Source organism: Niastella sp. sgz303648, assembly GCF_059587045.1.
Window position 1 is genome coordinate 230,686 of record NZ_JCAPSW010000008.1, and the last position, 230,686, is coordinate 461,371.

Below are 230,686 nucleotides of genomic sequence, written 5' to 3' on the forward strand. Positions count from 1 at the left end.
TCCCAATCCGGTTTTAACCAATCAGTTGTATGTAAGTTTTAATAGTAAGGAGTCCGGCAGGTATACCATTCAGGTGGTAGATTTAACCGGAAAAATTATTACCGAAAAAGTGGTGCAGGTAGCTTTTGCCGGACAGGTGGTACCTATGTATGTGTATAACAACCTGGCAAAGGGCCCGTATATGGTAAAAGTGTTAAACAATGGTAAAAAAGCGATATTTACCGACCAGGTGATCGTGCAATAAGCAATAAAAAATATTTGGAAACCGTATACCGAAGGCTGTAAATTGCTACAGCCTTTTTTCTTTTTTATATGTCGTCTGTGGCATAGTTTTTAATAAAACGGGCAATAAGCAACAGGCAATAGGCAAAGGGCAATAAACAACAGGTAAGAGGTGCGGTTGTAAAATTGCCAATTGCAAATTGTCAATAGCCAATTGATTTAGTTATGCACGAAATAGAACCATTTTATAACTGGCGTCACATATACACCAGTGAGCAGGATGAACGGTCACCGTTTTTCGGAAGGGTGTACTCTGAGTTTGTATTTTCACAAACAGTATACAATTATTATATCCATCCCCAGTGGGATGACTTTGGTTCGCGCACCATGTACCTGAAAGTATTGATGGCCGATTATGAAGAACATTATGCCGTCATTGAGTTGATTGGTGAATGGAATGACGCCATTGAAAATGATATCATGGAATTGAAGCGCGAAGTAACCGATGTGTTTTTTTATCAGGGCATAACCAAATTTATTTTTATAGCCGAGAACGTATTGAACTTTCATAGCGGCGACAGAGATTATTACCAGGAATGGTTTGAAGAAGTAACTGATGAAGACGGATGGATAGTGATCGTAAACATGCCCGAACAAACGCAGTACGATTTTAAACACGCCCGGCTTAACCGCTATGTTGAATTGATGGACATCGATAACTGGCGCACCTACAAGCCTTTCCATTTATTTAAAATGATCGATGAAATAATGCGTAAAAGACTTGAATAAACATTTTACTTCCCGCCTTCGGCGGGTTTTTTTTGTAATGAAGTTTCGCGCAAAGGCGCTGAGGCGCAAAAAATAACCTGTCAGTTTTAGATCTTAATGTAAGGCTGAAAAATATTTGAATAACCTTTGAATTGCTTTGCGCCTCCGCGCCTTAGCGCGATTTTTTGCTGCGAATACTAACGAACGGAAGTTAAATTATCTGTGTTCATCTGTGTAATCTCCCGACAAATCGGGACAGGCTGTGGCAAACGATTCGTTCACCGAAGGTGGCCATCTGCAATTTGTGGCTTGAAAACCGGTTTTAAATATCGCTGAAATGCAGTGCCACAGAGCGTTTTATACAGAAATCGACCAGTTGGGTATAGTAATTATTTGAGAAAAAAATTTGTCTATAATCAATTAGTTATTATTTTTGACATAATGAACATCGCAAAAGCATACCGTTTCTTTTACTTTTATTTTTACTTCTACTTTACCAGTAGGCCGGGAATGCTTTTGTTGACAACAAAATAAGAATAACAAAAAGATCAACATAAGAAGTCCCGGCAAAAAAGCCGGGACTTTTTTTTATCCCCCCGATTGATCGGGGCATCGTAAAAAAAAGAATCTATGGCGGAACGAAAACAACAACAGGAAATCACCGATGCAACACCAGGCTCAAATGGTATGCAGGGCACCGGAATACGGGTTTCGATACAAGGCTATGAAGGCAGTTTTCACCAGGAAGCGGCCCGGCAGTTTTTCGGAAAAAATGTAAGCGTGATACCCTGCGCCACCTTTCGCGATGTGATCAAAATTGCATCGAACAAAAAAGAAAGTCATGGAGGTGTAATGGCCATCGAAAATTCCATCGCCGGCAGCATTCTTCCCAACTACAACCTGCTGCAAAAAAGTTCCCTGAAGATCATTGGAGAAATTTACCTGCCTATTAAGCAACAACTGCTGGTAAATCCCGGAGTACAACTCGAAGATATACGCGAAGTTCACTCACATCATATGGCCATTCAACAGTGCCTTGAGTTTTTGGATAAATACAACTGGAAGTTAGTTGAAACTGAAGACACTGCCCTTAGCGCCAAACACATTCAGCAACATCACAGCAAGCACATAGCTGCTATTGCCAGCAAGCTGGCAGCCGACCTGTTCAACCTCGAAGTAATTGCTCCCAATATTCATACACTCAAAAATAATTATACCCGGTTTTTGGTTTTGCAACCCGAAGATGTAGCGCAACCGGTCGCAGATGCCGATAAAGCCTCGGTAAATTTTCATACCGATCATTCGCGTGGAAGTTTGGCAAGGGTATTAACCCGCATTGCCGATAGTGGCATTAACCTGAGCAAGCTGCAAAGCTTTCCTATACCGGGCAGCGACTGGCAATACAGTTTTCATGCCGATATGGAGTTTGAAACCTTAACACAGTTTCACAATGTGATTGAAAGCATTCAGCCTATTACCAGTGAGTTGAAAATATATGGGATTTATAAGAACGGGAAATCAATTAGCTAATATGCGAATTTGAAAATTTGAAAATAAGCCAATTTTAAAATGCTTTTACTCAGCCATTTTTAAATTATCAAATCATCAAATTTTCAAAATGAACCAATTTGAAAATGCTTTTCGAACCACAATGGGTTTCCATTTTCAAATTATCAAATTTTCGAATTGTATGCAGACATCTAAACGATTAGAAGGTATTGGCGAATACTATTTTTCGCAAAAGCTGCGGGAGATTGATGAGTTGAATAAGCAGGGAAAGAACGTGATCAATCTTGGTATTGGCAGTCCCGATCTGCCACCGCATCCCGATGTTATAAAAACTTTGCAGGAAGAAAGCGCCAAACCCAATGTGCACGCGTATCAGAGCTATAAAGGATCGTTGGTATTGCGAAAGTCTATCAGCGACTGGTACAAAAAATGGTACGATGTTGAGCTCAATGCCGATACCGAAATATTGCCGCTCATAGGCAGCAAAGAAGGGATCATGCATATTTGTATGACTTATTTGAATGAAGGTGATAAAGTATTGGTGCCTAACCCCGGTTATCCAACTTACCGAAGCGCGGTAAAATTAGCCGGCGGCGAATGTGTGGATTATGAATTAAAAGAAGAAAACAACTGGGAACCTGATTTTGATGCGTTAGATAAAATAGTAGCAGAATCATCTTCATCCCCCTCCACCGGCGGGGGGCGGGGGGAGGCCGGGGCCTTCAAGCTCATGTGGATCAACTATCCGCAAATGCCTACCGGTCAGTTGCCCACCAAAAGCCTGTTCGAAAAAATAGTGGCCTTTGGTAAAAAGCATAACATTCTTATTTGTCACGATAACCCGTACAGCTTTATTCTGAATGATAATCCGTTGAGCTTATTGAATGTGCCCGGCGCCAAAGACGTGGCCATTGAATTGAATTCGCTCAGCAAATCGCAGAACATGGCAGGGTGGAGAGTAGGGGTATTGTGCGGCGCCAAAGAGCGCATCGATGAAGTATTGCGGTTTAAAAGCAATATGGACAGCGGCATGTTCCTTCCCGTACAGTTAGCTGCTGCCAAAGCATTACAATTGCCCAAAAGCTGGTACGATGATGTGAACACTGTTTACAGAAAGCGTCGCGAAATAGTATTTGAATTGCTCGATCTGCTGCAATGCGTGTACGATAAAGGCCAGGCCGGCATGTTTGTATGGGCAAAAATTCCTTCAAACTATAAAACCGGTTTTGAGGTAAGCGATGAAGTGCTGTACAATACCGGCGTATTTATAACGCCCGGCGGCATATTCGGCAAAGCAGGCGATGGCTACATACGCGTAAGCCTTTGCAGTCCCGAAGAAAAGTTTGCAGAAAGCATTAAACGAATAAAAGCATTTTTACCAGCATTAAAAGTTAAATAGGATGTTCAATACCGTTACCATAGTTGGAGTTGGTTTAATCAGCGGTTCGTTTAGCCTGGCTTTAAAAGACAGGTCGCTGGTTAAAAAAGTAATTGGGGTAAGCCGTACAGAGGCCAGTGGCAAAAAAGCGCTGGAGCTTGGTTTGGCCGATGAAATATTGCCCCTCGAAGAAGCGGTAAAGCAGAGTGACCTGATTTATGTGGCCATACCTGTTGATGCTACCATTGGGGTAATGCAACAGATCATGGACATGGTGACCGATAAACAGATTGTGGCCGATGCAGGCAGCACCAAACATGCGTTGTGCGCGGCATTGAACAATCATCCCATGCGTAAGCGCTTTGTAGCCACGCACCCCATGTGGGGAACCGAGTACAGCGGCCCCGAAGCCGCCGTACGCGATGCATTCGCCGGCAGGGCCTGTGTTATTTGTGAAAAGGAAAAAAGCGATGCAGCAGCGGTTGATATCATTGAGCAGCTATACCGCTTGCTTGGTATGCACATCACCTACATGGATGCCGACAGCCACGATATGCATACGGCTTATGTAAGTCATATTTCGCACATCACCTCCTTTGCGCTGGCCAATACGGTATTGGAAAAAGAAAAAGAAGAAGATACCATATTCGAACTGGCCGGCGGTGGTTTCGAAAGCACGGTGAGGCTGGCTAAAAGCAACCCGGCCATGTGGGTGCCCATTTTTAAGCAAAACCGCGAAAATGTGCTGGATGTTTTAAACGAACATATCAGTCAGTTGCGTAAGTTCAAGGCCTGTTTGGAAAAAGAGAATTACACCTATTTGCAGGAACTGATCGAGCAGGCGAACAAGATCAGGAGGATTTTGAAGTAGGCAGTAGACAGTAGGCAATGGGCAATAGACTGGTGAACAGGATCAGGATCGTAAAATTTCCGGTGATATGCTAAAAAAGTCATATAAGATAACCGGAACCTGATGGGGAAAGCTTTTCAATCTGTGAAATGCCATGCAATAGCGACCAGGCAAATATGTAAATGGCTAACATATAACACTTATTGCTCTTTGAACAGGATTAATTTAGGTCAAGGGCTATATAAACAGTACCTTTGCGCCAAATTTTCTGACTATGATTACATTCGATGCATTGGGTTTGGATGACAGGCTGATACAGGCCACCAATGCTTTAGGTTTTGTGAATCCCACGCCGATACAGGAACAGGCTATTCCTGTGTTATTAAGCGGTACCACGGATCTGGTGGGATTGGCTCAAACAGGTACCGGAAAAACGGCAGCGTTCGGATTGCCATTATTGCAACTGATGGATGTGCAGAAAAAGCATCCCCAGGCTTTAGTGGTATGCCCTACGAGGGAATTGTGCATGCAAATCGTGAACGAGGTTGAAATGTTCAAGAAATTTATACCGGGTATGTATGTGGTGGCCGTTTATGGCGGAACCCCTATAGGACAACAAATTCGTGAACTGAGAAGAGGTGTACAGGTTGTTGTGGCTACCCCGGGCCGTTTGATTGATCTTATTGAGCGCAAGGCTATTGACCTGGAGCAGATTAAATATGTGGTACTCGACGAAGCCGATGAAATGCTGAACATGGGCTTTCAGGAAGATATTGAGTTCATTTTGCAGAACACCCCGAAACGCGAAAGCACCTGGTTGTTCAGCGCTACCATGCCACCCGAAATTCGCCGGGTTAGCAAGCGCTATATGAAAGATCCGGTAGAAGTTACGGTGGGCAAAGTGAATTCGGCCAATAAAAACATCGATCACCAGTATTATGTTACCAGTGCCCAGCACCGGTACGAAGCATTGAAAAGGTTGATTGATTTTAACCCGGGCATTTACGGCATCATTTTTACACGTACCAAGGCCGATGCTCAGGAAATTGCCGAAAAGCTAACACGCGAAGGATACGATATCGATGCATTGCACGGCGATCTTACGCAGGGGCAACGCGATAAAGTGATGAGTGATTTTCGCGAAAAAACCTTACAGCTCTTAATAGCAACGGATGTGGCGGCACGCGGAATTGATGTGCAGGGTATTACCCACGTTATCAATTACGAATTACCCGATGACGTGGAAGTGTACACGCACCGGAGCGGTCGTACAGGCCGTGCAGGAAAAACGGGCGTGTGTATGTCGATCGTGCATATGCGCGAGCTGGGAAAAATGCGTCAGATACAAACCATTGTACAGGCGCCTTTTCATAAGCTTGAAATTCCTTCGGGCAAAGATGTTTGCCGCAAACAGTTTTATCACTTTATGGATAAACTGCTGCAATTGGATATAAGCCATGGCGACTATGAAAGCTATGTGCCGATGCTGGAGGAAAAATTTGCCGACATGAGTAAGGAAGAAATCCTGAAGCGTATGGCAGCCCTTGAGTTCAACAGGTTTTTGAAGTATTATGAAAATGCCGAAGACCTGAATACACGCGAACAGCGTCGTGAACGTGGCGATAAAATGGCGGTAAGCAGAAGGAGTGAAGTAGGTGAAAGAAAGCCTTACATAGATACAAGAGGCCGAAAATTCGGAAGCAACGGAGGTGGCGATTACACCAAGTTGTTTGTAAACCTCGGTACTAAAGATGGTTTTTACAAAGCCAGTTTTCTGCAGTTTATTTTAGATATGAGCGAGCTGCAAAAAGAAGTGCTGGGCCGCATCGATATGAAGGAAATGAACAGCTGGATCGAGATAGATAAGCGTGTTGCCCGGCAAATGATTGCAGCAATTGATGGCAGAAATTACAAAGGAAGAAGAATACGGATGAATGAGGCGGATAGCCGCAGGTAATACAAATTAGCCAATGTGCTAATTAGCTAATGTGCTAATTGCTCAATGTGCAATTTGAAAATGGCCTCGGTGCAGATTTTTACATTAGCACATTATCACATTAGTTAATTAGCAAATTACATTATATGCAACAAACATCAACAACCACGAGAGAAACGGTGCAGAAGATATGGAAAAAGCGTCCCATTATTATCAGCGGGCCCTGTAGTGCCGAAACCGAAGAACAGGTGCTTGAAACAGCTTCCCGCCTGGCAAAGACCGGTAAAGTAGATATCCTTCGCGCCGGTATATGGAAACCCCGTACACGCCCCGGTAGCTTTGAAGGTATCGGTACCAAAGGTTTGCCCTGGATGCAACAGGCTAAAAAGATCACCGGTTTACCGGTAACTGTAGAAGTTGCCACCGGCAAACAGGTAGAAGATGCACTCACTTTTGAAGTGGATGTATTGTGGATCGGCGCCCGTACTACTGTTAACCCGTTTAGTGTGCAGGAAGTTGCTGATGCATTACGTGGTGTAGATGTACCCGTATTAATTAAAAATCCCATCAATCCCGATCTTGAATTGTGGACAGGCGCCGTTGAGCGCGTAGCCAAAGCCGGTATTAAACAGGTTGGTTTAATTCATCGCGGATTTAGTTCATATGGTAATACCGAATACCGGAATGCGCCTATGTGGCACCTCGCTATTGAAATGAAGCGCCGCAATCCGGAATTATTAATGATCAATGATCCTTCGCACATTTGCGGCCGCCGCGATATTTTGCAGGATGTAGCCCAGAAAGCGATTGACCTTGATATGGATGGCCTGATCATCGAAAGCCATATCGATCCTGATAAAGCATGGAGCGATGCCAAGCAACAGATCACTCCCGAAAAACTGGCCGAAATGCTGGGTCAGATCGTTTGGCGTAAAGAAGATATTAACTCCGAAGAATATCACGCCGCACTTGAAAAACTGCGCCAGCAGATCAATCACCTCGACGACGAATTGATGCAGATACTGGGTCAGCGTATGAAAATTGCAGAAAAGATCGGTGAATACAAAAAGAACAACAACATCACCATTTTGCAAACGAACCGCTGGAACGAAATACTGGAAAGAGCTTTCAAAAAAGGCGAAAAGCTGAACCTGAGCAAAGAGTTCATCACCAAGTATTTCGACGCTGTGCACATGGAAAGTATCAACCACCAGAATAAGATCATGAACAGCTAAACGGCCCTGAGCCCTGAGCGAAGTCGAAGGGTCGAATGGACCGTATAAGGCACTGAGCGTAGTCGAAGGGGCGTGTGGCACACAAGCTTAAAAACAAGTTTAACAGCTTATGAACAGCTCTAACAAAGTGTATTTGTTCATTCATGTTATCTGTTGTGTTAAGAACAAAGAAGCTTTGTTATCAAAGCCTGTTCGTACAGTTTTGTTTGCCCACATAAAAAAACATGGTGAGGAGAATGGCATAAAAGTGCATACCGTAAACGGTGTCGACGACCATGTGCATATACTGCTGCAAATGATGCCGGCGCAGAACCTTGCGCAAATCATGAAAACCATTCGTGCTGAATCGGCCGGCTGGATCAATGAAAGCAGGTTCATGAAAGGCCCGTTTGAATGGGAAGATGATTTTTCGGCTTTAAGCGTAAGTCCCAGCAGCGTAAAACAGGTGATAGATTTTATTGACAAACAGGAGGAACATCATAAAACGAAGACATTGGAAAGTGAGCTGGAGGTGTTTCAGAAAATTCAGTTTTGATTTACAATGCAAACAAAAAGTTACCGGTTCTCGTCCGCCACAGCGAATTACTATTTCGATGCAGATTTTTCAAAACTCGAAAAGCTCATTGGAAAGGAACAGGCGGTACTGATCACCGATGATCATGTTTTTCAGGCCCATAAAAAGAAACTGAAAGGCTGGAATTGCATTACACTGATACCGGGCGAAGAATACAAGATCCAGGCCACGGTAGATTCGGTGATTGAGCAGCTGATTGAATTTAAAGCCGATCGCAGCACCTGGCTGATAGGTATCGGCGGTGGCGTGATCACCGATTTAACAGGCTATATAGCTGCCGTTTACATGCGCGGCATTCGCTGTGGCTTTGTTCCTACTACAGTATTGGCCATGGTCGATGCATCGATCGGCGGAAAGAACGGTATCGATGTAGGCATTTATAAAAACCTCGTAGGCACTATTCGTCAGCCTCAGTTTTTGTTATACGATTACAGCTTTTTAAAATCACTTCCCAAACAGGAATGGGTGAACGGCTTTGCCGAGATCATCAAACACAGCTGTATAAAAGACCTGCGATTGTTTAAAGAACTGGAACAACACAAACCAGGTTATTACCAAAAAGATAAACCGGCACTGGCCAAACTGATCCGCCGCAATGCAGAAATTAAATCTGCCGTGGTACAGGAAGATGAATTTGAAAAAGGCGAACGGCGCTTACTGAACTTTGGCCATACCCTTGGGCATGCCATTGAAAATATGTATGAGCTGAGTCACGGGCAGGCCATCAGTATTGGTATGACAGCTGCTTGTAAAATTTCTGAACGGTTAACGGGTTTTAAAGAAAGCGAACGGGTTATTAAAGTGCTCGACCAGTATGGATTGCCAACGCTTGCCACCTATGATAAAGAAAAAGCTTTTGAAGTGCTGACGATGGATAAAAAGCGCGAGAAGAAAGCGATGAATTATGTACTGCTCAATAAAATAGGGAAGGGAGTGGTGCAGTCGGTACCAATGGATGAGCTGCAGCGCATTATTAATGAAATTTGAAAATTTGAAAATACGCCAATTTGAAAATGGTTAGCACCACGCAGCGATTGCTGTATTCATTTTCAAATTTTCAAATTAACTCATTTTCAAATTAGAAAAGAATGATCGTAACAATTCAACCTTCAGATATAAAAGGAACCATACAGGCGCCGGCATCAAAAAGCTCCATGCAACGGGGCTGTGCAGCCGCGCTACTGAATAAAGGAACAACCATCATTCGCAATCCCGGTCATTCGAACGACGATAAAGCGGCACTGGGTGTTATCAAAGGCCTGGGTGCTGCTATTGAAACGCTCGAAGATGGTTCTTTAAAAGTAACAGGCAGCGGTGTAAATCCCGATTGCGGCGCTGTTAATTGCGGCGAAAGCGGATTAGGCATTCGTATGTTTACCCCTATTATTGCGTTAAGCGATAAAAGCATTACGATCAATGGGGAAGGCAGTTTGATGAGCCGGCCGATGGATTTTTTTGATGAGGTATTACCGCAACTCGGTGTTGAGATCATTTCAAACGAAGGAAAGCTGCCATTGAAAGTAAAGGGACCTTTACAACCAAAAAATATTGAAATAGACGGTTCACTCAGCTCGCAGTTTTTAACCGGTTTGCTGATGGCTTATGCAGCTGCCGGTGCAGGTAATGTGACCATCAGAGTGAACAACCTCAAAAGCAAGCCCTATATCGATCTCACCCTGCAGGTAATGAAACAGTTTGGCTGGATGGTAGAGAACAGAAATTACGAAGCGTTTCACTTTGCGGGAACTACAAACCTCAAACCTCAAACTACAAACTATACAGTTGAAGGCGACTGGAGCGGTGCTGCATTTTTACTGGTAACCGGCGCCATTGCCGGCGACATTACCGTAAAAGGGCTGGATATACAATCAACCCAGGCCGACCGGGCTGTACTGCAGGCTTTACAGGCCTGTGGAGCTCGCATGTCGATTCAATCAGAGCAGATAGAAATCGGACCTGCACCCCTGAAAGCATTTCAGTTCAATGCTACAGAGTGCCCCGATCTGTTTCCGCCCCTGGTAGCGCTTGCTGCCTATTGCAAAGGCACTACCGTGATAGAAGGCGTAACAAGGCTTACCCATAAAGAAAGCAACCGCGCGTTGACGTTACAGGAAGAGTTTGGAAAAATGGGTATATCCATTGAGCTGCAGAACGACCTGATGCTGATAAAGGGCGGCGACGGGGTGAAAGGCGCTTCAGTACATTCGCACCACGATCATCGTATTGCGATGGCCTGTGCGGTGGCCGCCTTAAAAGCTACCGGCGAAACCGTGATCAGCGAAGCGCAGGCGGTAAGCAAATCGTATCCCGATTTTTATGAGCATATACAGGCGTTGGGTGCAAAAAAATTTGAAAATTAAATTGAATGAACAGTTTCGGTCGCATATTTAAAGTAACAATTTTCGGTGAATCGCATGGCGAAAGTGTAGGGTTGAATATTGATGGTTGTCCCGCCGGTTTACCATTAACGGTAGATGATTTTCTGTTTGATATAGAACGCCGCAAAGGCGGAACGCAGAAAGGGACTACACCGCGTAAGGAAGATGATCTGCCGATTTTTAAAAGCGGTTTGTTCAACAATAAAACAACCGGCGCTCCGCTGACTATTTTATTTGAAAATAAAAATACCCGTTCGGGCGATTACGAAAAACAACGCGCTGTTCCGCGTCCGGGACATGCCGATTTTGTTGCGCATCAGAAATTCGGCGGTATGGAAGATTACCGGGGCGGCGGGCATTTCAGCGGCCGGTTAACGGTATGCCTGGTGGCAGCCGGAGTGATCGCTAAAAAAATATTGGATTCAGCCAAAGTAAATGCAACTATACTTGAGATAGGCGGCGAAAAAGATCTTGAAAAAGGATTGCAGAATGCCATCGATGCCAAAGACACTATTGGCGGTATTGTAGAATGTAGTGTAAACGGCTTACCCGCAGGCTTAGGCGAACCGTTTTTCGATTCGGCCGAATCGCTGATCAGTCATGCCGTATTTGCCATTCCGGCTATTCGCGGTATTGAGTTCGGCACCGGCTTTGCCGCTGCCAGAATGTTCGGTAGCGAGCATAACGATGCAATTGAAGATATGACCGGTAAAACACGCACCAATCATGCCGGCGGCATTGTGGGCGGAATTACCAATGGTAACGAAATTGTTTTTCGTATTGCCGTAAAACCAACTTCCTCTACACCAAAAGAACAGCAAACACTTAACTGGGAAACCGGTGGAATTGAATCATTCTCAGTTAAAGGCCGTCACGATTTGTGTATCGCATTGCGCGTGCCGGTTGTGCTGGAAGCTGTAACAGCTATGGTGCTGGCCGATTTGTTATTACTTGAACAACGGGTTAAACGGGTACTGTAACATGCCTGTTATCTATCATATTACTTCGCAATGCATAACTACATCATCAACGCCTCGATACAAATAGTTCCTATAGTACAGGATAAGCATCCATACGAATGGGTTGATGAAGCCATTGCTGTTATACAAAATTCAGGTATCAAATACGAGGTAGGTCCTTTTGCTACGGTTCTCGAAGGCCGTTATGACGAAGTAATGAACGTGATACATGATGTGAATGAATTGCTGTACCAAAAAGGCTGCGCCGAATGGATCAGCAACCTGCAAATACAGATTCGTAGCGGGGGAGATATAACTGGTGAGCAAAAAACTGCAAAATTTAATAGCCAGTAAACTGTTTATTTCTGATTTTGTGATTTTGCGATTTAAATCTAAAAATCCCGAAATCCCAAAATCTCAAAATTGCTTAAACGGGATATCCAGCACCTCATAATCCCTGTCATTCGGCCAGAAATAATGCCACCACTCTGTTTCCAGTATGTTAAATCCGTGCTTTTGCATTGTTTCTTTCAGCAGCTGTCTGTTTTGCAAAACGGTTGCTGAAAAACCGGTAAAACTATGATGGGCCGAATCGGTAAAATTGTCGAACCCGGTGCCCATATCCAGCTCACGTTTTGTTCGAAGAACAATAATTGTCAAATCAACGGCAAGTCCACGGTTATGTCCCGATCCTTTTGCCGGGTTGGCCACATACCGTTCATCATGAACCAGTTCCCAAAAGCTTTCTGTAACAGAATAAGGTCGGTACGCATCAAAAATTTTTAATCCATATCCTTTGCTGTTCAATTCTTTTTGTACATCGGCCAGGGCGCGGGCTGCAGGCGCCCGTAAAAAAGTGCAGCGTGCAGGCGGTACGTACATAGTGCGGTGCATGAAATTATTGGTGCCGGCGTAGCGAAGGTCATACACGATTCCCGGCACGGCCTTGCGTAATTCTACCATTTTTTTGGCAGAATCATTGCGTATAGATTGCTGATATACAACTACCTTATCAAGTACGGCTATCCCATATTTACCAGTGGTAGTTCCCTGGGTAAAACCATTGTTAATGTGAAAAAAAAACATTACAGCCAATAAGGAAATATAGCGGTGAAACACTATTTTGTATAACATTGCAACCGGTTTGAATGGCAGATTAGGATCGTTGAAAGGTACAAACTTTAATACCGGATAACCAGGATAATAAAACATGAGTAAATGTATTAATTCAGGCCTGAATTGTTTTTTGTTGTTAATCGTTATGTTCCTGTTGGCCTGTCACGGACACGATAAATCGCCACACAAATCAACGCCTGAAAAACCTAAAGAGAAAGATATTGTAGAACAGCCCGAAGCGCTGGATGTTCGTATCGGGAGAAATATCAATTCTGCCATTGAATTTATTCTGGTTAATAATGGCCGTTTGAACGACAGTATTATACTCGCCAAAGATTCCCTTGTAAATACAGTTTATCAAAAAAAGAACTATGAGCCGTTGTGGTGCAAACAGGAGAAATGGTTGCCACTCAGCGATTCACTGATCAATTTTATTGGCAAAGCCACAGAATACGGTTTGTTTCCTTCGGATTATCATTACCGTGTATTGAATAACATCCGCAATCAAACAATTATCGATACCCTCGCACAAAAAGATGCCGCATTGTGGTCGCGCGGTGAGCTGTTGTTTACCGATGCATTTTTCAACATGTGCTATGACCTGCGAAAAGGCCGCCTCCCTTACGATAGTGTAACGCTGCGAAAAGATACAATGGGTATAAGTGCCTATCTCAGTATGATCGACCGGCTGCAGCAATCGGGCGATGTGGCCGGGTTACTGCACGAACTGGAGCCTAAACATCCTGAATATGATTCATTGAAAGCGGGGCTAAAGGATATGCTGCAATCGGTAGAAACACTTAAAAGATATACATACATTGTTTATCCCGGCAATGATTCGGTTGAATTGTATAACAAGTTGCGGCAAAGGCTGTTTGAAGAAGGAATCATTAAATCGTCGGCCGAAATCCCTGATACCGCCGGTATTAAAAGAGCGATCGGCAGGTACCAGAAAGCACAGGGCCTTGATGTAACCGGTAAGCTGAATGCCGGTACGGTGAAAAAGCTGAACAATACGCCCTGGGAAAAATTTAAAAGGGTAGCCATAACCCTCGACCGGTACAAATTGCTGCCCGACAGTATGCCGGTCACTTACATTTGGGTGAACATTCCGGCTTATATGATGAAGATCGTTGATTCGGATATGGTGGTGCTGGAATCGCGTGTGATTGTTGGTCAGCCAAAAACAAGAACCCCGCTGCTGACCTCGAATGTGTCGAATTTCATTACCTATCCGCAATGGACGGTGCCATATAGTATCATTTTTAGTGAAATGTTACCGAAAATCAAGCAAAGCACCGATTATTTGCGACGGCAGAACCTGATTGTGGTAGATGATAACGACAGTGTGTTAAATCCTGATAATATTAACTGGGCCCGGTTAAATAAGGACCGGTTCCCGTATCTTATCAAACAGCGGCAGGGCGATGATAACTCGCTGGGCGTGTTGAAGTTCAATTTTAGCAATAAATACAGCGTTTATTTGCACGACACCAATGCCCGCTGGTTGTTTTCGAAAGAAAGCAGGGCCTTAAGTCATGGTTGTGTGAGAATTAAGGAATTTATGAAATTGGCCGATTTTTTGGTACGTAATGATACCCTCCGGTATCCTCAGGATACCCTGCGTAACTGGATTTCGAGAAGAGAGAAGCACGTGGTATCGGGATTTCGTAAAGTGCCCATTTTTATAAGGTATTTTACCTGTGAGGCCAAAAACGGAAAGATTAAATTTTATGATGATATATATGGCGAAGACAGAGTGTTGAGTGAACGGTATTTTGATAATAAAACCCTTGAATAAAGTCTAAACTATGAAAAAGCAGTTTTTTGTAACGATCCTAATCCTGTGTACCTTTTTTGCGTCGAAAGCGCAGATAAAGAACGACAGTTTAGCGTTGAATAAAAAAAGGAATGTATCGGTGGTTCAATTCGGTGTAGCCAGCTTTTACCACGATAAGTTTGAAGGACAGAAAACCTGTACCGATGAAATTTTCACACAAAAAAAGCTTACAGCAGCCTGCAATACCCTGCCACTAAATTGCTGGATAAAGGTTACCAATCTCAAAAACGATAAAAGCGTTGTTGTAAAGATCAACGACCGCATGCATCCATCAAATCCGCGTCTTATCGACATGAGTAAAGCCGCAGCCGTTTCCCTTGGCTATACAGGCCATGGATTAACCCGGGTAAAAATTCAATACCTCGGTAAAAAGAAGCCTGAGGAAGTTTATGCAGCCGGCAAATTGAAATAAAAAATTTACACAATTACGGGGTAACCGGTTATATTTGTTCGTTACGTTTGCAAACTGACCGGTTATGAAAAAGAAAGTAGGATCACTGCTCGCCGGGCTGCTTGTAGTTGTCACGGCTTTCAGCCAGCATGATAATATACAGCGGCAAACGTTGGGCATTTTTTTCTTTTTCAATGATTTTAAAACGGCAGCGGATATACGCGAAACTTCACTGGGCACCGTTTTACGTAACGGACAATTCGGCCGCGTTAAAGATATGACGCCGGGTTTGGCACTTACCTATATCACCGGATATTCAAACAATATCGATTTCACCTCTACACTAACCGGTGCTTTCCTGGATTACATTAAACCCGATGGTACTTATTTAGGTCAGGAAAAGTTATTGCTCGAAGGAGATGTTTCTGTAAAAGCAAAACTGTTTTCGAACCGGTATTGGGTTAGCCCGTTTGTGCTGTTAGGAACCGGTGTATCAAAATATCGCAAATACTGGGGCGCCTTTGTTCCGCTGGGAACCGGTTTTCAGGTTAATATCTTTGAAGAAGCCTTTCTGATATTTAACGCCCAGTATCGTTTTGCAGTTACCAATACCACCAGCAATCATTTCTTTTACAGTGTTGGTCTTGCCGGCATTATTGCCCGGAAAAGAGCTCCCAACGGATCAGTGTTACCTGATTAGGCGTGCCACGGTTCGTTTGCGTCGCCAGGGTAACCGTGGCACGCCTGTTGAGCTGCAAAATAAAACTGCGGAACCGCAGGGTTCCGCAGAGCATGAGAAAGTATGGCACATTTAAGAGCTTTCAAAATCACAAAATCTCAAAATCCCTAAGATCCCAAAATCACAGCACGCCTTTCGTTGATGGCAAATAGTTAGAAAGGGGATCTCTTTTCACAGCCATGCGAATGGCTTTCGCAAAGGCTTTAAAAATTGCTTCTATTTTATGATGTTCATTATCGCCATGGCATTCGATGTTCAGGTTGCACCGGGCGGCATCAGAAAACGATTTGAAAAAGTGGAAGAACATTTCGGTAGGCATTTCACCAATGCGTTCTCTTCTGAATTCGGCATTCCATACGATCCAGTTGCGGCCGCCGAAATCGATCAGTACTTTGGCATCGGCTTCATCCATCGGTAAAGCAAAGCCATACCGCTCCATGCCCCGTTTATCGGCCAGTGCTTTGGCAAAAGCTTCGCCAAGGGCAATGCCTGTATCTTCAATGGTATGATGTTCATCGATATGCAAATCGCCATTGGCTCGAATGGTGAGGTCCATTTTTCCATGGCGTGCAATCTGATCGAGCATATGATCAAAAAAACCAAGACCGGTATAAATGGCGCCCTTTCCGCTGCCGTCTACATTCAGTTCAATTTTTATTTGTGTTTCGTTGGTATTGCGTTCGTGAACTACTTTGCGCAGCCCTAACTTCAGGTATTCGTAAATGAGGCTCCAGGCAGTTGTTTCAAGGGCAATCACCGGGCGCAGTTCAGCTACTTTATCTTTTATTTCGCCTGAGCCCAGATTAGCATCATTATTTAACCAGATGGCTTTGCATCCTAAATTTTTGGCCAGTTGCACATCGGTGATGCGGTCGCCGATTACATATGAGTTGGCCATATCATAGGCCGGGTTATTAATATAGTCGGTAAGCATGCCGGTATTGGGCTTGCGGGTAGGCGCATTATCTTTCGGAAATGTTCTGTCGATATGTACGGCACTGAAATTAATGCCTTCGCCTTCGAGACTTTTCATTACGAGGTTCTGCAAAGGCCAGAAAGTATCTTCGGGAAATGAGTTGGTGCCTAATCCATCCTGATTGGTTACCATTACCAGTTCATAGTCGAACTCACGGGCTATACGTCCCATGTATTCGAACATATGCGGATAAAATGTAAGCTTGTCGAAAGAATCTAACTGATACGTTGGAGGTGCTTCGTTAATTAAAGTGCCGTCGCGATCGATGAATAAAATGCGTTTCATTGAAAGAAAGGGTTGAAAAATTGAAAAGTTAACAAGTTGACAAGTTAATACGTTAACGGGTTGTTGTTATAAATTCAGCAAATATAAACTTGTCAACATATAAACTTGTCAACTGATCAACATTGAAAATTCTACTTCAGCTTTGCCCGCATGGCCTTTACTTCGGCTACAGTAACCAGGCTGGCCTTATTACCGAAGCTGTTGCGAACAAAGGTTAATACATCGGCAATTTCCTGATCGGTTAAAGTTGATTCCTGTGGCGGCATGGGATTGTGAAACTTGTCGCCGTCGATATCAATTTCACCGCCCTGCAGACCTTTTAAAACAATTTTCGCCAATTGTTTTTTATCGCCCAAAACCCATTTTGTTTTTATAAGAGGCGGATTCATATTGGGTACCCCGCTGCCATCGGGTTGATGACAGGCCAAACAGGTAACTTCGTATACTTTTTTACCCCTTGCCATAGCAGCCTTTAAACCAGCCGGTTGTTGCTGTGTTATAAAAGCTGTTGCGATAATAAATACCAGTGCAATAACAATTACCTTTTTCATATGTGTTGATTTATATCCTGAGCGAAGTCGAAGGGTCGAAGCACACAATCTACTTAGCATACGATACCTTCCAGATTGTTCCGTTGTTATCATCTGAAATATACAGCGAACCATCGGGGCCTTGTGCAAGGCCGCATGGGCGATATTTAGCTTTACCTGTTGAACCTGCTGTTTGCAAACCCGAAAAACCATCGGCAAATACTTCCCATTTACCGGCGGGCATTCCGTTTTTGAATGGTACAAACACTACAAAAAAGCCGGCCTGTGGCTCCGGTGCGCGGTTCCATGAACCGTGAAATGCAATAAAGGCTCCGTTCTTATATTTTTCAGGAAACTGGCTGCCGGTATAAAATAACAGGGCATTAGGCGCCAGGTGACCGGGAAATTGTACAATAGATTTTTCTTTATCGGCACAACGGTCAACTTTTTTTCTGTCGCCACCATATTCGGGGCAAAGCAGTTTTTGTTGTTTGTCGTTGTCGTAATAGCAATAAGGCCATCCGCAATCGGATCCTTTTTTCAATCTGAACATTTCTTCAGCAGGATTTTCAGCGCCTTCTTTTTGAGTGAACAGCTCAGGAAAGAATTGAAACAACTGATCGCGGCCATGTTGCATAACATACAGCTGGTTTACTTCGGTATTCCAGTCGAGGCCCATTACATTACGTAAGCCTGTTGCATACCGGGTGCCTTCGGCGTAAGATTGGTTGGTTTTGTCGGCCTTAAATTGCCATATGCCACCAGCTGTTTCCAAAATGGGGCAGGGGTCCTGGCCGGGTGAGCCTTTTACACGGTCCTGCACCTGGCAGCAGTTTGTAGGAGCGCCGATGTTTACATAAATATTACCATCGTTATCAAGCGCCAGCGATTTTGTTTCGTGTTGATTTTTGGCAACGAGGCCGGTAATGATTTTTTCTACCGAAGCGGTATCAACCTTACCTTCTTTTTCATTGATCTTATACCGGTAAACTTCATTGTCGGATGATGCATACAGGTATCCGTTTTTAATGGTAATGCCGGTGCCAACATAACTTCCAAACCCGCTGATATCATCGGCTTTGCCATCGCCATTGGCGTCGTGCAAACGGATAATTCCTTTTCCGTCTTTTAATTTTTCGAGCTTTACAAAAATGTCGCCGCTTGCTGCAACTACAAGATGCCTTGCCTTTCCTAATCCACTGGTTACAACAACAGATTTAAAACCCTGCGGTAAGGTAATGGGAGCATCATCATTGATACGTTCAGTTGAAGCTTTTGCCACCTTTGTGGTATCGTTGCCGAATGAAGCGGCAGTTACCCATACCAGCAAAGTGAGGATTACCATTTTTTTCATAATAACAATGTTTAGATTCTTTTTGGAAGCAGGTTTTAAAATTACTTGTTTTAGCGAATTATTGCGATGAATGCCAGTTTTTTATGGCATTAACTACGGAAACGTTTTCTGCCGGTGTGCCAACTGTAATGCGTAAACATCCTTCGCACAGTTGTACCGTGCTGCGGTCGCGCACTACAATACCATTTTGCAACAGATGATTATAAATGGCTTTTGGTTGCGTAACCTGCACCAGCAAAAAGTTAGCGTCAGAGGGGTATATCTTTTGCACAGCCGGTACCGTTAACAAATCTTTTGCAAGCACCTCGCGCTGATCAACTATTTCGCGAATCATATCGTTCACTTGTCCTACTTCTTCGAGGGCCTGCAGCGCCAGTTCCTGTGAGGCCTGGTTGATGTTGTAAGGCGGTTTGATTTTGTTCATAACATGAATGATCTCTTCCGATGCAAAAGCCATTCCCACGCGCAAAGCAGCCAGTCCCCAGGCCTTTGACAGGGTTTGCAATACAACCAGGTTGGGATAATCACTCAGTTCCTGCGTAAATGAACGGAAACGCGAAAAATTTATATAGGCTTCGTCAATAACTACAATGCCTGAATAATTATTCAGGATCAGCTCAATATCTTCCCGGTTTAATGAATTGCCGGTAGGGTTATTGGGCGAGCACAGGAATATCATTTTTGTGTTATCGTCGATCGCTTCTTCGATAGCAGGTAAATTAAGCTGAAAGGCAGGTGTAAGTAAAACCTTTTTTATTTCTACATCATTGATGTTGGCGCTTACCTCGTACATGCCATAAGTTGGCGGACAAATTACAATATTATCTTTTCCGGGTTCGCAAAAGGCGCGCAATAATACGTCGATACATTCGTCGCTGCCATTGCCTAAAAATATTTTTTCAACCGGTACGGCTTTTATGGCAGCTAATTTTTCTTTTACTTTTATCTGCAAGGGATCTGGGTAGCGGTTATACCATTTGGTTAGTGGCGACCCGAAACTGTTTTCATTGGCATCTACAAAAACGCTGGCCTCGCCTTTGAACTCGTCCCGTGCCGATGAATAGGGCACGAGCTTTTTTATATTTTCGCGTAATAAACTATTTAAGTCGAACGTCATTTTGATGTTTTTTCGTCAATAGTGAATGGTCAATCGTGAAACGTGAAACGTGAAACGTCAAACGTGAACTCAGAACATAGAACCCAGAACTTATTACTTAGAACTTACAACCGAATTTTAACTGCATTCGCATGTGCCTGTAGCCCTTCGGCTTCGGCCATAGCGATTACTGTTTTGCTGATGTTCTTCAACCCTTCCTGTGTTAATTGCTGAAAGGTGATCTTTTTTACAAAGCTGTCGACGCTTACGCCGCTATACGCTTTTGCATAACCGTTGGTGGGCAGCGTGTGATTGGTGCCGCTGGCGTAATCGCCAACGCTCTCCGGTGAATAATTGCCCAAAAACACCGACCCGGCGTTGATGATTGCTTCGGCCATTTCACCGGCATTTGCGCAGCTTAATATCAAATGCTCCGGCGCATATTCATTCAGCAGTGCAATAGCTTCTGCTTCATTGTTTACAACAATCAGCTTGCTGTTATCGAGCGCTTTTGCTGCAATATCTTTTCTTGGCAGCGTGGCCAGTTGTGTGTTGATTTCTTTTTGAACATTGTCAACGACCGGCTGCGAATTGCTTACTAATATCACCTGGCTGTCGCCACCATGTTCAGCCTGGCTTAACAGATCGGCCGCCACAAAAGCCGCATTGGCAGTTTCATCGGCATATACTGCTACTTCACTGGGGCCGGCAGGCATGTCGATGGCCAGGCCATCCTGTTGCACCAGTTGTTTGGCGCAGGTTACATACTGATTGCCGGGGCCGAATATTTTTGAAACGGCAGGAATGGTTTCTGTTCCATAGGCCATGGCCGCAATGGCCTGCACACCGCCTGCTTTAAATACTTTGGTAATGCCAACTGCTTTTGCTGCAAATAATATAGCTGCATGCAGGTTGCCATTGGCATCAGGTGGCGAGCACAGAATGATTTCTTTACAACCGGCCAGTTTTGCGGGAATGCCCAGCATTAAAATGGTCGAAAAGAGGGGAGCGGTGCCACCCGGAATATACAATCCCACTTTTTCAATGGCTACGCTCTTGCGCCAGCATTGCACACCGGGCATGGTTTCAATTACTTCGGGCTCGCTGAGCTGATTTTTATGAAAGGTTTCAATATTTACTTTAGCCGAAAGAATGGCCGCTTTCAGCTTTGCATCGAGCGATTGCTGCGCGATCATAAAATCTTCTTCGGCAACCTGCAGGTTGTTGATAGAGGCTTTATCGAACTGCAGGGTGAATTTTTTTACCGCTGCATCGCCCTGTTGTTTTACTTCCTGCAGAATCTTTTTTACCGATTCTTCCAGTACTGCCACATTCATTGCCGGTCTTTGTAACAATGCCTTCCATTCAGTTGAAGGTGGATATTGATAAACTTGCATGATAAAATTGCGTTTTGAATTCATCCGATGGATTTTCTGCGGAGGTTAATCCGTTCAACGCACCCATCGGATGGATGCCTTAAATAATCATTTTTTCAATAGGTACAACCAGAATACCCTGGGCACCGGCGGCTTTCAGCTGTTCGATAATGTCCCAGAAAGTATCTTCACTTAATACGCTGTGAACGCTGCTCCATCCCTGTTCGGCCAAAGGCAATACAGTGGGGCTTTTCATGCCCGGCAACAGGGAGATAATTTCCTGCAGCTTATCATTCGGCGCATTGAGCAGAATGTATTTATTGTGTTTGGCTTTTTTTACAGCCCTGATGCGGAACACCAGCTTTTCAACCAGTTTTTGCTGCGCTTCGTTTAATTGATTATTTCGAATTAACACTGCCTGCGATTGCAGTAACACTTCTACTTCTTTTAGTCCATTCATCAGCAGGGTAGAGCCGCTGCTAACCAGGTCGGCTACTACATCGGCCAAACCAATACCCGGCGCAATTTCTACCGAGCCGCTGATTTCATGTATTTCGGCCTGTACATTATTTTTTGCGAGGAACTCAGTAACCAGAAAGGGATAGCTGGTGGCGATGCGTTTTCCCTGAAGCGACTGCACGCCTTCGTATTGCTGAATACGCGGAATCGCTACCGACAGGCGGCATTTACCAAAACCCAGTTTTTCAACAATGGTGGCTTTTTTATTTTTTTCGTACAGCACATTTTCTCCAACAATGCCAATATCGGCCACGCCATCTTCAACATACTGCGGAATATCATCATCGCGCAGGAAGAACACTTCAAGTGGAAAATTATCTGATTCTGTTTTCAGCCGGTCTTTAACATTGCGAAGATCAATACCACATTCTTTTAATAATTGAACTGAATCTTCGTACAAGCGACCCGATTTCTGAATGGCAATTCTGAGTTTCATTACAGCCTGATTGTTTTGTGGTTCAATGAACCCTGTTTAAAATGAAAAAGGCTTACCTGCGGTAAGCCCTTATAATATCTGGCACTACACAAAGCACCACCGGCCTACCTGCTGAGGTAAGTATGATGATGATGTATGTGAGCGAAAATTGTCATAAATGAGCCGCAAAAATACTACTTACCATCTTTCGGCAAAATTTTTTTTCAAACGTTTCCAATAATACATGGCCGGTTACGCCATAATAAACACATCTGTTTAATAATGTGTAACTTAGATAAGGCAATAGGCAGTAGGTAATTGGGAAAAGCACGAAGTAAACACTAAGGAACCTAGAACTTACAACTTAAAACTTAGAACTTATTCATATGAAACAGCATCATTATAAAACGAATGTTACCTGGACGGGTAACCGCGGACAGGGAACTTCGACCTACACAGGATACGATAGAAATCATATTATTTCAGCTGCCGGCAAGCCTGTTATTCCTGCTTCATCTGACCCAACTTTCCGTGGCGATGCTACCCGGTACAATCCCGAAGAATTACTGGTTGCTTCTCTGTCGGGCTGTCATATGCTGTGGTTCCTGCATTTATGCACGGTGGCCGGCGTAGTGGTGGTTGAATATGTTGATGACGCCACAGGCACTATGGAAGAAACTTCCGACGGCGGCGGGCATTTTACCGAAGTTACCCTGCATCCGGTGATCACCGTAGCCGATAAAGAAATGATTGCCAAAGCCGATGATTTACACGAAAAAGCAAATGAGCTGTGCTTTATTGCCAGGTCGTGCAATTTTCCGGTTCATCATAAACCGGTGTATAAGATAGCAGAAATGGTCAATGGGCAGTAGGCAGTGGGCAATAGGCAATAGGAAGGCAGATGCAGGAAGTAAGAAGTATGAAGTCGGAAGTTGATGAGTTAACAGGTTTACAACTTCTGGCGGGTTGACCGAAACTTAGGTAATTGCCGTTTGCCGATTCACGTTTCACGCTTGCCGTTTCATGTTTGCCGATTTACCATTCACGATTGACCATTGACTTCTTTTCGCCAAACCAAAAGCCAGCCACAACACGTGTAATATAAATACCGCCCACACAGAAAAGCTAAAGATGCGGTCAAGCATTTTTTCGACGCCTGTTGGCAGCACTGTTTCTCTGTCGTAACCCTTCGAAACAAATAACTCATCGAGATACACGTAGGTTGAAAGCAGCAGGATCAATAAAAACATTTCCTGCAGTATAAACGGATATAATTTAAAAGGCTTGTACAGTTGTTTTTTGATGCGGTAATAAAAATAAACGCTCAATACATTATACGGTATAAGGCACAAAAAAGCATTGGCGCTATTGAATTGTATAAAATTTACGATCAGGCAGCTTAGTAAAATGCTCAGCTCCATACCCGGATTTTTTGCCAGGGAAGGAACTTTAAACACAAAATAGCTCAGGCTGAAAAAAATAATTAAAAATATAGTGCCGATAATTGTGTCTTTGGTAGCCTGCTGACAGTCGCTCGTTTGGCACATAGCATCCGCTATATGATAGTGATACATCAGGTATTGCCCTAACCAGGCCATGAAAAACGATGATACCACAATCAGGGTAATGGATTTTATTACAGTTGATGAGGTCATAATCGAGCCTTGTACCCCATAAATATAGCAATTTTTAGCAGTGAAGGGTAATAACTCAACGTCAAATGCGTCAAAAATGATCAAAAAATCATATATGTAACCCGGTTGACTTATTTGACTGTTTTCACTCATTTCTCACTAAAAACCTGTCTAAAGCATATTTCCCGCTTCCGTTCAGCAAAACAATTAGCGCCAACCCTATCACCAGCAAATGATATTCATATCCTTCACCAGCCTGGTTACCAAACCAGTTCATGAAAAATCCGTTGGAAAGATGAACCTTGAAAATTATGCCTGTAAACAGTATAATAATAGCAACCGACCATAAGCGGGTGGCAAAACCGAGTATCATGCATAATGATCCAACAAATTCAATAATAATTACCAAAAAGGCAATGATCCATGGAAGATTGGCCGTTTGGGTAAAATAATGCATTTCGCTGGTAAAGCCCGGTCCGCCAAACCACCCCAATACTTTTTGAGCCCCATGCGGAAATAATATCAACCCGATTGTTAAACGTGAAATGAAACCGGTATAATCGTTGTTCGTATTAAATAACAATGCTTTCATACATCTAAATTTTATTCATCACAAAGCAACGAACCGGTGAGCAGGAAAAAATTAATGTAGATTAATAAATGAGTTGCGCTCTTGTCTTGTACCTTGTGCCATGAGCCTTGTGCCTTGTTTCTTATTTTCTTTTTATCTTCCCGTTATGTTAAAAACATTTTCAATAATAGTCAGCGGCAAAGTGCAGGGGGTATTTTACCGGCAAAGTACACTGGAAAAGGCGCAGCAACTGGGCATTGCCGGTATAGTAAAGAATTTGCCCGATGGAAATGTGCAGGTTATTGCTACTGGTACTACCAATCAGCTCGATCAGCTGATTGCCTGGTGTAAACAGGGGCCGCCACATGCTGTTGTAACATCTGTACAGGTAGAAGAGTTGCCCTCACAGAAATTCACGGATTTTGTTATTCAACGATAAGTAAATGTTTACTTTATAACATTTCACACCTATTTCTCATTTATATACGTGGAGATCATCTCATCCATTAATTTCGGTTTACGAGCTAAAACCAAATGATCGCTACCGGGAATAATAGCAACCTGTGCATTTTTCAATAACCGGTACAATGCTATATACCGTTCAATCGGACAACCATCCAGTTGCCCGGCCGCAATTAATGTGGGCGCAGCTATCGACGATATTTTATCGTTGGTGATATACACTTTTTCATTCCATACAGCAGCAATTTTGGTAATAAATTCACCAAAGCGATCAGGTTCGGGCATAATCTTTTTCCGCTCTGCAGAAAAAGCAGCATTATTTTTTTCAAAGGTTTCTGCTTTGATCTGGCTAATGAAACTCTTAACATCATCATAAAAATCATCAAATCCAAAATTGCCGCCAATTGCCACCAGTTTTTTTACCAGTTCAGGGTGATCAGCAGCAAGATAATAACCCTGCAATGCGCCATCGCTAAAACCTATTATAGTAACGGAGTCTTTTGTAATATGCCGGATCGTTTTATACGTATCTTCTGCAAATTGTTGGTAAGAAAAAGGCCTGTTGCCTAATCCTGATTTACCGTGACCACGCGTCGCAATAGCAATTACCTGATATTTTTGCTGAAGTTTTGGAATGAGATTGGAAAATTCATTGATATAACCATATAATCCTCCGTGTAAAAGCACAACAGGCTTACCGGTACCATACACTTCATAATAAATATTTACATCTCCTGCATTAAAATATTTTCCGGCTTCCGGATTATTGCCATATGGAAACTGGGAATAAGACACAAACGGAAGAAGCGCCATAAAGATCAGCCACGTGAATTTCATTTGGAAGGTTTTTAAGAGATTTCGAATAGCGATAAATATAAATCTTCATTTTACTTTTTCATTAACTTACTACCTCAATTTTAAAAACTTTATCACATGACCCAACGATTCCTGCTAAGCAGCCTTATTCTTTTAAGTGTATTTTCCGTACAGGCACAACAGCCATTGCGACAAGGTGAACCAAAACTTACCGAAGTATGGGAACCCGAACCAAAAGTAATTACCCCCGGTAAAACAGCTGTCGACGCGCCGTCTGATGCCATTGTATTATTTAACGGTCAAACTGCCGATGAGTGGGCCGCCAAAGATAACGGACCTGTTAAATGGAAAATTGAGAACGGGGCTTTAACGGTAACACCGGGCGCTGGTGAAATTCATACCAAACAGGCTTTTGGCGATTGTCAGCTGCATATTGAATGGAGAACGCCTGCCGAAGTAAAAGGTGATGGACAGGGGCGTGGTAACAGCGGCATATTTTTAATGGGACGCTACGAACTGCAGGTGCTTGATTCTTATAAAAACAGAACCTATAGCAACGGACAAGCCGGCAGTATTTATAAACAATTGCCTCCGCTTGTAAATGCAAGTCGCGGCCCCGGTGAATGGCAAACCTATGAAGTGATATTTATCGCTCCCCGTTTTAACGATGATGGATCGGTGAAATCGCCGGCCCGTATTACCGTTTTCCATAATGGAGTTCTGGTGCAAAATAATTCTACATTATGGGGCAGTACGCAATACATTGGCATTGCTACCTACGAAAAGCATGGCGATAAAGAACCGCTGGTACTGCAGGACCATAATAATCCTGATAGCTTCAGGAATATATGGATACGGCCGCTGTAGTTTATGGTTTGTAGTTTGAGGTTTCTGGTTTGAGGTTTCTGGTTTGAGGTTTGTAGTTTGTGGTTCTTTAGTGTTTGAAAGTATTTGTGAATGTTACCTTCCTCAGTTTTAAAACGATTGGTATATTACTTTGTACTGCACAATTCCAAATCGCGGCAGCAACCACAAACCACAAGCAACAAACTACAAACTGTTTATTGCAGCAGTTCATTTACCGTTGAGTAAAAATCTTTCTTATAAGCTTCATAGTGCTCGCCGGTGCCCGGGCCCATAAAGCCGGTATGGATTTTTTTCACTTTACCATCGCGGCCAATAATAACCGTTGTGGGAAACATTTTGATGCGTGTAAGCTGGGGTAATGTTTTTTCGGTTCGAAGCGAATCGCCTACCCGAACGCCTGTGATCAGCATGGGATAAGTAATATTGAAATGCTGCTGAAACTTGCGCAAACTTTTTTGCGAACGTTGAAAATCGGTGCTGTATTCGTAAGCCAGCGCAAGCATTTCAATGCCTCGCTGTTTATTCGTTTTATAATAGTCGCTTAAAAATGCAGTTTCGTCCATGCAATTCGGGCACCATGAGCCCATCAGTTGAATGATCACGACTTTGTTTTGAAAACGGCTGTCATTGATCGATACCATGTTGCTGTCGATATCAGGAAAACGAAATTGTAAGCGGTCTTCGCCCGGTTTCAGATAAACAGCCGACAGCGTATCGGCAACGGCGGCTTTTTCATTTTTTACGGCCGTCCAGCTTTCGCGGTAAACAGCGCCTGAACAAAATAAACCGTCGGTAAGCTGGGAATCGTTGTTAATGGTTGCTCTGAAATAATAGGCATGGCTGCCATCGAAGGTCGATAATAGCAGCGTATCGTTGTGTACTGCGCCTTCGAGGTATCGATAGTCGCCGGTTGGCGTTAAAATGGTACCGGTAAGTGCTGTTCCGTTTTGTTTAAATTCGGCAACGGCCTGTATAAGAGTATTACTGTTGTCAACAAACGTAGCAGCCCACCTGCCGGTAATTGTACGCCGGGGCTTTTGCTGTGCCTGTGGATACCGTTGAGGCTGGTTATAGGTAAATACAACCGGCATTCTCTGCGTAGCCGAGGCTGTGCCTTTGATCCACACGCCCTGCAAACTATTATTGTTTGCATATTGTAATCTGAACTCCGATTCAAATAACGGCATTTGCACCAGCACTGAATCGCCTTTTTGCTCAATAGCGGTTACGGCAATTTTTTCCGATGCATTACGGAAGTACCAAACAGGTTTCCCTTTTTTATATTGTATAGAAACGTTAAAATCAATGGTAAGGCCGTCATGTCGTTGCAGCGAAGCACGCCACCATCCCGACGGGGGTACGGGGGTAGCCAATAAATACGAACCGGCAAAGGCCATAAGGCTGATAAGGCAGATAATTTTTTTCATACTACTAATCACACAAATTTAGTTGATAAGTTAACATCAGTTGACAAGTTAATTAGTTAACAAGTTGATAAGTTAACAGGTTAAGCAATATATAAACTTGTCAACTTTTCAACTCGTCAACTGATCAACTTTTTAATTTGTCAACTGATCAACTCACCGTAAATTCTCCAGCATATCTTTCGTCATTTTCATCAGATCAAATTCATGTTGCCAGCCCCAGTCATTGCGAGCAACGGAATCGTCGATGCTTTGCGGCCAGCTGTCGGCAATGTTTTGCCGGTAATCGGGCTCATAGCTGATAGTGAATTCGGGAATATATTTTTGAATGGCTTCGGCAATTTCTTTGGGTGAAAAACTGATGGCAGAAACATTATAGGATGTTCGAACTGAAATTTTTTCGGCCGGTGCTTCCATCAGTTCAATAGTGGCTTTGATGGCATCGGGCATGTACATCATCGGCAGGTAGGTATCTTCTTTTAAAAAGCAGGTATATTGTTTTTCTTCCAGCGCTTCGTGAAATATTTCCACTGCATAATCAGTAGTGCCGCCGCCGGGGGCCGATTTATACGAAATCAAACCGGGATAGCGAATACTGCGCACATCAACATGATAACGCTGGTAATAATAATTACACCAGAACTCACCGGCATATTTGCTGATGCCGTACACTGTTATAGGTTCAATAATGGTTTGCTGCGGACAATTTTGTTTGGGCGAGGTTGGACCGAATACAGCAATACTGCTGGGCCAGTACACCTTATGAATTTTTTCTTCGCGGGCAATTTCCAGCACATTCAGCAACCCCTGCATATTCAGGTTCCAGGCAAGACCCGGGTTTTTTTCGCCGGTGGCCGAAAGTATGGCTGCGAGCAGATAAATCTGGGTAACATTCTGCCTTATTACCTGTACATGCAGCATCTCTTTGTTCATTACATCCATACTTACATAAGGACCAGTGCCCTTTAGTAATTCATTTTCTTCGCGCAGGTCTGATGCAATTACATTGGAGTTGCCGTATATTTTACGCAACGCCAGTGTTAACTCTACACCAATTTGACCTGATGCGCCGATAACCAGTATTTTTTCCCTAATCATTAATTATCGTTTGTTAGTTTTTGTAAATGCCAGCAAAGAAAAGAACAATATGCTAATTAGCAAATTTGAAAATTTGAAAATGGCTTCAGGTTTGACCTGACTCATTTTATCCGGCCAAATTCAATTTAAACACCTGGGTTTCAATTAATTTTAATGGCTGTACATTTTCAAATTCGCAAATTTTCAAATTTTCAAATTTTTTGCTCATTACCTTTGCGCCATGAAAAAAATGCTTACTGACCTTTTTGCCGCACAACAATACGATGAAAAGAGCTTCTTTTTGATTGCCGGCCCCTGCGTTGTTGAAAGTGAAGAGTTGCTGATGGAGGTTGGAGATAAAGTTTCAACAATTTGCCGTAACCTCGGCATTCCGTATGTATTTAAATCATCTTATCGCAAAGCCAACCGCACCAGCGCATCATCTTTTACAGGTTTGGGCGATGAAACCGGTTTGCAATTATTGAAAAAAACAGGAACAACCTATAAAGTACCAGTTACCACCGATATTCATGCCCATGAAGAAGCGGCTATGGCTGCTAAATATGCCGATATATTACAGATACCTGCTTTTCTGTGCCGTCAAACCGATTTGCTGATCGCTGCAGCTGAAACAGGAAAGATAGTAAATGTAAAAAAGGGGCAGTTCGTAAGCGGTCCGTCGATGAAGTTTGCAGTAGAAAAAATTGTAAAAGCAGGTAATGAAAATGTAATACTAACCGAACGTGGAAATACTTTCGGTTACCAGGACCTGATAGTTGATTATCGCAATATTCCCTGGATGAAAGAACACGGCGTTCCGGTGGTAATGGATTGTACGCACAGTTTACAGCAACCTAATCAAACCACAGGCGTAACCGGTGGCAATCCACAGCTCATAGGCACCATTGCCAGTGCGGCTATTGCTTCGGGTGCCGATGGATTATTTATCGAAACGCATCCCAATCCTGCAGTTGCCAAAAGTGATGGCGCCAATATGTTGAAGCTCGATTTGCTGGAAGGTTTGTTACAGCGCCTGGTGAAGATCAGAAAAGCAGTTGTGTAAGATATTAAATGCAAAATCAGGTTTTCCTGCTTTTTCATTTAACATTCTTCATTTTTAATTTCTCATTATAAAAAAACAACTCCGCCAGTGAGGCAGAGTTGTTTTTTTTGCTTGAATCTTACTCGCTTAACAGAGGTTAGCATATAGGGCACAAGGCGCTTGTGCCTTTATCAAATTATTTTTGTAAACGTACAGTGTCAACTACAGTTACATTGCCGGTAGTTACTGCAATACCGGTTTTAACCTGTGGCTTGTATGCAGTATCAACAGGCCAGTAGTTCATGGTATAAGTACCAGCCGGTACACCTTTAATTAAATAACCGCCGGTTGTGTCGGTAAAGGTGGTTAAGGTATCAGTTCCCTTAATAGCAAATACAGAAGTGAGTACTGATTTAGGTGTAACAACACCTTTAATACTTCCACCTACGGCATTTAATAATGTGCGGATAACCGGTTTTAAAATGTACTTGCCGCTACCGGTTTTTACAATTGATCTTGCTACATCGAAATCGAGCAGCATGGTGTACAGGATTCCGCCTGATACATCCTGCTGAACGTTCAGTTTTAAACCGCTTTGCTGAGCGCTCGGTGTTTCAAGCGCAAGCGTGTTGCCATTAACAACGATTGAATTGTTCGATCCTAATACAAGGCGTATCTGGTGCAAACGGCCGGTAGGAATATCGGCATTTACCAGAAGGGTGTCTTTGTCATTTACCAGATCAAGCAAATTGTAAACGCCTTTTTTAACGCCCGTAAGTGATTGCCATCCATTGTCGCCATCACCGGTGACATTGATTTGTACATCCTGAATGTCGATAAGAACAGCATCGTAATCTGCGGGATCATCTGTTAATTTAACAGCCAGCGTAGCTCTTTCTGATACCGAGCTTTCTGACGAACATGAATACAACGCAACGGATAACAAAAAGCAAAGGGACAGGGACGAGAGAAAATTGGATTTCATAGCGTGTTAATTAAAATTAATATGTAACCGCTAAGAAACCAAAATCATACCACAAAGAAAATTATAATATGAAAAAAAGCTCCCGAAGGAGCTGTAAAAAATTGTTTTCCAAAGGCGTAGCGATGCAAAAAAATATTTATACAGATTTTTTCACATCTGATATTGGATTAAAAAACGGGGCGGTGAAAAAATTTGATGTAGGTAGTAATACGAAAAACTATACCGGAAATTTACTAAACGGAACCTAATATAGGTATAACAGTATCTGCAAAAAGTTCGAAGGTTAATGGATAAGTGAATTTAACAATTAATAAACAAAAATCATAACAATAAAGGAAAAAAATGTCAAAAGGACAATTTATTTACTCCGAAGCTTTTTTCGGGGATAGCAGTTGGCTGGGTAAAATGCCAAACTCTTTTTTAAATGCAATGGTAAAGTTGCTGAGGTTCGAATAACCCAGTTCCATCGCAACTTCTTTTACAGAAAATTTTCCGGTGAGTAGTTTATCCTGTGCAGCATGCATGCGGGCCTTTTGATAGTATTCGTAAATAGGCAGCGAGTACATGGTTTTAAAATCTTTCTTCAGCTTCGATTCGCTGATGGCAGCTATTTTAGCCAGCTGTTGTATCGAGGGCGGCGCCTGAAAAATATTCTTTGTGAGCAACCGCTCGATGTGCATGACTCTTGTAATATCTTCCTGTGTAAGAGGTAGTCTGAAGGCCGGATTGCGCATCTTATCATACAGGCTGGCAAAAAAACGTTCAATCAGCAGCATCATACGGTTTTCCAAAATGGTCATTCGCAACGGATTGCTTTCTTCTGCATTGCATATGGTTTTCATCCATCTGCGGTACCGCGCATCGAGCGGTTCTATATTAATACTTTCGGCTTTTAACGATATGTAGGATGATAGCACATCTTCGGCCTGATCCATTTCAAAATATTGTGCAAGCCATTGTTTGGTAAACAAAATGTTCACGCCTTTATAAGTGCTTCCTTCAGTGCCATGGTACGACCAGTCGTACAGCGAACTGGTAAGCCAGGCCAGCGCTTTGTTCGCATTTCTTTCTCTTACTTTTTCTTCACCAATCGAAATCACCAGCGAGCCGGGTATGGTAAGTTCATCGAAACGCAGCGTATAATATTCTTCAGATTTTTTTTTGAGATGGAAATGCCAGTCCTGGTGCATGGTGCATTCAATAATATAGGCATGTAACCCGTTGGGCACCTGAACATGGCGGAAGCTTCCCTTTCCGATAGCATCGGGAAAAAGCAATTGATCATTGTGTACAGGCACCTTTAGCTCAAAGGCCATTTGTCGCACTAACTGCTCGTAATCGGTATCAGTATAATCAAAGTCAAACACAGCGTCGCATTTTTTTGATACGCCGAAATCAGTTAACCAGTTGGCAATTTTCTTTTCAAACTACTAATCAACCGGCAGGCCGACTAACTGCCATTTGTTTTTTGCCGGGATAAAACATTATACCGGCTTACATGTAATAATAATGTAGGAAGGTCTATTGATATTTCAGGGGGTTACGGCGAAGCGATGAGATGTACCGTTTAATATTCATCCAAAAAGCCAGAATGAAATAAATAATAAGCGGAGAACCCATGGTTAGGAAAGATACATAAATAAACCAGGTACGGATGCGGGAAGTGGCAATGCCCAGCCGTTCGCCAATAGCTGAACAAACACCAAAAGCCTGCCATTCGATAAAATACCGGAATCGGTTCATGCCTCTAAATTAAAGCATTCGATAAAAATGTGCAAGCAATGAATTATTACCCAACCCATTTTTTAGGTAACTTCGCTCGACTTTTTTTACACGTTTGATCACTTTAAATGAAAAAGAAATGGTTTTTGATCTGGACTTAATTAAAAAGGTTTACGCAGGGATGCCGGAAAAGGTGGCAGAAGCGCGTAAACTGGTAGGCCGCCCACTTACATTAGCAGAAAAAATATTATATGCCCACCTGTTCGTTCCTGCCGGCAAAGCATACGAGCGCGGCGTTGATTATGTTGACTTTACGCCCGATCGCGTTGCAATGCAGGATGCTACAGCCCAGATGGCATTGCTTCAGTTTATGACCTGCGGACGTGCAAAAGTGGCCGTTCCTTCTACCGTGCATTGTGATCACCTGATTCAAGCCAAAACCGGTGCTCAGGAAGACCTGAAAACCGCAAATGAAGTAAATAAAGAAGTATACGAGTTTTTAGCCTCCATTTCTAATAAATATGGTATCGGTTTCTGGAAGCCCGGCGCCGGTATTATTCACCAGGTGGTGCTTGAAAATTACGCATTTCCCGGTGGAATGATGATTGGTACCGACTCTCATACACCCAATGCCGGTGGTTTAGGTATGATTGCCATTGGAGTAGGGGGCGCCGATGCCGTGGATGTTATGGCCGGCCTGCCCTGGGAGCTGAAAATGCCCAAACTCATCGGTGTTAAACTGACCGGTAAAATGAGTGGCTGGACAGCTGCCAAAGACGTGATCCTGAAAGTGGCTGGTATTTTAACCGTAAAAGGTGGTACCGGTGCTATTGTTGAATATTTCGGCGAAGGCGCCGACAGCCTGAGCGCTACCGGTAAAGCTACCATCTGTAACATGGGTGCTGAAATTGGAGCTACCTGCTCTTTGTTCGGCTATGATGAGAAGATGGCTGGTTACCTGAGCGCAACCGGTCGCGAAGATGTGGCTTTTCTGGCTACTCAAATAAAAGAGCATCTGCGTCCTGACGAAGAAGTATACGCAGATCCTTCAAAATATTACGATCAGGTAATTGAAATCAATCTCGATGAACTGGAGCCTTATGTAAACGGTCCGTTTACGCCCGACCTGGCATGGCCCATTTCGAAATTTGCCGAAGCGGTGAAAGCGAACGAATGGCCTCAAAAGCTCGAAGTTGCACTGATCGGTTCATGTACCAACTCTTCTTATGAAGATATCAGCCGTTCTGCTTCACTGGCAAAACAGGCTATTGATAAAAAGCTGAAAGCTAAAGCAGAATTCACCATCACGCCTGGTTCTGAGGTAGTTCGCTTTACCATTGAAAAAGATGGTTTCCTCGATACCTTCTACAAAATCGGTGGTGTAGTGCTGGCAAATGCCTGCGGTCCCTGTATTGGTCAGTGGGCTCGCCACATTGATGATCCCAAACGCAAAAACTCTATCATCACTTCGTTCAACCGCAACTTTGCAAAACGTAATGATGGTTTGGCTGCTACCCATGCGTTTGTGGCTTCTCCTGAAATTGTAACTGCATTTGCTATTGCGGGTGATTTAACGTTCAACCCGTTAAAAGATAAATTGAAGAATGAAGAGGGTAAAGAAGTAATGCTGGATGAACCAACCGGTATGGAATTACCGCCTAAAGGTTTTTCTGTAGAAGATGCCGGTTATCAGGGCCCTGCAGCCGACGGAAGCGGTGTTCAGGTACTTGTTTCGCCCGATTCGCAGCGTTTACAACTGCTGGCGCCATTTGCTGCCTGGGAAGGAACTGATCTGAAAGGACTGAAATTGCTTATTAAAGCAAAAGGTAAATGTACCACCGACCATATTTCGATGGCGGGTCCCTGGTTAAAATTCCGTGGCCACCTCGATAATATCAGTAACAACATGCTGATCGGTGCAGTAAACTTCTTTAACGAAGAAACTGATAAAGTAAAGAACCAGTTAACCGGTGAATACGGTTCAGTGCCTGCTGTACAACGCAGTTATAAAGCACAGGGTATTGGTGCTGTAGTGGTGGGCGATGAGAACTATGGTGAAGGTTCAAGCCGTGAGCATGCTGCCATGGAACCCCGTCACTTAGGCGTGCGCGCTATTGTGGTAAGAAGCTTTGCCCGTATACACGAAACCAACCTGAAAAAGCAGGGTATGCTGGCGCTGACCTTTGCCAATAAAGAAGATTATGATAAAGTGCAGGAAGACGATAGCATCGATATCGTTGGTTTAGATTCTTTTGCACCTGGTAAGCCATTGACTATGGTATTAAACCATAAAAATGGCAGCAAAGATCAGATTACGCTCAACCACACCTACAATAAACAACAGATCGAGTGGTTTAAAGCAGGTGGTGCGCTGAATGTAATTCGGTCGCAGTTTGCGAAAAACTAAGCTAAGCGCTTGAAATAGTTAAAGGAGGAAAAGAGATTAAATCTCTCTTCCTCCTTTTTTATTTTGCCCATTAGTGCCGGTAGGCACAAAATATAGGTCCCTGACGGGACAACCAATTACTACAGCCTCCCAAATGTCCCCCCTCTTTTTAGTAGTTTTTGTACACTATCCACTCCCGGCAGCGAAATAAAAAATATAGTGATTTACTTTTGCAGGGTAAGAGTTTACAACTAATCCAGTAATTACCCGCCTTTCTCCAATAGTCCATTCTTTTAATTGAGCGTTTTTATAATTGTGTTTTGCTGATAATACGGCTTAATACAGATAACCCTTAACTACAGGCGCCTCCCCATGCAAATAAAATGGCAGGCACCCGTGTTATGCAGATATCGAAAATCCAATGAAAGATCGAATTGTTGTATATCTGTTTGTTGTGGCCTGCTCGTGCATTTCGTTTACTCAAAGCTATGCACAGGTGAAAGCAGCATTTTCTGCCAATACGGTGGCGGGATGTTCTCCCCTTGTTGTTCAGTTTCATGATGAATCAACAGGCAGCCCAACCAGCTGGCGCTGGGACCTGGGTAATGGCACCATTTCATTATTTCAAAATCCTTCCACGGTTTACTTTTCGCCAGGCACCTACGCTGTAAAGCTGGTGGTAAAGAATGCAGCAGGGGCGGATTCAGTTGTAAAACAACAGTATATAACTGTTTACGATAACCCGGTGGCCGATTTTATGGCTTCCGATTCATCCGGTTGTTTTCCGCTTCCGGTAACTTTTACCGATAAAAGTTCGGTAACAGGCGGAACGATCAGTAAATGGCAATGGGACTTCGGCGACGGCGATACCGCTGTTACGCAAAAACCGGCGCATACTTATACCGGCACCGGAAACTTTAACGTAACTCTGAAAGTAACCAGCGATAAAGGTTGCAGCAAGAGCTTTACCAAACCGCAATACATTCAAATTACATCGGGCGTACTGGCTAATTTTGATTATACACCCACTACCAATAGCTGTAGTGCACCGGTTGAAATTAACTTTAATAATAAGTCGGTTGAAGTGGGCTCTGTTTCGTATCAATGGGATTTTGGCGATGGACAAACATCAACAGCTAAAAATCCCATGCATACTTATCTGTCAAACGGTTCCTATACCGTTACCCTGGTAGCGTTCAATAATACCGGTTGCCGCGATACCCTGCGTAAAGTTAATCTGCTGGTATTGGGAAATACAACTTCACAGTTTACCATGCCGGGCACCGTTTGCGCCGGTCAATCGTTTTTTATTACCAATACATCAACGCCCGTACCTGCCTCAGTACAATGGAATTTTGGCGATGGAACCAATTCAACACAGGCTAATCCGCAGAAAAGTTACCCCGCTTCGGGTACTTATATGGTAAAGCTGGTTAATCATTTTGCAGCCTGTACCGATTCGCTGAGCAAAGCGATTATAGTGTTGCCTAAACCGGTTGCATCTTTTACTTCGAACCGTACTTATGCCTGCAGCATTCCTGCATCAGTTCAATTTACCAATACTGCTGCCGGAACTGTTGGGTATTCTTGGGATTTTGGCGATGGCGGCACAAGCACCAGTGCCAATCCCGTTCATGTGTATTCGTCGTTTGGAACTTATACTGTAAAATTAATAGTAACCGGCAGCAATGGTTGTACCGATACCATTGTTAACAAGAACTATATTGAGGTGAGCCGTCCGCAGGTGCAGATCAAAAACCTGCCGGTAAAAGGCTGCCTGCCTTTAACCATTCCTTTTTCGGCTACTGTTACTGTGCAGGATGCTGTTACTTCGTATCGCTGGGATTTTGGCGATGGTACAGGTTCAACTCAGATGGCTCCTGTAAAAACATATACCACCGAAGGCAAGTTCACCGTAAAGCTGGTTATTACAACGGCTGGTGGTTGTACCGATTCTGTTGTGGTGACCGATGCTGTGCAGGCTGCCAATCCGCCCAAAGCCGATTTTACCGCTAACCAGTTTGATGTTTGCCGCAGTACACCCCTTCAGTTCGCCAATAAAAGTATACCTGCCGGTGATACATGGCAATGGACCTTTGGTGATGGAGGTACTTCTTCATTGGTTGATCCGCTTTACCAGTTTAACGATACCGGATATTTTAAAGTTACCCTCATTGTTTCGAACAAAGGTTGTTCCGATACCATGGTGAAAGACGGGTATGTACACATCAATCCTCCTGTAGCACGCTTTAACGCTGTGGTAGATTGCGCTGATAAATACAAACGTAGTTTTATCGACAAGTCTGTTGCTGCCAAATCGTGGTCGTGGGATTTTGGCGATGGGGCAACCAGCAATGGTGCAAATCCTGTTCACGGCTATGCAGCAAAAGGCACTTACCGGGTTAAGCTGGTTGTAACTAATAATGGCTGTTTGGATAGCGCCATACAAAACATTGTAATTGCCGATGAGCATCCTGATTTTGATGCCGATAAAAAAGAATTATGTAAAGAAAAAGAAGTAGCGTTTACGCTGTTAAAATATGATCCGCTGTATGTGACCAGCGTAATGTGGAATTTTGGTGATGGCACAGTTAGCTCAACACCCGGCAGTGTGACGCATATTTATAAGAAAGCGGGCTCGTACAAAGTTAAACTGGTATATACCGATGTAAACGGCTGTGTTGATTCTACAGTAAAACAACAATTTATTCAGGTAAACGGGCCTTCTGCATCGTTTGATGTTAAACAAAAGATATGTGCCGATAGTACGGTTACATTTCAGGACCTTACAGCTACGGATGGTACGCATCCGATTGTTAAATGGATTTTTGTGTATGGCGACGGAACACCTGATCAAACTTATACAGCGCCTCCGTTCGCGCATACATATGTTACCGGCAGCACCTATACCGTATCGTTACGGGTAACAGATAGTTACGGTTGTACCGATAATGTGTCGAAGGGAGCTGCAATAATAGTGTCGGACCCCAAAGCAGTTTTTACAACTGCAGATAGCAATTCGTGCCCAGGCAAGCCTGTTAATTTTACCAATGGGTCTACCGGTTCGGGATTGCAATATACCTGGAGTTTTGGCGACGGCAATACCTCTGATAATGCTTCGCCTGTTCATCAGTATCAGCAGGAAGGTTTGTATACAGTTAATTTGAAGATAGTTGATCCTGTAGGTTGCCGTGATTCAATTACAAAAATTGATTTTGTAAAGATTACCATTCCGGTGGCAGGATTCACCATGTCAGATTCTATCGGAAGCTGCCCGCCCCTGCAGGTAACATTTACCAATAGTGCAAAAAAATATACAACTATAAGATGGGATTTTGGTGATGGCAATACATCTACGCTCGACAACCCCATTCACTTTTATAATATTCCCGGTGAGTATGAGGCAACGCAGTTTATTCAGGGACCCGGTGGTTGTACAGATGTAATGAAAAGAAAAGTGATCGTAAAGGGTCCTAAAGGTTCTTTCACCTATACACCGGTTACAGGATGTATACCTCTTAAAGTTAACTTCACAGGAAGCGGAAACGGCATTCATTCGCTGGTATGGGATTTTAATGATGGCAGTACAGCCGCTTCCACTTCCACAACATTTGAGTATACGTATGCTACTGCAGGTAAGTTTGTGCCGCGCATGATTTTGATAGATAGTACCGGTTGCCAGGTGCCGGTTACCGGCGCCGATACCATCAATGCCATTGGTGTTACGGCAAAAGCAACTATGGATACTTACCGGGTTTGTAATACCGGATTTATTCAGTTTACCGATCAATCGGTAGCCAATGACTTTATTACCGGGCACCAGTGGGATTTTGGCGATGGCACTACCAGTACGCTCCCTAATCCAAAACATAATTTTAGTGCTGCCCCGGCCACTTACAGCGTTATTTATACGGCTACAACAGCCAATGGTTGTAAAGATGTAATTCATTTAACCGACACCATTAAAGTATATGCTACTCCACAGGTATTAATAACAGGCGATAAAGAAGCCTGTGAACCTGCACAGCTTCAGTTTAATGCCGTGATCACCGGCGATGCAGCTAATTTGAAAAAGCATTGGGATTATGGCAACGGACAAACATCCGATACCGCTTCGGTTGTTACGCATAATTATAATGCTCCCGGCAATTACCAGGTGCAATTGCAAACCATATATCAGGATTATTGTCGCGATACAGCCCGGTACAATGTAACTGTATGGCCTTTGCCAAACACCTTTGCCGGTAAAGACACTTTTGTATGCCGCGGAACGCCAATACAGTTGCGTGCATCGGGCGCTGATCAATATACCTGGAATGCAACAGGCGATATTTCCTGTACGCAATGCGCCAGCCCATTAATTAATCCGGCTACCAATACGGAATATGTAGTAACAGGTGTTTCAACACATGGCTGTATAAAAAAAGATACCATTGATGTTCGGGTACGTCAGCCGTTCACCATGCAGGTACAAAAAGGCGATACATTGTGTGCCGGTGAACAGGTTAAATTGGGTGCTGCAGGCGCCGACACTTATCAGTGGACGCCAGGTGCAGGTTTGGATAATGCTACATCGGCTTCACCAAAAGCATCTCCCGGAACTACAACAGTTTACACGGTTGTAGGAAAAGATAATGATAATTGCTTTGCCGATACCGGTTATATTAAACTGGTAGTATTTCCTGTTCCGCAAATCTTTGCCGGCAATGATACCGCCGTAAGTACAGGAAGCATCATTCAGTTAAAAGCAACAAGTTCGGCCGATGTTACCAAATGGAGCTGGACGCCTGCTTCGGGTTTAAGCTGTGCAAACTGTGCCGTTACCAATGCGGTTGTAAAAGGTTCTGTGACCTACCGTGTTACTGCATCGAACGATGGTGGTTGTACTGCAAACGATGATATTACAGTTTCTGCCGTTTGTAACGAAGGCAACTGGTTTATACCAAATACATTTTCGCCCAACAGCGACGGTGTAAACGATATCTTTTATGTGCGTGGAAAAGGGTTGAACCTGATTCACTCATTGCGCATCTTTAACCGCTGGGGACAGGCCATATTTGAAAAGAGAGATTTTATGGCCAATGATCCTGCCGCGGGCTGGGATGGAAAAGTAAATGGCAAATCCGCCGATATGGACGTATATGTGTATATCGTGGAAATTGTATGTGATAACTCGAATATAGTTCCAATAAAAGGCAATGTGGCCCTTGTAAGGTAGTTTACAAGTTAACAAGTTAACAGGTTAACAAGTTAACAGGTTCAAAACTTGTAAACTAATCAACTTATCAACTTATATCAACTGATCAACTTTAAACCAATGAAATCCGTAGTTGTTTATAGAAAAATCTTAACCGGCCTGGTGCTGATTACTTCATTATTTACAACTCAGGCACAGGACCTTCATTTTTCTCAATTCTTCGAAGCGCCTCTGCTACGCAACCCTTCACTGGCGGGTATTTTTACAGGCGATTACCGGATACAGGGGGTGTATCGCGATCAATGGAATAGCTTTACCAATGCCTATCGCACCGGTTCATTAAATGCAGAATACAAAATGCCTGTTGGCACCAGCAACGATTTTATGACCACCGGCATTCAGCTGTTATATGATAAGGCGGGAACCGTTGGTTTAACAACTACTAATTTATTACCTGCGTTGAATTATCATAAATCGTTAAGCAACGAAAAAACTGAATACTTATCGCTTGGTTTTATGGGTGGAATGGTACGTAAAAGTATCGACATCACTAAAATGACAACCAATAGTCAATACGATGGAAGTTATAACCCAACGCTTGGTACCGGTGAATCATTTACAACGCCCAATTTTACCACCTGGGATGCCTCGGTGGGTATGAGCTATAACACTACTTTTGGAATGGACAATGTAAACAGTTTTTTTATCGGTGCTGCATATCATCATTTGAACAAGCCTAAGAATTCTTTCTATCGCAGCAACAAGATCGAATTGAATCCAAAATATGTTTTTTCGGCAGGTCTTAAATTACATATCGACGACTTTTCGTATTTCACCTTTCATGCCGATCATTCAAATCAGGGCTCTGTGAGCGAAACAATTGCAGGAGGCCTGTATTCCTATAAGCTGGGCGATTTTGCCGATGAAACCTCAGTAACCCTTCATTTGGGTGCTTTTCTTCGCTGGAAAGATGCCATTATACCCGTGGTAAAAGTAGATATGAGGTCGTTATCGGTTGCCCTCAGCTACGATGCCAACGTTTCGCAGTTAAAAACTGCCAGTCAGGGCAGGGGAGGGTTTGAACTTTCATTATCGTATACCGGATTTTTAGATCGTAATAATTCGGCCAGGAATGAGGTTTTATGTCCGAGGTTTTAGAAGAACGCGGAACGCGGAACGCCGAACGCAGAATGCCGAACGCTTAACGCTTAATGCAAAACGCAAAACGTCTGATGCTACTAACACAGCATTTTTTGTTTTGTGCGTTGAGCGTTCTGCGTTTAGCGTTTTGCTTTTCGTTTAGCTATTAATTTTGCTGTTTTGCAGTACATTTCCTGCATTTTCGGCACTATTACAATAGAAAATACATTACCAATGTTCCGCATCTTATTCAAAACCCTGTTCCTGCTATTAGTTTGTGCAAATTGTTTTTCACAGTCACACTCAAAAAAAGGGGTGAGGCAGCCGCTGGCCGTTATTGGATATTATGCCAACGGTGCTGATCAGGTAGATAGTTTTGCTGTGGAAAAGCTAACACATATCATTTTCAGTTTTTGCCATTTAAAAGGAAATCAGTTATCGGTAGATAATGGCAGTGATACATTAACTATTCAGCGCCTGGTGTCGTTAAAGAATCGGAACCCGTCGCTAAAAGTGTTGTTATCGCTGGGCGGTTGGGGTGGTTGCGGCCCCTGCTCCGAAGTGTTTTCAACTGAGCAGGGCCGTCGTGAATTTGCCGGATCGGTGAAACAGTTACTGGATTATTTTAGTGCCGATGGTATTGATCTTGATTGGGAATACCCCACCATTCCCGGATATCCCGGTCACCGGTTTACAGCCGATGACAAACCTAATTTTACCAAACTGGTTACCGAAATACGCAATGCTATTGGTGATAAAAAAGAGATCAGCTTTGCTGCCGGCGGATTTTCGAAATACCTCGAAGAATCGGTTGAATGGAAAAAGGTAATGCAGCAGGTTGATATGGTGAATTTAATGACTTACGACCTTATAAACGGATTTAGTACTGTAACCGGGCATCATACCGGATTGTATTCAACTTCGAAACAGATAGAATCCGTTGATAATGCCATTGAATATCTTCATTCCATTGGCATTCCCCTCAATAAGCTGGTGATCGGTGCTGCCTTTTATGCCCGCATTTTTGAAAATGTCGATAGCGTAAATAACGGGTTGTATCAACCGGGCAAGTTCAAACGGGGCGTTCCCTTTAAAGCGTTTGGCGCCATTCTTTCGCCTGATAGTGGTTATGTTTATCACTGGGATCCCGTAGCCAAAGCCCCCTGGATGTATAATGCAGCTCAGAAATTATTTGTTACGTTTGACGATACTACTTCTATGCGGTTGAAAACAGCATATGCTATAAAGAAAAAACTGAATGGCATTATGTTCTGGCAACTGGCCGATGATGCTTATAGCAAGGGGCTGCTGGACGTTATAGATGAAACGAAGAAGAAGATTGTTAGATAGCTTGATTGTTTGATGGCTAGGTACAATCAAACAATCATATTCCTTTTTCCCAACTCAATTACCTCACAATCTCTCATATTCTTCCCATCAATTACAAATCGGATAACCGTACGAACTTTATGCCAGCCCTGTAATCCGGCTGCGCCCGGGTTCATATGCAGGCATTTCAGGCTTTCATCGAACATAACCTTTAAAATATGTGAATGGCCGCAGATAAACAGTTGTGGCGGATCGGTCGTTAATTCTTTCTTTACAACAGCATTGTATTTAGGCGGATAACCACCGATATGTGTCATATAAACGGTTACATCTTCACAGGTCCAGCGCAGTTTTTCAGGATAAATGCTACGAATATCCTGGCCGTCGATATTCCCGTACACACCTTTCAGTGGTTTAAAGGCTGCCAGTTTATTGGCAATTTCAACCGGGCCAAAGTCGCCGGCATGCCATATTTCGTCGCAGTTGTCAAAGTGTTTAAAAACCGCTTCATCAAGATAACCGTGTGTATCAGATATCAAACCTATTCGTGTCATTGAAAAAAATTTAACCGGCTCCTGTTCACTGCCGTTTCCATGGTACTGTTGCTGGCTTTCAATTGCGCTTGCCTACTGCCTACTGCCCATTGCCTATTGCCAGTTGACCACCGGCATTCCCTCCTCAGCCAGTTTTTTGATCGTATCAAGGGTTTCTTCCCAGTTCTTATCTGAATGGGTATACATTAATTTGGTGGCGAAATTGCTTTGTGTAAGTTTAAGTACCGTGGCGTTTTCATCGGGAATTAAATCGAACGTGATCTCTGAATAATTTTCCGGCGCATCTTCGGTGGTTGAAAAAACACTCCAGTAAGTATATGAGAATTTTTTTTCGGGTTCAAAATGCAATATCGTTCCCTTGTCGATAATTTCTTTATCCTTATAAACAAATGTAAAGGCAATAGGGCTTCCCGGTTGCCAGTCGGTTATCATTTGAACGCCCAGCCATTGTACTATCCATTGGTTACCGGTTAACACCTCCCATACTTTCGAAGCATTTGCGGCAATATGCCGTTCTTTTTTCAGAATCAGGTCTTTTTTCATAATTATTGTGGATTTTGCTAAGAGCTACAACGCGAAACCCTTCGACCCGCCGAAAGTCGGGCAGGCTTCGCTCAGGGGTAAAAGAGAAATACAAGATACAAGGCCCCGGGCAAGATAAGCAACACGTGACAAAAAATAATCAAAATACAAAGCGAGGCAATGCCTATTCCCCTTTACTCTTATACGTTCTTAGCGTTTAATCAATAAGATCTTCTTTCTTTAATTTATCAAGCAACATTACTACGCCCGGTACGTGAGGTTGCCGGGGATAGGCTGCCGTATCAAAATAGTCCAGCAAACCGATCTCTGCATTAGGTTGTGGTGTTTCGGGCAAGTCACATACAAAACAATCCTGCTCCATAATAATTCCTGCCGCTTCACCAAAAGCGGGTGCTGAAATATGGGTATACCAGGTTAAATGACTTTCCTGCAGTTCTACATTCAATTCTTCTTTCACCTCTCTTATAAGGGCTTCAATAGCGGTTTCATTGTGATTAACTTTACCGCCCGGCAGGTAAAATGCCTGCTTGTTATTGCTGAAGGCCAGTAACAATTTTCTGTTTTTGATCACTACCAATCCGGCTGTTTGCATATGTATGAATTAACAGGTTAACAAGTTTAACGGGTAGCCGGAAACCATATGATTTGCCGTTTGCCGTTTCACGATTATTGGGCTAAGCGCTTCAAAGTTTTCTCTTTTTACCCTTAGCCGGGGATTTACTAACTTTACCGGCAACGATTATTGCCATGCCATTCTTCCGCAATTTTACATATTGGATTGATAAGAGAAGTTGGAAATATGTATTTCTTTTAAAAACACTCGAACTTTCTCTATAGAGTAAGCCTAAAATTCAGTGTATGCCGGACGTCTTCACGGCTTCCTGTCTTTCATTTTCAAATTTTCAAATTTGTTCATTTTCAAATTTGTATTTATGGCTTACTATTATAAACTGGGAAATGTTCCCCATAAACGTCATACCCAGTTCCGAAAACCCGATGGGTCGCTGTATGCGGAACAATTATTTTCTACCGAAGGTTTCTCAAATGATTACTCCCTGTTGTACCATTGTTTACCTCCAACAGACATCATCAAAACCGAACCCTCGTACGATGTGTCGCCAAAAGTGGCAGAGGAAAAAATGTTAAAACACCGCAGTTTTGAAGGGTTCAAAGTAAAACCGGGCATCGACTACCTGCAAAGCCGTACACCTGTGCTGGTAAACAACGATTGCCATATTGTACTTGCTGCGCCGCAGGAAGGCATGCACGATTACTATTTTAAAAATGCCGATGCCGATGAAATGATATTTGTGCACGAAGGATCGGGCGTGTTACGTACTATGTATGGCGAACTGCCTTTTTCTTACGGCGATTACCTGGTTGTTCCGCGCGGAACTATTTACCAGATCAGTTTCAGAGATACCAATAACCGGTTGTTTATTGTGGAATCATTCAGTCCCATCCGGTTTCCCAAAAAATACCTCAGTAAATATGGCCAGTTGCTGGAGCATTCGCCGTTCTGTGAACGTGATATTCGTCCGCCGCAGAACCTGCCTACGTTTGATCAGAAAGGTGATTTTTTGATCCGCACAAAAAAACGCGGAATGATGTATAACCTGCATTACGGGCATCATCCGTTTGATATAGTAGGGTGGGACGGCTATTGTTATCCGTTTGCTTTCAGTATTCACGATTTTGAACCCATTACCGGGCGCGTTCACCAGCCGCCACCGGTTCATCAAACATTTGAGGCAAATAATTTCGTGGTATGTTCGTTTTGCCCGCGTTTGTTTGATTATCATCCGCAGTCGGTTCCGGCGCCATATAATCACAGCAATATTGATAGTGATGAAGTTTTGTATTATGTCGACGGTGACTTTATGAGTCGGAAAAATGTAACGCGGGGCATGATCACACTGCATCCCGCCGGAATACCTCATGGGCCTCATCCCGGTATGGTTGAAAAAAGTATCGGCGCCAAAGAAACAAAGGAGCTGGCGGTAATGGTAGATACCTTTCATCCGTTGCAGCTAACGGTAGAAGCACTTGACATTGAAAATCCGAATTATACGATGAGCTGGGCTGAATAGGGAAGCAGTTTATAGTTTGAGGTTTGTAGTTCTTTAATTCAGTTTGAGGTTTGAGGTTTGTGGTTCTTTCGGTGAATCTTACCGTGCAATTTTGATCCTGTTAAACAGTTAGTGTTTGATCTTAATAATGAAACTCCAAAGCGCGGCAGCAACTACAAACCATAAACCTCAAACTACAAACCAACAATATTCCTTTCATTCAATCGTCTGCCTTTAACGGGGCAGGCGATTTTTTTTGTAAAAAGTTTGGCGGTATCAAAATTTAGGTTTTAATTTTGTGTTTAACTAAATGGTTAAACTACGTGGCTAAGGATATGAAAACCGATATAAGTACAGAACAAAAGATACTCGAAGCCGCCAAGCAGGTATTCCTCGAAAAAGGGCTCGATGGCGCCCGCATGCAGGATATTGCCGATAAAGCCGGTATAAACAAAGCTCTTCTGCACTATTATTTTCGCAGTAAGGATAAATTGTTCGATGTGATTTTTTTGGAAGAGGGCCGCAAGTTTATTCCGAAAGTGGTTGAAATTATGATGTCTGACCTGGACTTGTTTGAAAAGGTAGAAAAGTTTGTTGGACAATACATTGATACTCTGATACAAAACCCCTTGCTGGCAAATTTCATTGTGAATGAAGTAAACAGAAATCCTGCCGACACCTTAAAAACGATATTCAATAATCAGCGGCCGCCTGTTGAAAAGGTAGAAGAACATGTAGCGAAGCTGGTTAAAAAAGGAGTGATTAAGCCCATCAAAGGCGACCAGTTAATGATAAACATGGTTTCGTTGTGCGTGTTCCCTTTTTTGGCCAGGCCTATGGTTCAATGGGTTACAAAAAAGAACGATAAGGAGTTTATGATCATGATGGAGCAACGCAAAAAGGATGTTGTAAAGTTTGTTATTGATTCAATCAGGAAATAAATTTTTTTGTCATGCAATTAACTAAATGGTTAAACAGAATGATTAAAATTTCTTTAATTATAACAGCGATATTATCAGGTCTTTATACGCAGGCACAGGATAACGGCCGGCTTACCCTGCAACAGGCGTATGATCTGGCCCGGCAAAATTATCCGGCGATCAGGCAAAAAGAACTGGTAATGCAAACAGCCAGTTTGAATATCGACAATTTAAGTAAAGGTTTTTTACCGCAACTCAATGTGTCGGGGCAGGCAACGTATCAGTCAGCTGTGACCAGCGTTCCGGTAAGTATTCCGGGTATTAAAATTGATGAGCCCAGCAAAGACCAGTATAAAATTCAGGCCGAATTAAGCCAGCTGGTGTACGACGGAGGAAATACATCGGCCCAAAAAAATGTGCAAACGGCCAATGCATTGGTCGAAGATCAAAGGGCCGAAGTTGAGTTGTATAAAGTAAAAGATCGCATCAATCAGTTGTACCTGGGAATTTTACTGGTTGATGAACAACTGAAACAAACCGAACTGGTAAAGAAAGATATCAGATTAGGTATTCAGAAAGTTGAAGCGCAGGTGAAAAACGGAACAGCTTTTCGTTCGGCCCAGTTAACGCTCGAAGCCGAACTAATGAAAAACGATCAGCGCGTAATAGAATTAAATGCTAATCGTAAAGGGCTTGCCGATGTGCTGTCGTTGTTCATTAACCGCCAGTTGCCCGCCGAAGTACAGCTTGAACTACCGGCGGTAACGGCGCCTGTTGTGCAGGAATCGGTATTACGTCCTGAATTAAAACTGTATAATTATCAAAACAACCTGTTCAATGTTCAGAACCAGCTGATCAGCGCTAAAAATCGTCCCCGTACCAGTTTGTTCGTACAGGGTGGTTATGGCAGACCCGGTTTAAACATGCTTAAAAATCAATTCGACTGGTTTTACACTGCAGGTGTTCGGTTGAACTGGGGATTTGGCGGTTTGTATACCAGTAAAAAAGAGCGGGAACTGCTGGCCGTAAATCAAAGAATGGTAGATGTACAGAAAGATCTTTTTTTACTGAATACCAATACACAGTTAAAACAACAGCAATCGGAGGTTGATAAATTGCAGCAACTGATTAAGTCGGATGAACAGATTATTGGCATTCGTGTTCAGGTTAAGGACGCATCGAATGCGCAGCTGGCCAATGGCGTTATAACAGCCAGCGATTATTTGCGTGAAGTGAATGCCGAAGACCAGGCCCGCGTATCGCTCATCACCCATCAGCTGCAGTTGATACAGGCGCAGATCAACTACCGTACTATATCAGGAAACCAGTAACAGGCCCTGAGCGGTCCTGAGTGAAGTCGAAGGATCGAAAGTGTGATTAAAAGCATTGAAGTCGAAATGCGATAAACGAATAGAATGCGATAACCAAATAATTATATATACAAAGAATCATGAACAAACTAATTGTAACCCGTATAATTGCCATGGCAATGTTGTTTACTGCCTGCAACCGCAACACCCCTAAATTCGATGCATCAGGAACATTTGAAGTAGATGAGGTAATTGTTTCTGCCGAACAAACCGGAAAAATATTATCGTTTAATGTTTTTGAAGGGCAAAGTATACCCCAAAACAACGTGGTGGGTATTATTGATGCCGAAAACCTGTCGTTACAAAAAGAGCAGATACAGGCCAGCATTGAAGCCCTGCACGAAAAAACGGCAGATGTTCAGCCACAGATCAACATGTTGCAGGACCAGTTGGATGTACAACAATCGCAATTAGAAAATTTGCAGCATGAGCGTACCCGCATCGAAAACCTGTTAAAACAGGATGCCGCAACCGGTAAACAGCTGGATGATATCAATTCGCAGATCGATGTATTACAAAAACAAATGAATGTTACCCGCCAGCAGATCAATGTACAGCGAACCAATGTTAATACGCAAAACCGTACAGTGCTCAGCGAAAAGAAACCGCTCGAAAAACGGGTGGCCCAGTTAAGTGAACAGATAAGCAAAGCAAATATTATTAACCCGGTGAGTGGTACGGTAATTACCAAATATGCCGAAGCGGGTGAAATTACTTCGGCCGGAAAAGCGTTGTACAAGATTGCCAATCTCGATACCCTGATATTACGGGCTTACGTAACCGGTACTCAGTTGCCGCAGATTAAATTGAACCAAACTGTAAAAGTGCTGATCGACAGTGGCGCAAAAGCCTATCGCGAATATCCCGGTACCATTACATGGATTTCAGACAAAGCCGAGTTCACTCCCAAAACCATTCAAACCAAAGATGAGCGTGCTAACCTGGTGTATGCCATTAAGGTTCGCGTAAAGAACGATGGGTACCTTAAGGTTGGCATGTATGGAGAAGTGATGTTTGCCGGTAATTAGTTAATAAGTTAACAGGTTTACAAGTTAACAGGTTTACAGGTTAACAAGTTTACAGAGTTGAAACTTGTTAACTGATCAACTAATCAACTTTTCAACTATGGGCTCAGTAACAGTAAATAACCTGGCAAAACAATACGGTAAAAAGAAAGATACCATTCAGGCGCTTAAAGGTGTTTCGTTCGAAGTAGAGAAAGGGGAGCTGTTTGGTATCATCGGGCCCGATGGCGCCGGCAAAACTTCTTTATTCCGCATTCTTACCACCTTATTAATTCCCGACGGCGGATCGGCATCGGTAGATGGTTTTGATGTGGTAAAGGATTTTAAAGCCATTCGCCAGCGCGTAGGATATATGCCGGGCCGTTTTTCATTGTACCAGGACCTTACCATTGAAGAAAACCTTGAGTTTTTTGCTACCATCTTCAATACTACCATCGAAGAAAATTACGACCTGATAAAAGACATCTATTCGCAGATTGAACCGTTTAAAGACAGAAGGGCTGGTAAATTATCGGGCGGTATGAAACAAAAGCTGGCATTGAGTTGTGCATTGATACATAAACCATCAGTATTATTTCTTGATGAACCCACCACCGGTGTAGATGCTGTATCCCGAAAAGAATTTTGGGAAATGTTGCGGAACCTCAAACGACAAGGCATTACGATTTTGGTTTCAACACCTTATATGGATGAGGCCAGTTTGTGCGACCGGGTGGCATTGATACAGGGTGGTGAGATATTATCGGTGAATACACCCGAAGGCGTGATTGAATCTTTTCAGCATCCGCTTTTAGCAGTAAAAGACGGCAACATGCTGCGGCTGCTCAACGATTTAAAAAACTTTGAAGGCGCCATCGATGCGTATCCGTTTGGAGAGTATCATCATGTAGTGTTGAAAGATGGTTATAGCGAAGCATCGGTAACCGGTTATTTACAACAGCATAATTATCACCAGCCAGAAACACAAACCATCCGCGCCGATATTGAAGATTGCTTTATTGCTTTGATGAAGTCGGAGGTCTGAAGTCTGAAGTCGGAAATCGGAAGTCGGAAGTCTGATGTCAGAACTTTAGAAGGCCATTGACCATTGACCATTCACTATTCACCATTCACCAAATGAACACAAACAACACAGCCATAGAAGCGCATGAGCTCACCAAACGGTTCGGACATTTTACCGCCGTTGATGCCATTTCTTTTGAAGTGAAGAAGGGTGAGATATTTGGTTTTCTGGGAGCCAACGGCGCCGGTAAAACAACGGCCATGCGTATGTTATGCGGTTTATCGATCCCCACTTCGGGCAAAGCTACCGTGGCCGGGTTTGATGTATATAAACAAACCGAGCAAATAAAAAGAAGTATTGGCTATATGAGCCAGAAATTTTCGCTGTATGAAGATTTAACGGTAAAAGAGAATATTCGCTTTTACGCCGGCATATACGGTAAAAGCGATGCCTTTATAAAACAAAAAACGGCTTTTCTGTTAAAGGAACTGCATCTCGAAGAAGAGGCTAATAAACTGGTGAAATCATTACCCCTGGGATGGAAGCAAAAACTGGCTTTTTCGGTAGCCATTTTTCATGAACCCGAAATTGTTTTTTTGGATGAACCTACCGGAGGCGTTGATCCTGTTACAAGGCGCGAGTTCTGGAATATGATTTATCAGGCGGCTGAATCGGGCATTACGGTTTTTGTGACAACGCACTATATGGATGAAGCCGAATATTGCAATCGTGTTTCAATTATGGTCGATGGCCGTATCGATGCCCTTGATACGCCGGCTCAGCTGAAAAAAACATTTGAAGCGAAATCGATGGATGAAGTATTTCTTAAGCTCGCCCGAAAGGCTAAACGTAGCGGAGATTAGATGGTTTGATTGTTAAACCATCAAGCTGCATGAGATTTATTGGAAAGCAGGATTGCCGGAGACCCAACCATCAAACCATAAAGCCATCAAGCCATCTGAACCAGAGATTCTAAAATAAAGCATATGCAACAATTCATCTCTTTCGTAAAAAAAGAATTTCATCATATATGGCGCGATAAACGCACCCTGTTTATTTTACTGGGCATGCCCATTATGCAGATTCTGATCTTTGGGTTTGCACTCACCAATGAAGTAAAGAACGCGCAGATAGCCGTGCTTGATTTGTCGAACGACAATGCTACACAGGCTTTGCGCACCCAAATGGATGCCAGTGCCTACTTTGATGTGGTGCAGGACCTGCACTCGTATAATGAAATTGATCCGGCTTTTAAACAGGGGAAGATCAAGCTGGCTGTAATTTTCCCGCAGAACTTTGCTGCCGACCTCGATCATTTTAATACGGCACAGGTGCAGCTGGTTGCCGATGCTTCGGACCCCAATGTGGCCAACACATTAACCAATTATGCAACGGCCATTATCATGGATTACCAGGACCGTATTACCAATAACCGCAAATTGCCCTACACCATAAAATCAGAGATGCGCATGCTGTACAATCCGCAGTTGAAAGGCGCTTACAATTTTGTGCCCGGTGTAATGGCTATGGTATTGATGCTGGTATGTACATTGATGACAGCCATTACCATTGTGCGCGAAAAAGAACTGGGCACTATGGAAGTAATGCTGGTATCGCCCATGCAGCCTTTGAAAATTGTAATGGCCAAAGCCGTTCCGTATTTATTGTTATCGATCGTAAATATCTCCAGTATTCTGTTATTGAGTGTATTTGTGCTCGAAGTGCCCATCAACGGTAGTCTGGTGTTGTTGATATTCGAAAGTATATTATTTACGCTTACCTGTTTGGCGTTTGGATTATTAATTTCAACAAAAACCGATTCGCAGCAAACGGCCATGTTTATTGCATTAACGGGCATGTTTTTACCAACCATCATGTTAAGTGGCTTTATGTTTCCCATTGAAAATATGCCGTTGCCATTACGGGTTATTTCGAATATAGTGCCCGCCAAATGGTTTTATTATATAGTGAAGGAAGTTATGATCAAAGGACTTGGCCTTGCCGCAGTTTGGAAAGAAACATTGATTCTTACAGGCATGCTGTTGTTTTTACTGGTATTGAGTATTAAGAACTTTAAAATCAGGCTTGCTTAGCAACAAAATTTTTCACCACTTCTTACTCCCCCTTCAGGGGGATGGGGGGTAAATCAGATTAGCATGAGAACCTTACGCTTTTTACTGCAGAAAGAGTTCCGGCAAATATTCCGCGATCCTTCTATCATACGTATCATTTTTATGATGCCCTCGATTCAGCTGTTGATATTACCATGGGCAGCAGATTATGAAGTAAAGAATATACAGTTGAGTGTGGTAGATCACGATCATTCGCAATACGCCCGCCAGCTGGTAAATAAAATTACTTCATCGGGTTATTTCAGGTTGCAGGATTATTCGGGCTCTTATAACAATGCGATGCAAAAGGTTGAGCATGATGAGGCAGATCTTGTGCTTGAAATTCCGGCTGATTTTGAAAAAAAGCTGGTAAAAGAAAATGAGTCAACTTTGTTCATGGCCATCAATGCCATCAACGGGGTAAAGGCAAACCTGGGCGGTGCTTATCTGCGAAGTATTATACAGGATTATAACCGCGAAGTACGTTTAAAGTGGATACAATTGCCACGCTTCAGTCCCGAGTTGCAGATCGACGTCACTTCATCCAACTGGTTCAACCCTTCGATGAACTACAAATATTTTATGGTACCCGGTATACTGGTGGTGCTGGTAACCATGGTAGGTTCTTTTCTGGCTTCATTAAATATTGTGCGCGAAAAAGAGATCGGCACCATTGAACAAATAAACGTTACGCCTGTTAAAAAGTATCATTTTATTTTAGGAAAATTAATTCCTTTCTGGGTACTTGGTTTGCTCATTTTAAGCATTGGATTAACCATTGCCCGCGTGGCGTATGGCATACTTCCGGCAGGCAGTCTGGCAGTGATTTATGTTTTCGCCGGTGTTTACCTGTTAGCAGTGCTTGGGTTGGGATTGTTGTTATCAACTTATACAAGCAACCAGCAACAGGCCATGCTGTTGTCGTTTTTTATGATGATGGTGTTCATTTTATTAAGCGGTTTATATACGTCTATCGATAGCATGCCGGCATGGGCAAAGGCCATTACCAAAATAAATCCGGTAACTTATTTCATCGAAGTAATGCGTATGGTAGTGTTAAAGGGGAGCAGTTTAAAAGACATCAGTCCGCAAATATTTACGGTATTGGGTTTTGCTGCGGTGTTAAACACCTGGGCTGTGATCAATTATAAAAAGCGGTCCTGAGCGTCCTGAGCGTAGTCGAAGGATCGATCCTGACCCTGAGCGTAGTCGAAGGGGGAGCGGCTGACCATACATTGAGCGAAGTCGAAATGTACAATGTTAGATTGTATTTTTATTGTCCCGGCTTTGGTGCTACTATATTACTTTCGTTGCGTCGCACACTTCAGCGTTCAGTACTATATTGAACAGGTTGTATAAAATAAAAAGTCCCGCCGGTTGGCGGGACTAACTAATTTATTAAGATGTTACATTGGTTTATTTATATCCGAATCCATCAGTTGAGTAAGCGATAGAAACAGTTTTTGCTGTTTTATTATAACCCACGCCAATATACAAATCGCTTGTTTGCGTAAAGTTTTCCGATGTAATGATATCGTCGTTTACAACAACTTTTATGGTGTGGCTTCCTTCTGTGTTGGCAGTTGAAACACTTCCGCCAAATCCCAGCACTGTATCTGAAGTTACTTTTTTGTTCAGTAAAGGTTGATTATCGATATACACCAGTACATTGTCACCGGTGAAGTTTTCCTGCATATCTACCCGCAGTGAAAAAACGGTGGGGTTATTGGTCTTGCGGCACGACACCAATAGCATTAAAGCCAATGGTATGATCAGTAAAGTTTTTTTCATAATATTTGAGTTCATGGCTAACAGCATTACGACAAACGGTTATCCGTTTTCGTTGCATGCTTTAAGTATTTGACGCTCAAAGTTACATCAACTTGCATCAATAAATCAAAAAGGTGGATAAACGGAAGGAAGAAATATAAAGCCGGAAGTTGGAAGTCAGTAGTCTGAAACTGAATGAGATGTAATGTCAACAAGCGAGGCGATAAGTGTCAAAAAAACAAGCAAATTGATTGCCTGAATAGTAGCAAAAGACTAAAAACCCGAACAGGGGGCATCTGGTTAAAGAAACAGCCGAAGTAAGAAGCCGGAAGTCGAAGAAGAATTGGGAAGTAGGAACCAGTGAGCGTGTGTTGAAATACCGGTTGCTTATAACAACAACCGGCGGGCGAATCCATGGTGCACACGCATAATTTCCAGCGAAATGTCCCCCGATTTCCATTGGCGAAAATTCTACGCTCATTAGAAAAAGTCCGGAATAATTTGCAAAGACTTTTTTCACAGTGCGCAGGGTATAATTTCCACAGCATTTATTCTTTGTTCATGGGCGCAATCAGAGTTCCTCATGGCCCATCCTCATTTCCTGTAGGCAAAGCATCTTCGCGCATGCGCGAAGGTTCATTTCTCATGAGCGAAGGATCTTCGCAAATGCGCAGAGGTTCATTGCTTATAAGAAAAAGTCCGGAACTTACTCGCAAAGACATTTTTTCCAAAGCGCAAACCATAATTTCCAAAGCAATTATCTAATTGCTATAAGCAAAGACCAATTTACTGTAAGTAGAAGCTCATTTACTGCAAGCAAAAACTCATTTCCTTCAAGCAAAAGATCATTTACTTTGGGAAAAATATCATTTCTCATGGGAAATTATCCTTTATGTGTTGATTTATAACGGCATGCAATTCTGCAGGTTCTTCATTCTCATGGGAAATTTTGGTGTTCCCCGCCCCATCTTAAAAAACTGCCCGTTTTGAGCGGTTAACCTGAACTACGGCACAATGAGTTTCCAGGCAACAGGCTCCAAACCCCCGGCTCAGCACTAAGAACATAGGCCGGGAACTTCGAAATCATCGGAAGCCCGGTTTCCCCAAAAAATCTAAAAAAATCCCATAAAACTTATAAGTGAATGAATATTCATTTATATTTGCTCTACGATGCGCACAAGAGATGCCCAAAAAGAAGAGTCTATTCGCCGCAAAGCGATCGATATGGTTGTAAAAGAAGGCCTTGACGGTTTTAGCATGCAAAAACTGGCTAAGGCCGCCGGAGTATCGCCGGCTACTCTTTACATCTATTATAAAGACCGGGAAGACCTGATTTTACAAATTGCCACAGAAATCAGCAGTAAGTTGATGGAAAACAGTTTGAAGGGGATGCATCCCAAAATGTCGTTTGCCGACGGCATGGAAATTCAATGGAGGAACCGCCTCGATTTCTTTTTAAAAAACCCGGTTGATATAGAATTTATCGAACAAATTCGATACACCCCAATGTATGAGAAGATACGGGAAATGCTTCACAGAAATTTCGGGGATACTTTGGGCATGTTTGTTCACAATGCCATAAACCGGGGTGAACTGGTACCGCTTCCGTTCGAAGTATATTGGTCAATAGCTTTTGCTCCTTTATACCAGTTATTGAAATTTCATATGCAGGGAAGAAGTCATAAAAACAATGAATTTTCGCTTAGTGATGAAATGGTTAACCAGACTTTGCAGCTGGTTTTAAAAGCATTAAAGCCTTAAAAAATTTTTCAATATTTAGTAAATGAATGTTCATTTTCAAAATATAACGTCTGTCCGTTCGTCGGAACGTGAAAAGCGGGTACAGGTTTTGGTTTTCAAAACTAATCTGAAATTCAGGAAAGATGTTAAACAGCTTGCTCCCATATTAAACGCCACGGGCGGTATCATTCGCTGGAATATTGATCACCACGATATCGACAATGTTTTACGAATAGAAACCGTACAGCCGGGAATTGAAGACATTATCCGTATCGTGACCGATGCCGGCTATTACATTGAAGAACTGCCTGATTAACGCTTGAATTGAACATTAAACCTGAAAAAATCCGCCCGACTATTACAAGTTCCAATCAAATTTAAACCGAATCAAATGACGCAATCAAATCCACCAGCCAAACAAACTTTTACCTCTTACCAGATTTTTATAATTGCTGTATTGGCCATACTGCAGTTCACTATAATTCTCGATTTTATGGTCATTTCGCCGCTTGGCGCCATACTTATGCCGGCGTTAAAGATCAACCCATCGCAATTCGGTTGGGTGGTATCGGCCTATGCATTCAGCGCAGGGGCATCGGGCCTGCTGGCGGCAGGGTTCGCCGATAAATTCGACCGAAAAAAACTACTGCTGTTCTTTTACACCGGCTTTATGATAGGTACCGCATTGTGCGCTATGGCAACCGACTATCACTTTTTATTGGCCGCCCGTATTGTAACGGGTATATTCGGCGGGGTGATCAGTTCAATAGGAATGGCCATCATAACCGATCTGTTTAAAATAGAAGTAAGGGGCCGCGTAATGGGCTTTGTGCAAATGTCGTTTGCCGTTAGTCAGGTGCTGGGACTGCCGATAGGTCTTATTCTGGCCAATCATTACGGATGGCATTCGACTTTCGCGATGATCGTTGGTTTCGGACTGCTGTTGGGTATTGTTATAGTGATGTATATGAAACCGGTTACAGGGCATTTGTCTACCAGAACCGATCGTAATCCGTTTCATCACCTGGCTAAAACAATTTCTTATTCACCGTACCTCATTGCCTTTTTATCAACTACAGTACTGGCTACCGGTGGTTTTATGCTGATGCCTTTTGGCAGCGCTTTTGGTATAAACAACCTCGGGCTAACCCAGGCGCAGTTGCCGATATTATATGGCGTAACCGGCGTGTTTTCGTTCATTTTCGGTCCGCTGATCGGTTATATGAGCGATAAGGTGGGCAAATACAAAATTTTTGTGGCAGGTTCTGTTTTAAGTATGGCCATGGTGCTTATTTATACCAACTTAGGAGTAACGCCGCTGACTTATATCATTTCAATTAATGTTGTGCTGTTTGCCGGTATTACCGCGCGCATGATATCTTCTTCGGCACTGGTAAGTGCATTACCACAACCGCAGGACAGAGGGGCATTCATGAGCATCAACTCATCGGTGCAGCAAATTTCAGGCGGTATTGCCTCTGCCGTAGCAGGATTGATTATAACCCAGTCAGGTGATGGGAAGCTACACCATTACAGCACATTGGGTTACATTGTAACGGCCAGCATGATAGCAGGTATTGGCATGATGTACCTGATCAACCGGCAGGTAGCCCGCAAACTGGCCAGTACAGGTACCCCCCAAAAGCCGGCTAAAAAAGAAAAAGAGGTTGAGGCGTTTGTGATTGAATAAAAAAGGCACAAGGCACAGGGATAAAGGCACAAGGTTCAAGGTGCAAGGCACAAGTCTTGAGATTCGGTCAGTTTAATTAAAGGCGGCCTGTTCATCGTTGAACGACTTGTGCCTTGTTTCTTGTGCCTTGGAGCTTATTTTGTCATATCAACAGCCTTTTGTAAATTAAAGCCTACAAAAAATGCTGTCATATGATCAAATTATCAGACATTAAAAACGGAGATGTTGTTCTGGCCGAATTTGAAGGTCAGAAACTGGAAGGGATTGTAACGGATATCAACAGGGAAGACAAAGAAGTGTGTGTTGAAACAAGTGTGCAGGAATTCTGGTATACCCCCGAGCATTTATATCCGATACCGCTTAGTGATGAACAGTTATTGAAACTGGGATTTACAAAGAATGAAAACGGAGATGGGGCGGTAAAGTACATGAAAGGCTCTTTCAGGGTGCTGGTGCCCAAAAATGGCGACTTTTCGAACATTGAAATATGGTGGCGCGAAGATCACCGGTACCTCAGCCAGCCGATCAATGTGCACGAACTGCAAAATCATTACCTGCAAATGACCAAGGTAGAGCTAACACCTGCCTGAGTTAAATAATTTATTGATTTACAGTGATTAATAGAGTAGGAGGGGAACTGAATCCCTGCGGATTTGTTCCCTGATTACCGTTTTTTGTGCCCTTAATTAAAGGGAAAATGATCAATTATTTATAATAATTTCTTATTTTTTTCTTTTTTAGGCTGATTATCCTATCTTTGCGCTCCTTAAAATTATATGGGTAAACAACCGCTGATTAAACAGGATGGAGTTATAACAGAAGCTTTGTCAAATGCCATGTTTAAGGTAAAACTTGAGAACGGGCATGAAATTCTGGCGACGATCTCGGGTAAAATGCGGATGAATTACATCAGGATTTTACCGGGCGACAAGGTAGGTGTAGAGATGAGCCCTTATGATTTAACAAGGGGGAGAATCATTTTCCGATACAAGTAAGCTGTAAATAAATAAATGTTATGAAAGTTCGTGCATCTATAAAAAAGCGTAGCGCAGATTGCAAAATCGTGCGTAGAAAAGGCCGGTTATATGTTATTAACAAAAAGAACCCGCGCTTTAAGCAAAGACAAGGTTAATTCAATCGGCAATAGGCAGATTGTTAGGCTGACAGATTAAGAACAACAAACTTTAAACTACAAACAATAAACATCGACTATGGCTCGTATTGCCGGTGTAGACTTACCAAAGAATAAAAGAGGCGAAATAGGGTTGACCTATATTTTTGGGATCGGCCGTTCAACAGCCGTGTATATTCTTACCAAAGCTGGTATTTCGCTTGACAAGAAAGTGCATGAGTGGAACGATGATGAGCTGAACGCCATCCGTAACATCATTACGAATGAACTGAAAGTTGAAGGTCAGTTGCGTTCAGAAGTGCAAATGAGTATCAAGCGCTTACTGGATATCGCCTGCTACCGTGGTTTACGTCATCGTAAAGGTTTGCCGGTTCGTGGTCAGCGTACCCGTACCAACAGCCGTACACGTAAAGGAAAACGTAAAACAGTTGCCGGTAAAAAGAAGGCACCTAAGAAATAGTAATAGAAGTATGAAGTCTGAAGTCAGAAATCAGAGGTCTGAAAATACAGGTTCTTCTGGCTTCCGACCTCAGACTTCCGACTTCGGATTTAGTTATAGTGACTTATCAATTTTTTGGAATCAATGCCGGATTGCTTCGTAAGTCAGCAGGAGGATTGGTTTCACTCAGTTCCGCCCAGGGTGGAAAGAGCAATTTTTTAAACGATTACCTTTAAACAATTATGGCAAAAGCACAAGCCCCCAGCGCAAAAGCGGCTGCGAAGAAAAGAGTTGTGAAAGTAGACTCTTACGGAGACGTTCACATTTCAGCCAGCTTCAATAACATTATCATCAGCATTACCAATAAGAACGGCCAGGTTATTTCCTGGAGCAGTGCCGGTAAAATGGGTTTCAAAGGTTCTAAAAAGAACACCCCATATGCCGCACAAATGGCTGCTGCAGATGCTGCCAAAACAGCTTTTGATGCAGGTGTTAAAAAAGTAGATGTATACGTAAAAGGCCCCGGCGCCGGTCGCGAAAGCTCAATCCGCGGTTTGGCCCAGAATGGCATTGAAGTAGCAATGATTAAAGACGTAACGCCACTGCCTCACAATGGCTGCCGTCCGCCTAAAAAACGTAGAGTATAATACAATTTCTGATTTTGCGATTTTGAGATTTTTTGATTTTAAATCGAAAAATCTCAAAATCAACAGATCTCAAAATATTCAACCGGGTGTACGATTGATTTTTAAGATTTTTAGGATCGTGCACCGTCACCAAAAAATCTGAAAATAAACTATGGCACGTTATACTGGTCCAAAAACAAGAATTTGCCGGATTTTCGGCGAGCCCATTTTAGGTAATGGTAAATATCTTACCAAAAACAGCAACCCTCCCGGTCAACATGGTCCTTCAAAGAAGCGTAAAGCACCCGGTGAGTATGCATTACAGCTGAAAGAAAAGCAAAAAGCGAAATATACTTACGGCGTTCTGGAAAAACAATTCCGCAAAACTTTTGAAGAAGCTGCACGTATAAAAGGTGTAACCGGCGAAAACCTGATCAAATTGCTGGAAGCCCGTTTGGATAATGCAGTTTACCGCCTCGGTATTGCTCCTTCACGTCCCGGTGCCCGTCAGCTGGTTACACACAAACACGTTACTGTAAACGGCGTGGTGGTGAATATTCCTTCTTTTCAGCTGAAACCCGGCGACATCATCGGCATTAAAGAAAAAGATAAATCAAATACTTCTATCACAAGCGCATTCCGTGGCAAAAACCAGAAATTCAACTGGCTCGACTGGAATGAAGCTGAAATGAATGGTACGTTTGTAGCTTATCCTGAGCGTGAAAGCGTTCCTGAGAACATTAAGGAGCAGTTGATTGTTGAGTTATATTCTAAGTAATAATTAGTCAAACAAGCGTCAAAGAAGTCAAAAAGTCAAATGACATATAAGTCAAAAAGTCAAATTGGTCAATGTCTGTTTCAAACAGATATGGCTAATTTGACTTATTTGATTAATTTGACAAATATTGACCTATAAGACAGTAAAAAATCGAAATTTTAAAATATGGCCATTTTAAATTTCCAGAAACCTGATAAAATTGTTTTACAAAAAGCAACGGAATTTGAAGCTCAGTTCGAGTTTCGCCCGTTGGAACCTGGTTACGGTGTAACTATCGGTAATGCTTTGCGTAGAGTATTGCTGAGTTCACTGGAAGGTTTTGCTATCGTAGGAATTCGTATTGAAGGTGTAGACCATGAGTTTGCCACCATCAAGGGAATTACCGAAGATGTGCTGGAGATCATTTTGAACCTGAAACAGGTTCGCTTTAAAAAGAAAGTGGACCATGAAGTGAGCCAGGAAAAAGTGACGCTAAGCATTAAAAATAAATCAGAGTTTACAGCCGGTATGATCGGAGAAGCTACTCAAAACTTCGAGATCATGAACCCCGATCTGTTGATCTGCATATTAGATTCATCTGCCAAGCTGGATATTGAACTGACCGTTTCAAAAGGTCGCGGATATGTTCCTGCTGAAGATAATAAAGTGAAAGATGCTCCATTCGGATACATTCCTACCGATGCTATCTTCACTCCGATCAAAAACGTTAAGTACGCTATTGAAAACACCCGTGTTGAACAGCGTACCGACTACGAAAAGCTGATCATGGATGTTTCTACCGATGGTACCATTCACCCCGAAGAAGCGGTGAAACAAGCCAGCCGGATCCTGATCCAGCACCTGATGATTATTACCGACGAAAACATTACGTTCGATAATAAAGAAGATAAGAAAGAAGATGTGGTTGATGAGCAAATGTTGCAGCTTCGTAAGATCCTGAAAACACCGCTCGAAGACCTCGATCTGTCTGTACGCGCTTTCAACTGTTTGAAAGCTGCCAAAATCAACAGCTTGAGTGAACTGGTTCAGTACGAGCAGGAAGACCTGATGAAGTTCAGAAACTTTGGTCAGAAATCACTTGCTGAAATTGAGCAGGTGCTCGCTGAAAGAGGTTTGCACTTTGGTATGGACCTGAGCAAGCTGGGACTTGATAAAGAAGAACTTTAATTAGCCAATTAGCAAATGTGCTGATGTGCTAATGCCTTTACGTCGCCATCGAAAGCGCCGTTCTGGAATTATCACATTAGCATATTATCACATTAGCATATTTATAAACAGTAGACTGTAATTCCTGACACGGTACAGTCGGTAAAACAAAACGTCATGCGTCACGGAGACAAAATCAACAACCTCGGCAGAACGGCCTCTCACAGAAAGGCGTTGCTGAAGAACCTGGCTTGTGAACTGATTAATCACAAGAAGATTGTTACCACACTGGCAAAAGCCAAAGCTTTACGCACATTCATTGAGCCGCTGATCACAAAGAGTAAAGACAATACTACTCATCAGCGCCGTGTAGTATTCAGCTACCTGCAGAACAAAGAAGCTGTTACCGAACTGTTCGGCCCTGTTGCTGAAAAAATAGGTGGCCGCCCCGGTGGTTATACCCGCGTAATTAAACTGGGTATTCGCCATGGTGACAATGCCGAAACTGCATTAATTGAACTGGTTGACTTCAACGAAATTTACGGTAAAGGAAAAGGTGAAGTTAAAGAAGCTGCGAAGAAAACCCGTCGCGGTGGAAGCCGTAAAAAAGGAACTGCTGAAGAAGCAGCACCTGCCGAAACCAAAGCAGAAGAAAAACCAGCTAAAAAAGAAAAAGCAGCAAAGTAAAAATGATCGAATCTGGTTCAATAAGGAAGCAAGACTTTTAAAGGGTCTTGCTTTTTTTTGCCCTTTTGAAAGTTAGCAGGAAGGACCTCGGGCTTCATTTTATCCAGCCTTGTGAAAAACAAATGAGATCAAATAGTGAATAATTATTTTTCTTTGTAAAATTTTTTATTAGAAAGATGTCGAATCCGCTTCAAAAACCCGCTGTGCTGCTGTTGGAAGATGGCACCGTTCATTATGGTAAAGCCTTTGGAAAAATTGGCACCACAGCCGGTGAAATTTGTTTTAATACCGGTATGACCGGTTATCAGGAAGTTTTTACTGATCCCAGCTATTTCGGTCAGATCATTATTATGAACAATGTGCATGTGGGCAACTATGGCACAAAAGAAAGTGACGTAGAGTCGGATAGTGTGAAGATCCGCGGACTGATCGGCCGCAATCTCGAAGAGCAATACAGCCGTAAAATGGCCAATGAATCAATGGAACAATACCTGCTCAGAAATAATATTGTTTGTATTGAAGGGGTAGATACAAGAGCGCTGGTAACTCATGTGCGCGAAAAAGGCGCCATGAACTGCATCATTTCGTCAGACATTCTGGATATTGATAAACTGAAAAAAGAACTGGCAAAAGTGCCCAGCATGGCAGGTCTTGAACTGGCCAGCAAGGTTAGCACCAACGAGCCGTATACGCTTGGCGACCCTTCATCACCCGTTAAAATTGCGGTGCTTGATTTTGGTACCAAACAGCATATTCTGCAGTGCATGGTCGAAAGAGGCGCTTATGTAAAAGTATTCCCTGCCAAAACACCTTTAAGCGAACTGAAGAAATTTTCGCCTAATGGCTATTTCATATCCAACGGCCCCGGCGACCCGGCTGCTATGGATTATGCAGTGGCAACCGTTAAGGAAGTGCTGAAAGAAAACAAGCCCACATTTGGCATTTGCCTGGGCCACCAATTACTCGCATTAGCCAACGACATTTCGACCTTTAAAATGCACCATGGCCATCGCGGGCTGAACCATCCGGTAAAGAACCTGGTTACCGGAAAATGTGAGGTAACTACGCAAAATCACGGTTTTGGCGTAGATCCCGAAGCGGTGAAAAAGGCCGATCACGTTGAGATTACGCACGTAAACCTCAACGATAATTCAATCGAAGGCATCAGGCTGAAGGATAAACCGGCATTTTCGGTACAATACCACCCCGAAAGCACGCCCGGTCCGCACGACAGCCGGTACCTGTTCGACGACTTTATCAATATGATCAAAGAACACATGAACTAATAATAATAACCCTCCTTCGCGGAGGGTTTTTTATCTTCGTCTGTAACCAGGCCGGGCATCCGCCGGCAGGGGGTTGACTTAATTAATGCCTGAAATTCGATATGAAAATAGCTATCATCAACGGTCCCAACCTGAACCTGTTGGGCAAACGCGAACCCGGTATTTACGGCAGCACCTCATTTGAACAATACCTCGAAGAGTTAAAGAATAAATATCCGCAGGTAAACTTCCATTATTATCAAAGTAACGTTGAAGGCGAGCTGATCAATGAATTGCAGCGCGTAGGGTTTGAGTATGATGGCATTATTATGAACCCCGGCGGCTATACCCATACTTCAGTGGCTATCGGTGATGCCATTGCGGCCATAAAAACACCTGTGGTAGAAGTTCATATCTCCAATGTGCATGCGCGCGAGGATTTTAGAAAATTATCGCATGTATCGGGCAAATCGGCCGGAAGCATAATTGGCCTCGGCCTGAAAGGTTATGAGCTGGCGCTGCAGTATTTAATGAGCAGGTAGTGTAAATAATTGATCAACTCAAAGCCCGGTGGTTGTATCTTTTCGTAAGCTTTCGAAAATGGAATCATTTTTATTTTGAATGTCCTTATTAGCTTTCAAAATGCTTTCATTTACCTTATTAAATTCATTCAAAATACTGTCACTTTTTTGTTTCGCCTCAATGGCCTCTTTTGCCTGCTGATAAGGGTTGCAGCCCGCAATGAAAGCTACCAGAAGCAATGCTAAAATTTTAGGGTAATTATACATACGCATATAAGATTATAAAAATATCACCATCATCAATGCATAGCCGGTATCTTCTTTGGGGTTATCGGTTTTACGAATGATGTGAAGCCCGTTCGACGTCCATATTTTAAACAATTCCCCCTTCTTTCGTTTACCTATTTCCTGTTCTATTTCAGGGATCATGCCGCCGATAGCTACCCAGCCCAGATCGCCTTTGGTGACTGCCTCGCCGCCCATTGAATAAGTTTGCGCCATCTGTTCGAATGTGGTAGTGCCCGCCTGAATTCTGCTCATAATATTATCGGCCAGTGAATCGGCAAAATGACGGTTGAAGACGGATACATCTAAAAATATTTGTCCAACGTGGTTAAACTTATTAGGTAGCTTCGCAAGGATCTGAATCAGTATTTTGCCTTTGTCGTACGGGCCGTATACTTTGCCTGTTTTACCATGATAAGCAATACTGTCGGGCAAGCCCCTGAAATTGGAAGTACGTAAAATAGCAACGGTATCGAGCCGGAATTTCTTCTTCAAAACATCCTTTACATAAAGGGGTGAATTACCCGATTTTTCGATGTCGCTTTTTAATTGACTAATAGGTTTCTTTTGGGCATACCCGGTGAAACAGATGATCAATAATGCTATTATGCCTGCAATCTTCTTCATATATTACCGGTTGAAAATACCTATTAAATTTGAGATTTATTACCTTATTAGCCACGTTATTGTTTGTTTTGGCAGCAGACGCACAAACGAAGTCAAAACCAATTTTGTCAGGAGGCAAACAAACAGATACCATCTCAGCCAGGTTTTCAATGTGCGGGACCGTCAGGGGAGATACTACAATGTTTAACGATGGGGCAAGGGGGGAAGTATTTACAAGATATTTTAATAGAAATTTCAGGTGTGCTGATGACAGTGATTCGTTTGTGACAGGGTTCTATAAATTTTTCTTTATAATTGATAAAGAGGGGCGTGTTACAAAGGTTTGGTGCGATGCCGCTACTCCGGACGTTATTAATAAAGAAATTACCCGGGTTGTTGGAAGAGCTGCTAAATTGGTTCCGGGCACTGTTAAAGGGAGGGTGGCTGTAACAGTAGTAGAAGCAAGGATTGTTTTTGTTGCAGGCGACAAAGAGATTGAAAAGTGGAATAATTATGAAGCCGACCTTATAATGAATTGTAGCCCGAAATGCATTAAGCCTGCCCGGCAGTATGTTAAAAATGAGTAAAATTTAAAAGCATTCTGCCCGGTCGGTTAGCAGTTACCTGTTGCCAGTTACCGGGGTCCGGTTGCGGATTTCATTGCCGGCAACCGTCATCTGTTAACCGGTAACTTATGAGCAATGAAACCCGCCCGATTGGCGTTATTATTGTGAAGGATAGTGTATTATTACCATTATCAAACCTGTTAAAGATGCGATCGATTTTTTTTGTGCTTCTGTTGGTTTCGGCAAACAGTTTTGCCCAATGGAAGGATTATAAACTGACTTCAAAAGGCGACACTCTGAACCGGGTAGACCTGATTGGCCGCAAATGGGGGCCCTGGAAATTGCATTACGATAATGTGCGGGGCGAAGCCGGTTATGAAGAAGAAGGCTGGTTCGAAAAGAACCGCAAGGAAGGGGAGTGGCGGCTGTACACGCTCATGGGCGACCTGGTGGGCATTGAATATTACCGATGGGGCTTTAAAGACAGTATTTGCCGCTATTTTACCAGTGACGGCCGGTTACGTCTTGAACAAGGCTGGAAGGCCCTGAACCCCGATAAGGAATATGACACTATCGATGTCGAAGACCCCGATAAATTAGATAGCTACCATACGGTGATCATAAAAAATGAAGGCGCTTCTATTAAGCATGGTGCATGGAAATATTATGATCCTGCAACCGGCAATGTGTTGAAAACAGAAGTGTATACGCTCGGAAAGCTCGAAGGAGAGGCAAAAACGGCTGTAGCGCCCACCGAAAAAAAGGCGGTAGCCAAACCGAAAGAAGTGCTGGATTTTGAAAAGAAAAATTCAGGTAAAAAAAAGGTGAGGTTTAAAGACGGAAGCACCGGCGGATAGCACTTTTGAAAGAAAGCACTACAAATAATAAAAGAGGCAGCCATTAGTGGTTGCCTCTTTTATTTGAATATACAAAGTAGGAAGTTGAATGGGTTATAAGTTGACAAGTTGAAATGTTAACAGGTTGGGAGAGTCTATAGGTAACCGGAAACTATACGAATTGTCGTTTGCTGCTTCACGTTTCCCGTTTCCTGTAAACGAAAAGGCCGCCCCATGTGAGACGGCCTTTATTATAAACAACTGTTGCTGGTTCTTTTATTGTTTGGCAAAGCGGGTCAATACCGAAGTATTACCAGCCTGCGCTTTGAGAATGTACATACCTTTTTGCAGGCTGCTTACATCTATCGAAGTATTCAATGCATTGCCGTCTGAAGCAATATTGTTCTTACGCACTACACGACCACTCATATCGATGATTTGTAAACTGATGTTGCCATTCAATCCTGCAGGTACCTGTATCTGTAAGATGTCTTTGGCAGGGTTGGGGAACAATTGCATATCGGCAGACAATTCTCCACCGAACTTAATGATCAGTATTTTGCTGTATTTCGTGTTGCCGTCAACATCCTGGATCAACAAACGGTAATAGTTGTTGGTAGATGTAAAGGGCGACTGATCGGCATAAGCATAATGTTGATTAGTGGAGCTGTTACCAACTGCAGCTACCTGGCCGATAGATTTATAGGTTCTGCCATCGCTGCTGCGTTCAATAATAAACTGCTTAACATTTTCTTCCATAGATGTTTGCCATTGCAAAACCACTTTGTCTACCTGCTTTTGCGCATAGAAATTGGTGAGGGTTAATGGAAGGGTGTTGAAATTGTTTATGAACGAGGCTACGGCCATGTCTCTGTTGGCGGCACCGGTATAATTGGCAGCACCTGCAACATAAATTTTTGTGCTGTATAATTTAACATCATATACAAATTCGTCCTTGGCCGATATCGCAGCACTTGTTTGGCCTCCGCTACCCAATGTGCCATCCAATGCACCGTTTGAGCCAAAACGGGCTAAATAAAAATCGTACGAAGGACCTGCATCGGTAACACCTGCCACAACGATCTTTCCATCGCTTTGAATAGCAACCGCACGACCTACGTCGTTTGAATTTGATGCGCCACCGAAATTGACGGTTGTAATGCCATCGGTATCAAAGTTCGTATCAAACGTTCCATCGGTTTTATACCTTGCTACAAATACGTCGCTGGTTGATGAAGGTGCAGGTACAGATCCTGTTATTACTATATATTCAGTACTTGCTATGGTTTGTATGGCTACACCGTAGCCATCATCACTGCCTCCGATGGCTGAAGTAACTATTCCGTCACTACTAAATGAATTATCCGGCACACCGGCTGAAGTATAACGAACGATAGCATAGTCATCTGTATTAGTTCCTATGTTGCTGCTACCAACTACCACAATTTCACCGGTACTGGCAACCGCCATCTTTGAAGGCATATCGTCGTTATTAACATCTGTAATAACGTACCCTGTGCTGCTGCCGCCAAAACTTGTTACCAGGCTACCGTTATTGTCATATTTTGCCACCGCAAAATCTCTGTTGAATCCATTGTAGCTATATCCTGAAGCGAGGATTGAACCATCTGAAAGAACTGCCAGATCGCGGATCTCATCTGGTCCTACATTACCGGGATTTGAGCTTAATGGGCTAACAGGGGTAAGGGCATATCCAACGGTGTTAAAACTCATATCACGAACTCCGTTCTGGTCTAAACGAACCAATGCGAAATCCCTGCTGGTATTAGTATAGGAATAACCTCCTACAATAATATTAGTACCCTGCATGGCTACTGCGAATGACTGAGACTGGTCGGTACCTGTAACGTAAAAAGTAGCTGTACCGCCAGTTCCAAAAGACAGGTCCAGCGAGCCGTCGGTCTTATAGCGAACTACTTTAAAAGAATTATCAGCCGTAACTACGGCCACTACTATTTTACCGTCGCTTTGAATGGCCATAGAATTACCGTAATCATCCGAAGACGTAGAGGTATTGATCACATACCCGTTTGGCGAATTAAAGTTTGAGGCATCAAGACTTCCAACCTGAGCCGATACATAAATACATAGCAATAGAAGTGTAAGTGTAGAGGTAACCTTCTTCATAACGTTATTTTATACATTAAAAATTAGCAAAAGCAAATGGATGGAAATTGGAGTACGCGGGTATTCAAAGGAAGATGGTGCAGGTGAAAACGCACAAAATAGAATGGAAAATCAGTAACCTACCAATGTGTATTCAAAGGAAAATGGGATGCAATAAAAAACAGATTGTTGGGAGATTGGTGTTTTGGTGGGAAATTCACAGGATTCTGGGCGCTATATTAGAAAGAAAAACTCAAAAATTAAAGTATTATCGGATTTTTATTCTTCAGCCGGCAAAATAATGCATTAATATTTAATATGTCTTCATCTATTTTCCCACATTTACCTTACAGGAATATTGTATTACATATAAATGAGCTTTTTTATAATAACTGATTTGTACTGAGTTATAATTTGTTTTTTGTACAATTAATTACTTTCAACTCCGGCAAACTGCCAAAAACTCACAGACACCGCCTGTATCAGTTTCTCAACCACTCACGGGTCAAACGTTTCCGGCTGTAATGCCCGGGCTTGACGGGATAAATACGTTGATGTATTTTTGATATCAGATTGATATCAAATAAAACAACCGATATATGGAAAAAGTATTTAAACCCCTTAGTGGTTTCCTGGCACTTGTTATGTCATTTGTAAGTTTAATTGCCGGTGTTGTAATAATTGTAAACGCCAGCCGGCATGAAATGACCGGAGCATTCGTGTTTCTGAGCATATTTTTGTTTTTGCTTACGCTGTTTCTTCTTAAAGGAATTATGGTGGTAAACCCGAACCATTCAAGAGTATGCGTGTTTTTTGGAAAGTACATAGGTACGGTTAAAGAAAATGGCCTTTTATGGGTGAACCCGTTTTTCATGACCTATAAGCTTAGCTTGCGTGCCCAAAACCTCGAAAGCGCCAAACTGAAGGTGAACGATAAAATGGGCAACCCGATTGAAATTGCTGCGGTTATTGTGTGGCAGGTAAGCAACACCTATAAAGCATCTTTCGAAGTGGCCGATTATGATCATTATGTAAAAATTCAAAGTGAAGCCGCTATTCGCCACCTCGCTACCAGCTGTCCGTACGATCATATGGAAGATGAACATGCCAATATAACTTTGCGCGACGGGGGCAACCGGGTAAATGAAATGCTCGAAACCGAATTGAACGAGCGGCTGGCGCCGGCCGGTATTGTAGTGCGTGAAGCACGTATCAGCCATCTTGCTTATGCACCCGAAATAGCCGGAGCTATGTTGCAACGCCAACAGGCAACAGCTATCGTAGCAGCCAGAACCAAAATTGTAGAAGGTGCTGTAGGCATGGTTGAACTGGCACTGGAGCAATTATCGAAAAAAGAAATTGTGCAGCTTGATGAAGAAAAGAAAGCGGCCATGGTGAGCAACCTGATGGTAGTGCTGTGTGGCGAAAAAGCAGCGCAGCCTATTTTAAATACAGGAACTTTATATCAGTAGGTTTACTCCGACATCCACTAAAACCGGAAATGCGTGAGCAGTAAAAAAAGCTTTGTTTTAAGAATAGATGAAGATACCTTTAAAGCCCTTGAAAAATGGGCGGGGGATGAATTTCGCAGTGTGAACGGGCAAATAGAATGGCTGATAGATAAAGCCCTGAAAGACGCCGGCCGGAAAAAGTCTTCGGGTAAAACTGATAAATCGACTGAAAAGAAATAATTCAAAAAACTGTTTTATGAAACGTAATCTTATCTTCTTCTGGATTCCCTTTGTTGTGGCTTTTGTTGGTTTATTTTTCAGGGCATGCCGTTAAAAAAGAAAAAACCTTTTCCGGAGTTGCCTCCGGAAAAGGTTATATTTTGAACATTGACCAGGCAAACATCTTTTTTGATGGAGGCCTGAGCGAAGCCGAAGGGTTAAAATCCTTTCTTTTCCTGTGCTTTTTGCATAGGTGTTATACCAGTTGATTGTCCGCGTGTTTGTTGTTTTGCCTTAAATGCTGCAAACTTCGAAGGAGCCGGTATAGTGCCCCAGGTATTGTTCGATTCATCAATATCGGCAGTTTCGCGCATAGGATCGAGCTTTACAGAAGCCACTTCTTTATCTTTCATAAACATTTTATTTACCTTTTGCTCATTGAGGCGCCAAACCTGCACCGGAATACGATCTGTTTCTTTGGTGCCATCTTTAAAGGTCCATTCAACAATGATGGGCATTACCAGTCCGCCCTTATTGGTGAACGTTATCTGGTAAAAATATTTATTGGCTAATTTTTGTTTGGTGGCTTCATCAACCGGTTCGGTAGTGCTGGCTACAGGCACCTGGTACGATGTTGAATCGTATGGTTCAAGCCCGCGATCATAGCGCCAGTAAAAATCATGCAGCGTGGTATCCTGATCGGTAAGGAAGGTAATGTTCTTGTCGTCGCGGTTGCGTTGTTTCGAAATATCGTCGAAAGCAGTAACCATTGGTTTATCAACCCTTTTCAATACAACGGTATCTTTTTGTGAAGGCAAAGTTGCATTTACATCGGCTTTGAAAAATTTCACAGAATCGATGGCCAAATCGCAGGGCTCTGTTCCGTAAAACCATCCTCTCCAGAACCAGTCGAGGTCTTCGCCCGAAGCATCTTCCATGGTACGGAAGAAATCGGCAGGCTCGGGATGCTTAAAGGCCCAGCGGCGTGCATATTCTTTAAATGCATAGTCGAACAGTTCACGGCCCATGATGGTTTCGCGCAGCATATTCAAACCGGTAGCGGGTTTGGTATAGGCATTGGGACCAAAGCCTATAATATTTTCAGAGTTCGACATAATTGGCTCCAGCTGATCTTTGGGCAGTTTCATATAATCAACAATGGCCCAGGCTGGTCCTTTACCACGAATTGGAAATTTATTATCGTACAGTTCTTCGGTTAAGTATTCAACAAATGAGTTCAATCCTTCATCCATCCAGCTCCACTGGCGTTCATCGCTGTTGATGATCATGGGGAAGAAGTTATGGCCTACTTCGTGAATAATTACACCCAGCATACCATATTTGGTGGCTTCGCTGTAGGTGCCGTCTTTAGCGGTGCGACCATAGTTGAAGCATATCATCGGGTATTCCATACCATTGGCGGCTTCAATACTTTGCGCAACGGGGTAGGGGTAAGGAATGGTGAATTTTGAATAGCTTTTAACCGTGTGCGCTACTGCTTTTGTCGAAAATTTACTGTAAAGGCCATAAGCTTCCTTTCCGTAAAAGCTCATACACATTACTTTCTTGCTTTCAACATATGCAGGCATGGCATCCCAAACAAATCTGCGCGAAGAGGTCCATGCAAAATCACGAACATTATCTGCTTTGAAGATCCACGTTTTCTTTGCCTTGCTTTTTTGTGTTTCGGCTTTCTTCGCTTCATCGAGCGTTACGATCTGAACAGGTTCTTTGGAAGTTTGCGCTTTAGTCCAACGGGCCATTTGTGTGGGCGATAAAACCTGTGCATAGTTCTGGCATTCGCCGGTACCGCCAACCATATGATCGGCGGGCACCGTCATTTGCACTTTAAAGTTGCCAAAGGTTAAAGCAAATTCGCCCCGGCCGGTGAACTGGTGATTTTGCCATCCCTGGAAGTCGCTGTATACACATAATCTCGGATACCATTGGGTGATGGTGAACAGGTAATTGCCATCTTCGGGAAAATATTCATAACCGCCGCGGCCACCGTATTTAAAGCGGTCGGCAATTTTATAATTCCAGTTGATGTTGAATGTAAACTTCAGACCGGGTTTCAATGCAACCGGCAATTCAACCCGCATCATGGTTTTATTAATGGTATGTTTAAGCGCAACTCCTGTTATATCTGTTATTTTAACAATGTTGCAGCCGTAGCCATTATCGGTTTTAAGTTCTTCCTGTCTGTCTAACTCGGCGGCATTTAGTTGCTGCGGTATGTTGCTACCGAACTGGTAGTTGGCATTCTTAATGCTGCTGTGCTCGTTTTCGTCGAGCTGCAGCCACAGGTATGTAAGTGTATTGGGCGAGTTATTGTAATAGGTAACAACTTCGCTGCCTGTTAATTTCAGGTTTGCTTCATCAAGCTCACATTTAATATCATAATCGCAGCGTTGCTGCCAGTATTTAGGACCAGGTGCACCGCTGGCAGTGCGATATTCGTTGGGCGTTGGCAATATGGTGCCCAACTGCTCGAATTTATTGCCGTGATTCGACCCGGGGTTGTTCTGTATATTCTGTGCCTGCGCACCATTATACAGAGCAGCTACAGCCATCACCAAAAACAAAAACCGTTTTTTCTGATTCATCATTGTAGTTTTTATTATAAGGGAATCTTTTAAGAGCCCAAAAAAGCGAAATGATCAAAATTAAGGCAGAAGCCCCCCGCAACCATAACAGTTGCGGTAATTTTATTATTTGTACAACCAAATACGACAGCAGCAAAACCACCAGTACAATTAATAACTGGGCAGCCTCAATACCCAGGTTAAAAGCAAGCAAATGCGCAATCAGTCCTTCTTTTCCTTCAAGACTCAAAAATTGCCCCGCAAAAGCCAGTCCGTGAATTAACCCAAAGAACAAAGCAAAGAAATAGATCAGGGGTAAACGGTTTTTTTGTTCGGTATTATGTTGAATAATATTGTTAATGCAGGTGGCGGCAATCGTAAGAGGAATTAAAAATTCGATCCATTTGGCATTTACGTGAATGTAATTCAGCGCACTCAGCGCCAGAGTTAACGAATGACCGATGGTAAAAGCTGTAATCAGCACCACAACTTTTTTCCAGTCTTTCCACAAATACCGAAGGCACAGAGCGGTAACAAACAGGATGTGATCAATAGCATCTGGCGTAAGAATATGTTCTGTGCCCAACTGAAAATAAAATGTAAAATCCTGCATAGTACCGGAAAAATGTTAAAATAATTAAGAGATTTGTATCCTTAAAATTTTCATGTTTAATGGTAATACTTCTGTATAAATGGTTATTGTTGTTGCCGGCTTTGTTAGGTGGCGGGCATATGAACCCTGGTTCAAACAACACAGCGGTACATCCTTTGTTTGTAAGTGTTACCGAAATCAACTACAATGCAGCCGATAAAAATTTGGAGATCAGCTGCAAGATCTTTACCGACGATTTTGAGAAAACTCTTACCAATATTTATCATACAAAGGTTGATCTGAGTACGCCTGCCAGCAAGAGCGAGGTCGACAAAATGGTGAAGGAATATATAAAAAGTCATTTGCAACTGAAGCTCGATGGCAAACCGGTTACACTTGAATATGTAGGTTTTGAAAAAGAAAATGATGCGGTATGGAGTTATTTTCAGGTTAGTAATACTGCTGTTGCGCCCAAAAAGATCGAAATAGTGAATACTATTTTATATGAGTCGTACGACAAGCAGATGAACCTGATGCACGTATCGGTTGGCGGTAATCGCAAAAGCACCAGGCTTAATAATCCTGATAAAGAAGCTGTGTTTCAGTTCTAAGTTTTAAGTAATAAGTTATAAGTACTGAGTCGTCGTTTACGGCATTATTGTATTTTACTTATAACTTAAAACTTATTACTTACTACTTTCCTTCATCTTCCTCATTCTCTTCCAGCTCATCCTTAATTTCATCCGATATCATTACCAGCACCTTGTCGATACGTTGTGCATCCATGTCGATGATCTCAAATTCAAACCCTTTCCATTCGAACGTATCGCCAATTTGTGGTATACGTTCCAACTGGTGTAAAATAAAACCGGCCAGGGTATCGAACTCCTGTTCTACCTCGGTCATCCATTCGGCCCTTTGAAAATAACTCAGGAAATTATAAAAGGGTATCTGTGCATCTACGAGGTACGATCCGTCTTTCCGTTTTACTATTTCATAATAATGGTCGTCGGGTTGCGGCATTTCGCCCACAATGGCCTGCAGAATATCGTTCAGCGTGATCATACCCTGTAAACTGCCGTATTCATCTACTATAAAGGACGAAGTAACGCGTTGTTGTTTAAAGCGCTCGAGTAACCGGTATGCAGTAATGTTTTCCGGAACAAACAGCGCCGGCTTCATGATAGATTTAAAAGCCAAATAATCATTGGTAACGTACAGGTCTTTTAATGAAACGATCCCTTTGATATTATCCAGGTCTTTGTCGCAGATGGGGTACACCGAATGCGGGTCCCTGATAATTTTATCCCGTATCAATTGTTCGGTATCGTTCAGGTCGAACCAGATCATATCGCTGCGATGGGTCATTAAAGAAGTGATATTGCGATCGCTCAGGTGAAAAACCCGTTCAATGATTTCCTGTTCAACTTCCTCAATGGCGCCCTGCTCGGTACCTTCACTGATAATGGCCTTTATTTCTTCTTCGGTAACGGCATTGTCGCCGTTTGATTTTATATTAAAAAGCTTTAAAAATAAATTGCTGGTTTTGTTCAGCAGCCATACAAATGGGTGAGTGGCTTTTGAAAAATACAGCACCGGTAGTGATACCAGCCGGGCAATTTTTTCGGCTTTTAATAAACCGACCCGTTTGGGAATTAATTCACCAAAAACAATCGATAAAAAGGTAACTATGATAACTATTATAGTGGTGGAAATAGTTTGGGCATAATGCCGAAACGCCTCTATTTTTTCAATAGAAGGTTGCAGGTATTTGCCAAAACGTTCACCGGAATACACACCGGTAAGAATAGCAATAAGCGTAATGCCTATTTGAGCGGCAGATAAAAAAACTTCAGGGTTGTTGGCTAATTCCAGTGCCCTGCGTGCCGTTTCGTCGCCTTTATTGGCCAGATTTTCTAACCTGCTTTTACGGGCCGAAACCAGGGCTATTTCAGACATAACAAATAAACCATTCAAAAAAATCAATGCCAGTAATATGAATATTTCCATCAGCCGGTTGGTTTGGTTAAACTAAGATACTGTAAGCGTGCCTATCCGTGTATGAAATAATTTGCCTATCAAAAAACCTATTCCGCACCCCAATAGCGCCCCGCAAAATACGTCAAAAGGGTAATGAACCCCTACATAAACCTGTGTATAGGCAATAATAAACGCCCAAACAAAGAAAACCGACGCCCACTTTCCCATAACAGGGCGTAATGTCATAAAAAAGAACATAGCCTGGGCAAAATGGTTGGTAGCATGTGAAGAAGTAAAACTGGAGCTGTGTGGACAATAATTGATAAAAAACCGGATCTGTTGGGATACGGTTTCATCCTGGCAGGGCCGTACCCTGATGATATTGGGTTTAATTAGCTGGCTGCTGATCAAATCACTGAGTGCCGCGCATAATACGACCCCCATTACCCACCACCAGCCCTTAAGGCCAAAATTGGTGGTTACAAACAATAGCAGAAACAGGTATAGCGGTATCCAGAACATGGTTTCACGCATAAAGGGCAATGCTGTATCTAAAAAGGCATTGCTCCAGTCCTGGTTAATATGGGTCAGTAACCAGGCATCGAACGGCTGAATATGTTGCCAAAATGTTAATAGGCAAACGGGTGGATCAACAATCATAACTGCAAAAATAAAAACTATAATTTTAGGACTTAATTGTTATTTAGCTACGTATGACTCAAATACCTAAACTGATCCGGTGGATTTTATGGACAGGTTTGACTTTTCTGGTTTTATTTACCCTGATGAGGCTGGGATTATTTTTTTTCTCCAAACAGCAAAGTTATCCCCTGAGCCACCTGGGCTATTCGTTTTTCCTTGGTTTACGATACGATTTACGAATGATTTCGATATTACTGGTGGTGATGCTCATATTGGGCAGCATACCGGTTTTGCACCCGTTTTCAGATTTGAGAGGTCGTAAATTCTGGCTGATCACACTGGGGATAGTTAGTTTTTTTGTACTTTTTTTCTTTGCTGTTGATTTTGCCCACTATGCTTACCTCGAACAGCGCCTGAATGCCAGCGTACTGAATTATTTGCAGGATGCCGGCATTTCGATGAGCATGGTATGGCAATCGTACCCCATTATCAGAATTTTACTGGGATTGCTGCTGGCAACTGCCTTACTGATCTGGATTATCAGGCGTACACACCGGCTGGTAAGTAAACAAACATATACCGGCACCCGCCGCAGCCGTATCATTTCTTTCATACTGTGTTTTGTTGTTGCCGGTTTTTTCATTTTTGGCAAATTCGGGCAGTACCCGCTCCGGTGGAGCGATGCCTTTGCCCAGGGCAGTGATTACAAAGCCTATATGGCGTTGAACCCGTTTGAGAGCTTTTTCAGCACCCTCAAATTCCGCCACAGTACCTACGATGAAAAAAAGGTAAAAGAGCTGGCGCCCGTATTAGCCAAATATTACAATTTTGGTTTACAGGAAGGCGGTAACCACCCCAATTTTATCAGAAATGTGGCTCCCCGTTCCGGCGCCATTGCCTCGCAACCCAACATAGTACTGGTAATTTGTGAATCATTCAGCGCCTATAAAAGTTCCATGTTTGGTAACCCGCTGAACACCACTCCGTTTTTTGATAGTTTATGCCATCAGGGCGTTTTCTTCGACCGGTGTTTTACACCCACTTACGGAACAGCCCGGGGCGTTTGGGCTACCATTACCGGTATACCCGATGTTGAAATGCCTAAAACCTCCAGCCGCAATCCGGCCATGGTAGATCAGCATACCATCATTAACAGTTTTAACGGCTACGAAAAATTTTATTTTCTGGGAGGCAGCACCAGCTGGGCAAATATCAGGGGCCTGCTCACCAATAATATAGAAGGATTGCATTTATACGAACAGGAAAATTATGATGCGCCGAAAATTGATGTTTGGGGCATCAGTGATAAAAATCTGTTCCTCGAAGCCAATAAAGTGCTGGCCACTCAGCAAAAACCTTTCTTTGCAGTTATTCAAACGGCTGATAATCATCGTCCTTATACCATTCCCGAAGAAGACCAGCAGGAATTTAAAAAAATACAGGTGTCTGCTGATTCTTTAAAAAAGTATGGTTTTGAGTCGAGCGATGAAATGAATGCCTTCAGGTATACCGATTTTGGATACCGGAAATTTATACAGGCAGCCCAAAAAGAAAAATATTTCAATAACACCATCTTTATTTTTATCGGCGATCATGGTATACCGGGTAATGCCGATGCATTGCTGCCGCATTCGTTTACAGCCCAGCGCCTAACCAGCATGCATGTGCCTTTGTTATTTTATGGGCCCGGGTTATTAAAACCGCAACGAGTGCATACCATCAGTTCGCAAACCGATGTATTGCCAACTGTGGCAGGGTTATGTAATATTAATTATACCAACAGCAGCTTGGGTAAAGACCTGCTCGATTCGGCTACCAACGGTTTTGCATTTGTTTTCGACCCTGATTATAATATGGCAGGTGTTGTTAAAGGTGATTATTTATACAGGAAGCAGCTGGGAAGTAAAAAAGATGAACTGGTTTCGGTTATTAATAACGACGCTGTTCCTAACGATGCAGCTCATGCGGCTATTGCCCACGATATGCAGGTGCTTACCGATGCCATATATGAAACGGCAAAGTATATGCTACTCAATAATAAAAAAAGCAATTTGAAAATTAAGTAATTTGAAAATTTGAAAATGGATTCTACATCTGTATTTTCCATTTTCAAATTTGCACATTTTCAAATTTTCAAATTAACTTGTCTTCTTCGCTATCATAACCATCCTTGGCGAAGTTTTAACATCATAGGCATTCAACGCATAATCGCCAAATACCTCCTGTAATTGCAAATGATGAAAGGCAAACATATCGTTAAAGTCGCCCAGCGAAAATTTAGCCACTTTTTCGGTAAACTCTAACGGAGCATCGAGTTGCTCATCTTCAATAATGATCTTTTTGTAAAAATGCGTTTCATCGAACCATTTGGTAAGATAGTAAGTAACGTTATCGATAACTTTTTCCTGCTTATGTACCACGTGATCTTCGGCATAATGTACATTCAGGTAATCGATAACAACTGTTCCGTGTGGTTTTAACGCATTGGCAATGGTCCTGATGGCATTATTATGTTCGCGTTCGGTTCTGAAATATCCGAAGCTGGTAAAAAAATTAAATGCATAATCGAAATAGTTAATCCAGAAGGGAAGTCGCATATCGTGCTCAAAAAAATGAAGATGCCCGTTTTCCAATTGTTTGGCAATAGCGATACTTGAAGGGGCAAGGTCGATGCCCGTTACATCAAACCCATTGGCAGCCAGTAATTTCGCATGACGGCCACGGCCACAGGCCACATCGAGCAACTTTGCATGGGCAGCAGGTTGTAATAAGTCAAGTAATTTTTTTATAAAGGCGGCGGCTTCCTTTTCATCGTGTTCGAAGTATAACTTGTGGTAGTATGGCGAATCGAACCATTCTTTAAACCAGTTGCTGCTTACCAACATCTCTTAAATGAAAATTTTAACAAAAGTAGTGCGCAAACGGTTGTTAATTTGTTACTGATTGTAAACATTTAATTCATTGTTGATTTTTAGTTGATTATTTTCCACAAGTTACCTTCATCGTCGAATGTTCTTTAATTTTCCTTTACCTTCACCTTTCTGATCCCCAATCCTGTAAAATACCCTAAAGCGGTAACCCCTGCTATCTGTCAAAATCTTATTTTTGTAAATTATAACTGTTAAACCCTGTATTGTGGCATTGATAAAAAGTATATCGGGAATTCGTGGAACGATCGGAGGTAAAACCGGAGAAAATCTCACCCCTCTTGATGTGATTAAATTTTCCGCAGCCTTTGGTAGTTGGGTGCTTGAACAAAATTCAGGCAATAAGATCGTTATAGGTCGTGATGGCCGCATCAGCGGCGCAATGGTACAACAACTGGTAGTGAGTACACTAACCGGGCTTGGTATCGATGTGGTTGATATTGGTCTTTCTACTACACCTACTGTTGAACTGGCTGTTGTATGGGAACAGGCGGCCGGTGGTATTATTATTACTGCCAGTCATAATCCCAAGGAATGGAATGCTTTAAAATTATTGAACAAACAGGGTGAATTCATCAGCGCTGCCGACGGCGCGCAGGTATTGGAAAAAGCCGGTAACGAAGATTTTTCTTTTGTTTCAGTTGATAAACTGGGATCATACACAGTTAACGATACATATATTCAAAAGCATATTGATACCATTGTAAACTATCCGCTGGTAGATGTTGAAGGCATTCGCCAGAAACAATATAAAGTGGTGGTTGATGTGGTAAACTCAACAGGTGCACTGTCTATTCCCCAATTGCTTACTGCGCTTGGCATTGAAGAGGTGATTGTGTTGAATGAAGAAATAACCGGCAAATTTGCTCATAATCCCGAACCATTACCCGAAAATTTAACCGGCTTAAGTGCAGCTGTTCGCAAGCACAAAGCCGATTTGGGTATTGCTGTTGATCCCGATGTTGATCGTCTTTGTTTTGTATGTGAAGATGGCAGCATGTTTGGTGAAGAATACACCCTGGTAGCTGTGGCCGATTATGTATTGGGTAAGAAGGTGGGTAACACGGTGAGCAATATGAGCAGCACCAAAGCGCTTAAAGAAATCACCCTGAAACATGGCGGCGAATATTATCCTTCGGCAGTAGGAGAGGTGAACGTGGTAAATAAAATGAAGGAAGTAAATGCGGTGATCGGCGGCGAAGGTAATGGCGGTATCATTGTTCCCGATTTGCATTATGGCCGCGATGCGCTCATTGGAATTGGTTTGTTCCTCAGCTCACTGGCAACTCATAAAAATGGCATTCGTTCTTTCAGGGCGCGTTATCCTGATTATTTTATCTCGAAAAATAAAATCGAACTGCAAAACGGTATCGATGTAAAAGAAATTTTTGAGAAGATAAAAACCAAATACAGGAACCAGCCGGTAAATACCGAAGATGGATTAAAAATTGAGTTCGATAGCGATTGGGTTCATTTGCGTACTTCGAATACCGAACCCATTATTCGTATTTATGCCGAAAGCAGTTTTGAAACAACTGCCAACAATATTGCGCTTCGTTTGATGCATGATATTAAGGAGTTTATGTAAAACCTGAGCGAAGGATCTTTTTTCGGAAACCCTGAGCGAAGTCGAAGGGACTTGATGCATATCCTGAGCGTAGTCGAAGGATAGAGAGGTTGTTCAATATTTTAAATTCTCTGTTGAAGATTTTATAAAAAATCAATCTAAATACTGAACATTTAGCCGTTTATCCCTGTTTTTAATTGCATTGTATGTATTTCCCTGATTAATAAAAACTTCTTTAAAATATTTTCGCAATTTTGCTCCGCTTTTAGCGGAGTTTTTTTATTTATAAATATCAGATCATGTCAAACCAGCCAGTGCGTATTTATTTAGATAATGCAGCCACCACGCCTCTCGATCCCCATGTGTTGGAAGCGATGATGCCTTTTTTAACCGATAAATTTGGCAACCCGTCATCTATTTATTCATATGGTCGCGAAAGCCGGCTGGGTATTGAAAACGCCCGTAAAACCGTTGCCAAAATTCTGAATGCCCATCCTGCAGAAATATTTTTTACTTCGGGTGGAACTGAAAGCTCCAATACAGCCATTTGTGCATCGGTAAAAGACCTGGGCTGCCGGCACATCATTACCTCGCCCATTGAACACCATGCCACCCTGCATACGGTTGAAAACCTGTACCATCATGGTGATGCGGCATTAAGTTATGTGAAGCTGCTGCCAAACGGACATATCGATATGGAAGACCTGGAACATTTACTGGCCAGCAGCCACGAAAAATGTTTGGTTACCCTTATGCACGCCAATAATGAAATCGGCAATATGCTCGATATAAATGCCGTTGGCAACCTGTGCAAAATGTATGGCGCTATTTTTCATTCCGATACCGTGCAAACTGTAGGACATTTTCCATTCGACCTGCGTAATACACCCGTGCATTTTGTAACCGGCGCCGGTCACAAGTTTCACGGACCAAAAGGGGTAGGACTGTTATATATAAATGAAAATGTAAAGATCAAACCTTATATACATGGCGGTTCGCAGGAACGCAATATGCGGGCAGGCACCGAAAACCTGTATGGTATTGTTGGTTTTGCCAAAGCGCTTGAATTAGCCACGGAAGAATACGAAACACAAAGCAGCTACATCAAAGGATTGAAAGTGCATATGATGGAGCAGATAAAAAAGAATATACGCGGCGTTTCATTCAACGGCGATCCGCTGGGAAGAAGTTTGTATACTGTGCTCAGCATTTCTTTCCCAAAAACCGAGAAGTCGGAAATGATATTGTTTAATCTTGATATGAATAACATCTGTGCCAGCGGCGGCAGTGCCTGCACCAGCGGGGCCGATCAGGGATCGCATGTTATCAGGGCTATTAATCATAATCCCAATCAGGTTACGGTTCGTTTTTCTTTCAGTAAACAAAATACCAAAGAAGAAATTGATTTTGTGGTTGAGAAGCTGAAGGAGATGATTTAAAGGCACAAGATACAAGGTACAAGGTACAAGATACAAGGCACAAGATGTAAAGTATAAATGGCTAAGGTGAGCACGTTTACAAAGCGGCTCACCTTAGCTTTTTTATTTAGTGAAAGCGAACAAAAAATCTTTTAATTTACTGTGAAAATTAAGCCAGATTAATTGTTATTACAAATAGGTCGGGTGTTTCTTAACTCCCCCTCCACCGGAGGGGGGTGGGAGGAGGCCGTCCATCAAACCATCGAATAAATGACCTTCATCATCGGCGTAGATATAGGAACATCCGGCACCAAGGCCATAGCCTTTACCAGTGAAGGCCATGTAATGGCAAATGCCTACGTATCGTACAATCCAATAACCGCCCTGGCGGGTTATCATGAGCTGCAACCAGATATTCTGTTCAATGCTGTTATTACCTGTTTACAAAACGTAATACAGCAAATAGGTTCTGTTACTGATCAATTGGCTGGCATTAGCTTCAGCGCTGCCATGCACAGCCTTATTGCGGTTGATGTAAATGGCGTACCGCTTACCAATGCCATTACTTGGGCCGATGCGCGAAGCATGGCGAATGCCGACGCTTTAAAAAATACACCGGCGGGTGCAGCTATTTACCGCTATACAGGTACTCCCGTTCATCCCATGTCGCCCCTGTGCAAGATCATGTGGATACGCGAACACCAGCCCGATGTTTTTGTTGCTGCGGCTAAATATATTTCTATTAAAGAATACATTTTTTATCGCCTGTTTGATCAATACATTATCGATCATTCCATTGCTTCCTGCACCGGCTTGTTTGATATTTATAAAAAAAACTGGTATGCACCCGCATTACAAATGGCAGGCATAACTGCCGCTCATTTATCGCAACCGGTAAGTACCACGCATATTATAAAAGGACTGAAAAAAGAATACGCCATTCAAACCGGCCTCAGCGAAAACACGCCCTTTATCATTGGCGCCAGTGATGGTTGTTTGGCCAATCTGGGTAGCAATGCCACACAACCCGGTGATATGTCGGTAACCATTGGTACCAGCGGGGCCGTACGCATGATAACAACACTTCCTGAATATGATGAAAAGGAAAGAATATTCAATTATATACTTACCGATAACTTATATGTTTCTGGTGGCGCTATCAATAACGGCGTTGTGTTGTTGAAATGGTATACCGAAAACTTTTTGCAAAGAAAGTTCACTTCTACAGGCGATATAGAATGGTTTGTTAAGCAGGCGGCGCAGGCGCCGCCGGGCGCAGATGGTTTGTTGTTTTTACCTTACATACTTGGGGAAAGAGCGCCTGTATGGGATGCCGGCGCCAAAGGTGTTTTTATAGGTGTTCATGCAGGCCATAGCCAGTTGCATTTTATGCGGGCCATTGTTGAAGGAATAAATTATGCCCTGTACCAGGTGGCACTGTCGGTTCAGGAAACAGTGGGCGCCATACAAAATATGTATGCAAGCGGAGGTTTTATAAACTCACCCCTGTGGTTGCAATGGATGACCGATTTGTTTGGAAAAGATATTGCAGTAATTAATAAAGAAGATGCTTCATCAATAGGCGCCGCCATTTTGGGTTTTCAGGCTACCGGCATTTTTAAAAAAGATGAGTTCGCTGTGTTTTCAGGTACGCATCAAATATATAAGCCCAACCAGTTATTGCACAGTTATTATCAGCAGTATTATAAAGTATATGCTTCTTTATATAATAAGCTAAAAGATGATTTTCAAACGTTGAATGATATACGGCAATCGATCCCTGAAATATGATCTTTTATTGGTGGTTCAACGCTAAACGTAGAGCGGTAATAATGAATGCAATAGACGAAAGGGTAAACTTTCTTTAACTTTTTCTTTTGTTTTATGAGCGCGCCTGGCATATTTTTTAAAGCTATATATAGTGAAAGGCCGCACAACTATGCCTTTCAACGCTGTGGTTAAGTTTGAAACTAATCCCGATTTTATCGGGATGGAACTGCCGGGTCTCTTGCCTGGCAGTTTTTTTTGGTAAGAGCCTGGAAAGTTACCGGTTACCGGTCTCCTGGTGCCTGGTAACCGGTAACTGCTTATTTCAACAACCCCTTAATCTCATTCAGCTTCAGCAACGCTTCTACCGGCGTGAGCCTATTGATATCTATTCCTTCGAGTTTTTTTCTGATATCGTCGAATACTTCGGTGTGGGCATCGAATATCGACAGCTGCATTTTTTGCGTGGTGATTTGTTTTACCTGTTCGGCCAGATTGTTTTGTGCAGGTTCGGCAGGCTGGTCTTCGTGCTTTTTTTCGAGTTGTTTTAATATTTCATTGGCGCGCTGAATCAGGGCAGGGGGCATACCGGCCATTTTGGCCACATGAATACCAAAGCTATGGGTACTGCCACCGGGCGCCAGTTTTCGCAGGAAGATAATTTTATTGCCTACCTCTTTATTGGTAACGTGATAATTCTTTATGCGCGGCAATTTATTCTCCAGTTCATTCAGTTCATGATAGTGGGTAGCGAATAATGTTTTGGGCGCAAAAGGTGATTGATGAATGTATTCTGCAATGCTCCATGCAATGGAAATACCATCGTAGGTAGATGTACCCCGACCGATTTCATCAAGCAATATCAAACTACGCGAAGTGATGTTGTTGATGATGCTGGCGGTTTCGTTCATTTCAACCATAAAGGTGCTTTCGCCGCCGCTCAGGTTGTCGGATGCACCCACCCGTGTAAAGATTTTATCTGTAAGGGGTATGCGCGCACTGTTTACCGGTACAAAGCTGCCCATATGCGCCATCAGCGTAATAAGGGCGGTTTGTCGCAATAAGGCGCTTTTACCACTCATATTGGGGCCGGTAAGAATTATTATCTGCTGTGTGGCCGGCTCCAGAAAAATGTCGTTGGCAATATAGGGTTCACCAACCGGTAAATTGCGTTCAATTACCGGATGGCGGCTTTCTTTCAGGTCAAGCACACCTTCTTCATGTAGTTCGGGCTTTTTATAATTGAAGTGAAGCGCGTTGTGCGCAAAACACAACAGGCAATCGAGTATGGCCAGCACATTACCGTTTACCTGCATGGGAGCTATATAGTCCTGCAGTTCCAGCAGCAGCTTTTCATAAATATCCAGCTCAATAGCCAGTATTTTTTCTTCGGCGCCGGTGATCTTTTCTTCGTATTCTTTTAACTCAGTTGTGATATATCTTTCTGCATTGGCCAGCGTTTGCTTACGCATCCACTGGGTAGGCACTTTGTTCTTATGCGAATTGGTTACCTCGAGGTAATAACCAAAAACATTATTAAAACCGATTTTTAAAGAAGAAATGCCGGTTGCTTCTGCCTCTTTTTGTTGCAGCTTCACCAGGTATTCCTTACCGCCTGTGGCAATATTGCGTAAATCATCTAATTCGGCATGAATGCCTTCTTTGATGGCGCCACCCTTTGATGCCATGGCAGGCGGGTTGTCGGTAATTTCTTTGGTGATCTTTTCTTCAATATACCGGCAACCATTCAGCGAATCGCCCATCCGTTTTAAATAATCGCTCCCGGTATTTGCACAAATCTGTTTTACCTCTTCAATATGCCGTAACCCGCGCGCTATTTGCAATACTTCACGCGGGTTGATTTTCTTCATTGGTATTTTGCTCACCAGCCGTTCAATATCACCGCATTGTTTTATATGATGAACCAGTTTGGTGCGCAGGTCTACATCTTTAATAAAAAATTCTACAAGGTCGAGCCGCTCGTTGATGCGGTTTATATCTTTCAGCGGCAACAATATCCAGCGTTTCAGCAAACGGGCGCCCATAGGCGAAACCGTATTATCGAGCACTTTATGCAGGTTGTTTCCTTCGCCATTCCCAATCAGTTCAAGATTGCGAATGGTAAAGCGATCCATCCACAGGTAATCGTCGCGGTCTATTCGCTGAACCGATGTAATATGTTGCAGGTTCGGATGCTCGGTATCTTTCAGGTAATGGAGTACGGCGCCGGCGGCTACAATGCCCTGGTGCAGTTCTTCTACCCCAAATCCTTTAAGGGAGTGTGTTTGAAAATGCTTCAGCAGGCTTTCGGTGGCATAGGCTTCATCGAAGATCCAGCTTTCCATGGTGTAGGTATAAAAGCGGGCCCCGAATGTTTCTTTAAAATGCTTTTGAAAACTGCGTTGAAAAATAACTTCTGCGGGTTTTAATGTTTGCAGCAGTTTATCGATGTATTCTGTATTGCCTTCGGCAACAAAAAATTCTCCTGTTGAAATATCTAAAAAAGCAATGCCTGCATTGTCCTGCGTAAAATGAATGCCTGCCAGAAAGTTATTGCTGTTGTGTTCGAGTAGTTTGTCGTTGGTGGCCACTCCCGGCGTTACCATTTCTGTAACCCCTCGCTTTACAATGCCTTTGGCCGCTTTGGGATCTTCGAGCTGATCGCATATAGCCACCCGGTATCCGGCCCGAACCAGTTTATGCAAATAGGTATCGAGCGCATGATGAGGAAAACCGGCCAGTTCGCTGGCTGAGGCCGCCCCGTTATTTCGTTTGGTAAGCGTAATACCCAGCACCTGAGATGCAATGATTGCATCTTCGCCAAAAGTTTCGTAAAAATCTCCTACTCTGAACAGCAACACGGCATCCGGGTATTTTTGCTTAATGGCCCGGTGCTGCTGCATTAAAGGGGTATCTGTAGTTGCTTTTGACATGGTGGGCAAATATAAAAGGTTTGAGAGGGGATAAAAAAAGCAGGCTTTGATATGTGGAGAAATTGGGGAAGAAATCTTTGATGGTTTGATGGTTAAATTATTTGATGGTTGGGCTGTTGCCGTTTAAACCTGTTTCTGATTATCAGAAACTCCGGATTTCGGGGCTCCCAACAATCAAACCATCAGGCCATCAAACAATTTTAAAACTATCTTTGCGCCATGCGCAAGCTAAGCATGGATGAACTGAACCGTAAGTCGGTTGATGAATTTAAGGGGTCAGAAAAAATGCCGGTAATGGTGGTGCTCGATAATATCCGCAGCATGCACAATGTGGGCAGTGTGTTCCGTACGGCCGATGCCTTTTTGTTGCGTGGCATTTACCTGTGTGGCTATACCCCTCAGCCGCCTCATCGCGACATTCATAAAACGGCATTGGGCGCCACCGAAACTGTTGAGTGGAAATATGCTGCCACAACAGTGGAAGCGGTAAAAGCGTTAAAAGAGGAGGGGTACAACATATTTGCCGTTGAACAGGTACAAAGCAGTATTCCGTTGCAACAATTCAATTTAAACCAACATGCCCCGGTAGCTGTTGTATTTGGCAATGAAGTAAGCGGGGTGCAGGATGAAGTGCTGAAATTATGCGATGGCTGCATCGAAATTCCGCAGCTGGGCATGAAGCATTCCCTCAATATTTCTGTTGCTGCCGGAATAGTTTTATGGGAACTTGTTAGAAATAAAATATCGAATAATCAATAACCAATATCGAATATCCAATAATAAATGTCGAATGTCGAAGTAAAAGAACTTCAAAATTCGTTATTCGAAATTCAATATTCAACATTAAAAAATGAGTACCGTTAAAAAATACCTGAGCCTGATAAAATTTTCGCATACCATTTTCGCCATGCCTTTTGCGATGATCGGCTTTTTTTTGGGAATTTCTTCATTTAAGCTGGAAATAGGAGCGTTGGGCGAGTTTGTAAGTTACTCAGTTAAAGTAACAGAAATTAATGGTTTAATTATATTGTTAATACAGGTCATTCTTTGCATGATCTTCGCCCGCAGCGCCGCTATGGCTTTCAACCGCTATCTCGACCGCCATTTCGATGCATTGAATCCGCGTACTGCCATTCGTGAAATTCCGGCTGGTATATTAAAAGCCGATAAAGTGTTGTTGTTTACCATTGTTTGCAGTTTGTTGTTTGTGGTTTGTTGCTGGTTTATAAACATGCTTTGTTTTTTTCTGTCGCCCATAGCCTTATTTGTTATTTTATTTTATAGCTATACAAAACGGTTTACCCCGCTGTGCCACCTGGTGCTGGGCATTGGTTTGTCGCTGGCGCCCATTGGGGCTTACCTGGCGGTAACCGGACAATTTGCTGTATTGCCCATTTTGTTTTCACTGGCCGTTATTTTTTGGGTGAGTGGATTTGATATCATTTATGCGTTGCAGGACGAAGAATTCGATAAATCGCACCGGTTGTATTCGATCCCTGCCTGGCTGGGTAAATCAAAGGGTCTGCGGGTGTCGGAATTATTGCATGTATTAAGCGCTGCCTGTGTAATTATGGCTGGTGTGTATGGGCATTTTCACTGGTTATACTGGGGTGGCGTAGCCATATTTATAAGCATGCTGCTGTATCAGCATAGTATTGTAAAACCAACCGATCTGCGCAGGGTGAACCTGGCATTCATGACGGCCAACGGCATTGCCAGCGTGGTGTTTGCCGTGTTTGTGATTGCTGATCTTTTCATAAACTAAACTTTTTGTTACCGGTTACCTGTTTCCTGTTACCGGAAACCGGGAACCGGTAACTTAGAACAGAACTCAGAACTTAAAACTTTCAATGCCCCGAATATTATCAATAGATTATGGTCTCAAACGAACCGGCCTGGCCGTTACCGATCCCTTTCAGATCATTGCAACGGGATTAACTACGGTAGAAACACCAAAGCTGATTCCTTTTTTGAAAGAATATTTTAAGAAAGAAGAAGTGGAGCTGATCATCATGGGGGAGCCCAAAAACTGGGATGAATCCGACACCCATGCAACCCCCCTGGTTAAAAAGGCCGTTGAAAAGCTGAAAAAAGAATTTCCCGCCATGCCCATTAAAATGGTCGACGAACGCTATACCTCAAAACTGGCCTCACAGGCTATGATAGAAATGGGTTTGAAGAAGAAACAACGCCAGAATAAAGCCCTGGTCGATGAAATAGCCGCCACCATTATGCTGCAGGATTATTTGCGCAGTATTAGTTGATTATCAATTGTTTTTGAGTTGCAGGTTACAGGTTTCAGGTTACAGGGGCTTTTGTTTCATCACTCCTCTGTTGGCTGTTGGCCGTATAGGCCCTTTAGTTCAAAGGCCAGCTCCTCAGATAAAGGCAGGTTAGATTTCCTTTTCACGTTTCCCGTTTGCCGTTTCCCGATTTACGGGGTAAATTTGCATCCTGAAAAAGATTTCAGGTTAAAATTAAGCAACAGACATCATGATATTACCGATCGTAGCATATGGAGCTGATATTTTGCGCAGTACGGGTAAAGTAATAACCCCCGATTACCCGGGTTTGGGAAAGTTGATCGATGATATGTGGGAAACCATGTACGCCAGCAATGGTGTTGGACTGGCTGCCCCGCAGATCAATAAAGATATTCGCCTTTTTGTAATGGATAGTGCACAGATTTTTGAAAACCAGGAAGAAGATGAAAAGGGAAAGTATCCTGATGAGCCTGGTATAAAACAGGTATTCATCAATGCAAAAATAAAATCGCTGAACGGCGAAGAATGGGCTTACAACGAGGGTTGTTTAAGCATTCCCAAAATTCGGGAAGATGTGATTCGTAATGAAACCGTAACGCTGGAGTATGACGATGAAAATTTTAAGCATCACGAAAGAACATTCAACGGTATTACGGCCCGTATTATTCTGCACGAATACGATCACATCGAAGGGAAATTGTTTATCGATTACCTGAAGCCGTTAAAGAAAAAACTGTTGAGGGGTAAACTCGACGATATCTCAAAAGGAAAAGTAAAGGCCGATTACAAAATGATATTTATTAAATAAGATGAGGCGGCAGGCTATCCGCCAAACAAAGGTGAGTCATCTGCCGGCCGGCGGGTGGTTCACCTTTGTTGTAACTATTTTTCTTCTCCTTTCTTCCTGTCTTCTGCATGCTCAGGACTCGTTGGTAAACGTTGAAAAGAAAACCATTACCCTGAAAGAAGTGGTTGTTCGCAACAACCTGAACGTGGCCGCTTTTATTGAGCGGATAAAAAACGATACTACCTTTTACAAAGCCTTTCGCAACCTGAAAGTACTTGGTTATACTTCGCTGAACGATATTCGCATACTCAACAAAAAAGGCAATGTGAGCGCCTCTTTGAACAGCAGAACCAAACAGCATGTAAACAACGGCTGCCGGTACACACAGGTGATCGAAGAAACCACTACCGGCGATATATACAACAAACATCATGCGTATAACTATTATACTGCAGGTATGTATGCCGGTTTGTTTTTTGCGCACGATACTGTTTGCGGAGAAACCAATATCGTTAAAAATGCCGCTTTCAGCACGCAGGGCAAAAGCGGGCTTGAAAAGCACAAAGAACAACTGAAGATGCTGTTCTTTAATCCGGGAAAGAAAATTCCCGGAATACCCTTCATAGGCAATAAAATTGCGTTGTTCGATGATGAAGTGGCCGCCCGTTACGATTTTAGCATCGATATGGATGCCTTCAAAGGCGAAATGTGTTATGTTTTCGCCTGCAAACCCCGCGCTGATTTAACAGACGGTGAAAAAGATCAGATTGTAGTGAACAATATGACTACCTGGTTCCGAATCGATACCTGGGAAATTGTAGCCCGTAATTACGACCTCAGCTATAATGCCGGCGTATACGATTTTAACGTACGCATGGAAGTTGAAATGACCAGATTCGGCGATTACCTGGTGCCCAAAGTATTACGCTACGATGGCAACTGGGATGTGGTATTTAAAAAACGGGAGCGAAGCATTTTCACCGCTACCTTGTTTGATTTTGAGTAAAGTTGATAAGTTAATAAGTTTACAGGTTAACAAGTTTTTTTCCCTGTAAAAGCTTAACTTTTCAACTCGTCAACATTTCAACTTGTAAACTGATCAACTAATCAACTAATTTTCTTCGTCTGTACATAGCCTCTCCACTTTTCGAACAACTGCTGCATATCGTTAGGTATTTCGCTGTTAAATACTACTTCTTTACGGCTGCGTGGGTGAATAAAGCCAAGGGTTTTGGCGTGTAAGGCATGCCGCGGGCAGATGGAAAAACAGTTATCTACAAATTGTTTGTATTTGCTGAAAACGGTTCCTTTTACAATTCTATCGCCGCCATACAGTTCGTCGTTAAATAAGGGATGGCCGATGTGTTTCATGTGTACGCGGATCTGGTGCGTACGGCCTGTTTCCAGCTCACATTGAATAATGGTAACATAACCAAGTCGCTCCAGCACTTTAAAATGGGTAACAGCATCCTTGCCATGCTCGCCGTCGGGGTAGGCGTCGAAGATTTTTCGAAAGCGCTGATGGCGGCCGATATGGGCTCTTACCGTTCCGGCGTCTTCGGCTACATCGCCCCAAACAAGGGCAATGTACTGGCGGTGGATGGTGTGGTCGAAAAACTCCTTTGCCAGGCAGGTTACCGCTTTTTCGGTTTTGGCCAGTACCATTAAACCGCTGGTATTTTTATCAATACGGTGTACCAGTCCAAAGCGGGGCAGGTTATCGGCCGAAATTTCACTGTTTTGTTGCTGTAAGTGCCACGCAACCCCGTTAATGAGGGTGCCGCGGGGGTTGCCGCTGGCAGGGTGAACTACCAATCCAACAGGTTTATTTACAATGAGTATGTCATCGTCTTCAAAAACAATATTCAGGGACATTTTTTCGGGGATGATCTCTTCACCATGCATTTCCTTATCGGAGTATACAATGATATCTTCGCCCGGTTTTATTTTATGGTTTGCCTGAACTGTTTTTCCGTTTACGGTAACCCGGCCGCTTTCGATACTTTGCTGCACCTTATTGCGGGAAGCCCCTTCAATACGGGCCACCAAAAATTTATCGAGCCGCATGGGCTCCTGGCCTTTATCTACTGTTAAGCTAAATCGCTCGTACAACTCCTCCGGGCCTTCTGCATTTTCTTCCTGGTCGTTAAAAGTGTTCACATCCTTGATGGTCATGGGGTATAGCAGTTTGGGCAAAGGTAAGCAACCAGCAGTTGTATAAAGTGCTACATTTGCCATTTATATGGAAACCAGTATAAAACAGGATGTGTTTTTCCGCGATCTGGGGCGTATTGAGTACCAGGCGGCCTGGGATTACCAGGAAAAGCTGTTGCAGGAAAATGTGCGGGTGAAAATGGAAGCCAGAAGTCTGAAGTCGGAAGCCGGAGGTCAGAAGGCAGAAGTCGGAAGTCTGAAGCCAGAAGTTATCGATGAGCTGTCAACCACCAATTATTTGCTATTTGTTGAGCATCCGCCGGTATATACGTTGGGTAAAAGCGGGGCCATTGAACATGTGCTGATCAGTGAAGCCGAAAGGGCGGCCCGCGGCATTAGTTTTTATAATACCAACCGGGGTGGCGATATCACTTTTCATGGTATTGAACAACTGGTAGGATATCCAATCCTTGATCTGGAGAAATTTTATACCGATATCGGAAAATACCTGCGCAACCTCGAAGAGGTGATCATGGCCACCATGGCCGATTACGGACTGAAGGGTGAGCGGTCGCCCGGTGAAACCGGAGTTTGGATGGATGCCTCCGTTCCCGGAAAAGAACGGAAGATCTGCGCTATGGGCATCCGTTGCAGCCGCTGGATCACCATGCACGGCTTTGCCTTTAATGTAAATACCGATCTGAGCTATTTTGATTATATCATTCCCTGCGGTATTCAGAATAAAAAAGTTACCTCACTACAGAAGGAGCTGGGGCAAACACTGGATATGAATGAGGTAAAGGAAAGGGTGAAAAGGAATTTTGAGAAGGTGTTTAATGTGGAGCTGCAGGTGAGTGGTCAGTGGTGAGTGGTCAGTGGTGAATGGTCAAACGGCCCTGCTTAAAACGTCAAAGTGAAACGGGGTGATTGCTATTAATGAGAATATAAAACTCACGGCAACCCATTCACCACTAACCACTCACCATTCACCTCAAAAATCTTTCGGCACAAAAAACTTATGCCTTTCTTTCAGTTTGCCGTCTTCATACAGTTCGAACTTAAACCACCCGGCATGTAAAAAGTTCGATTTGTCGATCAGCAACGAGGTTTCTTTAACCTCGGCTACTTCAAAAAGCGGCGTATTATCATCTTCAAAAAACTTAATGGAGTACCGGTGTATTACCACATTGGGCACGTTAATGGCGATGTTGCCATCGCGCTCGGTAAATACGTATTTCGATGGTTTGAAAACTTCTTTCGGTGAAAACGGTTTTAATAAGATCGTATCAATACTGCTGAAGGCTATAGTGTCTTTTGTTTTGGTCACTATCGAATCGCGGAACTTTTTAAATTCTTTCACAGGTATCTGTGCTATTAAGGTATCGCGTTTTTTTATAAAGAAGAACTTTTCGGGTTCGGGTATAGTGACAGGCTGGGGTTGTATCTTTTCTTTTATTTCTTCGGCCTGTTTGGGCGATACACTTTCTGCAATGACTACACGCTTGGCATTTTCGGGCATTTGTTTACTTACGGGTATGCGTACGGTATCCCAGGTAGCGCGTTTTGATTTGGTGAACACAAACTTGCCGCTTTCCTGAACAATAAATAAACGGTAAAACTGATTAGCATCGGGGGCCTTTGAATCAACAAAACCATTTTCTGTAACAGTAGGATCGGGCACTGTTAAAATGGTGGCAAACCCCTTTGTACTGTCTTTCGAACGCTGAATGCTTATTTGCGTGGTAACCGGGTATTGGTTAGTCCAGCTTACAATGACTTTTTTATTCCCTTTGGTAATAACTGAAAAGTTAGGCAGAATGTCCTGTGCCCTGCTTATTGTAAATAAGGTGCAAGTTAGTATGAGTAGTACTGCCAGTTTGCGCATGCGCCCATGTTAAGTTTATCACTAAGGTTTTGGCGTCGCAAATATAATAGTTTTGGGGTACCGGTTTTAAATAACAATCTATAGGAATGTTAATGTTCCTGCCGGTAATGAACGGTTGCCCTGTAACCCGCCACTATGTATGATTAATATGCGACTGCCGCTGTTAAAATAACCGGTTTTTACCCGATCCATAATACCAAACAATAATTTGCCGGTATACACGAAATCGGTAGGAAGCTGATGCTTTTCGTACAGGCTATTCATATACTGAATAAGCTCATTTGTTTTTCGCGCATAACCTCCAAAATGATAATCATAGAAAATGGTGTAGTTCTTTCGGCCGGCAGCATATGGTAATACAAAGGTATTAAGGCTGTTATTGTCGGTTGCTGGTATTTTCAAACTACAAACACCAATTACCTGCTGGTGCGGTAAACCGGCGCGCACTAAACCTGCAAGCATAGTGCCGGTACCGGTTGCGCAGGCAATATGTGAATAACTTTTTGCATCCGTTAATTGTCCTATTTCTGCAGCGCCCTGAACGCCGTAATCGCTTTGTCCGCCCTGCGGCACTATTAAATAATCAGGGTGGGCTGTTTGAAGCGATTGAACCATTTCAGCTTCGTTGCCGTAGGCTTTGCGTGAAACAAACCGTAACTGCATATTGTATTGTTGCGCCTCTTGCAGGGTGGCTGATAGCGTTGCCGGTTGTTCGCCGCGAATGATGCCTGTACAGGCAATACCTGCCTGGCGGCAGGCAAAGGCGGTAGCCACGAGGTGGTTTGACCATCCGCCGCCGAAGGTAACAATGCCTTTTTTGTTTTGCCGTACCACCTGCTGCAAATGGTATTTTAGTTTGAACCATTTGTTGCCCGATATTACGGGATGAATACGATCGAGCCGCAACACATCTATCATTAACTGCCGTTCGTTAAGCAGTTCATCGTGCAGTGATTGTATTACTGCTTTTGATAAATCAATCGGTTGATTATATATTTCAAATGGTATCATTGACAGTTATCAGTTATTTTCACCACATATTTTTTTAATTTCGTGGCTCATTTTAAAAAAATACAGTTAAATGGAACCAACTCTTTTGATATTGGCAGCAGGCATGGCTTCCCGCTATGGCAGTATGAAACAAATCCAGTCTTTTGGCCCCGGTGGTGAAACTATTATGGACTATTCAATTTACGATGCAATTCGTGCCGGGTTTAAAAAAGTAGTATTTATCATCCGCAAAGATTTTGCAGATGATTTTAAAGCCATTTTTGAACCGCGGCTGAAAGATAAAGTTGAACTGGATTATGTATACCAGGATTTACATGCATTTACCGATGGTTTTCAGGTTCCTGCCGATCGTACAAAACCCTGGGGAACTGCCCATGCCGTATTGTGCGCCAAAAGTAATATCAATGAGCCGTTTGCTGTAATCAATGCCGACGATTTTTATGGCCGTGATGCTTTTGAAAAGGCCTATAAATTTCTTACCAAAGATGTTAACGATAAAACTTATTCAATTATCGGTTACGAACTGCTGAAAACTTTATCCGACAACGGTACGGTGAACAGAGGCGTTTGTAAGGCAAACGGAAATGGCGACCTGGTGGCTATTGCCGAGCGTTTGAATATCTCAAAAGTTGATGGACATATTCTTTGCGACGACAACCAGCAACCCAAAGAATTAGACATCAATTCGCAGGTTTCTATGAACTTCTGGTGTTTTTCGACCTCAATATTCAGCTATTCGGAAAAATTATTCAATGAGTTTCTGGCAGCGAATATTTCAAACATAAAATCTGAGTTCTTTATTCCTATTGTGGCCGACCGTTTTATCAACGACAAAGAAGGCGTTATTAAAGTAATACCTACATCGGCTCAATGGTTTGGCGTAACGTATAAAGAAGATGCGCCTGAAGTAAAAGAAAACCTGAACCAGCTGGTAAAAGCAGGGGAGTATCCTCCGGCTTTGTGGAGTTAAGCCAATTGGCAATAGGCAATAGGCAATTGGCAATATGCAATAAGCAATTGGCAAAACACCAATGAAAATTGCCAAATGAAATAAAGACATTGATAGTTAAATGCTGAATAATAAAAAGCCCCGGGTGATGATCATCCGGGGCTTTTATTTGGCGGTTGGTTATTGCCAATTGTCTATTGCCAATTGTTTATTGACTTAATAGCTCTTCACCATAAACACGGCATCTTCGATTTTCTTAATCTGCTGTACCCTGTCGATATTACGTACAGAAGAATTAATTGTAAGTCGGATATTCTGATAATTTGAATCTTTTTTGATTTCTTCGAGGCTGCGGAAGATATTTTTTGCCGTAATGGCGAATACTACTCCTTCGGCCTGTGTTTGACGGGTAGTGATAATGCCAATTACTTCCCCGTTTTTGTTAAATACCGGTCCGCCTGAGTTACCCGGGTTGGCTGCCACACCGATCTGGAATGAAAGCGTATCGCCTTTGTAACCCGTTTTGGCGCTCATGTATCCTTCGTTGTAAACAATTTCTTCGCGGGGGAAGCCTAATGTAAATACCGGCTCACCCAGTTCGGCGCCACTTTTACGAATGCCATAGGGCAGGGGGCCTATCGATCTGAAATCATCGTCTTCAATTTTCAAAAAAGCCAGGTCATTTTCGGTATTCGAGTAAATGATCCTTGTTCTGAATTCCTGTCCTTTATTATTTTGAACTACTACTGAAGATGAGCCTGCTACCACGTGTGCATTGGTAACTATAATACCTTTACCATCCACAAGGAAACCGGTTCCACCGAATTTGGCAGGTATATTTTCAGGGCCTTTGGTAATCCGGGCCTGTACTTTATTAATGGCCTCGTTGGTTTTTTTGGCTACTTCCTGTTTAAGGTCGTTTCGAAGGTCGATACGAAGTTTTTGCAGGTTACTGTCACTTTTCTTTTGTGAAACATAAGTGGTCATACCAGCAATAAGCACGGTGGTAATACCTGCAATGGAAGCTGCTACCGCCATTACACGTTTATATTTCTTCCAAAGTTGGTAAACTGTAGCTTTTGGAGCTTCTTCCTTTATATCGCCTGCATCGAGCAACTGGTTGTGAACATCGTGCAGGGTGTTTTTAAAATTCTTCCACTCACTAAACCTGTTCATCTGCTGCAAAAACATGGTGTGCTCCACTACTTTTTCATCAACCTCGGGATTGCTTTTCCGAAGCTGCTCAAAAGCGGCTATTTCTTCGGGAAGCATTTCGCCGCGGAGGTAGCGTTCAATAGCATCTAATAATTGTACATCTTGCATCACACGTTGTTGTTTTTAAATTCGGCAAAGAATAATTTACGAAGCCGCATCAGACATTTGTATTTCTGATTTTTGGCGTTATCAGCGTTGGTGTATCCAAAATGGCCGGCAATATCTGTCATGTTTTTTTTCTGAAGGTAAAAAGCCTCTATTAAACTTCTGCATGGTTCGCCTAAGTGCAACAAAGCCTTTTCCATCATCTGAAATTCCGAATTACGCTGACTGTGGCCTTCAATTTCATCTTCCACGGGAACGGTTTCTTCCAAACCATTTACATCGGGAAAATATTTTTGCTGTTGCTGAAGGCGTTTGAGCCAAAGGCGCCGGCTGACCGAGTAAACATAAGTTTTTAGCTGACAGTTTAACTCGAAGGAGCCGCTTCGGGCTTTTTCATAAAGCACAATCACCGTTTCCTGAAAGATATCCCTTGCATCGTCGGAAGATCCGTTGTTATTGATTATCAATGATTGAACCATATTATAAAATTGTTTATATATGGTTTCAACAGATTTCCGGTCGTTCTGTGCCAGTCCTTTTAACAATGTTTTTTCGTCGGTAGAATCAGTTTTCACGCTTGAACATTAATTAATACCCAATTTAAGGAGAAGTAACCCAAATGAGGCCTTAAAATTCACGCCAAAAAAACACAAGTTTTGGTTCTGATGGATGTATTTTGACCTTTTTTCAAAAAAATTAAATTTTTTAAGGTTACCGGGGTTACCTTTTCCCGTTTTCTGTATTAAACTTCAAAATCATTTGTTAACAAACAAAAAACGGTACAATGAAAAAACTGTTGTTAGTTTTAGCTATCGGTTCATTCGTAGCATGTAATGATGGTGGAAGCGCTGAAGAAAAAACTGCTGACACTACTGCTACTCAACCTACTACAGTAGATACAACTGCTGCTGCTCCTGCTGATACTACAGCTCCTGCTACAGTAGATACTACTAAAAAAGTAGTAGACACCCTGAAGAAGAAAAAATAAGTTTTTTTTCATATGGCAAGCAATCGTTAGAGGCCGTCCTGATCACAGGATGGCTTTTTTTGATAAGCCATAAGATTTTGGCCCTGCTGGTTAAACAGCGGGGCTTTTTGTTTGCTTGAAGTCTGATGTCTGATGTCGGAAGAACCTGCGGTTCGATTCTGTTGAGCGTATATAAACATCGGCATCTTCTGACTTCAGACCCCGGACCTCCGACTTCGGGCATAAAAAAAGGCTACCTTATCGGTAACCTTGTACATAATATCGGGGTAAAATAGTGATTAGCGGTGTCCATATCCAACATATCCCTGCGTGCCATAGCATCCGCCCTTTGTAGCTGTGCAGGAAGTTAAAGCTGCGCCTGCCATTAAAACCATAAGCAGAATAACGATTGTCCGTTTCATTTTTTGTGGTATTTAAAGTTTAAAATTGCCTGATGAAATAAAGGGCAATACGATCACCAGGTGATTCAAAAGGTTAACGGACTTAAGGGAAAAAATGAAAATTCGGTAGGATTGGATGTAGAATGCCCAAAATAACAAATAAAATCCCGCTTATGCAAGCTATGACTGCAAATAATTTGTGAAGGTGAATAAAAAACTTTTGGTAATCGTTGCGCCTTGAATACATTTAGCCGATTATTGACAAAGCCGGAGGTCGGAAGCCGGAAGTCAGAAGAACCTGTGATTCGATTTTTCTAAACGATTTCAAATTTCGGACTTTTCTGACATCAGACTTCGTGTTTATGATGCGGCAGATATACTTACATTTGCACACGAAATAATGGGTATAAAGTAATATGTATAAACTGGCAGGAATTATATGTAAACCGGAAATGATTTGGAATGGCACTAAACTTGATACCCGTTTTGATTGTTTATTTTCATTGCGTAATGAATTTGGCCTGAACTCCTAAATTTTAAATAACCATTATCAATCATCATTGTTGAATGCTGCAGTTAAAGAAACCACTGGCTATCATTGATCTTGAAACAACCGGTGTAAACCTTAGCACAGATCGTATCGTTGAAATCGCTATAGTAAGAATTCAACCCGACGGCACAAAGCAAATAAAACGGAAATTGCTCAATCCCGAAATTCCCATTTCGGTTATTTCGCGCGAAATGCACGGCATTACCAATGAAATGGTAAAAGATGCGCCGACCTTTAAACAGGCGGCCAATGAAATCAAGCAATTTCTCGATAATTGCGACCTGGCAGGATATAATTCGAACAGGTTTGATATTCCCTTGTTAGCCGAGGAATTTTTACGCGTAGGACTTGAATTTGAGTTTAATCATCGCCGGCTGGTAGATGTGCAGAAGATTTTTCATATGATGGAGCAGCGGACCCTCGGCGCGGCATATAAATTTTATTGTAATAAAAACCTCGACGATGCGCATCGGGCCGAAGCCGATGCGGTAGCTACCTGGGAAATATTACAGGCTCAAATGGAAAAATACCCCCAGCTGGGTACCAGCGTTGAAACCATTATTACCTGCATTGGCGACGACAGTATAGTTGATTTTGCCCGGCGTATGATTATGGAAAACGGGGTTGAAATATTTAATTTCGGAAAGCATAAAGGCAGGTCGGTAGTTGAGGTGTTACGGGCTGAGCCCCAGTATTATGACTGGATGATGAAGGGCGATTTCCCCATGCACACCAAACATAAACTTACCGAAATTTTTAACCGCACCCTGTTAAAGAAGGGATAATTAAGTGCAAATGTGTAAATTATGTAGTGGTGCAATTTGAATTATTGTATTTTCGTATTCCAATATCAATAGAATTGTTTGGAAAACATAGTCATTATACCAACTTATAACGAGCGCGAAAATATTGGGCATATAATTGATATAATTTTTGCTCAATATGACAATTTTCACCTCCTTATTATTGATGATGGTTCACCTGATAATACTGCCGGCCTTGTAAAAGAAAGGCAGGTGCAATATGAAGGTAAACTGTTCCTCGAAGAACGGAAGGGAAAGCTCGGACTGGGCACCGCGTACATTCACGGTTTCAAGTGGGCATTGAAAAGAGGCTACCGGTTTATTTTTGAAATGGACGCCGATTTTTCGCATAATCCCAAAGACCTGCAGCGTTTATACGAAGCCTGCTCAACCGGCGGCGCCGATGTGGCCATTGGATCGCGTTATGTGAAAGGAGGCGGCACCGTTAACTGGCCTAAAGACCGGATTTGGCTCTCGAAAGGCGGCTCGTTATACACCCGATTAATTACCTGGATGCCGGTTAAAGATACTACAGCCGGCTTTGTTTGTTATAAAAGAGAAGTGCTGGAAGCTTTAAATCTCGACCAGATTCAGTTTTTGGGGTATGCCTTCCAGATTGAAATGAAATTTGCTTCCTGGAAGCTCGGCTTTAAGATCAAAGAAGTGCCCATTATTTTTGAAGACCGCAAGTTCGGCGTATCAAAAATGCATAAGGGAATTGTAAAGGAAGGTATCTGGGGCGTATTGAAGTTGCGCTGGTATAGTTTGTTTAAAGACTATCGCAACAGGGTTAAAAATACCGGTTCAGCCGACTATTCCTCCGTAGCCAAACAAAGCGAAAAAGTATTTGCTAAGTCTAAATAGAGTCCGGAAGACCGAAAAGTCCGGAAGTCCGAAAGATAGTTGCCTTAACAGTAGCTTCTTTCGGATTTTTTATTTTCCTAAACACAGGCTTGCCGGCAAAAGAAACTTATTTTAGCGAAAGAGCTTTGTCTTGCGGACTTTCGGTCTTCCTGACTTTCGGACTATACTGACTTTCCGACTTAAAATATGCGTAAAGCATTTATACAATTACATACTGCTGTTTTTTTAGCTGGTTTCACCGGTATCCTCGGCCGCCTCATCACCTTAAACGAAGCGCTGCTGGTGTGGTATCGTTTATTGATCACAGTAATTACCTTATGGGTGCTGTTCTTTTTTAAGCAAAATGTAAAACGCATTTCAGCTAAGGGCATATTACAAATTGCCGGGGTAGGGGCTTTGGTAGCCTTACACTGGGTAACGTTTTACGGAAGTATAAAATATGCCAATGTATCGGTAGCGCTGGTATGTTTTTCAGCAATCGGTTTTTTTACATCGATACTGGAACCGCTGATTGTGCGCAAACCTTTCGATAAAATCGAATTGCTGCTGGGCCTGCTGGTGATAGCCGGCATATCGCTTATATTTCATTTTGATCCCCAGTATAAAACAGGTATTATCATTGGCATTATTTCGGCGCTACTGGCCAGTTTGTTTCCCATATGTAACCGCCTGCTGGTGCAGCAATATGCACCGGAAACTGTAACCATTTACCAGCTAAGCGGTGGTTTTTTGTTTTTGACCGTTCTGCTGCCTTTTTATCTGCAATATTTTCCGCACGATCATATTATACCCACCTTAAATGATACCGGATGGTTGCTGGTGTTAAGCTGGTTTTGCACTGTGCTGGCATTTAATTTATCGATGAATGCACTGAAAAAAATATCGGCTTTTACGGTAAATCTCACCTACAATCTTGAACCCCTGTATGGCATTGCACTGGCATTTGTTGTATACAGGGAAGACAAACTACTGTCGGCCACATTTTATATAGGACTGCTGTTGATTGTTCTTTCGGTTTTTGTACAAACCTGGATGGTGTATAAGAGCCGGAAAACGTGAAACGTGAAACGGCAAAGGCAAACGGCAAAGGTAAACCGGCAATACGCTCAGTTTCCTGTTAACTTATCAACTTTGTCAACCTGTTAACCACTCAACATCTTCTTACTTCATATTGTTCTTTTACCCGCCAATCGCCTGTTACTTTACCCTCACAAAGAAATAGGTATACCCTCTGTCATATTGCACGTGTAGAGCTTAAACCGGTAAATAGCTCAGATGAAAGTTATTATTTATAAACGGCTGTTAAGGAGGATAGTAATTGCCGGTAAAAGACTGTTTGCATTAATTTAGCTTTTCAACCAGGCACATGAGAAAGTTTTATAATATTCCGCTGCTATTATTGGCAGGTTTATCTGCCGCTGCACAAAAAAAGCCCCTTGATCATTCGGTATACGACAAGTGGCAAAATTTTAATGAACGATACATCAGTAATGATGGCCAGTGGGTGGTATACACCATTACACCGCAGGAGGGCGATGCTGTTTTGTATGTGCAGGGCAGTAGCGATAGTTTACACAAAATGGAAATTAAACGCGGGTATGCTGCCTCCATTACCGAAGACAACCGGTTTGTAATTTGTAAAATAAAGGCACCTTATGCTGCCACCCGCGAGGCTAAAATAAAAAAGAAACTGCCTGATGAAATGCCCAAAGACAGTCTTGCTATTGTTGACCTGGGTAAAAACAGCATTATTCGTATTCCCAATATAAAATCGTACAAAACGCCCGAAAAAGGAAATGGGCAATGGGTTGCATATCTGCACGAAAAGCCGTTACCCGGTAATAAAGCTTCCGATTCTCTTATACAGCTGAACAATATGTTGCGAATGGTGGATAGCCTCACCCGGATGGCCGACAGTATTCGCGATAAAGCCAATGAAGTAAAAACAAAAGGATTACAGGCTATAAAAACAGATAAAAAAGAAGCGAAGTCAAAACCGGGCGAAGAAATTGAAGAAGGCACCGAACTGGTTCTGCTGAATTTATATAACGGCGATGAGAAAAAATACCAGTTGGTAAGCGATTATTATTTCAGCAAAACAGGAAACGTATTTGTTATTGAAACTACCCGAAGCAAAGCCGATCTGCTGTTGCCTGCATCGATACTTTGGTACAATGCAGGGAATGGAAAAACCGATACGGTTATGCGCCGTTTCAATGCTGCCCGCAATTTTGCGATCGATGAAGAAGGATCACAACTGGCTTTTATAGCAGAACGCGACAGTGTTCAAAAAGCCCTTCAAAAGTTTTACAAACTGTGGTATTACCGGCCGGGCCTGGATAGTGCGCAACTACGTGTTGACAGAAATACGGCCGGTGTGGCCAAAGGATTAACGGTCAGTGAATCGGCCAGCCTGATGTTTAGCAAAAACGGACAACGGTTATTTTTTGGTTTGATGCCCGTTCGCAAACCCAAAGACACTACACTGGTTGATTTTGAAACAGCGAAGCTGGATATATGGCATTACAATGATGATTACCTGCAGCCTCAGCAACTGGTGCAGGTAAAAAGCGATTTGCAAAAAAGTTATACAGCAGTATTGAATGGCAACGACGATAAAGTAATTCAGTTAGGGGCAGATGATGCTGAAAATGTAATACCAGCCGATGAAGGCAATGCGCCTTACGTACTGGCCACTACAACAAAAGGAAGCAGGGTAGAGCTTCAATGGCAGGGATTTGTAAAGTATACAGCCTGGATCGTATCGGTAACAGACGGTTCAAGAAAACTGGTAAAAGAAAAACAGCGCGGCAATTTTTCTATTTCGCCGAAAGGAAAATATGTGATCTGGTACGATTTAAACGACAGAAATTATTTTACTTATACGGTAAGTACCGGCGTCATTACCAATATTACTAAAAATATAAAAGCGCCGTTGTATGATGAAGAGGATGATCACCCCGATGATCCACCGCCATACGGATTGATGAAATGGCATGAGAACGATCAGTATGTGTATGTGTACGACAGGTACGATGTTTGGCAATGCGATCCCCAAGCAAAACATGCCCCGCGCAACTTTACAAAAGGAGATGGCAGAAAGCATAAAATGACCTACCGGTATTTGACTACCGACAAGGATGAAAAGTACATTTCAAACAATCAAATGCTGGCTTTCAGATCGCTTAATGAAGTAAACAAGCATACCGGGTTGTGTATTTATAAACTCCGTTCAAAGGATTATATTCCCTATCAGTTTTATGCTCCTGTTTGGGTCGGTTTACAGGTAGTAAAAGCAAAAAATTCCAATAGCTATCTGCATACCATTGAAAGCTATAAACTATCAACGGCACTTGTAATTGTCAGGCTCGATTCATTTGATGTAGGCAAAGTGAAAGGCTGGGATGATTTCAACGAGCATAGCGACTCAATGACATTTATTGAGGTGGCTACCACCAATCCTCAGCAAAAAGATTATAACTGGTTAACTGCCGAACTGGTAAAATGGAAAATGTTCGATGGAAAAATATCGGAGGGGTTATTATTCAAACCCGAAAACTTTGATGCCAAAAAGAAATACCCGGTACTATTTTACTTCTACGAAAGAAATGCTGATGGCTTGTACCTATACCGGGCGCCTGCTCCCAGTGCTTCTACCATCAACATTCCCTGGTTTGTAAGCAACGGGTACATCGTATTTGTGCCCGACATTCATTATAAAAACGGAGAGCCGGGTGAAAGCGCTTATAATTCGGTTGTTTCGGCTGCGAGATATTTTGCAAAAATGCCCTGGGTTGATAGTACCAGGATGGGCATACAGGGGCAAAGCTGGGGCGGTTATCAGGTGGCTTATCTGATTACACGCACTAATTTATTTGCGGTTGCCGAAGCCGGGGCGCCTGTATCTAATATGACAAGCGCTTATGGCGGTATTCGGTGGGGCTCCGGTGTAAACCGGCAGTTTCAATACGAAAGATCACAAAGTCGTATCGGGTATACTTTGTGGCAACGGCCCGATCTGTTCATAAAAAACTCGCCTTTGTTCAGGGCCGATAAAATAACTACGCCTTTACTGATCATGCATAACGATGCCGATGGCGCCGTTCCCTGGTACCAGGGCATTGAGTATTTTACAGCGCTGCGGCGTTTAGGCAAAAAAGTGTGGATGCTTCAATACAATGGAGAAGATCATAACCTCGTTGAAAGGCGAAATCGTAAGGACCTGAGCGTTCGTCTGGGACAGTATTTCGATTATTTCCTAAAAGGAGCGCCGGCACCCAGGTGGATGGCAGAAGGGGTGCCTGCTACCAGTAAAGGTATTGAGTGGGGCCTTGAAATGGAGCAGTGAAAATGGTTCGATGGCTTATTACGCCGCCTTCGAAATGTACCGTACGAGACTGCGTTTTGCCACGGGTAATAATGTTTCGGGAATCGGGAATGATAAATCAGTTTCTATTGAATATACGGCCGGATTGGGCAGGTCTTTTTTTTGACGCAACAATTCGGCCTTTATATTTTCGTAGCTATTTACAATGTTACGCTCCCATTCGTTCACATATTCTGTTCTGATAGCCCTATACTTTTCATCGTGCTTTTCAAAGAAGCTTAGCCGGTATTGATAAACCAATGTATGCCGGTATGTGCCTTCGCTTAAAAAGAAATAGCCTTCGTTGGTATCGAGCGGCACAAGGCCAACGGGAAAAATATTCAGTTTGTCTTCTACAAATTCATAGATCTCGGTACCGCTGCTGATGGTGGTTTTCATTTTTTCAGCCGCAAAATTGATGATTTCTTCCAGTTCCTGCATCAGTTCATCATCTTCAATGATCTGTTCGTATAGTAATTGCAGTTTTTCGAGTTGTATGCCCGACAGCTTTTTGGGAAACTGTTCCTGCAAAAACTTTTTATTTTGTTTTAAGGCCTGCAGATTGTGGTAGTGAAAAATTACATCAGATAACTGGGGATATAATTTCGATTCGTTGAAGTATTTGATTACCTGCTGAAGGTAAGCGAGGAGTGTATATTTTTTCAACTCAAAATCAATATAACCCTCGGCAAACCAGGTTTCTGACAGTGTTTTCATGTGATTACGTTTTAAGTTTAGGTTTGTCGCTATAATGAATTTACAAAAAAAGCCTCAGGTCTGGAAGTGGTATTTTAAGTTTTTTTAGTTAAAACTGAGTTGACGGATTGAATCAAACTATCGAACCATAAATGAAAAAACCCCGGCGTTTTGCCGGGGTTTATATTGTTATAGCAAGCTGATGATTACAGCGTTCTATCGGTTGAAAAGTTTTCGAGCTCTTTGGCAACGGCGTTTAGGAAAGTGCTGCCAAGGGCGCCATCGATAATACGGTGATCGTACGAAAGCGACAGATACATCATATGGCGTATGGCAATAAAATCGCCCTGTTCGGTTTCAATTACCACGGGCCGTTTTTTAATAACGCCCGTAGCCAGTATGGCCACCTGTGGCTGGTTAATGATAGGCGTACCCATTAAGCTGCCAAATGTGCCTACATTGGTTAATGTGAAGGTTCCGCCCTGTGTATCATCGGGACGTAACCGGTTGTTGCGGGCTGCATTCGACAGGCTGTTTACCTGTTTTGTTAATCCTACCAGGTTCAACTGATCGGCGTTGCGAATTACCGGCACAATAAGGTTACCGGTTGGCAGGGCCGTAGCCATTCCGATATTTATATCTTTCTTAACAATCAGTTTATCGCCGTCGATACTGCTGTTTAACCAGGGATATTTTTTAATGCAACGAATAATTGCTTCAATGAACAGAGGCGTAAACGTGAGCTTTTCGCCTTCCTGTTTTTCGAAATCTTTTTTCCATTTATCGCGCCACAGAACCATATTGGTTACATCGGCTTCGGTGAAGCTGGTTACATGCGCACTGGTTTGCTTGCTGCGTATCATGTGATCGGCAATCAGTTTGCGCATGCGGTCCATTTCAATGATCTCAACATTACCGGTGTATGTTGTTTGAACCAGTTGACGTTCTTCGTGTACCTGCGGTAAAATGGTTGGTTTGGTATTGGCCGAAACAGTGGTTGTAGTGGCTGTAACTGTTTCATGCTCGTGGCGGGTTGTTGCAGCAGGGCTGCTTACTTTACCGGCCTTTTTATTGGAAACATACTGCAGAATATCTTTTTTGGTTACGCGTCCTTCATTACCGGTACCGGGAATATTTTCCAGTTCGCTCAGGCTGATGCCTTCGCTCGATGCAATGTTCAGCACCAGCGGTGAATAAAAGCGGGCTCCGTTTTGTGTGGGGGTATGCGTATATGCTTCGGTTGTAACCGGTTTGTGATTGGTTTCGTGTACCAGCGGGCGACTGTCGGCAACCTGGTTGGCCGGACTTGTTACCGGAGTAGTGGTTGTTGCGGGTTCAGCAGCGCCAGACCGTATGCGGGCAATAATAGCGCCAACAGGTACCACATCATTTACATTAAAGAAAGTTTCTTCTATCACGCCTTCCGCTACCGACGGTACTTCACTATCCACTTTATCGGTGGCGATTTCAAGCACCGGTTCATCCATCTTTACTGTTTCACCGGGATGTTTAAACCACTTTAAAATAGTGGCTTCTGTAATACTTTCACCCATTTTAGGCATCACCAGGTCAACTAAAGCCATATGCAATTGCAGATTTTATATCCCGCTTTGACGGGACTGGTTTACGATTTCACTTTTGGATTTTTTCCCATAGTACCCGGATTAAAATACTCAGGGGCTGCGAACTTATGATTAAATACGCATAAAACGTATTTCCCCTTGCTCGTCCCCGTTCATCCTTCGTTTATCCTAAGCTTTACGTTCGCTCATCCTATGTGTTCAACCTTTGCTTATTAGTTCTTCGCTCAGAACCTGCAGGGCAACCATTCGACTTCGCTCAGGATTTCCTGCCTCCGCTCACGAGCGCCAAAGGTAATGATTTACTAACAATCGTTTGCTTAACCATTTTCAACAATAAATTTCCGTAACAGGTTTAATGCCTGTGTTGCTGTCATTTCGATATTGCGGTCGCGATCGAACCTGAACTGAAATTTTTGCGTAACCAGTTTGTGCCGGTCGCCTGCAGCCACCCAAACAGTGCCCACTGGTTTTTCGGGGGTACCGCCATCGGGACCCATAATGCCCGATACGGCCACTGCATAGTCGGTGTTCATAGCGGCCAATGCACCGGATGCCATTTCTTTAACCACCTCTTCACTTACTGCACCTTCACTGCGTAAAGTAGCCGGTGATACGTGCAGTTCCCTGATCTTTATTTCGTTATCGTAACTAATAATACCACCTTTAAATATGTTGCTGGCGCCAGGAATAGCCGTAATCAGGTGGGCAATATAACCACCTGTACAGCTTTCGGCTGTGGCCATTGTTTTATTAAGCGATCGTAAGATTTTGCTGAGCGCCATTTGCAGTGTGTTGTCTTCATCGGTTACCAGCCACTCACGTACCAGCGTTTTCAGCGCAGCAAATTCAGTGTCCAACTCTTTTTCAAGTTGCTCTTTATCGGTTCCCCACCCGGTGATGCGCAACCGTACCATACCATAATTAGGCAAATAGGCCAGTTTCAGGTGTGCAGGCAGTTGTTCTTCCCAATGTAAAATGGTTTCGGCCAGAAAAGATTCGCCAATGCCCACTGTAAGCAATGTGCGATGTGCGATAAAGGGCATTGAAAAAGCCTGTTGCAGGCGGGGCACCACTTCATTAATGATTAAACCCTTCATTTCGTGCGGAACACCCGGCAGGGAAACAAACACTTTACCGTTTTTTTCGAACCACATACCAGGGGCCGTACCCCGGGCATTGGGCAACACCGTACAAACATCCGGCACTTCGGCCTGTTTCATATTGCGTTCGATAATTGGCCGGCGAAAAACCTGCTCAAACAAATAAATAAGGTGTTTTTTTACATCCTCGTTCACAACCAGTTTGCCACCAAAATATTCAGCCAAAACCGGTTTGGTAATATCATCGGCGGTTGGGCCCAGCCCTCCTGTTATGATAATAATATTTGTATCGCGGCTTTCTTCATCCAGGGCGCGAATGATCTCTTCCTTACTATCACCAACTGCAACCCTGCGCTTCACCCATACGCCTGCTTTATTCAGCTCCTGCGCTATGAAAGCGCTGTTGGTATCAATTACCTGACCTATCAGTAACTCATCGCCAATAGTTATAATGGATGCAATAATTTTTTCCATACGAATCAATTACCAACAAAAGTAGTGTCAAAATCAATGTGAAAATTAGTCCCGCAAGGCGGGATGCAAATTAGTACCGCAAAAAGCGGGATGAAAATGATTTGATAGTGGAGGGTTTGATTGTAAGATGGTTGATACCTCAATTTAAACCGGTTAATTGGCTTCGGTTTTGTTTAATTTTCAGGCCTCAAATTTCCTTACTCAATTTTGACGCATGAAGAAATTAATTATCCTATTCTTTATTTCATTATATGTTCGTGACGTTACCGCACAATCTGTTGCTGTGAAGCTGGCCAATGCCGTTAAACAATTCGAGGCTGATGAGCAGGTGCGTCATGGCATCATCAGTTTATGCGTAGTTGATGCACAAACCGGCAAAACCCTGTATGAGCACTATTCGCAATTGGGTTTGCCTGCGGCCAGTACCCAGAAATTATTTACGAGTGGGGCGGCTTTTGAATTGCTGGGAGCCAGTTACCGGTATAAAACGCAATTGGGGTATGGTGGCCGCATTGAAAATGAAGTTTTAAAAGGAGAACTTTATATAATTGGAAGCGGAGATCCTACTTTAGGAAGCTGGCGATACAATAGTACCAAAGAAGAAGTGATACTTGATAAATGGATGTCGGCTATTAAGAGCCTGAAGATTAAAAAAGTGCAAGGCGGAGTGTGGAGCTTTCGACCTACAAACGAATGGTCTCCACCTATACCCGATGGATGGATCTGGCAGGATATCGGTAATTATTATGGAGCAGGTTGCGATTTTCTGAACTGGCACGAAAACCAATATGATTTAATACTGCGTCCCGGAAAAGCAGTTGGAGAAAAGGCTGAAATATTAATCACAAAGCCAAAACTTGTTAATGCCGAATTGTGGTGTGAAGTTACTACGGGTGAAAAAAACAGCGGTGATAATGCCTATATTTATATGGCACCATATTCAGATTATGGTTATGTGCGCGGAACAATACCCATGGGGGTAAGCGAATTTACGATTTCGGGTTCTTTTCCAAAACCTACGGTGCAATTGACTCAAACCGTAACCGAAAACCTCCGAAGCCATGGAATCGCAATAGATTCAACCTTTTCGGCTTTTCGAAAAGACTCATCGCTTTTTCAGGATCAGAAAGTTATGGAATCACTTTTCTCACCAAATATCATTTCCGTTCATTATTCGCCACCGCTCGACAGCATCAATTACTGGTTTCTTAAAAAAAGCATTAACCTGTATGGTGAAGCGCTGATTAAAACAATGGCCCGTGAAAAAAGCGAGTTGGGCAGCACTGAAAAAGGAGTTGAAGTGGTGCGCAATTTCTGGGCTGAGCATGGCATTGATAAAGGTGCCATCAATATTATCGACGGCAGCGGACTATCGCCGCAAAACCGGGTAACTACCGATGCCGAAGTAAAAGTTTTGCAATATGCCAAAACACGGCCCTGGTTCAACGCTTTTTACAATGCGTTGCCCGAATACAATGGTATGAAAATGAAAAGCGGTTCCATTGGCGGCGGCCGGGCTTTTGCCGGTTATCATACAGCGAAAGACGGAAAACAATACATTTTTTCGATCATTGTAAATAATTACGATGGATCGGCAGCAGAGGTGGTGAAGAAGATGTATAAAGTACTCGATGTGTTGAAGTAGTTTATGGTTTGGAGTTTGTTGTTTGTGGTTGCTGCCGCACTTTAATCCTTGATTAGCAGTTCCGGAGATGACGCCCGGAAAATGAGTGGGGCTAAAATAATAGTGAGCTTGTTCAAATAACTACAAACCTCAAACTACAAACCAAAGAATGGTTTCAGCTTATCATATAATTGCACCGGCATGGTGGTTTTTTGCATGCCATTGGCGGTTACAAAATACAACACCACACGGCCAACCGTTAGCAGCTTTTTATTTTCATTGAATACTTCCTGATGAAATTCGATGCGGTGGTCGGCTGGTAATTCTTTCAATGTAGTTTTGATGGTAAGCAAATCGTCGTAATGCGCGGTTCGTAAATAACGGCAATGCATTTCAATCACGGGCATAATTACACCCATGGCCTCCATATCTTTATAAGTGAATCCCAACTGGCGGATCGATTCGGCACGGCCTACTTCAAAATACTGGGCATAGTTTCCATAATATACTACATTCATCTGGTCGGTTTCGGCGTAGCGCACCCGTATTTGTGTTTCGGATATAAACATGGTGAGTGAATGGTCAATGGTGAATAGTGAATGGTCAATGGCGAATGTTAAATTTTTGAATGGTGAATGTTAAAATGTGAATGGCAAATGGTCAATGAACAGGCACCCGATTGCGGGTTGTTTATTGACCATTGACCATTCACTATTCACGGGGATTATTTTCCCATGGCGCCATCGATGCTGTATTTGCCCGAACCCATTAAAAAAATGCTAAAGAATCCGGCCAGGTACAAAACGGCCAGTTCCTGTCCCGGCTCTCTATACCCCTTATTGATCATAAAAACAACAACAACAAAAGTGATCACAACCGGTATTACCATCAGCCGGGTAAAAAGCCCCAGTACTACAAAAACCACACAAAATACTTCGGCAAAAAGCACGAGCATCAGGGATGGTGTTGTACCAATGTGAAAGGGGTCGGCAAACCTTTGCTGTAACTGGGCAAAGTGTTTTAACTTCTCAATACCATGATTGAGCAATAACATTAAACCGAACGTAACCCGTACTAACAAAACAGCAATATTAAATGATGTTTCGGAACAGGCGGTACTCAGTAGTCTTTTCATGAGTTGGTTTTTAGGTGCTCAAAAATAAGGGTATTTGTTTTTTTACCATTTAGTATTAAAAAGAATTGTTAATCCTGCTATTTATCCACATGTGTTTGGAACGATGTTTGGTTTAAGAAGAAATATTTAGAAACTTTACTTCGTTTTACCTACATATAAGGATACGGAATGAAAAAAACGACAGCCTTTATAACCCTTTTAGGTCTTTTCTCTTTTTCATATGCCCAACAAACCCGCGTTATAAACGATCCCCAGGCCACTTTTAAGCAAGCCAAAGAATACTTTCAGCGGGAGCAATACAGTCTGGCATATCCTTTATTAAAAGACCTTCAGTTGCAGCAGGGGGCAGCCGACCGAAGTGGCCAGGCTATCAATTATCAGGAAATAAAATATTATACAATCGTGTGCGCCCTGAAACAAAATGAACAGGGCGCTGTGGCAAAGGCACGTGATTTTATTAATCTCGAAGATAATTCGGCCCGCGTGCAAATGATGAGCTTTCACCTCGCCGAATATTATTTTCGTCAGAAAGATTATGGCGAAGCAACCGCTTTATACGAAAGCGCAAATATCAGCAACCTAAGCAACCGGGAAATTGCCGACATGAAATTTCATCTCGGCTATACTTATTTTGTGGCCAAACGGTTCGATAAGGCAAAGCCGATGTTCGATGCCATCAGGCAAATAAAGAACGACCCCAATTATGCCGATGCCAATTACTATTACGGGTTTATTTGTTTTTATGAAAAGAAGTACAAAGAAGCGCTCGATGCATTTACAATAGTCGAAGATCATCCCAATTACGGTAAAGTAGTTCCTTTTTATATAGCAGGCATTTATTATTCGCTTGGTCAAAAAGATAAGGCGCTGGAATATGCCGAAGCCAAACTGAAACGCGGCAACCTGTATTACGATGTGCAGATGCGCCAGATGGTGGGGCACGCTTATTTTGAGAAAAAACAATTCGATAAAGCGCTGCCTTACCTCGAAACCTATGTAAGCAAGGCCGATAGTGTAAAAAGAGAAGATATTTACGAGCTTTCCTATTGTTATTACGATGCCAAAAACTGGAACAAGGCCATCGACGGATTTAAACAAATAAGCGGTAAAGAAGATTCGCTGGCGCAAAATGCCATGTACATGTTAGGAGATGCTTATTTAAAAACCGGTCAAAAGGCCAATGCCCGCAACGCATTTTTGCTGTGCGCGCATAACAGCAGCAATCAAAAACAACAGGAGGTTTCGCAGTTTAATTATGCCAAGCTTTCGTATGAACTGGGTTACCAGGACGTTGCCTTAAACGAGTTGCAGGAATTTTTACAAAAATACCCGCAGTCGGATTATAATAATGAGGCCAAGGAGTTGCTGGTGAACATGTTGGCCAGCACCAATAACTATAAAGATGCGCTGATACTGATCGAAAGTGTAAAGTCGCCATCGCCCAATGCGCGGCGCTTATACCCGGTAGTATTATACGGCCGTTCCACCGAATTGATCAATGATGGTATGCTGGTTAGCGCCAACGACTTGCTTACACGGGCCGAGTCGGATGCCAATAATACGGCCGTGTTACCGCAAATACTATTCTGGAAAGGCGAAATAGCCTACCGGTTAAATAAACCCGATGATGCCATTCGCTACTTCTTCGAATACCTGAAACGACCGGTTTCATATGGAGAAATAAATCCCAATAATGCCAAATACAACCTCGGTTATTGTTTTTTGAAAAGGGAAAATTATAACCAGGCATTAGGATTTTTTGAGCAGGTGGTTAAAGATCCGAAGATCAATGCATCGCCCATGGAGCAGGATGCCTATGTGCGCAGTGCAGATTGTTATTATATGAACCGCGACTTTAAGCGCGCGCTGGCCATGTACGATAAAATCATTGGTTATTCATGGGCATCGGGCGATTATGCCACTTTTCAGAAAGCCATGATAACCGGTGTAAACAACGATAAAGAGAAGATCAATTTATTAAGTACTATCAGTCGCCGTTATCCGGGATCAAATTTGAGTGCCGATGCCAATATGGAAATTGCCATGACTTATATAGCCAGCGAGCAGTTTCAGCAGGCCATTCCTTTTTTAAAGAATGTGATCAGTGATCCGGTGTCGTCGCTCAAACCAAAGGCCTATCTTAAAATGGGTATTGCGTATTACAACCTGAATAACGATAATGAAGCATTGAAGCAATATACGGCCGTTTTACAGCAATTCCCCAATTCGCCCGAGGCAGATGCAGCGCTTGAAAATGCCCGTATTATTTATGTTGAACAGGGTAAAACCAACGAATATGTAACTTTTGCCCGTTCGATGGGTAAAGAAATTACAACCAACCAGGAAGATGAGCTGATGTATCAGCAGGCCGAAGTGCAATTCAATAATGGGAATTTTCCGGTTGCTGCGAAAAAATTTGAGGAATATATTACCCGTTTTCCCGATGGAAAATATTCGCTCGAAGCATTGTATTATAAGAGTGAAATATATTTTAATCAGAAAGACTGGGCAAAAGCCGCCGAAGGATATGAAAAACTGGCCGACCTGGTTCCCAATAAATTTGGAGAAAAGGCATTGCTGAATGCGGCGCGGTTAAATTTCTTTGAGCTGAAGAATTACGATAAATCGGAAAAATATTTTTCGAAGCTGAAAGAATTTGCCGGCTCACAGGAAAATAAGCTCGAGGCTATGCGCGGATTATTGCGTAGTCAGTACCAGTTACAAAAATGGAATGACGCCGTAACCAATGCCAAAGAATTGCTGAATCAGAAAGGCATCGGGTCTGATGATAAGGTGGTAGCCAATATGGCCATTGCCAAAAGTTTCCAAACGGCCAATCAGTGCGATCAGGCAATAACGTATTACAGAACGGTTGCCTCATTAAATAAATCGGCTTATGGCGCCGAAGCGCGTTATGAAATTGCTCATTGCTTTTTTGTACAGGATCGTATGAGTGATGCCGAAAAGGCTGCATTTGAAGTGGTAAACAAAGCCGGTTCATACGAAATATGGGTTACCAGAGCTTATTTGTTACTCGGCGATATCTATTTAAAAGAGAAAGATTATTTCAATGCCAAGGCCACTTTTCAAAGTATAGTTGATAATGCCAAACTCGAAGACCTGCGTCAGGAAGCCGACCGCAAACTGAAGCAAACGGTGGAAGAGGAGCGGAAGAACAGTAAAGTGGGAGGATAGCAGGATGCCAGTTACCAGTTACCAGTTACCAGTTACAGGTTACAAGGGAAATTCAAACAGTCAGAGAGGCATTGACCATTCACCATTCACGATTGACCATTCACGAACATTGTTTCAGATGAATAAACAAGTTAAATTATCAGTTTTCATTTTCAGTGGATGCTTTTTAGGCGCAGCAGGTTTAGTGCATGCACAGGAAACTAATAAAGGCAAAACCATTGATGTTACCTCTACTTTTAAACCGGTTTTACGTGAGGCTTCAAAAATTAATTTCAATGCTACGGAACCGGCAGCAGATACTACCAAACCGAGACTTAACTATAATATACCTGCACAAAATTTATTCTTTACCTACCAGCCGGCGGGATTGCATCCGGTAGCTTTAAAAGTTGATTCGCTGGGCTCGTGGCAGTACAGCAATTATATTAAAGCAGGTATAGGTAATGTTCATCAGCCGTTTGTGAAAGCAGGTTTTAGTTTCGGCGATGGCAAAAACACTTTCTTCAACGTGTTTGCCAATCACTATACATCAAAGGGTGATTTGCCTTTTCAAAAGAACAGTCAAACTGCAGTAGCCGCTGCGGCTACCTACAAAACGCCCAAAAATCTTGAATGGAACGGAAGCTTAGGTTTCAGAAGCGATGATTATTTTTTATATGGGTACCAGCCCGATTCGCTGAAATTTGCGAAGGATGATTTGCGGCAACGCTTTCAGACCATTGAAGGAAAAATTGATTTCCGCAATATAAATCCTACTGAGTTTGGATTGAATTTCCACCCCAGCATTCGCGTAAGCGGATTTAGTGATAATCACACTGCCATAGGCAAAGGAAGTGAAACCAATACCGTGGTAAATCTTCCGTTAGAGAAAACCTTTGGAGACAACTTTGCGTTCGATCTGGGCGCTACTGCCGATCTTACCAATTATAAAAAAGGTAAAGAAGGCGATAAGCTGAAAGATCAGAACAATTTATACCTCGTTTCGGCAGCTGTGCTGGTGAAAACAACTAACCTGTACATACATGCCGGTATTTTGCCATCGTGGGATCAGAAACAATTTCATATGCTGCCCAATATCATGGCAGATGTTACCACCAACGACAAGAAATTTACTATTCAGGGCGGTTGGATAGGATACTACAATAAAGGTTCTTATCAGCGCTTTGCCTCCATTAATCCCTGGCTTGCACAGCCCGATTCATTGTTCAACACCCGCACGGTTGAAATGTATGGTGGTATAAAAGGTTCGCTGGGTAATCATTTCACATATTCAGCCAAAGTAGGTGTGCTTACTTACCATAATATGCCATTGTTCGTAAACGATACGTTGTTTGGAAATACCTTTAATATACGGTACGAGCCAAAAATGAATGCTTTACAACTGCACAGCGAAATGGCTTATACCATCGGGGAGGAGTTCAGGGCCTCGGCAGGAGTTACATTCAACAACTTTTACGGATTGGAGCAGGAGAAAAGGGCATGGGGGTTAATACCTGTTGAGTTGAATGCCTCGGTGCGCTGGCAATTGTTAAAAGACCTGTGGTTGTACAGCGAACTGTGGACGTGGAAAGGCGCCCGCTACATTGGTGCAAACGGTGAAAGTTTCAAAGGCGATAAAGCATTTGACCTCAATGCCGGCGCCGAGTTTCGAATTACCAAAAACTTCAATTTGTGGGTGCAGTTCAATAACCTGTTGAACGACGACTATGAGCGCTGGCACCAGTATAAAGTATTTGGGTTTAATGTGTTGGGGGGAATTACTTATTCTTTTAATACGAAATAAGGGGATCAGGTTGAAACCCCGGGGGATTCAAAGGCAGATATTCTCCGTTATAACTTTTTCACCTGCTCATAAGTACATTTTGCCGGACGATGGGTGAAAAACGATGCGTTATAGATTTTTTTTCCCTCGTTATAAGTGAAAAACGATGCATTATAGATTTTTTTTCGCGGCGTTAGGTGAAAAACGGTGAACGATAGATACCTTTTTTTCCAGCTATGGATTAAAAATGAAGCGTTATTGATTTTTTTTCGCGGCAACCGGTGAAAAACGTTGAGTAATAATAATTTTTTCCTGGTTATAAGTCAAAAAGGGTGGGTTATAGGTATTTTTTTCTGTGTTATAGGTTAAAAACGGTGGGTTATAGATCCTTTTTCCCTGGCAATAGGTTATGAACACTTAATATTTGATTTTTTTCTCGTAGTGATACGGTTAAGAACTGTAAAAATTAATTACTTTTTGTTATGATTTAGAATAAATACGAATGAACTTTAATTTTTTTTCTTGTGATTTTGAAAATTACTGAGTGTTTTAAGTTATTTTTCAATAAAAAAAATCTACAGCCGCAGAAAAAGTAACTATCACCGGAAGAAAAGAGTTATCAGGCCGGAACATGAATCTAAAACGGCAAAAAAAGTAACTAACGTTGAAGGAAAATGTAGCTATAGATGGAGGAAAAGTAATTATCGTGCAGGGACTTAAAGCTATAGGCTGGAAAAACTAACTATAGCTACAAAAAAGTAACTAAAACCGGAAAATGTAGCTATTACAGAAGAAAAAGTACTTATTACCTGCGAACAGCATGCGGTAAAACGGTGGATAAAGGTTTTGAGAAAAATCTGTTCTTCTTACCGGAAAATTTTTGTTCTTTGCAGAGTAAACCACAGAATTATGACAAATGTGCTGGTAAGTTATCTGCTGCAACATAAAAGCATCAGCATACCTGGGCTGGGATCGATGTATATTGAGCGTATTCCGGCACAAACCGATTTTGTGAACCGTCGTATTCTTCCGCCTGATTATCATTTCAGATTCGATAAATATTTTGATGCGCCCGATAAGGATTTTTTCACCTATCTGGCCAAACAACAAAACATAGCCGATTACGAAGCCATTAAATGGTATAACGAATGGGCATATGAACTGCGCAGTAAATTGCGCGAAGGGCATGTGGTTGAATGGGAAGGGATCGGTGTATTAAAAAAAGATATATCGGGCGAAATTGTATTTGAATCGGCCGGCCGTATTCCCAGTTTGCAGGAACCAACACTGGCCAACAGAGTTATTCATACCCACACACAGCATACCATGCTGGTAGGCGATACCGAAGTTACCCGCAAAATTTACCCCAACGACAATTCAGTTGAGCAAAATGGCGAGGCGCCTGCCGATGAACAGCCGATGGATTACCCGCCGTACCCGGAGCCTCCTAAGAAAAGATGGTGGTTTTTTGCCCTAATTGTGGCAGCTCTTGCATTGAGCGTTATCTTTTTCAGGTTCTATAAAAACGGACTGTCAACATCGGCTGCCGGAAACCAGCAACGCATTAATGCAGCCCCTTAATTTTTTCTTTTCAGCAAACTGTTTTTCCTTTTCTTTGCGGGTCATAATTACCTGATGTCATCACGCATACATTATACAACCTGCCCTGCCTGCGATTCGAAGAACATTCATCATGTTTTGAGTGCACGCGATTATACCGTTTCGCAACAGGATTTTGAAATATGGCAGTGCAACAGCTGTACACTTCGCTTTACACAGGATATTCCGCAACAGAATGATATCGGCGCGTATTATCAGTCGGAAAATTATATTTCCCATTCCAATACCAGCAAAGGACTGGTTAACCGGTTGTACCACGCAGTTCGGGAACGTTCTTTAAACAATAAAAGAAAACTAATACAATCGCATTTGCGGGCCGAAGGCGGCCAGCCGCCCCGGTTGCTGGATGTGGGCAGTGGCATTGGCGCGTTTATGCACCATATGCGCAACCATGGCTGGCAGGTTGAAGGCGTTGAACCCAGTGAAGTGGCCAGGCAAAATGCCGAGAAACAATTTGGTCTAAAAGTATATCCTTCCGAACATTTTTTTGATGCTTCTTTAGGCAGCTTCGATGTTATAACCATGTGGCATGTACTGGAACATGTGCACCAGTTGCATGAATATTTAAACAGGTTAAAGGAGTTGCTGCGTACACAGGGAACGCTTTTTATTGCAGTGCCCAACTATACCAGTTATGATGCGGCAGCATATGGCAAAACCTGGGCGGCTTATGATGTGCCCAGGCACCTGTATCATTTTTCACCGGAGTCGATGCGTGGGTTGCTCAAAAAACATGGGTTGCAGTTAAAAGCAATTAAGCCTATGTGGTTTGATAGTTTTTATGTGAGTATGCTGAGTGAAAAATATAAAACCGGCAAAGAAAGTGTATTGAAAGGCGGAATAACCGGCGCCCTGTCGAATGCAAATGCCCTGTTCAGCAAAGAACGGTGCAGTTCGCTGATTTATGTGGTAGGTCGTGAATCGTAAAATTTTGCTAAACGCCGAACGCTAAATGCCGAACGCTTAATGCCGAACGCCAAATGCAACGGGCTTAAGCGTATTGCGTTAAGCGTTCTGCGTTTTGCGTTCTGCGTTTTGCGTTCTGCTTTAAGCTTTTTATTGGAACTTAATTTCATACAAATACGGCCATCTTTTACCGGTAATCAACAATTTATTGGTGGCACTGTCGAAGGCAATGCCATTTAAAACATCTGCACCGGAATACGCGGCAGACGCTTCTTTTTGCAGATTGTCTAAATCGAGCTTGCCGGTTACTTTTCCGGTAGCCGGATCGATTTTCAATATGTAGGGCGTTTCCCATTGATTGGCATATATATACCCGTTCACATACTCCAGTTCATTGATGTTGGGAACCGGCCCATTGCTGTCGGTCACACGAAGTATGTTTAATAATTTTAATGAATCAGGGCTTAAATAATACAGGTTGCTGCTGCCGTCGCTCATGATCAGGTGGGCCGAATCGTGGGTTAAGCCCCAGCCTTCTTTTGATGGCAGTTTGAACTCCTGTAATTTTTTAAATGTATTGGCATCGTATACAAAACCAACCTGGCTTACCCAGGTTAAGTGATACAGTTTATCGTTGAAAAAGGTAATGCCTTCTCCAAAGTACTTCGCCTTATCGAGCTTCACTTTTGTGGTAACCTTACCAGATGTAAGATCGGCAATACCCAGTTCAGAAGGGTAGGGGCTTTCATCGGCATTGCCTCCCGAACTTTCGAACAGTTGTCCCTTATGAAATTCAAGTCCTTCGGTAAAGTACGTTGTGTCGTGCGGATATTTGTTCACCACAGCATATTGAATGGCGGGCGCAGCTGTTACCTCCGGTTTATTGGCGGCATCGTCATTGGCAGGTGTACCGGTATCATTACAGGCTGCCACCAGGGTAAAAATTACTATCGCTGCAAAATGTACTTTCTTCATAATTAATGCTGTAAGCTATCAAAAATACGATTTGGAAATGCAGCAAAGCTAAAAGAATAACTTAATTTTTCATATGGCCGGTATGTGGCTGGTAAATAAAAAATTATCAGCCTGGTTAAGCGCTTGCCGCGCCATTTAAGCATAGTGTAAAACTTGAAATGACAGGATTTTGTTATTTTGAAAATTTTTATTTACTTACAGCTGCTTATCGCCTGAACACCACTCGCCTGTAATATCGTATCCCTTTGATTCTTCGTTTTGAGTGGCTCATTGTATAAGTTTTAATTTTCCTTTTTTACTATTTGAATTCGGTATCATCGGCCTTTCCTCCCCGGTTTTTATTTCCAATATCATTCTTAACCCCTCCTTTACCTGTAGAATGCAATATGCATTGGCAGGATCATCTTCACCACCCCTGAACTTATTTGTTTGCGATATGGGAGAACTGCCAGTGCTTTTTAAAACATTACATAAGCAGGTATAACAATCTGATGTTGGGTTTATGTGACTTTCGTTTTTTTGAATGTAATGAACCCCCCACTACTTTTACATAGAATTTATCGAAAGACCTTTATACGTTAACCAATCAACTTTACACTTATGAGTAAGCCTTCTTCACGCCTGGTTACATCAAATATGATCCTATTAAGCACAATGGCCTGCACGGATATCGGTTAAATCAACACGCTTATTGGCTAAACTGCGCGAATTTTAAATTTTCCTGTAATTGTATAATAAACTTGATAATTTTAACTGCACGTTAGGATTGACTGTTCATGAGAAGCCTTTAGCACTTTAAACAATAACAACCAAAACCGACCTAAAATGCCTCCTCAATTATTGTTTTCCCTGGTTACACCAGACCGTTACAGTTGTGTTCGCACCTTAATACCAACAGATGTAATTGCCGGTAACTTTTCTTCCTTCTTTACCCGGGCTCATACTATTATAATGAGCTTTCATTGCCTGTTTACAAAAATGGAATCCTCTGCTATCCGGCATCATATCGGATTGCAGGATTAGTAAGACAATTTCAAAATAACTTTTTCAGGAAAACAAAGCTGCGCTCACTGTGCGATATGTTTATGTATCAGCATGGGAGTGAACGGCAATGCCTTTTATTGCTATAAAAATAATATTGATAATTAAGACACCGACCAAAACCATTTTCAGATGAGAATTTATAAAACTCTTTTAATCCCGGCTTGCATTTTTATTATGACGCAATCTGTTCGGGCTCAACAATGGGAGTATGAATATTGGAATGGAACAGCCTATTATAACTATGGAAACGTGGCTATTAATAATGGTTATTTAGGGATTGGAATCCAATATCCTTCTTATCCAATAACCTTAAATCAATTGGGTCCTTCATGGAATTCATTTGGCGTAACGAAGTATTCGAATATTATGGTAAATGCAGGAAATTATACGGGTGCGGGAATAGCCATTTCGGATGATGGAGGTTTTTTTGACTGGAACGATAATTGGGTTACCTATGAACCGCTGGGCGATGGAGGAAGAGGACTCAGAGTAAGCAGAAGCAATTTTGTCGTTGATAATAGTATTGGTGTTGGTACAACCAACCCTGCTTCCAGATTACATGTTGTAGGTGGGCACATAGCTGCTTCAACAGATGACGCATTGGGCGGATTTGTAGAACTATGGACCGATAATGCGCTTATGTGGAAAAACGGTAATCAGAATAGCGGGCTGCGCTTCGGTTCCTGTACTGATTTGAATGCAGGTAACTGGTCAGAAAAGATGCGGCTTACAGATGCAGGAAATCTGGGTATTGGCACAGGAAGTCCTGGTAGCAGACTGCATGTGGAAGGAACCGGATTTTTTAACGGTGACCTTTCATTAGGAGCCCAGGATGATAATGTGGGTTATGGGAAAAGAATTGGTTTTGGGTATAATTCCAACTCAGACCCGATGTGGATTGGTCGCTATAACGTTGCCGGCGACATAAGTGAATTGCGCATGAATATCGGTGATGCTGCTGATCCCGCAGACCGGTTAGTTATAGGTTTCCAGGCTTTTTGGGATCAAAGCTGGCATCCTGCTATGAATGTTGGCGCGGATGGCAAGGTTGGCATAGGAACAGATAAAACAAATGATAGCAGATTTCAGCTTTTTGTTGAAAGCGGCATCCGTACCCGTAAGGTTAGAGTAGACACTGATACATGGCCTGATTACGTTTTTCACGCCAGCTACCATTTACCCGGGCTGAATGAAGTAGAAAAATACATTCAGGAATACCATCACTTGCCGGATGTTCCGTCGGCAGATGAAGTACAAAAAGATGGAATCGACCTTGGAGAGAACCAGGCAATCCTGTTAAAAAAGGTCGAAGAGCTTACCTTATATGTGATTGAACAAAATAAAAAGCTCGAAGTACAGAATAAATCCCAGCAAACTTATAACGAACAGTTCCAGGAACTGAAAAGCCAGGTAAATAAATTACAGGAAGAAAACAGGCAACTGAAAGAATTATTGAAAGCAGTAGCTGAACTTAAAGACAAGCACTAACACCTGCATACATATTAGACATTTCCGCTTTGATATTCAAACGCGATCTATGAATTTTATTCCACAGAGATTATATCGTGTGGCATGCATAATGCTACTGACCAACCTGGTTATTGAATCTGCTTTTACGCAGCAAAATCAACCGCTGTCTGCAGATACCCTGAAATCAAAAATTAACAGCCAGGTCAAAAGTGAAGTAGCGGAGCTGAAACAGCGAATGCACCTGCGAACAGATACTTTGTTGCCCTTAAAACAAATTACTGATGCAAAGGGAGCATGGAATGATCTTTTAAATGACCAGCGAAATATTCAGCAACAGCTAATTTCTAAAATTGCATTGTTTGATGATAATAAGTTTGTGAAGCCTGGTCATATTAGTGCAGATTTTGAGTATACCTATCTACGTGATACTTCTGGTGCAGAGCTGGGTTTATTAAATAGTTTGAATAATGTATACAGTTATAATGTTAGTGCGGGCATTTCTCTGTTTGAATTACCTGTTAACTTTTCATTCAAAGGAATGAACGGCATGTATACTTCTGATTACACATCTTTCAATAAACTGCTAAAGTTCAACTTCGACCATAAAAAGTATGTAGAAACTATTCAAAGCAAAGTAGCTGAAAAATTGAACCCCGATGCGGTTACTGCTTTAACGATGAACCGGATTAATGCTATAAAAGGCAACTATGAAAAAGCGTTACAGAAAGAAATAGCTGCACTACAAAGTGAGTATGCTCAAAAATATAAGTCGGCTGTTCAATTGCCCGAAGGAGTTACTGACCTGTCTAAAACCGATCTTTCTGTTTTAAAGAGCAGATTGTTGTCTGAGGCGAACACTACTTCTGCGGCTATGAAGGATTCTGTGTTAGCCGGAAATCCGGCTCATGAAAAAAAGCTGGAGCTGTTGGAGAAAATTTATCAGAAAATAGTGGCGGGTAAAGACCGGTTCGAGAACAACAAAATAGTAAAACAGCTGAAGTCGAATTTGCCATTCACGCGCGACAGCTACAAATCATATTTAAAACAACCGGCTAACCTTGAAAAGATTGTAGACGATCATGTTGATTTAAGCGTGGTTCAACGATTGTTTATGAATATGACCAAACTTAACCTTGGCCAGAATGCGGTACAGGACGGCGATTTTTCTTTACAAAATGTTATTAATACAGGGGTAAATACCGGGTTTCAAAATAAGAAAGCAAGCGTTGGATTTATTTATGGAAGAAATAATAATATCAATAACTGGCTGGGGGCGGGGTTGCAAAGTGGTGTAACGAATGAGTATTCCAGTATAGCGGGATTTAAATTAGGTACTGGTACCGGCAGTTCTTCACAACAATCTGTTTCGATTAACTTTTTTGATTTCAGAGATTTTTCGCAATTAAGCGGGCGTGAAATTCCAATGCAGTCGGCTTACATGGCTGTTCCTCAGCGTCGCGACGCTACCATTTCATTTCATTCAGGCTTTGATATTGCACCAAAGCATAAAATAGCAGTAGATGTTTCAAAATCGTTTGGCTCTTACAGCAATAATATGTTATCAGATAGCCAAACGTATAAGTCAAATGCATATAATAGTTTATTGAGCAATGCCGGCAAATCGAATTATGCGGCTATGGTAGATTATTCAGGAGAAATTTTGAACAGCGATGTAAATGTGTTTTTCAAAAAAGTAGGGTTGGGATATAATAACCCCGGCAATATTCTTTTACGTGCCGGTGAAACAAAGGTCGGTTTCGGGTTTACCAAAAAGCTGGTAAATAAAAAAATTACGCTTAAATATAAAATCGACTATAGTAAACGCGATTTTGATCCGTTAAAACAGTATACCCATACTTCGATCAATAATAAAGTGCAGTTGAATTACCGCATCAACAGGAGTAGTCGCGTGGGATTAACCTGGCAAAGAAGCGACCTGCATTCGAAACTTTTTTCAGCGGGAGAAAGTATTGGCAATAATTCCCGCCTTCAGGCCGATGGAACTTATAGTGTACGGGTTTGGGGAAAGAAAATAACAAATAATGCCACCATTAGCCATCAGCGAATGAATGTTCCTGTGCTAATCAATGAGAATTACAAAAGTAATTCAGTCATGGTGATGCACTCTTCGGTAATGCCCATTCATAAAAATCCTTTATCTCTGATGTTGTTATTAAACCGGTCTGATAATAAGGATTACCTATTCAATACATCGATGTTTACATCGGAGGTTAATTATTCTTATCCAATTACACAAACTATTCGATTGGGCAATAGCCTGGGCTACTATGCCAACACAGGATGGAACAGGCAAATAGGCATAAAACAACAGCTGAGCGCTGTAATAATACAAAAGCTGAATATAGATATAGATTTTTCCTATAAAAAAGCGGTTTACACCATACGGCCCGAATTAGCTAACCAGCTGTTTGTGACTGCCGGAATGCACTTTAATTTTTAAATGTAGTTGGGTATGAAACTATTGCTATCAATATGTATGGGGTTATTGCTGGTATGCAACATAACGCAGGCACAGTTTGTATTTTACTTTCAACCCGAAGTATATGGAAGAAGCATTGATGGACTTGGATCATTTCAGGTTCAGAATCTTACAGGATCTCCATTGAAAGGGCAGGTGGTTATTGCGGTTCGTGAAACGGTTAGTAAAACGATGATCGTTACCATTACTACACCGGCTACAAATTTTCAGCCCGGCATGACTAATTTTTCAAGAAGTGTTTTTGCGGGTAGTTTTTTTAAGTTTTCGTCTAATGCCTACGCCGGCATAGTAAATCAAACTAAAAATTTTCCTCCCGGCCAATATGAATTTTGTTACCGGTTTATAAATGCCGATAAGCAGGCAGATGATTATGAAAATTGCTTTGATGCCGAAATTGTGCCGCTGGTTCCCATATCGCTGATCAATCCTTCGGATGGTGATAAAATTTGCCAGAAGCGGCCTGTGCTAAGCTGGCAACCGCCCATTCCATTTAGTTCGTCAATGCGGTTCAGGTTATTGCTTACCGAAAAGAAGGAAGGCGAATCAATTGAAAATTTATTGGTGAATGCTCCCCTGTTATTGCTTGATAATATTACTACAACCTCTGTAAATTATCCATCGTCGCATCCCGATTTAAAAGAGGGTAAAACGTATTGCTGGCAGGTAATTGCTTATCAGAATAATGTGGTGATGTCGAGGTCTGAAATATGGGAGTTTACTGTTCAGTGTTCTGAGCCAGGTAAACAAATGTCAAACGATAGCTACCGCGAGCTGAAGTTGATGGTAAACGGCAATTATTATATAGCCAACAGAACGCTGAAATTTTCATTCCGGAATAACTACAACATAAAAAAGTTGAGCTATACAATTTATGACCTGGGCAACGGGATGAAAAAAATTAAAGATCTGCCCGATGTGTCATTGGTACCCGGATTAAATAAAATAGATATTGATTTAACGGATATGGATCTGCAGGTTGGCAAACATTATTTGCTGAAGGTATATCCATTTAATGAACCCGATGTGGAAGTTCGGTTTATATACGAAGACAAGGATATTAATTAGCGCTTATTGAAAGTTTATGAAAGAGAAATTGGTTTTGAAATTATCGGTTATAGGCTGGCTGTACACCATCTTCTTTTTACAGGGATGCCATCAACCTGTGCCTGTGAATAAAGATCACTTCAGGCATTTGGCAGAAATTCATAAAAACGGATCGGTGTTGTATGTAGATAAAGTAGATAGCAGGCGGGTGATGAAATCGGATAATTATGGTGCGTTTTCGTCTTTTAAGATTGGATTTATTGATAGTATACCGGTCAATGCAAAAGTGAAAGAGGAGCAAACAGTGTATTATGATTACCGGATGGGTAATGACTGGAAAGCGGTAATTGGCGCCGACTCCATTGCGCCGGTTTATTTTCAGCCGGTGACAGGATTGAATAAAATGATAAAAGAAGCAATACTTGTATTTGAGTTGCCGGCGGGCAAACAACCGGATGCGTTAGTTTATAATGACTCATTCGGCGATTGGCAAAAACAAATCATTGCTTTAAACCAAAACATTAAATAGGTTCAGAGAATGCGTAACAGCACTAAAAAATTAACGGCCTGGTTCTTCCTGATCGTATTTGGAATAGAAACCTTTTACCCCGGGATGGCGTATGCGTTAACCTCCGGCCCGGCACAACCCGAGATGCAAAAGTTTGAGCCGGCGGGAACAAATGACATGGTTGATCTTTTTACCGGTGATCTTAAATATAATATACCGTTGATAGATGTGGGCGGATATCCGGTAAATCTGGCGTATGGCTCAGGGGAGGGGATGGAAGATGAAGCTACCTGGGTGGGTTATGGCTGGACTTTAAATCCGGGAGCTGTTAACAGGAATATGCGAGGGTTGCCGGATGACTTTAACGGCGATAAAGTGACGAAGGATTATTCCCGCAAAGATTTTAAAAAGGTGGGCGGAACGATAATTTTGAAACCTTCTGCGCTGGCATGGGAAAAAGGTAGCGCCAGTATTAAATTAGGCGTTTATAAAGATAACTATTATGGAGTAGGTGCTGAGGTTGGCTTAAGTTTAAGTTATATGTTGGCCCGCAACAAAGTAACAAAGCTCACTGCAGGGTTAAGTGTTAATTCAGATGTTCGGGAAGGCGCAACATTGAGTCCCTCATTATCTTTGGAGCGGGAACATGATTTTGCGCAGGATGAAAATGTAAGAACAATTTCCGGGTCTTTTGCCTATAATACCCGCTCGGGATTGAAATCGGTTTCGCTCGATGCGTCGTTTTCCCCTACAAAACAAGCAGCCTTTATTCCTTCAATGGAGTTTTCTGCTGTCAAATATTTCGGACAAACCTATACGCCTACTTTTACTACCAACACTGCCAACACAGGATTCACTTTTGGATTTGACATTGGACCATCGGTGTTTGGTGGTTATCTGGGTGTGGGGGGGAATGGGTATACCTACAGCGAAAAAATATTACAAAGAAGGGTAACTACTTCTGCCTATGGATATATGAATTATGTCAATGGCCGGAAGAATCCGGATGTGCTGATCGATTATAACCGCGAAAAAGATGGCGTATATATACCTGGTATTCCTGCTTTACCTGTTCCTATTGCAACGCATGATTTTTTTATGGCTACCGGTCAAACCGGTTCTCAACAGTTCAGGCCTTTTTTTGGCGGCAATTATGTAATATTTGATAAAGCCCATTATAATACAACTACCAATACAAAAGCAGGCATCACTATTGGTGCAGGTAATGCATTTAAAGCCGGAGCAAGGGTAGATTATACAAGTGGTAATGCAAGTACCAATAAATGGTCTAAGTACAACTTTTTTCTAAATGAGGGAGAGCCGGGTTTCGATGTTGCATCCAAACCCGATGACGAATCGGTATACTTTAAAGGAACTGGGGAAAATACTAAATCAGATGAGGACTATTTTAATAAAATCGGAGCCGATAAAACTGTTCAGGTATCTATTAATGAAAAAAACCGTACCGGTCCGGTTATAAGAACATTTGAGGACTTTAAAACCCGCGAAGGGCAATATTTACAAATAAGAAATCCGTTAAAAAGAAATAAAAGAGATAAACGCACTTCGTCGATAAGTTATCTGACTGCTGAACAGGCCCGGAAATACGGATTAGATAAAACGATTAATGGAGATAGTGAAAATAATGGAAGAATAACGGATAAACGCAAAGCACATCATATATCGGAAATAACGGTTACTAATGATGAAGGTAAACGCATGGTATATGGCATACCTGTTTATAACCTCGAACAGCAGGAAGTAAGTTTTTCCGTTCAGAATCCTGCCGAATCCGATAAAGAACGTATACGAAGAACAGGCCTGATCGGATATACACCGGGGAGCGAAAATTCATTCGGTAATCAGAAAGGAAGAGCTAATTTATTTTCAAGGGATATATTGCCACCCTATGCCACCTCCTTTTTGCTAACCGGTATTTTGTCGCCCGATTACGTAGATGTAAAAAATGACGGCATTTCGGATGATGATTATGGTACCGCAATAAAATTTAATTATGCCAAACATGTAGTAAAGGTTAACAATCAGGAAGTGCCCTATCAGTGGAGAGCGCCGTATGCAGCTAATATGGCGAATTACAACGAAGGATTTATCAGCGACCCCAAGGATGATATAGCGAATTATGTATATGGTAAAAAGGAGTTATGGTACTTAAGTTCCATTGAAAGCAAAACAATGATTGCTTTTTTTCAAACATCTGACCGCGAAGACGGTTTGGGTGTGGCAGGAGAGAATGGCGGACAAAGCACTACAATAAAGCAGAAAAAGCTGGATAAAATAACACTGTATTCAAAAGCTGATTGGCTAAAAAACGGAACCAATGCAGTACCAGTAAAAGTGGTTCATTTCGAATATGACTACTCCATTCATCCGGGCGTTCCCAATAATACAGGAGCAGGCGTTGATGTAAATGGTGCCGCGGTAAATCCTGCTTCACAGGCAAATGTCAATAAAGACAAAGGAAAGCTTACTTTAAAAAAAGTATACTTTACTTTCGGTAACAATACCAGAGGACAGTCGAACCCATACGAATTTTCATACGACCTGCGCAAGGTGGCAGATGTGTTTCCTTCGCTGCCCGTTCCTTATAACGATCCGAACAATGCAGAATCAAAAAATCAGTATGCCGAACGTCAAACCGACCGGTGGGGTACCTATAGGCCAACCTGGTACAATCATTTAACCGGCACTGCAACAGATGGTAAACTGAATAATGGTGAGTTCCCTTATGCTATTCAGGAAAACGATAACGTTGCTTATAATGAACGCGATCTGGCCAATTTATTTGCTTCAAAATGGCAATTGAATAAAATAATAACGCCAACGGGCAGTACTATCAATATACAATACGAGGCAGATGATTATGGGTACGTACAAAACCGGAAGGCTATGCAAATGTGTTATGTTACAGGCGTTGGCAACAGCGCCGGTAACAACACGGATATGAAAGGATCATCGGGATTTACGGTGGAGCTTCCTGTACCTGCCGCCAATACCGATGATTTTAAAAAGAAATACCTGAAAGGGCCGGATGGACAGACTGTAAACAATATATACTATAAAATCTACACAGATATTGATAATCGCGGGCATTGGGAATATGTGCAGGGATATGCTGAAATAGACGAGGGCAACTGCGTGCTGAATGGCGGCGGCCAAACAGCCTTTGTTGCACTTAAAAAGATAAACAATAAATACAACCCGGTAACGAAGGCTTCGTGGCAAATGATAAAAAATGATTTGCCCCAATATGCCTACGATAATTATGATAATTCAGATGTACGTTTTGGCCAGGCCGCGATAAAATCCCTTGTTCAGTCAGTCATTAACATGAGGGAGTTTTTTCAACCTTTTGAAAAAATGGCATTCAATAAAAATTTTGCCAATACCATTGATTTGTCGAAAAGCATGATCCGGCTGTATAATCCGAAGTATAATAAAATAGGCGGAGGGAGCCGTGTTAAAAAAATAATGATTGAAGATGCCTGGAACGATATGTCGCACCAGACCGGTAAAACAGCTAAGTATGGACAGGAATATGATTATTCTTTAAAAACTTCGACAGGAGATGTTATTTCATCGGGCGTTGCTGCTTATGAGCCGCAGATAGGCAATGAGGAAAATCCATTTCATGAGCCCATTCCCTATACCGAAAAAGTTCATTGGGCGCCCGATAAGCACCATTTCGTTGAAAGGCCTTTTTGTGAAACGTATTTTCCGGCTGCTTCGGTAGGGTATAGCAAAGTAACTGTTACCAATTTTGGCGATAACTATGCGCAGGGGGGCGCGCTTGATAAATTTACAGGTTATACCGAGGCTGAGTTTTATACCGCCAAAGATTTTCCAACTGTGGTAGATAACCTGCCATTACAGCCAACAAAGTATGAAAACAGCCTGCTGGTTAGATTATTTACATCAACCGCAATAAACCGGTTAGTTACATCGCAGGGATTTAAAATCGAGTTGAACGATATGCATGGGAAATCGAAATCGGTAAAAGTGTTCGATAAGGCCGGTACCGAAATTTCTTCAACCGAAAGTTTTTACAACGTAGCAGATGAAAATGCACAGGAAAAGCAATTAAATAATTATGTAGATATATTACAGGAGGGGGAGGCAGGAAAAATTCAAACCGCGTTGATGGGAACTGATGTGGATATGACCACCGATGTGCGTGAAAGTATCAGCGAAAGTGTGGGTGCAAGCATTGGCGCTTATGGCGGGATGATGGTTGTTACTATCTGGCCTGTTCCTTATGTGGCAGTCAATTATGGCTACAGCATAACCAGAAGTACATACAATTCCGTTTCACAGGTTAAAGTCATTCATAAATACGGTATTCTCAAAAAGGTACGCACTACGAAACATGGTTCTTCTATTACGTCGGAAAATCTGTTATGGGATGGAGAAACAGGGTCCGTACTTTTAACCAGAACCCAAAATGAGTTTAATGATTATACGTACGCCTTTAATTACCCGGCTTACCTGGCCGAAGGGCATGAAGGTATGGGCGCAGCGTATAAAAATATTGGCGCTGTATTTACTGATTTAAATACCGGAACCAACGGTGTTATTCCAACGGCCTATACATCCTATGTATTTCCGGGCGATGAACTGGTGTCGGCCGATGGTAATCAAAAGGGCTGGGTGCTTAAATCGGGCGACAATATATTACGTTTCATTGATGCCGATGGTAATCTGATTTCGACCAGTGGAAAATATATCGTATTCCGTTCGGGCAGGCGCAACCTTACCGGGGCAGGAGTGGGTAGCATTGTATGTATGAATAATCCGATTGTTGAATCGGGGTTAGGTAAAATATTACAATTCAGTGTTGCCAATAAAATACTCGATGCAAAAGCGGTGTTGTACAGCAATGAATGGGGAGTGCCGGTGCCCAACAAATCGTATACCGAAGTAAGTTGCAGGCCGCCGGTTTATCCGGACATTGAGACATTAGGTAATTATTTTATCGACAATGTTTCACCACCATACTGCAATGATTATTTTTCTGCAGTGGTAGAAACCAGCAGCAACAGATTGGGCAGAGGTTTCTTAAATTTTGCAACTCCTTATCTTCCCACAGGGGCAACTATTACGTCGGCAACGCTTACATTGTATAAGCTCCCCTTAAGTTTGGCGGCACCGGCCAATATTAAGCGTGTAACTCAATATGTATTGTGCCAGGACCTTAATTGGAACAATCAACCCGCTGTTACGGATGCAAATCAGGTGCAGGTGGTTTCAAGTATTTTAAGTTCTTCTGTTACGGTTGATGTTACGGGTATGTTGAACGACTGGCACCAAAATATGAATGAGCCGTTTAGTATAAGACTTAGTTTGCAAAACGAATCTGCAGATGGTCATGCGATTTATTATGGCATTAATGGCGAATCTACCGGTAAGCAGCCTGTTCTGAACATTTGCTATAGCGTAAACCATGATTGCGTCGACCCGGTTAATCAAATGATAAACCCGTATGCGCAGGGTGTCTTAGGCAACTGGAGGCCAAAACAAAATTTTGCATATACTGTTAACAGGGAACAGAAAGCCGGGCTTTCCAGCCTCGTTGGAGGAACGAATATTCGTACTTCCGGTGCTTATGCATCATTTAATCCTTTCTGGACATTCCAGCCGGGCACTTTGCATACCAGTGTTAATCCGGCCGATGTGAATGAGCGTTGGGTATGGGCGAATAAATCGGTTTATTATGATGAGAAGGGAAACGAAGTAGAAAGTGTATTGCCAATAAACCGCGACCGCCAGGGAAATATCATTGATCTCTCTTCGCAGGCTGCATACAGGTATAGTGCTGCTTTATTTGGGTATCGTCAATCGGTAGCAACTGCAGTTGGAGCCAATGCCCGCCGCAATGAAATAGCTTTTGATGGGTTTGAAGATTATTATTTCTACTTAGGTGGTACAGATGCAAGCTGCCCGCTTGCCCGTCATTTCGACTGGGGACTTAGATATCAACAACCAGGTGCTACCTGGTGCAGTTCTTCGGGGTGTTTAGTTACTAATAGAGCACATACCGGTAAATATAGTTATAAGTTTAGCGGTAATGTGAGTATCTACAAACAGGGAGGCAACGCAGCACCACCAGCCATTTCTCCGCTCACATATGATAATGCAGGGCGTGCCATATTAGCAACCAATGAATTGGCAAAAGGCTTCGCTCCGGTAAGTGGTAAAAAGTATCTGCTTAGTATGTGGGTGTATGACAGTAGTCTGCAATCGAATAAAATAAGCGGATTAACGGTTGCGATAAACGGCCAGGATCAGCAGGTGAACACTATTGTAGTACCTGTAGTAGAAGGATGGAAACGGCTCGATCTGCCTTTTACAGCCGGTTCATTTTTCTCCCTGAATTTAAACGGCTCTAATATCTATATAGATGACGTGCGTATTCTTCCTTTCGACGGACAGATGAATTCATATGTATATGACGACCGTTCAATGCGGCTTATGGCGCAACTCGACGAAAACAACTTTGCTGCTTTTTATGAATACGATGATGAAGGCACGCTGATCAGAGTAAAGAAGGAAACGGAACGTGGTATTATGACGCTGAAAGAAAACAGGCAGTCATTCAGGCAAAGATGAGTTGATAAGTTCATAAGATAAAAAGGTTAATCAGTTAATAAGTTCAACATGATGAGCACCAAAAAGAAAATAATTATTCCACTCATAGTGGTGTTATTGATGATCACCGGGCTGGCGATCGCCGGTTCATGGCGAGGCTGGTTTGTAAGAACAACTGAAGAACGTAATGATCTTCCCGACCCCAAAGAAGAGTTCAGCCGTTTGTACGAACGTTACTCGAAAAAAGACACTTCTATGGCTTTAGGTGGTACAATTACCTTGTACGATGGTGAAAATAAAGGCACCGTAAAGGAAAAAACTACCTTCCGGTATATAAAACAAAACGATCAGTTTTATTCGCAGTTCAGCTACCTGCAATCGGTTTATAATGGATCGGTACTCGTACAACTCGATACGGTTAACCAGGTGATTATAGTGTCGGATCAATTGGCCGACATGACGGGTAATGGCGGCCCCGCACAGCCATCAATAGATATGCTGTTTGATGAAAAGGCCGATTTTAAAATAACCGGAAAGGTTACACAGGATAAAAACAGTAATGACCGTACGATGTCGTTCAAAAGCGATTTTAATCCTGATATCAAAAGTTATAGTGTTACGTACGATCCGACAACTTACCGCATAAAACATGCAGTTATTCAATGGTGGAAGGATGCAATGGTAACCGACACCACTGCAGCAAATCGTGTTTGGATAAGCCACATTGATTATCAGCCGTTGGCTGTAAACGATTTTAATCCGGACGAATTGATCAATAAGATCATTACCATTAAAAATGACCAGGTTGAGCCTGCATTGAAATATCAGGGCTATCAGGTACATATAACTAATCCCCAACAGTAAGCCTTATTATATGATGGTACAGCACATTATTAAAAGAATTCTGGTGTTGGTTTTCCTGGCTTGCCTGCCGGTATCTGTTCTGCTGGCTTCCAGTGAATCGTATATCCAAATGTTAACCGGAAAAATTAAACAGGGTGATTCGTGTGTGGTGATAGATGATAAGTTTTTACATCTGTCGCCCGATGAATGGAATAAAATAACGCACCTGTCGGTAGATAACATCATTTCGTTTGAATTGCGGTTTGATACCTCGGTATACTTTTATAATAAACCGTTTACCTGTACCTTAAATGTTTCTATAAAGTATTATACCAGTCGTGACCAAACTACGCCTGATGAGATCAACAATGTAAACCTGGTGGTAAAATACGATACCGCCAAAGGAGCCTTTTACCCGGCGAATGCACAGTATAAATTCAAAAATGCTTTTAAAGTAGTAGTAGTTGTAAATTCTATCACTTCACCGGAGTGGGGCGAAAACATACCGCCTGTTTTCCGATTAAAAAACCAGATACTGGTTGAACGTAAATATCCTTTTGATCCCAATGCCACCGGTCCGCTGCAGGCCGATCTGACAAATATCGACCTGCAAAGTAGTGGAGTGAATACCCTTTCTTTAATGGCTGCCGGCTTTTTTACAGGTATCACTAACAATAGTAATCAACTGGTTGTTTCGTGGAATCCTGCAGATTTTGGTAGCCCGGAGGAGTATGATATTGAATGGACCTTTATTGACCGGCTGAGCACAAACGGACAAGCGATTTTTGCTACTTACGCAAATGGCGGCTCTTTACCGAAAGATAAAGCCCAGGAATGGATGGTAAATGATAATTCAAGGGTTACTGTAACATCTTCATCATATACTATTAATTTACCTTACCCCGATGGATATGTGCTGGTACGGGTGCGCGGGGCATCTTATCAGCCGGTTACCAATTTACGTATTACCGGCAACTGGGATAATGATAATGGAAGCGGAAATGCACTATGTGCTCCGGTAACTGCACATGAATCAGGAATGAACTGGCAATATTCAGCTGCTTTTGCCGAAGAAGGAAAGCGCAAGGAAGTAATTACGTATTACGATGCTACATTACGTAACCGGCAGGCGGTTACATTAAGCAACAGCGATAAAACATTGGTACCCGGCAGTACAACAGATCGTCAGGAAACGGCTATTGTTCAGGAAACCATTTACGACCAGATGGGAAGGCCGGCTATAAATGTTTTGCCGGCGCCTGTTAACAGTAAAAGCCTTAATTATTACCCGGAGTTTAATGTAAACAGAAATGGACAGGCTTACAGCCATTCCGACATAAATTTAGCTGCCGGCACAACAAGTGATTGTTTGATCGATGCCGATTACATGAACAATACTTCAACTGACCCAACAAAAGGCGGTGCATCAAAGTATTATTCGGCAAATAATACCTTTCTTGGCGACAAAGACTTTTACTTTACCAAATATGTGCCTGATGCAGAAAAATACCCCTACTCGTTAGTTGAATACACGCCTGATAACACCGGGCGTATTCGCCGGCAGAGCGCGCCGGGCGATTCATTTCGCATAGTGAACGGCCATGCTACGCAATATATATATGGAAAGCCAACGCAAAGGGAACTCGACAGGATATTCGGTATCGAGGCAGGCGATTGTTCGCATTACCTCAAAAATATGATCATCGACCCGAATGGTCAGGCAAGCGTTACTTATATAGATGCCAATGGAAGAACAATTGCAACAGCGTTAGCCGGCAGTGCGCCGGAAACTGTAGATGCTTTGCCTTCGGCCAGTGGAGCCAGAGTGCCATTTAACGATCAGGTAATCGGAAGCTCCGATTTCAGAAGGGATGCTGCTGAAATGCTGATGAAATCCACCTCTACCTTCATGGCCGAGGTAACCGGTACGTTTACTTTAAACTATTCGGTAAATCCTGCCGCATTGACCACCAACCATAGTCAGGGGCAATTCTGCAGCAACTGTTATTATGATGTGTTGATAGAAGTACGGGACGATTGCGGCGTTATCAGAGGAAGCACTACCAGTTCGGCATTTGCGATTAACGATGTTGCATGCAATCCCAATGCGGCACCTGTAGCCGGTAATTTCAGTGTGCTGATACCTAAAAAAGGCTCCTATACGGTTACCTATACCCTCAGGTTAAGTGAAGATGTGGTGAACTATCAAACAGATTATTACATAGCCCACAATACCGACTTAAAAAAGCTGCAGAACTTTTTTGAAGAAGAGCTGAATAAGCTCGATCTGGCCGGTTGTTACTCTACCTGCGATGCCTGTAAAACACTTGGCGCTACACCCGATGCTTTCAGGCAAAAAGTAATTGACTTGCTGGGTACCGATAAATTCAGTGGCGTACAGGCCAGCAGTGCTGTACAAACATGGATCACAAGTACCTGGAACGACTTAAAAGCAAAATGTAATAGTTTATCCTGTAACGTAACATCTGCCTGTGAGGATTATTTATTGCAGATGAAATACGACGTTACACCGGGTGGCCAGTATGCTTTATATACGTATGATGATGCGTCTGATGCCTATTCTGATCCTTATCCGGAAGTGAATATTTTCCATTTTTACAATTATAACGACGCCAGCAACACCGAGATATATAATTTAACCTATGTAAACGAAGACGGCAACACGGTATATGCACATGATTTATCATTGTCGGATTTTATAAGGGTTTATATACAACATCCTGAATGGGCAGATGCCTTTGTGAAAAAGCATGTGGAGTATTGCAGTTACCTGTTTTGTAAAGATCAAAGCTATAGCCCGGCAGATAAGAATATTGAAGCCAGTTATAATTTTGATAAAACATTACGTGAACTGGTGACAACCGGCAGTGATGCGCAGGTCAGAGGGTATTATAACCGTAACAATATGTATGCCTTACTGGATGCCGATCCTTTCTTCAATGGCGGACGCGGCAGCGGTTTGAAAGCAAATATGCAGCAAGACCTGAATAATCTTTCCGATGTAATTGGGTTTAAAATCAAAGATGCTAATGGAACCCCGCTGGCAGGCAAAAATATTTTTCAGTTTATCGATTGGACTCTGTATTGCAAACCTTTAAATGCCGGCACCGATGCAAATGCATTTATAAACACATGGTCCGCGTCCTGTTCGCCGGATGCTACATGTAGGTCAATTTATAGCGAATGGGAATTGTATCGCAATTATTACCTGCAGGTAAAAAGTAGCTATGTTCGTAAAGTAAAAGCTGATTTGAATCCGGATTGCACAGATTGTTTTATAGGTCCGGACGCGCTTGGGCAATATGCCTGTACACAAAATAGTACCCTTTCCTGTCTTACGACAGACGATTTTGAAATAGTAGTAGAGGATCAACCCTGGCCTAATGACTGCATTATTGCTTATTGGTTTGTATACCTTCGGGCTAAAAAACCAGTAGTAACAAGAACACAAATAAAACTTAGTAAACTTCTAAATCAGGTATCAAGCGAGCAATGGGTAACAGTTGAGCCTGGAACAACTCAGAAATATCTGGATGCAGGAGTTATTGAAAAAGCAGGGCATGAAGAATTTGGATGTCAGAATTACCGGCACGACGTAAGCTTTTCTATTATTAATGGTCAAATTACCTGTGATTTACCAATACAAATACCTTCTACCTGTAGTGCTGATCCACGTGCTGCATTATACTCTCAAAAAAGTCGCATATTTAATGATTATACATTTCTGCAGGGTACTGTAAACTGCTTGAGTGCCAATCCGGCATCAGTGCCTACAGATGCCGAAGTTCTGAATAAGTACCGCTCAGAAGCGCTTTCGAACATTGAAGAGCTTAGGTTAACCTGGGAAGATCAGCTGAAAGCTGTACGGGATGAGGAGGCTGCATTCAGCAGCATTTCAGACGGTACTATACAACAACTGACCTTCGCTTTAAAGGAAATTGCAATAACAAATATTCAAACTGCCACCACATTTGAAACGATCAGGGCAGCCAGTACTTTGCCAAATGGTATTACAGCTTCAAATGGGTTTCACAACTTTGAAGAAGCATTTAATTATTACATAGGTTCATCGCTGGTTCAACAAGGCTTCAGCCAGGAGTTATTGGAAACGCCTTATCCCTGGGATAAAAATCCTGTTACCGTTAATCCCAACTCAGGTGAAATCAACAGTACTATATGCGCTAACCTCGCTGCCATTAAAAGCAGGTTCCCGGGAGGTGATTTTTATGCATGGCTGAAACAGGAACTGGAAGACGATATGACGTTAACGAGTGCGCAACTGCAGGATCTTGAAGCCCGGTGTGCATCTTCGTGCAGGTACCTGAACGAACCGGTTCTTCTGCCAATAGCATTCGTGTCACCGGTTCCTGCCAATGGCGATCATCCATTTATTAATTGTAGTAAGATCAGCTCGCTTACTAATGATTTCTTATCAAAGTATCCGGGAATAAATCAAAACAGTAAGTTATACCGTGTTCTGTTCACGAACTTCTGTAATCATAAGCTCGGATATGCCCTCAGTTACAGCGATTACTTTGCTTATACACAAAAATGCGCTGTTAACGGACTGGCAGTATTATATAATAAACCTGCCTCTCCGGCAGTACCGCAGGATGATTTCATCTGTGCTTCCAATAATATTATAGGAGCTTTAGAGAGCGCAGGTCAGGAATACGACCGTTATATAGTGCTTGAGCGGGCAAGGTTCAGGAATCTGTACATAGCCAAATGTATTGGCACCAGTGCTTCTGCTACAATTTCCGGGGAGCAATATGAATATCATTATACACTCTACTATTATGATCAAAGTGGCAATCTGGTAAAGACCATTCCACCCGAAGGTGTTCGTTTTTTAAGTGATGCGCAGATTGACCAGGTGCAAACTTTACGCAAGCTCGGAGTTTCTGGCTGCGAAGATGACGGTATTACAAAGATCGATGACAAAGCGGCTATTCTGAATGCATTCAGCAGCAACCTTCAAAACAATGCAGCTCAGTCGTTGGAGATGTGGTTAAACGGTGTTGACGGCAGTGCAGGCAGTCAGGTGCGGATTATTACACCTGATAATAAGTACATGTATCAGGCCGCCATTGCCAATCAAAAATTATGGGTAGAAATATATTCATTGCAGCCCGGTAGTTCGGGGGATATCGATATTACACTTACCAATCAGGTAGTGGCAGATATCAGTTCATTTACTATACAAAAGTGGTCGCAGGTAGTTGTTCAGTCTGCCGGCTTTACCGGTAATACTTCCTGGGATGTATATTTTAATGGAAACAAGTTAACACCTTTAACGGGTAGCAATGCTCCTGCTTATCCTTTCGCCTGGGAGATAACCGCCGGCTATACATTACCGGCTGAAGTGATTGAGCCATTAAAGCACCTGCGTTTATACAACAGGACTTTGGCAGATGCAGAGGTAGCGGAGAATTATGCTAATCCCTGCCTGTCTATTACTGAATCTTTAAAGGGTACAAATTCTCCTTTATTGGTTTGGGGACGTTTTAATATTACTTCACTCTGTAATCCGGCCACCGAAATTGTTACCATACCGAACCGGGGCGCCTTGCAGGTAAATGCTGCATTGAACCTGCCTGAAAAAGCACTCACCAATGTTACCAATAATTTCACGGTTGAGTTGTGGGTAAACCCCCAGGGTACGCATGAAATCGATGCCCAGTCACAATCAGGTTCTGCAGGAACAAGCGGACAGCAGTATGCTATTTTCCCCGCATGGGGTGGTGCTGCCAGTACAGGCCGCGCAGGCATGGGCATTTCGGTTGGAACAAATGGTGTAAGTGTGTATGAGCATGCCGATGGTTATATGCCACCATTACTGGTTTGGCAGGGAGCTGTGACCGGCTGGACGCATGTTGCTGTTGTGTACAACAATGGAACCCCCTCGCTATATATAAACGGACAATTCGCCAAAGCGGGACTTACTTCAACTAAACAATATGTAAGTCCGGGTTACACCTTTGCCAGTGGTGGATATGGAATTATGCAGGGTGGAATTGATGAAGTGCGTATCTGGAATGTAGCGCGCACTGCACAACAAATATTGGATAACTACCAGCGTGGCATTTTGCCTTCATCAGAAACTACGTTGGCAGGCTACTGGCCCATCGATCCTGAAGACGGAACCAATCTCGCAGATGTGACCTGTAACCATAATAATGTGCAGTTTCCTGCCTCGGGTTATAGCTGGGCGAACGCGGGTGCTGCCATCAGTAACATTGTAAATGTTGAAAGTTTAAACAAATTTATTGTTCCCTTACATGGGCTGCCAACAACCTATGCCTATAACAGCCTGGACCAGGTAATAAGGCAAACCTCACCCGATGGTGGCACTACCCAGTTCTGGTACGACCGCTTAGGAAAACTTGCCGTTTCGCAAAATGCGGAGCAATTGCAAAGTTCGGTGGGGGATAATAATAACAGGTTTAGCTACACTAAGTTTGATGCTTTTGACCGTATTGTAGAAACTGGTGAGAAAGTAAATGCGGTTAGTAATATGACAGAAGATCTGGCACGTAACAATGCAGCGCTGCAAAGCTGGATGCAAAGTGGGCAGAACAGCCAGGCAACGCAATCTATTTATGATGAAGCGCCTTCTTTTGCACCGGGATTGCTGACCAATTTACGAAAACGCCTCGCCGCTTCCATTACATTCGAAGGCGATGTAGCTTCTCAACGCACAGCTGCTTCCTATTTTTCCTACGATATCATTGGAAATGTTAAAACACTATATCAGGAAAATGCAAAGCTGTCTGAGTTCGACCCAACTACTGGTCTCAAACGAATAGACTATGAATACGACCTGGTAAGTGGTAAAACAAATAAAGTAAAATACCAGGAAGGCAAGGGTGATCAGTTTTATTACAGTTACCGGTATGATGCCGATAACAGGGTAGTGGAGGCAAGTACCAGCCGCGATGGTCTGATCTGGAATACAGAAGCTACTTACCGATACTATTTGCATGGTCCATTGGCGAGAACCGAACTGGGAAATAATAAAGTGCAGGGACTGGATTATGCTTATACACTGCAGGGTTGGTTGAAGGGCATTAACAGCCAGGTACTGGATGCTAATAATGACATGGGGGGAGATGGAAAAGCCGGAACTGCATTTGCATCTGTTGGGCGGGATGTAATAGGCTTCTCACTTGGCTATTTTACCAATGATTATTTACCGGTTGGTGGAACAGGTGCAACTGCCTTTAATAGCAAATATCAAATGCCCGGCCTTCCCAATACGGCCACAGGTAATGACTTATTTAATGGCAATATCACTAATGCCACACTGGCATTAAGTAAACTTAATAACGGGGCTGTGAAGGGCTATAGCTACCGGTACGATCAGTTGAACCGGTTAAAGCAAATGCGTATGCACAATATTGCTACCGGTGTATCAACCTGGGATAATAGCTCTATTATGCAGGAGTACCAGGAAGATATCAGCTATGATGGTAATGGCAACATACTGTCATATAACAGAAATGGTAATGTAAACAATGGCATTGGCTTTAACATGGATGCGCTTACTTATAACTATAATCGCAGTGCCGACGGGCATTTATTGAATAATAAGCTAAGGCATATTACCGACAATGTAGGTGCAAACTACTACACAGAAGATATTGATGATCAGCTGGCAGATAATTATAAGTATGACCGCATAGGCAATCTGATTACAGAAAAAACAACATCGACATACTGGACAGTATATGGCAAAATTAAACGGATCGAAAATCCAAATAATACAATCACCTATAAATATGATGCCACTGGCAATCGGGCTAGCAAAGAAGAGTTAACTTCTACAGGAAGTCAGTTTACGTTTTATGTACGGGATTACCGCGGTAATGTCTTAGGCACATATACCCGGTTTGTACCAACAACTCCTTCTTCTAATGATAAATTAAAATGGGCCGAACAACACCTGTATGGCAGCGGTCGCCTCGGCATGTGGCATCCGAATATTGATGTTACCGGTACATGGCAGGCGCCGGGGGCAGGAACCGGGCAATTCAATATTGGAGAGCGTGAGTACGAATTAAGGAATCATTTAGACAATGTGCTGGCAACCATCGGTGACAGCAAAACAGGTGTTGATGAAGACCACGATAATATTGTTGATTATTATGAGGCCAATGTATTAACAGCTACCGATTATTATCCATTTGGAATGCAGATGCCGGGCCGTGGCTGGAATAGTGGTAATTATAGATATGGATTTAATGGACAGGAAAAATCTAAAGAATTAGGTAACGATTCCTACACCGCTGAATTCTGGCAATATGATGCAAGAATAGGAAGAAGATGGAATTTAGATCCTGTTGACAGGCCAGGCGTAAGTGGATACGCCACTTTAGGGAATAATCCCATTGTTAATGTAGACCCAGATGGTAATGATTGGTATAAAAATAAACAAACAGGATCTTACGAGTGGATTGATGGTAGCGGGAAGATAGATGGATACAAGCATATGAAAACTGGTCAATGGTCCAGGAGAGATAGAAATGGCTATAGTTATTATTTTGGAAATTCGAAATATGGTTTGATAATGGCCGGGCCTGGTTCAACTATGGCAGAAGTTGTAGTTTCTGCCAGGTCAAAGAAATGGCATACATGGAAATGGTTTGGTGGTACTTCTATCAGAGTTAATCATGATTTGGGAAATAATGCTGCCCTGTACGGCCGGGTAATTGATGGCAAAATGAGTCTTAAACAAGCACTTCAAAACAGAAGTTTTGCCGAGGATTATGCAAATGATTTAGAATCTTTGCAAAGAATTGACCAGGCAGAAAGAGATGGCAGAAAAATGCAGATTGCATCCGTTTTCCTTATTGGTGCTCCCGCTGCGGCAGGCGCCGGCATTGGAAGCGGAGTTTATATGCAGATAACACGGGCCGGAATCTGGCTCACGGAAAATGGTTACGTTACGGCATTCGGGCAGGAATTTACCAAGAAATTCGTTGCTGCAAGGGGAGATTTGGGGAAAGTCGATTGGCACGATGTTATTGTATCAACGGTAACGAGTAAATTAGGCTTTTGGTGGAAAGCAGGTGGTGAAGTATTGAATGCAGTGAATGATGTGAGTATTAATAAAGGGGTTAAAAGCGCCCTTTTGGGAAATAAGGGAGGCGGTGCTATTGCAATGGATTTAATGTTTAGCTTTTTAAAAACGAGTACTGGAGAATTGGGTAAAAGTTTGGAGGCAAATAAGGAATCTGTGGATTTGCTAAAAGCTGGATTTGATCAATTAAAAACATCTTTTAAAGATTTATTGCCGTAAATGAGAAAAACAAAAATTGTAGTTACAACAGGGGCAGCTACTTTTTGCTTAATTCTACTTTCGATAAGACTGTATAAAGAAAATTTGATTAATAAAAACCCGGCATATGTGATCGGACTTGTTATAGAGAAAGAATCGCTTGAAAGTGGCTTTGGTTATACATGTAAATATTATTACAATAATAAAAGTTATACTGCTGAATTTACAGATATCAGGTCGGCTAATGACTCGCTTATCTTTTTTAAAATTTCACGGGATTATCCTTCAAAGTGGAAATACATTGAATTTGATCAAGTTCCCCGATGTTTTAAATTCAGTGATGTGCCTGAGTTAGGTTGGGCAAAATTACCCACTTGCGATAGTTTAAAATAACAGAGGCTAAGCGTAAGATATTTTTGTTAATCGGCGCCTGTAAATTATTTACAGGCGTTTTTTATTTTTTACCCAACGCAGCATTCCTTCTTTTTCTACAGTCCGTAACTGTATATTTGACACTTTAATAGGTCGCGTAGGTAAAAAACTATCAGCAAAATTTTGCTGATGTAGTTTTTTAACTGAAATTAGAATTGTAATATAAAACCAGAACTTGCCATTTTGAAGGATCCCAACCACATCAGATCGCTTCAGGAGCGTATTGCTTTGTATGAAGATATGCAGGCCTATCATGCCTTGTATGATATGTTCTACAATAACCTCCACCGTTTTTGTTTCTCCTTTGTAAAATCTTCCGAAGCAGCCGAAGAAATTGTTTCTGACGTATTTATAAAATTATGGCAGATCAGGAACCGGCTACCCGAAATCGATAATCTGAAGGTTTACCTGTACCAGATCGCTAAAAATTTCTGTCTCAATTATATTACCCGCCACTTTAAAAACCCGGTAGCCAGTTTAGATGAACTGGATTTTGAAGCGGTTATAAGTCTCGATAATCCCGAAGAGTTGTGCATTTCGGCTGATATTATTAAAACCATTCAGCAATCCATCAAACAATTGCCCCCGCAATGCCGGCTTATTTTTCAAATGGTAAAAGAAGATGGCATGCGCTATAAAGAAGTTGCTGATATACTGCATATTTCTGTCATCACCGTTCGTAATCAGGTGGCCATCGCTACCCGTAAGATAGCTGAAACGTTGCCCGCGTATCTGAGAGGGAAGAGTATTGAAATTAGCAGGAATAAGAAGTAAGAAAGACGAAGTCTGAAGTCTGTGGTCTGATGTCTGAAGAACCTGGGGTTCAATCATGGTTTGTAAATTCTTCCTTCCTGTTTTCTGACTTCTGACATCCGACTTCCGACTTCGGGCTCCAAAAAAACTTTCAGCTCCTTTGGTACATTTCTTTCCTCCCTCTTGTCTTATGCTATACAGCCTAATCAATATGAACGAAGAAAGAGTATGGCTTTTGTTCAGTTTACAGCTTTCCGGTGAAGCAACCCCTGAAGAACAGAAAGAGTTGAACGACCTGTTGAATCAGCATCCTGATCTGGGGTTGCGAATGGAAATTATGCGGAACGTGTGGAACAGTAAGCAGCAATCATCGCCTGTTAATACCAATAATTACGATAAACACCTGCAACGCCTCAGCAATCATCTGGCCGAACCTGTTTTGCAATTTGAAACAGAAACCGATGATACCATGCAGCATGTTATTGATATCAATAAACGTCGTAGCCGCGTAAAGTGGCTTTGGTTACCGGCGGGTATAGCTGCGGCTGCGCTGTTGTTTTTCCTGGTTTATTCACCGGCTGAACGAAAAACCGGTAATAATAAACCCGTTTCGGCCAAAAATACCATCAGCACACGGCCCGGCTCAAAATCGAAAGTTGAGCTACCCGATGGTACGCAGGTGTGGCTGAATGCAGATAGTAAGTTAACTTATGATCAGAGTTTTTTAGGTAATACCCGTGAAGTAATTCTTACCGGCGAAGCTTATTTTGATGTGGCCCATCTTACTTCACAGTCGGGGCAACGGGTTCCATTCGTTATACATACAAATTCTATCGATATAAAAGTATTGGGTACAGCTTTTAATGTGCGGTGCTATCCGGGCGAAAAAACTACCGAAACAGCTCTGATACGCGGTTCGGTTGAGATAACGCTTCATAGCAGTCCCGATAAAAAAATCATACTTAAACCCGATGAAAAACTGATTGTTCGAAACGATAACACAACCATTATAGATAAAATTCAAAAAGACAGCTCAATTGATACCGAACCGGTAATGACGTTAAGCAGAATACATCCTTATAAAAACGATACCAGCAACCATTTCGAAACCATGTGGGTGAAAAACAAACTGGCTTTCGAAAACGAATCTTTCGAACGGATGCTACCGGAAATTGAACGCTGGTACAATGTAACTTTTGTAGTAAAGAATGAATCGCTCAAAAGTCTGCACTTCAGAGGTGTTTTTGAGAACAAATCGCTCAACGATGTAATGGAAGCACTAAGCATTGCACGGGGATTTCATTATGAAATCAGGGGCGACGAGGTGATCATTTGGTGAGCTGTAATTGAATTGAATAACCTTAATCAGATGATTTAACAGGCATCCGGCCAATACATAAACCGGCTGCCGGGTAAAAACCTGTCTGTCCCGCTTTGGCGGGGCTGCCGGTTCGTATTGCCCAAAAGCAGGCTCAACGCTTAACGCAAAACGCATAACGCTTGATACACACAGCAAAAGTGCGTTAAGCATTCAGCGTATAAAACGATTGTGTAACCAAAATAATCTTCAATGAAAAAATTGACCTAAACTACCCCAAACGCTTAAGGCTTAACGCAAAACGCACAACGCATAAAAAAGTGCGTTAAGCATTGAGCGTTGCGCGTTCAGCGTAAAAAACAAAAACGGAGAATGTTGACGCATTCCCCGTTGGAGTTAAATTCAGAAAGTCCTCTTGCGACGGAGAAATTTTTCATCCTTTAACTATTCAAAACTAAGTTATGAAAAAAATCGGATGTAGGTCATTCTTGTGCCCTACCCCTGTCATCAAATGCTTGCTGATGATGAAAATGACTGTGCTGCTTATTTGTTTTTTTTCTTTCCAGTCCATGGCTTATCATGGTTTTGCCCAGGAAAAAGTTACCCTTAAACTGGCCAATGCCACGTTAAGAACTGCTTTTAAAATAATTGAACGGCAAACTTATTTCAGGTTTGTTTACAACGAAGAAATACTGCCTGCTAATCAAAAGATCAATATCGATGTACAGGCCGAACCGGTAAACAATGTACTGAAGAAGTTGCTGAGCAATACCGCACTTACTTTTAAAGTGGTAGGCAACGACCTGATCGTTATTTCAACCGAACAAAAGGAAGCCATAGAAGAACGTACACCACTGGCTTTTGAGGTCACCGGCCGTATTACCGATACCCGCAATAACCCACTGCCCAACGTAACCGTGCAGGAAAAAGGCACCAGCAACGGCACTTCAACCAAAGAACATGGCACTTTTTCGATGAATGTTACCAGCGAAAACGCCATACTGGTAATTAGCTCGGTAGGTTTTATTGACCAGGAAGTGCCCGTAAATGGACACCATACCATTGATATTGTATTACAGGAAAATGTGGCCGATTTAAACCAGGTTATTGTAGTAGGATACGGTACACAAAAAAGATCAGATGTAACGGGTTCGGTTGTTTCGGTGCCCAAAGCACGCTTATCGCAATTGCCCGTAACCAATGTGTACCAGGCTATGCAGGGATCGGTAGCGGGTTTAAATGTTACGCAAAACTCATCGGTGCCCGGCAGCGGCGCAACGGTAACTATACGAGGCATCAATTCAATCAACGCCAACAGAACGCCTTTTATCGTTGTTGACGGTATTCCGTTCAGTACAACCGGTGGCAACATCAACGACATCAACTCAAATGATATTGCCTCTATTGAAGTGCTGAAAGATGCTTCGGCAGTTGCCATATACGGAACCCGTGGCGCCAATGGCGTTATACTGATCACTACCAAAAGAGGAACATCGGGTAAACCTGTGATAAGATACAGTGGCTATACCGGCCTCGAAAACCTGGCGCATGTAATGAAGCCCAATAGCCCCGAAGGATATGTACAAAAATATGCAGACTGGTACAAGCAGGTAAACCCAACGCAAACGCAAACAACTATTTTGCCGAATGCTTATGAAATAGCCAACTATAATAATGGCAAAACAGTCGACTGGATAAAAGAAGTAACCCAGCAGGGCATTATACAGGACCATAACCTGAGCATATCGGGCGGTACCAAAGATGTGAAGTATTATTTATCAGGCGAATACCTGAATCAGAAAGGCGTGGTAAAAGGTTATCAGTATCGCCGCCTCAGTATACGTTCGAACCTTGATGTAAACCTCACCGATTTTTTGACTGTTGGGACCTCCTTATTTTTTACCAACAATAATTATGATGGCGGAAGAGTGAACTTTTATCTCGGCGCCATTATGAGCCCTTACGGTACTTTATATAAGAGCAATGGCGATTATGAAATTTATCCCATGAACCCCGAGTTGTTATATGTGAATCCTTTGCTGGGGTTGTATAACGACCGCATCAGCCGGGGCAATAACCTGAATGGTAATTTTTATGCCGAACTGAAACCCGCCGTTGTACCGGGATTAAAATACCGCCTGAATGCCGCTTACTCGTATTTGCCCGGCAGAAGCGCCAATTATACCGGTCGTAAATCGAACGATCTGCTGGGTACAGCAACCGTTGGCAATTCAGAGAACAAAAACTGGATCATTGAAAATATTTTAACCTATACCCGGGAATGGCAAAAACACCATATTGATTTTACCGGCTTATACAGTGCGCAGGTGAATGAATTTTATGGCACCAGTACCGTTGGAACCGGTTTTGTGAACGACGAACTTACCTATCATAATTTAAGTGCGGCCGCAACATTGAGTGCAGGCTATGTTGGCTACTTCAATGGCGCCAATGTATACGGTTCATACCAGAATAAAAGCACACTGGTATCGCAAATGGCAAGGCTGAATTATAATTACGACAGCCGTTATTTATTAACCGTTACTGCGCGCAGAGATGGTTATTCGGCGTTTGGCAGCAATACCGATAAATATGGCTTGTTTCCCTCGTTTGCACTCGGTTGGAATGTGACCAATGAATCGTTCATGAAAGACTTTTCTTTTTTGAACAACCTGAAGCTGCGTGTTTCCTATGGAAAATCGGGTAACCAGGCTATTGATCCCAATGGAACAACAGCCACCGATGCATCGGTGCGGTTTCCCTATAACGGTGTAAGCACCATAGGTGTGGTAAGCACCAGCCAAATGGGTAATAAAAACCTGCATTGGGAAACAACTACCGGTTTCAACGCTGGTATTGATTTTTCTGTGTTGAACAGCCGCATTAGTGGTACTATAGAAATATACAATACCAAAACAACCGACATATTACTCAAACGTAATCTGCCTGCTGCTACCGGTTACTCAACAGTGTACGATAACCTCGGTAAATTATCCAATAAAGGTGTTGAAATAACACTTAATACCATTAACGTAAAAGCCGGTGAATTTAAATGGGAAACCATGGTTAATTTTGCGGCCAATAGAAATAAGATACTTGACCTGTATGGCGATAAAAAAGATGACCTCGGCAACCGCTGGTTCATTGGCCATCCGTTATTTGTGATTTACGATTATAAAATGCAGGGTGTTTGGCAAACCGGTGAAGATGCATCGAATCAGGACCCCGGTGCTAAACCCGGCGATTTGAAGTTTGCCGATCAGAATGGAAGCAAAACTATAACAGCCGATGATAAAGTGATATTGGGCTCAACACTTCCCAAATGGATCGGTGGATTAACCAATACCTTTCATTATAAAAACTGGCACCTGAACATTTTTATTCAAACATTCCAGGGTGCTTTAAAGAATAATGTGAACCTCACATTTGCCGATGAAGCGGGTCGTATGAATACCGCTAAAGAAGTTGGTTACTGGACCGATGAAAATAAAAGCAATACAAGGCCTTCACTGAGATATACCAATAGCCGTGGATATGGTTATGCTTCCGACAATAGCTATACCCGCATCAAGGATGCTACTTTAAGTTTCACTACGCCGCAGCGCTTACTGAATAAAACAGGGCTGGGCAGCTTAACCTTTTACTTAAGCGGACGAAACCTGTACACATTCACCAACTGGGTTGGATGGGACCCTGAGAACGACTTTACTTTCAGAGGAAGCAATGGCTGGGATAATAACTATCCCCTTGTTCGTTCATTCATTTTTGGTGTTAATGTAGGACTTCGTTAATTGATCACTTAAACATTATTTCAGATGAAAAAGCATATTGTAAAAATATTGTGGGTTTGTGCGGTTATTCAGGGCTTATATGCATGCAGCAAAAGTTTTCTCGACGAAAATTTATATTCCAATTATGCCCCTGAAACACTTAAAGATTCACTGGGGTTTGAAGCCGCCGCCACCGGATTGTATTATCAGCTTGAATTATTTTTATCAAAAAGCGATGCACAGGGATGGCCAAGTGTATGGAACGCCGGAACAGATATTGCCTGGGTGCCGCCTACTCAAAAACAGGGTATTGAAGTACCCTATTACGATTATACGCAGCTGATATCAACCGACGGAGCTGCCTCTTTTACCTGGAGCTGGGCCTACCAGATGATCAATAATGCCAATAACCTTATTAAGAATGCTGAAGATCCCGGCGTTACCAGTATATCAGACGCCGGTAAAAACGCAATAAACGGCGAAGCCCGGTTTTTCAGGGCGTATGCCTATAATATGCTGGCCACGTTGTTTGGCAAAGTGCCTTTGGTTACCCAACCACTTGAAAAACCAAAAACCGATTTTACAAGGGCTTCGTTAGATTCGGTGAATGCATTAATTGTAGCCGATCTTACATATGCTGCTACATACCTGCCCACTATCGATAATGTAAAATCGAACAGTAAAGGAAAATTATACGGCCGCGCCAACAAAGCTATGGCGCAGCAGTTACTGGCCGAAGCATATTTGCGTATGGGCAAGAACGATCTGGCCGAAGCACAGGCCCAGGCCGTTATCAATAGTGGCAAATTCAGTCTTACAAAAGCACGTTATGGCGTTAGATCATCCTCGGCCGGTGATCCGTTTTCTGATATGTTCGTTTATGGCAATCAGCGCTACGGACAGGGTAATAAAGAAGCCATCTGGGTGCTTGAGCTGGAAAATACCAGTACCGTAGTAGGTGGTTATTCAGGTGCACCGCAACAACGCCGCAACTGGGGCGCTGCCTATTATCAGATCACCAATATGACTATTTGTGATTCATTAGGTGGCAGAGGCATTGGCAGAATGCGGCTGACCGACTGGGTTGTATATGGCTTATATGAATCCGGCGACATGCGTAACTCAGAATATAATTTGCGTCATAAGTTTTATTACAATACAACGGGTCAGTCTAATTATGGCCAGCAGGTGCCCTATGCCGGCGCCGATACGGTGTTTAAAATTGCGCCGCATACAACCAAATGGTACCAGTACGATCCCAATGATGTATTTGGTTTTGCTATGGTGAAAGATTTTATTATGATGCGTTTGGGCGAAACCTACTTACTACTTGCCGAAGCACAGTTTAAACAGGGTAAGCTTACAGAGGCTGCTGCAACGCTGACTACATTAAGAGCAAGGTCAAATGCGTCGGCTGTAACTTCAGGGCAGGTAACGCTTGATTTCATACTCGATGAAAGGGCCCGCGAATTACTGGCCGAAGAAAACCGTCGTATGACCCTGATGCGTACAGGCACACTGGTAACCCGAACAACCAAATACAATACACAAACAATTAATCCTGTAATAGGCCTTAGCGCCAAACATTTGCTGTTACCCATTCCGCAATCGGAAAGAGATCTGAACAAAGATGCAGTTCTTGACCAGAACGACGGGTATTGAAATCTGAAGTCTGATGTCTGAGGTCGGAAGTCAGAAGAACCTGCGGTTCAATTTAGTTTAGCGTTTATAAACTTTGGGGTCTTCTGACTTCAGACTTCCGACTTCGTCTTGTATCTTGCGCCTTTAAACTGCAACTATTCATGAAAAAACTGGTTTTTTACTGCTGTATCCTTATCTCAGGAGTGGCCTGTACTTCACAAAAAAAATCAACGGGGCAGGCCAATAATGAACTCCTTCAAACCATACAAAAGAATTTTACTGATGGGGCGCAACAGTATAAAGTGGTGATGAATACATTGCCGGCTGATCGCTTTCCAAAAACATTTGATCCTAAAACCGGTAAGGCCGAAACAAGCGGCTCGGACTGGTGGTGCAGTGGTTTTTATCCCGGTACCTTACTATACTTATACGAGCAAACAGGTGATACCGTTTTATATAACGAAGCCGTACGTATTTTACAGATATTACAAAAAGAACAATATAACACCACCACGCATGACCTGGGTTTCATGATGTATTGCAGTTTTGGTAACGCCAATCGTTTGAAACCAAAACCTGAGTACAAAGAGATTCTGCTCAACAGCGCCCGTTCGCTGAGCTCCCGGTTCAATGCAAACGTAGGTTGTATTAAATCGTGGGATTCGAAGGCAGGTGATTTTCTGGTGATCATTGATAATATGATGAACCTCGAACTGTTGTTCGAAACTACAAAGGCTACCGGCGATTCTTCTTTTTATAAGATTGCCGTTACACATGCCAACACCACTATGAAAAATCATTTCAGGCCCGATTATAGTTCGTACCACGTGATTAATTATAATGCTGCCAATGGTGCTGTGATTGAAAAGAAAACAGCACAGGGGGCAGCCAACGAATCGGCCTGGGCGCGCGGACAAGCCTGGGGTTTATACGGATATACCGTTTGCTACCGCGAAACCAAAGACAAACGTTATTTGCAACAGGCCCAACATATTGCTGAATTTATTTTGAACCATCCTAATTTGCCTGCCGATAAAATTCCTTATTGGGATTTCAATGCACCTGGTATTCCAAATGCTTTGCGCGATGCTTCTGCAGCGGCCATTATGGCTTCAGCATTCATTGAATTAAGTCATTATACCGATCAAAAAAGCGCCCGTACCTATTTGCAGACGGCCGAAACCATGCTGCGTAATTTATCGCGCGATCCATATAAAGCGGCTCCCGGCGCCAATGGGGGCTTTATTTTACAACATGGAGTAGGGCATAAGCCACAGGGCACCGAAGTAGATATGCCGCTTACTTATGGGGATTATTATTTTATTGAGGCATGTAAACGTTATAATGAAGAAAGAATTAAAAAGTAAGAAAAAGCAATAAGCAATATGCAATAAGCAATAGGCAATAGGCAATAGCACCTGCTTGCCGTTTTGCATTTGCCAATTGTCAATTGTCAATTGCCTATTGAATTAACCATTCACCATTCACCATCACGACTAACCAATCATATGAAACGTTTTCTTCCTGTTGCATTTTCATTTGTTGCTGCTATTGCCAACGCCCAAACACCGTTGATCACCGATATAGGTTCCCGCAAAGTGACCAGTTTGAATGGCAAATGGCAATACATCATTGATCCCTATGGCACCGGATTTTATGATTATCGTTTTCAGGAAAGACGTGAAAATGATCGTGAGGCTTACTGGAATAGTGATGAACCGGTTAATAAAACCGACCGCAAGGAACATAAGTTTACCGATAAATATATTTTAAACGTTCCCGGCGACTGGAACTCGCAGGCCGATAAATTTTTGTATTACGAAGGAATTGTGTGGTATAAAAAATCATTCGATTTTACAAAGACTAATGCATCGGATAAACTATACCTGTATTTCGGCGCCGTTAATTACGAAACCGATGTATACCTCAATGGAAAAAAGCTGGGAAAGCACAAAGGCGGTTTTACGCCTTTTAATTTTGAAGTGCCTGATTCTGTTTTAAAACCTGCCGGTAATTACCTCGTGGTGAAAGTTGATAATACGCGACATAAAGATGAAGTGCCTACCGTTAATACCGACTGGTGGAACTATGGCGGTATAACACGCGATGTATTGCTGGTTGAAGTACCGCAGGAATATATACAGGATTACAGTCTTCAGTTAAAGAAAGTGGCACCTGCCAAAACAAAGAACATGCCCGTAGAAGGATGGGTGCAACTGAATGGCTGGCAAAACACAAAGCAGGTATCCGTTGAAATCCCTGAATTAAAAATTAAGAAAACATTTCCTGTAACCGGTGATAAAGTAGCGATACAATTCAATTTGCCGGCTGTACAGTTATGGTCGCTCCAAACACCAAAACTGTATACTGTAGTTATTAATACCGGAATCGACCGTATAGAAGATAAGATCGGATTCCGTACTATAGAAGTTTCAGGCAAACAGGTATTGCTGAACGGTAAGCCATTGTTTATGCGCGGCATTTGTATACACGAAGAAATTGCGCAACAGGGTCGCCGTGCATACAGCAAAGAAGATGCATTGCTGTTGCTTGGTGAGGCCAAAGAGCTTGGCTGTAATATGGTGCGGCTGGCGCATTATCCACATAACGAAAATATGGCACGTACCGCCGATTCAATGGGCATACTGGTATGGTCAGAGATTCCGGTTTATTGGACGATCGATTTTACCAGTACAGAAGTATTTAACAAAGCCCGTACACAGCTTACTGAAATGATCACCAGAGATCACAACCGGGCCAGCATCATCATTTGGTCGGTTGGTAACGAAACGCCGGTAAAGCCCGAACGCACCGAATTTATGCATAATTTGATCAGCGCCGCCCGGGGGCTCGATAGTACACGCCTTGTATCGGCCGCACTGGAAGTGAATTACCAGCCTGGTGTAAATAAGATCGACGATCCGCTGGGTGAGTACGTTGATATCGTATCTTTTAATGAATACCTCGGCTGGTATGGTGGTTTGCCCGATAATTGCCGTACTGCCAACTGGAGTATCGCATACAACAAACCCTTCTTCATTAGTGAAACCGGCGCCGAAACGCTGTATGGATTTCATGGCGACTCGCTTACCCGCTGGAGCGAAGAATACCAGGAATGGTTTTATCGCGAACAGGTTGCCATGTTAAAACGCATGCCCGATAATTTTGCCGGTTTAAGTCCCTGGATATTGTGCGACTTCCGTTCGCCCCGCCGTAATAACCAGGTGTACCAGGAAGGTTGGAATAACAAAGGCCTTATAGATCAGAAAGGAAGAAAGAAAAAGGCATTTGCTGTATTGAAGGCATATTATGATGAAAAGAAAGATCAGTAAGGCATTAGTGTATAACAATAAAAAATATATCTCTTTAAATGTTGATCAGACATTAATGAGGTTCATTTTGGCATGGTTATTTCACACAAATCATTGGTTATAACCTCTCCCGTTTGCGCCCTTTACAATTTTGATCCCGATATTCCTTTAAAATATCTATTCGTATACTGCTGCTTTTCCTTAACAGGTTAAGATTGCATTATCTCCCTTATTGTTTCCGTATGTTTTTGTATTGCCCGTTCAATGGCCGGATTAGGTGACCGGTTGCATTGCTATGAGCGCAATGATCTGTTTACGCATTTATCATTCGAATAAATGTTTTGGCCTGTGCATACCATACTTACCGCATTCTGACGGTTCAAAAACCTGCTAACTATGAAATACACCATGCTATTAAAAAAAGTAATAAGAGAAGTGATTGGTCTTATTACGATCGTACTCTTTATTTATACCTGCACAAAAATAAGATCAGTTGCAGTGCATCGAAAGGTCAGTGGTCACGAAACCATCAGCGCATTTATAAAGCCACAAACTTTATTACATGTGCCTATGAGGCCGATATTAACGCCGGCTATCAGGTTATCTGAATGATGGTTTATATAATTTAGGCTAAGGGAAGGCACACGGGATGTCCGCAGTTGGAATAGCAACTCTCCAACCATGCCTGATGTAGAAAGGTGGTTCCGAAAAGGGGCCATCTTTTCTTTTTATAACTATTATCGATAAATGGTTCATGGAGCAGGTAGTGCGTTTCTGCAGCCGATCATAATGGGTATATTTCTGCCCGCCCGCTGCTTTATTAATTAACAGATTGTCATATAAAAATGGTACGATCTTTTGGGTATAATTAGTTGTGATTAATTATTAACGAAGGAAATGAATGAGTTATGGAAAACGAACCGATGCGTACGACAATTGATCATTCGATCATTCATGAGTGGACAAGAGCAAGGCATGGCTTGCCTGTTTTGCTGAATATGCATACGCTCACACCTAACAAAGAAAAAATAGCCATTGCTTTTGGCGGTTTATGGCAGAATGATAATGTTGAGCACATTTCATGGCAGGAATGGTTCTTTGTATTTGAAGAAGAAAAACTGGCATTTAAATACCATAAGGCTGAACCTTTGTATGAACTGATAGAAAGGGATAAAGCGCAGAACGCAAGGCAGATAGAATTTCAAAACAGTGATGCTGACTGAATTTGAACGTTTTGCCTCTTTTCTTTCAGACTTCATAAATGAAGAATGGGGTATTGTATCCTGCATTGAACAGCACATGAGCTGCCACATTAAAAACTTTTACACCTCCGGCCGCTTCTCCCTGAAAAGTACCAATGTGTGCATGACCATGAAATGCTGCAATTACATGTCGGCGGCTTAATGGTTCGGCCAGTCGCGAACAGCCCAGGAATGGAAAAATCGCCTCAGGCTCTCCGATCACTGTATCTACTATTGGGGCATAATGCAGCAAAGCGATCTTCTTTATATTTTCATGTTCCTTATCGAGCCGTGCCAGGGCGCGGTCTAAATGCAGCGCTTCATTTACGCCTTCCTGCACAAATGCTTTCATGGCTTCTTCACCAAACATCGAAAGCATATAGTTGTCGAAACCTCCGCCAAAGCCTTTAACGCCGGCGATGCCAATACCGTCAATTACATAAGTTTCACCATCGAGTATGTGAACGCGGTCGCTCTGTAAAGTTTGGCGAATGAGTTTATGCCGGCCTTTTTCATAGTCGTGATTACCTAACACAGCTATTACAGGAATGGTGCATAATTTTAATTCTTCGCACAAAACCTTTGCTTCGGCCTCATCGCCGGTATCGGTTAAATCACCGCCTATCAGCAATACATCGGCCTGCCGGGAAAGTTCTTTAAACGGATCTGCCCATTTGCCTTTATCTGTTTCACGCATATGGATATCGGCTATTGCAGCAATGCGTACTTTTTTTGATTCGCTTGTCATAACATTAAACCGATTTAAGAGTTAAGGCTTTATAATTCCATTCCTTAATATCAATGCCATATTGTGTTTGATCGAGTAAGGGGCCGCGGCAAACTTTTTCTACAGCTGCCGGTAATTTATATTGATCGTGTGCCCGGCTCATCAGTTCATCAAAAAGCCATTTGGGAATGATTTGGTGAAAGTCGGCCGGATAAACAAACTGAAAAAGTAACAATTGTGCCAGTAACACCTGCCAGTGCTGGTCCATACGGCTGAATAATCTTTTCCAGTCGAGCTGCCGGCCATATTTCAAAAGAGTATGGTTTATATCAGCGCCATCAAAACGTTCACGGTTTTGAACATAGCATTTACACCATATCAGTTCCTCGGCCGGCAACAGGTATGTGTCAACGCCTTCGAATGTTGTTTTGGTAGCATGTTCATGCCAGCTGTCATCAACCAAACAAATATTATTCGGCGAACTGAATATTACATCGATATAATATTCCCCATCAAATATTTTACCAAGCCACCGTATATCAGTAACCTCTGTACGATATCCTTTTTCAGCAAATAACGATAGTATTTTACTGTATGCATCATATTTACAAAAAACATCAAGGTCTTTGGTGTCGCGGTAAATGCCGGTATAGTGAAACATAGCAAAGGCGCCACCGAGCATATAAGGGGTGCCGCTGTTATTCAATAATGAAAGTGCTTCGCGATAAAACGTACCGCGCTCACGCGGTACTTCCTGTTGTTGTTTATTGGTGTCATTCATAATAACTTATAAATACAAGCACATGCCAGCTGGTTGCTATAAGTTTTAATTGAAATAATGGTTGTTGAAGGCAGGAGTGGTGATATTTTTCTACACAAGTGGCCACTGATGTAAGAAATTCGAAGCCATTACATAAGTATCGGTGGCAATGCAGCGAGGGGTCTTCCATAAAAACTGTGGCATCCCTATAAAAAAGAGATTCCGGTTTTGAAACCGGAATCCCCGTTTGTTCCTCATCCCTACGCTGGCATTATCCAGGTCAGGTTGTATGAGTGTAATCTCAGATTCCGCCGAAAGCGGAACCACCCCGTGAGAAACATCTGCTAATAATAGTATAATAATTATGCCCAAAAAACGGCTTTTTGTTATCGATTCATTGTAAAGCAATTATGTGAAAAAGGAAAAATATACTCCCGTAAAATGATGAATGTATGGAAATAATTTCCTCGCTCTGTTGCCCAAAATCTGAAAGAAGGCGAAAGGCAATAGACAATAGGCAATAGACAATAGGCAATAGGCAACAGGTAACTGGTATCCGGCACCTGGCAACAAAAAAACCGGTAATTCCCTTTATGCGGAAAAACCGGGTTTCTGCAACCGGCAACGAAAAACCTGTATTACTTCAGGTTATCGGGGTTGGGTATAAAGTTTAAAAAGGAATGAAATGCCGAATCGTACCGGCGCTTGTCGAGTTTGTAATAAAAGGCGCCTTTTTTGGAGCCTTCTTTTTCTTTTTCCTTTTGTTTTATAAGTAGTTTGGTCGAAAGTATCTTCCGGGTAAAATTCCGTTTGTCCAGCACCGTTTCATATACACCTGTATACAGATTGTACAGTTGGGGCAGAGTGAATTTTTCGGGCAATAATTCAAATAAAATAGGATGGAAAGCGGCTTTATAGCGTAATTTTTCCTGCGCCATTTTTACCATTTTACTATGGTCGAAAATGAGCTTCGGTATTTTTTTCAATGAAAACCATTCGGCATGATAGTCGTCGCTCAGTTGCTTTTCGTATTTATGAATGTCGATAAGCGCAAAATGGGCAACAGAGATGGTGCGTTCGACAGGATCACGGTCAGGCTGGCCAAATGCGAACAATTGTTCGATGTACACATTTTTTAATCCTGTTAGTTGTTTTAAAACGCGGGTCCCTGCTTCTTCAAAATCCTCATCGGGCTGAACAAAGCCACCCATCAAACTCCATTTCCCCTTTTCAGGTTCAAAACTGCGTTGAATCAGTAAAAGCTTTAATTCATGACCGTCAAAACCAAAGATGATTGAGTCTACAGCAACCAGCATACGTTTTTGCCTGGAATAATGTTTCATATGAAAGTAAATCGCTCCATTTAAACTATAAAAAATATTCTATAGTGGAAAACGGATAGAAATTTTGGGTTAAAGTAATAAGAAAAACTGAAACTTAAGTAGTTACCTGATGAAGATCGGTATTTTTTTTTAAACGTACCACATAAAAATGTTCAAGGCACAAGGCTCAAGGCACAGGGAACAAGCCATAAGGGGCAGGTAAGTATGAAGGAAAGACTTTGGGGATGCAGACCCGGCAGGGCTGGCCGGGGCATAAAGGTGGCCGGCTATGGGCCTGGCTTTCAGCAGGATGACGGTCAATAACGGCAACGGCCTGGTTTAACGCTAAGGGCCTGTTATATAAATATCCGTGTTCCTGAAAAGCTTTCACGGAAATCCTTAGGGGTACAACCTTTTTTCTTTTTGAAAATGCGGTTGAAGTTGGAGATATTATTGAATCCGCAATGGTATGCAATTTCGGCTATGGATTGCGTTGTGTCGATCAGCATGCGGGATGCATGCCCGAGGCGTATTTCGGTAAGACTGTCGATAAACGTATTGCCGGTGCGCTGTTTAAAAAAACGGCTAAAGGCGGCATCCGACATATTGGCCAGCCGGGCAACTTCGTTTAGGGTTATGGGTTTGTCGAAGCTATGGTTCATGTATTCCAGCGTTTTTTCAATTCGCCGGCTGTTATAAGTGAATTGTTCTGTATTGTTAAAGGATGCATCCGACAAAATGCGCATATTTCGTGAAATAGATAGGTCGTGTAGTATTGACATTAATTCCAGCACTGAATCAAAACCCTGTTTCTGGTTCAGTTCTATTATGCGCGGAGCCAGCTGCTGGGTTGTTTCTTTTGAAAATAAGATGCCGCGTAACGATTTTTCGAGCATGGTGCGAATAAAGCTCAGCTGGTTGCGGCGAAGGAACCGTTCATCGAACAGATCTTTATGAAACTGAATGGTGATCTCGCGTATTTCGCCGCTTTTACAATTGTGGGTAAACCAGGCGTGTTGCAAATTTGAGCCTACCAATACCAGTTCCAGCTCGTCGATTTCTTCTATGTGATCGCCCACAACACGTTTGGCGCCTTTGGCGTTCTGAATAAAATTCAATTCAAATTCCTCATGATAATGCAGTGGGAAGTCGAATTTCGATTTAACACGTGAAAAAAGTGTAAAGCAATCATTCTGCGTAAGGGGGGTGATTTCCCTGAGTAAGTTGTTTTTCATACAGCGGCAGTTAATAGCAAAATCGTTTAATTAGTATTGTAAAGATGATCAAAATTATACAATTCAAGGTATGATTTGTATCATATTTATATCATGACAATGAAATTACTCAAAACCCGCTACAGTCAAAGGTTTTAGCTGAATTTATTATTTTATATATGTTCTACAAAACGAAAAAACATTAAAATATGTCAATAAAGTATTATATGGTTATCAATATTGAGTGATAAATTTGACAATAAATTGATTGCTGTATGAGAAAAAAAGTATTCTACCGGGTACTGCTATGCACATTGTGGGTACTCGCGTTAACATCCTCTTCCAATGCCCAAACCAAAACACTTGTGGGGGTCATTACAGACCATCTCGGTCTTCCTCTTGAAAAAGCTACTGTAAAAGCAAAAGGCGAAAAAGCTTCGACCATTACAGACCTGAATGGCCGGTTTCATCTTGTGGTTCCTGAAAATGTAAAAGCCCTGGTGATAAGTTATGCAGGCATATCGCCCCAGGAAATTTCCGTTGAAGGAAAAACAACGCTTGCTATAACTATCAATCTCGCTGAAAGCAAATTGAATGAGGTGGTTGTAATTGGTTATGGAACTGCCAAACGAAGCGATGTGTCGTCGGCGGTTTCTTCGGTTAAAGCCAAAGACCTTAAAGATATGCCTGTAACAGGCATCGATCAGGCGTTGCAGGGCAAAGTAGCCGGTGTAACGATACAAAATAATAGTGGTCAACCCGGCGGCGGCGTTTCGGTAAATGTGCGTGGTATTACTTCTATCAACAGCAATGATCCGTTGGTGGTGATAGATGGGGTACCTTTTACAAGCAATACAAGAAATAATACCGGATATGCGGGTTTAGGCGGTTCAAACGGTCAAACCGGTAACAGCGTACTGGCTTCTATAAATCCCGGTGATATTGAATCAATAGATGTGTTGAAAGATGCGTCGGCCCAGGCCATTTATGGTTCACTGGCTGCGAATGGCGTAATTATGATCACTACCAAAAAAGGTAAAAATGGTGAAGGCAAAATAAATTATGACATGTATTATGGTCAGCAACAGGTGCAAAAGAAATTAGATCTTATGAACCTGCAACAGTTTGCCCAATACCAGAATGAAGTAGCCCCGCTGATTGGCCTTACCCCATCACCGGAGTTTAAGGATCCTTCTGTATTGGGTTCCGGTACCGACTGGCAGGAGGCTATGTTTCAGCACGGCCAGGTTCAAAACCACATGTTGAGCTTCTCAGGTGGAAAAGATAAAACCAGCTATTATTTATCGTTCAACTATTTCAATCAGAAAGGTATTTTGATCGGTTCTGATTTTAAAAGATATACCACCCGCTTTAACCTCGATCACCAGTTAAAGAACTGGTTTAAAATAGGCTTCAGCACCAATGCAACAAGAAGTGTTCAGAATGTAACCCTGGCCGATGCGGCTGAAGGAACTATTTGGTGGGGTGCTGTTCAAAGTCCGCTGATACCTGTTAAAAACCTCGATGGCACCTGGGGCGGCGGAACTACTGTAGGCGGTTTTCAATACAGCCAGGATAACCCGATTGCCAGAAGTAATTACAGGGGTAATACATCTACCAACTGGAACGTATTTGGCAATTCATACGGAGAAGTTCAATTAAGAAAAGACCTTACTTTCAGAACCGAATTATCTTATTCACTCAATTTAAATGATAACATTGCTTTTCAGAAATCCGGTGCTATCGGGCCCACCCAGTTACAAAGCCAGCTGTTCGATAACAGGGGAAATGGTTATTATTATGCCTTCAGAAATTACTTTACCTATAACAAATGGTTTAATAAGCATAGTATCAATGCTACTCTTGGCCATGAAGCGCAGTATAATTATTATGAAAACATCAGTGGCAAAAAAGTAGATCTTGCCAATAATCTGTTAGACCTGAACGCAGGCAACAGCGATAAAACTACCTGGGAATTAGGTGGCACTAAGTGGAATACGGCCATGAGATCATACTTTGCAAGAGCCAGCTATACTTACGACGATCGCTATTCGATTTCGCTTAGCTTCAGGGCAGATGCTTCGTCGAATTTCGGACCCAATAAAAGATGGGGATATTTCCCCGGTGGATCTGCCGGATGGACGGTTACCAACGAAAAATTCGCCGATCCTATAAAAAGTGTGATGAACTATATGAAACTGCGCGTTGGGTATGGTGCAGTGGGTGGACAGGACTTACCCTGGAATGCACCCAGGCCTGCCTATACCGGAGTGGTTAGTTTTTGGCCTGGCCCCGTTGGTTTTGGTACCTCTAACTACATTAATGGGGTTGCTAATCCTGATTTGAGCTGGGAAGCCGTTGTTACCAAAAACGCAGGTATCGATGCCTCGTTTTTGAAGGGCAGAATAGATCTGAGTGTTGATGTGTACAAAAAATCAACCACCAAAATGTTATTGACCAGCGCCGGCGCCAGTTTGATTGGTTTGGGCGACCAATGGAATGATATGCAGGGGCCCATCATGAATATAGGCCAGATGAGCAATACGGGCGTTGATATAAGCCTTACCAGCAATAATATCAAAACCAAAGACCTTTCGTGGAAAACCACTGCCGTGTTTACTCATTACAAAAACAACCTCGACAAAATGCAACTTCAAAACGCAGGTCTGTCGGGTAAAGTATATTACGATAATTACGTTATCAGCTATACGAAACAGGGCTATGCGGTAGGTTCGTTCATGGGTCTTAAAACCGACGGACTGTTCCGTTCACAGGATGATCTGAACAATAGTTTGCCTCAGTTTGGATATTCAGTCGACAAAACGCACACCTGGCTGGGTGATGTACGATTCAAAGATGTTGATGGTAATAAATCAATTGATGCGAACGATATTACCTTTATCGGCAGCCCCATTCCGAAATTCACCTATGGTTTAACCAACGGCTTCACTTATAAAGATTTTGACCTTTCAGTATTTGTTCAGGGTAGCTACGGAGCAAAAATTTTCAACTTCCTTCGCTGGCAGTTAGAGAAAATGGACAATGCCTTCTATAATCAGTTGAGGACCGTAATGGACCGGTATACCGATGCAAATCCGAACGGTAAACTGCCCCGCTTTACAAATACGAATACAAACAACGTATATATCTCTGACCGTTATGTAGAGGATGGCTCATACGTTCGTATTCAAAATATCACCTTAGGATACAGGGTTCCGAAGAAGTATATTGAAAGAGCAAAAATCAGCAACGCCAGAGTATACCTGTCTATTCAAAATCTGAAAACATTTACCAATTACAGCGGATACGATCCTGAGATCGGTCAGTTTAATAACAACTTCAGACTGACGAATGTTGATATGGGCCACTATCCCAATCCACGTTCATTTACCATTGGCGCCAACATTGAGTTATAATTTTTAGATGTTTAAGGTTTTAAATATTAATACAATGAAACGTAAAAATATATATGCTTTTTTAGGAGTGTTGCTGATAGCAGCTTCCTGTAAAAAATCTTTCACCGACAGACCTGCTTTGGATAGTACCACCATTGATAATTATTACAATACAGCAGACGATGTAAGAGGGCTTACCAGTACATTGTATGGTCTTCCCTGGTCGGGTTACGAAAACAGAGCCATGGACGCCATCGGCGATGTAATGGCCGGTAATGAATATACCGGTGGCAGTGATGATCCTCCATTTTTGAACTTTTCGTTTGCTTCCACTTCAGTACGTATTTCAGATGCCTGGAAAGTGTTTTATAAAATAGGCGGCTGGACAAGCGAATACATGAAAGCGCTTGAGTTAAAAAAATCTTTAGGTGGTAATGCTACCATACTCGATCCTGGCATTGCAGAATGTCACTTCTTCAGAGGAACTGTATATTTCTATATCGGCCGAATCTGGGGCGATGCACCGATTGTAACAGACCCTGGTAAAATTGCTTTAACAGGCAGTGCCAATATTCCACGGTACATCCAGAAAGATGTATTACGTTTTGCACTGGAAGAACTGAAACTGGCAGAGGCCGGATTACCCGAAACGGATCCGCAGGCCGGCCGGTTAACCAAATATTCAGCTAAAGGCATGATGGCAAAGTTGTATTTGTATTTGAAAGATTACGATAACGCCAAAGCAAAAGCGCTGGAAGTAATTAATTCGGGGAAATATGATCTGATGCCTGACTATGGAGCTATATTTAGTTCAAGCAGCTATAACAATAATAAAGAAGCGCTTTTCTCTATACAGCACCAGCTTACCGGCAACCCCTGGGGTTCTGCCAATCAAATGAACCCCGACCGTGGCCCTTCGAACCTGCAAACAGATGAAGCCAGCATGTGGCAGCTGTACATTCCCTCGATAGACATTTTGAAAGCCTATGAGTTTGGCGATTTGCGTCGCAAAGGATCTGTAATGGAGCAGGGATGGTCGAAATCGGCCTGGAAACCGAAAAATGCCAATGCCACTTATAATGCGTTTATGGCAAATGGATATGTGTATGATACTGTACAGGCAGAAGGTAATGGCGGTATAAAAAATGGCACCCGATCGAATATTGCCAAATATGTAGTTGGTCCCGGTAAAACGTATGGAGGGGAAACCGTACTTGGCATGAACACCGGTATAAATACCATGATGTTGCGTTATGCAGATATTTTATTGATCTACGCCGAAGCCGTTTTGGGTACCAACGCTTCAACCACAGATGCCGCTGCACTTGATGCCGTAAATAAAGTACGTGCCCGTGCAGGATTGACCGCCAAAACGTCGATCACCAAAGATGATATTTTACATGAACGTCGTGTTGAATTTGCTTTTGAAGGCGATTACTGGTTCGATATCCAACGCCAGGGATTTGCAAAAGCCAAACAGATCATTGAAGCGCAAAACAGAGGTACGGCCGATTTTGCGCAAACTGTAACTTTTGCTGAAAAGTATATGTATCTGCCCGTGCCTGCCGGCGAAATACTGCAGGACCCTGAACTGTCAAAAGATCCCATTGCGTATTATTAATTCATTTAAACACGATTGTCGATATGAAAACGATATTCAATAATAAAATACTTCTGCTTGCATTTTGTATATCCGCTTTGGCTGTTACGTTGTATTCGTGCCAAAAAGATGGCGACGGCAGTCCTGATATAAAAGCCGGCAATCTGGTTGCCGATTCATTGTATCCTTCAAGTGCTGCCGGTGGAACTGTGCTCACCCTTAAAGGAAGCGGACTGGGGCAGATTCGAAAAATAGTATTTGATAAAGACAGTGTTCCTGCTTCATTTTACACAACGCTTAATACATCAACTGCTATTGTTTTCAGAGTGCCTGATACAGTATCGGGTGGTCCGCAGAATATTATTTTCACAAACAGCGACGGAAAAACTTTATCTGTTGCATTTAACGGTCTGGCTTTTCCGAGTGTTACAACTGTGTCGAACTATGATTTCGTGGCAGGCACGCAACTTACTTTAACAGGTAATAATCTTGAAACAGTTAGCAAAGTGGTATTGCACGGCAGCACCGATGCAGCTACCATTATATCAAAATCAAAAAAGCAGCTGGTGATCAAAATGCCAACAACTTCTGTTGCAAGAGCTGCTCTGGATATTACCAATGTAACCGGAGCTATTACTACAACGCAGGAATTTGTAAACCTCGCTCAGGCTTACCAGATCTTTACAGATGCTTATAGCAACGGTTTTGGCGATGGTTCGTGGGGTGATGCAGCTGTCATTTCAACCACAGAATTTAAAACAGGTACCGCATCGGTAGGGAAGAAATATCAAAAGGGTAACTGGCACCTGATTGGCTTTGCCAACTGGTGGCCTGGTTGTGCTTATGATGCTTCTTACACATACCTCACTTGTTGGGTAAAAGGTGCTTCAAGAGATTATTCGTTGTATATCATGTCGGATAAAATCACCGGCGGATATGGAAATTATCTCGAATCAAACAGAATTGACGTTCCTGCCAATGTATGGACGTATTTTAAAGTTCCTTTGTCGACACTGAATCTGTGGGCTACAGGTACACCGTTTAATCAGCTTGGTTTCAGAATTAAAGGCCCCGATGCACAGGATGAAACATTTTATTTCGACGATGTGTTGCTGGTTAAGTAAGTACAGATACAATAAAGGCGTAGTTTTTAAGACGAATGATAATCATGAATTTAATTAAGATAAACTTTTTTTTGCTGGTGGCGGGTCTGTTGGGGGCCAACTGCTCCCCGGCTCAGCCTCCGGCGAAAGAATTGCCGGCCGATAAAAATGCTACTGTTGAAACCATTAACCTGTATAATAATTTGAAAAAGTTATCACAGAAGGGTTTTATGTTCGGCCACCAGGACGATCTGGCCTATGGTGTTAACTGGAAATACGAAAGCGGTCGCAGCGACGTGAAGGACGTTACGGGTGATTATCCGGCCGTTTACGGATGGGAGTTAGGCGGTTTGGAAGCGGGGCAGGATAAGAATCTTGATGGCGTACCTTTTAAGAAAATGCGGCAATTCATTAAAGAAGGCTACGAACGGGGCGGCGTGATTGCTATCAGCTGGCATACCCGTAGTCCGCTGGGTGCCGAAAAAGGCGCCTGGGATACTACGCACGGAACAGTAGCAACTATTTTACCCGGCGGAAGTAACCATGAGTTATATAAATCATGGCTCGATGAAGTGGCCAGGTTCTTATTATCTCTGAAAGGAAGTAAAGGCGAAACAATACCTGTATTGTTCAGACCATTTCATGAATTAACAGGCAACTGGTTCTGGTGGGGAAAAAATGCGTGCACGCCGGAGCAATACAAAATATTATGGCGCTATACGAAATATTACCTGAGCGAAGAAAAGAAAGTACACAACCTGTTGTATGTATATAACACAGCGGGTGATTTTAAAACCAAAGAAGAATTTCTGGAGCGTTATTCAGGTGATGATGCTGCCGATATGGTTAGTTTTGATGCGTACCAATATGACGACCCCTTAAAAAGCGACTGGTTTGTAAAAAACACCGGTTCTTTATTAGGCATCATCGAAGAAGTAGCTGCCGCGAATAACAAATTATGTGCGCTGGCCGAAACAGGATATGAAACAATTCCCTATGGGGAATGGTGGACAGAAACTTTGTTGAAAGCAATAGGGCAACATAAAATTTCCTATGTATTGGTTTGGCGTAACCATGGATATAATGAATGGATGAAAAAAATGCATTACTATGCTCCCTATACAGGCCATGGTTCAGCCCCCGATTTTATAAAATTTTATCAGCAATCCAATACCCTTTTTGAAAAAGATGTAGAAAAAGAAAAGTTGTACAACGAGTAGCTCTGCGATTGCTTGATTGTTTAAACAATCAGACCATCTATTCCATAAACCTGTCAGATGTAAAAAATACGATCCGTACCCTAACCTTTTATAAAACTTCATATATAACGATTAACCCCTGATGACCTGTGGGGTGGTTACTGACGGGTTTTAAGCGTGATTTTTTCACTTTAAAACTTGCATATGAAAAAACAAACCTATCCATTAATGGCCTGGGTAAGGGCCATGCTTATCCTTTTGCCGGCTGTTCAGTTTGCATCCGGCTGTAAAAAAAGTATCAACGAAAAAGCTGATGAGCCAACAGGTTCACGGCAGGTAACAACTGAATTAACAAATGGCTGGGGAAATGGTGTAAACCTGCAGCCATCGTATTACAACAGTGGCAACGTAAACTTTGGATGGAGCCTGATGAAAGCGAACACTAAAATTAAAACAGTGCGTATTGAAATTGAACCTACGGTTAGTATTACAACTGTTAAGTCGTGGATTTCGCAGGCAAAAAGCAATGGGTACAATGTTATTTGCACCTATCACAAGGCTTCGGTGCTGGGCAGTGATAATGGTAGCGAGCTAACGGCCGCGGCTAACTGGTGGAGGAGCAATTATAGTAACCTGGCAGCATCCGGTTCGTTTACGGTTAACCTCATGAACGAATGGGGCAGCCATAACATCAGTTCAAATTTGTTTGCCGGTGCGTATAATACCGCCATTAGTATCGTACGTCAGGTGTACAGCGGTACCATTATCATTGATATTCCCGGCTGGGGGCAGGAAACACGCACCGCCGCGGATGCAGTAAGGGGAACCAATGGAACCCGTATTGCCGATGGCAACATAGTTCTTTCAACACATATTTATCCCGGTTCATGGAACCAGGGACGAAACAGGTGGCTGGCAACGGCCGATCTGGATGAACTGGCTACGGCAGGAAAAGGATGTATTGTGGGTGAATTTGGCAATGGCACATCGGGCAGCGCCGACTGGCTGGGCCTGGTGAATTATGCCAAATCAAAAGGCTTTACGGTGCTTGGATGGTGCTGGAATGGTGATGGTGGCAGTATGAACATGGTTACTCCTGCATGGGTATCGAACCCAACCGCTACCAGCTTTAGTAAGAGCAGTTACTTTAATACAGTGTATAATTTGTTATAAGAAGCGAGTAGTAAATAGTAAGTGGCAAGTCGTGAATGGTCAATGGTCAATGGTGAATAAAAACCGTTTGACGTTTACTATTTCACGTTTTACGCCTGATGATTTAACCGGTGAACAGGAAAATGAGGTTTCTCATTGACTATTCACCATTGACCATTCACCAATGAAGTTAACATTATTAGACGCAGGCATTGTGTTGTTATACCTGGCTACCATGGTAGCGATAGGCTGGACGTTACGTAAAAGGGCAAGGAAAAACAAGGAAAGCTATCTGTTAGGTGGTAAATCGCTGCCATGGTATATGCTGGGTTTAAGCGATGCCAGCGATATGTTCGATATAAGCGGCACTATGTGGATGGTGGCTTTGTGTTTTGTATATGGCATGAAATCGATCTGGATCCCCTGGTTATGGCCTGTATTTAACCAGGTGTTTATGATGATGTTCCTGTCGAAATGGGTGCGCCGCTCAAATGCAAGCACCGGCGCCGAATGGCTGGTAACGCGATTTGGTTCAACGGGAAAAAGTGTAAAAAGCTCGCATAATGTAGTAGTGGCTTTTGCTTTGCTGAGCTGTTTTGGCTTTTTGGCCTATGGGTTTGTTGGATTGGGAAAGTTCATTGAAATATTTGTTCCGTGGGATATGGTAAAAGAGTACGTACCATTTGCTGTGACGCCTGAATACGTACCTCATTTATATGGAATAATATTCACGCTGTTTGCCATGTTCTATTCTATTTTAGGAGGTATGCATAGCATTGTGCTGGGTGATGTGATCAAATACGTAATCATGACCGTGGCCTGTATTGCTATTGCAATTATTGCTATGATTCGTTTACATGGCGACGGTACTCCGTTGCATGTTCCGCAGGGTTGGGCTAATCCCTTCTTTAACTGGCGCCTGAACCTCGACTGGAGTAAGATTATACCCGACGCTAATAAAAAGATTGCAGAAGACGGATTTGGGTTGTTTGGCTTTTTCTTTATGATGATGCTGTTCAAAGGTATATTTGCAAGTCTTGCAGGCCCTGCGCCCAACTACGACATGCAAAAGGTTTTGTCGACCCGTTCCCCGAAGGAAGCCAGTAAAATGTCGGGATTCGTATCCATTATTTTGTTGCCGGTGCGTTATGCGATGATCATTGGTCTTACCGTACTGGCCTTGTTATATTATAACCAACTCGATTTACATACTGCCAGGGGTACTGATTTTGAAAAGATACTACCAGGCGCTATCAATAACTTTTTACCGGTTGGCATTCTGGGATTGGTGCTAACGGGTTTGCTGGGCGCTTTTATGGGAACATTTTCGGGTACCCTTAATGCCGCACAGGCCTATATAGTAAATGATATTTATCTGAAATATATAAATCCCAATGCCGGCACAAAAAAAGTAATTACGGCTAATTACCTGGTTGGTATTGTAGTTGTGGTTATTGGTGTAGGGCTTGGTTTTTTTGCCAAAGATGTAAATTCTGTTTTGCAATGGATCGTTGGCGCCTTATACGGTGGTTATATTGCAGCGAATATGTTGAAGTGGTATTGGTGGCGATTTAATGCGAACGGATTTTTCTGGGGTATGGCCAGTGGTATTATAGCCGCCCTTGTTTTTCCATACATTTTTAAAAATACGTTACCCTTATACAGCTGGCCATTGTTGTTTTTGATTTCATTAAGCGGTTGTTTTATTGGTACCTGGTTAGCCCCTCCAACGGAAGAAGCCGTATTAAAGCAATTTTATAAAACAGTAAAACCATGGGGTTTCTGGAAACCTATACAGCTTAAGGTTATGGCCGAAGATCCGGCGTTTAAACCAAATGACCGGTTCAAAACAGATATGTTCAATGTGGTGTTAGGCATCATTGGTCAGTGTTGTTTAACCATTTTACCTATGTATGTTGTATTATGGATGAAGCTTCCTTTGCTGATAACAGTTGGTATTCTGGTGATAATTGCATTGATATTGAAACGAACATGGTGGAACAAGTTGGAAAACTAAATAGTCTACAAAAATTGAAAATAATGGATAAGAATTTTTTGAAGCGGCTGGAAATGCTTGAAAAAACACATGACGAATTAATTAACCTTACCAATGAAAAAGTTGAAGAAAATAACGGTATATATTGCCGTTATAAAAACCCTGTATTAACTGCAGGCCATGCACCCCTGTTATGGCGCTATGATCTGAATGCCGATACCAATCCGTATTTAATGGAAAGGTTTGGTATCAACTCCGTGCTGAATGCAGGGGCTATAAAGCTCAATGGAAAATACTACCTGATTGCGCGGGTAGAAGGTATAGACCGTAAATCTTTTTTTGCAGTAGCAGAAAGCGAAAATGGCGTTGATCATTTCAGGTTTTGGGATTACCCGGTTTTGATGCCTCAAACCGAAGTGGAAGACACCAATATATACGATATGCGGGTTGTGCAACATGAAGATGGATGGATTTACGGATTGTTTTGTACAGAGCGCCGCGATCCCAAAGCATCGGATGCTGATCAGTCGTCGGCCGTTGCACAATGTGGCATCGCACGCACAAAAGATTTAAAAAAATGGGAGCGCCTGGCCGATCTGAAAACGCCATCGCCGCAACAGCGAAATGTGGTGCTGCATCCCGTATTTGTAGATGGACAATATGCTTTTTATACCCGGCCGCAGGATGGTTTTATTGAGGCAGGCTCAGGCGGAGGCATTGGTTTTGGTTTAAGTGCCGGTATGGAAAATGCCGTTATTCATAAAGAAGTTATTGTTGACAAAAGAGTTTATCATACCATATCTGAATCAAAGAACGGTTTAGGGCCCCAGCCTATAAAAACAAAATACGGCTGGTTGCACCTCGCTCACGGCGTGCGCAACACCGCAGCTGGTTTGCGGTATGTGTTATATATGTTTATGACCGATTTGAACGATCTCACAAAAATAATTTACAAACCCGGCGGTTATTTTATTGCTCCGGAAGGTGAAGAAAGGGTAGGTGATGTGTCGAATGTTGTATTCGGAAATGGCTGGGTGGTTGATGATAACGAACGGGTATTAATTTACTACGCTTCATCCGATACCCGCATGCATGTGGCCGAGTCAACCATTGACCAGTTGACAGATTATGTTATGCATACGCCGGCCGACGGATTTACTTCGGCCGCATCGGTAAATACACTGTATAAAATTATTGATAACAATAAAACACTGCAGCGGGAAGGTAAAATAACAACAGCTTCCTATGCAAAACCGAAATCAAAAAAGGTTTTATAATATTTCATGAACCTGCAGCTTTTCAAACAGGAAATGCAACAGGAACTGCGCGATATACTTCAATACTGGATGCAATACACCGTTGATGAAGTGAAAGGCGGTTTCTGTGGTAAGATCGATAACAGCAATATCTGCTATGCCGGGGCTGACAAAGGATCTGTGTTGAACGCCCGCATTTTGTGGACGTTTTCTGCCGCTTTTAATTGTACAAAAGAACCGCAGTATGCAGCTATTGCCACCCGGGCTTTTGAATACATACAAAACCATTTCATCGATAAGGAATACGGCGGTGTTTTCTGGAGTGTGACCAGCAGCGGTGAAGCGGCTGATACAAAAAAGCAGATATATGCCCTTTCCTTTGTGATATATGCCTGCAGCGAATACTACCGTGCCGTGCAACAGGAAACGGCAAAGAAACTCGCTACAGAACTGTATACGCTTATTCAGCAATACAGTTTCGACAAAGAAAAGGGTGGATACCTTGAAGCATTTGCCAGAGACTGGACACCATTGGCCGATTTACGGCTCAGTAAAAAAGATGCCAATGAAAAGAAAACCATGAATACGCACCTTCATATTCTGGAAGCTTATACCAGTTTGTATGGCATATGGCCCAACCCTGAGCTGGCGCATATGATAACCTTATTGCTAAATGATTTTGATAAATACATCATCAATAAACAAACCGGTCATTTGAATTTGTTTTTTGATGACAACTGGACGGTTAAATCAGACACGGTTTCATACGGACATGATATTGAAGCCAGCTGGTTATTACTGGAGGCCGCTGAGGTTATACAAGATAAAGAGCTGATTTCAACAATGAAAACCAATGCTCTTTTAATGGCCGATGCCGCCACCCGGGGGCTTGATGCCGACGGAGGCCTATGGTATGAATATGAGCCATCGCATCAGCACCTGGTCAAAGAAAAGCACTGGTGGCCGCAGGCCGAAGCATTGGTAGGTTTTTATAATGCCTGGCAAATCAGTAATGACAACCGGTACCTTCAGTATGTGTTTAATAACTGGGCTTTTATAAAGCAATACATCCATGATAATAAAAACGGAGAATGGTTTTGGGGGGTGAATGAAGATCATTCCCTTATGCAAAACCGGGATAAAGCAGGCCTTTGGAAATGTCCATACCATAATGGCCGGGCCTGTATTGAAATTCTAAGGAGGATTTTTTATTTGAATACTTAGCGACTACAGTTTAGCAGTTGGAAAGGGTTGAGTCGAAAGGCTCACCCTTTTTTTATGCAGGCAATAAAAAAAGGAAAGAGGGAGAACCCTCTCATCCTGTTTTATTTATGCCCTCAATGCATAAAAAAGATAAATAAATTATGAAAATTAGTTATTGAAGTCAGGTTGGAATAATAATATGTCAAAAATACAATTAATAAAGGAAAACAGCTAATACTATTGATGCAATTTCTTTGTTGATAATGGTTATACTTTATCTGATTATAAAGAAAACCTGCCGCTTGTAGTCGGATGTTTAATTAAACTGTAATGGATTGTAACAGATCGGCGGGCGACAGATGGTTATAATCTTTTATAAATTGAATTGTATTGTTGTACTGTGCAAATTCCTCTTTTTCATGCAATAATGTAAGTACCACACTGGGCATCCCGGCATTTTGTGCGGCTTCAACGCCTTTTGGCGCATCTTCAAATACAATACAGGCGGGTGCATCAACGCCTAATAGCTTTGCAGCTTTCAAATAAGTTTCGGGATGTGGTTTGCTTATGGCAACATCGTCTGCGCTAACAATAGCGCTAAAAAAATGCCTGATATTCAGGTTGTCTAATACAAAATCGATATTGAACATAATAGCGGCCGACCCAATGGCCATCGGTATTTTCAGGTCGTATGCTTTTTCAAGGAATTGCTGCAGGCCCGGTATCAGTTTTAAATGCGGCAGGTATTCCTGCTGATACCTTTTTTCTTTTTCAATAGATAAATGGTCCATTTCTTCGGCAGTAAACCGGTCTTTTCCAAACACCCGTACCAGCAGTTCACTGTTTTTGCCATACATCTGGCTTTTTACCTGTTCGCGGGTTAATCCGGCTCCCAGTTCTTCATTTAATACATAATGCCATGCTTTTACGTGGAATTGCATATCGTCGATCATGGTACCGTTCAGATCAAATAAAAAAGCCTTATTCATTTTCATGTGCATTTAAATAAAAAAAACACCGCAAAAATAAGGTATCAGCCCTGTTTTGCGGTGTAAAACAACCAAACACATGAATTTTAGCTAAGAGAATAAAGAAGTAAAAAGAGAAAAAAGAGCAGCGCTACTGCATTCACGGCGCTGGCGCCGGTCATATATTGAAATTAACCTGCATTCGGCAACCATTGCCGGGCGATGACTCGATTTTAACACGTCCGTTGAAAAGTTCTGTGCGGCTTATAATATTGGTGATACCAATGCCATTTCGTTTCATTGAAGTATCGAACCCCTTGCCATTGTCGGCTATATTTACCTGCAGCATGTTTTTATGTTGAACAACAGCAATGGTTATTGCCGTAGCTTCTGCATGTTTTATGATGTTGTTTAACTGTTCCTGAACAATGCGGAAAATGGTCATTTTAAGTTTGTCATCCAACTGCTGTTCGTCGGGTACTGAAAATTTCAGCGATATGGGGCAGTTTTTAACGAGTGTAATGTTTGCGATCAAATCATTTAACGATAGCTCAAGGCCCACTTCCTTATGAAAAGTTTCGATCATTGATTTTGACAACCGGCGTATTTCTTCAATGGCGCTGTTAATGGTATCGCTGCTCCGCTGTATCATGGCGAGCTGCATGTTGGGATTGTCTTTTGCGCAAATTAAAAATAATCGTGCTGTTGTTAGCACCTGGCTGATATTGTCGTGAAGTTCGCGACCCAGGGTTTCTCTTTCTTTTTCCTGTGCATCAATAACGGCTTTGGCTATTTCCTGCTGCCGCCTGATCTTTTCTTCTACAAGCTGGTTTTGCAGCTCGATTTTTTCAGTGATATCGTTTGCCAGCACCAGCCAGGCATTATTGCCTTTGTAATTGATGGCGTGGGCCAGTAGTTCAACAAAAATGGTTTCTTTATTCTTTTTAACGTGTTTTCTTAATATAGAAGGCCGGTTGGTGTGACTGGCTTTGGGTAATAATTGTTGCAGTTCCTGCTTTTCTTCGGGCGACATCAAATCATAAGCCGTCATTTTCATAAACTCTTTCCGGTTATAGCCATATAATTGTACAGCCGCTTCATTTACTTCAACAAACTGCAGCGTGGCGGCATCGGCAACCCAAATAGGAAGCGGACTTTTATAAAACAGGTTCTTATATAAGTATTCCGACTCTTTAATTAATTCTTCGGCTTTTTTGCGCTCGCTAATGTCCCTGAAATTACCAACAAGGGCATTGATGCCGGGTACATCGAGCATGTTGGAAGCCAGTCCCTGCACCCACCGTTCTTTTCCGCTTTTATCAAATACCTTAACATCTATAGTAAATAGCTTTGAAGCATTGGCAGTTAAATTTTGCAATAATTCGGCTATCGAAGGCAGGCTGTCGGGGTGAATAAAAGAGCATACATGCCTGCCCATGTAGTCGCTTTCGTCGTACCCGAGAATTTTTTTGGCAGAAGGAGAACCGTAAAAAATATTTCCTTCGGCATTGGCCATCGTAATTATATCTGTACTGTTTTCAATAAGCGATCTGAATTTTAATTCGCTTTGCAGCAATGCTTCTTCGGCCTTTTTGCGTTCGGTAATATCTCTGAAACTGCACACAATGGCGTTTACATCGCTTAAATGCAGTTGATTGATGATGATGCCTTCTGTCCATATAATGGTGCCGTCTTTTTTATTGAAGCTGGCAGGAAAGGGAATAAAGCAGGCCGGATGTTTTAATGCTTTTGATAAATCACTTATAAAAGCTTCGCTGGTCAACTGATCGCCTTCGGCATAACCGGTGTTTTTTTGAAAAGAGGGACTGCTGTACATAATTGTACTCTGTTCGTTTAATAGTACAATCATATCTGTTGCATGGTCTGAAAACGTGTGAAACAGTTTTTCAACCGAGCGAAGTTTTTGCTTATTGGCCATTTCTTCGGTAACATCCTTAACTGTGCACGAAAGAGCAATTACTTTTTTGTGTTCACGAACAGGGGTAACGGATATTTCGAAAAAAACAGTTTTTTGTTTGATGTTTAATTGTTGTGTAAGTTTTTGGGATATGCCTTTAAAACCAGCTTCGTAAATTTTTTCCCACTCAACTTTTTTCGAAGCATCGAGCATACCGACGCAATCAACAACGGCACTGCCGGGCGCCACATCATTTCCGGTGATTTCTTTTATTTTATTACGAAGATGTATGTTGCAGATAATGTATCGAAAGCTTTTATCTAATACCCACATGTACCCTTCGGCGTTTTCAACTACGTTACTTAAAACAGCCATCATATCTGAATGCCATTTTTCGGTATCTGTAGAATGCCCGGTACTGCTACGCGAAACAGAAGATGTTTGCATATATAATTTTATATAGTTGTGTCAAAAGAACACTCCGCTTTCATGCATTAACATGAAAACATATCTGGCCTAACGAAGGGATTTTTTGCTACTATTCAGAGAGATTAATTGACCGGTTGGAAAGTCACTGAGCCAAATGTGTATCGGAAACTAACAATGTAAATTTAAAAAAATATATTAAACAGATTTCATTAACGGTTATAAATCTTAACTATTGTTCAATTTTAATTGATAAAAAAATCAGGAGTACTACCGGCCGGGGCTAATTCTTTGATAATTACGGTGCTTTACCGGTATGATGAATTGATTCGGGTACTTCCCGGGTTTGGAAAAATTGCCGGCGATCAATAAATAGGAGGAAAAGGGGGTAAAATCATACAACAACCGGCCAATGAGCTCAGCAGGGAGAACTAATAAGTTACCCTAATTTTGACGCATGAATACAGCTTTGGTGCAGCCTGTTGTTTCGAAACGGAGAGCCCGGTTATCGATTGGTGCATTCTTTTTTATGGCCGGATTGTGTTTTGCCAGCTGGGCCTCCCGCATTCCCGATATTAAACTTTATCTGAAGTTAAGCGATGCCGGGTTGGGCGGCGTATTACTTGCCCTGCCGGTTGGACTAATGGTTTCGTTGCCTTTTTCGGGTTGGCTGGTGCATCATTTCGGCAGCCGAAAAATGGTTTTATTATCTGCCGTTTTGTATGCCTCGGTATTGAGTACGATCGGTTTGGTGCACGCTACCTGGCAACTGGTTATTGCCTTATTTGCCTTTGGTTTGGTGGGCAACCTGTTAAATATCGCTGTGAACACACAGGCGGTTAGTCTTGAAGTTTTGTATGGCCGCTCCATCATGGCCTCCTTTCATGGAATATGGAGCCTCGCAGGTTTTACCGGTGCTTCTGTCGGCACCATTATGATCAATTTTCATCTTTCACCATTTACGCATTTTGTTATTATTACCTTAACTGCGTTTACGCTTGTTGGTTTGTTATACCGAAATACCCTGATACAGGATATCAATGCTGATTCAGACAGGCCCTTGTTTGCAAAACCCGATGCTACTTTGTTGAAGCTGGGTTTGATTGCCATGTGCTGCATGGTTTGCGAAGGAGCTATGTTTGACTGGAGTGGTGTTTATTTTCAAAAAATAATTCAGGTGTCCAAAGGATTAACGACAGTTGGATATACGGCGTTTATGTGTACCATGGCAGGCGGACGTTTTATCGGCGACAAACTGATAACCCGGCTTGGTACACAACGTATGCTGCAAATAAGCGGACTGGTTATTGTCTGCGGATTGTCGCTGGCAATCGGAATGCCATATCTTGTTACGGCTACATTAGGGTTTATGCTGGTGGGCATTGGCGTATCGTCGGTAGTGCCGCTGGTATATGGCGCTGCCGGAAAATCAACCATATTTTCACCGGGCGTGGCGCTGGCCGCCGTATCTACCATCGGCTATCTTGGTTTTTTGGCCGGTCCGCCAATGATCGGTTTTATAGCGCAGGCTGCCAACCTTCGATGGTCGCTGGCGCTGATTGCGGTATTGGGATTTACCACTACGATCATTGCTACACGCACACAATTTAAATAACGAATATCGAATGTTGAATTTTGAATGTTGAAATTTCGACATTCGTCATTGGACATTCGACATTCGAAATTGGATATTATTTACAGCATCATATCAGCAATTTGCTCACCAATTACCGGAGCCAGGGCAACCCCCATGCCGCTCATGCGAACGGCACAAAATACCTGTGGAGACACTTCTTTTACGATGGGCATTTTTTCATTTCCCATACCCATAATGCCGCTCCACCGGTCGGTTATCTGGTAGGTATAACCGGGCAGAATATATTTTGCGAGGAATTGCTCCAGTTCGTTTTGTATTTTTTCGGTGATCGTCATTTCGGTGGTGGCTTCTTCTTCAAAAGCCTTGTTGCGTGCGCCGCCGAGCAGTATGCGGTTGCCCAGGTTGCGGAAGTAGTAATAGCCCGCATCGTAATGAAAAGTGCCTTTTAATTTCAATCCTTCGATGGGCGTTGTTACCAATACCTGTCCGCGGGCAGGTATAATATTCAGGTTGGGCAGCAATTGCCGGGCAAATGCATTGGTGCAAATAAGCAGCCGGCTGGTGCTCACATTCACAAGCTGATTGGTATACAGATCGATATGGTCATTATTTTTTTCAAAGCCGCTAATTTCAACGGCATTTAAAACAGTTACTCCCATGCCCTGTATGGCCTGTAGCAATGCCTGGCACAATTTGCCCGAATGCAGATATCCTTCGAGTTTATTTTCAATTAAATGGGCTACGCTGTGTAAACCCAATTCAGGTATTTTTTTATCGGCCTGTTTGAATGTTTTTTCTTTATCGGTTATGTTGTGCAGCAATTTGTTTAGCCGGTGCATGTCATCGTGCAGTTGTTTTTTTTGATGGCTATCATTTTCAGTGAAAAGCTCGTAGCCGCCGCACAGGTCAAAATCAATGGCTTTATCTTTAAACACTTTACGAATTCGCTGCAGCCCATTATACCGCATTTCAACCAGTTGTAACATATTGTCTTCGCCATACTTTGCCATATCTTCTGCCAGTTCGGTAACGCTGCCAAAGCAGGCAAAGCCGGCATTGCGCGTACTGGCGCCTGTAGGAATAATACCCCGGTCAACAATGGCTATTGATAATTTGGGCTTTTTCTTTTTAAGATACCAGGCGCACCATAACCCTACCAGTCCGCTGCCCACAATAATTACATCTTTGGGTGCATAAAAACTTTCTTTTTCCCAGATAGAAACTTGCATTTTTATATTTTTACAACTGTAATCGAATATAAATTAAGAAGTAAACAACTGATGATGAAAAAAATTATCCAATTACTATCCTGTGTATTACTATTAACCGGTTGTGAAAGTACTCAACAAATACTTAAAACGCTGGGGCAGGACCCGAACGGACAGTTAACCAGTACCGAAATTGCCTCGGGGTTAAAACAGGCGCTTGAAGTGGGTGCTCAAAATTCGGCCAGCCAGTTATCGGCCCTCGACGGATTTTTCAAAAATGCAGCTATTAAAATATTGTTGCCGCCCGAAGCGCAAAAAGTTGAAAAAACCTTGCGCGATGTAGGCATGGGCAGTTTGGTTGATAAAGCTATTTTATCGGTAAACCGTGCCGCAGAAGATGCCGCCAAATCTGCTTCACCTATTTTTATCGATGCCATCAGAACAATGACCATACAGGATGCCATCGGCATTTTGCAGGGCGGTGATTTTGCGGCGACCAATTACCTGAAATCAAAAACAACCAGCGCATTGATAACGGCTTTTAAACCGGTTATTGAAAAATCGCTCGAGAAAGTAAGCGCTACCAAATACTGGTCGGATGTATTTACGAATTACAATCGTTTTGCAACCAATAAAATCAACCCCGATTTGAGCGGTTTTGTAACGGGTAAAGCCATCGATGGTATTTTTTACCAGGTAAGTCTTGAAGAACAAAAGATCCGCAAAGATCCTGTTGCACGGGTAACCGATCTGTTGAAGAAAGTGTTTGGAAGCCGGTTGGCGCAAGGGCAATAATGAATATTGAATGTCGATGTTGAAATGAAGAAATAAAAAATGTCGAAGTTTGGTTTTTACTTCGATATTCGACATTTATCATTCATTATTCGATATTTAAAAGCCCATGCTTAATTTTATAAACCAGCTCAATCCCCACAGCACTAATCAGCATGCGGTGCTTTTTATTGGGTATTAATTTTTGTGTCCAGTCAACGAAACCGCCATCCGATAAATTGATCTCCATGCCATTGTGTTCGAGAAAAAATTTGAATTGAACCAACTGGTAATAATCGCCGGGATCTTTTTGTTGTTCAATATGTATGCTGATCGATTGATTCAGTTTGTGCAGCTGCGCTTCTAATTTTTGACGGAAGGCGGCATTGCTATCTTTTAAATAGATCTTAATAGATAATTTATCACTGTTGAACGCTGACGATAAAAGGCTTATATGAATATTGATGTGTTCCGGCAGGTTTTGCAGCTCAAAAGCAAAGCTGCCGGTATCGCGTCCGCCGGTTGCCATACACAATACACTAAAATGAGCGGTGAAGCCCGGGTTCGAAAAAGCCTGGCTTCTTACATGGCGGTGGGCAGTGGCATATTTTATATTGCCGGTTGTTTTTTTGTGTTTGAATTCCTGTGCCATTAATAATGCAAACACATTGGTAGCATCCGAAACAACTTCAGTTCCTCTTGTGGCCGAAACAACATTGTTCTGATCAACAAAACCTACGGCAGAGCAGGTTCCCGAAGGGGTTAATGGCGATAAGGTAACAACGCTGAACCCGGCTTCTTCCATTAATTTCAGGCATTGCAGTTCATATTCTTTTAAATCAATGGCCGAAACGCCTGAAGGGGCCGTGAACCTGTTCTTTTCAAACAGCTTTAATAGTTCGGGTGGTGAAATTGTTTTGGCCTTTATCCTGAACAATTCAAGCAATAAGCTATTCAATTCCGATGCGCTCAGCTTTTCGTTCAGATCATTTAACAGGTTGGCATATCCTGTCCTTTCTTCGATCAGTTTTGAAATATGACTCACTGATAAATAAAGAATATTTAATATAGAATGTTGAAGTATTGGAAATTAATAAAAAATGTCGAATGCAGAAGTAAATACTTCAGCATTCGACATTCAACATTCGTTATTCGATATTAAATATGTATCGGCTCACCGTAGGCCACTTCTATCGCTTCTTTTATATTTTCGCTCATAGTGGGGTGCGGGTGAATACTATCAAGCACTTCGTGATAAGTAGTTTCGAGTTTGCGGGCAACTACTGTTTCTGCAATCATTTCGGTAACGTTATATCCGATCATGTGAGTGCCCAGCCATTCGCCGTATTTGGCATCGAAGATTACTTTTACAAAACCTTCGTTATGTCCGGCTGCAGATGCTTTACCGGCAGCGGTTAACGGAAATTTACCAACTTTAATTTCGTAACCGGCATCTTTAGCCTGTTGCTCGGTTAAACCAACCGAAGCAATTTCGGGTGAGCAATAGGTACAACCCGGAACGTTGCCATAATCGAGCGGTTCGGGCTGATGGTTGAATTTCTTTTCACCATAGGCAATGGCTTCAACGCAAATAATACCTTCTTTCGAAGCTACGTGCGCCAGGGCCTGACCGGGAACGCAGTCACCGATAGCGTATACACCCGGTACATTGGTTTTGTAATATTTGTCAACTGCAATTTTACCTTTTTCGGTTTTTACACCGTTTTCTTCGAGACCAATGCCTTCAACATTGGCAGCTACACCAACAGCGCTTAATAACACATCGGCTTCGAGGGTTACTTCGCCATCTGCTGTTTTAACTTTTGCTTTTACGCCGTTGCCGCTGGTATCAACACTGGTAACTTCTGCACTGGTCATGATTTCGATGCCGTTCTTTTTGAAGTTTTTAGCCAGTTCTTTTGATACTTCTTCATCTTCTACCGGCACTATGCGCGGCATAAATTCAACGATGGTTACTTTGGTGCCGAGGGCGTTGTAAAAATAGCCGAACTCAACGCCGATCGCTCCGCTACCAACAACGATCATGCTTTTGGGTTGCCCGGGCAACACCATCGCTTCGCGGTAACCGATTATTTTTTTGCCATCTATTTTCATGCTGGGCAATTCGCGGCTACGGCCACCGGTTGCCAGAATGATATGTTTAGCTTCTACTATCTGAGTTTTACCATCGGTGCTTTTTACTTCAATTTGGCCTTTGGCTTTCAGTTTTCCAAAACCCATGATCACATCGATCTTGTTCTTCTTCATTAAAAACTGAACGCCTTTGCTCATTTTATCGGCTACTCCGCGGCTGCGTTTTACTACTGCTGCAAAGTCGGCTTGTCCGCTGGCTTCAATGCCATAATCTTTTGCATGCTTAATGTATTCGAATACCTGGGCGCTTTTTAATAAAGCTTTGGTGGGAATACAGCCCCAGTTCAAACAAATACCTCCAAGACTTTCTTTTTCAATAACAGCGGTCTTGAAACCGAGTTGTGAAGCCCGGATAGCCGCCACATATCCGCCGGGGCCGCTTCCGAGTACTACTACGTCGTATGCCATTTTCGATTTACGATTTTAGATTTTACGATTTTCTGATTCTTCCGGCAGTATTGTATTACTGACTTTCTTATTACCTTCTAAAGACCTGCGAAGCTACTCGAAAATGAGAAAAGAGCAAAAAAAAGGGAATGACTCCATTCCGCGCTTTTTTGGTAATATTTATTGTGTTATATATGCCTTTTTTTTGCACATGCTTCAGAAATTGTTAATTACCTGTATCTTTTAGATGGTGAACACGGTCGATTTACTACCTTCATCTAACAACCCCATTATGAAAAAGTTTATCCGTGGCTTTATTTACATTATTCTGTTAATAGTTGTTCTTTTTAGCGCATATGCTTTCATTTCGGGCAAAACTTATTTGTTTGAGGCTGTATGGTACAATTTTGCCAATATCGATGACTATCAAAAATTTACTAATAACACCGTTGTAACCGGTGTTCCACAACCCTGGAGCGAGGCAAACGGCTATAATAAAACGCCCCTTAAGCCTGAGTTGAAAAAAATGCTCGAAGACCTGGAAACCATTGCCCTGCTGGCCATTAAAAACGATAGCATTGTTTATGAGCAGTATTGGGATGGTTATAGCGACTCTTCTTTATCGGGCTCGTTTTCGATAGCCAAAAGCATAACCGGTTTGCTGATTGGCGCTGCCATAAAAGAAGGAAAGATTCAATCGGTTGAAGAGCCGGTTGGCAATTATCTGGATGAATTTAAGCAGGGTCAGAAGGCAAAAGTGCGCATTGTTGATTTGCTTACCATGAGCAGCGGCACCAACTGGGACGAATCGTATGCGAACCCGTTTTCGGCAACAACTGAATTGTATTATGGCCATAATGCCAATAAAGTTGCTGTTGCGGTGTCGGTAGTTCGGCCGCCCGGCACTTTGCATAGATATAAATCAGGAGATACAGAACTGCTGGCACTGATTCTTAAAAAAGCAACCGGTAAATCGCTCAGCGCCTATGCTTCGGAAAAATTATGGCAGCCGCTGGGGGCCGAACATGCTGCATTGTGGAGCACCGATGATATAGGCGGAACCGAAAAAGCCTATTGCTGTTTTAATTCAAATGCACGCGATTTTGCGCGACTGGGTCAACTGATGCTCGACAGCGGCCGATGGAAAGGCAATGAAATTATTTCAACCGATTACTACCTGAAATCAATACACCCCTGCATGATCCCCGACGAAACGGGTGAACCCACCAAATATTATGGGTACCAGTGGTGGCTCATACCCAGCCGGCCCGATATTTTTTATGCCCGCGGTATTTTGGGCCAGTACATCATCGTAATTCCTTCGAAAAAAACAGTAGTGGTAAGACTTGGCAAAAAAAGAGCTCAGGAGCGCATCGATATGGCTCCGGCAGAGGTAGATGCGCTGATAAAATGGGGGTTGAGTTTGTAGGGCCCTGAGCGTAGTCGAAGGGGACTGACCCGGCATTCTGAGCGAAGTCGAAGAATGCTTGCATAGTCGAAGGATCGGGATGCATTTATTGGCTGTGGTACTACTATCGCCGTTTGTTGTGTCACTTCCCGATAGCTATCGGGATGCGTTCTGAACTTTGCGCAACAAGCTTTGCCATGATTTTCCTTCGACTGCGCTCAGGAACTGTTACACATCCTTCGACTGCGCTCAGGATTTTCATACATTTGCGGTTTAATTAAAACTATGAAACTGGATTTACTGGCCATTGGCGTTCATCCTGATGATGTGGAACTGGGCTGCTCCGGCACTATGCTAAATGAAATAAAACGAGGCAAAAAAGCCGGTATTCTCGACCTTACACAAGGCGAACTGGGCACCCGCGGCACTATCGAAACCCGATATGCCGAAGCAGCCAAAGCGGCTGAAATAATGGGTATTCACCTGCGCGCCAACCTGAAAATGCGGGATGGCTTTTTTCGCAATGACGAGGAACATCAGTTGCAGCTGATACAGGCGATAAGGACTTATCAACCTGAAGTTGTTTTGGCCAATGCCCTCGACGATCGTCACCCCGACCACGGGCGTGCCGGTCACCTGATTTCAACCGCCTGCTTTTTGGCCGGACTTGCAAAAATTGAAACAAACGACCTGAATGGAAAGCCGCAGCAACGCTGGCGCCCAAAATACGTGCTGCATTACCTGCAGGACTGGTATCATGAACCTGATGTGATTGTTGACATTACCGATGTTTTTGAACAGCGAATGAAGGCCATTGAAGCATATACCACCCAGTTTTATAATCCTGTAAACGGTGGTGATGGGCCGCAAACCTATATTTCATCACCCGATTTTTTAGATAGTTTGATAGGCCGGGCGCGCATGATGGGCAAACGGATCGGGGTAAAGTATGCCGAAGGGTTTATCAGTGAAAAGAAAATCGGCATCAGTAATTTAGATGCGTTGCTGCAGGTTGAAACGTGAGGAATATGTTCCGGTTACCAGGTCCCGGTTACCGGTAACTGGCAACCGGTAACTGGTAATAGAATTGAATTTTTTGCATTTATACGAATTACAAAAGCATGACAAAAGTTAAAGTAGGGCTGGTGCAGATGAGTTGCACAAATAATAAGGAGGAAAACCTGCAAAAAGCGATTACCAAAGTACGTGAGGCCGCAGCCAAAGGTGCTCAGATCGTTTGTTTACAGGAATTGTTCACCTCGCTGTATTTCTGCGATGTGGAAGATTATGAAAATTTCAAACTGGCAGAAGCAATACCCGGTACTTCTACTGAAGCATTAAGTAAAGTAGCGGCCGAAACCGGCGTGGTAATTATTGCATCTTTATTTGAAAAAAGAACACAAGGCATTTATCACAATACAACAGCCGTGCTCGATGCAGATGGTACTTACCTCGGTAAATACCGTAAAATGCATATACCCGATGACCCGGCCTATTACGAAAAGTTTTACTTCACCCCGGGCGATCTGGGATATAAAGTTTTCAAAACAAAATTCGCTACCATCGGTGTGCTCATTTGCTGGGACCAGTGGTATCCTGAAGCAGCGCGCATCACCGCGTTAATGGGCGCTGAAATATTATTTTATCCCACGGCTATTGGCTGGGCCACTTCGCAGGATTCTATTACCAATACAGAACAATACAATGCATGGCAAACCATACAACGCAGTCATGCAGTTGCCAACGGCGTGCATGTGGTAAGTGTGAACAGGGTAGGGTTGGAGCAAAACGGCGCTATGAAATTCTGGGGTGGTTCATTTGTGAGCAATCCGTTCGGCACTATTTTATACCAGGCTACGCACGAACAGGAAGAAGTGCATGTTATGGAGCTGGATATTGCGCTGAGCGACCAGTACCGCACACACTGGCCTTTTTTGCGCGACCGCAGAATAGATTCATATCAGCCGATCACCAAACGATTTATTGACGAAGAAATATAAATTTGAAAATTTGAGGATTTGAAAATTTGAAAATGGAATACCCGATTGCCAATCTGTCTTCGAATTTTCAAATTGGCTCGTTTTCAAATTTTCAAATTAATTAAATGAAATCTGTTTCTCTTCAACTTCCTGACTCTCCAACACCAAAAGAATTAGGTTATTATTTCCCTGCTGAATTTGCGCCGCATTCGGCTACCTGGTTAAGCTGGCCGCATAAAGAAGCTTCGTGGCCGGGTAAAATTGAAACTATTTACCCGTATTACAGCGAGTTTGTAAAACAGCTTGCTCTGAGCGAAAAAGTGTGCATCAATGTGTGTGATGCGGTCATGAAGGTTTTTGCTGAAACCTGTTTGATGAAGGCCGGCGCCGACCTGAGCAGTATTCAGTTTTTTATACATCCTACCAACGATGCCTGGTGCCGCGACCATGGTCCGGCTTTTTTGATCAATCCTAATGCCGCCAACAAAAAAGTAATTGTTGATTGGGGTTATAATGCCTGGGGCAATAAATATCCTCCCTATGATCTGGATGATGTAATTCCGACTTTAATAGGCAAACACTACAACATACCTGTATACCATCCCGGTATTGTAATGGAAGGCGGTTCGGTTGAGTTTAATGGAAAAGGCGCTTTGCTTACTTCAACAGCCTGTTTGTTAAATCCTAACCGTAATCCGCACCTGAACCAGCAGCAGATTGAAGAATACCTGTATCATTATTATGGGGTAGAGCAGATATTATGGGTTGATGAAGGTATTATTGGCGACGACACTGATGGACATATTGACGATACCGTTCGTTTTGTAAATGAGAATACTGTATTAACTGTAATTGAAGAAAATAAGAACGACGAAAACTACGGCCTGCTGCAGCACAACCTGCGTCAGTTACAGCAAATGCGATTGCTGAACGGGCAGCAATTGAACATCATTGAATTGCCTATGCCCGATGCCGTAGTACATGAAGAACAACGATTACCCGCTTCGTACGCCAATTTTTATATTGCCAATAACGCAGTTTTTGTTCCAACCTACCGGTGTAATAAAGACGATAAAGCGTTACAGATCATTCAGCAATGTTTCCCCGATCGAAAAGTGACCGGCATCGATTCAACCGAAATTATCTGGGGCCTGGGAAGTTTTCATTGTTTAAGCCAGCAGGAGCCTCTTGTATAATAATGAATATTGAACTGAAGAATTTTGAATGTAAAAGTAAATACACCAAACAATATCGAATAATGAACTGAAGAATATTGAATTTTGAAGTTATAAACCGTTCGATATTGAACATTCTTCGGTTCGATATTCGATATTAAAAAAGTCCCCCGATCCATCGGGGGACTGCCCTTTAACAACCCTAAATCTCCATAAAAATCATATAATATTTTCGAGGTATTTATATCCTGAACCTGTGTTGAGCAACAGGATCTTTTCTGTACGTTGAATAGTTGCGGCCTGCACCAGTTGTAACAAGGCGGTTAATAACGCTCCGCCTTCAGGCGCTATCAGCAATCCTTCTTCACGGGCTATTTCTTTTACCGATGCAATCATGGCCGCATCACTAACAGCTAGCGGACATCCGTTCGACTCGCGTAGCACCTGTAATATCATATCCTCGGCAAACGGGTTAGGAACCGCCAGACCGTTGGCCAGCGACGGTTTGCCGGTATAGTTTTTTGCATTCGGCTGCAGGCCCTTCCATGTTTGCACAACCGGTTGGCAGTTTTCGGCCTGCACTGCAATCATACGCGGCAATTTTCCATTGATCCAGCCCATTTGCTGCATTTCTTTAAATGCCTTCCACATGCCAATTAACCCGGTACCGCCGCCGGTGGGGTAAAGTATTACATCGGGCAGGGCCCAGTTAAATTGTTCTGCAATTTCGTACCCCATGGTTTTCTTTCCTTCAAGGCGGTATGGCTCTTTCATGGTAGATATATCAAAACAATCGATCGATTGTTTCAGCTGCGCCACTTTCTTTGCACAATCACTGATCAGTCCGTCTACCAGTATCAGTTCAGCGCCGTACAATTCACATTCATCCTTAAAAACTTTTGGTGTATGCCGTGGCATGGCAACGATGGCTTTTATGCCTGCTGCTGCGCAATAAGCGGCCATGGCGCCTCCGGCATTTCCGGCTGTTGGAACAATGCAGGTATGCACCCCAAATTCCTTTGCTTTTGAAATTGCAGCGCTTATGCCTCTTGCTTTAAATGAACCGGTAGGATTTTTTGATTCATCTTTCATGAACAGGTTGGGCAATTCGTATTTTGCCCGTAACCGTTGAAGGTTAAGTATAGGAGTCATGCCTTCACCAAGACTAATTATATTTTCTTCTTCAAATACCGGCAAAACTTCTCTGTATCGCCACATAGTTGCAATGCGGTTATACAATTCAGTTTTATGCGGTACATCGTGCAGGTTGTATCCGGCAACAAGAGGTTGCCGGCAACAGGGCGAAAAGGTGTGAACTTCGTACGCACTATATGACCGGCCGCATTGCGAACAGCTAAGCTGTGTTAAAGAAGTAATTTGTTCTATCGTTCTCATTGTACAGGTATGACAAGGTAAAAGTAACAACCTGCTGCAACGAAATCGATATCGTTTGCTTATACGCTATAACTTTTTGTTATAGTAACTGGTAGCCAGCTTAATGAATAGTTGATTAATACGATCTGTTTCGGATCCGCGCCGTTGCATAAAATAAAATTCACGGTTTATTTGTAAACCAGGGATGGTTAAACGAACCAGTTCGCCGTTTTTAAGCTGACGGGCAACCGAACGTAGCGGCAAAAAACCGAGGCAAACATCATCTAACAAAAAGTTTTTCAGAGCCTCGGTACCTCCCAGTACAATTTTATGCTGTATATCGGCAATGCTTATTTTTAATTTCTGCAGCGCTTCGGTAACTGCCTGCAGGGTGCCGGAGCCTCTTTCGCGCAGGGCTACGGGAATGGATTTCAGATCTTCGGGCGAAATGGTCTTTTTTTTAACGAGGTCGCTTTTGGCACTGCATACCGGTATCACTTCATCGGTTAAAAAAAACTGGTATTTAACCGATGTAATGGTGTTGCGGCCTTCGGTAATGGCCAGATCAATTTCGTGATTGAGCAATGCCTTTAAAATATTTTCTGAATTCCGGTTAACAAGGGTGAGTTCTATATTGGGATACTTAAGATGAAAGGCAGAAAATACGGGTGGAATAACATATAATGAAATGGTGGTGCTGGTGCCTAATGTTAGCGATCCTTTAGCCTGTTGCAGGTTTTTTTGTTTGGTGATATCAAACTCCAGCTGCCGCTGCAGCTCACGGCCATTTACCACATAATGCAACAAGATTTTTCCTTCGGCTGTAAGTGCTACGGAATTACCTTTACGCTCGAACAAACTTATTTTATAATGCTTTTCGAGCGATTGAATGTGTTTTGTAATAGCCGGCTGACTGATGTATAACACTTCAGCTGCCTTGGAAAAACTAAGATGCGTGGCCACTTCAAAAAATACTGCGTGACTATAGCTAAGCATAATCAAATTTCGAATAATGAATTATAAATAACAAATGTTGAAGTATTGCACTTCAACATTCATTATTTATTATTCGAAGTTCGTTATTTCTTTATTCGTGAATTGCTACAATGGGAACGTGGCTATGGTAGGCCAGCTTTTTGGTATGACTGGTTTTGAACAAGCTACTCAAAAAAGAATTGCTTCTGGGAACCATAACGATCAGGTCGATGTTTTTATCGGCCACAAACTGGCTGATGGCATCTAAAAAGTCGTATTGCCGGATAAAATAAAATTCGGGTGCATATTGCTGCAACATCGCTTCCAGTTTAGCTCTTTCGGCCTTGTATGCGTCGGACAGTTCAACATAATGTTCGCTGTCGACGTTCACAATATGTAGGGCTGGTTTAAACAGGTCGAGCGTAGCTTTAAGCGGCGCTTCGGGGATGGAGGTGTCTACATCTTTAAAATCGCTGGCCAGCACTACATTTTTTATTTTGCGGTATTTTGCGTCGGGCGGAATGATCAGCACCGGGCAAATACTTTCATTGGCCATGTCGAGCGTGTTGCTTCCCATAAAAATCTGCTCAAGGCGTGTGGCGCCGGTAATACCCATGATCACCATATCTATAGCCTGGTGGCGTATATAACGGGTAAGGGTTTCAACCAGCGAAGAACCTTTTTCAATAGCAAACTCAATAGGCACATTGCCCGCAGGCAATAATTCTTCTTTCAGCTGGCCAAGTGCCTGTGTAAGAATAATACGGCGGTCGTCATCGTCTTCGGTGAGCGGAGAACCATCGGAACCACCTGTTATCTTGTCTGACACATGTATTAAAATAATTTTTACATTATCAATGTCGGCAGCCATTTGCACAGCAAAACGGGCTGCATTCTTCGATGTATCGGAAAAGTCGGTTGGAACGAGCAATTTTTTCATTTTGTGGCTGGTTTTATGGGGCTACAAAATAAGGATATAATTCAATAAGAGTATCAATCAATTGTATTTTTTTCAGGGAACCGGTGTAAATAAATTCCCTAATTTTAAAAGCGTTAAACGTGAATCGGCAGTCGGCAATCGGCAAATGACAACATGATACGAATCAGAAACTTCAATTGCCGATTCACGATTGCCGATTCCCGACCATATAATATACCAACATGAAATCAATCAGCCTGTTATTTGTCACTGTATGGATTACTGTAATATGTGCCGCTCAAACTGCTTCCGATATTGCCATTATACCCGAACCGGTTTCGCTCGAAAAAAAGAGCACCCGGTTTTTATTGAATAATCAAACCCGTATTGCGGCCGATAAAAATGCCGATGTACAACGGGTGGTTGGCTTTTTTACCGCACAGGTTCATCAGGCTACGGGATTTGCGCTGGCCGCACAACCGGCAACACCGGCAAAAAGTAATATAATTAGTTTTTCGCTGAACCATAAGGCCGATGCCGCATTGGGTAAAGAAGGATATACTATAGATGTTTCGGCTACGGGTGTCAAAGTGCTGGCGAATGAACCGGCCGGGTTGTTTTATGCCACCCAAACCCTGTTGCAACTGTTGCCGAAAGAAATAGAAAGCGGGTCGGTGGTTAAAAAAACGGCATGGACCATTCCCGGCGTGCATATCAGCGATTATCCACGATTTGCCTGGCGGGGGCTGATGTTCGACGTGGTTCGCCACTTTTTTACCAAAGAGCAGGTAAAGCAATATATTGATGAAATGGTTAAATATAAATACAATCTGTTGCATTTACATTTAACCGACGATCAGGGATGGCGGGTAGAAATTAAAGCCCTGCCCAAATTAACCGAAGTGGGCGCCTGGCGGGTTGATAAAACGGGTTCTTTCGGCACTTTTTCGCCGCCCGCTGATGACGAACCCCGCACTTATGGCGGATTTTATACCCAAACCGATATTAAAGAACTGATTCAATATGCGGCCGACAGGTTTGTAAATATCTTGCCCGAAATTGATGTGCCCGGCCATAGTATGGCAGCTGTGGCTTCGTATCCCGATCTTTCATGTACACCGGGTACTTACCGCGTTAATTCAGGTGAAAAATTTATGCAATGGAGCGATACCGGTTTTTATGCGCTGGTAGATAATACGCTTTGCCCGGCCAATGATAAAGTGTACGATTTTCTCGATAAAGTGTTTACCGAAGTAGCACAGCTTTTTCCGTTTGAATACATACACATGGGCGGCGATGAGTGTGCTAAAAATTTCTGGGAAAAAAGCGATGCCATAAAACAATTGATGCAACGTGAAGGATTAAAAGACCTGCATGAAGTACAAAGTTATTTTGTGAAAAGGGTTGAGAAGATCATTGAATCGAAAGGAAAAAAACTGATAGGGTGGGACGAAATTCTTGAAGGCGGACTGGCGCCAAATGCAGCTGTAATGAGCTGGCGCGGATCGAAAGGAGGGGCCGAAGCAGCCGCCATGAAGCACGATGTGGTAATGAGTCCCAATTCGAATACCTATATCGATCTGATGCAGGGCGATGGTGTAATTGAACCACCCGTTTATAAAATTGTTCGTTTAAAAACATCGTATCAGTTTGAGCCCGTTCCCGAAGGCGCCGATCCTAAATATATAAAAGGCGGACAGGCCAATTTATGGACGGAGCAGGTTTACAATATGCGACATGCGCAGTATATGACCTGGCCCCGCGCATTTGCGGTAGCAGAGAGTGTATGGTCGCCTGCAGCAAAAAAGAACTGGAATGATTTTGTGCGCAGGGTCGAAAATCATTTTCAGCGTTTTGATGTAGCCGAAATTAAATATGCACCCAGCATGTACGATCCCATTTTTACAGCAACAAAAGATGGCGAACAACTGAAAGTTGAAATGAGCACCGAAATAGAAGGACTTGATATTTATTACAGCTTTGATAATTCATTTCCCGACAGATTTTATCCCCGGTATACGCAGCCGTTGATTGTGCCGAAAGATGCGGTGAACCTAAAAGTAATTACCTATAAAGGCAGGGAGCCCATCGGGCGACAAATCGTAATGCCGGTAGCGGAGTTGCGGAAAAGAACGGAGAAGAAAAAATAAGAAGAACGAAATCTGAAGTCAGAGGTCAGAAGTCAGAAGAGGTTGAAAGTTTGAGATGCTGAGACTTTTCAACAATTTGAGTCTTCTGACATCCGACCTCCGAAACAAAAAAAAAAAGGAACGCCTGTACTAATTTAATCCTTCACGGTACATGGGCGTTCCCTGGCAAGTGGAAATATTTACTAAAGATTATTATTGGTAACTGAACGATGTTTTGATTATCGTTTGGGTCTGAACCGGAAGTACATAATCGCCTGTTGCTTTATCCGATGAATTGATTATTCCATCAAAGTTCAGGTCTGCATATTTCAATAAACCTACAGATGGGGTGGGGGGTATGGCATCGCTTACCACAGTCATTGAAGTGTTTTGAGCACTCCGGCTATTGCCATCTTTTACCGTGACCTCGATTTTGGTAGTTAAGGTGTTCTGCGAATCACCCTTGCCGTTATCGTCTTTTTTACTGCACCCTGCTATAAGCAGTACGGATGTTTTATTCATAGGGGGTAGGTAAAGGTGATCATATATCTACAGGCAAAATACGTGCGAAAATCAAAATCGCAAATTACAAGTGTTGTTTTTGCTGCATGCCTTTAAATTTATTTTAAAGTTATATTTAAAGAAGTGAGAATGTGATTTTTTTATATATACTCTTTCTATCCTGATGATATGTACATGGAAAGTTGTTTTTATTACCCTTCTGTTATTTATCTGTCTGCGAAATAAAAAATCCTTTTGTTGTATTGTGGAATAAAAGTCTCACCCTGTTGAATGAGGGCTGCTGTTGCTAAGATGCACCCGGCCTTTACAATTTTCTTAACACGAAATTTTCTGCAATAAGTCTGTCAGGCACAAATAATGTTAATGATTGGAAGGTAAGTTAAGGGGTATTTATCATCACAAGGCCTTTGCTTCGGCAAGGGCCTTTCTGCGGAGGGAATCCTGAGCGCAGTCGAAGGATCCTGTAAAAATGCTGAGCGCAGTCGAAGCGTTTTATGCTTCGATCTTTCGATCCTTCGACTCCGCTCAGGAACATACTTCAACTTCGCTCAGTATCATAAAAAAAGCGTCCCGGTAAACCGGAACGCTTTTGTATCAGAATTTCAATTTTTATTTATCGCTTCAGCACTGCAAAAGAACTTAGAACTAAGATCTTAAAACTTAGAACTTTAGAGTCCCATTTTCTTTTTCAGGTTGGCATCGATGACATCCAGGAACTCTTCGGTATACAGGTAGTGTTTACCATGTTCTACTTTATTTCCATGGATACATACGGCCAAATCTTTAGTCATTTTACCACTTTCAACTGTTTCTATACAAACGGCCTCTATTGCATTGCAGAAATCGATCAGGGGCTGGTTGCCATCGAGCTTACCGCGAAAAGCCAAACCTCTGGTCCATGCAAAAATAGAAGCAATGGGGTTGGTGCTGGTAGGTTTACCGGCCTGGTGGTCGCGATAGTGGCGTGTTACTGTACCGTGTGCTGCTTCAGCTTCCATGGTTTTGCCATCGGGGGTTATCAAAACCGAAGTCATTAAACCTAAAGAGCCAAAACCCTGGGCTACAGTATCGCTCTGAACGTCGCCATCGTAGTTCTTACAGGCCCAAACAAAATTGCCGTTCCATTTCAGGGCACTGGCAACCATGTCATCGATCAGGCGATGTTCGTACACGATACCTGCCTGTTGAAAGGCTTGTTTGAATTCATTTTCAAAGATTTCGGCAAAAATATCTTTAAACCGGCCGTCGTATTTTTTAAGAATGGTATTTTTTGTACTTAAATACAAAGGCCACTTTTTATTCAACGCCATGTTGAAGCAGCTGCGGGCAAATCCGCGGATGCTTTCATCGGTATTGTACATGGTAAGGGCAACGCCATCACCTTTAAAATTGAATACTTCAAAAGTTTGCGGTTCTCCGCCACCTTCGGGAGTGAAGGTCATGGTGAGTTTACCTTTTCCTTTGATCACTGTATCGGTAGCCCGGTACTGATCGCCAAATGCATGACGGCCAACGATGATCGGGGCTGTCCAGTTGGTAACCAGGCGGGGGATATTATTAATTACGATTGGTTCGCGGAATACTGTACCATCCAATATATTACGAATGGTGCCATTGGGGCTCTTCCACATTTGTTTGAGGCTAAATTCTTTTACCCGGGCCTCATCGGGAGTAATAGTAGCACATTTGATTCCCACGCCATGCTCTTTAATGGCATTGGCGGCGTCGATGGTAACCTGGTCGTTGGTTTTGTCGCGGTATTCGATACCCAGGTCAAAATACTTAATGTCGAGGTTCAGGTAGGGAAGGATGAGTTTATCCTTGATAAATTTCCAGATAATGCGTGTCATTTCATCGCCATCCAGTTCTACAACAGGATTCTGTACATTGATTTTTTGTGCCATAAATGCGTGGTTTTAGCCTTCAAATAAGGGTGCAAACCTACAGCAGAATGACCAAATGCACAAAAGGCATTTTAAGCTGATAACAGGTTAAAATGCCGTTTACGGTTTACCAAAGGCCAGGTTCTGAGTACTTAGGCGGAAAAGCGATACATGATTGTACTTAAAAAATTGGAGTGATTGAGAAACAACAGTTAATAATAGTTGATAAATTATAAATTGCAGTATGGTTGCTATATTACAAAAGTATATAGACCAGTTTATTGATCTTCCTGCCGAAGAACTGGAGTCCCTGATAAATGCTATAGAAGTAAGGTCCGTTGATAAAAAAGTACGGCTTACCGATGTAAATGAAAATGAGAAGTATTTATATTTCGTAATTAAAGGACTGGCGCGTAAGTTTTTTTATAAAGGCAAGGAAGAGATAATAACACAAATAGCCAAAGAAGGTGAGCTGATATCTTCTTCGGTATCGTATTTTTCAGGCCAGCCTTCGGGTTATGTTATAGAAACCATTGAACCGACCACTTTTTATTCTTTACACAAAGACAAAGCAGAGCAACTATATAACCGTTACCCTAAACTGGAAAGACTAAGCAGGCTGATCATTACCGAATTGTTTTTACAGAAAGAAGTGTGGGAACTGGAGCGCATCCGGTATAATACAAAAGAACGTTTTTTACGTTTTATGACCGATAACCCTGAATTGTTTCAACGTGTTCCGCAAAAGTACCTCGCCTCTTATCTGAATATTAAGCCCGAAACGTTTAGCCGGCTAAAGCATTTGTTACGAAGCAAAAAATCAGATGCGCCTTATCTTAAATGATAGTTTTTTATGGAGCTGTGGTTTGCTTTCATTTTTATCTGTAGATTAGCTGTTGCGCTTCACACCGTATAATATTTTTATGGGGGATAAAAATCTTGCTGCCAGGGAATGCTATGAACAGCTATTGGTGTACCTGCAGCGGTTTACCTATATAAGCCGCGAAGGACTTCAACCGCTTTTACCTTACATGGAGATTCGCCGGTTCGATAAAAAAAAGATCCTTGTAAACCAGGGAGAGATCGATAATTACCTGAACGTCGTGATCAAAGGGCTCGTTCGCAAATATGTACCCTCGCCCAAAGGCGAAATAACGCTGCAACTGGCTACCGAAGGTCATTTTATACAGTCAGAAGTATCCTATCATCGCCGGGAGCCTTCTGAAGTAATACTCGAAACGTTGGAGCCGGTTATTCTGGTTTCGATGCAATACGACCGCATGAATGAGGCATTGAATACGGTGCCGGCAGCCGAAGCGCTGGGCCGGGCCATTGTAATGCAGATGTTCATTAAAAAAGATGCCCGCTATTTTGAACAGCTGAAAATTCCTACCAGGCAACGCTTTCTGGAATACATCAATAATCACCCGCACATGCTGCAACGCGTTCCGCAAAAAATTCTGGCTTCGTACCTGAATATCAAACCTGAAACTTTCAGCAGGTTGAAACATCTTTTACAAAAGAAATAGGTTGTTGTTTGTGGTTTGTAGTTTGAAGTTTGTTGTTGCTTCGCGATTTGAACATTCTAAGTAAATCAAACACCTGAACAGTTTAACAGGTTCAATACTACAGGGCAGGATTCTCCGAAAGAACCACAAACCCCGTCCGACCGGGTCATCCGGGCGGGCATAAACATCAAACCACAAACTTATCATAGGTGTATTAACTTACCACAAGCTATAAACTTGAAATTAATTATAAATTCACTACAAGTATAGGTATCGTAATATCATGTCTAACCGAATTAATGGTTTCGCCGTAGATCCAGTCTTTAACGCCGCTGTGGCGATGCGCACCAATGACCAGCATATCGGCTTTTGATTCTTTGACGATGCGAACTATTTCGGCCGAAGGGTTTCTGAAGCCAAGCTGTCCGGTGGCCGTTAATCCTTTAATCTGCAATTGTTGAACATAGAATTGCAACCGCATTTCATCATTACGGGTTTCAAAATCGTCGCTTTCTTTTCCCAATGCCCGGGCGCTGGCGCTTTCAACCACATGAATCAACACATATTCTGCATTGTTTTGCCCCTGGCCAATGGCATGCGCCAGCAGTACATCATCATGCTGTCCGAAATCGAGCGCTACCGCAATTTTTTTATAAACAGGTATGCTGAGTTGTTGCAAAACTTCGGTTTGCGGATGTATTTGTATTGATACCGGTTTGGGTTTTTTGAAGAAAGGATAAAATATAATATACCCTAATAGCCCGATAAATACTATTCCTCCGGCAATTATAAGCACCTCCCATAACATACTATGTGATGTAGCAAAGAAAGAGTTTGCTTCACTGATCACCATGCGAATATTCAGATAAACCAATATCGATGTTACGATCCACGCAATTACCTGTACATAGGGTTTGATGGCAAAATCGCCCATTGTTTTTTTGTCGCTCACAAAATGAATGAGCGGAATGATGGCAAACCCCAACTGCATGCTCAGTATAACCTGGCTCAACACCAGCAAACTATCAACTTTCTGTTCACCTGCCAGGGAAATTACCAGTATGGCAGGTATGATGGCCAGCAGACGGGTGAGCAGCCGGCGCATCCATGGATTGATACGTAACCGAAGATAGCCTTCCATAATGATCTGGCCTGCCAGCGTGCCGGTTACTGTAGAACTTTGCCCAGCCGCGATCAGCGCCACCGCAAATAATACCGGTGCTACTTTGGTGCCTAACAATGGCGCCATCAAACGATGGGCCTCTTTTATTTCGGCTACATTTTTTAATCCGCTTTCGAAAAATACTTTAGCCGCCAGAATCAAAATGGCTGCATTCACCAGAAATGCCAGGTTCAGGGCAATGGTGCTATCGATAAAATTCCATTTCAATGCCTGTTTAATGCCTTCGTGGTTCTTTTGAATTTTGCGCGTTTGCACCAGCGCCGAGTGCAGGTATAAGTTGTGCGGCATAACTGTGGCGCCTATAATGCCAATGGCAATATATAAAGCCTCGTTGTTGGGAAAGTAGGGAATAAAACCCGATGCAACAGCCGCCGGGTGTGGTTTGGCCAATATGATCTCGACAAGGAACGACAACCCGATCACTGCAATAAGACCAATAATAAAGGCTTCCATTTTGCGAATGCCTAATTGTCCTAATAACAATAATAGCAGGGTGTCGAAAACGGTAATGGCAACACCCCAAACCAATGGCAACCCGGTGAGCAGCTGAATACCAATGGCCATACCCAGCACTTCGGCCAGGTCGCAGGCTGCAATGGCTATTTCGGCCAATACGTACAACATAAAGTTAACCGTACGCGGATAAGCTTCGCGATTGGCCTGCGCCAGATCGCGGCGCCGAACAATGCCTAAGCGGGCCGACAGTCCCTGCAGCAGCAATGCCATGAGGTTACTCATGAGCAATACCCATATTAATGTATATCCAAACTTGCTTCCGCCGGCCAAGTCGGTTGCCCAGTTGCCGGGATCCATATAACCTACGCTAACAAGATATGCAGGACCAAAAAATGCAAATGCCTGTTTCCAGCCTATCTTTTTTGTACCGATATCAACGGATTCATGTACATCACTTAATGAGGCTTCCCCTTTTATTCTATTCATCATATTTCACAAAAACATTTTTAGCTACGTGTTCACTAATAGTTACAGTTGACTGATTTTTGATTTTCAGTTCGATTGAATTGTCGAAAGCGAACTTTTTCTTCACTTCGAGCCTGGTACCAAGGGCGATATGTTTATGGCTTAACAATTCAAGAATTTCGACCGACTGATCGCCGATGCTGCTTACTTCAGCCACCGTATTTACCGGTAAATTCAACAGGTCGACCTGGCGGGCAAGCGTCCAGCGCCCCTGGCTGTCGGGTATCGGATCACCGTGTGGATCGGTTTTGGGGAATCCTAAAAATTCATCAAGGCGATCGATCAGTTTTTTACTGCTGATATGCTCCAGCTCTTCCGCCATTTCATGCACTTCGTCCCATCCAAAGCGAAGTTTTTCTACCAGAAAAAACTCCCATAACCGGTGTTTGCGAATGATCTGCAGGGCTACTTTCCGTCCTTCGTTGCTTAGCTTAAACCCCTGGTATTTTTCGTACAATAACAGTTTTTGCGCCTTCAGCTTTTTAAGCATATCAGTAACCGAGGCGGGACGGGTTTGCATTTCATTGGCAACATCATTGGTGGTTACGGTACCGTGTGTTTCCTGCAGGTGAAAAATTGCTTTCAGGTAATTTTCTCTGCTGCTCGAAAATTTAGGACCCATACAGTTATTATTTCCGCTTTTAATGATTTATCTAAAATAAATTTTAGACAAATCTAAAAATTTAATCGCAGTTTTCCAAATGCCTTAGCGAAGCGGAGTTTATGTCTCTTGCAAAGGCGTTAAGCCGGAAATCTGTTTGTGGTTTGAGGTTTATGGTTTGTAGTTGCTGCCGCGCTTTGGAAATCATTATTACCTCCCCGCGCCTTAAAATTGCTACAGGATCAAAATCGCACATTATGATTCACCGAAAGAACCACAAACCACAAACTTCAAACTATAAACTGCTTTGTCGGGTTTCTGTGGCAATTTGCCGATGAATGCTTATTTTTAACTATCAACAGCATACAGGATTTATATATGAAGAAATATCTTTTCAGCTTTTGTTTGCTTTTACTGGTATTTGGATGTAAAAACAAAAAAGCATCGTTGCAGGATGATGAGCAGGTAACCGTTTCAGACTTTATTGAATTTTATCCTGAGGAATCACTCCCTTATATTATTTCTGATACCATGTTGTTAAGAAAACCGAACGACTCCATGGTAATAGGGCTTAAAACTTTCACAAAATTTATTCCCGATACAATTTTCAGGAAAGACTTTGGCAAAAGCGCCACACCAAAATTGTATGCCCTGGCAAGAACGGCCGAAAAAGGAAAAGAGAAATATATTTTTACCGAAGCTGTTTCGGGCAGCAAAAGAGTGGCTTACCTCGCTTGTTTTAGTAAAGACGATAAATTTTTAAAAGCGATGCCGCTGGTAAGAACAGGTTTCGATCACTATACCTCGGCATATGGATTGCTTGATTCAAAATTTCAGATCACCACATATCGTGAAACCAAAAAAGCCAACGGCGATGTGCTGTTTAAGCGGAATATCTATTTCTATGACCGCAATTCAGACAACTATACGCTGATTGTAACAGAGCCTAATGAGGATATTATTCAGGATGTCATCAATCCTATTGATACTCTGGCTGCTAAAAATAAGTTTTCGGGCGACTATGTTCAAAATGCCAAAAATTATATTTCGGTGCGTGATGGCAAAAACCCTTCAGAGATCACTTTCTTTGTTCACTTTGAAAAGAACAATGGCGAGTGTACCGGCGAGTTAAAAGGCAATGCCCGTTTTGTTTCGCCCGGCATAGCAGTTTATACAAGAGGCGATAACCCCTGTGTGCTTGAACTGGCATTTACCGGCAGCAAGGTAACCATGAAAGAAAAAGGCGGTTGCGGATCTTTCAGGGATATAAAATGTTTCTTTGAAGGAAGTTTCTGGAAAAAGAAAAAGGCTGTAAAGTCAAAAAAATAATGTTGAATTGACGTTAAATAAGCAGTTACAATTTGCCGGGTTAATGTTACCATATGTATAGTTAACTAGTTGACAAGTTAACAGGTTGACAAGTTAACTGGTTAACTTGTCAACTTGTTAACTGATTAACTTATCAATTTAACTTAATACAGGTTTCTCTGTACCGTGCCAACATGAATAATACTATATAAAATTTAGCGTTATATTGCGGCCCCGTTATTGAGTCTTGTACCACAATTAAGAGATTTAATTTTTTGATCAGACTTAATGTCTAAAATGAAGCGAAGTTTATGAGTTTTACCAATTTTACAGTTCCTTACCCAATAGAACCAAAGTATTCGAAACGTATTGCTTATTTTTCAATGGAATATGCTGTTCACCAGCCGTTGAAAATTTACAGTGGGGGGTTAGGTTTTTTATCAGGCTCGCATTTGCGCAGTGCATATGAGTTACAGCAAAATATGATTGGCGTTGGCATATTATGGAAATATGGCTACTACGATCAGGCACGCAATCAGGACCACACCTTACAGGTAACCTGGCTCGAAAAAAATTATCACTTTCTTGAAGATACCGGTATCAAATTTCAGATCGCTATTCACGATCACCTGGTATGGGTTAAAGCTTATTATCTTAATCCCGAAACATTTAAAACAGCCCCGCTTTTTTTACTGAGCACCGATTTGCCCGAAAACGATTACGTATCGCAAACCATCACCCATCGTTTGTACGATGCCAATGTGGCAACCAAAGTGGCCCAGTTTATTTTACTGGGAGTAGGAGGGGCGAAGCTGATGGATGAAATAGGGTTCAATCCCGAACTATATCACCTGAACGAAGCGCATGGTGTATCATCAGTATTTTATCTGTATAAAAAGTTCGGCAACAAGGCCGAAGAGGTGAAAAAGCGGCTGGTGTTCACCACCCACACACCCGAAGAGGCCGGTAACGAAAAGCATGATATTCACCTGTGTCATAAAATGAGCTACTTCTGCGGGTTGAGCATTGATGAAGTTCGAAAGCTGACCGGTTTGCAGGACGATCAGTTCAACCACTCACTGGTAGCATTGCGGTTTGCGCATCTTGCCAACGGCGTATCGAAACTGCATGGCGAAGTATCGCGCCAGATGTGGGGTAAGTATGAAGGCATTTGTCCGATTATTTCCATCACCAATGCACAGAACTGGCGTTACTGGGCCGATAAACAATTGTACCGCGCTGCAGAAGAGGGTAACGACAGCTGGTGGGACGATCGCAAAAAACACCTCAAACGCAGGGCCTTTGATATTGTGGCCGACCAGGTGGGGAAATTATTTAACCCGAATGTGTTTACTATTGTTTGGGCGCGCCGTTTTGCCGGTTACAAACGTGCCGACCTGCTCACCCGCGACAAAGAGCGATTTGAAAAATTAATAAGCAATACCAAATATCCCGTACAGATCATTTGGGCCGGTAAACCATACCCCATGGATTATCCCGCTATTAATGAATTCAACAGCCTCGTGCATTTGAGCAAAAGTTATAAGAATATAGCTGTATTGATCGGGTACGAATTGCGGTTGTCGAAACGCCTGAAACAGGCTGCAGATATATGGCTCAACAACCCGCGCGTTCCCCGCGAAGCATCCGGCACCAGCGGTATGACCGCAGCCATGAACGGCGCTATCAATTTTAGTACATCCGATGGATGGATACCCGAGTTTATTGATCAGGGCCATAATGGTTTTGTTGTTCCTATGCCCGATTATGCGCGTATGACTGTACAGGAACAGGATCAATACGACCTCGACAAAGTTTATGATCTGCTTGAACACGACATACTTCCCATGTATTACGAGCGCTACGATACCTGGCGCCAGATAGCCAAGAACGGAATGCGTGATGTGCGCTTCCAGTTCGATTCGGGCCGCATGGCGAACGAGTATTACGAACAACTCTATAAGTAGTAGGTAATAAGTTGTAAGTAATAAGTAGGAAATCTGAAGTCAGAAATCTGAAGTCTGAAGTCAGATGTCTGAAGTCTGAAAATACAAGAGTAAGGAATTACGAGAAATTAAAGTGTTATGCTTTGAGTTCGTAATTCCTTATTTTTTTATAAAATACTAAGAGTGCTATAAAATTCGGGTTCTTCTGACTTCTGACCTCCGACTTCCGACTTCGTTTTTCGGGTTCTTCCGACATCTGACATCTGACCTCCGACTTCGTTTTTCTGCATCCTACTTCTTTTCCCCCGGGCTTTATGTAAAAAACAATTAGTGCGCATCCATAGTATAATCACTCACTAAACTATATTATATGAAACGCACGCTGATTGTTTTGCTGTTCGCCGGGTTAATTACATCCGTACGCGCCGGTGACGATAAAAACATTGTTAGTTCCGTACTCAAATCGGCCATGGTGTATCGCGCCGGAGCCGAACTGATGCATGCAGCCAAAGCTTCGTTAAATCAGGGCAATAATGAATTAGTTATTGATAATATCAGCAACCGTATTGATATTAATAGTTTGCAAATAGGGTCAACAGGTAATGTAACTATTATGTCGGTTGAATTTTCTACCAACTTTCTGCGGCCTGAACTAAAATTACCTGTCGTAAAAAAACTCGAAGACTCCCTGGAGAATGTTAAAGATGAATTGAATAAAGTGCAGGTTGTGCTGAAAACCGATCAGGAACTGCTTGAACTTTTAAAGGCCAATAAAGAAATACGCGGCGATCAAACCGGTGTTAGTGTAATTGAGCTTACTAAAATGATGGATTATTACAAATCAAAAACGCTCGAGTTACAAAATGAAATAAGCCGCTATAAAGAAAAAGAAATTAAGTTTTTGGATATTACCTCAAAAATTAACCGGCAGATTCGGGAAGAAGAACAGAAAAATAATAAATCGATCGGAAAGTTGTTGCTGCAGCTATATGCTCCTATGGCCGGAACCTACGAATTTACTGTTTCGTATGTAACACCTGCTGCTTACTGGAATCCTACGTATGATCTTCGTATTGAAAATGTAAATAAACCGGTGTCGCTGGCATACAAGGCAAAACTGGTGCAAACTACAGGTATCGACTGGCAACAGGTAAAACTGGCATTGAGCACATCTGTTCCATCGCAGCATAATAATGCTCCTGAAATGAAAACATGGTTCCTGGCATACGAAGATTTCGCGCGGATATTTTCAGGAAGAGCGCAGGGGCTTGCAGCCACACCCGCGCCTGCCATGGAAGAGGTTGTTGTTACCGGTGTGAAAATAAGAGGATCTTCTTCGTTAGACAACGATGATAAGCAGGACCGCGAACCTGTTTACGTAGTGAATGGTAACATAATCAGTAAATCGGAGTTTAAAAAAATTGAAACGAAAGCCATTAAAAGCATAGACGTATTAAAGGATGCACAGGCTACATCAATGTATGGCAGCCGTGCGGCGAATGGAGCTATAATAATTACTTTAAAAGAAATGGGCGATTATGTATCGGTAAAAGACAACGAGCTGAATGTAGTGTTCGATATCGATTTGCCTTATGACGTGCCAACCAACGGCAAAGAACAAAATGTAAATCTGAAAGACTTTAAAATACCGGCAACCTATAAATATTTCAGCGTTCCGAAATTAGATAAAGATGCCTACCTGTTAGGTGAAGTGGTTGACTGGGAAGCATTGAACCTGTTGCCCGGCGAAGCCAATATTATTTTTGAAGGAACATATATAGGTAAAACTTCTATCGATGCCGAATCAACAAAAGATACGCTGAACTTAACTTTGGGTAAAGATAAAAGGGTAGTGGTTACCCGCGAAAAAATGACCGATTTCAGCAGCGTGAAATTCCTCGGCAGCAACAAAAAGCAAACCTTTACCTATGAACTTACGGTAAGAAATAACAAAAAGGAAAGTATACAAATGGAGTTGCAGGACCAGTATCCTTTATCGACCAATAAAGATATTGAAGTAGAGCTTTTGCAATACGACGGTGCAACAAAGAACGACGAAACCGGCATATTAACCTGGAAACTGAAACTGGCTCCCGGAGAAATTAAAAAATTGCGGGTAAGCTATAGTGTGAAGTATCCGAAAGATAAAACCATAAATCTTTAGTTTCTGGTTTGTGGTTTGTTGTTTGTTGTTGCTTCGCGATTTAATTAGCATGAGTGAATTTAGCAGGTTTATTTCCGGATCAAAACTGAGAATGCATTTTTTACTTAGGCCGATTACTTTGAGGGTTTAACCACAAACTACAAACCACAAACTACAAACCATAAACTGCTATCTTTGTGAAAACCATCATGGCGTGACTAAACCTGCCTGGAAATTGCTGCAGCCCATATTAATACTTCACCTCATTATATTATCGGGTATTGGTGGGTATATGGCCATTGAGCATTTCACTTTTGTTGAGGCCGTTTACATGACTACCATTTCTGTAACCACAACCGGCTTTACCGAAGTTCATCCCTTATCGCCTGCAGGTCGCATTTTTACGGTTTTTTTACTGGTAACCAGCTGGACGGCCCTTGCTTTTGCCGTTACACGCATTACCCAATATATTATAAGCGGAGAGATTAATAAATATTTTAAAACCCGCCGAATTATGTCGTCGATCGAAAAAATATCAGGCCATGTAATCATTTGCGGTTACGGCCGAAACGGTCAACAGGCCGCCCAGATTTTACAGTATCATAACCAGCCTTATGTGGTGATTGAACAAAGTCAGGAATTGATAGACCGGTTAATTCCCGAAAAGCCGCAGCTGTTATACCTTGTAGGTGATGGTACCGATGACGAAATATTAAAGAAAGCCGGTATTGAAAGGGCCCGGGCATTGATCACTGCACTGCCCACCGACGCACATAATGTTTTTATTGTATTATCGGCCCGCTCACTGAACCCCACTATTCAGATCATCAGCCGTGCTTCGGAAAACAGCTCTTATCCCAAATTAATAAAGGCCGGCGCTAACCATGTTATAATGCCCGACCGGATCGGCGGAACCCATATGGCCACTTTAATTTCAAAACCCGATGTGGTTGAGTTTATCGATTTTCTGGCCAGTGAAGAAGGGGAATCTATACATATTGAATCTGTCGACTACAAACAGCTGCCGCCGGAAATTCGCGATAAAACGCTTCAAAATATTATGGCCTGGAAGAAAACCGGCGTAAACTGCATCGGTATAAAAACGGCCGATGGAAAATTTGTTATTAGTCCGCCTGAATCAACAGTTATTTCAGCAGGAATGAAAGTACTGGTGTTAGGCAATAGAGAGCAGATAGCGGAAATGAAGGGGAATATCGATAGGCAATAGGCAATGGGCAATGTTTAAAACATAATTGGCAGTTAGTGGCTGGTTTAATTGCCAACTGCTAACTGCCAACTTTTTTATTAGAATCTAAGAACTCTCAACTTAGAACTTAAAACTTAGAACTTATTACTTATTACTGCTTAACTATTTCAAGCAATTCAACTTCAAATATCAAAGTAGAACCTTCTTTAATAACCGGGCCGGCGGGGTTATCGCCATAAGCGAGGTTCGAAGGAATGAACAAACGCCATTTGCTGCCAACTGGCATTAATTGTAACGCTTCTGTCCAACCGGGAATAACATTTTTTAAACCAAGTGTAATGGGCTCACCTCTTTCAACAGAACTGTCGAATACGGTGCCATCGATTAACGTACCGTGGTAATGTACTTTTACCTGATCTTCGAGGCCTGGTTTGGGACCATTACCTTCTTTCATTACCTGGTATTGTAAACCGCTTGGTAATGCAACTACACCAGGCTTTTTCTTATTTTCAGCCAGAAATGCCTCGCCGGCTTTTTTATTACCCGATGCTTTTACGCTGCGGGCTCCCTGCATATAATTTACAATACAGTTATTAACCTGTGTTTCGTTTAACAGGGCTTTGTTTGATTGTGCATCAGAAAGCGCTTTCAGCACTAACTGATTATTTATATTGTTTATGCCCTGGGCTTTGTAAAAGCTGGCAATACTTAAGCCAATGGCATAACTAAACGAATCAGCTGAATTTTTCAAAGCAGGAGCAGCAGGGGCAGCAGGGGCATGGGTAGCGGTTGTTTTTTTAACAGGTGCAACCGGCTTCTTTTTGGCCTGAGCAAAAATAAGGCTGGCAGAAAGAATGCCTATTGCAAACAGCATGTACTTCTTCATTACATAAATTTTAAGCATCAAATGTAAGTGAATGAAACGAATTTGGGCCTTAATTATTGTCACGTTTGCCCTGTACCGCCTCCGCCGGAAAAAGCCTTTGCCGCGGGATTACACAGATATGTTTTAATTACAAAATTGCCACACCGGTTAGCGCGGAGAATTGGTTAACTGCTGCAGCATACCAGTTGCAGTTGCATTATCGGGTTGTAGGGCAATGGCTTTGTGGTAACATTCCTCCGCCTTGTTTTTATTGCCTTTTTTCAACCAGGCAGCAGCCAGTCCGTTCCATACTTCGGCGTCTGCCGCAAACAACAGGGTATTCAATTCCATTACCAGCAGGGCTTTGTCTGTTTCAGTGGATGCTATTAAAACTTTTCCGTAAGATAATAGCTCGCCTCTGTTCAATACCAGCGGTTTCAGGGTATCGGCTATATGCGGCAAATTGTTTTGTATTTCAGCAAGAGGATACTGTTGCCATATTGATACCAGCCGCGAAACCGCTTTGTACCGGGGTTGATAAGCCTGCCGGTTTAATATAGCAAGAACATCTTTTTCCAACGATATATTGGGCGATTCAACAACTCGTCCCAATTCGTGGTCGCCATCGTAAATTAACAGATCGGGTACCCGATGAATGTTTAAACCTTTTTCTTCATGACCGGGGCTTTGTTTATAAGCACTGTCATGATTATTAACATTGATCAGTTGCACCTGTGCCGGGGCAACGCCTAAATAATCGAGCAATTTATACATGCGGGGCACTTCGCGCCGGCTATCGCCGCACCAGGTACCCATAAATATGATGAACCGTTTATGTTTTACTAAAGGTTTCAATTGATTGGCGGTATTGCTATCGATATTGTAATCGGCATAATTTTTATCGAACCAGGTATTAAAAGGCGGTTGTGCCAGGCGGTCACGGGTGCTTTTACCGAGTAAGATGATGTTGCCGTTATTGTCTTTCACTTCAGTATTCAATGGTGTGACTGATTGCGTAGCCAATTTGTGGGTGCAGTTGAGCGTAAAAAGACTAATGATTAGTATAGTGGTTATATGAATGAGTTTCATAATAATTGTTTTTGGGATTATAGTTTCGCGCAAAGGCACAATATGTTTGTTTGTGCCCGCCCGGATGACCCGGTCGGACGGGGTTTGAGGACTATAAAGAACCACAAACTACAAACCTCAAACTATAAACTGCTTTGCGCGCAAATATGGGAAATGCATGCTGGTACGTACAGGGGAATACCCGCACATACATGTTCATTAAAAGAAGGGAAACCAATTACGCACGCGGAGGTTGAAATACAGATGCAGTATACATATCAGGTATTACGTTGATGTATACTGTTTCAAAAGATGAATTTGTGAGCGGAGCCTGACAGTTATATCCCTCCTGTTCATAAAACAGCCATATTTCTTCGGTTTTTTCTTTTACAATAGCTGTATTATGAGTGGTGCCATCTTTATGCACATCGAGCAAATGTTTTACGCAATCGCACGGTGCGGTTGCTGTAAGTGTAATGATCCGGCAATGGTAATAACTGATCAGCTTGCCGTATTGAAGGGCAAAAAATGCAGTGAGAAAAAATATGGCGGTAAGTGTTCGCACCCTGAACCGGTTATTTGTAGAATGAAAAATTAATGATAATAACGATAACTATATAATTTTGGGCAATCAAAATTTAAAAAAGTTATGGATTCGTATGTAAAACCTGTTGAGGTGCGCTGGAGTGACCTTGATCCCAACTTTCATATGCGCCATTCCGTATATTACGATTATGGCGCTTTTATGCGTATAACTTTTCTGGAAGAATACGGGTTAACATCTGCAGTTTTGGCCAAAAATCATGTTGGCCCTATATTATTCAGGGAAGAATGCGTGTTTAAAAAAGAGATTCGTTTTGGCGATAAAATAACTATCGACGTACAATTGTTAAAATCGCGAACCGATTTGTCGAGGTGGAGTATTCAACATCGTATTATGAAAAATGGCAATGAAATTGCAGCTGTTTTAACGGTAGATGGGGCCTGGATCGATGTTTTGCAGCGTAAGCTTACCGCCCCTCCGGATATAATAAAACACGTATTTGAGCAAATGCCAAAAGCTGAGAATTTTGAATGGGATAAATAACGACTGTACTTAACAACTTTTTACCATTTAACACGTTACTTTAGCTAAATTATATTTATTAATAAACAGGGCGGCAGCGCCCGTAAATCCAGTAGGGCTAAGAGCATCAAAGAGCAAAAGAGGAAAAGGAGTTATTTCTATTTATTTAAACTTGTGAATTGCCCCGAATAAAATAAAACTGAATTATTAAAAAGGGTTCTCTTTTTTCTTTTTTACTCCTTTAATCTCTTAGCTAAAAAACCAAAAAATTTCCAGATGAAACGGATCGTATTACCCCTGTTACTACTTACAAGTGTTGTTTCTTTTGCACAAAGCACTTCCGGTGGCGGATTGCTGAAAAAAGCGAGCGGATTATTGAACAAGGCAAAAGGTGGAAGTTCATCATTAAGCAATGACGATATTGTAGCCGGCTTAAAAGAAGCGTTGTCGGTTGGCGCACAAAACAGTGCCAATAAATTGTCGGCAGTAGATGGCTTTTTTGCCAATGCCGCTATTAAAGTGCTGATGCCTCCCGAAGCAAAGAAAGTTGAAAGCACCCTGCGAAGCGTAGGTATGGGCAAACTGGTAGATAATGCTATTTTATCGATGAACCGGGCCGCAGAGGAAGCCAGCAAATCAGCGGCGCCTATTTTTGTGAATGCCGTAAAAAGCATGAGTTTCTCGGATGCTATGAGCATTTTAAAAGGAAGTGATACGGCTGCTACCGGTTATCTGCGTGGTAAAACAGTATCAGCCCTCACTACTGCATTCCGTCCGGTAATTGACAGCGCCTTGCAAAAAACGGCAGCCACCTCATACTGGAAAACAGTGTTTGACGCCTACAACAAACTACCCACAACTTTTAATAAAATAAACCCCGATTTAGCGGGTTATGTTACCGAAAAATCGCTGGGAGGTATGTTTTACCAGGTTGCTCAGGAAGAACAGAAAATACGTAAAGATCCTGCAGCCCGCGTTACCGATATATTGAAAAAAGTGTTCGGTAGCTAATATTTCGTCTCCTGCTTAGAGATTTATTATAAATTGCATCCCCCACATTTGGGGGATTCTTTTTTTATTGAGTCGGAAAGACTCTTTTAAGTCCGAAAGAAAAACATTCAGGAACGTAGATTCTTTCGGACTTTCTGACTTCCGGACTTTCCGACTTCTTTCAACCAACCGTCGCATGATCACGAAAACTTTTTCCTTATACAAAAACGCGTATAGCGGGTTAGGACCCTCTACATGGTTGTTGTCGGTGGTAATGCTGGTGAACCGAAGCGGTACCATGGTATTACCGTTTATGACCATTTATTTAACCAGTTCTTCCATGGGCTACAGCATTGGGGATGCCGGTATTGTAATGGCGTTATTTGGGCTGGGTTCTGTTACAGGCGGTTTTTTGGGTGGTAAGTTAACCGACCGCATCGGGTATTATCCGGTGCAACTGATTACATTGATCGGGGGCGGTATTTTGTTTATGGTGCTGGGACAAATGAAGCAATTTCCACTCATTTGTTTGTTTACCTATTTGCTGAGTATGGTAAATGATGCCTTCAGGCCGGCCAACTCTACTGCCATTGTTGCCTATAGTAAAGAAGGTACCCGTACCCGTTCCTATGCGCTGAACCGGTTAGCCGTTAATTTAGGCTGGGCGGTAGGAAGTGCTATTGGCGGCATGCTGGCTGCCATTAATTATGAATTGTTGTTTTGGGTAGATGGCGCTACCAATATTGCCGCTGCCTTACTGATGTGGTATTTTTTACGGCCATCGAAGCAGGTTACACTGCCAATGAAAAAAACAGCAGCTGATCCATTGCATTCACCCTATCGCGATAAAGTATTCCTGTGGTTTATTTTATTGACCATACTTTTTGCCGCCTGCTTTTTTCAGTTATTTACTAACCTGAATGCCTATTACAAAATTGAACTGCATTTTAACGAACGGTTTATTGGCATGATCGGCGCATTGAACGGCATTATGATTGTGATTATTGAAATGGTGCTCATATTTAAGCTCGAGGGGCGACGGTCGAACCTGTTTTATATTTCACGAGGCGTTACGCTGGTGGGCATTGCCTATATTATGCTGAATGTATTTCACATCAATCATGTAATGGCCTTATTGATGATGGTGGTTATGACCATAGGGGAAATATTTTCATTGCCTTTTATGAGTACGTTCTGGACCGCGCGCAGCGCCGATCACAACCGCGGGCAATATGCAGGGCTGTATTCCATTGCCTGGTCGATAGCACAAACCGGCGGCCCTTTGCTGGGTGCGTTAATTGCCGAACACTACGGTTTTCATGTGCTTTGGTGGGTGCTTGGAGCAACCTCTTTTGCAACTATGATTGGGTTTGTGTGGCTGAATAAAGTTGTAAGTTCTAAGTTTTAAGTTCTGAGTTCTCACTTCCAGGTTTGGGGCATTGCTATTATTTTTTAGCCAGGCTGCTGCGGGTGTTACGTAATGCAGGTATTTACCACAACAGGCACGTTGACACAGAAATTACCGGTACCCTAAACGGGAACTATTTATTACCCATATTAACCACTAAAATCTTTATGCGATACTTTCCGTTTTTTACTTTAAGGGTTGAACCTGTTTTGGTTGATAACGAACCCTCAAAGGTTCCCTCCATAATATTATTTTCAAAGCTGGTAACCTGAACTTTTATATTTTCATTGGAATGCCCGAAAAATGAAAAGTCGTCTGTAGCAGAGCCCTGGGTGGTGGTTCCCAGCTTTTTCATATTGATCAATTCCATCTGCGCCGCCTCGCACTGAGCAAGATTGGGATGCGGTAAAACGTATGGGAACGATCGTTTGAAAATATTAGCCTGATCAAAATAAATGGCCAGCATAGCTGTCATATCTCTGTTTTCCCGTACGAGGTGTATATTGTCCAGCTTAATCGAATCATTCAAATACAGGGCATTCATTCCGGTATCATTGTATGGATAGTACTCACCTAAAGTTGAAGCAAGATAAATTTTATGCCCGTCAAACTCGCCGGAGATATAATAATCACCAGGATTATCGGATTTGACATCATTTAAAAAAGATTTGGCTTTATCTTCCTGTTGCTGATTTTCAGTACTATCGGTTATGTCTGCAGCCTTTTTACAAAAGGCAAACGAAATACAGGATAAGATGAAAAAATGAGCAATAAGGTTCTTTCTCATGGCCGGTTTTTAAGCATGACATTGTAAACGGACATTCCGTTGCAACAGCTACATGACATACCTTGTTAAACTTATTATAATATAGCCCGCATGCTCATGGTACGGCGCGGGTGGGCTGACCAGGAAGGTTAATCCAATTACATCATTCAAAATTCATTATTCAATATTACTTTTGGGGCTATGGGCGCTGAGAAATTTGAAATGTTTCGTAACCGGTTAACAAAGGTGTACCGGCATATTGGTAAACAGGCGCGGCGGCAGGGCATTGGCTGTTATCGTATTTATGATCACGATTTGCCCGAGTTTGCCATGTGCATTGAAAAATACGGCGATAAATTATACCTGGCCGAATACAAACGGAAATTTGAAATGGCCGAGGCAGAACATGAAGCCTGGCTCGAAGCCTGCATTGTGCTCATTTGCGAAGTGCTTGAAGTGCCGGTTGATAATGTGTACATCAAAGAGCGTAAACGCAAGCCGGGCAGGTTGGGGCAATACCAGCGGGTAGCAACCGAAGAAGAATTTTTTGTGGTTGAAGAAGCAGGGTTGAAATTTAAAGTGAATTTATCTGACTATCTCGATACCGGTTTATTTCTCGATCATCGTATTACGCGTGGTATGGTGCGGGATGAAGCCAATAACAAAAGAGTTTTGAACCTGTTTTGTTATACGGGTTCTTTTTCGGTGTATGCCGCTGCAGGCGGCGCCGCCAACGTTACTTCGGTCGACTTATCGAAAACGTATTTGCAATGGGCCGAAGATAATATGCGGTTAAATCAGTTCTTCGATGAAAAAAAACATCATTTTATTCATGCCGATGTAAAGCAGTACCTCGATACATTACCGCCTGCATCATTCGACCTGGTAGTTATGGACCCGCCCACTTTCAGCAACAGTAAACGCATGAAAGATTTTCTCGATATCCAGCGCGATCATGCCGATCTGTTGAATAAAACATTGCATGCCGTAAGCCCCGGCGGCGTCATTTATTTCAGCACCAATTACCGCAAATTTGAACTGGATAAAGAAAATATCAATGCAACCGATATAAAAGATATCACCCGCGCTACCACGCCTTTTGATTTTGAGGGCAAGCTGTTCAGGTATTGTTTTAAGATCTGGAAGTAAATGCAAATGTTTAGTTAACGGCTATCAAATTTATCAGTGAATGGTAGTGTAAAAAAATGCCGCCACGAATAAGTTTATTCATTAAAGCCATTTTGAATATCTTATACAATAAAATTAAATTATTTTTACCAGGGAAACATAAACATCATTCCTATAAAATGGCTTCTGCAAGTTCTTCCATTACTTGTATTTGTTCACACTACTTATGGGCAGATTAATAAACAATCCTGCAATTGTCCCAAAAAACAGTACGTTTTCCGGGGTGCCCCCCAAATAAAATTTTATTTCAAAAATGGCCAACAGTTTGGGTGGCGCGGAGTTATTAAAATAGAAAACAACGACACGACCTACTCCAGGGCTATATTGTATCGCTGCGGCCAACAATTTTTTTTTATTCGTGGGACGGCCCGGGAACCTGTAAAGTCTTTCAGGACAACGATACCATTATTGTTCAGCGACTCTCATGGCTACCGATTGGCACCAATATGGAACTTGTGTCAACCACATTCAAATTTGAAAAGCTTTATTACAACGGAAAAGAATGGGTCGACAGTACAGTTTACCGAACCGATCTGCTGAAATACTCACCCTCTCAGATACAAAATGTACTTGTCGAGTACGCACGTCTAAAGCCTCATGATTACAGTAAAATCCTTGAAGTAGAACGCCGGCTTTTCTGGGCTTACGTATCAGGAAGCAGTGAGGCTGAAAAATGCCTGTCAAAATTTAAAGATAAGTTTGGTCCTTTCGAGCACAGAACTAAGGAATTTGACGAAGTAGCCACGCTTTACACATGGTATAAAATCCACCGTAGAATAAAACCAGTGAGACCCTTACCTATGATTGATTAATCGATAATTATTAAAATGAAATATCCTGTTTTATGTTTCATCGAATTTTTGTAATCCCGAAACTGATAATACCGTATTGTAGGCTATCTTCCACCCAACTGGTTTTGATTTTCTTATAATCATCGGTTAATTTCTACAAGTAAAACCCAGGCGTCTAAAACGGCTTTAATAAATGATAAAACAATGGCGGGCACTAACCAATAAAGTCCGATTTCGCCAATGTATAAAATACAAATTCCTCCAATGATATATGGAATAATTGCAAGTTGGTCGAAAAACAAGTTGAAGAGATAATGTCGTTTATATTTCTTTTCTTTTTGTCGATATATTTTCAAGTCAATTTTTAGTACTATTGTCCAAACGATAAATCCAAGAACAACAAGCTCGTAGCCAATTAAAGTAAGTGTTTCCCGGGGTACAAGTTGAAGTATGGCGAAAATTAAGATGGAGAGTAATAAAATTAAAGAAACCAATGCCCGGTTAGGAAGCGCTGATGATGATAGTATTTTTGTCAGACTAATGGAGATTCCGACAAAAATTAATCCTGTCAAAGCGGCTGCCGCACTTGCAATGGCTACAAAAAAATCATTCCATTCGTGCATATTATAATTGTGTTTTGATTTGATAAGTTGTTAATCATTGCGTTTTTAGTTTCGAGTTATATTTGAAAATGATCGTACAGCAAAAGCTGTACGATCATGAAATCATTTTTCAAATTATAATTCAAACGTTGATTAGCAGGTTCATTTCCCCCTTAATCAGTCAGCGGGTCTTGTCCTAATAGCTTTGTTCCCTGTTCGGCTGAGTGACGAACAACATTGAAGCCATATTCAGTCATTTCCTTCTCATAGTCTGCCAAAGAATTGACTAACTCTTTTTTTCCTAAGGCTACCTGAATAAGTTCTTTGCCAAGAAGCACTGCATCCTTTAGGGCTACATTGGCGCCTCTTCCCAAACTGGGTGTCATATTATGAATGGCATCTCCCAAAAGGGTAACATTATGATGAGGTTTTAGATCAAAGGGAATGCTGGAGTTCATTTCAATATAAAAAAAGGAACCTTTTTCACCGGCTGCCGGAACAGATGATGCTTCGCCTGGCCAGTCACTTAAAAGTTCAATGGCCATTTGTTGCAACTCATCGCTTGTTTTCTTTCTTATTTCTGTATCGTCAGAACCAAAAAATTCTTTACGTCCCGAAATAATACAGCCTACATAATCGTGCTGTTCGTTCAGTGTCATGTTAAGACCCAAAACCTGAGCTGCAGATTCCGGACGTACTGGAAAAATGACTGGTCCTACACCTAAGATCAATTTACGGGTATCTGAGGCAGCAGTGAAAACGTCTGCAATACATAGCTGTGGCAATACTTTTCCTGCAACTTCTAATTTAATACGTCCATAGATGGCTCTGGCACCGGAGTCCATAATTTTTGCTTCAGGGGCTCTTTGTTTTCTTACGACAGAACCTGCTCCATCAGCACCAACCAATAAATCTCCTTTTATAATTCTTCCATCTTCAAAAAATGCTGTTATTCCTTTCTCATCAGCTTCATAATGGTCTAATTTAGCTCCATAATGGCAGATATCATCTAGTCCGATCAGTAATGTTTCCCTTAATGTTGCTCTGTTTACATTGAGGTGTCTGGCAATTCCCGTTTCAATATGGTGTTCTGTCTTACTATATTCATCGATGGGATATCGTTTCTTCAATTTTAAAGCCGTATCCAAAATTGTTGTATAGGGCAATGGATTTGTTGATGTCAGTTCGAACAATTCGAATAGTTTTTCAGGTAATGATTCCCGAATAGCTGAAATACCATCAGCATCAAGGTGAAGACGATAGCCCTGCGGCCTGTCAAAAGCAGTCGCATCCCGTTCAAAAACCTGAACATTTATTCCATTCATCTTCAACATCTGTGCAAGACATAATCCTCCAATACCTGCGCCAATAATTATTATTGTCATTTTATTTTGTACGTATTTTTTTGTGAGTAATTGAGCTTACCGCTAAGATTAAGCAGTTTGACTTTTGTGATTGGCAGAATAATTATGGAGGAACTTTTTGTCTAAAAAAAATAAAGGCATATAAAGGCATAACATGATCTTTTAGATTATGATAGCCGTTTTTGCCTGCAAAAAGATTTGCTAAAACATCGTCACGGAAGACGTAGGATTATCTACAGAGATTTAGATAATACAATATGGGCAAATATAGTTTTTTTAGAAAAAAAGTGATTTAAATTATTTTCTGATTAGTGGTTGGCAGATACTTTATTTATCATTGACTACAGGATGAATTGGACATTTCTACCCTCTTTTTTGGTTGAAAAGCCCACCCCCCCTCAGTTTTATCTCCTCTATTTTTGTCCTGTTCGGCAATGACGATTGCGAGGTATTCCCTTTAATTCATTCTTCAATAAATAATAAAGAATTGAAAGCCATATTTTTTTTACTTGTCATTCTCCTGCTTGGTAAGTTAACTGCATCCCCTCAATCGAGCCAAACTTTGCACCCCTATGACACTACTTCTGCCTGTGCCGGTGTGCCCTGGCTCGATGAAACCATCATTGAACAGAACCGCCTGTCGATGCATGCCAGTTTCTATGTATACGAAAATGAAACGGTAGCAGCCAAAGGCGACTGGCATCAATCAAAAAACTACCAGACCCTTGATGGGGCCTGGCGGTTCAAATACGTTGATCGCCCTGCTGATCTTCCCGAAGGATTTGAAACAAACAGCTTCAACGATAGCCAATGGCCCTTATTCAATGTGCCGGCCAACTGGGAAATGAACGGGTATGGATTCCCCATCTATACCACCTCAGGGTTTGAATTCAGGTACCTCATGCAGCGGCTTGACCCACCGGCCGTTCCGCTCAGCTTTGATCCTACTGCCATTTACCGGCGGGAAGTGATGATTCCACACGATTGGGATGGCAAACAAGTGGTGCTGCATATCGGTGCCGCCAAATCGAATCTGTCGGTTTGGGTAAACGGTCAATATGCAGGTTATGGGGAAGATAGTAAACTGCCTTCTGAATTCGACATCACGCCGTATCTGCAAAAAGGTAAGAACCTGATCACACTCAAGGTGATGCGATGGTGCGATGCTAATTATATCGAAGATCAGGACATGTGGCGGCTCAGCGGCATCACGCGCAGTTGCTTCCTGGTAGCGAGGAACCCCGTTCACCTGTATGATCTTGAACTGAAACCAGGGCTTGACAATTCTTATAAGAACGCCATCCTGCAGGTGAATTGCCTGCTGAACCGGGCGCCTGAAAAAGGAATGAAAGCGGAAATAACACTGTTGAAAGACAACCAGGTTATCGTTACACAGGAGGGCTTTTTCGATTCGGCAAGGCTTTCATTGAACCTGCCGGTAACAGCCCCTGCATTATGGACGGCAGAATCGCCCACGCTATACCAGGCACAGATCAGGATCAGGAATGCCAACAACCAGTTGCTTGAAATGACCAGGCAGCAGGTAGGCTTTCGCAAAATTGAAATAAAGAACGGATTGCTGCTCGTAAACGGACGTCCTATTCTTATTAAAGGAGTGAACAGGCATGAAACAGATCCGCAAACAGGCCAGGTCATTTCACGCGAAGCCATGATCAAAGACATACAGTTGATGAAACAATACAACATCAATGCAGTAAGAACGAGCCACTATCCCAACAGCGAAACCTGGCTGGAGCTGTGCGATCAGTATGGTTTGTATGTTGTTGATGAAGCAAACATTGAATCGCATGGCATGGGCTATGATATTACCCGTACAATGGGCAACCGGCCCACCTGGTTGAAAGCCCACCTGCTGCGTGTACAAAGAATGATGGAAAGAGACAAGAACCATCCCTCGATCATCATTTGGAGCATGGGCAATGAAGCGGGCAATGGGTATAATTTTTACAATTGCTATTTGTGGATGAAACAGCGCGACAATAGCCGGCCCGTTCAATACGAAAGGGCGGTGGCCGACTACCATCGGTATATTTGGGAATGGAATTCAGACGTTATCAACCCAATGTATCCTACACCGGCCGCGTTGCTCGAATATGCAAAGAACAATCCCCAACCAACACGCCCCTTCATTATGGTTGAGTATGCTCATGCCATGGGCAATTCACTCGGCAACTTTACCGATTACTGGCAGGTGATCCGAAACCACAGGAACATATTCCAGGGCGGGTATATATGGGATTTTGCAGATCAGTGTTTTCAGCGGGTCAACAGCAAAGGCGATACCGTATACACCTATGGTGGCGATTATGAGTCTGCAGAGGCCGTCACTGCCAATAACCATTCAGCCAAGGGTGTTTTTTACGCCAACCGCACGCCTTACCCCCATGCCTGGGAAATGAAAAAGGTTTACCAGGATATTCATACGAGCCTGGCGGCAGATGACTCCATTTCCATTTACAATGAAAAATTCTTCACTGACCTTTCCAATATAAGTCTGCAATGGGAACTGGTTGTAAATGGCAAACGGCAACAAGCAGGCGAAATAGCCCATATCGAGGTGCTGCCGCAGCAGTCGGTTACCATGTACCTGCCTTATAAAAAGATTACCGATGGTGAAGTGTTCCTGAACCTGGTCTATCGCACAAAACAGGCACAACCGCTCATTCCGGCAGGTCATATAGTGGCAACGGAACAACTGCTTATCCATGCGGGGCCGCTACCTGCTATAGTTATTCAAAACGAGGGGAATATTTCCAGGCAAGAATATCCTGGAAAATTGCAGTTCAACAGCAGCAAGGCTACCATCATGTTCGATAAAGCCACGGGAGCGATTTGCCGGTACAGTTATAAAGGAATTCCTATGCTGGATTCAACCGAAACCAAACCCAACTTCTGGCGTGCCCCCACCGATAACGACTATGGCGCCAAAACACCACAAAAACTGCAGGCGTGGAAAGAAGCTACTATGAAGCAGGTGCTCCTTTCTTTTCAGGATACCATTCGCAATGGTTTGGCAACAGTGAACGTAACCTACCAGCTTCCTTCCGTGCAGGCTATCCTGCAGATCAATTATACTATGAATGCAGCGGGTAAGATAAAAGTAGAGCAATGGATTGAAGTCAATAAGGATGCTGCAGTAAAGATGGCCGTTATGCCAAGGTTCGGTATGCAATGGATTTTACCGCCGGGATTCAACCAGGTAGAATACTATGGCAGAGGGCCACAGGAAAACTACCAGGACAGGCATTTCAGTGCGCATGTCGGATTGTATAAGCAAACGGTCGATGAACAATACTTTCATTACGTGATACCGCAGGAAACCGGCAATAAAACCGATGTCCGCTGGTACAGGATCACCAATGCCAAAGGGAAAGGGCTGTTCATCCACTCCGACTTACTGTTAAGCATGAGCGCCCTTCACTATTTCGACAGTGAACTCGACAATGGCATGAACAGTAATCAGCGTCATGCAGCGGATTTGCAGAAAAGATCACAGACCCAGCTCAATATCGACTTAAAACAAATGGGGGTAGGAGGTATCGATAGCTGGGGGGCCATGCCCATGCAGCCTTATCTGCTTCCTTACGGCGATTACCGCTTTAGTTACATCATAGAACCATTTTAATCAGCGAGTAGGATTGACTGGATTAGCTGCGTTTAATCCAGTCAACCTCCATATTCATCCCTTTACTGTTTCCCCACCTGCAACCTCGCAACCTGCACCACTACTGAATCTTTATCGCGGAGCATACCATTCATAATTTCCTTATTAAAATAATTGGGCATAGGAGCGGAATTATAAAATAAAATACTACAATTACTCACCACCGCATAATTAAGGATAGGCAAATAATATGCTCCATTGGAAATGATGACCGGATAAATCTTGCGGTACTTTTTGCAATTGCCGCCGGCCTTATTGCAAATTGAATAGGGATTGTATTGCGGAACCTGTTCATGCAACAACATACAATGGCCAAAGAACTCGCTTTCCTTGCCAGGCATATTGGTTGAATCCATGGGCGACAACAGCATTTCCGTATCGGTTTTGCTGACGATCTCCATGAGCGTGTCCTTTAACTTTACTTTATTGTTGTCAAGGAAAACAAGGTTTGTGCTGATAAAATGATCAGTGACGGTTGACTGGCCATAATAAAACTTGTTCACATGATCGGGAAAGTTGCGGGCTACAAAGTCTTTGATCATTTGTTGGTCGCGGTGAGCGCCATCGCTGGTATATAACACCAGGTCATCTATAAGTAATGGTCTGGAATTATTGTTTGTTGGATTGCCGCCGGGGTTGGTGGGTGAATTATCCGGATTATTGTTTTTACTACAGGCATAAAAAAGTACTAATGAGAAAAGTATCAACACCAGGTTTCTTGTTGTCATGTTTTACTATTTATACCTGTACAACCTGGCTTTTTCAAAAATTCCTATGGGGCAGCCAAAAAAATAAAAATATTTCTAAACCTGTTAGAAACTTATATTATAAGAAATATACACACTGTACTTGAACAGCTGGTCGGAAAACAGGTCTACATTATAATTAGTATTGTCGGGAGTCGAAAACCGGGTAGTGTATGCATCTGCGGGGTGGTCCATAATATGAATGCCGGCGTTCACCTTATGGTTGAATCGCTTCCAGGGTTTAAAATAACGTGTAGCATTTATATTCACGCGGTTAAAGACTTTGCCGCGATAAGGTGTAAAAGTAGAGGAGCTTTTGTTCATGCTTTCCTCCGGGTTCGACGGAATAAGGGCTGGAATGGTTATCCAGTCGCCGGTATGAAAATGCCATAGCAAACTGATCTCAAATTGGGCATCTGGCTGATAGCTGAACAACCAGTTCATATTATGCCGCCGGTCGTACCGGTAGGGTTGTTTGGCGCCATTATGTACACTATCGAACTGCCGCCAGCTCCACGACAGCGTATAGGACAACAACGTTTTCCATTTTTTGAATTTCCGCTCCATTACCAGTTCTGTTCCGTAACCCGATCCCTTGCCTTCAATGAATTTGTTTTCTATGGAGTTATTGTAAAAAAGCACATTGGCCGTCTCTGAAAAATTCACTACATGCTCAATGGTCTTGTAATACATATCGAGGGATAAATTAATAAGGTGGCTGTTTTTATATTGATAACCGAGATTGACCATTTTGCTCAAAGCCGGTTGAAACCGTTTGTTGGCGGGCAGCCAGATCTCCCGGTTAATGCCCGGGTAAGGACTGGTAATCTGGTTCAATGCCTGACCCATATGCGAATACGAAATACTGAGCTGGTTGTTGTTGTTAAGCCGGTAACTGGCAAAGAACCGGGGTTGAACCGACTGGTTGTTGTACCCGTTGGTTGTATAGGCATTCACATGCACACCTGGCCGTATCAGCAGGTTATTGCAAATGCGGATCGCATTTTCGTACCAGATACCGAAATTATCATACGGCAGCGCAGGCATGGCGGCATAGCGTTCTTTATCTTCTACAAATTCCGGGGTAACAAGTGTGCTATAGGGCAATATCTCAACATGCTCATAGTTTCCGCCAAAAAGGAATTGCAAACCGGAATTAGCAGTTATTTCAATAGTTGTTTTTGCTTCATAGCGCCGGCCCGAGGCATAGTTATTGAAAACCGTGTTCTGATACAGGGGCATGGTGCCGGCATTGTTCATTTTATATTTCAATGCCACATAATTGTCAAAGGTGCTTATGTTCAAAGCCGTATTAACGAAGGAACGCCTTCCGGTCACCAGGTCCCAGTTAACCGTAAATAATCCGTTGCGCCATGTTTGCAAATAGTCGGAATTATCCTGCGTTAGCTGCAGGCGATCATCACCGGTATATCCGCTGATCGATAACTTGTTGTTTTTATTGAGTTGATTGGTGAGTTTCAAATGCAGATCGGTAAACAAGGCGTCATAGGCTAACAGATCTTTATTAGCAGCATCGCCCAAACTGCGCCGGGCTGAAAACATCAGTGCGGTACGCTTTTCGGATAATGGTCCTTCAATCGTAAGGGCGACTGAACTTAATCCAGCCTCCGCTTCGCCGCTCCAGTGTTCCATATTGCCATCTTTGGTGTGAATGGCGGTAATGGCGGAAATGCCGTTGCTGAAACTGCCGGGAAAATCATTTTTATATTGCTTTACTGATTTTATACTGGTATTATTTACAATGGAAATTTCACCCAGCAAGTGAGCGGGATTAAATACGGGGTTGCCATCCAGCAAAAAAAGACTTTGTCCCGGTTCACCACCACGCACTATTAGTTGACCACCTGTTTCCTGACTCTCCGTATTGCCCGGTAACAGATAAACAGCGCGTACCGGATCCGTTTCACCCAGCATATTGCTGTACATACCGGTTTGTTCTTTGTCGAGGTTGCTGCCTGCATCCCGTTTCAATGTATTCCCGGTGCTAACCTGTACTTCAGGTAAAACCCCCGGGGAAAGCACCAGATTTAAACGGGTGTTTTGTTGAATATCTACTTCTATGATGCGTGTAGTAAAACCGGTGAACGACACTTCGAAGCGGTGTACACCGGCTGGCAGATTCATGGTATAAAAACCTGCTATATTTGATTCACACCCGGCGCCGCCTGATAGCTCCCGCATAGAGGCAAATGGCAATGGTTCCAGACTGCCTCCTTGTTGAACGAATCCAAATAATACAAAATGCCCGAGCAAAGCGCCTGGTGGCAAAGGGGTAGTGGCGGCGGCAATGATGATCCTATCGTTTCGCTCAATAACAGTGACCCGTTGTGCATTTAGTATTTTATTCAGCACTGCACCAATGGTTGTTTCGCCTGCGGTTAAGCTGATCCGTTGGGAATTATCTAAACTGGTTGGTGAATATTCAATATTTATTCCGCAATAGGAAACCAGTTCATGCAGCAGCTCGGGAGCGGTTCCTGCCGATGCTTTGCAAATAAATTTTGTTCTTAATAACCGTTGCTGTGCCATACTGCCTGTAAACAACAGCGTACAAACAACAACCAGTAATACACGCTGCATCAGGTCTTACTGTTTAAATAATACAATAGTATCGTTTTGTTTGCGGTGACTGATGTCAGCAAGCAGTTTGATATCTTCCAACACCGTTTCAACAGGTTGCTGATTGAATTTTGCCGTAATGGTAGGTGTTACCGGCAATTTCATCAACCCGCTGTCTGGTTTAATAAATACTTTATAGTGATTCGCCAGGGCTGTAGCCACCCGATCGATGGGCGTATTGTCAAATGTTAGCAGGCCCGTTTTCCAGGAAAGGAAGTTGGGGTCTGTTAGCGTTTTGGTTTCAAACCCTTTTGCATTTAATACACTGGTTTGATTGGGATAAATGATCTGTTTTTCTGATTTGGCCGCTTTATTGGTGAACAACACTTTCCCTGAAGTGACCACCAGTTCATCCTGTTGATCGTTTGTGCTAATAGTAAATGAAGTACCCAGCACTTCGAGCATAGCCCTGAGGGTTTGAATGCGGAAAGGATGCGCTTTGTCGTGCTGCACATTGAACCAGGCTTCACCGGTTAACGATACAGCGCGTTCGTTACCGGTAAATTTTTCCGGAAAGGAAAGCGTGGCCCCTTTACGCAATACTACCTGCGATCCGTCGGGCAGTGTGACCGGTGTATTTATTTGTGCGGCCTGTACCAATCGTAGGGCAGGGACTTCTTTGTGAAAAAGCATCCAGCCGCCTATGAAAAGAATACCGGCAATGCAGGCAGCCATGGCCAGTTTGGTCATGAGGCGAATGGCGCCTTTCTTATTTCCCTGTTCAAGCCGGTGATCTACTTTATCCCAGGCCCTTTCTGCATCGTATACGGTTTCCTGTAATATGGTTCCCGATTCCTGCCATATTTTTTCCAGTTGGCGGAAAACGGTTTCATGTGCCGGATTGGCTGAACGCCATTGTTGCAATTGTTCCGTTTCCGCTTCGCCGGGTTGGTCTTTCAATTGTTTTTCAATCAGCAATAATATATGTTCAGGTATTTCTATCATATCGCGTTATTAATAGTACAGGGAATTTTAAAAAACTCCTATTGTATTGGTCAGAATCTGGTAAAAAAATAGGTGATGAATGGCCACAGCCAGCTTTTGGCCTTGCGCACAAATGCTTTCAGCAATTTCATGGCCTTCCATGTTTGATTGTTGACGGTTTTAATGGAAATGCCGAGGTTGTCGGCAATTTCCTGGTTGCTGAGGTTTCCGGTTCTGCTCAACAGAAAAACCTCCCGGCATTTTTCCGGCAACTGCTCAATGCCTTTTTTCAGCAACTCCCTGTAATTGGGTATTGCTGAATCATCAGGTTCTTCTGATACTGTCCAGGTAATAATAGCTGAATCAGCCAGCTCTGTATCGGAAAGGCTGGAGACCGGCATTCGTTTTTGAGCGCCGAGGTGGTTGAAACAGACATTTCGCACTGCCCTGTACAAATAGGGGCGTACTTGTGGTGATTGAATAACATCCTGGTGTTTTTCCCAGATACGGATGAAAATTTCCTGTACTATATCCTCGGCCACATCATGGTCCTGCACCAGCGTATAGGCATACTTGCTTAGCGGATCATAGAGTGTCCTGAATAATTGTTTGAACTGCCCATAAAGATCGTCTCGATTCACAAGAAAGGTTTTTGTTTTTATCATGAGTATACGCCACTGCGTTATACGCACCTAAAAACGAAAGACCGGGCAATTTGTTTGAACGTTTGAAAGCCCTAAAGAATTTATTTTTAGTCGTAGAGATTCTATAATTAAGTTTGTATATACAGAGGCTTATATATATAATCAACTCTATGCAATATCCAAATATTACGAGTACGCTATTGGATCAAAGAAAATAACTTGTGCCCCCGCCTACCGACCTAAAAAGCCCCTGGCTTAAGCCAAAAGCTTTTTATATTTTAGCCGGTGGTCATCGAATAAGCATTACGGTTCCTTTATCAAAAGTCTCTTGCCCGCCCTCGAGCAGGTAGCGGCAGGTCCACACGTAGGCACCCGATAGTTGTTCCACCCCATTCATACTACCATCCCATCCTTTGCTGTAATCCGCAGTATAAAAAACACATTGCCCCCAACGGTTGTATACGGAAAGCTCGAATTTTTTCACCGTACCAAAGACCATCGCCCTGAAGATATCGTTCCTGTAATCTTTATTAGGTGTGAATGCCGAAGGAATGTATACACCCATCATACACGGCCTGGGGCTGACTATAATACTATCGCGACCTATACAATTGTTTCCATCAACGACTTCCAGCCAATAACTACCCGGTTTATCCACTGTGATGTTTGTTGCCCTACTTCCATTGTACCATAAATAGGAAGAAAAGCGCTGCGATGACTGGAGTGTCATCTTACTGTAAGTGCAGATCGCCGTATCGGGTGGTAAAAAATCGTGCGGTAAGGCAAGGATTTTGGTAATGAGGGTTGTATCGCTGCTTACACAATTATGGCTATCCGTTACCTGCACATAATATGTTCCTGTATCTTTGACCGTAAAGGTTGAATTGGTACTACCATCCTGCCACTGATATGAAGAAAAACTGCCCGGGTTCAATATTCTTGTAGTACCGACACAGAGTTCATTGTTGTGATCGAGATCCACCTGTGGCAGCGACCAGACATTGGTTAGAACCGTATCATACGAACGACATCCTTCCGAAGTAATTCCTATAACGCTATATTCACCAGTTGAGTAAACAAATTTGTACTGTGATCCGCTTACACCATTCCACAAATAAGAACTAAATCCAGCTCCCGCATCGAGCAAAGTTGAATCGCCACTACAGAAACTCTGGTTGGCGCCAAGATTAATGGCGGCAGAATGATAAACGTTAACGCGAATAGTATCAAATGCAAAACACCCTGGAGTCTTCTCTGCTTTAACATAGTAAGAAGTATCTACAAGAGGATTAACCGTTACATCCGATGCGGTGGTACTTGAAATGTTGTATGTAGGCGACCATGAATAGTTTATGAACCCTGATGGCGCCGAAAGCCGTACAGTGTCATTGTTGCATTTGGTGCGATTGGAACCAACATCGAAAGGAATGGGGGGAGCAGCGCTGATCGTTACCGAATCTTTATAAACGCCGCCACAGGCATCGGTTGTTGTTACATAATAAAGTCCGGGACTGGTTACATTAAAAACAGAATCTGCCGAACTGTCCTGCCATGTATACGAAAAATAACCTTTGTGTGCATTCAATACTATCGTATTACCTGTGCATAGTTCCCTATCAGGGCCAAGATCTAACGCTGTTTGAACAAACATCGTAACATCAATATTCAGTGTGTCTGCAATAACTTCATCACAAGGAGTAGGAAGGGATGCAATAAGTTGGTAGTGACCACTTGTTTGAAATCGCACAGAGAGGGTGCTATCGTTAAAACGGCTAATGTCCGCTGGTGAACCATTCATCTTCCACAGGACCGGCAATCGGCAATTTTGATCTCGCCGGCCTTTGAAGATAACAGGTGTACCATTTGTACAAACTGCAGCCGGGCCGATCAGTTTCAAAAAAGAACAACTGCTCGTTGCTTTACATGTCTGCCAAATGGTAAACGTCTTATCAGATACCGTGTTGACTGCATTAGTAATTGAAACCAAACCCGGCACAGGATTGAGGGACTTATTTACCAGGGCCGGAGTAACCGGTACGGTGCTGATGTTTACATTTCCTTCACTACAACCACCGGCAAAACCATTTAAATCAGCTTTCAACAGGCTGTAGCAATATTTTTCAACTGCATAGAGATTGGTTGCAGACATTGCAAAAGCGCCTACCCCCCTAAGATTATTTACAGAATATCTGCCCCAGGTTACCGAATCCTGGCGGTCACAATGAAAGAAAGTGATCCCGGCCGATCCTTCGCAGGCATAAAATCCACCCTGGTCATCTGGTTTAATAAATAAGGGATCTGTGTTATACAAAGTGGTGACTCGCGCTCCTTTAACCGGTTGCAATGAATCAGTTAAACGAACGATAATGTGGTTATAGAGAAAATATGACTGACCGTAGGGGATAAAAAATCCTTCAAGCAGGTAATCGTTATCTGTTCTGTGCATCGTTTTCCAGGAACATTCATACCCGTTCACCGTAAGCGCAATCTGTTTTAACAGTGAGCCATTATTGGCGTTGAAACAAAGCACAGATCCAACAGAATTACTACCCTGAGCCGTAGGGAAACTACCGACTGCAAATACGCGGTCCCCGTCCACCAAAATACTACTGTACAATGGTGCGTAATCTGTTCCGAATGCTGCTGACCAAAGCACGGTTGAGAGATCGGGGGTGATTTTGGTTACTACCCACCGTTGTTGGGGCATCGCGCCTGTTGCTTCATATAATGCGTATATATTTCCACTTGTGTCTGTTTTAAGATCGCTAATAACTCCAACATTCACATTAGTAACTGCGGATTTTAGAATAACACCGTTTGTATCAACCAGCACCAAACCTGTGCGTGCGCCAATAAGAACATTTTTATCGTTGGTTAAACAGGCTACTGACCGGTTAGAAGTTTCAAAACCTTCGATTCGTTTGTTAAATACAATATTACCTGCAGGGGTGGTTTTGACAATTCCAACCTGGGTCCAGTCGTAAAAATCGCGTCCGCCAAAAATTGTCCCTCCGCCAGGCAGTGGTAGCAAAAATTCTCCGTTAGGAGGACCCAGATCGAAGCTATTTGTGTAAACTTCTGTTGTACATACTTGTGAATTTGAACGTATGCTCAGGAGGACGCAAAAACAAAACAAAGAAAATCTCAGGAATAACCGCAGGTTACGAATCAATCTCATCCAGTATGGTTGTTAAAGTTTAAATATACGTGCCAGATCATAAAAATCAAATTTCCTCTTAACCTAAGTCTTTTTTATAGGTTTCTTGTTCGTCGGGGCGGCTGTTAGGCGTTTTATGCCATGGCGCCATTTACACCAATGGTTTGTCCGCTGATCCATTTTGCATCGTTGCTGGCAAGGAAGGCAACTACATTGGCAATATCTTCCGGTTCGCCTATGCGATTAAAGGCATTAAGCGAAGCCAGCCGATCGATTATTTCCTTTGATTTACCGTTGGTAAACAGTTCGGTGTTAGTGGGGCCAGGGAGCACGGCATTCACACTGATGCCCCGGCCTATTTCTTTCGCAAATACACGGGTCATTTGTTCCACGGCTCCTTTGGTGCCTACATAGGTACCGTAAGTGGGCAACATCATACGCGTAGTGCTGGAAGAAAAGTTAATGATGGTACCTCCGTTCGCCAGTTTAGTGGCTGCCTCCCTTAGAGTATTGAAGGTACCGCGAACATTCACTTCAAACTGGCGGGTAAAATCATCATCGGTAGTGTCTTTCAGCAATTTGGTGATCATGATGCCGGCATTATTGATCAATACATCTATCCGGCCATAGTGTGCAATGGCTTCATTGAACAGGGTGGCTACTTCGGCGGCTTTGCTTACATCAGCTTTCAGTGCAATGGCATCGCCACCACTGGCTTTAATTTCCTGAACGGTTTTATCGGCTTCGGTCTGTGCGCCAGCGTAGTTAATAATTACTTTGGCTCCCTGGCTGGCTAATTTTTTTGCTACGGCTGCACCGATACCTCTTGAAGCGCCTGTTACAAGTACTACTTTGTTGTTTAATGTGCTCATAAAACTTTGTTTTTATTGTTTAATTGATAACACAAAGGTGGCTTATGAACAGGCCTTCATACGTACAAAGATTATAGCAAGAGTTACAAATTTCTAAGATTGACTATTGAACGAGTTGTTTGCGGTATTCTGCCGGGCTTTGGGAAGTGTGTTTTTTGAAATAATTGCTGAAATGCGAGGCTTCCAGGAAGCCGAGCCTGCCGGCAATTTCTTTAATGCTCAAATCTTTATCCTGTAGCATTACTTTGGCTTCGGCAATGGTTTTATCTGCAATCCAGGTACTGATAGATTTGCCGGTTTTACTGCTGATTACGCTGGAAAGGTAGTTTACATGAAGAAACTGTTTATCGGCATAATCCTGTACGCGCAATTGGATGTCGGTTTTACCGTTGGCAAGATCTCTGAAATGCTGTTCAAGGTTTTTTTTGAATGTTTTTACAATTTGCGAGCTCCGGTTTCCTTCGTAAATAGGGTTGTAGTCCTGGAAGAAAAACTCTTTTATTTTTAGCAGAAGCGACACTACCAGGCTGCCAATTAATTTATTCTTATAGGGAGACCTGCCATGGTGTTCGCAGTAAATAAAACGATACAGTTCTTCTATCACCTGGAATTGTTCGGGTTTTAGTACCCTTGGTTCAACTATTTCGGTAAGTAGAAAAGAAAAATCACGGTATATGTCGGGATGCACCTGTTCTTTTAAATAAGATTCATTGAAAACGATCAGGCAGGCATCGGTAATTTTGTGCCATTCAAATTTGCGAAAATTACCGGGATTCGTAAAGTATACTGTTTGCGGCCCCATTGTAAAATGAAGATCGTCGATGGTGTAATTACCAAAGGCATCTTTAATAAAAAGAAAGCTGAAGAAATTCGGCCGGTAAGGAATGGAGGAAACAGGAAATTCTTTAAAATGATCCTGTAGATAAACAATGGTGAAACCAGAGCTTGAATCAATCGGGCTGTTAGAAAGCCCCATCAGCTCATACAGTTCGTTCAGGGTTTCAATATAAAGACTTTTCGATGACATATCCCGAAAGTAAGTAATAAGTATTAAGGTAAAAAGAACATGATTCAGGTTACAGATTACAGGAAATGAGTTCTGTAATCTATAACCTGTAACCTGAATTAAATACTTACTCTTTACTACTTACAACCTGGTGCTTAATACCTTACTGGTTAGCGCCGCCATTTACCAGTAAATGCTGACCGTTAACGAAGGAAGAAAGGCCGCTGGCAAAAAACTCTGCAATGTTGGCTACGTCTTCTACTTCGGCCAAACGTCCCATAGGGCAGCTTGCTAACAATGATTTTCTCAGTTCGGGATAACTTCCGGGTTCTGCAAAAATTCCTGAATGGTCTACGGCAAAAGGAATGATTGAATTAACTGTTACACCACGATGACCGATTTCCTGTGCAAGAACATTTACCAGGTAGCGTGGAGTGGTTTTGCTACCGCCATAAACGGCCATACCGGGCACAGGGAATGCGGTAGTGCTGCTGGCTATGTAAATAATGCGACCGTTGTCTTCAACATTCAAGGCTGCCTGCTGCATGGTAAAATAAGCTCCTTTGGTATTGATAGAAAACAGTCTGTCGAATTGTTCTTCGGTAAATTGAGTTACGGGGGTTTCTACCATTTCAATACCGGCGTTGGCTACAATGATGTCAATTTTTCCAAATGCTTTTTTTGCTTCGGCAAAAAGGCGTTTGATATCGGCTACTTTACTTACATCGGCCTGTATTGAAATTACTCTTGCTCCCATTGCTTTAATACTGCTTTCTACTTCTTCGGCAGATGCTTTATCGCGGGAATAGTTAATAACAATGTCTGCACCCAGTGCTGCATAACGCTCTGCAATGGCTTTGCCCAAACCTCTGGCTGAACCTGTAATTAATGCTACTTTGTTTTTTAGTGAGTTCATAAAACTTTGTTTGTTTAGTTATTTTTGTTGACAACACAAAGTTGGATCATGAACCACCCCCTGAACGTACAAGGATTATAGCAAGAGTTACAAATTTCTAAGAATTGAAGTTGCGCCAGGCAATTTAGAATTGGCGGTTTATAAAATCTTCAAACATTTCCGGGTCGAACCGGTCATGGGAAAAGGTCAAAAAGTCATTCCTACCGGTTTTAGTTAAGTTATGTTTGAAAAAA

General features: G+C 42.6%; 185 protein-coding genes and 1 riboswitch (1 of these 186 cut by a window edge). Of the genes, 115 read left to right on the forward strand and 70 right to left on the reverse strand.

Annotated features, from left to right (window positions below; genetic code table 11):
* The 12 genes from AC59IL_RS23675 to AC59IL_RS23730 all read left to right on the forward strand — a co-directional run.
* Nucleotides 1-244, forward strand: the end of a protein-coding gene (locus AC59IL_RS23675; RefSeq protein WP_496554679.1) for a T9SS type A sorting domain-containing protein. It extends 992 nt beyond the left edge of the window; the window shows 244 of its 1,236 coding nt (coding positions 993-1,236); its start codon lies beyond the left edge, outside the window; it ends in the stop codon at nucleotides 242-244.
* Nucleotides 245-447: 203 nt separating this feature from the next.
* Entirely contained in the window at nucleotides 448-1,011 is a 564-nt protein-coding gene (locus tag AC59IL_RS23680) for a hypothetical protein (protein WP_496554680.1), read from the forward strand.
* Nucleotides 1,012-1,620: 609 nt separating this feature from the next.
* On the forward strand, nucleotides 1,621-2,520 hold the full coding sequence (locus AC59IL_RS23685) for a prephenate dehydratase (RefSeq protein ID WP_496554681.1): 900 nt from the start codon (nucleotides 1,621-1,623) through the stop codon (nucleotides 2,518-2,520).
* A gap of 160 nt (nucleotides 2,521-2,680) precedes the next feature.
* Nucleotides 2,681-3,898, forward strand: a complete 1,218-nt coding sequence (locus AC59IL_RS23690; RefSeq protein ID WP_496554682.1) for a pyridoxal phosphate-dependent aminotransferase — start codon at nucleotides 2,681-2,683, stop codon at nucleotides 3,896-3,898.
* Nucleotide 3,899: 1 nt separating this feature from the next.
* A complete protein-coding gene (locus AC59IL_RS23695; RefSeq protein WP_496554683.1) occupies nucleotides 3,900-4,748 on the forward strand; it encodes a prephenate dehydrogenase in 849 nt (282 codons plus the stop codon).
* Between the two features lie 253 nt (nucleotides 4,749-5,001).
* Entirely contained in the window at nucleotides 5,002-6,684 is a 1,683-nt protein-coding gene (locus AC59IL_RS23700) for a DEAD/DEAH box helicase (RefSeq protein WP_496554684.1), read from the forward strand.
* A gap of 125 nt (nucleotides 6,685-6,809) precedes the next feature.
* The gene (locus AC59IL_RS23705) at nucleotides 6,810-7,898 is read left to right on the forward strand and encodes a chorismate mutase (RefSeq protein WP_496554685.1); all 1,089 of its coding nucleotides are present in this window, start codon (nucleotides 6,810-6,812) and stop codon (nucleotides 7,896-7,898) included.
* A 109-nt stretch (nucleotides 7,899-8,007) separates the two neighbouring features.
* The gene (locus AC59IL_RS23710) at nucleotides 8,008-8,433 is read left to right on the forward strand and encodes a transposase (RefSeq protein ID WP_496554686.1); all 426 of its coding nucleotides are present in this window, start codon (nucleotides 8,008-8,010) and stop codon (nucleotides 8,431-8,433) included.
* Between the two features lie 6 nt (nucleotides 8,434-8,439).
* Nucleotides 8,440-9,459, forward strand: a complete 1,020-nt coding sequence (aroB, locus tag AC59IL_RS23715) for a 3-dehydroquinate synthase (RefSeq protein WP_496554687.1) — start codon at nucleotides 8,440-8,442, stop codon at nucleotides 9,457-9,459.
* Between the two features lie 101 nt (nucleotides 9,460-9,560).
* Nucleotides 9,561-10,832, forward strand: coding sequence for a 3-phosphoshikimate 1-carboxyvinyltransferase (gene aroA / locus AC59IL_RS23720; protein WP_496554688.1), 1,272 nt, complete (start codon nucleotides 9,561-9,563; stop codon nucleotides 10,830-10,832).
* Nucleotides 10,833-10,837: 5 nt separating this feature from the next.
* Nucleotides 10,838-11,830: a chorismate synthase gene (locus AC59IL_RS23725; RefSeq protein WP_496554689.1), complete on the forward strand. Its 993-nt coding sequence runs from the start codon at nucleotides 10,838-10,840 to the stop codon at nucleotides 11,828-11,830.
* A 30-nt stretch (nucleotides 11,831-11,860) separates the two neighbouring features.
* Nucleotides 11,861-12,163, forward strand: coding sequence for a thiamine-binding protein (locus AC59IL_RS23730; protein ID WP_496554690.1), 303 nt, complete (start codon nucleotides 11,861-11,863; stop codon nucleotides 12,161-12,163).
* A gap of 63 nt (nucleotides 12,164-12,226) precedes the next feature.
* Here AC59IL_RS23730 and AC59IL_RS23735 read toward each other — a convergent pair whose 3' ends face one another.
* Complete coding sequence (locus AC59IL_RS23735) at nucleotides 12,227-12,943, reverse strand: M15 family metallopeptidase (RefSeq protein WP_496554691.1); 717 nt, start codon at nucleotides 12,941-12,943, stop codon at nucleotides 12,227-12,229.
* Nucleotides 12,944-13,019: 76 nt separating this feature from the next.
* Here AC59IL_RS23735 and AC59IL_RS23740 point away from each other — a divergent pair, with 76 nt between their 5' ends.
* From AC59IL_RS23740 to AC59IL_RS23750, 3 genes are all read left to right on the forward strand, one after another.
* Entirely contained in the window at nucleotides 13,020-14,726 is a 1,707-nt protein-coding gene (locus AC59IL_RS23740) for a L,D-transpeptidase family protein (protein ID WP_496554692.1), read from the forward strand.
* A gap of 10 nt (nucleotides 14,727-14,736) precedes the next feature.
* On the forward strand, nucleotides 14,737-15,177 hold the full coding sequence (locus AC59IL_RS23745) for a septal ring lytic transglycosylase RlpA family protein (RefSeq protein ID WP_496554693.1): 441 nt from the start codon (nucleotides 14,737-14,739) through the stop codon (nucleotides 15,175-15,177).
* Nucleotides 15,178-15,241: 64 nt separating this feature from the next.
* Nucleotides 15,242-15,856: a hypothetical protein gene (locus AC59IL_RS23750; RefSeq protein WP_496554694.1), complete on the forward strand. Its 615-nt coding sequence runs from the start codon at nucleotides 15,242-15,244 to the stop codon at nucleotides 15,854-15,856.
* Nucleotides 15,857-16,016: 160 nt separating this feature from the next.
* Here AC59IL_RS23750 and hisB read toward each other — a convergent pair whose 3' ends face one another.
* The 6 genes from hisB to hisG all read right to left on the reverse strand — a co-directional run bounded on the left by hisB (nucleotide 16,017) and on the right by hisG (nucleotide 22,467).
* Nucleotides 16,017-17,156 carry a bifunctional histidinol-phosphatase/imidazoleglycerol-phosphate dehydratase HisB gene (hisB, locus tag AC59IL_RS23755; RefSeq protein WP_496554695.1) on the reverse strand — a complete coding sequence of 380 codons (1,140 nt, stop codon included), beginning with the start codon at nucleotides 17,154-17,156 and terminating at the stop codon, nucleotides 16,017-16,019.
* A 131-nt stretch (nucleotides 17,157-17,287) separates the two neighbouring features.
* Complete coding sequence (locus AC59IL_RS23760) at nucleotides 17,288-17,707, reverse strand: c-type cytochrome (RefSeq protein ID WP_496554696.1); 420 nt, start codon at nucleotides 17,705-17,707, stop codon at nucleotides 17,288-17,290.
* Between the two features lie 49 nt (nucleotides 17,708-17,756).
* Nucleotides 17,757-19,040, reverse strand: a complete 1,284-nt coding sequence (locus AC59IL_RS23765; protein ID WP_496554697.1) for a PQQ-dependent sugar dehydrogenase — start codon at nucleotides 19,038-19,040, stop codon at nucleotides 17,757-17,759.
* A gap of 58 nt (nucleotides 19,041-19,098) precedes the next feature.
* Nucleotides 19,099-20,157: a histidinol-phosphate transaminase gene (hisC, locus tag AC59IL_RS23770; RefSeq protein WP_496554698.1), complete on the reverse strand. Its 1,059-nt coding sequence runs from the start codon at nucleotides 20,155-20,157 to the stop codon at nucleotides 19,099-19,101.
* Nucleotides 20,158-20,261: 104 nt separating this feature from the next.
* Nucleotides 20,262-21,533, reverse strand: a complete 1,272-nt coding sequence (gene hisD / locus AC59IL_RS23775; RefSeq protein WP_496554699.1) for a histidinol dehydrogenase — start codon at nucleotides 21,531-21,533, stop codon at nucleotides 20,262-20,264.
* A 79-nt stretch (nucleotides 21,534-21,612) separates the two neighbouring features.
* Nucleotides 21,613-22,467 carry an ATP phosphoribosyltransferase gene (hisG, locus tag AC59IL_RS23780; protein WP_496554700.1) on the reverse strand — a complete coding sequence of 285 codons (855 nt, stop codon included), beginning with the start codon at nucleotides 22,465-22,467 and terminating at the stop codon, nucleotides 21,613-21,615.
* Nucleotides 22,468-22,832: 365 nt separating this feature from the next.
* Here hisG and AC59IL_RS23785 point away from each other — a divergent pair, with 365 nt between their 5' ends.
* Entirely contained in the window at nucleotides 22,833-23,318 is a 486-nt protein-coding gene (locus AC59IL_RS23785; RefSeq protein ID WP_496554701.1) for an OsmC family protein, read from the forward strand.
* 135 nt (nucleotides 23,319-23,453) lie between these two features.
* Here AC59IL_RS23785 and AC59IL_RS23790 read toward each other — a convergent pair whose 3' ends face one another.
* Together AC59IL_RS23790 and AC59IL_RS23795 are read right to left on the reverse strand one after the other, a co-directional pair.
* Complete coding sequence (locus AC59IL_RS23790) at nucleotides 23,454-24,101, reverse strand: hypothetical protein (protein WP_496554702.1); 648 nt, start codon at nucleotides 24,099-24,101, stop codon at nucleotides 23,454-23,456.
* Nucleotides 24,102-24,225: 124 nt separating this feature from the next.
* A complete protein-coding gene (locus tag AC59IL_RS23795; protein ID WP_496554703.1) occupies nucleotides 24,226-24,672 on the reverse strand; it encodes a DoxX family protein in 447 nt (148 codons plus the stop codon).
* Nucleotides 24,673-24,817: 145 nt separating this feature from the next.
* On the opposite strand from AC59IL_RS23795, the gene AC59IL_RS23800 reads away from it, so the two are divergent.
* Nucleotides 24,818-25,090, forward strand: a complete 273-nt coding sequence (locus AC59IL_RS23800) for an acylphosphatase (protein WP_496554704.1) — start codon at nucleotides 24,818-24,820, stop codon at nucleotides 25,088-25,090.
* A 29-nt stretch (nucleotides 25,091-25,119) separates the two neighbouring features.
* Here AC59IL_RS23800 and AC59IL_RS23805 read toward each other — a convergent pair whose 3' ends face one another.
* Nucleotides 25,120-25,950: an alpha/beta fold hydrolase gene (locus AC59IL_RS23805; protein WP_496554705.1), complete on the reverse strand. Its 831-nt coding sequence runs from the start codon at nucleotides 25,948-25,950 to the stop codon at nucleotides 25,120-25,122.
* 96 nt (nucleotides 25,951-26,046) lie between these two features.
* On the opposite strand from AC59IL_RS23805, the gene AC59IL_RS23810 reads away from it, so the two are divergent.
* Nucleotides 26,047-26,796: a 3-keto-disaccharide hydrolase gene (locus tag AC59IL_RS23810; RefSeq protein WP_496554706.1), complete on the forward strand. Its 750-nt coding sequence runs from the start codon at nucleotides 26,047-26,049 to the stop codon at nucleotides 26,794-26,796.
* A 194-nt stretch (nucleotides 26,797-26,990) separates the two neighbouring features.
* On the opposite strand, the gene AC59IL_RS23815 is transcribed toward AC59IL_RS23810, so the two are convergent.
* The gene (locus AC59IL_RS23815) at nucleotides 26,991-28,223 is read right to left on the reverse strand and encodes a peroxiredoxin family protein (protein ID WP_496554707.1); all 1,233 of its coding nucleotides are present in this window, start codon (nucleotides 28,221-28,223) and stop codon (nucleotides 26,991-26,993) included.
* A 153-nt stretch (nucleotides 28,224-28,376) separates the two neighbouring features.
* Nucleotides 28,377-29,318: an NAD-dependent epimerase/dehydratase family protein gene (locus AC59IL_RS23820; RefSeq protein WP_496554708.1), complete on the reverse strand. Its 942-nt coding sequence runs from the start codon at nucleotides 29,316-29,318 to the stop codon at nucleotides 28,377-28,379.
* Between the two features lie 220 nt (nucleotides 29,319-29,538).
* Between AC59IL_RS23820 and kdsA the strand changes: the two genes are divergently transcribed.
* The gene (gene kdsA, locus AC59IL_RS23825) at nucleotides 29,539-30,360 is read left to right on the forward strand and encodes a 3-deoxy-8-phosphooctulonate synthase (RefSeq protein ID WP_496554709.1); all 822 of its coding nucleotides are present in this window, start codon (nucleotides 29,539-29,541) and stop codon (nucleotides 30,358-30,360) included.
* 175 nt (nucleotides 30,361-30,535) lie between these two features.
* Here kdsA and AC59IL_RS23830 read toward each other — a convergent pair whose 3' ends face one another.
* Nucleotides 30,536-31,324, reverse strand: coding sequence for a DUF4382 domain-containing protein (locus AC59IL_RS23830; RefSeq protein WP_496554710.1), 789 nt, complete (start codon nucleotides 31,322-31,324; stop codon nucleotides 30,536-30,538).
* A 68-nt stretch (nucleotides 31,325-31,392) separates the two neighbouring features.
* On the opposite strand from AC59IL_RS23830, the gene AC59IL_RS23835 reads away from it, so the two are divergent.
* Nucleotides 31,393-31,572, forward strand: a complete 180-nt coding sequence (locus AC59IL_RS23835) for a hypothetical protein (RefSeq protein ID WP_496554711.1) — start codon at nucleotides 31,393-31,395, stop codon at nucleotides 31,570-31,572.
* A 114-nt stretch (nucleotides 31,573-31,686) separates the two neighbouring features.
* Here the strand turns inward: AC59IL_RS23835 and AC59IL_RS23840 are convergent, their stop codons facing one another.
* Nucleotides 31,687-32,691 carry a helix-turn-helix transcriptional regulator gene (locus AC59IL_RS23840; RefSeq protein ID WP_496554712.1) on the reverse strand — a complete coding sequence of 335 codons (1,005 nt, stop codon included), beginning with the start codon at nucleotides 32,689-32,691 and terminating at the stop codon, nucleotides 31,687-31,689.
* 154 nt (nucleotides 32,692-32,845) lie between these two features.
* Entirely contained in the window at nucleotides 32,846-33,067 is a 222-nt protein-coding gene (locus AC59IL_RS23845; protein ID WP_496554713.1) for a PspC domain-containing protein, read from the reverse strand.
* A gap of 118 nt (nucleotides 33,068-33,185) precedes the next feature.
* On the opposite strand from AC59IL_RS23845, the gene AC59IL_RS23850 reads away from it, so the two are divergent.
* The 4 genes from AC59IL_RS23850 to AC59IL_RS23865 all read left to right on the forward strand — a co-directional run bounded on the left by AC59IL_RS23850 (nucleotide 33,186) and on the right by AC59IL_RS23865 (nucleotide 43,119).
* Nucleotides 33,186-35,453: an aconitate hydratase gene (locus AC59IL_RS23850; protein ID WP_496554714.1), complete on the forward strand. Its 2,268-nt coding sequence runs from the start codon at nucleotides 33,186-33,188 to the stop codon at nucleotides 35,451-35,453.
* A 400-nt stretch (nucleotides 35,454-35,853) separates the two neighbouring features.
* Nucleotides 35,854-40,650 carry a PKD domain-containing protein gene (locus tag AC59IL_RS23855; protein ID WP_496554715.1) on the forward strand — a complete coding sequence of 1,599 codons (4,797 nt, stop codon included), beginning with the start codon at nucleotides 35,854-35,856 and terminating at the stop codon, nucleotides 40,648-40,650.
* A gap of 99 nt (nucleotides 40,651-40,749) precedes the next feature.
* On the forward strand, nucleotides 40,750-41,787 hold the full coding sequence (locus AC59IL_RS23860) for a PorP/SprF family type IX secretion system membrane protein (RefSeq protein ID WP_496554716.1): 1,038 nt from the start codon (nucleotides 40,750-40,752) through the stop codon (nucleotides 41,785-41,787).
* Nucleotides 41,788-42,003: 216 nt separating this feature from the next.
* On the forward strand, nucleotides 42,004-43,119 hold the full coding sequence (locus AC59IL_RS23865) for a glycoside hydrolase family 18 protein (protein WP_496554717.1): 1,116 nt from the start codon (nucleotides 42,004-42,006) through the stop codon (nucleotides 43,117-43,119).
* 26 nt (nucleotides 43,120-43,145) lie between these two features.
* Here AC59IL_RS23865 and AC59IL_RS23870 read toward each other — a convergent pair whose 3' ends face one another.
* The 3 genes from AC59IL_RS23870 to AC59IL_RS23880 form a co-directional block, all read right to left on the reverse strand.
* Complete coding sequence (locus tag AC59IL_RS23870) at nucleotides 43,146-43,652, reverse strand: metallophosphoesterase family protein (protein WP_496554718.1); 507 nt, start codon at nucleotides 43,650-43,652, stop codon at nucleotides 43,146-43,148.
* A gap of 93 nt (nucleotides 43,653-43,745) precedes the next feature.
* Complete coding sequence (locus AC59IL_RS23875) at nucleotides 43,746-44,195, reverse strand: SRPBCC domain-containing protein (RefSeq protein ID WP_496554719.1); 450 nt, start codon at nucleotides 44,193-44,195, stop codon at nucleotides 43,746-43,748.
* Between the two features lie 196 nt (nucleotides 44,196-44,391).
* Nucleotides 44,392-44,787 carry an NUDIX hydrolase gene (locus tag AC59IL_RS23880; RefSeq protein ID WP_496554720.1) on the reverse strand — a complete coding sequence of 132 codons (396 nt, stop codon included), beginning with the start codon at nucleotides 44,785-44,787 and terminating at the stop codon, nucleotides 44,392-44,394.
* Nucleotides 44,788-45,127: 340 nt separating this feature from the next.
* On the opposite strand from AC59IL_RS23880, the gene AC59IL_RS23885 reads away from it, so the two are divergent.
* The 8 genes from AC59IL_RS23885 (at nucleotide 45,128) to AC59IL_RS23920 (ending at nucleotide 53,857) form a co-directional block, all read left to right on the forward strand.
* On the forward strand, nucleotides 45,128-46,285 hold the full coding sequence (locus tag AC59IL_RS23885) for a homogentisate 1,2-dioxygenase (protein WP_496554721.1): 1,158 nt from the start codon (nucleotides 45,128-45,130) through the stop codon (nucleotides 46,283-46,285).
* A gap of 314 nt (nucleotides 46,286-46,599) precedes the next feature.
* A complete protein-coding gene (locus tag AC59IL_RS23890; RefSeq protein ID WP_496554722.1) occupies nucleotides 46,600-47,205 on the forward strand; it encodes a TetR/AcrR family transcriptional regulator in 606 nt (201 codons plus the stop codon).
* Between the two features lie 179 nt (nucleotides 47,206-47,384).
* On the forward strand, nucleotides 47,385-48,515 hold the full coding sequence (locus AC59IL_RS23895; protein WP_496554873.1) for a TolC family protein: 1,131 nt from the start codon (nucleotides 47,385-47,387) through the stop codon (nucleotides 48,513-48,515).
* A gap of 119 nt (nucleotides 48,516-48,634) precedes the next feature.
* Nucleotides 48,635-49,582 (forward strand): HlyD family secretion protein, encoded by a 948-nt coding sequence (locus AC59IL_RS23900; protein ID WP_496554723.1) that lies wholly within the window; start codon nucleotides 48,635-48,637, stop codon nucleotides 49,580-49,582.
* Between the two features lie 97 nt (nucleotides 49,583-49,679).
* Nucleotides 49,680-50,603 (forward strand): ABC transporter ATP-binding protein, encoded by a 924-nt coding sequence (locus AC59IL_RS23905; protein ID WP_496554724.1) that lies wholly within the window; start codon nucleotides 49,680-49,682, stop codon nucleotides 50,601-50,603.
* A gap of 92 nt (nucleotides 50,604-50,695) precedes the next feature.
* Complete coding sequence (locus AC59IL_RS23910; protein ID WP_496554725.1) at nucleotides 50,696-51,445, forward strand: ABC transporter ATP-binding protein; 750 nt, start codon at nucleotides 50,696-50,698, stop codon at nucleotides 51,443-51,445.
* A gap of 123 nt (nucleotides 51,446-51,568) precedes the next feature.
* Nucleotides 51,569-52,675: an ABC transporter permease gene (locus AC59IL_RS23915; RefSeq protein WP_496554726.1), complete on the forward strand. Its 1,107-nt coding sequence runs from the start codon at nucleotides 51,569-51,571 to the stop codon at nucleotides 52,673-52,675.
* 63 nt (nucleotides 52,676-52,738) lie between these two features.
* The gene (locus AC59IL_RS23920; RefSeq protein WP_496554727.1) at nucleotides 52,739-53,857 is read left to right on the forward strand and encodes an ABC transporter permease; all 1,119 of its coding nucleotides are present in this window, start codon (nucleotides 52,739-52,741) and stop codon (nucleotides 53,855-53,857) included.
* A gap of 252 nt (nucleotides 53,858-54,109) precedes the next feature.
* On the opposite strand, the gene AC59IL_RS23925 is transcribed toward AC59IL_RS23920, so the two are convergent.
* Nucleotides 54,110-54,484, reverse strand: coding sequence for a hypothetical protein (locus AC59IL_RS23925; RefSeq protein ID WP_496554728.1), 375 nt, complete (start codon nucleotides 54,482-54,484; stop codon nucleotides 54,110-54,112).
* A 540-nt stretch (nucleotides 54,485-55,024) separates the two neighbouring features.
* Between AC59IL_RS23925 and AC59IL_RS23930 the strand changes: the two genes are divergently transcribed.
* From AC59IL_RS23930 to aroQ, 14 genes are all read left to right on the forward strand, one after another.
* Complete coding sequence (locus tag AC59IL_RS23930; RefSeq protein ID WP_496554729.1) at nucleotides 55,025-55,228, forward strand: hypothetical protein; 204 nt, start codon at nucleotides 55,025-55,027, stop codon at nucleotides 55,226-55,228.
* A 405-nt stretch (nucleotides 55,229-55,633) separates the two neighbouring features.
* On the forward strand, nucleotides 55,634-56,224 hold the full coding sequence (locus tag AC59IL_RS23935) for a TetR/AcrR family transcriptional regulator (RefSeq protein ID WP_496554730.1): 591 nt from the start codon (nucleotides 55,634-55,636) through the stop codon (nucleotides 56,222-56,224).
* 22 nt (nucleotides 56,225-56,246) lie between these two features.
* A complete protein-coding gene (locus AC59IL_RS23940) occupies nucleotides 56,247-56,519 on the forward strand; it encodes a hypothetical protein (RefSeq protein WP_496554731.1) in 273 nt (90 codons plus the stop codon).
* Nucleotides 56,520-56,594: 75 nt separating this feature from the next.
* Nucleotides 56,595-57,893, forward strand: a complete 1,299-nt coding sequence (locus AC59IL_RS23945; protein ID WP_496554732.1) for an MFS transporter — start codon at nucleotides 56,595-56,597, stop codon at nucleotides 57,891-57,893.
* Nucleotides 57,894-58,084: 191 nt separating this feature from the next.
* On the forward strand, nucleotides 58,085-58,483 hold the full coding sequence (locus AC59IL_RS23950) for a hypothetical protein (protein ID WP_496554733.1): 399 nt from the start codon (nucleotides 58,085-58,087) through the stop codon (nucleotides 58,481-58,483).
* Between the two features lie 186 nt (nucleotides 58,484-58,669).
* Nucleotides 58,670-58,888: a translation initiation factor IF-1 gene (gene infA, locus AC59IL_RS23955; protein WP_081147897.1), complete on the forward strand. Its 219-nt coding sequence runs from the start codon at nucleotides 58,670-58,672 to the stop codon at nucleotides 58,886-58,888.
* Nucleotides 58,889-58,908: 20 nt separating this feature from the next.
* Nucleotides 58,909-59,025: a type B 50S ribosomal protein L36 gene (ykgO, locus tag AC59IL_RS23960; protein WP_010519235.1), complete on the forward strand. Its 117-nt coding sequence runs from the start codon at nucleotides 58,909-58,911 to the stop codon at nucleotides 59,023-59,025.
* 79 nt (nucleotides 59,026-59,104) lie between these two features.
* The gene (gene rpsM / locus AC59IL_RS23965; protein WP_496554734.1) at nucleotides 59,105-59,485 is read left to right on the forward strand and encodes a 30S ribosomal protein S13; all 381 of its coding nucleotides are present in this window, start codon (nucleotides 59,105-59,107) and stop codon (nucleotides 59,483-59,485) included.
* A 221-nt stretch (nucleotides 59,486-59,706) separates the two neighbouring features.
* Nucleotides 59,707-60,111, forward strand: a complete 405-nt coding sequence (gene rpsK, locus AC59IL_RS23970; RefSeq protein WP_496554735.1) for a 30S ribosomal protein S11 — start codon at nucleotides 59,707-59,709, stop codon at nucleotides 60,109-60,111.
* A 151-nt stretch (nucleotides 60,112-60,262) separates the two neighbouring features.
* Nucleotides 60,263-60,868, forward strand: coding sequence for a 30S ribosomal protein S4 (gene rpsD, locus AC59IL_RS23975; RefSeq protein WP_496554736.1), 606 nt, complete (start codon nucleotides 60,263-60,265; stop codon nucleotides 60,866-60,868).
* Nucleotides 60,869-61,033: 165 nt separating this feature from the next.
* A complete protein-coding gene (locus AC59IL_RS23980) occupies nucleotides 61,034-62,035 on the forward strand; it encodes a DNA-directed RNA polymerase subunit alpha (RefSeq protein ID WP_496554737.1) in 1,002 nt (333 codons plus the stop codon).
* A gap of 156 nt (nucleotides 62,036-62,191) precedes the next feature.
* Nucleotides 62,192-62,701, forward strand: a complete 510-nt coding sequence (gene rplQ, locus AC59IL_RS23985; RefSeq protein WP_496554738.1) for a 50S ribosomal protein L17 — start codon at nucleotides 62,192-62,194, stop codon at nucleotides 62,699-62,701.
* A 176-nt stretch (nucleotides 62,702-62,877) separates the two neighbouring features.
* Nucleotides 62,878-63,987: a glutamine-hydrolyzing carbamoyl-phosphate synthase small subunit gene (gene carA, locus AC59IL_RS23990; protein WP_496554739.1), complete on the forward strand. Its 1,110-nt coding sequence runs from the start codon at nucleotides 62,878-62,880 to the stop codon at nucleotides 63,985-63,987.
* A 101-nt stretch (nucleotides 63,988-64,088) separates the two neighbouring features.
* On the forward strand, nucleotides 64,089-64,508 hold the full coding sequence (aroQ, locus tag AC59IL_RS23995; RefSeq protein WP_496554740.1) for a type II 3-dehydroquinate dehydratase: 420 nt from the start codon (nucleotides 64,089-64,091) through the stop codon (nucleotides 64,506-64,508).
* Between the two features lie 18 nt (nucleotides 64,509-64,526).
* Here the strand turns inward: aroQ and AC59IL_RS24000 are convergent, their stop codons facing one another.
* Together AC59IL_RS24000 and AC59IL_RS24005 are read right to left on the reverse strand one after the other, a co-directional pair.
* On the reverse strand, nucleotides 64,527-64,760 hold the full coding sequence (locus AC59IL_RS24000; RefSeq protein ID WP_496554741.1) for a hypothetical protein: 234 nt from the start codon (nucleotides 64,758-64,760) through the stop codon (nucleotides 64,527-64,529).
* Between the two features lie 6 nt (nucleotides 64,761-64,766).
* Nucleotides 64,767-65,399 (reverse strand): peptidylprolyl isomerase, encoded by a 633-nt coding sequence (locus AC59IL_RS24005; protein WP_496554742.1) that lies wholly within the window; start codon nucleotides 65,397-65,399, stop codon nucleotides 64,767-64,769.
* Between the two features lie 29 nt (nucleotides 65,400-65,428).
* Here AC59IL_RS24005 and AC59IL_RS24010 point away from each other — a divergent pair, with 29 nt between their 5' ends.
* A complete protein-coding gene (locus AC59IL_RS24010; protein WP_496554743.1) occupies nucleotides 65,429-65,965 on the forward strand; it encodes a hypothetical protein in 537 nt (178 codons plus the stop codon).
* Between the two features lie 107 nt (nucleotides 65,966-66,072).
* Complete coding sequence (locus AC59IL_RS24015; RefSeq protein WP_496554744.1) at nucleotides 66,073-66,801, forward strand: toxin-antitoxin system YwqK family antitoxin; 729 nt, start codon at nucleotides 66,073-66,075, stop codon at nucleotides 66,799-66,801.
* Between the two features lie 255 nt (nucleotides 66,802-67,056).
* Here the strand turns inward: AC59IL_RS24015 and AC59IL_RS24020 are convergent, their stop codons facing one another.
* Entirely contained in the window at nucleotides 67,057-68,928 is a 1,872-nt protein-coding gene (locus AC59IL_RS24020) for a T9SS type A sorting domain-containing protein (RefSeq protein ID WP_496554745.1), read from the reverse strand.
* A gap of 578 nt (nucleotides 68,929-69,506) precedes the next feature.
* Here AC59IL_RS24020 and AC59IL_RS24025 point away from each other — a divergent pair.
* Together AC59IL_RS24025 and AC59IL_RS24030 are read left to right on the forward strand one after the other, a co-directional pair.
* The gene (locus tag AC59IL_RS24025) at nucleotides 69,507-70,379 is read left to right on the forward strand and encodes an SPFH domain-containing protein (RefSeq protein ID WP_496554746.1); all 873 of its coding nucleotides are present in this window, start codon (nucleotides 69,507-69,509) and stop codon (nucleotides 70,377-70,379) included.
* 33 nt (nucleotides 70,380-70,412) lie between these two features.
* Nucleotides 70,413-70,598 (forward strand): type II toxin-antitoxin system antitoxin, encoded by a 186-nt coding sequence (locus AC59IL_RS24030; RefSeq protein WP_496554747.1) that lies wholly within the window; start codon nucleotides 70,413-70,415, stop codon nucleotides 70,596-70,598.
* 197 nt (nucleotides 70,599-70,795) lie between these two features.
* Here AC59IL_RS24030 and AC59IL_RS24035 read toward each other — a convergent pair whose 3' ends face one another.
* On the reverse strand, nucleotides 70,796-73,186 hold the full coding sequence (locus AC59IL_RS24035) for a M1 family metallopeptidase (protein ID WP_496554748.1): 2,391 nt from the start codon (nucleotides 73,184-73,186) through the stop codon (nucleotides 70,796-70,798).
* Nucleotides 73,128-73,775: a HupE/UreJ family protein gene (locus tag AC59IL_RS24040; RefSeq protein ID WP_496554749.1), complete on the reverse strand. Its 648-nt coding sequence runs from the start codon at nucleotides 73,773-73,775 to the stop codon at nucleotides 73,128-73,130. The genes AC59IL_RS24035 and AC59IL_RS24040 overlap by 59 nt, the downstream gene beginning before the upstream one ends.
* 59 nt (nucleotides 73,776-73,834) lie before the next feature.
* Between AC59IL_RS24040 and AC59IL_RS24045 the strand changes: the two genes are divergently transcribed.
* Complete coding sequence (locus tag AC59IL_RS24045; RefSeq protein ID WP_496554750.1) at nucleotides 73,835-74,365, forward strand: DUF6702 family protein; 531 nt, start codon at nucleotides 73,835-73,837, stop codon at nucleotides 74,363-74,365.
* 82 nt (nucleotides 74,366-74,447) lie between these two features.
* On the opposite strand, the gene AC59IL_RS24050 is transcribed toward AC59IL_RS24045, so the two are convergent.
* Both AC59IL_RS24050 and AC59IL_RS24055 read right to left on the reverse strand, forming a co-directional pair.
* Nucleotides 74,448-75,764: a hemolysin family protein gene (locus AC59IL_RS24050; RefSeq protein WP_496554751.1), complete on the reverse strand. Its 1,317-nt coding sequence runs from the start codon at nucleotides 75,762-75,764 to the stop codon at nucleotides 74,448-74,450.
* A gap of 21 nt (nucleotides 75,765-75,785) precedes the next feature.
* A complete protein-coding gene (locus AC59IL_RS24055) occupies nucleotides 75,786-76,394 on the reverse strand; it encodes a phosphatase PAP2 family protein (protein ID WP_496554752.1) in 609 nt (202 codons plus the stop codon).
* 53 nt (nucleotides 76,395-76,447) lie between these two features.
* On the opposite strand from AC59IL_RS24055, the gene AC59IL_RS24060 reads away from it, so the two are divergent.
* Nucleotides 76,448-78,442: an LTA synthase family protein gene (locus tag AC59IL_RS24060; protein ID WP_496554753.1), complete on the forward strand. Its 1,995-nt coding sequence runs from the start codon at nucleotides 76,448-76,450 to the stop codon at nucleotides 78,440-78,442.
* 72 nt (nucleotides 78,443-78,514) lie between these two features.
* Here AC59IL_RS24060 and AC59IL_RS24065 read toward each other — a convergent pair whose 3' ends face one another.
* A complete protein-coding gene (locus tag AC59IL_RS24065; RefSeq protein WP_496554754.1) occupies nucleotides 78,515-79,261 on the reverse strand; it encodes a class I SAM-dependent methyltransferase in 747 nt (248 codons plus the stop codon).
* 250 nt (nucleotides 79,262-79,511) lie between these two features.
* Between AC59IL_RS24065 and glmM the strand changes: the two genes are divergently transcribed.
* The 3 genes from glmM (at nucleotide 79,512) to AC59IL_RS24080 (ending at nucleotide 84,079) form a co-directional block, all read left to right on the forward strand.
* A complete protein-coding gene (gene glmM / locus AC59IL_RS24070) occupies nucleotides 79,512-80,891 on the forward strand; it encodes a phosphoglucosamine mutase (protein WP_496554755.1) in 1,380 nt (459 codons plus the stop codon).
* Nucleotides 80,892-81,169: 278 nt separating this feature from the next.
* The gene (locus AC59IL_RS24075; RefSeq protein WP_496554756.1) at nucleotides 81,170-82,309 is read left to right on the forward strand and encodes a cysteine desulfurase family protein; all 1,140 of its coding nucleotides are present in this window, start codon (nucleotides 81,170-81,172) and stop codon (nucleotides 82,307-82,309) included.
* Between the two features lie 249 nt (nucleotides 82,310-82,558).
* Complete coding sequence (locus tag AC59IL_RS24080; RefSeq protein WP_496554757.1) at nucleotides 82,559-84,079, forward strand: gluconokinase; 1,521 nt, start codon at nucleotides 82,559-82,561, stop codon at nucleotides 84,077-84,079.
* Nucleotides 84,080-84,375: 296 nt separating this feature from the next.
* Here the strand turns inward: AC59IL_RS24080 and mutS are convergent, their stop codons facing one another.
* Nucleotides 84,376-86,988: a DNA mismatch repair protein MutS gene (mutS, locus tag AC59IL_RS24085; protein WP_496554758.1), complete on the reverse strand. Its 2,613-nt coding sequence runs from the start codon at nucleotides 86,986-86,988 to the stop codon at nucleotides 84,376-84,378.
* A 219-nt stretch (nucleotides 86,989-87,207) separates the two neighbouring features.
* Between mutS and AC59IL_RS24090 the strand changes: the two genes are divergently transcribed.
* From AC59IL_RS24090 to AC59IL_RS24110, 5 genes are all read left to right on the forward strand, one after another.
* Nucleotides 87,208-87,747 carry an RNA methyltransferase gene (locus AC59IL_RS24090; protein ID WP_496554759.1) on the forward strand — a complete coding sequence of 180 codons (540 nt, stop codon included), beginning with the start codon at nucleotides 87,208-87,210 and terminating at the stop codon, nucleotides 87,745-87,747.
* Between the two features lie 91 nt (nucleotides 87,748-87,838).
* On the forward strand, nucleotides 87,839-88,753 hold the full coding sequence (locus tag AC59IL_RS24095) for a UbiA-like polyprenyltransferase (RefSeq protein WP_496554760.1): 915 nt from the start codon (nucleotides 87,839-87,841) through the stop codon (nucleotides 88,751-88,753).
* A gap of 85 nt (nucleotides 88,754-88,838) precedes the next feature.
* Nucleotides 88,839-89,252 carry a Holliday junction resolvase RuvX gene (gene ruvX / locus AC59IL_RS24100; RefSeq protein WP_496554761.1) on the forward strand — a complete coding sequence of 138 codons (414 nt, stop codon included), beginning with the start codon at nucleotides 88,839-88,841 and terminating at the stop codon, nucleotides 89,250-89,252.
* A 229-nt stretch (nucleotides 89,253-89,481) separates the two neighbouring features.
* A complete protein-coding gene (gene def / locus AC59IL_RS24105; protein WP_496554762.1) occupies nucleotides 89,482-90,060 on the forward strand; it encodes a peptide deformylase in 579 nt (192 codons plus the stop codon).
* Between the two features lies 1 nt (nucleotide 90,061).
* Nucleotides 90,062-91,045, forward strand: coding sequence for a hypothetical protein (locus AC59IL_RS24110; RefSeq protein WP_496554763.1), 984 nt, complete (start codon nucleotides 90,062-90,064; stop codon nucleotides 91,043-91,045).
* A gap of 101 nt (nucleotides 91,046-91,146) precedes the next feature.
* Here AC59IL_RS24110 and AC59IL_RS24115 read toward each other — a convergent pair whose 3' ends face one another.
* On the reverse strand, nucleotides 91,147-92,214 hold the full coding sequence (locus tag AC59IL_RS24115; RefSeq protein ID WP_496554764.1) for an RluA family pseudouridine synthase: 1,068 nt from the start codon (nucleotides 92,212-92,214) through the stop codon (nucleotides 91,147-91,149).
* A 67-nt stretch (nucleotides 92,215-92,281) separates the two neighbouring features.
* Here AC59IL_RS24115 and lipB point away from each other — a divergent pair, with 67 nt between their 5' ends.
* Nucleotides 92,282-93,061, forward strand: coding sequence for a lipoyl(octanoyl) transferase LipB (gene lipB, locus AC59IL_RS24120; RefSeq protein WP_496554765.1), 780 nt, complete (start codon nucleotides 92,282-92,284; stop codon nucleotides 93,059-93,061).
* A gap of 123 nt (nucleotides 93,062-93,184) precedes the next feature.
* Here lipB and AC59IL_RS24125 read toward each other — a convergent pair whose 3' ends face one another.
* Both AC59IL_RS24125 and AC59IL_RS24130 read right to left on the reverse strand, forming a co-directional pair.
* Nucleotides 93,185-94,078, reverse strand: coding sequence for a hypothetical protein (locus tag AC59IL_RS24125; protein WP_496554766.1), 894 nt, complete (start codon nucleotides 94,076-94,078; stop codon nucleotides 93,185-93,187).
* Nucleotides 94,079-94,156: 78 nt separating this feature from the next.
* The gene (locus AC59IL_RS24130; protein ID WP_496554767.1) at nucleotides 94,157-95,089 is read right to left on the reverse strand and encodes a 1-aminocyclopropane-1-carboxylate deaminase/D-cysteine desulfhydrase; all 933 of its coding nucleotides are present in this window, start codon (nucleotides 95,087-95,089) and stop codon (nucleotides 94,157-94,159) included.
* A 70-nt stretch (nucleotides 95,090-95,159) separates the two neighbouring features.
* Here AC59IL_RS24130 and AC59IL_RS24135 point away from each other — a divergent pair, with 70 nt between their 5' ends.
* Entirely contained in the window at nucleotides 95,160-96,059 is a 900-nt protein-coding gene (locus tag AC59IL_RS24135; protein ID WP_496554768.1) for a nucleotidyltransferase family protein, read from the forward strand.
* A gap of 195 nt (nucleotides 96,060-96,254) precedes the next feature.
* On the opposite strand, the gene AC59IL_RS24140 is transcribed toward AC59IL_RS24135, so the two are convergent.
* Nucleotides 96,255-97,361, reverse strand: a complete 1,107-nt coding sequence (locus AC59IL_RS24140; RefSeq protein ID WP_496554874.1) for a S1 family peptidase — start codon at nucleotides 97,359-97,361, stop codon at nucleotides 96,255-96,257.
* Nucleotides 97,361-97,933, reverse strand: coding sequence for an RNA polymerase sigma factor (locus AC59IL_RS24145; RefSeq protein ID WP_496554769.1), 573 nt, complete (start codon nucleotides 97,931-97,933; stop codon nucleotides 97,361-97,363). Before AC59IL_RS24145 ends, AC59IL_RS24140 begins: the two co-directional genes overlap by 1 nt.
* A gap of 209 nt (nucleotides 97,934-98,142) precedes the next feature.
* Between AC59IL_RS24145 and AC59IL_RS24150 the strand changes: the two genes are divergently transcribed.
* Nucleotides 98,143-98,346: a hypothetical protein gene (locus tag AC59IL_RS24150; RefSeq protein ID WP_496554770.1), complete on the forward strand. Its 204-nt coding sequence runs from the start codon at nucleotides 98,143-98,145 to the stop codon at nucleotides 98,344-98,346.
* Between the two features lie 278 nt (nucleotides 98,347-98,624).
* On the opposite strand, the gene AC59IL_RS24155 is transcribed toward AC59IL_RS24150, so the two are convergent.
* Complete coding sequence (locus tag AC59IL_RS24155; protein ID WP_496554771.1) at nucleotides 98,625-98,747, reverse strand: hypothetical protein; 123 nt, start codon at nucleotides 98,745-98,747, stop codon at nucleotides 98,625-98,627.
* Between the two features lie 546 nt (nucleotides 98,748-99,293).
* Between AC59IL_RS24155 and AC59IL_RS24160 the strand changes: the two genes are divergently transcribed.
* From AC59IL_RS24160 to AC59IL_RS24175, 4 genes are all read left to right on the forward strand, one after another.
* On the forward strand, nucleotides 99,294-100,061 hold the full coding sequence (locus AC59IL_RS24160) for an exonuclease domain-containing protein (protein WP_496554772.1): 768 nt from the start codon (nucleotides 99,294-99,296) through the stop codon (nucleotides 100,059-100,061).
* Nucleotides 100,062-100,139: 78 nt separating this feature from the next.
* Entirely contained in the window at nucleotides 100,140-100,943 is an 804-nt protein-coding gene (locus tag AC59IL_RS24165) for a polyprenol monophosphomannose synthase (RefSeq protein WP_496554773.1), read from the forward strand.
* A gap of 186 nt (nucleotides 100,944-101,129) precedes the next feature.
* Nucleotides 101,130-102,002, forward strand: coding sequence for a DMT family transporter (locus AC59IL_RS24170; RefSeq protein ID WP_496554774.1), 873 nt, complete (start codon nucleotides 101,130-101,132; stop codon nucleotides 102,000-102,002).
* 307 nt (nucleotides 102,003-102,309) lie between these two features.
* Complete coding sequence (locus AC59IL_RS24175; RefSeq protein ID WP_496554775.1) at nucleotides 102,310-105,291, forward strand: alpha/beta hydrolase family protein; 2,982 nt, start codon at nucleotides 102,310-102,312, stop codon at nucleotides 105,289-105,291.
* A gap of 18 nt (nucleotides 105,292-105,309) precedes the next feature.
* On the opposite strand, the gene AC59IL_RS24180 is transcribed toward AC59IL_RS24175, so the two are convergent.
* From AC59IL_RS24180 to AC59IL_RS24190, 3 genes are all read right to left on the reverse strand, one after another.
* A complete protein-coding gene (locus tag AC59IL_RS24180; RefSeq protein WP_496554776.1) occupies nucleotides 105,310-106,026 on the reverse strand; it encodes a hypothetical protein in 717 nt (238 codons plus the stop codon).
* A gap of 185 nt (nucleotides 106,027-106,211) precedes the next feature.
* A complete protein-coding gene (locus AC59IL_RS24185) occupies nucleotides 106,212-107,588 on the reverse strand; it encodes a dihydrolipoamide acetyltransferase family protein (protein WP_496554777.1) in 1,377 nt (458 codons plus the stop codon).
* 317 nt (nucleotides 107,589-107,905) lie between these two features.
* On the reverse strand, nucleotides 107,906-109,162 hold the full coding sequence (locus tag AC59IL_RS24190; protein ID WP_496554778.1) for a competence/damage-inducible protein A: 1,257 nt from the start codon (nucleotides 109,160-109,162) through the stop codon (nucleotides 107,906-107,908).
* A 214-nt stretch (nucleotides 109,163-109,376) separates the two neighbouring features.
* Between AC59IL_RS24190 and dacB the strand changes: the two genes are divergently transcribed.
* Nucleotides 109,377-110,807, forward strand: a complete 1,431-nt coding sequence (gene dacB / locus AC59IL_RS24195) for a D-alanyl-D-alanine carboxypeptidase/D-alanyl-D-alanine endopeptidase (protein ID WP_496554779.1) — start codon at nucleotides 109,377-109,379, stop codon at nucleotides 110,805-110,807.
* 134 nt (nucleotides 110,808-110,941) lie between these two features.
* On the opposite strand, the gene AC59IL_RS24200 is transcribed toward dacB, so the two are convergent.
* The gene (locus AC59IL_RS24200; protein ID WP_496554780.1) at nucleotides 110,942-111,355 is read right to left on the reverse strand and encodes an acyl-CoA thioesterase; all 414 of its coding nucleotides are present in this window, start codon (nucleotides 111,353-111,355) and stop codon (nucleotides 110,942-110,944) included.
* Nucleotides 111,356-111,510: 155 nt separating this feature from the next.
* Complete coding sequence (locus tag AC59IL_RS24205; RefSeq protein ID WP_496554781.1) at nucleotides 111,511-111,921, reverse strand: DoxX family protein; 411 nt, start codon at nucleotides 111,919-111,921, stop codon at nucleotides 111,511-111,513.
* A gap of 168 nt (nucleotides 111,922-112,089) precedes the next feature.
* Between AC59IL_RS24205 and AC59IL_RS24210 the strand changes: the two genes are divergently transcribed.
* From AC59IL_RS24210 to AC59IL_RS24225, 4 genes are all read left to right on the forward strand, one after another.
* Complete coding sequence (locus AC59IL_RS24210; protein WP_496554782.1) at nucleotides 112,090-115,116, forward strand: tetratricopeptide repeat protein; 3,027 nt, start codon at nucleotides 112,090-112,092, stop codon at nucleotides 115,114-115,116.
* A 118-nt stretch (nucleotides 115,117-115,234) separates the two neighbouring features.
* Nucleotides 115,235-116,899, forward strand: a complete 1,665-nt coding sequence (locus AC59IL_RS24215) for a hypothetical protein (RefSeq protein WP_496554783.1) — start codon at nucleotides 115,235-115,237, stop codon at nucleotides 116,897-116,899.
* 888 nt (nucleotides 116,900-117,787) lie between these two features.
* Complete coding sequence (locus AC59IL_RS24220; protein ID WP_496554784.1) at nucleotides 117,788-118,459, forward strand: hypothetical protein; 672 nt, start codon at nucleotides 117,788-117,790, stop codon at nucleotides 118,457-118,459.
* 54 nt (nucleotides 118,460-118,513) lie between these two features.
* A complete protein-coding gene (locus tag AC59IL_RS24225) occupies nucleotides 118,514-119,425 on the forward strand; it encodes a class I SAM-dependent methyltransferase (protein ID WP_496554785.1) in 912 nt (303 codons plus the stop codon).
* Nucleotides 119,426-119,554: 129 nt separating this feature from the next.
* On the opposite strand, the gene AC59IL_RS24230 is transcribed toward AC59IL_RS24225, so the two are convergent.
* On the reverse strand, nucleotides 119,555-120,379 hold the full coding sequence (locus tag AC59IL_RS24230) for a glutaminyl-peptide cyclotransferase (protein ID WP_496554786.1): 825 nt from the start codon (nucleotides 120,377-120,379) through the stop codon (nucleotides 119,555-119,557).
* Nucleotides 120,380-121,204: 825 nt separating this feature from the next.
* Here AC59IL_RS24230 and AC59IL_RS24235 point away from each other — a divergent pair.
* From AC59IL_RS24235 to AC59IL_RS24315, 17 genes are all read left to right on the forward strand, one after another.
* The gene (locus tag AC59IL_RS24235) at nucleotides 121,205-121,402 is read left to right on the forward strand and encodes a hypothetical protein (RefSeq protein WP_496554787.1); all 198 of its coding nucleotides are present in this window, start codon (nucleotides 121,205-121,207) and stop codon (nucleotides 121,400-121,402) included.
* Nucleotides 121,403-121,552: 150 nt separating this feature from the next.
* Nucleotides 121,553-122,911: a hypothetical protein gene (locus AC59IL_RS24240; protein WP_496554788.1), complete on the forward strand. Its 1,359-nt coding sequence runs from the start codon at nucleotides 121,553-121,555 to the stop codon at nucleotides 122,909-122,911.
* A gap of 49 nt (nucleotides 122,912-122,960) precedes the next feature.
* Nucleotides 122,961-125,354: an ATP synthase subunit B family protein gene (locus tag AC59IL_RS24245; RefSeq protein WP_496554789.1), complete on the forward strand. Its 2,394-nt coding sequence runs from the start codon at nucleotides 122,961-122,963 to the stop codon at nucleotides 125,352-125,354.
* A gap of 12 nt (nucleotides 125,355-125,366) precedes the next feature.
* The gene (locus tag AC59IL_RS24250; protein WP_496554790.1) at nucleotides 125,367-126,458 is read left to right on the forward strand and encodes a hypothetical protein; all 1,092 of its coding nucleotides are present in this window, start codon (nucleotides 125,367-125,369) and stop codon (nucleotides 126,456-126,458) included.
* A 16-nt stretch (nucleotides 126,459-126,474) separates the two neighbouring features.
* A complete protein-coding gene (locus AC59IL_RS24255; RefSeq protein WP_496554791.1) occupies nucleotides 126,475-126,966 on the forward strand; it encodes a hypothetical protein in 492 nt (163 codons plus the stop codon).
* A gap of 9 nt (nucleotides 126,967-126,975) precedes the next feature.
* Nucleotides 126,976-133,569, forward strand: a complete 6,594-nt coding sequence (locus AC59IL_RS24260; RefSeq protein WP_496554792.1) for a DNRLRE domain-containing protein — start codon at nucleotides 126,976-126,978, stop codon at nucleotides 133,567-133,569.
* Nucleotides 133,570-133,617: 48 nt separating this feature from the next.
* Nucleotides 133,618-134,412 (forward strand): hypothetical protein, encoded by a 795-nt coding sequence (locus tag AC59IL_RS24265; protein ID WP_496554793.1) that lies wholly within the window; start codon nucleotides 133,618-133,620, stop codon nucleotides 134,410-134,412.
* 10 nt (nucleotides 134,413-134,422) lie between these two features.
* Nucleotides 134,423-143,713, forward strand: coding sequence for an RHS repeat domain-containing protein (locus AC59IL_RS24270; protein WP_496554794.1), 9,291 nt, complete (start codon nucleotides 134,423-134,425; stop codon nucleotides 143,711-143,713).
* The gene (locus tag AC59IL_RS24275; protein WP_496554795.1) at nucleotides 143,714-144,085 is read left to right on the forward strand and encodes a hypothetical protein; all 372 of its coding nucleotides are present in this window, start codon (nucleotides 143,714-143,716) and stop codon (nucleotides 144,083-144,085) included.
* 222 nt (nucleotides 144,086-144,307) lie between these two features.
* Nucleotides 144,308-144,898: an RNA polymerase sigma-70 factor gene (locus AC59IL_RS24280; protein WP_496554796.1), complete on the forward strand. Its 591-nt coding sequence runs from the start codon at nucleotides 144,308-144,310 to the stop codon at nucleotides 144,896-144,898.
* A 169-nt stretch (nucleotides 144,899-145,067) separates the two neighbouring features.
* Nucleotides 145,068-146,216: a FecR family protein gene (locus tag AC59IL_RS24285; protein WP_496554797.1), complete on the forward strand. Its 1,149-nt coding sequence runs from the start codon at nucleotides 145,068-145,070 to the stop codon at nucleotides 146,214-146,216.
* A gap of 500 nt (nucleotides 146,217-146,716) precedes the next feature.
* A complete protein-coding gene (locus AC59IL_RS24290) occupies nucleotides 146,717-149,986 on the forward strand; it encodes a TonB-dependent receptor (protein WP_496554798.1) in 3,270 nt (1,089 codons plus the stop codon).
* Nucleotides 149,987-150,010: 24 nt separating this feature from the next.
* A complete protein-coding gene (locus tag AC59IL_RS24295) occupies nucleotides 150,011-151,627 on the forward strand; it encodes a RagB/SusD family nutrient uptake outer membrane protein (protein WP_496554799.1) in 1,617 nt (538 codons plus the stop codon).
* 140 nt (nucleotides 151,628-151,767) lie between these two features.
* A complete protein-coding gene (locus AC59IL_RS24300; protein WP_496554800.1) occupies nucleotides 151,768-152,973 on the forward strand; it encodes a glucuronyl hydrolase in 1,206 nt (401 codons plus the stop codon).
* A 141-nt stretch (nucleotides 152,974-153,114) separates the two neighbouring features.
* On the forward strand, nucleotides 153,115-154,938 hold the full coding sequence (locus AC59IL_RS24305; RefSeq protein ID WP_496554801.1) for a glycoside hydrolase family 2 protein: 1,824 nt from the start codon (nucleotides 153,115-153,117) through the stop codon (nucleotides 154,936-154,938).
* Between the two features lie 375 nt (nucleotides 154,939-155,313).
* A complete protein-coding gene (locus AC59IL_RS24310) occupies nucleotides 155,314-155,529 on the forward strand; it encodes a hypothetical protein (RefSeq protein WP_496554802.1) in 216 nt (71 codons plus the stop codon).
* A gap of 311 nt (nucleotides 155,530-155,840) precedes the next feature.
* Nucleotides 155,841-156,140 carry a hypothetical protein gene (locus tag AC59IL_RS24315; protein ID WP_496554803.1) on the forward strand — a complete coding sequence of 100 codons (300 nt, stop codon included), beginning with the start codon at nucleotides 155,841-155,843 and terminating at the stop codon, nucleotides 156,138-156,140.
* Between the two features lie 25 nt (nucleotides 156,141-156,165).
* On the opposite strand, the gene AC59IL_RS24320 is transcribed toward AC59IL_RS24315, so the two are convergent.
* From AC59IL_RS24320 to AC59IL_RS24335, 4 genes are all read right to left on the reverse strand, one after another.
* A complete protein-coding gene (locus tag AC59IL_RS24320) occupies nucleotides 156,166-156,906 on the reverse strand; it encodes a metallophosphoesterase family protein (protein WP_496554804.1) in 741 nt (246 codons plus the stop codon).
* A gap of 4 nt (nucleotides 156,907-156,910) precedes the next feature.
* Nucleotides 156,911-157,666: a nucleotidyltransferase family protein gene (locus tag AC59IL_RS24325; protein ID WP_496554805.1), complete on the reverse strand. Its 756-nt coding sequence runs from the start codon at nucleotides 157,664-157,666 to the stop codon at nucleotides 156,911-156,913.
* A 219-nt stretch (nucleotides 157,667-157,885) separates the two neighbouring features.
* Nucleotides 157,886-157,986, reverse strand: a riboswitch (TPP riboswitch).
* 297 nt (nucleotides 157,987-158,283) lie between these two features.
* On the reverse strand, nucleotides 158,284-158,988 hold the full coding sequence (locus AC59IL_RS24330) for an NUDIX hydrolase (RefSeq protein WP_496554806.1): 705 nt from the start codon (nucleotides 158,986-158,988) through the stop codon (nucleotides 158,284-158,286).
* Between the two features lie 335 nt (nucleotides 158,989-159,323).
* Nucleotides 159,324-160,202: a helix-turn-helix domain-containing protein gene (locus AC59IL_RS24335; protein ID WP_496554807.1), complete on the reverse strand. Its 879-nt coding sequence runs from the start codon at nucleotides 160,200-160,202 to the stop codon at nucleotides 159,324-159,326.
* 254 nt (nucleotides 160,203-160,456) lie between these two features.
* Between AC59IL_RS24335 and AC59IL_RS24340 the strand changes: the two genes are divergently transcribed.
* The 8 genes from AC59IL_RS24340 (at nucleotide 160,457) to AC59IL_RS24375 (ending at nucleotide 173,106) form a co-directional block, all read left to right on the forward strand.
* The gene (locus AC59IL_RS24340) at nucleotides 160,457-163,597 is read left to right on the forward strand and encodes a SusC/RagA family TonB-linked outer membrane protein (RefSeq protein ID WP_496554808.1); all 3,141 of its coding nucleotides are present in this window, start codon (nucleotides 160,457-160,459) and stop codon (nucleotides 163,595-163,597) included.
* 34 nt (nucleotides 163,598-163,631) lie between these two features.
* Nucleotides 163,632-165,197 (forward strand): RagB/SusD family nutrient uptake outer membrane protein, encoded by a 1,566-nt coding sequence (locus AC59IL_RS24345; protein WP_496554809.1) that lies wholly within the window; start codon nucleotides 163,632-163,634, stop codon nucleotides 165,195-165,197.
* A gap of 23 nt (nucleotides 165,198-165,220) precedes the next feature.
* Complete coding sequence (locus tag AC59IL_RS24350; protein WP_496554810.1) at nucleotides 165,221-166,300, forward strand: IPT/TIG domain-containing protein; 1,080 nt, start codon at nucleotides 165,221-165,223, stop codon at nucleotides 166,298-166,300.
* A 44-nt stretch (nucleotides 166,301-166,344) separates the two neighbouring features.
* Nucleotides 166,345-167,499, forward strand: a complete 1,155-nt coding sequence (locus tag AC59IL_RS24355; RefSeq protein ID WP_496554811.1) for a glycoside hydrolase family 26 protein — start codon at nucleotides 166,345-166,347, stop codon at nucleotides 167,497-167,499.
* Nucleotides 167,500-167,682: 183 nt separating this feature from the next.
* Nucleotides 167,683-168,651: a glycoside hydrolase family 5 protein gene (locus tag AC59IL_RS24360; protein ID WP_496554812.1), complete on the forward strand. Its 969-nt coding sequence runs from the start codon at nucleotides 167,683-167,685 to the stop codon at nucleotides 168,649-168,651.
* Nucleotides 168,652-168,814: 163 nt separating this feature from the next.
* Nucleotides 168,815-170,647: a sodium:solute symporter family protein gene (locus AC59IL_RS24365; protein WP_496554813.1), complete on the forward strand. Its 1,833-nt coding sequence runs from the start codon at nucleotides 168,815-168,817 to the stop codon at nucleotides 170,645-170,647.
* A 23-nt stretch (nucleotides 170,648-170,670) separates the two neighbouring features.
* Nucleotides 170,671-171,903 carry a glycoside hydrolase family 130 protein gene (locus tag AC59IL_RS24370; protein WP_496554814.1) on the forward strand — a complete coding sequence of 411 codons (1,233 nt, stop codon included), beginning with the start codon at nucleotides 170,671-170,673 and terminating at the stop codon, nucleotides 171,901-171,903.
* A 6-nt stretch (nucleotides 171,904-171,909) separates the two neighbouring features.
* A complete protein-coding gene (locus AC59IL_RS24375; RefSeq protein ID WP_496554815.1) occupies nucleotides 171,910-173,106 on the forward strand; it encodes an AGE family epimerase/isomerase in 1,197 nt (398 codons plus the stop codon).
* Nucleotides 173,107-173,405: 299 nt separating this feature from the next.
* Here the strand turns inward: AC59IL_RS24375 and AC59IL_RS24380 are convergent, their stop codons facing one another.
* Both AC59IL_RS24380 and AC59IL_RS24385 read right to left on the reverse strand, forming a co-directional pair.
* A complete protein-coding gene (locus AC59IL_RS24380) occupies nucleotides 173,406-174,074 on the reverse strand; it encodes an HAD family hydrolase (RefSeq protein ID WP_496554816.1) in 669 nt (222 codons plus the stop codon).
* Between the two features lie 157 nt (nucleotides 174,075-174,231).
* On the reverse strand, nucleotides 174,232-176,418 hold the full coding sequence (locus AC59IL_RS24385) for a sensor histidine kinase (protein WP_496554817.1): 2,187 nt from the start codon (nucleotides 176,416-176,418) through the stop codon (nucleotides 174,232-174,234).
* A gap of 436 nt (nucleotides 176,419-176,854) precedes the next feature.
* On the opposite strand from AC59IL_RS24385, the gene AC59IL_RS24390 reads away from it, so the two are divergent.
* Nucleotides 176,855-178,012, forward strand: a complete 1,158-nt coding sequence (locus tag AC59IL_RS24390) for an MFS transporter (RefSeq protein WP_496554818.1) — start codon at nucleotides 176,855-176,857, stop codon at nucleotides 178,010-178,012.
* Between the two features lie 80 nt (nucleotides 178,013-178,092).
* Here the strand turns inward: AC59IL_RS24390 and AC59IL_RS24395 are convergent, their stop codons facing one another.
* Nucleotides 178,093-179,223: an NAD(P)/FAD-dependent oxidoreductase gene (locus tag AC59IL_RS24395; RefSeq protein WP_496554819.1), complete on the reverse strand. Its 1,131-nt coding sequence runs from the start codon at nucleotides 179,221-179,223 to the stop codon at nucleotides 178,093-178,095.
* Between the two features lie 54 nt (nucleotides 179,224-179,277).
* On the opposite strand from AC59IL_RS24395, the gene AC59IL_RS24400 reads away from it, so the two are divergent.
* A complete protein-coding gene (locus AC59IL_RS24400; protein ID WP_496554820.1) occupies nucleotides 179,278-179,997 on the forward strand; it encodes a DUF4197 domain-containing protein in 720 nt (239 codons plus the stop codon).
* A gap of 85 nt (nucleotides 179,998-180,082) precedes the next feature.
* On the opposite strand, the gene AC59IL_RS24405 is transcribed toward AC59IL_RS24400, so the two are convergent.
* Both AC59IL_RS24405 and lpdA read right to left on the reverse strand, forming a co-directional pair.
* The gene (locus tag AC59IL_RS24405) at nucleotides 180,083-181,018 is read right to left on the reverse strand and encodes a hypothetical protein (protein WP_496554821.1); all 936 of its coding nucleotides are present in this window, start codon (nucleotides 181,016-181,018) and stop codon (nucleotides 180,083-180,085) included.
* A 113-nt stretch (nucleotides 181,019-181,131) separates the two neighbouring features.
* Nucleotides 181,132-182,535: a dihydrolipoyl dehydrogenase gene (lpdA, locus tag AC59IL_RS24410; protein WP_496554822.1), complete on the reverse strand. Its 1,404-nt coding sequence runs from the start codon at nucleotides 182,533-182,535 to the stop codon at nucleotides 181,132-181,134.
* Nucleotides 182,536-182,806: 271 nt separating this feature from the next.
* On the opposite strand from lpdA, the gene AC59IL_RS24415 reads away from it, so the two are divergent.
* The 4 genes from AC59IL_RS24415 to AC59IL_RS24430 all read left to right on the forward strand — a co-directional run bounded on the left by AC59IL_RS24415 (nucleotide 182,807) and on the right by AC59IL_RS24430 (nucleotide 187,097).
* Nucleotides 182,807-183,943, forward strand: coding sequence for a serine hydrolase domain-containing protein (locus AC59IL_RS24415; RefSeq protein WP_496554823.1), 1,137 nt, complete (start codon nucleotides 182,807-182,809; stop codon nucleotides 183,941-183,943).
* Nucleotides 183,944-184,207: 264 nt separating this feature from the next.
* A complete protein-coding gene (gene bshB1 / locus AC59IL_RS24420) occupies nucleotides 184,208-184,945 on the forward strand; it encodes a bacillithiol biosynthesis deacetylase BshB1 (protein ID WP_496554824.1) in 738 nt (245 codons plus the stop codon).
* 98 nt (nucleotides 184,946-185,043) lie between these two features.
* Complete coding sequence (locus AC59IL_RS24425; protein ID WP_496554825.1) at nucleotides 185,044-185,922, forward strand: carbon-nitrogen hydrolase; 879 nt, start codon at nucleotides 185,044-185,046, stop codon at nucleotides 185,920-185,922.
* Between the two features lie 104 nt (nucleotides 185,923-186,026).
* Nucleotides 186,027-187,097: an agmatine deiminase family protein gene (locus AC59IL_RS24430; protein WP_496554826.1), complete on the forward strand. Its 1,071-nt coding sequence runs from the start codon at nucleotides 186,027-186,029 to the stop codon at nucleotides 187,095-187,097.
* 198 nt (nucleotides 187,098-187,295) lie between these two features.
* Here AC59IL_RS24430 and AC59IL_RS24435 read toward each other — a convergent pair whose 3' ends face one another.
* The 3 genes from AC59IL_RS24435 to AC59IL_RS24445 form a co-directional block, all read right to left on the reverse strand.
* On the reverse strand, nucleotides 187,296-188,471 hold the full coding sequence (locus AC59IL_RS24435; RefSeq protein ID WP_496554827.1) for a threonine synthase: 1,176 nt from the start codon (nucleotides 188,469-188,471) through the stop codon (nucleotides 187,296-187,298).
* 66 nt (nucleotides 188,472-188,537) lie between these two features.
* On the reverse strand, nucleotides 188,538-189,446 hold the full coding sequence (locus tag AC59IL_RS24440; RefSeq protein ID WP_496554828.1) for a LysR substrate-binding domain-containing protein: 909 nt from the start codon (nucleotides 189,444-189,446) through the stop codon (nucleotides 188,538-188,540).
* Nucleotides 189,447-189,537: 91 nt separating this feature from the next.
* On the reverse strand, nucleotides 189,538-190,365 hold the full coding sequence (locus AC59IL_RS24445) for a universal stress protein (RefSeq protein WP_496554829.1): 828 nt from the start codon (nucleotides 190,363-190,365) through the stop codon (nucleotides 189,538-189,540).
* A 221-nt stretch (nucleotides 190,366-190,586) separates the two neighbouring features.
* Here AC59IL_RS24445 and AC59IL_RS24450 point away from each other — a divergent pair, with 221 nt between their 5' ends.
* A complete protein-coding gene (locus tag AC59IL_RS24450) occupies nucleotides 190,587-192,494 on the forward strand; it encodes a beta-N-acetylhexosaminidase (RefSeq protein ID WP_496554830.1) in 1,908 nt (635 codons plus the stop codon).
* Nucleotides 192,495-192,686: 192 nt separating this feature from the next.
* On the opposite strand, the gene AC59IL_RS24455 is transcribed toward AC59IL_RS24450, so the two are convergent.
* The gene (locus AC59IL_RS24455; protein WP_496554831.1) at nucleotides 192,687-192,995 is read right to left on the reverse strand and encodes a hypothetical protein; all 309 of its coding nucleotides are present in this window, start codon (nucleotides 192,993-192,995) and stop codon (nucleotides 192,687-192,689) included.
* A gap of 668 nt (nucleotides 192,996-193,663) precedes the next feature.
* Entirely contained in the window at nucleotides 193,664-194,899 is a 1,236-nt protein-coding gene (locus AC59IL_RS24460; RefSeq protein WP_496554832.1) for an isocitrate dehydrogenase (NADP(+)), read from the reverse strand.
* A 223-nt stretch (nucleotides 194,900-195,122) separates the two neighbouring features.
* Here AC59IL_RS24460 and AC59IL_RS24465 point away from each other — a divergent pair, with 223 nt between their 5' ends.
* On the forward strand, nucleotides 195,123-195,722 hold the full coding sequence (locus AC59IL_RS24465) for a Crp/Fnr family transcriptional regulator (RefSeq protein ID WP_496554833.1): 600 nt from the start codon (nucleotides 195,123-195,125) through the stop codon (nucleotides 195,720-195,722).
* A gap of 79 nt (nucleotides 195,723-195,801) precedes the next feature.
* Complete coding sequence (locus tag AC59IL_RS24470) at nucleotides 195,802-196,407, forward strand: Crp/Fnr family transcriptional regulator (RefSeq protein ID WP_496554834.1); 606 nt, start codon at nucleotides 195,802-195,804, stop codon at nucleotides 196,405-196,407.
* 226 nt (nucleotides 196,408-196,633) lie between these two features.
* Here the strand turns inward: AC59IL_RS24470 and AC59IL_RS24475 are convergent, their stop codons facing one another.
* Nucleotides 196,634-198,514, reverse strand: a complete 1,881-nt coding sequence (locus tag AC59IL_RS24475) for an Nramp family divalent metal transporter (protein ID WP_496554835.1) — start codon at nucleotides 198,512-198,514, stop codon at nucleotides 196,634-196,636.
* Nucleotides 198,504-199,172, reverse strand: coding sequence for a metal-dependent transcriptional regulator (locus AC59IL_RS24480; protein WP_496554836.1), 669 nt, complete (start codon nucleotides 199,170-199,172; stop codon nucleotides 198,504-198,506). Before AC59IL_RS24480 ends, AC59IL_RS24475 begins: the two co-directional genes overlap by 11 nt.
* A gap of 357 nt (nucleotides 199,173-199,529) precedes the next feature.
* Here AC59IL_RS24480 and AC59IL_RS24485 point away from each other — a divergent pair, with 357 nt between their 5' ends.
* The 4 genes from AC59IL_RS24485 to AC59IL_RS24500 all read left to right on the forward strand — a co-directional run bounded on the left by AC59IL_RS24485 (nucleotide 199,530) and on the right by AC59IL_RS24500 (nucleotide 205,776).
* On the forward strand, nucleotides 199,530-200,480 hold the full coding sequence (locus tag AC59IL_RS24485; RefSeq protein ID WP_496554837.1) for a hypothetical protein: 951 nt from the start codon (nucleotides 199,530-199,532) through the stop codon (nucleotides 200,478-200,480).
* 290 nt (nucleotides 200,481-200,770) lie between these two features.
* Nucleotides 200,771-202,426 (forward strand): alpha-glucan family phosphorylase, encoded by a 1,656-nt coding sequence (glgP, locus tag AC59IL_RS24490; protein WP_496554838.1) that lies wholly within the window; start codon nucleotides 200,771-200,773, stop codon nucleotides 202,424-202,426.
* A gap of 349 nt (nucleotides 202,427-202,775) precedes the next feature.
* Nucleotides 202,776-204,569, forward strand: coding sequence for a DUF4139 domain-containing protein (locus AC59IL_RS24495; protein ID WP_496554839.1), 1,794 nt, complete (start codon nucleotides 202,776-202,778; stop codon nucleotides 204,567-204,569).
* A gap of 193 nt (nucleotides 204,570-204,762) precedes the next feature.
* Nucleotides 204,763-205,776: a potassium channel family protein gene (locus tag AC59IL_RS24500; protein ID WP_496554840.1), complete on the forward strand. Its 1,014-nt coding sequence runs from the start codon at nucleotides 204,763-204,765 to the stop codon at nucleotides 205,774-205,776.
* A gap of 130 nt (nucleotides 205,777-205,906) precedes the next feature.
* On the opposite strand, the gene bamJ is transcribed toward AC59IL_RS24500, so the two are convergent.
* From bamJ to AC59IL_RS24515, 3 genes are all read right to left on the reverse strand, one after another.
* Nucleotides 205,907-206,641, reverse strand: a complete 735-nt coding sequence (bamJ, locus tag AC59IL_RS24505) for a BamJ family beta-barrel-assembly machinery protein (protein ID WP_496554841.1) — start codon at nucleotides 206,639-206,641, stop codon at nucleotides 205,907-205,909.
* Between the two features lie 147 nt (nucleotides 206,642-206,788).
* Nucleotides 206,789-207,709 (reverse strand): tetratricopeptide repeat protein, encoded by a 921-nt coding sequence (locus AC59IL_RS24510; protein WP_496554842.1) that lies wholly within the window; start codon nucleotides 207,707-207,709, stop codon nucleotides 206,789-206,791.
* A 217-nt stretch (nucleotides 207,710-207,926) separates the two neighbouring features.
* Nucleotides 207,927-208,253: a hypothetical protein gene (locus AC59IL_RS24515; protein ID WP_496554843.1), complete on the reverse strand. Its 327-nt coding sequence runs from the start codon at nucleotides 208,251-208,253 to the stop codon at nucleotides 207,927-207,929.
* A gap of 84 nt (nucleotides 208,254-208,337) precedes the next feature.
* On the opposite strand from AC59IL_RS24515, the gene AC59IL_RS24520 reads away from it, so the two are divergent.
* The 3 genes from AC59IL_RS24520 to AC59IL_RS24530 all read left to right on the forward strand — a co-directional run bounded on the left by AC59IL_RS24520 (nucleotide 208,338) and on the right by AC59IL_RS24530 (nucleotide 211,152).
* Nucleotides 208,338-208,775, forward strand: a complete 438-nt coding sequence (locus AC59IL_RS24520; protein WP_496554844.1) for an acyl-CoA thioesterase — start codon at nucleotides 208,338-208,340, stop codon at nucleotides 208,773-208,775.
* 255 nt (nucleotides 208,776-209,030) lie between these two features.
* Nucleotides 209,031-209,765: a DUF4197 domain-containing protein gene (locus AC59IL_RS24525; protein WP_496554845.1), complete on the forward strand. Its 735-nt coding sequence runs from the start codon at nucleotides 209,031-209,033 to the stop codon at nucleotides 209,763-209,765.
* A 175-nt stretch (nucleotides 209,766-209,940) separates the two neighbouring features.
* Nucleotides 209,941-211,152 carry an MDR family MFS transporter gene (locus AC59IL_RS24530; RefSeq protein ID WP_496554846.1) on the forward strand — a complete coding sequence of 404 codons (1,212 nt, stop codon included), beginning with the start codon at nucleotides 209,941-209,943 and terminating at the stop codon, nucleotides 211,150-211,152.
* A 133-nt stretch (nucleotides 211,153-211,285) separates the two neighbouring features.
* Here the strand turns inward: AC59IL_RS24530 and AC59IL_RS24535 are convergent, their stop codons facing one another.
* A complete protein-coding gene (locus AC59IL_RS24535; protein ID WP_496554847.1) occupies nucleotides 211,286-211,939 on the reverse strand; it encodes a hypothetical protein in 654 nt (217 codons plus the stop codon).
* Nucleotides 211,940-212,119: 180 nt separating this feature from the next.
* Between AC59IL_RS24535 and AC59IL_RS24540 the strand changes: the two genes are divergently transcribed.
* On the forward strand, nucleotides 212,120-213,067 hold the full coding sequence (locus AC59IL_RS24540) for a class I SAM-dependent methyltransferase (RefSeq protein WP_496554848.1): 948 nt from the start codon (nucleotides 212,120-212,122) through the stop codon (nucleotides 213,065-213,067).
* A 970-nt stretch (nucleotides 213,068-214,037) separates the two neighbouring features.
* Here AC59IL_RS24540 and AC59IL_RS24545 read toward each other — a convergent pair.
* Together AC59IL_RS24545 and AC59IL_RS24550 are read right to left on the reverse strand one after the other, a co-directional pair.
* Nucleotides 214,038-214,520 carry a hypothetical protein gene (locus AC59IL_RS24545; RefSeq protein ID WP_496554849.1) on the reverse strand — a complete coding sequence of 161 codons (483 nt, stop codon included), beginning with the start codon at nucleotides 214,518-214,520 and terminating at the stop codon, nucleotides 214,038-214,040.
* A 152-nt stretch (nucleotides 214,521-214,672) separates the two neighbouring features.
* Nucleotides 214,673-215,884 (reverse strand): FAD-dependent oxidoreductase, encoded by a 1,212-nt coding sequence (locus AC59IL_RS24550; protein WP_496554850.1) that lies wholly within the window; start codon nucleotides 215,882-215,884, stop codon nucleotides 214,673-214,675.
* A gap of 466 nt (nucleotides 215,885-216,350) precedes the next feature.
* Here AC59IL_RS24550 and lacZ point away from each other — a divergent pair, with 466 nt between their 5' ends.
* Nucleotides 216,351-219,509, forward strand: coding sequence for a beta-galactosidase, LacZ type (gene lacZ / locus AC59IL_RS24555; protein WP_496554851.1), 3,159 nt, complete (start codon nucleotides 216,351-216,353; stop codon nucleotides 219,507-219,509).
* Between the two features lie 62 nt (nucleotides 219,510-219,571).
* On the opposite strand, the gene AC59IL_RS24560 is transcribed toward lacZ, so the two are convergent.
* The 8 genes from AC59IL_RS24560 to AC59IL_RS24595 all read right to left on the reverse strand — a co-directional run bounded on the left by AC59IL_RS24560 (nucleotide 219,572) and on the right by AC59IL_RS24595 (nucleotide 230,453).
* Nucleotides 219,572-220,276, reverse strand: a complete 705-nt coding sequence (locus tag AC59IL_RS24560) for a hypothetical protein (RefSeq protein WP_496554852.1) — start codon at nucleotides 220,274-220,276, stop codon at nucleotides 219,572-219,574.
* A gap of 84 nt (nucleotides 220,277-220,360) precedes the next feature.
* A complete protein-coding gene (locus AC59IL_RS24565; protein ID WP_496554853.1) occupies nucleotides 220,361-222,895 on the reverse strand; it encodes a hypothetical protein in 2,535 nt (844 codons plus the stop codon).
* A gap of 6 nt (nucleotides 222,896-222,901) precedes the next feature.
* Nucleotides 222,902-223,879 carry a FecR family protein gene (locus tag AC59IL_RS24570; RefSeq protein ID WP_496554854.1) on the reverse strand — a complete coding sequence of 326 codons (978 nt, stop codon included), beginning with the start codon at nucleotides 223,877-223,879 and terminating at the stop codon, nucleotides 222,902-222,904.
* 50 nt (nucleotides 223,880-223,929) lie between these two features.
* Nucleotides 223,930-224,499 (reverse strand): RNA polymerase sigma-70 factor, encoded by a 570-nt coding sequence (locus AC59IL_RS24575; protein ID WP_496554855.1) that lies wholly within the window; start codon nucleotides 224,497-224,499, stop codon nucleotides 223,930-223,932.
* 292 nt (nucleotides 224,500-224,791) lie between these two features.
* Nucleotides 224,792-227,533: a T9SS type B sorting domain-containing protein gene (locus AC59IL_RS24580; protein WP_496554856.1), complete on the reverse strand. Its 2,742-nt coding sequence runs from the start codon at nucleotides 227,531-227,533 to the stop codon at nucleotides 224,792-224,794.
* Nucleotides 227,534-227,793: 260 nt separating this feature from the next.
* Nucleotides 227,794-228,531 (reverse strand): SDR family oxidoreductase, encoded by a 738-nt coding sequence (locus AC59IL_RS24585; RefSeq protein ID WP_496554857.1) that lies wholly within the window; start codon nucleotides 228,529-228,531, stop codon nucleotides 227,794-227,796.
* A gap of 103 nt (nucleotides 228,532-228,634) precedes the next feature.
* A complete protein-coding gene (locus AC59IL_RS24590; protein ID WP_496554858.1) occupies nucleotides 228,635-229,558 on the reverse strand; it encodes a helix-turn-helix domain-containing protein in 924 nt (307 codons plus the stop codon).
* A 142-nt stretch (nucleotides 229,559-229,700) separates the two neighbouring features.
* On the reverse strand, nucleotides 229,701-230,453 hold the full coding sequence (locus AC59IL_RS24595; protein WP_496554859.1) for an SDR family oxidoreductase: 753 nt from the start codon (nucleotides 230,451-230,453) through the stop codon (nucleotides 229,701-229,703).
* Between the last annotated feature and the right edge of the window lie 233 nt (nucleotides 230,454-230,686).

What these genes read in the sequence shown, in the direction of transcription:
- AC59IL_RS24445 (WP_496554829.1), bottom strand. Translation starts at nt 190,365, where the DNA reads ATGAAAAAATTGCTCGTTCCAACCGACTTTTCCGATACATCGAAGAAT.
- AC59IL_RS24320 (WP_496554804.1), bottom strand. Translation starts at nt 156,906, where the DNA reads ATGACAAGCGAATCAAAAAAAGTACGCATTGCTGCAATAGCCGATATC.
- aroQ (WP_496554740.1), top strand. Translation starts at nt 64,089, where the DNA reads ATGAAAATAGCTATCATCAACGGTCCCAACCTGAACCTGTTGGGCAAA.
- AC59IL_RS24330 (WP_496554806.1), bottom strand. Translation starts at nt 158,988, where the DNA reads ATGAAACATTATTCCAGGCAAAAACGTATGCTGGTTGCTGTAGACTCA.
- AC59IL_RS23740 (WP_496554692.1), top strand. Translation starts at nt 13,020, where the DNA reads ATGAGTAAATGTATTAATTCAGGCCTGAATTGTTTTTTGTTGTTAATC.
- AC59IL_RS24390 (WP_496554818.1), top strand. Translation starts at nt 176,855, where the DNA reads ATGAATACAGCTTTGGTGCAGCCTGTTGTTTCGAAACGGAGAGCCCGG.
- rpsM (WP_496554734.1), top strand. Translation starts at nt 59,105, where the DNA reads ATGGCTCGTATTGCCGGTGTAGACTTACCAAAGAATAAAAGAGGCGAA.
- AC59IL_RS24290 (WP_496554798.1), top strand. Translation starts at nt 146,717, where the DNA reads ATGATGAAAATGACTGTGCTGCTTATTTGTTTTTTTTCTTTCCAGTCC.
- AC59IL_RS24545 (WP_496554849.1), bottom strand. Translation starts at nt 214,520, where the DNA reads ATGCACGAATGGAATGATTTTTTTGTAGCCATTGCAAGTGCGGCAGCC.
- AC59IL_RS23790 (WP_496554702.1), bottom strand. Translation starts at nt 24,101, where the DNA reads ATGACCTCATCAACTGTAATAAAATCCATTACCCTGATTGTGGTATCA.
- AC59IL_RS24200 (WP_496554780.1), bottom strand. Translation starts at nt 111,355, where the DNA reads ATGTTTATATCCGAAACACAAATACGGGTGCGCTACGCCGAAACCGAC.
- AC59IL_RS24130 (WP_496554767.1), bottom strand. Translation starts at nt 95,089, where the DNA reads ATGATACCATTTGAAATATATAATCAACCGATTGATTTATCAAAAGCA.
- AC59IL_RS23830 (WP_496554710.1), bottom strand. Translation starts at nt 31,324, where the DNA reads ATGAAATCCAATTTTCTCTCGTCCCTGTCCCTTTGCTTTTTGTTATCC.
- AC59IL_RS24215 (WP_496554783.1), top strand. Translation starts at nt 115,235, where the DNA reads ATGAATAAACAAGTTAAATTATCAGTTTTCATTTTCAGTGGATGCTTT.
- AC59IL_RS24180 (WP_496554776.1), bottom strand. Translation starts at nt 106,026, where the DNA reads ATGAAAACACTGTCAGAAACCTGGTTTGCCGAGGGTTATATTGATTTT.
- AC59IL_RS24050 (WP_496554751.1), bottom strand. Translation starts at nt 75,764, where the DNA reads ATGGAAATATTCATATTACTGGCATTGATTTTTTTGAATGGTTTATTT.
- AC59IL_RS24370 (WP_496554814.1), top strand. Translation starts at nt 170,671, where the DNA reads ATGGATAAGAATTTTTTGAAGCGGCTGGAAATGCTTGAAAAAACACAT.
- AC59IL_RS23710 (WP_496554686.1), top strand. Translation starts at nt 8,008, where the DNA reads ATGAACAGCTCTAACAAAGTGTATTTGTTCATTCATGTTATCTGTTGT.
- AC59IL_RS24540 (WP_496554848.1), top strand. Translation starts at nt 212,120, where the DNA reads ATGGGCGCTGAGAAATTTGAAATGTTTCGTAACCGGTTAACAAAGGTG.
- AC59IL_RS24220 (WP_496554784.1), top strand. Translation starts at nt 117,788, where the DNA reads ATGACAAATGTGCTGGTAAGTTATCTGCTGCAACATAAAAGCATCAGC.
- AC59IL_RS24160 (WP_496554772.1), top strand. Translation starts at nt 99,294, where the DNA reads ATGCTGCAGTTAAAGAAACCACTGGCTATCATTGATCTTGAAACAACC.
- AC59IL_RS24135 (WP_496554768.1), top strand. Translation starts at nt 95,160, where the DNA reads ATGGAACCAACTCTTTTGATATTGGCAGCAGGCATGGCTTCCCGCTAT.
- bshB1 (WP_496554824.1), top strand. Translation starts at nt 184,208, where the DNA reads ATGAAACTGGATTTACTGGCCATTGGCGTTCATCCTGATGATGTGGAA.
- AC59IL_RS24525 (WP_496554845.1), top strand. Translation starts at nt 209,031, where the DNA reads ATGAAACGGATCGTATTACCCCTGTTACTACTTACAAGTGTTGTTTCT.
- AC59IL_RS24150 (WP_496554770.1), top strand. Translation starts at nt 98,143, where the DNA reads ATGAAAAAACTGTTGTTAGTTTTAGCTATCGGTTCATTCGTAGCATGT.
- AC59IL_RS24075 (WP_496554756.1), top strand. Translation starts at nt 81,170, where the DNA reads ATGTCAAACCAGCCAGTGCGTATTTATTTAGATAATGCAGCCACCACG.
- AC59IL_RS24255 (WP_496554791.1), top strand. Translation starts at nt 126,475, where the DNA reads ATGAAAGAGAAATTGGTTTTGAAATTATCGGTTATAGGCTGGCTGTAC.
- AC59IL_RS24345 (WP_496554809.1), top strand. Translation starts at nt 163,632, where the DNA reads ATGAAACGTAAAAATATATATGCTTTTTTAGGAGTGTTGCTGATAGCA.
- AC59IL_RS24265 (WP_496554793.1), top strand. Translation starts at nt 133,618, where the DNA reads ATGATGAGCACCAAAAAGAAAATAATTATTCCACTCATAGTGGTGTTA.
- AC59IL_RS23895 (WP_496554873.1), top strand. Translation starts at nt 47,385, where the DNA reads ATGCAAACAGCCAGTTTGAATATCGACAATTTAAGTAAAGGTTTTTTA.
- hisG (WP_496554700.1), bottom strand. Translation starts at nt 22,467, where the DNA reads ATGAAACTCAGAATTGCCATTCAGAAATCGGGTCGCTTGTACGAAGAT.
- ykgO (WP_010519235.1), top strand. Translation starts at nt 58,909, where the DNA reads ATGAAAGTTCGTGCATCTATAAAAAAGCGTAGCGCAGATTGCAAAATC.
- AC59IL_RS23750 (WP_496554694.1), top strand. Translation starts at nt 15,242, where the DNA reads ATGAAAAAGAAAGTAGGATCACTGCTCGCCGGGCTGCTTGTAGTTGTC.
- AC59IL_RS24360 (WP_496554812.1), top strand. Translation starts at nt 167,683, where the DNA reads ATGAAAAAACAAACCTATCCATTAATGGCCTGGGTAAGGGCCATGCTT.
- AC59IL_RS24035 (WP_496554748.1), bottom strand. Translation starts at nt 73,186, where the DNA reads ATGATGAATCAGAAAAAACGGTTTTTGTTTTTGGTGATGGCTGTAGCT.
- AC59IL_RS23890 (WP_496554722.1), top strand. Translation starts at nt 46,600, where the DNA reads ATGAAAACCGATATAAGTACAGAACAAAAGATACTCGAAGCCGCCAAG.
- AC59IL_RS23930 (WP_496554729.1), top strand. Translation starts at nt 55,025, where the DNA reads ATGGGCGCAATCAGAGTTCCTCATGGCCCATCCTCATTTCCTGTAGGC.
- AC59IL_RS23795 (WP_496554703.1), bottom strand. Translation starts at nt 24,672, where the DNA reads ATGAAAGCATTGTTATTTAATACGAACAACGATTATACCGGTTTCATT.
- AC59IL_RS24230 (WP_496554786.1), bottom strand. Translation starts at nt 120,379, where the DNA reads ATGAAGAAAGTACATTTTGCAGCGATAGTAATTTTTACCCTGGTGGCA.
- AC59IL_RS24020 (WP_496554745.1), bottom strand. Translation starts at nt 68,928, where the DNA reads ATGAAGAAGGTTACCTCTACACTTACACTTCTATTGCTATGTATTTAT.
- carA (WP_496554739.1), top strand. Translation starts at nt 62,878, where the DNA reads ATGTCGAATCCGCTTCAAAAACCCGCTGTGCTGCTGTTGGAAGATGGC.
- AC59IL_RS24015 (WP_496554744.1), top strand. Translation starts at nt 66,073, where the DNA reads ATGAGCAATGAAACCCGCCCGATTGGCGTTATTATTGTGAAGGATAGT.
- AC59IL_RS23980 (WP_496554737.1), top strand. Translation starts at nt 61,034, where the DNA reads ATGGCCATTTTAAATTTCCAGAAACCTGATAAAATTGTTTTACAAAAA.
- rpsK (WP_496554735.1), top strand. Translation starts at nt 59,707, where the DNA reads ATGGCAAAAGCACAAGCCCCCAGCGCAAAAGCGGCTGCGAAGAAAAGA.
- AC59IL_RS24375 (WP_496554815.1), top strand. Translation starts at nt 171,910, where the DNA reads ATGAACCTGCAGCTTTTCAAACAGGAAATGCAACAGGAACTGCGCGAT.
- AC59IL_RS24025 (WP_496554746.1), top strand. Translation starts at nt 69,507, where the DNA reads ATGGAAAAAGTATTTAAACCCCTTAGTGGTTTCCTGGCACTTGTTATG.
- AC59IL_RS24530 (WP_496554846.1), top strand. Translation starts at nt 209,941, where the DNA reads ATGATCACGAAAACTTTTTCCTTATACAAAAACGCGTATAGCGGGTTA.
- AC59IL_RS23835 (WP_496554711.1), top strand. Translation starts at nt 31,393, where the DNA reads ATGAAAAAAAGCTCCCGAAGGAGCTGTAAAAAATTGTTTTCCAAAGGC.
- AC59IL_RS23785 (WP_496554701.1), top strand. Translation starts at nt 22,833, where the DNA reads ATGAAACAGCATCATTATAAAACGAATGTTACCTGGACGGGTAACCGC.
- AC59IL_RS24495 (WP_496554839.1), top strand. Translation starts at nt 202,776, where the DNA reads ATGAAACGCACGCTGATTGTTTTGCTGTTCGCCGGGTTAATTACATCC.
- AC59IL_RS24565 (WP_496554853.1), bottom strand. Translation starts at nt 222,895, where the DNA reads ATGCAGCGTGTATTACTGGTTGTTGTTTGTACGCTGTTGTTTACAGGC.
- kdsA (WP_496554709.1), top strand. Translation starts at nt 29,539, where the DNA reads ATGAAAAAAATGCTTACTGACCTTTTTGCCGCACAACAATACGATGAA.
- AC59IL_RS24275 (WP_496554795.1), top strand. Translation starts at nt 143,714, where the DNA reads ATGAGAAAAACAAAAATTGTAGTTACAACAGGGGCAGCTACTTTTTGC.
- AC59IL_RS23935 (WP_496554730.1), top strand. Translation starts at nt 55,634, where the DNA reads ATGCGCACAAGAGATGCCCAAAAAGAAGAGTCTATTCGCCGCAAAGCG.
- AC59IL_RS24245 (WP_496554789.1), top strand. Translation starts at nt 122,961, where the DNA reads ATGAATTTTATTCCACAGAGATTATATCGTGTGGCATGCATAATGCTA.
- AC59IL_RS24520 (WP_496554844.1), top strand. Translation starts at nt 208,338, where the DNA reads ATGGATTCGTATGTAAAACCTGTTGAGGTGCGCTGGAGTGACCTTGAT.
- AC59IL_RS24335 (WP_496554807.1), bottom strand. Translation starts at nt 160,202, where the DNA reads ATGAAAAACAACTTACTCAGGGAAATCACCCCCCTTACGCAGAATGAT.
- AC59IL_RS24090 (WP_496554759.1), top strand. Translation starts at nt 87,208, where the DNA reads ATGCGCAAGCTAAGCATGGATGAACTGAACCGTAAGTCGGTTGATGAA.
- AC59IL_RS23730 (WP_496554690.1), top strand. Translation starts at nt 11,861, where the DNA reads ATGCATAACTACATCATCAACGCCTCGATACAAATAGTTCCTATAGTA.
- AC59IL_RS23765 (WP_496554697.1), bottom strand. Translation starts at nt 19,040, where the DNA reads ATGAAAAAAATGGTAATCCTCACTTTGCTGGTATGGGTAACTGCCGCT.
- AC59IL_RS24005 (WP_496554742.1), bottom strand. Translation starts at nt 65,399, where the DNA reads ATGAAGAAGATTGCAGGCATAATAGCATTATTGATCATCTGTTTCACC.
- AC59IL_RS24425 (WP_496554825.1), top strand. Translation starts at nt 185,044, where the DNA reads ATGACAAAAGTTAAAGTAGGGCTGGTGCAGATGAGTTGCACAAATAAT.
- glgP (WP_496554838.1), top strand. Translation starts at nt 200,771, where the DNA reads ATGAGTTTTACCAATTTTACAGTTCCTTACCCAATAGAACCAAAGTAT.
- AC59IL_RS24000 (WP_496554741.1), bottom strand. Translation starts at nt 64,760, where the DNA reads ATGCGTATGTATAATTACCCTAAAATTTTAGCATTGCTTCTGGTAGCT.
- AC59IL_RS23745 (WP_496554693.1), top strand. Translation starts at nt 14,737, where the DNA reads ATGAAAAAGCAGTTTTTTGTAACGATCCTAATCCTGTGTACCTTTTTT.
- AC59IL_RS24235 (WP_496554787.1), top strand. Translation starts at nt 121,205, where the DNA reads ATGCCTCCTCAATTATTGTTTTCCCTGGTTACACCAGACCGTTACAGT.
- AC59IL_RS23885 (WP_496554721.1), top strand. Translation starts at nt 45,128, where the DNA reads ATGGCTTACTATTATAAACTGGGAAATGTTCCCCATAAACGTCATACC.
- AC59IL_RS24190 (WP_496554778.1), bottom strand. Translation starts at nt 109,162, where the DNA reads ATGGAAAAAATTATTGCATCCATTATAACTATTGGCGATGAGTTACTG.
- AC59IL_RS24325 (WP_496554805.1), bottom strand. Translation starts at nt 157,666, where the DNA reads ATGAATGACACCAATAAACAACAACAGGAAGTACCGCGTGAGCGCGGT.
- AC59IL_RS23680 (WP_496554680.1), top strand. Translation starts at nt 448, where the DNA reads ATGCACGAAATAGAACCATTTTATAACTGGCGTCACATATACACCAGT.
- hisC (WP_496554698.1), bottom strand. Translation starts at nt 20,157, where the DNA reads ATGACGTTCGACTTAAATAGTTTATTACGCGAAAATATAAAAAAGCTC.
- AC59IL_RS23865 (WP_496554717.1), top strand. Translation starts at nt 42,004, where the DNA reads ATGTTCCGCATCTTATTCAAAACCCTGTTCCTGCTATTAGTTTGTGCA.
- AC59IL_RS24460 (WP_496554832.1), bottom strand. Translation starts at nt 194,899, where the DNA reads ATGGCACAAAAAATCAATGTACAGAATCCTGTTGTAGAACTGGATGGC.
- AC59IL_RS23920 (WP_496554727.1), top strand. Translation starts at nt 52,739, where the DNA reads ATGAGAACCTTACGCTTTTTACTGCAGAAAGAGTTCCGGCAAATATTC.
- AC59IL_RS24175 (WP_496554775.1), top strand. Translation starts at nt 102,310, where the DNA reads ATGAGAAAGTTTTATAATATTCCGCTGCTATTATTGGCAGGTTTATCT.
- AC59IL_RS24350 (WP_496554810.1), top strand. Translation starts at nt 165,221, where the DNA reads ATGAAAACGATATTCAATAATAAAATACTTCTGCTTGCATTTTGTATA.
- lpdA (WP_496554822.1), bottom strand. Translation starts at nt 182,535, where the DNA reads ATGGCATACGACGTAGTAGTACTCGGAAGCGGCCCCGGCGGATATGTG.
- AC59IL_RS24465 (WP_496554833.1), top strand. Translation starts at nt 195,123, where the DNA reads ATGGTTGCTATATTACAAAAGTATATAGACCAGTTTATTGATCTTCCT.
- aroA (WP_496554688.1), top strand. Translation starts at nt 9,561, where the DNA reads ATGATCGTAACAATTCAACCTTCAGATATAAAAGGAACCATACAGGCG.
- hisD (WP_496554699.1), bottom strand. Translation starts at nt 21,533, where the DNA reads ATGCAAGTTTATCAATATCCACCTTCAACTGAATGGAAGGCATTGTTA.
- AC59IL_RS24475 (WP_496554835.1), bottom strand. Translation starts at nt 198,514, where the DNA reads ATGATGAATAGAATAAAAGGGGAAGCCTCATTAAGTGATGTACATGAA.
- AC59IL_RS24240 (WP_496554788.1), top strand. Translation starts at nt 121,553, where the DNA reads ATGAGAATTTATAAAACTCTTTTAATCCCGGCTTGCATTTTTATTATG.
- AC59IL_RS23940 (WP_496554731.1), top strand. Translation starts at nt 56,247, where the DNA reads ATGAATGTTCATTTTCAAAATATAACGTCTGTCCGTTCGTCGGAACGT.
- AC59IL_RS23845 (WP_496554713.1), bottom strand. Translation starts at nt 33,067, where the DNA reads ATGAACCGATTCCGGTATTTTATCGAATGGCAGGCTTTTGGTGTTTGT.
- AC59IL_RS23945 (WP_496554732.1), top strand. Translation starts at nt 56,595, where the DNA reads ATGACGCAATCAAATCCACCAGCCAAACAAACTTTTACCTCTTACCAG.
- AC59IL_RS23695 (WP_496554683.1), top strand. Translation starts at nt 3,900, where the DNA reads ATGTTCAATACCGTTACCATAGTTGGAGTTGGTTTAATCAGCGGTTCG.
- AC59IL_RS24140 (WP_496554874.1), bottom strand. Translation starts at nt 97,361, where the DNA reads ATGCAAGATGTACAATTATTAGATGCTATTGAACGCTACCTCCGCGGC.
- AC59IL_RS24365 (WP_496554813.1), top strand. Translation starts at nt 168,815, where the DNA reads ATGAAGTTAACATTATTAGACGCAGGCATTGTGTTGTTATACCTGGCT.
- AC59IL_RS24185 (WP_496554777.1), bottom strand. Translation starts at nt 107,588, where the DNA reads ATGGCTTTAGTTGACCTGGTGATGCCTAAAATGGGTGAAAGTATTACA.
- AC59IL_RS24450 (WP_496554830.1), top strand. Translation starts at nt 190,587, where the DNA reads ATGAAATCAATCAGCCTGTTATTTGTCACTGTATGGATTACTGTAATA.
- AC59IL_RS24340 (WP_496554808.1), top strand. Translation starts at nt 160,457, where the DNA reads ATGAGAAAAAAAGTATTCTACCGGGTACTGCTATGCACATTGTGGGTA.
- AC59IL_RS24310 (WP_496554802.1), top strand. Translation starts at nt 155,314, where the DNA reads ATGAAATACACCATGCTATTAAAAAAAGTAATAAGAGAAGTGATTGGT.
- AC59IL_RS23910 (WP_496554725.1), top strand. Translation starts at nt 50,696, where the DNA reads ATGAACACAAACAACACAGCCATAGAAGCGCATGAGCTCACCAAACGG.
- AC59IL_RS23870 (WP_496554718.1), bottom strand. Translation starts at nt 43,652, where the DNA reads ATGACACGAATAGGTTTGATATCTGATACACACGGTTATCTTGATGAA.
- AC59IL_RS24430 (WP_496554826.1), top strand. Translation starts at nt 186,027, where the DNA reads ATGAAATCTGTTTCTCTTCAACTTCCTGACTCTCCAACACCAAAAGAA.
- AC59IL_RS24315 (WP_496554803.1), top strand. Translation starts at nt 155,841, where the DNA reads ATGCGTACGACAATTGATCATTCGATCATTCATGAGTGGACAAGAGCA.
- AC59IL_RS24485 (WP_496554837.1), top strand. Translation starts at nt 199,530, where the DNA reads ATGAAGAAATATCTTTTCAGCTTTTGTTTGCTTTTACTGGTATTTGGA.
- AC59IL_RS24305 (WP_496554801.1), top strand. Translation starts at nt 153,115, where the DNA reads ATGAAACGTTTTCTTCCTGTTGCATTTTCATTTGTTGCTGCTATTGCC.
- AC59IL_RS23905 (WP_496554724.1), top strand. Translation starts at nt 49,680, where the DNA reads ATGGGCTCAGTAACAGTAAATAACCTGGCAAAACAATACGGTAAAAAG.
- AC59IL_RS24550 (WP_496554850.1), bottom strand. Translation starts at nt 215,884, where the DNA reads ATGACAATAATAATTATTGGCGCAGGTATTGGAGGATTATGTCTTGCA.
- hisB (WP_496554695.1), bottom strand. Translation starts at nt 17,156, where the DNA reads ATGAAACGCATTTTATTCATCGATCGCGACGGCACTTTAATTAACGAA.
- AC59IL_RS24205 (WP_496554781.1), bottom strand. Translation starts at nt 111,921, where the DNA reads ATGAAAAGACTACTGAGTACCGCCTGTTCCGAAACATCATTTAATATT.
- AC59IL_RS23705 (WP_496554685.1), top strand. Translation starts at nt 6,810, where the DNA reads ATGCAACAAACATCAACAACCACGAGAGAAACGGTGCAGAAGATATGG.
- AC59IL_RS24295 (WP_496554799.1), top strand. Translation starts at nt 150,011, where the DNA reads ATGAAAAAGCATATTGTAAAAATATTGTGGGTTTGTGCGGTTATTCAG.
- AC59IL_RS23950 (WP_496554733.1), top strand. Translation starts at nt 58,085, where the DNA reads ATGATCAAATTATCAGACATTAAAAACGGAGATGTTGTTCTGGCCGAA.
- AC59IL_RS24590 (WP_496554858.1), bottom strand. Translation starts at nt 229,558, where the DNA reads ATGTCATCGAAAAGTCTTTATATTGAAACCCTGAACGAACTGTATGAG.
- def (WP_496554762.1), top strand. Translation starts at nt 89,482, where the DNA reads ATGATATTACCGATCGTAGCATATGGAGCTGATATTTTGCGCAGTACG.
- AC59IL_RS24260 (WP_496554792.1), top strand. Translation starts at nt 126,976, where the DNA reads ATGCGTAACAGCACTAAAAAATTAACGGCCTGGTTCTTCCTGATCGTA.
- AC59IL_RS24470 (WP_496554834.1), top strand. Translation starts at nt 195,802, where the DNA reads ATGGGGGATAAAAATCTTGCTGCCAGGGAATGCTATGAACAGCTATTG.
- AC59IL_RS24095 (WP_496554760.1), top strand. Translation starts at nt 87,839, where the DNA reads ATGAGTACCGTTAAAAAATACCTGAGCCTGATAAAATTTTCGCATACC.
- rpsD (WP_496554736.1), top strand. Translation starts at nt 60,263, where the DNA reads ATGGCACGTTATACTGGTCCAAAAACAAGAATTTGCCGGATTTTCGGC.
- AC59IL_RS23810 (WP_496554706.1), top strand. Translation starts at nt 26,047, where the DNA reads ATGACCCAACGATTCCTGCTAAGCAGCCTTATTCTTTTAAGTGTATTT.
- AC59IL_RS24080 (WP_496554757.1), top strand. Translation starts at nt 82,559, where the DNA reads ATGACCTTCATCATCGGCGTAGATATAGGAACATCCGGCACCAAGGCC.
- AC59IL_RS24510 (WP_496554842.1), bottom strand. Translation starts at nt 207,709, where the DNA reads ATGAAACTCATTCATATAACCACTATACTAATCATTAGTCTTTTTACG.
- AC59IL_RS23860 (WP_496554716.1), top strand. Translation starts at nt 40,750, where the DNA reads ATGAAATCCGTAGTTGTTTATAGAAAAATCTTAACCGGCCTGGTGCTG.
- AC59IL_RS24435 (WP_496554827.1), bottom strand. Translation starts at nt 188,471, where the DNA reads ATGAGAACGATAGAACAAATTACTTCTTTAACACAGCTTAGCTGTTCG.
- ruvX (WP_496554761.1), top strand. Translation starts at nt 88,839, where the DNA reads ATGCCCCGAATATTATCAATAGATTATGGTCTCAAACGAACCGGCCTG.
- AC59IL_RS24125 (WP_496554766.1), bottom strand. Translation starts at nt 94,078, where the DNA reads ATGCGCAAACTGGCAGTACTACTCATACTAACTTGCACCTTATTTACA.
- bamJ (WP_496554841.1), bottom strand. Translation starts at nt 206,641, where the DNA reads ATGAAGAAGTACATGCTGTTTGCAATAGGCATTCTTTCTGCCAGCCTT.
- AC59IL_RS24155 (WP_496554771.1), bottom strand. Translation starts at nt 98,747, where the DNA reads ATGAAACGGACAATCGTTATTCTGCTTATGGTTTTAATGGCAGGCGCA.
- AC59IL_RS24560 (WP_496554852.1), bottom strand. Translation starts at nt 220,276, where the DNA reads ATGACAACAAGAAACCTGGTGTTGATACTTTTCTCATTAGTACTTTTT.
- AC59IL_RS23925 (WP_496554728.1), bottom strand. Translation starts at nt 54,484, where the DNA reads ATGAAAAAAACTTTACTGATCATACCATTGGCTTTAATGCTATTGGTG.
- AC59IL_RS24045 (WP_496554750.1), top strand. Translation starts at nt 73,835, where the DNA reads ATGGTAATACTTCTGTATAAATGGTTATTGTTGTTGCCGGCTTTGTTA.
- AC59IL_RS24225 (WP_496554785.1), top strand. Translation starts at nt 118,514, where the DNA reads ATGTCATCACGCATACATTATACAACCTGCCCTGCCTGCGATTCGAAG.
- AC59IL_RS24395 (WP_496554819.1), bottom strand. Translation starts at nt 179,223, where the DNA reads ATGCAAGTTTCTATCTGGGAAAAAGAAAGTTTTTATGCACCCAAAGAT.
- AC59IL_RS23800 (WP_496554704.1), top strand. Translation starts at nt 24,818, where the DNA reads ATGTTAAAAACATTTTCAATAATAGTCAGCGGCAAAGTGCAGGGGGTA.
- aroB (WP_496554687.1), top strand. Translation starts at nt 8,440, where the DNA reads ATGCAAACAAAAAGTTACCGGTTCTCGTCCGCCACAGCGAATTACTAT.
- dacB (WP_496554779.1), top strand. Translation starts at nt 109,377, where the DNA reads ATGAAGAAATTAATTATCCTATTCTTTATTTCATTATATGTTCGTGAC.
- AC59IL_RS23685 (WP_496554681.1), top strand. Translation starts at nt 1,621, where the DNA reads ATGGCGGAACGAAAACAACAACAGGAAATCACCGATGCAACACCAGGC.
- AC59IL_RS24110 (WP_496554763.1), top strand. Translation starts at nt 90,062, where the DNA reads ATGAGGCGGCAGGCTATCCGCCAAACAAAGGTGAGTCATCTGCCGGCC.
- AC59IL_RS24585 (WP_496554857.1), bottom strand. Translation starts at nt 228,531, where the DNA reads ATGAGCACATTAAACAACAAAGTAGTACTTGTAACAGGCGCTTCAAGA.
- mutS (WP_496554758.1), bottom strand. Translation starts at nt 86,988, where the DNA reads ATGTCAAAAGCAACTACAGATACCCCTTTAATGCAGCAGCACCGGGCC.
- AC59IL_RS23915 (WP_496554726.1), top strand. Translation starts at nt 51,569, where the DNA reads ATGCAACAATTCATCTCTTTCGTAAAAAAAGAATTTCATCATATATGG.
- AC59IL_RS23855 (WP_496554715.1), top strand. Translation starts at nt 35,854, where the DNA reads ATGAAAGATCGAATTGTTGTATATCTGTTTGTTGTGGCCTGCTCGTGC.
- AC59IL_RS23725 (WP_496554689.1), top strand. Translation starts at nt 10,838, where the DNA reads ATGAACAGTTTCGGTCGCATATTTAAAGTAACAATTTTCGGTGAATCG.
- AC59IL_RS23805 (WP_496554705.1), bottom strand. Translation starts at nt 25,950, where the DNA reads ATGAAATTCACGTGGCTGATCTTTATGGCGCTTCTTCCGTTTGTGTCT.
- AC59IL_RS24055 (WP_496554752.1), bottom strand. Translation starts at nt 76,394, where the DNA reads ATGATTGTTGATCCACCCGTTTGCCTATTAACATTTTGGCAACATATT.
- AC59IL_RS24285 (WP_496554797.1), top strand. Translation starts at nt 145,068, where the DNA reads ATGCTATACAGCCTAATCAATATGAACGAAGAAAGAGTATGGCTTTTG.
- AC59IL_RS24480 (WP_496554836.1), bottom strand. Translation starts at nt 199,172, where the DNA reads ATGGGTCCTAAATTTTCGAGCAGCAGAGAAAATTACCTGAAAGCAATT.
- AC59IL_RS24380 (WP_496554816.1), bottom strand. Translation starts at nt 174,074, where the DNA reads ATGAATAAGGCTTTTTTATTTGATCTGAACGGTACCATGATCGACGAT.
- AC59IL_RS24415 (WP_496554823.1), top strand. Translation starts at nt 182,807, where the DNA reads ATGAAAAAGTTTATCCGTGGCTTTATTTACATTATTCTGTTAATAGTT.
- AC59IL_RS24040 (WP_496554749.1), bottom strand. Translation starts at nt 73,775, where the DNA reads ATGCAGGATTTTACATTTTATTTTCAGTTGGGCACAGAACATATTCTT.
- AC59IL_RS24455 (WP_496554831.1), bottom strand. Translation starts at nt 192,995, where the DNA reads ATGAATAAAACATCCGTACTGCTTATAGCAGGGTGCAGTAAAAAAGAC.
- AC59IL_RS23820 (WP_496554708.1), bottom strand. Translation starts at nt 29,318, where the DNA reads ATGATTAGGGAAAAAATACTGGTTATCGGCGCATCAGGTCAAATTGGT.
- AC59IL_RS23760 (WP_496554696.1), bottom strand. Translation starts at nt 17,707, where the DNA reads ATGAAAAAGGTAATTGTTATTGCACTGGTATTTATTATCGCAACAGCT.
- AC59IL_RS24440 (WP_496554828.1), bottom strand. Translation starts at nt 189,446, where the DNA reads ATGCTTAGCTATAGTCACGCAGTATTTTTTGAAGTGGCCACGCATCTT.
- AC59IL_RS24535 (WP_496554847.1), bottom strand. Translation starts at nt 211,939, where the DNA reads ATGAGAAAGAACCTTATTGCTCATTTTTTCATCTTATCCTGTATTTCG.
- AC59IL_RS24385 (WP_496554817.1), bottom strand. Translation starts at nt 176,418, where the DNA reads ATGCAAACATCTTCTGTTTCGCGTAGCAGTACCGGGCATTCTACAGAT.
- AC59IL_RS24170 (WP_496554774.1), top strand. Translation starts at nt 101,130, where the DNA reads ATGCGTAAAGCATTTATACAATTACATACTGCTGTTTTTTTAGCTGGT.
- AC59IL_RS24115 (WP_496554764.1), bottom strand. Translation starts at nt 92,214, where the DNA reads ATGACCATCAAGGATGTGAACACTTTTAACGACCAGGAAGAAAATGCA.
- AC59IL_RS24570 (WP_496554854.1), bottom strand. Translation starts at nt 223,879, where the DNA reads ATGATAGAAATACCTGAACATATATTATTGCTGATTGAAAAACAATTG.
- AC59IL_RS23815 (WP_496554707.1), bottom strand. Translation starts at nt 28,223, where the DNA reads ATGAAAAAAATTATCTGCCTTATCAGCCTTATGGCCTTTGCCGGTTCG.
- AC59IL_RS23690 (WP_496554682.1), top strand. Translation starts at nt 2,681, where the DNA reads ATGCAGACATCTAAACGATTAGAAGGTATTGGCGAATACTATTTTTCG.
- rplQ (WP_496554738.1), top strand. Translation starts at nt 62,192, where the DNA reads ATGCGTCACGGAGACAAAATCAACAACCTCGGCAGAACGGCCTCTCAC.
- lipB (WP_496554765.1), top strand. Translation starts at nt 92,282, where the DNA reads ATGGAAACCAGTATAAAACAGGATGTGTTTTTCCGCGATCTGGGGCGT.
- AC59IL_RS24300 (WP_496554800.1), top strand. Translation starts at nt 151,768, where the DNA reads ATGAAAAAACTGGTTTTTTACTGCTGTATCCTTATCTCAGGAGTGGCC.
- AC59IL_RS23735 (WP_496554691.1), bottom strand. Translation starts at nt 12,943, where the DNA reads ATGTTATACAAAATAGTGTTTCACCGCTATATTTCCTTATTGGCTGTA.
- AC59IL_RS24595 (WP_496554859.1), bottom strand. Translation starts at nt 230,453, where the DNA reads ATGAACTCACTAAAAAACAAAGTAGCATTAATTACAGGTTCAGCCAGA.
- AC59IL_RS23880 (WP_496554720.1), bottom strand. Translation starts at nt 44,787, where the DNA reads ATGCAAACAGCCGGATTGGTAGTGATCAAAAACAGAAAATTGTTACTG.
- AC59IL_RS24270 (WP_496554794.1), top strand. Translation starts at nt 134,423, where the DNA reads ATGATGGTACAGCACATTATTAAAAGAATTCTGGTGTTGGTTTTCCTG.
- AC59IL_RS23850 (WP_496554714.1), top strand. Translation starts at nt 33,186, where the DNA reads ATGGTTTTTGATCTGGACTTAATTAAAAAGGTTTACGCAGGGATGCCG.
- infA (WP_081147897.1), top strand. Translation starts at nt 58,670, where the DNA reads ATGGGTAAACAACCGCTGATTAAACAGGATGGAGTTATAACAGAAGCT.
- AC59IL_RS24060 (WP_496554753.1), top strand. Translation starts at nt 76,448, where the DNA reads ATGACTCAAATACCTAAACTGATCCGGTGGATTTTATGGACAGGTTTG.
- AC59IL_RS23900 (WP_496554723.1), top strand. Translation starts at nt 48,635, where the DNA reads ATGAACAAACTAATTGTAACCCGTATAATTGCCATGGCAATGTTGTTT.
- AC59IL_RS23875 (WP_496554719.1), bottom strand. Translation starts at nt 44,195, where the DNA reads ATGAAAAAAGACCTGATTCTGAAAAAAGAACGGCATATTGCCGCAAAT.
- AC59IL_RS24355 (WP_496554811.1), top strand. Translation starts at nt 166,345, where the DNA reads ATGAATTTAATTAAGATAAACTTTTTTTTGCTGGTGGCGGGTCTGTTG.
- AC59IL_RS24400 (WP_496554820.1), top strand. Translation starts at nt 179,278, where the DNA reads ATGAAAAAAATTATCCAATTACTATCCTGTGTATTACTATTAACCGGT.
- AC59IL_RS24250 (WP_496554790.1), top strand. Translation starts at nt 125,367, where the DNA reads ATGAAACTATTGCTATCAATATGTATGGGGTTATTGCTGGTATGCAAC.
- AC59IL_RS23700 (WP_496554684.1), top strand. Translation starts at nt 5,002, where the DNA reads ATGATTACATTCGATGCATTGGGTTTGGATGACAGGCTGATACAGGCC.
- AC59IL_RS24065 (WP_496554754.1), bottom strand. Translation starts at nt 79,261, where the DNA reads ATGTTGGTAAGCAGCAACTGGTTTAAAGAATGGTTCGATTCGCCATAC.
- AC59IL_RS24210 (WP_496554782.1), top strand. Translation starts at nt 112,090, where the DNA reads ATGAAAAAAACGACAGCCTTTATAACCCTTTTAGGTCTTTTCTCTTTT.